Below are 230,686 nucleotides of genomic sequence, written 5' to 3' on the forward strand. Positions count from 1 at the left end.
AGGCTCGCCGCCAGCTTCTGCACCAGCAGGTTGGCCTCGAGGTGGTTCAGGTTCATCTTCCAGTTGCCGGCCATCAGTGGCCGGCGGGTGGTGCTCGCCATTCAGTTCTCCAGGGCCGCGATGCCGGGGAGGGTCTTGCCCTCCAGGTACTCCAGGGAGGCGCCGCCACCGGTGGAGATGTGATCGAAGTCCGACTCGTCCAGGCCCAGGGCGCGGACCGCCGCGGCGGAATCACCACCGCCGACGACGGTGAACGCGTCGGCCTTGGCGATCGCCTCGGCCACCCCCCGCGTGCCGTGCGCGAACGCCGCCATCTCGAACACGCCCATCGGGCCGTTCCAGAAGATCGTCTTCGCGCCCTTCAGCGCGGCGGCGAACCCGGCAACGGTCTGCGGGCCGATGTCCAGGCCCACCCGCTTGCTGGGGATGCCGTCGGACGGCACGGTGTCGTGCGCGGCGTCCGGGGCGAAGGCGTCCGCGGCCACCACGTCGACCGGGAGCATGATCTTGCCCTCGGAACGCTCCAGCAGGTTGCGGCAGGTCTGGACCATCTCCTCCTCCAGGAGCGAGGAGCCCACCTCGTGGCCCTGCGCCTTGAGGAAGGTGAAGCACATGCCGCCGCCGATGAGCAGCCGGTCGACCTTCGGCAGCAGCGCCTCGATGACCGCCAGCTTGTCGGAGACCTTCGAGCCGCCGAGCACCACCACGTACGGGCGCTCGGGCTCGCCGGTCAGCTTGGAGAGCACCTCCACCTCGCGCAGCACCAGCCGGCCCGCGACGTGCGGCAGCCGCGCCGGCACGTCGTGCACGCTGGCGTGCTTGCGGTGCACCGCGCCGAAGGCGTCGTCGACGTACGCGTCGCCGAAGGCGGCGAGCTGGTCGGCGAAGCCGCCCCGCTCGGCGTCGTCCTTGCTGGTCTCCCCCTTGTTGAAGCGCAGGTTCTCCAGCAGGGCGACCTGGCCGTCGGCCAGACCCTCCACGGTGGACCGCGCCGAGTCACCGACGGTGTCCTCGGCGAAGTGCACCGGCGCCCCGAGCAGCTCACCGAGCCGCCCGGCGACCGGGCGGAGGCTGAACTGCGGGTCCGGCGCGCCCTTCGGGCGGCCCAGGTGCGAGAAGACGACCACCTTCGCGCCGGCGGAGACCAGCGCCTCCAGCGTCGGCAGCACGGCCCGGATGCGGCCGTCGTCGGTGATGTCGCCGGTCTGCTTGTCGAGCGGGACGTTCAGGTCGGCGCGCACCAGCACGCGCCGACCCGACACCCCCTCGCCGAGCAGGTCGTCGAGGGTACGGATGCTCACAGCGACTGACCGACCAGCTTGACCAGGTCGACCAGGCGGTTGGAGTAGCCCCACTCGTTGTCGTACCAGCCGACGACCTTGACCTGGTTGCCGACGACCTTGGTCAGCGGCGCGTCGAAGATGCACGACGCCGGGTCGGTCACGATGTCAGAGGACACGATCGGGTCGTCGTTGTAGGTCAGGAAGCCCTTGAGCGGGCCCTCGGCGGCGGCCTTCATCGCGGCGTTGACCTCGTCCACCGTGGTCTCACGGTTGACGTTGACGGTCAGGTCGGTGGCGGAGCCGGTCGGGATCGGCACCCGCAGCGCGTAACCGTCGAGCTTGCCCTTCAGCTCCGGCAGCACCAGGCCGATCGCCTTGGCGGCGCCGGTCGAGGTCGGGACGATGTTCAGCGCGGCGGCCCGGGCGCGACGCAGGTCGGAGTGCGGCGCGTCCTGGAGGTTCTGGTCCTGGGTGTACGCGTGGATCGTCGTCATCAGGCCGTGCTGGATGCCGAAGGTGTCGTGCAGGACCTTCGCCATCGGAGCGAGGCAGTTGGTCGTGCAGGACGCGTTCGAGATGATCGTGTGCTTGGCCGGGTCGTACTGGTCGTGGTTGACGCCCATGACGACCGTGACGTCCTCGTTCTTCGCCGGAGCGGAGATGATGACCTTCTTGGCCCCGCCGTCGACGTGCGCCTTGGCCTTGGTGGCGTCGGTGAAGAAGCCGGTGGACTCGATGACCACGTCCGCGCCGACCTCACCCCACGGCAGCGCCGCCGGGTCCTTCTCGGCGTACGCCTTGATGGTCTTGCCACCGACGGTGATCTCGTCGGCGGTGGCCTTCACCTCGTGCGGGAGGCGGCCCAGGATGCTGTCGTACTTGAGCAGGTGGGCGAGCGTCGCGTTGTCGGTCAGGTCGTTGACCGCCACGACCTCGACGTCCGCGCCGGACGCCAGCACGGCCCGGAAGAAGTTACGGCCGATGCGGCCGAAGCCGTTGATGCCAACCCGGATGGTCACAGGTCCCATCTCCTTGCGTTCTGGTCCGCCGGCGTAAGACCCGGGCCGGCGGAGGTGTGTGCGCCGACCGTTGGAGCCGGCCGTTGACGATTCATCTCGGCCACCCCGCCGCGGTCTCGAAGGACCTTGACCGCCGGAGGCGGTGAGCACGGCGAGGATGCCTGTGCCGGCCTCCTTGCCGTACGTCGTGACCTTAGCCGAGCGCACGGCACCACGCCGCGCCGGGGCAAGATCCGGTTCGCTCTGCGGGACGCCGCGGCACGGTGGAGGACGCGCGCTCGTCGCGCTCGCTCGGGTCCTCCGGCCGCCACCGTCCTATCAGACCACGAGCATGTCGGGCGTGACGGCCGCTTCCGTATCCGGGATCCCCAGGTCCCGGGCCCGCTTGTCGGCCAGCGCCAGCAACCGGCGGATCCGGCCGGCGATGGCGTCCTTGGTCAGCGGCGGGTCGGCGAGGGCACCCAGCTCCTCCAGGGACGCCTGCCGGTGCTCCAGACGCAGCCGGCCCGCGTCGGTCAGGTGGTTCGGCGCCTCGTCGGCGAGGATCTCCAGCGCCCGGGTGACCCGGGCGGCGGCGGCCACCGCGGCCCGCGCCGACCGGCGCAGGTTGGCGTCGTCGAAGTTCGCCAGCCGGTTGGCGGTCGCCCGCACCTCGCGCCGCACCCGGCGCTCCTCCCAGGCCAGCACGCTGGAGTGCGCGCCGATGCGGGTGAGCAGCGCGGCGATCGCGTCGCCGTCCTTGACCACCACCCGGTCCACGCCGCGCACCTCGCGGTTCTTCGCGGTGATGCCGATGCGGCGGGCCGCGCCGACCAGGGCGAGCGCGGACTCCGGGCCGGGGCAGGTGATCTCCAGCGCGCTGGAGCGGCCCGGCTCGGTCAGCGAACCGTGCGCCATGAACGCACCCCGCCAGGCCGACACCGCGCAGCAGACGTTCGCGGCGACGACGTGCGGGGGCAGCCCGCGCACCGGCCGGCCGCGGACGTCGAGCAGGCCGGTCTGCCGGGCGAGCGCCTCGCCGTCCTTGACCACCCGGACGATGAAGTGGCTGCCCTTGCGCAGCCCGCCCGAGGCCAGCACGTGGATCTCGCTGGGGTAGCCGTAGACCTCCGCGATCTCCCGGCGCAGCCGCCGGGCCACCGCCCCCGTGTCCAGCTCCGCCTCGACCACCACGCGGCCGGAGACGATGTGCAGCCCGCCGGCGAAGCGCAGCAGCGCCGCCATCTCCGCCCGCCGGCAGCATGGCTTGGGCACGTCGACCCGGCTCAGCTCGTCCTTGACCGCCGCCGTCATCGCCATTGTGCGTCCCCTCACGGACCGGTTCCGGCGTGTCGCCGGAGATTACGTACGTGTCTAACGATCGGCGCCCAGGACCGGCACCAGTGCGGCGCCGAGGGCGGCGGGATCATGACGGGGAGTGCCGTCGGTGACCGCGACGGGGGCGAGAACCAGCCGGGCACCCAGCGATTCTGCCGCACGTTCGACCGGTTCGGGGTCACCGACCGCCTTCGAATCCGCCAGCACGTAGTCGGCTTTCAGCTCCGGCAGGTACCAGCGCAGCGCGGCCAGGTGGTCGGCCACCGAGAGGCCCAGGGTCTCCTTCTCGGCGGCGAGGTTCAGCGTGACCAGCCGCCGGGCCGGGCTGGCCACGATCGCCGCGGCCAGTTCCGGCACCAGCAGGTGCGGCAGGACGCTCGTGTACCAGCTCCCCGGCCCGAAGATCAGCCAGTCGGCCGTCCCGATCGCCTCGACCGCCTGCGGGCAGGCCGCCGGCGCGTGCGGATTCAGCCGCAGCGACTCGACCCGGCCGGTGGTCACCGCCACCTGGTGCTGGCCGGTGACCGTCCGGACGTCGTCCGGCCGGTCCGGGTCGGCACCCCGCACCCGGGCCTCGATCCCCACCGGTTGGCAGGACATGGGCAGCACCCGGCCGACCGTGCCCAGCATCGCGCCGGCGTGCTCCAGGGCGGCCACGGGGTCGCCGAGGAGTTCCATCAGGCCGCAGAGCACCAGGTTGCCCACCGCGTGCCCGGCCAGACCGTCGGCAGGAGCGGCGGTCCCACCGGCCCCGTGTCCGTTCACGGCGGCCGGCTCGACGAACCGGTGCTGGAACAGCCCGGCGCTGCGCCGGGTCTGCGGATGGTCGCCGGCGAGCGCGACGAGCGCCTGGCGCAGGTCGCCCGGGGGCAGGCCGCCCCGCTCGGCGCGCAGCCGGCCGCTGGAGCCGCCGTCGTCACCGACCGTGACGACCGCCGTGATGTCCAGGTCGACCTCCGGCGCGCAGCGCCGCAGCGCGCGCAGCGAGGCGGAGAGCCCGTGCCCCCCGCCGAAGGCGACCACCTTGCGTGCCGTCATTCCCGCCCCAGGTCCCGGTGGTGGGCGCTCGCGGCCAGGCCGCACTGGCGCAGCCGGCCGGCCAGCTCCTCGGAGATGGCGACGCTGCGGTGCTTGCCACCGGTGCAGCCGACGGCGACGGTCAGGTAGCGCTTGCCCTCCCGCTCGAAGCCGGTGGTGGTGGCGTTGACCAGATCGGCGTACGACCCCACGAACGCCTCCGCCCCCTCCTGACCGAGCACGTACGAGCTGACCGCCTCCTCCCGGCCGGTGTGCTCGCGCAACTCGGGCACCCAGTACGGGTTGGGCAGGAAGCGGGCGTCGAGCACGAAGTCCGCGTCCGGCGGCAGGCCGTACTTGAAGCCGAACGACAGCACGGTGACCCGCAACCGGCGGGCGTCCTCACCGCCGAACAGCTCCTCGATGCGCCGGCGCAGCTGGTTGACGTTGAGGTGGCTGGTGTCGATGATCACGTCGGCCTGGTCGCGGGCCTCCTCCAGGAGGCCGCGTTCGACGGCGATGCCGTCGGCCAGCCGACCGTCGCCCTGCAACGGGTGCGACCGCCGGACGCTCTCGAACCGGCGGATGAGCACCTCGTCGTCGGCGTCGACGAAGACCACCCGGGGCGAGAAGCCGCGCTCCTTCAGCTCCCGGATGGCCCCGGCCAGGTCGGTGGAGAACGCCCGCGAGCGGACGTCCAGCACCATCGCCGTACGCCGGGCCGCCCCGCCCGCCTTGTGGGCCAGCTCCGCCATGTCCAGCATGAGCGCCTGGGGCAGGTTGTCCACCACGTAGTACCCGACGTTCTCCAGGGCCCGGGCCACCGTGCTGCGGCCACCACCGGACAGACCGGTCACCACCACGAGGGTGGTGTCCCCGTCCGTCTCGGCCAGCTCCCCGCCGACGATGCCGTCCCGGTCCTCGGCCGTACGCGCCTCGCTCACCCACTACCCCCAAGCCGTGGCGCCGCGGCCGGTCCGGCCGCGTATGGTCAGTCAGCGACTCTAACGGCTGGGACCGGGGGCGGGATTCCACGGGTGACCGTCGGAACACCCGATCGTCCGGTTTCCCGCCCGGACGCGCCCGCCCGCCACCACCGGCGTGTCGGGGCGGGTCACTAGAATCCGCGGATGACCTCCCCCACCGATGTGCGGATCTCCGAGGCCGAGCGGGTGCTGAGCCGGGTGTTCGGCTACGACGCCTTCCGCGGTTTCCAGCAGGAGGTCGTCGACCACGTCGTGGCCGGTGGGGACGCGCTGGTGCTGATGCCCACCGGTGGCGGCAAGTCCCTCTGCTACCAGATCCCCGCGCTGGTCCGCGACGGCGTGGCGGTGGTGGTCTCCCCGCTGATCGCCCTCATGCAGGACCAGGTCGACGCGCTGACCGCGGTCGGCGTACGGGCCGGCTTCCTCAACTCGACGCAGGACCTCACCGCCCGGCGCGCGGTCGAGGCGTCCTTCCTCGCCGGCGAGCTGGACCTGCTCTACCTGGCCCCGGAGGCGCTGGCCAGCCGGGCCACCCTGCACCTGCTGGACCGGGGCTCGATCGCGCTCTTCGCCATCGACGAGGCGCACTGCGTGTCCCAGTGGGGTCACGACTTCCGCCCCGACTACCTCAACCTGTCGATGCTGCACGAGCGATGGCCGGGCGTCCCCCGCATCGCGCTGACCGCCACCGCGACCAGCGCCACCCGCACCGAGATCGCCGGCCGGCTGCGCCTCGACGACGCCCGGCACTTCGTGGCCAGCTTCGACCGGCCCAACATCCAGTACCGGATCGTGCCCAAACGTGAGCCGCGCAAGCAGTTGCTCGCCCTGCTGCGCGACGAGCACCCCGGCGACGCCGGCATCGTCTACTGCCTGTCCCGGGCCTCGGTCGACAAGACCGCCGAGTTCCTGGTGGCCAACGGCGTCCCCGCCCTGCCGTACCACGCCGGCCTGGACGCGGCCACCCGCGCCGCGAACCAGAAGCGGTTCCTCCGGGAGGACGGGCTGGTCATGGTCGCCACGATCGCGTTCGGCATGGGCATCGACAAGCCGGACGTCCGCTTCGTCGCCCACCTGGATTTGCCGAAGTCCGTCGAGGGCTACTACCAGGAGACCGGCCGCGCCGGCCGGGACGGCCTGCCCTCCACGGCGTGGCTGGCGTACGGCCTGCAGGACGTGGTGCAGCAGCGCAAGATGATCGAGACGTCCGAGGGCGACCTGGCCCACCGGCGTAACCTCGCCGCCCACCTCGACGCCATGCTGGCCCTCTGCGAGACCATCCGCTGCCGCCGGGCGCAGCTGCTGGAGTACTTCGGCGAGAAGGGCGTCACCGCCTGCGGCAACTGCGACACCTGCCTCGACCCGCCGGAGTCCTGGGACGGCACGGTCGCGGCGCAGAAGCTGCTCTCCACGGTCTACCGGCTCGACCGGGAACGCAACCAGCGCTTCGGCGCCGGGCAGTGCATCGACATCCTGCTCGGCCGCACCACGGAGAAGGTCACCCAGCACGGCCACGACGCGCTGACCGTGTTCGGCGTCGGCACCGAGCTGGGCGAGGCCGAGTGGCGGGGCGTGGTCCGTCAACTGCTCGCCGAGGGCCTGCTGGCGGTCGAGGGCGACTACGGCACCCTGGTCCTCACCGACACCAGTGCCGAGGTGCTGGGCCGCCGACGCTCGGTCATGCTGCGGCGGGAACCGGAACGACCCGCCCGGTCGGCGAAGCCCCGGGGCGCGGCCACGGTGGTCGCCGAGCTGGCGCCGTCGGCCGCCGCCGTCTTCGAGCGGCTCCGCGCCTGGCGGGCGGCCAGCGCGAAAGAACAGGGCGTTCCCGCGTACGTGATCTTCCACGACGCGACGCTGCGGCAGATCGCCACCGACGCGCCCACCTCGCTGGCCGAGCTGGCCCGGGTCAACGGGGTCGGGGAGAACAAGCTCGCCAGGTACGGCGAGCAGATCCTCACGGTGCTCGCCGACGACTGACCCGCCCCCGCCACACCGCCGCGTCGCTCCTCAAGATCCGCGCAACATCGGGGAAGGTGCGGCCTCCCGAGCGGCTGAGGCAGCACTTTCCCCGATGTTGCCGTCTCGTCGAGGGCAGGACGGGGCGGCCCTGCCTCAGTCGGTGGCCGGAGCCTTCTGCCCCGCCTCGAGGGCGGCCAGGACGGCCTCGGCGGTGCGCCGGCCGACGCCTGGCACCTCGGTGATCTCCTCCACCGTCGCCGTGGAGAGCCGCTTGAGCGACCCGAAGTGCCGCAGCAGCGCCTTGCGCCGCACCTCACCCAGACCGGGCACCGTGTCCAGCGCCGACTCCGTCATGCGCTTGGAGCGCCGCTGCCGGTGGAAGGTGATGGCGAAGCGGTGCGCCTCGTCCCGGACGCGTTGCAGCAGGTAGAGACCCTCCGAGGTGCGCGGGAGGATGACCGGGAACTCGTCGTCGGGCAGCCAGACCTCCTCCAGCCGCTTGGCCAGGCCGCAGAGGGCGACGTCGTCGATGCCCAGGTCGGCGAGGGCCTGCGCGGCCGCCGCGACCTGCGGGGCGCCACCGTCGACCACGACCAGCTGCGGCGGGTACGCGAACCTGCGCGGGCGCCCCGTGGTCGGGTCGACCAAGGCCCCGACGCGCGGCTCGTCCCCGTCGGCCTGGCCCGCCGGCGCACCGGGGTCGTCGGCCGACTCCACGCCCACCTCGCCGGTCTCGGAGCGCGCGTCCAGGTAGCGGGCGAACCGCCGGCGCAGCACCTCGGACATGGCGGAGAGGTCGTCGGTGGCGCCCCGGATGATGAAGCGCCGGTACTCGCTCTTGCGCGGCAGCCCGTCCTCGAAGACCACCATGCTGGCCACCACGTCGGTGCCCTGGATCTGGGAGATGTCGAAGCACTCGATGCGCAGCGGGGACGTCCGCATGCCGAGCGCCTCGTGGATCTCGTCGAGGGCCTTGCCGCGGGTGGTCAGGTCACCGGCACGCTTCAGCTTGTGCCGGGCGAGGGCGTCCTTCGCGTTGCGCTCGACGGTCTCCAGCAGGGCCCGCTTGTCGCCGCGCTGCGGCACCCGCAGCGCCACCCGACCGCCCCGGTGGCTGGACAGCCAGTCGGCCAGCGCGTCGGCGTCGGCGGGCAGCTCGGGAACCAGCAGCTCGCGGGGCACGTCCCCCTCGCCGTGCTCGCTGCCGTAGACCTGCGTGCAGAAGTGGTGCACCAGGTCACCGATGGTCAGGTCCTCGGTCTTCTCGACCACCCAGCCCCGCTGGCCGCGGACCCGGCCGTCACGGACGTGGAACACCTGGACGGCCGCTTCGAGGGGGTCGTCGGCGAACGCGACCACGTCGGCGTCGGTGCCGTCACCGAAGACCACCGTCTGCTTCTCCATGGCCCGGCGCAGCGCGGCGACGTCGTCGCGGAGCCGGGCGGCGCGTTCGAACTCCAGCTGCTCGCTGGCCTCGGTCATCTCCCGCTCGAGCCGGCGCACCATCGTGTCGGTGCGGCCACCCATGAAGTCGCAGAAGGCGTCGACGACGCGCCGGTGCTCCTCGGCCGAGACGCTGCCCACACACGGCGCGGAGCACTTGCCGATGTAGCCCAGCAGGCAGGGGCGGCCGACCTGGCCGGCCCGCTTGAAGACCCCGGCGGAGCAGGTCCGCGCCGGGAAGACCCGCAGGAGCAGGTCGAGCGTCTCGCGGATCGCCCACGCGTGCGAGTACGGCCCGAAGTAGCGCACGCCCTTGCGCTTCGCGCCGCGCATGACCTGGAGGCGGGGAAACTCCTCGTCCAGCGTCACCGCGAGGTAGGGGTAGGACTTGTCGTCCCGGTAGCGCACGTTGAAGCGCGGGTCGTACTGCTTGATCCAGGTGAATTCGAGCTGGAGAGCCTCGACCTCGGTCGCGACGGACGTCCACTCCACCGATTCGGCCGTGAAGACCATCTGGCGGGTGCGTTGGTGCAGGTTGACCGGATCGGCGAAGTAGGAGTTGAGCCGGCTGCGCAGGTTCTTCGCCTTGCCGACGTAGATCACCCGGCCGGTGCCGTCCCGGAAGCGGTAGACCCCCGGCGACTCCGGGATGGTGCCAGGTGCGGGACGATAGGTCGAGGGGTCAGCCACGCCAGCAAGCCTAGTCCGCGCCCCTGACACCGCCCCGCGACCGACCGGACCGCACTCCGGCACCCCCCGACGTGCACGCCCACCTCGGGGCGGACCGTCTCCTGCCGGAGTCAGGCCAGCGTGATCCGGTCGCCGTCGACCTTGACGTCCTTCGGGACCAACGGCTTGGTGGCCGGGCCGGTCTTGACCGAGCCGTCCTCGATCGAGAACTTGCTGCCGTGGCAGATACAGTTGATCGTGCCCCCGTCGACGTTCGTCACCGGGCAGTTCTGGTGGGTGCAGATCGGGTCGAAGCCCTTGAACTGACCCGGGGTGGGCTGGGTGATCACCACGCCCTGGGCGGCGAAGACCGCTCCACCGCCGACCGGGATGTCGCCGGTGCGGGCCAGGGACTGGGCACCCTCACGGTCACCGCCACCGGCGTCCCCGGTGCTCGTGACCCCCGGGCCGCCGCTGGCCGGCGCCGACCCGTCGCCGGAGTCGTCGCCGCCGCAGGCGGCCAGGACCACCGCCGCACCGACTGCGCCCGCGCCGGCGAGCAACGTCCGGCGGGTCTGCGTGCCCGGTCCGGTCAGCACCTGGTCGTCACTCATGCCTCGCCTCTCTCTCGGCTGCCGCCACCCGTCATGATCGGTGGCCGCACTCGGGTACACGCACCACTGTGCCCGACGGTTCACCCGGACGGCGACCAACCGGACCCGCCCACTGTGGTGGACCCCGGCACCGTCAGCGCGCGGCCACCGCCACCTTGCGGGACGTCCGCGCCTTCGCGCCGTTGGCCCTGGCCGCGCGAGAGGTGGCCGCGGCGGCGCCCTTCGGCGCGCCGTCGAGCTTGAGCACCTGGCGCAGGAACTCGCCGGTGTGGCTCTCGGCCACCTCGGCGACCTCCTCCGGCGTGCCGGTGGCGAGCACCGTCCCACCCCGGTGACCGCCCTCCGGCCCCATGTCGATGATCCAGTCGGCGGTCTTGATGACGTCGAGGTTGTGCTCGATCGTGATCACGGTGTTGCCCTTGTCGACCAGGCCCTCCAGCACCATCAGCAGCTTGCGGATGTCCTCGAAGTGCAGGCCGGTGGTGGGCTCGTCGAGCACGTAGACGGTGCGGCCGGTGGAGCGCTTCTGCAGCTCAGAGGCGAGCTTGACCCGCTGCGCCTCACCGCCGGACAGGGTCGGCGCCGGCTGACCGAGCCGGACGTAGCCCAGGCCGACGTCGACAAGCGTCTTCAGGTGCCGGTGGATGGCCGGGATGGCCGAGAAGAACTCCGCGGCCTCCTCGATGGGCATCTCCAGCACGTCGGAGACGGTCTTGCCCTTGTAGTGGACCTCCAGGGTCTCCCGGTTGTAGCGGGCACCCTTGCAGACCTCGCAGGGGACGTAGACGTCCGGGAGGAAGTTCATCTCGATCTTGATCGTGCCGTCGCCGGAGCACGCCTCGCAGCGACCGCCCTTGACGTTGAACGAGAACCGGCCGGGGCCGTACCCGCGGACCTTGGCCTCGGTGGTCTCCGCGAAGAGCTTGCGGACGTGGTCCCAGACGCCGGTGTAGGTGGCCGGGTTGGAGCGGGGCGTCCGGCCGATCGGCGACTGGTCGACCCCGACGACCTTGTCCACGTGCTCAAGCCCGGAGACGCGGGTGTGCCGGCCGGGGACCAGCCGGGCGCCGTTGATCTGGTTGGCCAGCACCGCGTACAGGATGTCGTTGACCAGCGTCGACTTGCCGGAGCCGCTGACCCCGGTCACCGCGATGAGCTGCCCGAGCGGGAACGACACGGTCAGGTTGCGCAGGTTGTGCTCCCGCGCCCCGTGCACCACCAGCTCCCGCTCCGGGGTCTGCGGGCGGCGCTGCCCCGGCGTCGGGATCGACTTGCGCCCCGACAGGTACGCCCCGGTCACCGACTCCGTGTTCTCCAGCAGGGCCGGTACGGAGCCGCTGTGCACGATGCGCCCACCGTGCTCGCCGGCGCCCGGACCGATGTCGACGATCCAGTCGGCCACTCGGATGGTGTCCTCGTCGTGTTCGACGACGATGAGGGTGTTGCCCAGGCCGCGCAGGCGCAGCAGCGTCTCGATCAGCCGGTGGTTGTCGCGCTGATGCAGCCCGATCGAGGGCTCGTCGAGCACGTAGAGCACACCGACCAGACCGGAGCCGATCTGCGTGGCGAGCCGGATGCGCTGCGCCTCGCCGCCGGAGAGGGTGCCGGCCGGCCGGTCCAGGGAGAGGTAGTCCAGGCCGACGTCGAGCAGGAACTTGAGGCGGGCGTTGATCTCCTTGAGCACGCGCTCGGCAATCATCTTCTGCCGGTCGGTCAGCTCGATGCCGGCGAGCAGGTCGGCGGCCTCGCCGACGGACAGGTTGCACACCTCGGCGATGCTCCGACCGGCGAGGGTGACCGCGAGCACCTCCGGCTTGAGCCGGGCGCCGCCGCAGGCCGCGCAGGGCACGTCCCGCATGTAGCCCTCGTACTTCTCCCGCGACCACTCCGACTCGGTGTCGGAGTGCCGCCGCTCGATCCACTGCACCACGCCCTCGAAGCCGGTGTAGTAGGAGCGCTCGCGGCCGTACTTGTTGCGGTAGCGCACGTGCACCTGGTCACCGGAGCCGTGCAGGATCGTCTTCTGCGCCCGCGAGGGCAGCGCCCGCCACGGGGTGTCGACGTCGAAGTGCTCGGCCTCGCCGAGGGCCTCCAGCAGGCGGAGGAAGTATTCCAGGTTGTGCCCGGTCGACCAGGGCTGGATCGCCCCCTCGCGCAGGGTGCGCTCGGGGTCGGGGACGATCAGCTCCGCGTCGACCTCCTTCTTGGTGCCCAGGCCGGTGCACTCCGGGCAGGCGCCGTACGGCGCGTTGAAGGAGAAGACCCGGGGCTCCAGGTCCTCGATGGCCAGCGGGTGGTCGTTGGGGCACGCGAGGTGCTCGGAGTAGCGCCGCTCCCGCTCCGGGTCGTCCTCGGCGAGGTCGACGAAGTCGAGCAGGACGAGGCCGCCGGAGAGCCCGAGCGCGGCCTCCACCGAATCGGTCAGCCGCTGCTTCGCGCTTGCCTTGACGGTGAGCCGGTCGATCACCACCTCGATGGTGTGCTTCTCCTGCTTCTTGAGCTTCGGCGGCTCGGTCAGCGGATACACCACGCCGTCGACCCGGGCCCGGGCGTAGCCCTTGGCCTGGAGCTCGGCGAACAGGTCGACGTACTCGCCCTTGCGGCCCCGGACGACCGGGGCGAGCACCATGAACTTCGTCCCCTCGGTCATCGCCAGGACCCGGTCGACGATCTGCTGCGGGCTCTGCTTGGAGATCTTCTCGCCGCAGACCGGGCAGTGCGGCTCGCCGATCCGGGCGAAGAGCAGCCGCAGGTAGTCGTAGACCTCGGTGATGGTGCCCACCGTCGAGCGCGGGTTGCGCGAGGTGGACTTCTGGTCGATGGAGACCGCCGGGCTGAGACCCTCGATGAAGTCGACGTCCGGCTTGTCCATCTGGCCGAGGAACTGCCGGGCGTACGACGACAGCGACTCCACGTACCGCCGCTGCCCCTCGGCGAAGATCGTGTCGAAGGCCAGGCTCGACTTGCCCGACCCGGAGAGCCCGGTGAAGACGATCAGGGCGTCCCGCGGCAGGTCGAGACTGACGTCACGCAGGTTGTGCTCGCGCGCGCCACGGATGATCAGTCGGTCGGCCACTGTCCGTGTACTCCCGGGTGAAGAAGATGAGGAGGATCTGTCCCGCTCCGGGTCGGTCTGAACCGTTCCCGAGCGGTTGTGCGGGCGCGGAGAATGCGCCCCGGCAACTCTAGCCCCGAGGTACGACACTTTCCCGCGCCCACACCTTCCCCCAGCTCAGCCCGCTGTCGTGGGGACACCGGACCGTTCGACCACTCAGAATCCACCGGGATTCGGCGGTGCCGCCGGACGGGCTGTCCGTCGCCGCCCACCCCGCCATCCGCCCCGCCGCTCGGCGGCCAGCCGGGTCTCCCGGCGGCGGCTCTCGAAGGCCACCTCGCGCTGCAACCGGCGCCAACTCTCCCAGCGTCGGTGCGACAGCTCACCGGACTCCAGGGCGTCCCGCACCGCGCAGGCCGGCTCCCCGTCGTGCCCGCAGTCGGCGTACCGGCACCCGGCGGCGAGGTCGGCGATGTCGGCGAAGGCCCGGTCCAGGCCCGCCGAGCCGTCGAGCAGACCGACCGCCCGTACGCCCGGGGTGTCCAGCACCGCTCCCCCGCCCGGCACCGTGACCAGGGACCGGAAGGTGGTGGTGTGGCGCCCCTTGCCGTCGACCCGCCGGATCGCCTGCGTGGGCATCACCAGCGCGCCCGCCAGCGCGTTGACCAGGCTCGACTTGCCGGCGCCGGACGGGCCGAGCAACCCCAGGGTGCGCCCCGGCGCGACCAGCGCGCGCAGCGGGTCCAGCCCGGTGCCGCACTCGGCGCTGACCGGCAGCACCGGCACCCCCGGAGCGACGGCGGTCACCTGGCGGGCGACCTCGTCCGGATCGGCCGCGAGGTCGGACTTGGTGAGCACGACCAGCGGCTGGGCGCCGGACTCGTGGGCCAGCGACAGCAGGCGCTCGATCCGGCCGATGTCCGGTTCGGGGTGCACCGGCTCCACCACCGCGGCGGTGTCCAGGTTCGCGGCCAGCACCTGGCCGCTGGCGTCCTTGCCGGCGGTACGGCGGATCAGCGCGGTGCGACGGGGCAGCACGGCCTCGACGGTCACCCGCCCGTCCGGCCACGTGCCGACGAGCACCCAGTCGCCGGCGCACGGCAGCCGGGTCGCGTCGCGGGCGGCGGCGGCCAGCACGGCCCCGCCGATCGTGGCCCGGACCGGGCCGGAGGCGCAGAGCAGGGTGCAGACGCCCCGGTCGACGCGGGCCACGCGGCCCGGGCGGTGGTCGGCGCGCCGGAGGTGGCGCTCCGCCCGGTCGGCGTCCCAGCCGAGGGCGGTCAGATCAATGGTCATGGCTTCCTCATCGAGGTCGTCGGTGTGTGGTCCACGCGTACCGCCGCCGGCATGTCCACCACCTCCTCCGCCTCCGGTGCCGCGTCCGCCGTTGACGGTAGGACCGGCGGCGACACGCCGAAAGCGATTTCCGGTGGTGGAGCCCCCGGGAGGAGATTCCCCGGCGACTCCGGGGCCCCGGACGACTAGGGTCGAGACGTGACCACCGATCCGCTCCTGCTGACCGGCGAGGTGGACGACGCCACCGCGCGCCTGCTGCGGACCGCCGCCAGCTTCGACGACGCCGACCTGGCCGCCGCGTCGCTGCTGCCCGGCTGGACCCGGGGGCACGTGCTGGCCCACGTGGCCCGCAACGCCGACGGGTTCGTCAACCTGCTCACCTCGGCCCGCACCGGACAGGCCGTGCCGATGTACGCCAGCCCGACGGCGCGCGACGCCGACATCGAGTCCGGCTCCTCCCGGCCGCCCGCCGTGCACCTGGACGACCTGCGGCGCTCGGCGGACCGCTTCACCGAGGCGGTGGCCGCGATGCCCGTCGACGCCTGGGGCGCCACGGTGGAGACCCGCCGCGGGCCGTGGCCGGCCGCGATGCTGGTCTGGGGCCGGCTGCGTGAGCTGGAGGTGCACCACGTCGACCTGGCCGCCGGCTACCGGCCCGCGGACTGGCCGGAGACGTTCGGCCACCGGCTGCTGCACGAGGTCGCCAACAGCCTCGCGGCCCGCACCGACGCGCCACCGATGGTGCTGCGCTTCGACGGCAGTCGTCACGAGCTGGTGATCGGTGACCGGGCGCAGGCGCCCACGGTCACCGGTGCCGCACCGGAACTCGCCTCGTGGCTGATCGGCCGCAGCCCCGGCACCGTTCTGACCGTCACCCCCGACGGTCCCCTGCCCGACCCACCGGAATGGATATAGACATCCCCATGACCTACAGCGGAGACGTGACGCCCGGCGGTGCGCCGGCGGTACGCGAGCTCGACCGGCTCACCATCACCAAGATCTCGGTGGGCCCGATGGACAACAACGCCTACCTGCTGCACTGCCGGTCCACCGGCGAGCAGGTGCTCATCGACGCGGCCAACGAGGCGCCCCGCCTGCTGGACCTGGTCGCTGACGCCGGGCTGGCCACGGTGGTCACCACCCACCAGCACATGGACCACTGGGTGGCGCTGGAGGAGGTCGTCGCCAAGACCGGCGCCCGACCGCTGGTGCACTCCGACGACGCCGCCGGCCTGCCGATCGAGGCGGAGACCCTCGCCGAGGGTGACACCGTTCCGGTGGGCGACTGCGCGCTGGAGGTCATCCACATCAAGGGGCACACGCCCGGTTCGATCGCCCTGCTGTACCGCGACCCGGCGGGCACGCCGCACCTCTTCACCGGCGACAGCCTCTTCCCGGGCGGGGTCGGCAACACCGACAAGGACCCGGAGCGGTTCGCCGCGCTGATCGACGACGTGGAGCACAAGCTCTTCGACCGGCTGCCCGACGAGACCTGGTTCTACCCCGGTCACGGCAAGGACAGCACCCTCGGGGCCGAGCGCGCGTCCCTGCCGCAGTGGCGGGCCCGGGGCTGGTGAGCCGGCGCGGCGCCGGGCGGTCGACCCGCCCGGCGCCGTCCCCCCGTCCCCCCGTCCCCCCGAGGGTCAGTCGACCTCGGTCACCGCGCGCAACCGGTGCCGCGTCCCCATCAGGACGACTCCGGCGAGCAGCAGGCCGACCGCCATGGTGAACAGCATCGGGCTGACCTGTCCGGGCAGGAGCCCGGCGAGGGACCGCGACGCGGTGCCCAGCACCAGGTAGAGACCGGCCCAGGCCGCCGCGCCCCCCGTCGCGCAGGCGAGGAACCGCCGGTACGACATCCGCAGCCCGCCCGCGGCCAGCGGCAGCAGCGCGTTGAACACCGGCAGGAACGGCGCCACCAGCACCATCCGGCCGCCGCCGCGCTGCAGGATCCCCTCCGCCGCCGTCCACCGCGCCTCACCGATCCAGGCGCCGACCCGGCTGTGCCGCAGACGCTCACCCCACAGCCGGCCGACCAGGAAACTCAGCGACCAGCCGGCGATGCACCCGGCGACGACGGCGGTGAAGGTGGCCGCGCCGGTGGCCGCACCACCCACACCCACCGCGGCCAGGATCGCCACGTCGCCGGGGACCAGCACGCCGAGCAGCGGTACGGCATCGAAGAGCATGACCAGCCCCAGCACCGCCATCAGCAGTACCAGGGGTAGTTCTCCGACCTGTGCCAGCGCTTCCACCATGCCTCGTACGCTATGGCCGGCCGGACCCCACCCACATCCGGTCGCATCCCCCACCGTCCCCTGGTCGCGGACTAGGGGTGGTCCCTGAGGAGCGCCGGCTCGGGGCGCAGGACCTGCACCCGGCGCCACGGCGTGTCGACGGCGGGCTCGGTGGTGGGGACGGGGTAGTCGGCCACCAGCGCCAGCCCGTCCGACGGCAGGTGTCCCCGACCGGGATCGCCGACCAGCACGTCGGCTCCGCCGGCCGCGACCCGGTGCAGGAAGGGCAGCATGCGCTCGGCCATCACCCGGCTGTAGAGCACGTCGCCGGCCACCACCAGGTCGACCCCGACCGGCTCGGAGTCGAGCAGGTCACCTCCCCGGGCGGTGACCCGGACGTCGTTGGCCCGGGCGTTGAGGGTGACGGCGGCGACCGCGTACGGGTCGATGTCGTTGGCGACGACCTGCGCGGCGCCGGCCAACGCGGCGGCGATCGCGACCAGGCCCGACCCGGCGGCCAGGTCGAGCACGCGACGGCCGGCCACCAGTTCCGGGTGGTCGAGCAGGTGCCGGGCGAGGGCCTGGCCGCCTGCCCACACGGAGGCCCAGAACGGCGGAGGCAGGCGGCGACCGGCGTGCGCCTCCATCCGGGCCCACCACAGGATCGCGTCCTCGGCTAGGTGCAGCCGGACCTCGGGGACGAACGGAGCGGGCACCAGGTGGAGCCGGTCCAGACCGGCGCCGGGCACGCCGATCTCCCGCTCCAGGTCGGCCAACGCGGCCGCAGCACCCCTCACCGGGGCAAGCATGCCCCAGTGGGACGGCCGTCACGGCACATTCCCGCCGCGCCACCCCGAGAGTTCACATCACCGCCTACGGCACTTCGCACGGCAGATCGGGGTTCGGACGGTTACTGTCGGGGTGGTATCAGGGCGATCATCGGCTGTGGGCCGGGGTCACCCGTTTTGAACAGGGAGAGAGCATGGCAACCGGCACGGTCAAGTGGTTCAACGCGGAAAAGGGCTTCGGCTTCATCGAGCAGGACGGCGGAGGTCCGGACGTCTTCGTCCACTACTCGGCCATCTCGATGAGCGGCTACCGGGAGCTCAACGAGGGGCAGAAGGTCGAGTTCGAGGTGACCCAGGGTCAGAAGGGTCCGCAGGCGGACAACGTACGCGCCGCGTGACCCGTGCCGGTGGCGGCGGCCGGGGTCCGGCCGCCGCCGCTGTGCATCCCTTTCGGAGCGCGCCGCTCAGGGTGTGACCGCCGCGACGCAGGCTCACCGTGATCCGACCGGGCAGCCGGCGGGACGGATACGTCTGCCATCCGCAGCGAGAGTTGCGCGATCTTCGTCGCGGATCATGCTTGTCAGGCGGCCAGCCTGCGGGCCAGTTCGTCGGCGACCTGCCGGGCGAGGCTGGGCGGGATGGCCGCGGCGATCCGCTCCGGGGTGAGCCCGGCCAGGACCCCCTGGATGACCGCCGGTTCGTCGGTGAAGTCCCGCGCGGCGAGCTGGGTGAGCTCGGCGCGCAGGGCCTCGACCTGCCCGGGTAGCAGGCGCATCTGGTCCAGCACCTGGCCGATCGTGACGCCGGAGCGTCCGATCTGGGTGCTGTGCACGGCGGCTCTGATGATCGGTTGGTCGTCGTCGGTGAGCGGCATGTCGTCCTCCAGGAGTCCGATGCTGGTGAGGTAGCGACGGAACAGGGGTGTCTGGTCCCGACCCGCCTTGACGGCGTCGCGGAAGAAGCTGAAGTGGGTGTGCCAGAGGTGGGAGTCGTCCCCGCTGGTGCGCCGGGCCAGCCGGTCCCACCGCCGCACCACCCGCCCGTCCGGGCTGTAGATGATCTCGCGGATGTCCCGGGCGTCCGGGGTGTTGGCGACGCACTGCGCCACGCACCAGGTGGAGAAGCTGTACAGGTTGTGTGTCCGGCCGCGCGAGGTGACCCGGAAGAGACCGACGTCGACAGCCGCGGCGTCCAGGGTCAGGCCGGACGAGTCCCGGGTGGACTCCACGACCGAGTAGTCGTTGGTCACCACGCGGTCGGAGCCGCAGTGGTAGCCGCCCCGGTGGTTCGGGTCGCCCACGATGCCGACCTCGGCCGGTTCGAGGTCGTCGCTCCGCACGGTGTCGGGGTCGATGTTGAGGTGGTCGAGCAGCAGGCGGCGAACGGCCAGAAGATTTGCCGGTGCCCGCGTCATGGGGTTCCCCCTTGCCGGTGGTCGGGGGCCGGGGGCACGACGGTTACGTCACGTATGCGGTGTGAGGCTTCACGCGCGGCCCGGCCGAGTGGTGCACAGCGCCGGGCGTTACACCCACGATAACCTCGTGAATCGATGAATGCCCAGCTCAGAGGGCACTTCTTCGGCTGGGAAAATCCTGTGTGTCCCGATCGAGAACCGGCAGCAGCACATGCGAGGGATGGTCGGGACCGTGCAGGATCTCCCGCCAGCCGGCACGCAGTGTGACCGAGGTGCCGAGCGGCTCTCCCGTGCCGGGGTTGCGCGCGTACCGGGGGTGGGCGCCGCCGGAGACCTGGACGCGCAGCCGGTGGCCGGAGGCGAACCGGTGCGCGACGGGCCACAGCTCCACCGGGACCCGCGCCACGCCGTCGTGGGACGGGAACCGGCCGGGTGTCACCCGGACCAGCCCGTCGCAGACGTTCCACGAGCGTCCGCGCCGGTCCACGTCGCACAGTCGCACGAAGACGTCCAGGTGGGACAGCTCGCTGCGGACGTGGATCTCGGCGTGGACCGGGCCGATCGTCTCGACCGGCTCGCGCAGTGGTGCGCTGGTCCAGGTGAGCACGTCCGGCCGCGCCTCCACCGGGCGGTTGTCCACCGGACCGGCCCGCTGGGCGACGAGCAGTGGGCCGCCGAGGGACGGGGTGGGGTCGGCGGGGTCGTACCAGAAGCGGTCGGGTGGCGACGGGACCGGGGTCGCGGTGCTCAGCTCGCCACCGGCGTGCAGGTGCCAGCGGGTCGGCGTGTGCGGTGGGGGCCAGTCCGGCAGATCCCGCCATCCGCTGCCGCCGACGTGCACGCGCACCGGGGCGGCGCGGTGCGACGGTCGGCCGGCGAGGTGCTCGTCGAGGTGGGCGAGGCCCTCCCGCAGGGCGGCGACGAAGAGTCCGGCGCTGCCGTGCGTCCACGGCCCGACGGTCAGCCGCGGCCGGACGCCGGTCGCCCGCAGGGCGGCGTAGTCACGCAGCTGCGCCGGCAGGAAGATGTCGTGCCAACCGCCGACCAGGGCGACCGGCGCGCGGACGTCGGCGATCCGGTCGGAGAAGACCCGGGTACGCCAGTAGTCCGCCTCGGGCGTGTGGTGGCGCAGCCACTGCTGGAAGAACGGCACGGACACGCCGGTGGCCACCCGGTCGGCCTCGGCGAGCGGCAGGTGGGCCAGCGCGGCGGCGAGGCGGGGCTGGCCGCGCTTGAGCTCCCACTGCCGGGCCAGCCACGGCACGGTCTGCGCCTGGAGCAGCTCCGCCCAGGTGAGGACGGTGTCCAGGGCGAACGACTCCCCCGCGTAGGTGGAGTCGCGGGTGCCGGAGGCGGTGACCACGGCGACCATCGCCCGCAGCTCGTCGGCGGCGTCGGCGGCCAGCGCCCACTGCACGAAGCCCTGGTAGCTCGCGCCGAACATGCCGAACACCCCGGACCACCAGGGCTGGCGGCGCAACCAGTCGAGGGTGTCCAGCCCGTCGTCGCGCTCGTGCACCAGCGGGTCGAACACCCCGTCCGAGCCGCCCGTCCCCCGACACGACTGGATCACGACGTGGTGGCCCCGCTCGGCGAACAGCCGGCCCAGCAGCCGCATCGGCCCGCCCCGCCCGTACGGCGTCCGGATGAGCACCGTCGGCGCGCCGGCCAGGTCCGGGGCGTGGTGATCGGCCCGCAGCGTCACCCCGTCGCGGACCCGCAGCGGGATGTCCCGGGTGAGCGTGACCTGCCGCGCCCGGGGCGGCGGCAGGCGCAGCGCGACGGTGGCGAGACGGGCCGCCAGCCGGTCGAGCACCCTCCTCAGCCCGCCGGTCGTCGGGCGGACTCGCCGCGGACGGCGTCCCGGTGCTCCCGCATCGAGGTGCCCATCGCGGTCATGAAGCGGTGGACCGTCTCGAGTTCCTCGTCGGTGAACCGGGCCATCACGCCGTCGGTGCGCCGGCCGAGCGGACGGAAGAAGTCCATCGCGAGGGCGGCGCCGCGCTCGGCGTAGTGCAGGAAGACCTTGCGCCGGTCGGCGGTGTCCCGGTCGCGCCGGATGTGGCCGCCGCGCTCCAGCCGGTCGATCAGGGCGGTCACCGACCCGGAGGAGAGGTTGAGCTGCTCACCGAGGCGCCCGGGGGTCATGGGCTGCCCGTACAGCTCGGCGTCCATGACCGCGATCAGCGCGTGCAGGTCGGTGGCGTTCAGCCCGTGCAGCCCGGCGAAGGCGTGGCCGATGTGCTGGGCGTCGACGGAGTAACGCCGCAGCTGCGCGGTGATCTCCGCGACGAGCTGATCGCGTCGCGTGTCGCGCTTCCGGTACATGCCATGCCCTGCCACGTTCCGCCGCTTCCTCCCGTCGCCGTCCGGTTGCAGCTTAACTCAGCTCCCGGTAATCTCGCTTATCAAGATACTTGCTTCTCGTGATTCATGACAGCCAGTAGGGCCGGGGTCGCTCCCGTCATCAGACCGTGAGGACATCGATGTCTCTGTTCACCCACGTCGCCCGGGGCCGCCTGGCCGCGTGGCTCACCGTGGTCGCCGCGATCGTCTTCGGCGCCGTCGTCTTCGGCCTGCCCAAGCCGGACAACCCCGCGCCGGTCTCCTCCACCGGGCTCTCCGTCGAGTGGCAGTCCACCCAGGTGGAGCGCCTCCAGGACCAACTGCCGTCCCGCGACGTGCAGCCGGCCATCGTGGTGGTCAGCCGCGCCGACGGCGCCCCGCTCAGCCCGACCGACCAGGAGGCGGTCGTCGCGCAGTCCGGCGACCTCGGCCGCCTCGCGGTCGGCGGTCGGGTCGCGCCGCCGCAGGTCTCCCCCGACGGCACCGTCGCCCTGGTCGCCGTGCCGCTGGACACCTCCGGCGGCCAGGAGCAGGTGGCCACCACCATCGACGAGCTGCGCACCGCCCTCGACGACGTGCCCGAGGGCCTCACCACCCAGGTGACCGGCGGTCCGGGGTTCACCGCCGACCTCACCAAGGTGTTCGAGGGCGCCGACGTGACCCTCCTCGGCGTCACCGCCGGCGTGGTCGCGCTGCTGCTGCTCATCACCTACCGCAGCCCGTTCCTGTGGATCGTGCCGCTGGTCGTCGTCGCCGCCACCGAGCAGCTCACGCTGCGGGCCATCGACACGGTCGTCCCGGCCGTCGGCATCCACCTCCAGGACGGCGCGGTCACCGGCATCGCCAGTGTCCTGGTCTTCGGTGCCGCCACCGACTACGCGCTGCTGCTCATCGCCCGCTACCGCGAGGAGCTGCGGCACGAGGAGAACCGCTTCGCCGCGATGCGGTCCGCCCTGCGCCGCACCGCCGAGCCGATCCTCGCCAGCGGCTCGACCGTCGTGCTCGGCGTACTCACGCTGCTGCTGTCGGAGCAGGAGACCAACCGTGCGCTCGCCGTCGCCTGCGCGACCGGCGTGGTGTTCGCGATGCTCTCGGCGCTGCTCGTCCTTCCCGCCACGCTGGTGATCTTCGGACGTGGCCTGTTCTGGCCGTTCGTGCCCCGGGTCGGCGGCGAGGTCCGCGAGGGCCGGTTGTGGGGCCGGCTCGGTGCCGTCGTCGTCCGTCGCCCGGTGCCGGTCGCGGCGCTGGCCACCCTGCTGCTGGTCGGTCTCGCGCTCGGCGGGCTGGGTATCCGCACCGGCCTGTCGGAGACCGAGCAGTTCCGGGTGAAGCCGGAGGCGGTCGCCGGCGCGGAGACCCTCGCCCGGGCGTTCCCCGCCGGGACCACCCAGCCGGTCGCCGTGCTGACCACTCCGGGCGCCGTGCAGGCCGTCACCGACGCCGCCGCCGACGTGCCCGGTGTCGCGTCCGCCCGGCCCGGCACCGCCGGCTCGTCCGTGGCACAGGTCGACGTCGTGCTGGAGGCCGAGCCCGGCACCGCCGCCTCGGACCGCGCCATCGAGGCGCTGCGCGACGCGGTCCAGGCCGTACCCGGATCGGCGCCGCCCGCGGTCGCGGGCGTCGACGGCTTCGACGGCGCGGTGGTGGGCGGCTCGGTCGCCGCCACCTACGACACCAACGAGGCCAACGGCCGGGACCTGTGGCTGATCCTGCCGATCATCCTGCTGCTCGTCGCCGGTGTCCTGGTGGCGCTGCTGCGCGGCCTGGTGGCCCCGCTGCTGCTCGTGCTCACCGTCATCCTGTCGTTCTTCGCCAGTCTCGGTGCGGCGTGGCTGCTGTTCGACGTCGTGCTGGGCTTCCCGGCGCTGGACAGCGGCGTCATCCTGCTGGCGTTCGTGTTCCTCGTCGCCCTCGGCGTGGACTACAACATCTTCCTCGTCACCCGGGCCCGGGAGGACGCCCGGCGCACCGGCACCCGCGAGGGCATGCTGTCGGCGTTGAAGGTCACCGGCGGTGTCATCACCAGCGCCGGCATCCTGCTCGCCGCGGTCTTCGCCGTCCTCGGCGTGCTGCCGCTGATCCTGCTCACCCAGATCGGCATCATCGTCTGCATCGGCGTCCTGCTGGACACCCTGCTCGTGCGGACGGTCCTGGTGCCGGCGCTGGCCTTCATCCTGGGAGACCGCTTCTGGTGGCCCGGCCGCATCCGACGGGACGCCGAGCAGGACCTTCCCCCGGCCGAACGCGAGTCGGTGTCCGCGCGCGACTGACCGGACACGGAACGGGGGCCCGCGGCGCGCGCCGCGGGCCCCCGTCGCCGTTCGTCGGTGGCTCAGACGTTCGTCAGTAGCTCAGGCAGACACACTCGGTCATCAGGGCGCGGACGTTGCGCACGTACTGCGGATTGGGGATGGTCAGCGGCTTGCCCTCCTGGGCCACCGCCGCGTGCCCGTAGTTGTACGCCGCGATCACCGCGTTGAGCAGGCACGAGTCCAGCTCGGTCGTGCACAGGGATGCGTCCAGCCGGTAGTCGGCTTCGAAGTACATGTCACCGATGCGCTTTGTCAGCCAGGCCAGGTAGTTGGCGCCCAGGTACGCGTTGTCGCGATAGTCGTCGACGTCGTAGCTCTGCCCGAAGCGCTGGTTCATCCACTCCGCCGTCGCCGGCATCACCTGCATGAGGCCGATGCCGCCGTCGCAGGCGACGATGTTGGACTGCCAGCCGCTCTCCTGCCAGGCGGTGGCCTTGACCAGGCGCACCGGGATCGCGATGTCCGGTGCCGAGGTCGGCCAGTACGTCCGGGCCGCCGCGGCGGTCAGCGCCTCCTTCGCCTTCGCCCGGGTGGCCTGGGTGCCCACGTACTTCGGCGTGCAGTTGGTCGACGCCGGCTTCGGCGGCGGTGGCGGCACCTTCGTCTCCGTCGGTGGCTTCGGCACCGCCCGTGGCGCCGTCGCCCGGGTCGGCTTCACCGTCGGCTTCGGGCTGGGCTTCGCCGACGCACTGCGGCTCGGCGCCGCGCCCATCGACTCCCGCCCGGACACCGACGTCGCCGCCGGTGCGGGCTCGGCCGGGACGTCCCCGGTCGCGGCCTCGGTCGCCTCCACACCCTCGGCGACGGCCGCCGGCTCCTGCGCCGGCGCCCCCTCGCGGGCGCAACCGGTCACACCGACCGCCACGAGCACCGCGGCGACCGCGGCCGTTCTCCACCGTCTCATTCGTACCCCCCGTGCACACCGGTCCCACCGGACCGCCGCACCGTAACAGGGATCGACGGGCCGGCGTGTCCGGTGCTCACGCGTCGGCGCGGACCGGCGCGGGCGAGGTGGTGCTCCGGTCCCGGCCGACGGCGCGGTCACGGGTCCTCCAGGCGACCACGAACACCGCTGTCCAGGCGACACCGAGCAGCACCGCCGTGGCGGTGCCGCTGGCCGTGCCCAGCCCCAGGTACAGGCGGGCGCCGCCGATGCCGACCACCCCCGCCGCGGCCAGGGTCCACGCCGCCACCGCCACCGGCCACCGCGCACCCCGGGACAACAGCCAGGCGAGCGTGCACAGGCTCGCGGTCACCACGGCGCCCTGTGTCGGGAACAGGGCCGCTCCGCTCTCCTGCCGGGGCCCGGCCAGGTCCGTCGCCACGGCCAGCACCACCAGCGGCACGAACGCGCCGACGGTACCGACCACACTGAGCAGGTCCGCCCGCCACGGCCGGTGCCGCCACGCCAGCACCGTGGCCACCACCGCCACCACGGCGATCAGGAACGACCCGCGCAGCCCGGAGACCACGGCGAGCGTGACGTCGACGGCCCCGGGCGTACGCCGGGCGGCGAACCAGTCGGCGATCGCCCCGTCCACCGCGGCCAGGCCGCTGTGTTGCACCACCACCTGGAGCAGCCACGTCACCGCCAGCCCCGCGGCGAACAGCAGCAGCAAGCCGGCGCCCAGGTTCGCCAGCAGCGTCCACGCGGGTCCGATGTGCATCGCGAGCAGGAAGAACAGCACCCCGTACCGGCCCGTGAGCCAGCGCACCGGGGGCAGCGACCCGGCGCGGGACAGCAGCGCCCGCACCGGGTCGGGATTGCGGCCCAGCCAGCGGCCGGTCAGCAGCACCGCCACCACCGCACCGAGCAGCAGCAGCACCGCGCCGCTGGCGCGGCCCAGCAGGCGGGAGAAGGTCTCGTACGACTCACCGGCCAGGTTCCCGGCCAGCACCGAGGCACCCACCCAGGTCACCACGCCGGCCACGTTCCACGGCAGGAACCGCCGGTACGGCATGCCCGCCGCCCCGGCCAGGCGGGGCACCAGCGTGCGGGCGAAGGCCACCCAGCGGCCGGTGAACACTCCCCGACCGCCCAGCCGGCCCAGCATCGCGTCGGCCCGGCTCCACCGCTCCGCACCGACCCGTACGCCCAGCCGGCTCGCCCGCAGTCGCGGCCCGTACCGACGGCCGGCACGGAACGCCAGCGTGTCCCCGGTCACGGCTGCGAGAATCATCACCAGCAGCGCCGGCCCGAGCCGGAGGGCACCGGTGTACGTAAGGAAGCCCACCAGCAGCAGGGTCGCCTCGCCCGGCACCAGGAGACCGAAGATCACCGCCGTCTCACCGGCGACGATCAGCGCCGCCACCAGCAGGACCAGCAGGGCCGGGAGCTGCTGAAGCGAATTCACCAGCTCGTGCACGTCGGCCCCCGGCTCACGGGGACCAGCTTGCCAGCCGGTGTACCGGGAGTGACAGGAGTTTCGGCAGAGATCGGGGGACGGCCGGGGGTGACCCCGACGCTGCCCCTGATCCGCGCAGGCGGGAGAATGGAGCCCATGCAGCTTCGCACCGACCTCCGCAACGTCGCCATCATCGCTCACGTCGACCACGGCAAGACCACTCTGGTCGACGCCATGTTGCGGCAGGCCGGTGCCTACGGCGGCCGGGGCGAGACGACCGAGCGGGTGATGGACTCGGGGGACCTGGAACGGGAAAAGGGCATCACCATCCTGGCCAAGAACACCGGCGTGCACTACCTGCCGGCGGACGGCTCCGACCCGGTCACCATCAACATCATCGACACCCCCGGGCACGCCGACTTCGGTGGCGAGGTGGAGCGCGGCCTGACGATGGTCGACGGTGTGGTGCTGCTGGTCGACGCCAGCGAGGGCCCGCTGCCGCAGACCCGCTTCGTGCTACGCAAGGCGCTGCGCGCGCGGCTGCCGATCATCCTCGTGATCAACAAGGTGGACCGTCCCGACGCCCGGATCAAGGAGGTCGTGGACGACACCTACGAGCTGTTCCTCGACCTGGACGCCGACGAGGAGCAGATCGACTTCCCGATCGTCTACGCCTGCGCCCGCGACGGCATCGCCTCGCTGACCCAGCCCGTCGACGGCTCGGTGCCGAGCGACAGCACCTCCCTGGAGCCGCTGTTCCGCACCCTGCTCGACACCATCCCGCCGCCCGCGTACGAAGAGGGCGCGCCGCTGCAGGCGCACGTCACCAACCTCGACGCGTCCCCGTTCCTCGGCCGGCTCGCGCTGTGCCGGGTCCGCCAGGGCACCATCCGCAAGGGCGAGACCGTGTCGTGGTGCCGCACCGACGGCAGCACCCAGCGGGTCCGCATCTCCGAGCTGCTGATGACCGAGGGCCTGGAGCGCAAGCCCGCCGACTCGGCCGGCCCGGGCGACATCATCGCCGTCGCCGGCATCCCGGAGATCATGATCGGCGAGACCCTGGCCGACGCGGAGAAGCCGGAGCCGCTGCCGCTGATCACCGTCGACGAGCCGGCCATCTCGATGACCATCGGCACCAACACCTCGCCGCTGGTCGGCCGGGTCAAGGGCGCCAAGGTGACCGCCCGCATGGTCAAGGACCGGCTCGACAAGGAGCTGGTCGGCAACGTGTCGCTGCGGATCCTGCCGACCGAGCGGCCGGACGCCTGGGAGGTGCAGGGCCGTGGCGAGCTGGCCCTGGCGATCCTGGTCGAGCAGATGCGCCGCGAGCAGTACGAGCTGACCGTCGGCAAGCCACAGGTGGTCACCAAGGAGATCGACGGCAAGATCTGCGAGCCCGTCGAGCGGCTCACCATCGACGCCCCCGAGGAGTACCTGGGCGCGATCACCCAGCTCCTGGCGACCCGCAAGGGCCGGATGGAGCAGCTGGTCAACCACGGCACCGGCTGGATCCGGATGGAGTGGCTGGTCCCGGCGCGCGGCCTGATCGGCTTCCGCACCGAGTTCCTCACCGACACCCGGGGCACCGGCATCCTGCACCACGTCTTCGAGTCGTACGAGCCGTGGTTCGGCGAGCTGCGCACCCGGCAGAACGGATCGCTGGTCGCCGATCGGGCCGGCGCGGTCACCTCGTTCGCGATGATCAACCTGCAGGAGCGCGGCCAGCTCTTCGTGGAGCCGACCACCGAGGTGTACGAGGGCATGATCGTCGGGGAGAACTCCCGCTCCGACGACATGGACGTCAACATCACCAAGGAGAAGAAGCTCACCAACATGCGGGCCTCGACCTCCGACGAGACCGAGAAGCTGATCCCGCCGCGCAAGCTGTCGCTGGAGCAGGCGCTGGAGTTCTGCCGCGAGGACGAGTGCGTCGAGGTGACCCCGAACGCGGTCCGGATCCGCAAGGTGGTCCTGGACCAGACCCAGCGGGGCCGGATGGCCGCCCGCCGCAAGCACGCCGGCTGACGGTTTCACGCGCCGCACCGGGCAACGCGTTAAGAAGGGTCCCCTGTACAACGCCAGGCGTTAACAGGGGGCCCTTCCTTGCACTAGCGTCGGCGCATGATCTTCACTGACCTCGACCGCCGGCTGGAGCGGGTGCCGGGCACCGTCTCGACGTACGTGGGGCGACTCGACGCCGACCCCACCTGGACCCGGCACGCGGACGCCACCCACTACGCCGCCAGCACCATGAAGGTCGCCGTGCTCGTCGCACTGCACCGGGCCGCCGAGGCGGGCCGCCTCGACCTGGACACACCCGTCGAGGTCCGTAACGACTTCGCCTCCGCGCAGCCGGACGCACCCCGCTTCTCCTGCGCCCGCCACTACGACAACGACGACGCCGTCTGGGAACGGGTCGGCGACACCGCGTCGCTGCGCTGGCTCGCCGACCGCATGATCGTCCGCTCCAGCAACCTCGCCACCAACATCGTCCTCGGCCACGTCGGCCTGCCGGCCGTCGCCGAGGTGTGGGGGCTCGCCGGCGCCCGGCACAGCGTCACCGGCCGGGGCATCGAGGACTTCGCCGCCCGCGAGGCCGGCATCACCAACCTGGTCACCGCCGCCGACCTGGCCGCCCTGCTCGGCGCGCTCGCGCTCGGCGCCGCCCGACCCGGCCCGCTTGCCGCGCCGGAGAGCTGCGCCGCCATGCTCGACGTGCTCATCGCCCAGGAGCACTGCGAGGATCTCGCCGCCGGGCTGCCCGAGGGCACCCGCATCGCGCACAAGAACGGCTGGGTCCGCGGTGTCCGGCACGGCGCCGGTGTGGTCTACCCGGCCGACGCGCCCCCGTACGTCATCGTCGCCTGCACCACCACCGACCTCGCCGACGGAGGCCCGACCGGCGAGGAGATCGTCGACGACGCCTGCCGCCTCATCGCCGACGTCTCCGCCGCCGTGTGGGAGGCCCGGCACGACCTGCGGCCCTGACCGGGAGGTGGCCGGCCGCGCCGGTCACTCCAGCAGCAGCGCCCGCACCCGGCTGACCCGGTCGTCGTCCACACCCAGCCCGTCGCGCAGGTACGCCCCGAACGACCCGTGCACGCGGCGCACCTCGTCGTACGCGGCGTCGAGGTACGCGTCGCGCACCTCCAGCACCGGGCGCACCGCCTCGACGTCCAGGCCCGGCTGACGCGTGGCCATCGCCTCCAGGATGACCTCCCGCAGGCTCTCGGTCAGCGCGTTGTTGGCCAGGTAGTCCGCCCGGATCGTGGCCTCGTCGACACCGAGGACGTGCAGCAGCACCACCGTCAGCCAGCCGGTGCGGTCCTTGCCCGCGGAGCAGTGGTAGAGCAGCGGCAGGTTCTCCTCGATCGTCGCCAGCCGGACCGCCTCGGCGAACCCGGCACGCGCCGACTCCCCGGTGACGAACCAGCGGTAGATCGCCTCCATCGCCGCCGGCGTGCCCTGCTCGGCGAGGTCCGCGTACGCGGTCAGGTCGTGGCCGAGCAGCATCGCCGACACGTACGTGAAGACCGGGTGCTCGGCGTCGTGCACTGGCAGGTGCACCACGGTCGGCTCGCCGGGGAGCCGGTCCGGCGGAGCGACCTCCATCTCCGTGTGGTGCCGCAGGTCGATCACGCACGCCGGGCCGAGCTTGGCCAGCACCGGCAGGTCCTCGTCGGTCAACCGGCCGAGCGCAGGGGTGCGCAGCAGCATCCCGGAACGCACCCGCCGGCCGTCCACGCCGACCAGACCACCGAGGTCGCGCGCGTTCGGCGCACCCACCAGGTCCCACTCCCGCCCGCTCATGCCGGCGCTCCGCCGTGCAGGGTGATTCGCTCGCTCATTCGGCCTCCCCATCGCCTGTCGATCTCCCTATAGGGTGCCCGACATGACGATCGCCGCGGTACGCACCCACCGGCTCTCCGCACCCCTGCACACCCCCTTCGTCACCGCGCTGCGCCGCACCACCACCGTGGACACCCTGGTGGTGGAGGTCGTGGACCGCGACGGCCGATCCGGCTTCGGCGAGGCGCCGCAGGTGTGGCAGGTGACCGGGGCGTCGGTCGCCGGGGCCGAGGCGTGCGTCCGGGAACTGCTCGGGCCGATGCTCACCAGCCGTGACCCGGACGACCTGGTGGCCCGCTGCACCGAGGTGGGCCGGGCGGTCGCCGGCAACGAGGCCGCCAAGGCGGCGGTCGACGTGGCGTTGCACGACCTGGCGGCCCGTCGGCTCGGCGTACCGCTGGTGCGGCTGCTGGGGGGCACCGCCCTGCGTGTGCCGACGGACGTTACCCTCGCCGCCGGCGAGGCGGTGGACCTCGCGGCGGCGGCCCGGCAACGCCGGGCCGACGGGTTCGACGTCCTCAAGATGAAGGTCGGCGCCGACGCGGCGGGCGACGTGGACCGGGTACGCGCGGTCCGCGCCGCGGTGGGCCCGCAGGTCCGCATCCGGCTGGACGCCAACCAGGGCTGGACGCCGCGCGAGGCGGTCCGCGTGATCCGGGGCATCGAGGACGCCGGCCTCGACGTCGAGCTGGTCGAGCAGCCGGTCCACCGGGCGGACCTGGACGGCCTGGCCTGGGTCAGCGACCGGGTCAACACACCGATCCTGGCCGACGAGTCGGTGTTCGGGGTGCGGGATCTCGTGGAGGTGATCCGCCGCCGCGCCGCCGACCTGGTCAACGTGAAGCTCGCCAAGTGCGGTGGGCTCCAGACGGCGCGCACCCTGCTCGACCTGGCCACCGCGCACGGTGTCGGCACGGTGGTCGGCTCCATGATGGAGAGCCAGGTGGGTGTCGGGGCCGCCGCCAGCCTGGTCGCCGCGTACCGGACCACGGCCGTCTCGGACCTGGACGCCGCCTGGTGGCTGGCGTGGTCACCGGTGCGCGGGGGCCTGCGGTACGACGGCGCGACGGTGGTGCTGCCGGACGCCCCCGGCCTGGGCATCACCTCGGTCACTGAAACTAAGATCCGCTCTCGCGGTTGAGCTACGGCGGAAACTTTCATAGGGTCGGCGGCAACGTCCGACACGAGATGGGGTGCGCGTGGAGCTGCGAGCGGGCCGCGAAGCCGTCGTGCGGGTCGCGGTCGCGACCCTCTGGACCTCCCCCGAGGCGGTGCGTCCCGTCGACCGTCCCGCCCTGTCCGCCCGGGCCGACGTCGCGGCGTGGGTCGCCGGCCTGGACAGCGCGCAACAGGTCGGCGACTGCGTCCTGAGCCAGCTCCTGCTGGGCGAGCGGGTGCTGGTCACCGAGGTACGCCCGGACGGCTGGGCGCACGTCGTCGCGGTCGAGCAGCCGGCCGCCCGGGTGGACCCGCGCGGCTACCCGGGCTGGTTGCCGGCCGACCAGCTCACGCCGGCCACCCCGCCGCCCCACCCGGCGCCGCTGGTCGTGGACGCCACCGTCACCGCCGTGCACGCCGCCCCGGCCGGAGCGGTGCTGCTGCCCGGCGTGGTCCTGGGCACCCGGCTCACCCCGGCGGGGCCGGCCGTCGACGGCTGGCGTCCGGTGTGCGTCCCCGGGTACACCGACCCACTCTGGCTGCCGGACGTGCACGCCGTACCGGTGCCCCCCGGGCCACCCTCGGCCGGGCAGGTGCTCGATGTCGCCCGCCGGCTGCGTGACGTCGTCTACGTGTGGGGTGGCGTGTCCTCGCACGGCATCGACTGCTCCGGCCTGGTCCACCTGGCCTGGCGGCGGTACGGAGTGACCCTGCCCCGGGACGCCGACGACCAGGCCGCCGCGACCACCCCGGTGCCGCTGGGCACCGAACGCCCCGGCGATCTCTACTTCTTTGCCCGGCCGGGCCGACACATCCACCACATCGGCATCGTCACCGCCGAGCCGCACGGCGACGACCGGCGGATGGTGCACGCCTGCTACCGCAAGCGGCTGGTGGTGGAGGAGCGGCTGCCCGACGAGCGCACCGCCACCCTGGTCGCCGCCCACCGGGTCTGAGTCCGCGCCGGAAACGGATCGAGGGGCGCCCGGAAGGCACCCCTCGATCCTCACACCGGTGCGCTCACGGGCGCGCCTTGACCAGCTCCCGTCGCCGGTCCCGGGAGGACTTGACCAGGCTGGCGATGGTGGCGACCAGCAGGGTGCCCAGGATGACCAACAGCGACAGCCAGATCGGGATGTGCGGGGCCCAGCCCACGTGCTCGCCACCGTTGATGAACGGCAGGTTGTTGTCGGCGAGCGCCTCCAGCACCAGCTTGACGCCGATGAAGCCGAGCACCACGGCCAGGCCGTAGCTGAGGTAGATGAGCCGGTCCAGCAGGCCACCCAGCAGGAAGTACAGCTGCCGCAGACCCATCAGCGCGAAGACGTTGGCGGTGAAGACCAGGTACGGCTCCTGCGTGATGCCGAAGATCGCCGGGATCGAGTCGAGGGCGAAGATGAGGTCGGTGGTGCCGATGGCGATCATCACGATCAGCATCGGCGTGAAGAACCGCCGGCCGTCCACGTGGGTGGTCAGCTTCGCGCCGTCGTAGTTCCGGGCGATCGGCAGCGCCTTGCGGCTCCACCGGATGAGCACGTTCTCGGTGAACTCGTCCTCGTCCGGCTCACCCTGGCGGGCGAGGTTGATCGCCGTGTAGATCAGGAACGCGCCGAAGATGTAGAACACCCAGGAGAACTGGGAGATCAGCGCCGCGCCGGCCGCGATGAACCCGCCGCGCATGACCAGCGCCAGCACGATGCCGACGAGCAGCACCTTCTGCTGGTACTGCCGGGGCACGCCGAAGCGCGCCATGATGATCACGAAGACGAACAGGTTGTCCACCGAGAGGCTATACTCGGTGAGCCAGCCGGTGTAGAACTGCCCGGCGGCGCTGGGGCCGGAGGCCAGCCAGACGCCCACCCCGAAGAGCAGGGCCAGGGCCACGTAGAAGCCCACCCACAGGCTCGACTCGCGCACGCTCGGCTCGTGTGGACGCCGACCGATGATCAGCAGATCCACGAGCAGGATGGCGGTGAGCACGACGAGCGTCCCCGCCCACACGACTCCGGACACGTCCAAGGTTCATTCCTCCGGCAGACACGCAGCGACGGGCACACCGTACGCCCTCACGGAGTGTCCGGTGCCGGTGACGCTGACTCTGGTGACTGTCGGAGGTCTCTTCCGCCACCGTCCCGCACGCGGGACGACGACCGACGGGCCGGGTCGCGCCACCGGGGGGCCGGCGTTCGACCGTGCTGACGACTCCGTCGCGAGGGAATACTCCCCTCCTCGAACGCCATTCTTGCCCACTGCGGCCAGTCACCACACCTTGGGCGCTCGGTGTCGCTGCACACGGGCCCGTACGGGAATACGCCTGCCACATCCCGTAGGGCGTCCTAGGAGGCTAGCCTTCGGTGGGGAGCAGGGGGTCGGCGAGCTCCCAGCCGGCGGCGAGCAGTTCCGCGCAGGCCGCGACCGCGTCGGCCAGCCGCCGCTCGTACGGGCCGGTGAGTTCCACCACCGGCACCCCGCAGCCGGCCAGCTCGGCGCGGAAGCGGTCGGTCATCCAGGCCCGCAGGTGCTCCCCGTCGCGCAGCCCGTCGTCGTCGAAGGGCACGCCGACGTGGTCGGTGAGCAGATAGAGCGCCGGCCGCCGGGCCGCCGCCCGGACCCGCGGGGAGGTCGACCCGAGGTACCGCTCCTCCCACACGGCGGTGGCTCGCGCGTCGGTGTCGCACACCAGCAGCGGCCCCGACGACCGGGCGGCCGTGTCCTCGGCGGCCTGCTGCTCGCGTACCACCTCGGCGAAGTCGTCCCGGTCCCAGGTCACGTCGAAGACCGTGGCGTCCGGCCGGTCGCGGCGCAGCCGCGCCAGTTTGCGCGCGGTCAGCTCCCGGCCGTACTCCGGCACCCACACCGTGCCGAAGTGCGCGGCGAGCGCGGCGGCCATCGTGGTCGTACCTGTCGACTCGGCGCCGACCACCACGACCCGCCGGACGAACCACGCCCGGACGGCCGCGTGCAGGTGGGTCCAGTGACCCGCCGGGTCCGCCCGGACGGTGGTCCCGGACACCGGCACCGTCCGGCGGCGCGGATCTACGCAGACACCGACGGCGTCGAAGCGCCGCGCCAGCTCGTCGCCGTACGCCTCGGACGAGAAGACCGCGTCGACCCTCGCCGCGCCCAGCGCCGCCCGGAACACCGCGCAGTGCAGGTCCCACGCGGCCGGGTCGTCGTAGTCCACCGGATGGTCGTCGTACGCGCCGACGAACCGCACCCACGGCGTGTCCGCGTGCGCCTCGCGCAGCCACTCCAGCCGCAGCTCCAACGGGATCGACTCACGGCGCGACGGCGCCACCACGACGGTGACCGCGGCACAGCGCGCGGCGGCGGCACCGATCAGGGCATGGTGCCCGGCATGCGGCGGGTAGAACTTGCCCACCACCAGCCCGTGCCGGAACTCCGTCCCGGGGTGCTCGACGGCGGCCGGCGCGCGGCGCGCGGCGTCGGCCGCGGTCACCGGGCCACCGGCGCCGGGCCGGGCGCGACCGGAGTCGCCGGAGCGCCACGCCGCAGGTCGGCCCGCCACTCGCGCAGCCCCAGCACGCACAGCCCGAGGAAGACCACGTACAGCGCGGCGGTCAGGTACAGGTCCTTGTAGGCGTAGAGCGGGATGTAGATCAGGTCGGCCGTGATCCACAGCCACCAGCTCTCCACCCGCTTGCGGGTCTGCCCGTACGTCGCCAGCAGCGAGAGCACCGTGGTCACGGCGTCCGGCAGCGGCACCGTCGAGTCGGTGGCGCGGTCCAGCAGCAGCCAGATCGCGCCGGTCAGCACCACGCCGACCGCGGCGAGCGCCCACCACTCCCGACGGTCGGTACGGCTGACGGTGAGCCGCGACCGCCGCGCGCCGCCGAACAGCCAGGCCCACCACCCGTAGAGGCCGAGACCGACGTAGACCACCTGGAGCGCGGCGTCGGCGTAGAGGCCGGCGGTCCAGAAGAGCAGCATCAGCAGCAGGACGTTCGCGATGCCGAGCGGCCAGTTGGCGATCCGCTGCCGGGCCACGAGCCAGACGGTGAGCACACCGGTGGCGAACCCCAGGAGCTCCGCCCAGCTGGTCGGCGTACCCGCCACGGTGAACGCCGCGCCGGTGAGCCAGTCGATCATGCCTCTCCCCCTTTTGGGCGATCACCCTAGAGATCCGTCCGCCGGATGGGAACCGACCCCCGGGCCGACGGGCACGCCGGAGACCGTGGGAGGCTGCGTGCATGGTGCTCGAAGTCGCGCTCATCGACGTCATCCCCGGTCACGAGGACTCCTTCGCCGCCGCCTACGCGCAGGCGTACCCGATCATCACCAGCACCGAGGGCTGCCGCTCGGTCCGCATGACCCGGGGCGTCGAATCCCCCTCTCGGTTCGTGCTGCTCGTCGAGTGGGACTCGGTCGAGGCGCACGACGTGAACTTCCGGCAGAGCCCGAAGTTCGCCCAGTGGCGCGCGTTGATCGGGCCGCACTTCGCCAATCCGCCGCTGGTCGAGCACTTCGTCGACGTGCCCGCCTGAGACTGTCGTACGCGGGGCCTACGGTCGCCGTGCACGCGCGGCCTCCGGCCCCGGCGGGCTCGGGGGCGCCGGGTCCGGTGGCCTCGCGGGCTCAGTGGCCGAGTCGGCGGGTCAGCTCCGCGACGGTCTCCTCCGCCGACAGGGCCACCGCCGACAACCAACCGGTGACCTGGCCGTACCGATCGACGTCGGCGGCGGCCACCAGGCGCACGTCGGTGGTCAACGCCTCCAGCATCACGGTGTGCGGGTCCGCCGGGTCCGGGAACGAGTAGCAGGAGTACGGGGTCAGGGGGCACACCCCCTCCCGCGGCGGCCGGCCGCGCGGCAGCAGGCGGATCGTCACGTGCGGCAGACCGGCCAGGTCGACCAGGTGCCGCAACTGCTCCCGCCACACCTCCGGCGGGCTGTTGCCGACGTCGCAGACGCCCTCGGCGAGCAGCGCGGTGTAGCGCGGCGGATCGTCGCGACGCAGCACGTGGTGCCGGGTCAGCCGGGCCCGCACGTCCGCCTCGACGTCCACGCTGGCGTCCAGCAACCGGCCGGCGGTGATCCGCAGCCGCGCGTACGCCGGCGTCTGGAGCAGCCCGGGCACGACGGCGGGCTGGTAGTCCACGATGCTCGCCGCGCCGGCCTCCAGCTCGGCGTACGTGCGCTGCCGCTCCCCCATCTCACCCAGCGCCTTCCACCAGCCCCGGCTGGTGGCGGCGTCCCGGGCGATCACGATGAGGGCGTCCCGCTTGGGCGCGGGCACGTCGTAGACGTCGAGCAGGTCGAGCACGTCGGCGAGATCCGGCCGGCTCTGACCCAGCTCGATCCGGGACAGCTTCGAGGTGGACGCCCACCCCAGGCGCTCGCAGACCTGCTCCAGCGTCAGTGACTCGCGCCGGCGCAGCTGGCGCAGCTCGGCACCGAGCCTCGCGCGTCTGATGACCGGACTCGTCGACAACGGCATTCCCGCCTCCCGCCTCCCCACCGAGGGAGAGTACGCAGGGCGATCACACACCGCAATAGGTTGCTCGCAGAAAGCGACGACACCACGTCGGCGGGCAACCGCCCGCGCCGCACCGACGCTCGTCGCCCCGGATCAGGCCCGGTACGTCCCGAAGGACCATACGTTGCCCTCCAGATCCCGGGCCACGTAGTCGCGGGATCCGTAGTCGGTGTCGAAGGGCGGGCGGACGACCTCCGCACCTGCTGTCCGGGCCCGGTCGTGGTGGGCGTCCACGTCGTCGACGGCGACGTACACCGCGTAGTCGTCGTCGGCCGGCCGCGGCGCCGTGTCAGGTCTCCGGCCGATCATCACCATGCCGTCGTCGAAGAGCAGCTCGGCGTGTGCGACCGAGCCGTCGGGGGCTTCGTGCACCGCGTGGACGCGGAAGCCGAACGCGGCGTCCAGCCAGGCGATCGCGGCGCGGGGGTCGGTGTACCGGAAGACCGGGTAGATGGTTCGCATGCGCCGATCCTGGCGGGCCGGCGGTCAACCTGGATTGGACGGATGTGATCCGGGCGGGAAGAGCGCGGCGGGGGTGGCGCCGGCGAACTCGCGGAAGTCGCGGATGAGGTGGGACTGGTCGTAGTAGCCGTACCGGACGGCAAGATCCGCCCAGCTGCGCGCCGGCGGCGGATCGTCCCACACCGCACCGGGCAGCGGCTCGCACACGGCCAGCCGCCGGCCCAGCGCCGCGTACGCCCGCTGGAATCGCAGCAGCCGGACGGCGGTCCGGGGTGTCACGCCGGTCTCCCGGTGGAACCGGACGGCGAGATGCCGCCGGCTCCAGCCCAGTTCGTCGGCGAGGTCGGCGACGCGGACCGGCCCGCCCTCGCCGGCCAGCCGACGCCAGGCCCAGGCCAGCCGCGGGTCGACCGGCTCGGCCCCGGCCAGCCGGGCCACCAGGGCGTTGTCGAGCAGCGCGAACCGCCCCTTCCACGTGGGCTCCTCGGCCAACCGGCGACGCAGCCGGTCGAGCCAGCCGTCCGGCCACCGGTCGACACCGACCGCGCGGTTCGCCACCTCGCCGAGCGGCGTCCCGAGGAGCCGGCGCGCGGCCAGCGGGGTCAGCAGCATCTGCACCCCGACGCCCACGCCGACCGTCGAGGTCGCGCAGTAGCCGTCGAACGGCCCGGCGACGAAGGAGTCCACCGCGTACGCGCCGCGGGCCGCCGCCCGGGGATCGACCACGTCCAGCGGGGCGCCCCAGCCGAGGACGACCACCACGAAGGCGCCGGCCGCCTCGTGCCGGACCAGCGGACCGGGCGCGGTCTCCCGGTAGCCGACGTACCGGCCGACGTACGGACGCAGGCGCGGCTGGGGCACGCCGACGACCACCTCGTCGAGCGTCGGCGCCATCGGTGCCCCCGTCCGCCTACTTCACGCCGGCGGCGTCCATGCCGCGCAGCTCCTTCTTCAGGTCGGCGACCTCGTCCCGGATGCGGGCCGCCAGCTCGAACTGCAACTCCCGCGCGGCCGCCAGCATCTGGTCGTTCAGCTCCTGGATGAGCTGGGCCAGCTCGGCCCGGGCCATGCCCTCGCGGGCCGGGCCGGCGCCGGTGCCGCCCCGACGGCTGCGGGTCTCCTTCACCGGTGCCTTGCCCCGGGACAGCTGCCGCACCGCGCCGCCGACACGGGTGTCGGTGTCCTCCGCCTCGCGGTAGATGTCGTCCAGGATGTCGTGGATCTTCTTGCGCAGCGGCTCCGGGCTGATCCCGTTCGCCTCGTTGTGGGCGACCTGCTTGGCCCGGCGCCGGTTGGTCTCGTCGATGGCCGTCGCCATCGACGGAGTGATCTTGTCGGCGTACATGTGGACCTGGCCGGAGACGTTGCGGGCCGCGCGGCCGATGGTCTGGATCAGCGACCGGCCGCTGCGCAGGAAGCCCTCCTTGTCGGCGTCGAGGATCGCCACCAGGGACACCTCCGGCAGGTCGAGGCCCTCCCGGAGCAGGTTGATGCCGACCAGCACGTCGTAGTCGCCCTTGCGCAGCTCGCGCAGCAGCTCCACCCGGCGCAGCGTGTCCACCTCCGAGTGCAGGTAGCGCACCCGGATGCCGTTCTCCAGCAGGTAGTCCGACAGGTCCTCGGCCATCTTCTTGGTCAGCGTGGTGACCAGCACCCGCTCGTCCCGGTCGGTGCGCAGCTTGATCTCGTGCATCAGATCGTCGATCTGACCCTTGGTGGGCTTGATGACGACCTCCGGGTCGATCAGGCCGGTCGGTCGGATCACCTGCTCGACGAACTCGCCCTGGGCCTGCTCCATCTCCCACGAGCCCGGTGTCGCGGACAGGAAGACCATCTGGCCCACCCGCTCCAGGAACTCGTCGAAGCGCAGCGGCCGGTTGTCGGCCGCGCTGGGCAGCCGGAAGCCGTGGTCGATGAGCATCCGCTTACGGGACGCGTCCCCCTCGTACATGCCGCCGATCTGCGGGATCGTCACATGCGACTCGTCGACGACGGTCAGGTAGTCGTCGGGGAAGTAGTCGAGCAGGCAGTGCGGTGGGCTGCCGGGCAGCCGGCCGTCCATGTGCATCGAGTAGTTCTCGATGCCGGAGCAGAACCCGACCTGGCGCATCATCTCGATGTCGTACGTGGTGCGCATCCGCAGCCGCTGCGCCTCCAGCAGCTTGCCCTGCCGCTCCAGCTCCGCCAGCCGCTCGCCCAGCTCGGCCTCGATGTCGCGGATCGCCCGCTCCATCCGCTCCGGGCCGGCCGCGTAGTGCGTGGCCGGGAAGATCATCAGGTGGTCGACCTCACGGACCACGTCCCCGGTGAGCGGGTTGAGGTAGTAGAGCTTCTCCACCTCGTCACCGAACAGCTCGATCCGGACCGCCAGCTCCTCGTACGCCGGGATGATCTCCAGGGTGTCGCCCCGGACTCGGAAGGTGCCCCGCTGGAAGGCCATGTCGTTGCGGGTGTACCGGATGTCGACCAGCCGGCGCAGCAACTGGTCGCGGTCCAGCTCCTGGCCCACGGCCATCCGGACCGCCCGGTCCAGGTATTCCTCGGGCGTGCCGAGGCCGTAGATCGCCGACACGGTCGCGACCACCACCACGTCGCGGCGGGTCAGCAGCGACATCGTCGCCGAGTGCCGCAGCCGCTCGACCTCCTCGTTGATCGAGGAGTCCTTCTCGATGTAGGTGTCGGTCTGCGGGATGTACGCCTCGGGCTGGTAGTAGTCGTAGTAGGAGACGAAGTATTCGACGGCGTTGTGCGGCAGCAGCTCGCTGAACTCCTTGGCCAACTGTGCGCAGAGCGTCTTGTTGGGGGCCAGCACCAACGTCGGCCGCTGCAACCGCTCGATCAGCCACGCGGTGGTGGCGCTCTTGCCGGTGCCGGTCGCGCCGAGCAGGACCGTGTTGCGGTCACCGCGCCGCACCCGGCGCTCCAGATCGTCGATGGCCGCCGGCTGGTCGCCGGCCGGCTGGAACTCACTGACGACCTGGAAACGGCCGTCGAGCCGGGGAATGTCGAGCGCCATGCCACCAACGGTACGCCGGAGGTCCGACACTCCGGGTCGACTACCGTCGGTCCGTGATCGGCTTCGATATTCCCATTGTGTGGCCCTTCTCACGAAGCTAGGCTCTCCACGTAGGCCGCTCGCGGCGGCCGACCGGGCCGGTGGCCAGGCCGTCAAGGGCCGCCACCCCCGGCACAGGGGTCGCAGCACCCGGCACGCCCGGCGTGCGCACCCAACGTGGTCGCGCTGGAGGCGCAGACCGGCCGCCGCGAGCGCCCCTGCACGTCACCCCACGGCGGTGAGTGCCGTTCAACCTCCGTGGAGACCTTCGACCGACCCGCCGCCGACCGCGCACCGGCCGCTCCCGACCGTCCCCCGGCCGCCGCGGACCGGTTGCCGGTGGCTCCCGGCACCCGACGGTCCCGTCGACGCGCGGCACCCCCGCCCGACCGGACACCACCGGTCCACCCGCCCCCCGTGGACGCCCACACCGGCACGCTCCCCCGCCTGGTCACCGGCCGTCGGCGTACCGTCCTGATGCTGCTGGGCGCGGTCGCCGTCCTCTCCGCCGCCGGCCTGGTGGCCGGCCTGCTGAGCTGGGCGCCGGAGGCACCGGAGCCGCCCCGGGCGGCGAGCGCCGACGAACGCGCCCGGTTGGACGCGATGCGGGTCACCAACTACCGGGACCTGCGCGCCGGAGTGCACGTCACCGCCGGCACCGGCGGGGCGCGGATCGAGCTGGTGGGCTGGGTGGACTGGTCCCGCGCCCTGGCGTACCTGGACGTGGGCGGGCCCGGTGCCGGCGCCGAGCGCGGGCTGCTCCAGGCCACCCCGGCCGTGGCGGTGGTGCGCCCCGACCCGGGCGCGGTCCCCACCCCGGCCCCGCCGCCGCTGGTGCCGCCCACCGACCGGTGGCGCCTGCACGAGTTGCCCGCCGACCGGGGACCGGCCCCGCTGCTGGACCTGCTCTTCTCCCTGGCCGCCGACCGCCCGGACCCGGCCGCCGATCCCGCCGCCGTCCGCTGGGTGGGCCGCGACACCGTCGAGGGGGAACCGGTGGACATCCTCCAGGCGCCACCGCCCGGCAGGCCGTCCCCGCCGGCCAGGAACGGCCCGCAACGCCACTGGTTGGACCGCGACGCCCGCCTGCACCGCCTGGAGACCCGGCTGCCCGGCACCGGCCCGGTCACCGTCGCGCTGAACCGGACCGACCGGCCCACGCTGCGGCCGGTCGACGCCCTCGGCGGCCGGCCCGGGCTGCCCCGCGCCCTCGACCCCGCCGAGCAGGACCGGCTGCACCGGCTGCCGGCCCGGCTGCGGGCCCGGGGCGGTGCCACGGTCACGCTGACCGCCCCGGTCGGCACGACCACCAACCTGCGGGGCGCCGGCTGGGTCGACTGGCGCGGACGGGTCACGTACCTGACGGTCGCCGACGTCGGCGCACCGGATCGGCGGACGCTCCTGCGCCGTGCCGCCGCCGGCGCCAGCCGGATGGCCGCACCGGCCGGCGCCGTCGCCGGGACCGCCGAGGCGCCCTCGCGCCCGCCGCTGCCGCCCCCGGCCCGGGGCTGGCGGCCCGACAAGACCCGCGACGACCTGGCCGTGCTGCTGGACCTGGCGCTCCGGGCGGGCGTGGCGGCACCGGAGGGCACCGCCCGGCGGATCCGCGGAGACAGCCTCGCCGGGCGCGGCGTGGACGTGGTGGAGGTGCGGACGGCACGGGCCGTCGTGCGCTACTGGATCGACCGCACCGGGCTGCTGTGCCGGCTCGAACTGCGGACCCGGCCAGGCACCTGGGCGCAGCTCGACCTCCGCCCGGGGCCGGTGCCGCGACTGGGCGGCCCGGCTCCGGCCCGGCCCGTCAAACGGCCGCCCACCCGGGCCTCCGGACGCTGACCGCTCAGGGACGCCAGCCGCTCCGTGCGGCCCACTCCTCGGCCCGCAGGTGCTCCTCGTCGAACCACGGGTCCTTCGCCGTGCTGTACGTGGCGCTGTCCGGCGCCGACGCGGCCAGCTCCCGCTTCAACAGCAGGTACGCCGACCGCTGGTCCGGGTCCGCACGCAGGTGGTCGCGCATCAGCAGCGCGTACCGCCATCCGGGCGAGTCGACCTCGCGGATGTGCAGGTGGACCGGACGGGCCGGGTCGGCGCTGCCGTGCAGCCGCTTCGGCCACCGGCCGCTGCCCGCTCCGCGCGGCGCGTCCCACCACTCGCCGGGCAATCGGGGAAATCCGGCGTCGGCCAGCCGGTCGGCCAGCGGCCCGTCGGCGTCGGCGAGACGCGGCACCGCGAGCTGGATGTCGATGACGTCCTTGGCGGCGAGACCCGGTACGGCGGTCGAACCGATGTGGTCGATCCGCAGATCCGCCGGGGCGATCGCGTGCCGGATCCGGGCGGCCAGCCGCGCGTACTGCTGCGGCCACGTCGGGTCCGCCTCGGCCAGGCTCACCCCGGGCAGCCGGACCGCCCGCCGGGCGCGGAGGTTCGCCTCGTAGGGCAGCAGCCGCTCCCGCCACAGCGCGTCCACCGCCGCGTGCAGCTCGGCGAGCGTGCCGTCGTTGGTCAGGACGACGTCGGCCGCCGCACGCCGCCGGGCGTCGTCGGCCTGCGCGGCGATGCGCCGCTCGGCCTCCGCCCGATCCATCCCCCGGTCGCGGGCCAGCCGCTCCAGGCGGGTGGCCAGCTCCGTCTGCACCACGAGCACGAGATGGTACGAGGGCGCGAGCCCCACCTCGACCAGGAGCGGCACGTCGTTGACCACGACCGCGTCCGGTGGCGCCGCGGCGGCCAATTCGGCGGTACGCGCCCGCACCCGCGGGTGCACGATCGCCTCCAGCCGTCGCCGGGAAGCCTCGTCGGGGAACACGACGGCACCCAGCGCCGCCCGGTCCAGCGCCCCGTCGGCGCCCAGCACCCGATCGGAGAACGCCTCGACGATCGCGGCCAGCCCGTCGGTGCCCGGCGCGACGACCTCCCGCGACACCTGGTCGGCGTCGATCAGTACCGCGCCCCGCTCGACCAGCCGCGCCGACACCGCGCTCTTGCCGGACCCGATCCCTCCGGTCAACCCCACCATCAGCACCGCACCAGTCAACCGGATCCCACCTCACCCACCAAACCGACCCGGACGGGACGGGGCGGGATCGCGGGCGCAGGCGCGGGCTGGCAAGGGCGCGGCGGCGGCGCGGCGCGGGGCTCTCCGGGCAACGCGAGGGCCCCGCCCCCGGCGATCTCGCGATCGCGGGGACGGGGCCCTTCGTCCTTCAGCGGGTCACTTGCCGCCGGCGAGCTTCTCCCGCAGAGCGGCGAGCGCCTCGTCGGTGGCCAGGGTGCCGGCCGGCTCCTCGGCCTGACGGCTCGGAGCCGTGCTGGTCGTGGTGGTGGTGGTGGTGCCACCGGCAGCCACCGGCGGGGCCGGGTTGGCGGCAGCCTCGGCGTCGGCGGCCCGGGAGGTCTGCACCTGCTTGGTGTGGGCCTCCCAGCGCTGACGGGCCTCGGCGTACTGGTTCTCCCAGGTCTCGCGCTGCTTGTCGTACCCCTCGAGCCACTCGCCCGTCTCCGGGTCGAAGCCCTCCGGGTAGATGTAGTTGCCCTCGGCGTCGTACGTCGCGGCCATGCCGTAGAGGGTCGGGTCGAAGTGCTCCTCGCCCTCGACGAAGCCCTCGTTGGCCTGCTTGAGCGACAGCGAGATCCGGCGGCGCTCCAGGTCGATGTCGATGACCTTGACCATGACCTCGGACCCGACCTGGACGACCTGCTCCGGGATCTCGACGTGGCGCTCGGCCAGCTCCGAGATGTGGACCAGGCCCTCGATGCCGTCGTCCACCCGGACGAAGGCGCCGAACGGCACCAGCTTGGTGACCTTACCCGGGACGATCTGCTGGATCGCGTGGGTGCGGGCGAACTGCCGCCACGGGTCCTCCTGGGTCGCCTTCAGCGACAGCGAGACCCGCTCGCGGTCCAGGTCGACGTCCAGGACCTCGACCTCGACCTCCTGGCCGACCTCGACGACCTCGGACGGGTGGTCGATGTGCTTCCAGGACAGCTCGGAGACGTGCACCAGGCCGTCCACGCCGCCCAGGTCGACGAACGCGCCGAAGTTGACGATCGAGGACACGACGCCCTTGCGGACCTGGCCCTTCTGCAGCTTGTTGAGGAACTCGGTGCGCACCTCGGACTGCGTCTGCTCCAGCCACGCCCGGCGGGACAGAACCACGTTGTTGCGGTTCTTGTCCAGCTCGATGATCTTGGCTTCGAGCTCGCGGCCGACGTACGGCTGCAGGTCGCGCACCCGCCGCATCTCGACCAGGGACGCGGGCAGGAAGCCGCGGAGCCCGATGTCGAGGATGAGGCCGCCCTTGACCACCTCGATGACGGAGCCGCGGACGACGCCGTCCTCGTCCTTGATCTTCTCGATCGTGCCCCAGGCCCGCTCGTACTGCGCCCGCTTCTTGGAGAGGATCAGACGACCCTCCTTGTCCTCCTTCTGGAGGACCAGGGCCTCGATGTGGTCACCGACCGAAACGACCTCGGCCGGGTCCACGTCGTGCTTGATCGACAACTCCCGAGAGGGGATGACACCCTCGGTCTTGTAGCCGATGTCGAGCAGGACCTCGTCCCGATCGACCTTGACGACGGTGCCTTCGACAATGTCGCCGTCGTTGAAGTACTTGATGGTCTCGTCGATCGCGGCGAGGAAAGCCTCCTCGGAACCGAGATCGTCGTGGGTGACCCGGGTGGCGCTCGAGGGGGCCTCGATGCTGCTCGTCATGTGGGCGGTTGCTCCGGTCGGATGGGTTGTCACAGCAGGCGTGGTGTCGCGGTGACCTGTTCGCGCCAGCGGATCCGCCGCCGGGCACACCGAACGATCAGCAAGTGAAGATCATTGAGTGGCTCCGGTGACCGCGCACCTGCTCCCTGCCGAGGCACACGATCCGCGAGCGCATCGTCTAGCCTACCCGCTGCATTACCACAGCGTGCAAGGCCTCCCAGGTCCTCGCTGCCTCGCCACCTGCGAAAGCGGAGATTTCGCCCTCCCCTCGCATCACCTGTCACGTCCGTCACACCAGCCCCACCAGAGCTGGTCGCGGGGTCCGCCGGTCGTCGCGGGTGCCCCGACCCGCCGACACGCGACACGCCGGCGCCGACCGTTCCCGCCCGGCCGGCCGCGTCACCCGGCACGGGGCCTAGCGTGGGCGGGTGGACGACGACAGCAGGGTGACCCGCCGCCGGGTCGGCGACGCCGAGGTACGCCGCGCCAACCGGGGCTGGTGGGACGTCGACGCCGACGACTACCAGGCCGAGCACGGCGCCTTCCTCGGCGACCTGGACTTCGTCTGGTGTCCGGAGGGCGTCCGGGAGGCCGACGTACACCTGCTGGGTGAGCTGGACGGGCGGCGGGTGCTGGAGCTGGGCAGCGGCGCGTCCGCCGCCGCGCGGTGGCTCGCCACCCAGGGCGCGCGGCCGGTCGCGCTGGACCTCTCCGCCGGCATGTTGCGGCACGCGGCGCTCGCCGCCGACCGCACCGGCGTACGCGTGCCGCTGGTGCAGGCCGACGCCCTCGCCCTGCCGTTCGCCGACGGCGCGTTCGACACGGTCTGCACGGCGTTCGGCGCGATCCCCTTCGTCGACGACTCGGCGGCGGTCATGCGCGAGGTGTTCCGGGTGCTGCGGCCGGGCGGCCGGTGGGTGTTCTCGGTGACCCATCCGATGCGGTGGATCTTCCTCGACGACCCGGGCGAGGGCGGGCTGACCGCCGTGCACTCGTACTTCGACCGCTCCCCCTACGTCGAGCAGGACGACCACGGCGTCGCCACGTACGTGGAGCAGCACCGCACCCTGGGCGACCGGATCCGGGAACTGGTCGGGGCCGGCTTCCGCCTCACCGATCTGGTGGAACCGGAGTGGCCGGCGGACCACGAGGGGGTCTGGGGGCAGTGGAGCCCGCTGCGCGGGCGCCTCTTCCCCGGCACCGCCATCTTCGTCTCGGAGAAGCCGACCGGCTGACCGCCGCACTCCTGGTGCGACCTGGGCCTCCCCCACCGGCGGTACGCTCACCGCATGAGCGCCGGGCCCGTCCCGACATCACCTGGCCCCTGGTGTCCGGACCCGATGCGGCAGCAGCGTGCGGACTACACGCTGGAGGACCTGCTCGCCCTGCCGGACGACGCCCCCCGCGTCGAACTCGTCGACGGAGTAATCCAGGCGACACCCTCCCCCACCCTGGGCCACCAGGACATCTCGTTGCTGTTGAGTCTCTGGCTCCGGTCCCACGCGCCAGCTCACCTGCGAGTCGCTCAGGCCGTCGGAGTCGGCCTGAGCCCCAACACGAGCCGACAGCCGGACGTGCTGCTGTACCGCGCCGGGCTGCCGTCCGACCGGTCCCGGCTGCGGCCGGCGGACGTGGTCCTGGCCGTCGAGATCGTCTCGCCGGGCACCCGGCGCGTCGACCGGTTCGCGAAGCCGGGCGAGTACGCGGCCGCCGGCATCCCGTTCTACTGGCGCATCGAGCAGGACCCGGTGCACCTCTACGCGTACCGGCTCGGCGAGCGGATCGGGCCGGGCGGCGAGCGGCAGTACGAGCTGGTGACCGACAGCGCCCACCTGGTCGAGCTGGCCGAGCCGTTCGACATCAAGCTGCCGATCACCGAGATCACCCCCTAGCGGCCGGCGACCGTTTCCGCCCGGCCCGGCGGGGTACCCCGCCGGCATGGCCGAGAAGGAGTTCCACACGGGCGACCACGTCTCCTGGGCCAGCCACAGCGGCCGGGCCCACGGCGTGGTCAAGGAGAAGATCACCGAGCGGACCCACGTACGCGGGCACACGGTGAACGCCTCCCCGGAGGACCCCCAGTACCGGATCCGCAACGACGACTCGGGCCGGGACGTCGCGCACCGACCGGAGGCGCTCCGGCATGAGGGCTGACGACGACCAGGAGATCTACCGGGAGTTCACCGAGGCGGTGAACATGAAGCCGGGCGAGCTGAAGACGTGGCTGGAGACCGACGAGTCCAAGCAGGTCGGCTGGCACAAGGGCGGCCGGTCCGGCGGCGGCGAGTCCGTCGGCCACGAGTCCGGCCGCCGGATCATCGAGCTGCTCCGGCGCAAGCGCGCCGACCTGACCGCCGCCGACTACTCGCACATGCGCAAGGTGGTCGGCTACGTGCACCGGCACATGGCGCAGCGGCCGTCCGGGGACGTCCGCGACACCAAGTGGCGCTGGTCGCTGATGAACTGGGGCCACGACCCGCTGAAGGGCTGACCGGCCCGGCTCAGTGGTCGGCGCTGTTCCAGTCGCGGCCCTCGCCGACGGACACCTCCAGCGGCACCGACAGTGGGTACGCCGCACCCATCTCGCGGCGCACCAGCTCCTCCAGGGTGTCCCGCTCGCCGGGGGCGACCTCGAAGACCAGTTCGTCGTGCACCTGGAGCAGCATCCGGGAGCGCAGCCCGGCGTCGCGCAGCGCGGTGTCGACGCGCAGCATCGCGACCTTGATGACGTCGGCCGCCGAACCCTGGATGGGGGCGTTGAGCGCCATCCGCTCGGCCATGTCCCGCCGCTGCCGGTTGTCACTGACCAGGTCCGGCAGGTAGCGGCGACGACCGAGGATGGTCGAGGTGTACCCGTCGTGCCGGGCGCGGGCCACCACCTCCTGGAGGTAGTCGCGGACGCCGCCGAACCCGGCGAAGTAGTTCTCCATCAGCCCGCGCGCCTCCTCGGCGGTGATGCCGAGCTGCTGGGAGAGGCCGAAGGCGCTGAGCCCGTACGCCAGGCCGTAGTTCATCGCCTTGATCTTGCGCCGCTGGTCGGCGGTGACCGCACCGACCTCGACCTCGAAGACCGACGAGGCGGTCGCGGCGTGGAAGTCGGCGCCGGAGTTGAACGCCTCGATCAGCGCATCGTCGGACGACAGGTGCGCCATGAGCCGCATCTCGATCTGGCTGTAGTCGGCGGTGAGCAGGCACTCGTAGCCCTCCCCCACCACGAAGGCCCGGCGGATCCGCCGCCCCTCCTCGGTGCGGATCGGGATGTTCTGCAGGTTGGGCTCGGTGGAGGAGAGCCGGCCGGTGGCCGCCACCGTCTGGTTGAAGGTGGTGTGGATCCGGCCGTCGTCGGAGACGGACTTGAGCAGGCCGTCCACGGTCGTCTTGAGCTTCGCCACGTCCCGGTGGCGCAGCAGGTGGGCCAGCACCGGGTGCGGGTTCTGCGCGTAGAGCCACTGGAGTGCGTCGGCGTCGGTGGTGTAGCCGGTCTTGATCTTCTTGGTCTTCGGCAGGCCCAGCTCGACGAAGAGGATCTCCTGCAGCTGCTTGGGCGAGCCGAGGTTGAACTCCCGCCCCACCGCCTCGTACGCGCCCTGCGCGGCGGCCTTCACCTCGGCGGCGAAGTGCGCCTCCAGCTCGGAGAGGTAGTGCGTGTCGGCGGCGATGCCGACGCGCTCCATGTCGGCCAGCACCCGCATCAGGGGCAGCTCGACACCGGCCATCAGCCGGGCGGACTGCTCGCCGTCGCGGGACAGCTCCGCGTCGATCGCGTCGGCCAGGTCGAGGGTGGCCCGGGCCTGGAGCATCAGGTTCTGCTCGGCCGCGCCGTCGTCGCCCAGGCCGTCGAGGGTGAGCTGACCGGTCTCCGGGGCGTCGACCCGCAGCTCCCGGTGCAGGTAGCGCAGCGCCAGGTCGGTCAGGTCGTAGGAGCGCTGGTCGGGGCGGGCCAGGTAGGCCGCGATCTGGGTGTCGCGGGCGATCCCCTCCAGCGACCAGCCGTGCGCGGCGAAGGCCAGCACAGCCGGCTTGCTGTCGTGCAGCACCTTCGGGCGGGTGTCGTCGGCCAGCCACGCCGCGAGGGCCGCCTCGTCGGTCGGCTCCAGCCCGGCCGGGTCGAACCACGCCGCCGCGCCGCCCGCCGTCGCCAGGGCCATCCCGCTGATCGAGGCGGTGTGCCGGCGGTTGGGCCCGGTGTCCAGCTTGACGGCCACGCCCACCGGCGTGCCGGCCGGGGCGTGGGTCTCCAGCCAGCCGGCGAGGGCACCGGGGGTGGCGAGCACCTCGCCGGTCAGGTCGAAGCCCGCCTCGGCCTCCGGCTCGACGGCCTCCAGGTACTGGTAGAGGCGGTCGCGCAGGATGCGGAACTCCAGCGTGTCGAAGACCTGGTGCACCGCCTCCCGGTCCCAGCCCTGCCAGCGGGCGTCCTCCGGACGCACCGGCAGCTCCAGGTCCGAGACCAGGCAGTTGATCTCGTAGTTGCGGATCACGTCGGCGAGCCGCTCCCGCAGGCTGTCGCCGGCCTTGCCCTTGATCTCGTCGGCCCGGGCGACGACACCCTCCACCCCGCCGTAGGCGTTGATCCACTTCGCGGCCGTCTTCGGGCCGACACCCGGGATGCCGGGCAGGTTGTCGCTGGTCTCGCCCACCAGGGCGGCCAGGTCACGGTAGCGCTCGGGGCCCACGCCGTACTTCGCCTCGACGGCGGCCGGGTCCATCCGGGCCAGGTCGGAGACGCCCTTGCGCGGGTAGAGCACGGTGACCCGGTCGCCGACGAGCTGGAAGGCGTCCCGGTCACCGGTGGTGATCAGCACCGACATGCCCTGGTCGCGGGCCTGGCAGGCGAGGGTGGCGATGACGTCGTCGGCCTCGTAACCCTCCTTCTCCACCACCGGGATGCGCAGCGCCGCGAGGACCTCCTTGACCAGGCTGACCTGGCCCTTGAAGTCGGTCGGGGTCTCGCTGCGGCCGGCCTTGTACTCCGCGTACCGGTCGGTGCGGAAGGAGTGGCGGGAGACGTCGAAGGCGACGACGATGTGCGTCGGCTGCTCGTCGCGCAGAACGTTGATCAGCATCGAGGTGAAGCCGTAGACCGCGTTGGTCGGCTGACCCGTCGTGGTGGAGAAGTTCTCCACCGGCAGGGCGAAGAACGCCCGGTATGCCAGGGAATGTCCGTCGACGAGGAGCAGGCGCGGCGTCGTAGCTGTCACGGCAGCGACTCTAGTCCGTACGCCCGACATCCCCGTCCCTGACATGGCCCGGACCGCCGCGGAGGAGGTCCCGCCGGGACGGGAAGGAAACGGGAAGAAGACTTGTGCACGCTCGGCGGGCACAGCGACGTCCGTTGCCGCGGGGACCACCGGACGTCACGTCCTGAACGACAGTCCGTCGAACAGAGGATCGCAGCTCATGAAGCTCCGAAAGATCGCGCTGAGCATCGCACTGACCGCGGGGACCACCGCATCGGTTCTCGCCACTGCCGGATCGCCCGCATCGGCCGGCACCTGCAGCACCCCGCGCTGCGGCGGGGTCGTGGAGAACGACGCCGCATCGGGACCGGGCGTGTACATCGCCAACTGCTGGAGCGGCACCGCATCGACGTACGCGGGCGACAACCTCCCGTGCACCAACAACCGCGTCAGCTCGACGACGTACCCGGCAGCATGGTTCCTCACGCCGGGGCAGTCCTCGTCCAGCTACCCCAAGTACTACGACACCGACGCCTACAAGGTCGGTGCCAACTGTGTCATGACCACCAGCGGTACCACGATCGACCGGCGTGGACGCGGCTCCGTCTGGTACAAGATCACCAATGTGAACCGGATCTACGTCCAGTCCTACCGCTGCTTCTGACGCACCTTCCGGGCAGCGGAACCCGGTGGCAGACGGGGCGGCGACGAACGCGGCAGGCCCACTGCCGCGTGGCACGGTACGGGCGGCGGACCTGTCTACGGGGGTGGGCGGACCACAACGGTCCGCCCTTCGGGTCCGTCTCCCGGCCGGCGCCGACGGCGGCGCCCCGGCGCTGTCGGCCACCGGGGCGGCCCGGGCGGGACCATCGACCGGCCACCGGTCCGTCGGGGAACGGGCGGCGGGTAGGCACTAGGCTGACGCTCCCGCCGTTCCGCAGTGCCCCGGAGATGCCCTTGGAGCTCCGCCTGCTCGGTCCGATCGAGATCCGTCACGGTGTCGCCCCGATCGTGCCCGGCCGCCGGATGCATCGGCTGCTGCTCGGATTACTGGCGATACGGGCCGGCAGCATGGTCCCGACCAGCGACCTGGTGGACTCGCTGTGGCAGGACCGGCTGCCCCGCAGCGCCCGGTCCATGGTCCACTCACGGATCTCCGAGCTGCGGGCCGCGCTCGCCGCCGCCGGCCTGGACGAGGACCAGCTCGCCATCGTCACCGCCGGGGACGGCTACCGGGCGGTGCTCGATCCGGAGGCGGTCGACGTCCACCGCTTCCGCCGGCTGCTGACCCGGGCACAGGACGACGGCGAACCCGACTGGCGCCACCGGCGCGACCTGCTCCGGGAAGCGGTGGACCTGTGGCGGGGTCCGGCGTTCGGCGGCTGGCTGCCGAACCGTCCCGCACCGCCGGAGGTGCAGGCGCTCGAGGACGCCCGGCTCACCGCCGTCGAACTGTGGCACGAGGCGAAGCTGCGGTCCGGGACCCCCGTCGCGACGCTGGTCGACGAACTCGCCCCGTTGGCGGCACGGCACCCGAGCCGGGAACGTCTCACCCTTCTGCTGATGCAGTCCCTGGCCGGTTGCGGCCGGACCGGCGAAGCGCTGCACGCCTACGAGCAGCACCGCCGACGGCTGGCCGCGGAGCTGGGCGTCGACCCGAGCCCGGACCTGCAACGCCTGCACGTCGATCTGCTCCGCGCCAGCCCGGCGAACCCGACGCCCGCATCGGCGGGTTCGCCGTCGGCGCGGGCGGCGCCGGCACAGCTGCCCGCGACGCCGGCCGGGTTCGTGGGGCGACGTCGCGAGCTGGACCGGCTGGACCGGACCGCCGACGCCGGCGCACGGGTGGTCGCCCTGGTCGGCCCGCCGGGGGTCGGCAAGACCGCACTGGCCCTCCGGTGGGCGCACCAGCAGTCCCGCCGGCCGGGCCGCTCCGGACACCTGTACGCCGACCTGCGCGACACCGACGACGCCCAGCCGTCCACCCCGGCCGCGGTGCTGGAGCGGTTCCTGCGCGCGCTGGGCGTACCCGGCGACGCCATCCCGCACGAGGTGGAGGAGCGGGCCGCCCGGTACCGCTCGGAGCTTGCCCGGCAGGCCCTGGTGGTGGTGCTCGACAACGCCGCGACCTCCGGGCAGGTCCGGCCGCTGCTGCCCGGAGCGGGCGACAACCTGGTCGTGGTGACCAGCCGGCACCGCCTGGACGGCCTGGTCGCCAGCCATGGCGTCGCCCGGCTCCAGGTGGCCTCCCTGGACGAGGACGACGCCTGCGAGCTGCTCGCCCGAGGAGACGGCGACAGCCGCGCCCGGTCGACCGACCCGGCCCTGCTGCGCCGGCTCGCGTCGCTGTGCGATCGGATGCCCCTGGCACTGCGGATCGCCGCCGCCCGGTTCGACTCGGCCGGTGGCGCCCGGGCACTCGCCGACCGGCTCGCCGACGAGAACGCCCGCCTCGGCCTGCTCGCCTCCGAGGACGTCTCCGTGCGGGCCGCCCTGGAGGTCTCGGTCGGCAGCCTGCCCGAACCGGCCCGGGCGCTGTTCCGACTGCTCGGCCGGCATCCCGGCCAGCGCCCGTCGACCGACGCCGCGGCGGCGTTGGCCGGCCTGCCCCCGGCCCGGGTCCGGTCGCTGCTCGCCCACCTCACCGCGGCCCACCTCGTGCACGAGCTGGACACCGACCAGTACGAGTTGCACGACCTCGTCCGGCTCTTCGCCGTCGAGCGGGCCGCCGCCGAGCTGCCCGCCGACGACCCGGCCCCGGTCCGCCTGCTCACCTGGTACCGGGACGCCGCCAACGCGGCGGACCGTACGCTGCGGCCCGCCGAGCGAGCCAACTTCGACTCCGGCCCGCCCGACCCTCCGGTCCGCTTCGCCACCCCGGCCGCCGCGCTGGCCTGGCTCGACCAGGAGGCGGACAACCTGATCGCCGCGGTCGAGGCGTCCGCCGCCGCCCAGCCCCGACTCGCCTGGCAGATCGCCGCCGCCCTGTACGGCTGGCTGTTCCGCCGGCACCACCGCGACCGCTGGGTGCAGCTCTACACCCGCGCCGTGCGGGCCGCCCGGGACGCCGGCGACGACGTCGGCGAGGCGCTGATCGCCGGCCGGCTGGCCATTCCGCTCAGCCAGCTGGGCCGGCACGACGAGGCGGCGCGGTGGACCCGGCGGGCGTACGAGCTGCGCAGCGCCGGCGGTGACCGGCTCGGCGCGGCGACGGCACTGCTGAACCTCGCCGCGATCATGAACAACGCCGGCCGGCCCGAGGAGGCGATCCGCCGGCTGACCGAGGCCGAGGAGCACAGCCGCACCCTGACCGACGCCACCCATCTGCGCGCGCTGGTGCGCAGCAACCTCGGCGAGGCCCACCTCCTCGCGGGGCGGCACCGGGAGGCCGACGCCCACTACACCGCCGCGCTGGCCATCGCCGAGGAGGGCTGCGGGCCACGGGACGTGGCGGAGATCCTGGTCGGCCTGGCCCGCACCCACCGCCGTGGGGGCGAGCCGCACGACGTCCTGCGGTACGGCGCGCAGGCCGTCGCCCGGGCCCGGCTGGCCGGGGACGTGCTGATCGAGGCCGAGGCGCGCGAGGAACTGGGCCGCGCCCACATCGCCCGGGGCGACCGCGAGAGCGGGGTCGTCGAGTTGACCAGCGCGTTGGAGACGTACCGCGAGAAGGGTCACCGCGGCACCCCGGAGCTGGCCGGCTACCTGGATGAGCTGAGCCGCTCCGGGCCGGACTGACCCGGTACGACGATTCCCGCAGGACGACGGGGTCGACGACCGCGAACGGACCGGCGGCCGCCCTGCCCCGAGGGGTGGACGGCCGCCGGCCCGGTACGACGGGGTCAGGCCACGCCGAGGTACGCCTCCTTGACCGCCGGGTCGTGCAGCAGGTCCTGGCCGGTGCCCTCCTTGACGATCCGGCCGGTCTCCAGCACGTAGGCCCGGTGGGCGCGGGACAGCGCCTGCTGGGCGTTCTGCTCCACCAGCAGGATGGTGGTGCCCTGCTCGTTGATCCGCGTGATGATCTCGAAGATCTGCTGGATCAGCTTCGGCGCCAGGCCCATCGACGGCTCGTCCAGCAGCAGCAGCCGCGGACGGGCCATCAGCGCCCGACCGACCGCGAGCATCTGCTGCTCACCGCCGGAGAGCGTCCCGCCGGCCTGCTTGCGCCGTTCGGCCAGCCGGGGGAAGAGGTCCAGCACCATCGCCATGTCCTTGGCGATCTCGGCACGGTCCCGGCGGGTGTAGGCACCCATCTCCAGGTTCTCCGTGACCGACATGCCCGGGAACACGCCCCGGCCCTCCGGCGCCTGCCCGATGCCCCGGACCACGCGCAGGTCCGCGCGCATCCGGGTGACGTCGGTGCCGTCGAAGACGATCGAGCCGGACGCGACCGGACGCAGTCCGGAGATCGCCCGCATGGTGGTCGTCTTGCCGGCGCCGTTGGCACCGATCAGCGCGACCACCTCGCCCTCGTTGACGGTCAGGCTGATCCCGTGCAGCGCCTGGATCCGCCCGTACAGCAGCGTCAGGTTCTTGATCTCAAGCAGCATCGGTCGGCACCCCCAGGTACGCGGCGATCACCTTCGGGTCCTCGCGGACCTCGGCCGGGAGGCCGTCGGCGATCTTCTTGCCGAACTCCAGCACCACGATCCGGTCGGTCACGCCCATCACCAGGCGCATGTCGTGCTCGATGAGCAGGATCGTGGTGCCCTGGTCACGGATCTTCCGGATCAGGCCGAGGAGTTCCTCCTTCTCCGCCGGGTTGAAGCCGGCGGCCGGCTCGTCCAGGCACAGCAGGGACGGATCCGTGGCCAGCGCCCGGGCGATCTCCAGCCGGCGCTGCTCGCCGTAGGACAGGTTGCGGGCCAGGTCGCCGGCGCGGCGCTCGATGCCCACGAAGCGCAGCAGCTCCAGGGCCTTCTCCCGGCCCTGGCGCTCCTCCCGCCAGTGCCGCGGCAGCCGCAGCATCGCGGAGATCACGCTGGTCTTGTGGTGGACGTCCGCGCCCACCATCACGTTCTCCAGCGCGGTCATCTCCGGGAAGAGCCGGATGTTCTGGAACGTCCGGGCGATGCCCGCCTTCGTGATCCACGACCGTCGCTTGCCGCTGACCCGCTCGCCCTTGAACCGGATCTCGCCCTCGGTCGGGCGGTAGACGCCGGTCATCGCGTTGAAGCAGGTCGTCTTGCCGGCGCCGTTCGGGCCGATCAGCCCGAGGATCTCCCCCTTGTGCAGGGTGAAGGTGACGTCGTCGAGGGCGACCACACCGCCGAACCGCAGCGTGACGTGGTCCACCTCCAGCAGCGGCTCCCGGCCGGCTGCGTCCGGCCCGGCCGGGGTGACCGCGGCCGGTTCGGCCGGACCCTTCTCCGGCGGGACGCCGATCGTGCTGCGACCGTCGGCGACGATGTCCCGGTCGCTGCTCGGGTCGCGTTCGCTTCTCATCTCCGGGCTACTCACTGGGCACCGTCTCCTGGGGAACCGCTTCCTCGCGCCGGTCCTTGAACTCCGCCGCCCGCCGCCGGTTGGGCACCAGACCCTGCGGCCGGAAGACCATCATGACGATGACCACCAGGCCGAAGACCAGGATCCGGTACTCGGCGGCGTCGAACTCCACGCCGATCAGGTCACCGACGCCGCGCAGCCACTCCGGCAGGTACCAGGTGAGCGCACCACCGACGATGGCTCCCTTGATGTTGCCGACACCACCCAGGATGACCGCCGCGAGCACCAGGATGGAGCTCTCCAGCAGGAACTGGTCCGAGTTGATGAAGGTCTGCTTGCCGGCGAAGACCGCGCCGGTCAGACCGGCCACCGCGGCGCCGATGGCGAACGCCCACAGCTTGTACTTGAAGGTGGGCACGCCCATGACCTCGGCCGCGTCCTCGTCCTCCCGGACGGCCACCCAGGCCCGGCCCACCCGGCTGTTCGCCAGGTTCCGCACCAGCACGATCACCAGCAGGATCAGCGTCAGGATCAGCCAGTAGTACGGCCGGGCGTCCACCACACCGAACAGCGGCTTGCCGTCCGAGCCCGTACCCGGCGGGTGCGGGATGGCCGGGATGCCCCGCTGGCCCTGGAGGATGCCCTCGTTGCGCGCGGCGTACAGCCGGATCATCTCGGCGAAGCCGAGCGTGACGATGGCCAGGTAGTCGCCGCGCAGGCGCAGCGTCGGACCGCCGAGGACCACGCCGGAGACCATCGCGACCATGACCGCCACCGGCACCGCCGCCAGCCAGGGCCACTCCGTGCCGAAGCGGCTCTCCGGCGAGGTGAGCAGCGCCACGGTGTACGCACCGAGCGCGTAGAAGCCGAAGTAGCCGAGGTCGAGCAGACCGGCGAAACCGACCACGACGTTGAGCCCGACGGCCAGCAGCACGAAGACCGCGGTGTCGAACAGCACGCCGGCGAAGTCCGACCGGGTGGTGTAGAGGGCGAAGTACTCGCTGCCCACGGGGAAGCCGAGGTACTCGTAGAACCATTTGTTGGGCAGGATGTACAGGACCACGATCAGGGCCGCGATGCCTGCCCAGCGCACCTGCTTGGGCATGGCCGCCCAGCGGGCCTTGATGCCGGAGGCCCGTCCCCGTCCCTTGTCCGCGGTGGCGGTCATGCGCGCGCCCTCCCCAGTGATTCACCGAGCAGACCGGTGGGCCGGAACATCAGCAGCACCACCAGCAGCACGAAGCCGGTGAAGTCCTTCCAGTCCCCGCCGAACAGGCCGGCGGCGTAGTTCTCCGCCACACCGAGCAGCAGGCCGCCGAGCAGCGCACCGCGCAGGTTACCGATACCGCCGAGGACGGCGGCCGCGAAGGCCTTGAGGCCGATCAGGAAGCCGACGTTGAACTTGGTGTAGCCGAACTTGATGTTCCACAGCAGGGCGCCGACACCCGCCATGATCCCGCCGAGCACGAAGACCAGCAGGATGACGCGGTTCTTGTTGACGCCCATCAGCGCCGCGGTGTCCGCGTCCTGGGCCACCGCACGGATGCCCCGGCCGAGCCGGCTGCGGTTCACGAACTGGTCCAGGCCCACCATCATCACCAGCGTCACGCCGAGGATGAGCAGCTGAACGTTGGTGATCGCCGCGCCGAAGACCGTGAAGAGCGTCTCGGACGGGATCAGCGTCGGCATGCCGAAGGGGGCCCGCTCGGTGCCGATACCGAACGACTCGGCGAGCACGAAGGACGCGCCGATCGCGGTGATGAGGAACGCCAGGGGCGGTGCGTTGCGCTTCCGCAGCGGGCGGTACGCGACCAGTTCGACCGTGACGGCCGTGGCCGCCGAGGCGAGAGCCGCCACCACCAGCCCGGCGACCAGGGCGATCAGCAGCGCGCCGAAGGCCGGCGCCGGGCTGTTCTGGTTGTATCCGAGTGCCTCCCAGGTCCACAGGGCGGTGAAGGTACCGACCATGAAGACCTCGGAGTGAGCGAAGTTGATCAGACGCAGGACGCCGTAGACGAGCGTGTAGCCGAGGGCCACCAGCGCGTAGATCGCGCCCTGCTCCAATCCGGTTATCGTCAGCGCCGGGAAGTTTTGGAAGAACTCATCGAAGTTCAAGTGGGTGCTCCAAGTGGTGCGGCCAAACGCTGCGGCCGGGAGCAGAACTCCCGGCCGCACCGTGGGTATCCCGTGACGGGACCGGTTTCCCGGTCAGGCCTTGGGGATCTCGACGTCCGGAACGACCTTGCCGGCATTGACCTTGAACGCCCAGACCAGAACCTCGGCCGGGTCCAGCTCACCGGTCTCGGTGAACTTGTAGGTCACACCGGTCGCGGAGCCGGCCTTGTTGTACGCCTTGATGAAGGCCAGCAGGTCGGCGCGGGTGGCCTTCCCGTCCTTGATGCCCTCCAGCATCACCTTGGTGATGTCGTACGACACGTCGGCGTAGGTGCCCGGCTCGGCGTTGTCGAACGCCGCCTTGTAGTCGGTCAGGAAGGTGCCCTTGGCCGCGGTGGCCGGGGCGCACGGGCAGGTCAGGACGGTGCCCTCGGCGACCGCGTCGCCGGCCACCTTGATGAAGTTGGCGTCGTTGACGCCGTCACCGGCCACCATGGTGCCCTTCCAGCCGGCACCCTTGAGCTGCTTGAGCAGCAGACCGGCCTCGGTGTAGTAACCACCGAAGAACAGCACGGTCGCGCCGCTGGAGATGATCCGGGTGGAGACGGCGGAGAAGTTGGTCTGCTTGACCTGGATCTTGTCCTCGCCGGCCACGGTCCCGAGGACCTTCTTGACCTCGTCCACCAGGCCCGCGCCGTACGCGGACTGGTCGTCGACGACGTAGACCTTCTCGGCCCTCATGACGTTCTTGATGTACCGACCGGCCGCCGGACCCTGCGAGGTGTCGTTGCCGACGCCCCGGTGGAAGATCTTCCAGCCCTTGGTGCTCAGGCTCGGGCGGGTGGCCGACGGGGTGATGATCGGCAGGCCGGCCTCGTCGAAGATCGGGTCCGCCACCTCCGACTCACCGGAGAACGCCGGGCCGATGATGCCGACCACCTTCTGGTCACCGACGGCCTTCTGGGCGAGGGCGGGGGCCTTGGCCGGGTCACCCTGCGAGTCGTACTCCTCGAGGTTGACCTTGCAGTCGGCGTTGTCCTTGTTGTACTGGTCGATGGCCAGCTTGGTGCCGTTACGCATGTGGATACCGAGGCCCGCGGCGTCGCCGGTGAGCGGGCCGAAGAAGCCGATCTTCAGATCGCAGGCGGCGTTGTTGCCACCACTCTCGCTACCACTGTCAGCCTTACATGCGGCCGCGCCGCCGAGAACCAGCGCGCTGATGGCAACGCCACTCAGCACCCGTGCGAGCTTCTGCCTCACGGCTCGTACCCTCCTCAGTCCCAATGGCCCGAACCACCCGGCGCCTATTGGCCCTTGCAGGATGGACGAACCAGACCGTCGTCGCCGGTCTGGGGCCGGACGTTATCCCACGCCGGAGCCGTGATGTAAGCCCCAGGGGAGCGGGTTGACCGAACCGTTACACGGCGTGGCGGCCCGGAAACGATCGCTGTAAGAACCTTCGGCTATGAATGCTTTTCACCTTTGTTTCGTAGGTAACGGGTCAGGACCTCGCCACCCCCTACCGATCGACGCTCGCCAACCCCGCTGACCAGGCACGGGATGTCTGAGCGTCGTCAGCCACCATCAGAAGTCGATCTCCGTCCGAGGCGACCGCCACCGCCGTGTCACCCCGCTGCGCCACGACGACGGGCATCGCCATCGCCTGCCATGAATGTCCTGAATCAGCCGAAAGCCACAGACCGTGACCGGAACCGGTCGCCGTCGCCGCCATCAGAGCACCGCCCGCCGCCGCCAGACCCACCACCGACGGAACCCCCGGACCCGCCACCCCGAACCCGCCGACCCGCCGCCACCCGTCCGGCCCCGACCGCCAGGCCGCGAACACGCCGCCCGCCGGCCCCACCACCACCGGGCCATCCGCGGCCACCACCACGCGCTGCGCCGTCCCCGGCCCGCCCGGCAGCTCCGCCCGCCGCCACGAACGGCCGTCGGCCGACGTCCACGCCAACGGCATTCCACCGGCCGCCAGCAACGTGCCCACCGCCAGCCACCCCGCCGGTACGCCCACCGCGTCGTACGCCGCCGTCCGCCCACGCCCGTCACCGGACAACTCCGCGGCCCCCTCCACGAGGGTGAACGCCGCCGAGTCCGGCGAGACCCACGCCGCCGCCCCGTCCACCCGCGAGCCGACCACGAGCCAGCCGGCCGGACCCGCCGCCAGCCGTGCCACGGCCACCGCACGCGGGCCACCGAACTGCTCGAACGGCGCCGACACCTCACGCAGCGCCCTGTCCGGCCCCTGCCACCAGGTACCGGTACGCGGATTGCCGTGCACTCCCCCACTCTTCGCACCCAGCGCGGCAACCCGGTCACCCCGGCACGCCACGGACGAGAACACGTGCTGCTCACCGGAGAGGGTCACCGGCACCGTCGGCAGGCTCGACCACACCGCCCCGTCGCCGACCCAGGCCGCGGGCCGGGTGCCCCCGTCCGCGCCCGCGACGCCACCCACCACGTACCACCGGCCGGCGCAGCTCGCCACGTCCCGCAGCAGCAACCGGCCGGGCGGCCCCGGAGGCGCCGGCAGGCTCAGCGGGACCCACGCCGGACGGAGCGGCGACGGTTCGCCGCCGTCGTGCCGGCCCGGACCGGCGCAGCCCGCCAGCAGCGTGACCACCGCACCGAGCACCGCCACCGGACGCCGCCCCCACACAGACGTCGATGCTATGCAAGGAAGGGCCCCCTGTTAACGCCTCGCGTTGTACCGGGGGCCCTTCTTAACGCTCGACTCAGGTGGCCGGACGCGCCACCTCGCCGCCGGCGGTCTCCGCGAGGATCCGCTCGGCGACCTCCTTCATGGTCATCCGGTGGTCCATCGCCGTGCGCTGGATCCACTTGAACGCCTGCGGCTCGGTCATCCCGTACGTGGTCATCAGCGCGCCCTTGGCCCGCTCCACCGTCTTGCGGATCTCCAGCCGGTCGTTCAGGCCGGCGACCTCGGCCTCCAGGGCGGCGATCTCCGAGTAGCGGGACAGCGCGATCTCCACCGCCGGGACCAGGTCGCTCTTCTGGAAGGGCTTCACCAGGTACGCCATGGCGCCCGCCGCCCGCGCCCGCTCCACCAGGTCGCGCTGGCTGAACGCGGTCAGGATGATCACCGGGGCGATGCGTGCGCCGGCGATGCGCTCGGCGGCGGCCAACCCGTCCATGATCGGCATCTTGATGTCGAGGATGACGAGGTCGGGCTTGAGCTCCTCGGCCAGTCGGACGGCCGTCTCGCCGTCACCGGCCTCGCCGACGACCTCGTAGCCCTCTTCGACGAGCATCTCGGCGAGGTCCAGCCGGATGAGCGCCTCGTCCTCGGCGATCAGTACGCGCCTGCGCTCGGCATCCGTCTGCGTCTCGGCCACGAGCCACTCCCACCATCGTTCCCGGCACGGCTACCACCCATGCTCCCGCAGAAGCCTAGTCGGGTACAGTTAGCGGCACTCGCCGGGATGGTGGAACGGCATACACGGAAGTCTCAAACACTTCTGCCCGAAAGGGCTTGCGGGTTCGAATCCCGCTCCCGGCACTTCTTGTCATACGTGCGTTCGAAAATAAGGGCGTGCACCCACCCGAGATGCGGGCTCGTGCCCGCGCCCTTCGCGCCCGTGGCAACGACATCCGCTCGGTAGCCCACACACTGTCCCTGCCCTACACGACGGTCTGGCACTGGTGCGTTGACCGGCCCGAGGCGGCCGTCGTCGGGACTGCCCGACGTTGTTTCCGCTGCTCGTCGGATGTCAGTAGTCCGACAGAACCGTCCGCCTACTCCTATCTCCTCGGCCTATACCTGGGAGATGGCCACCTCGCCGTATCGCCAAAGGTCCCGGTGCTGCGGATCGCTTGCACGGACGTCTACCCGGGCCTCATCGACGCTTGCGATGAGGCGATGCGCGCCGTGCTCGCCACCAAGGTACAGCGGATCCAGAAGCGGGGCTGCGTCTCGGTGGAAAGCAGCGGCTCCCACTGGCCCTGCCTCCTACCGCAGCACGGTCCGGGGAAGAAGCACCAGCGCCCCATCGTCCTGGCCAACTGGCAGCGCGAGATCGTCGAGCGTCACCCGGGTCACTTCCTACGCGGTCTCTTCCACTCCGACGGCTGCCGCGTGAGCAACCGGGTGACCGTCCGCGGCAAGGAGTACGTCTATCCCCGCTACATGTTCACCAACGAATCGGCCGACATCATGGGTCTCTGCCAGTGGGCACTGGACCTGCTCGGCATCGCCTGGCGGATGAACCGGCGCAACTCCCTGTCGGTGGCCCGCCGGGAGGCCGTCGCCGCGCTCGACCGCCACGTCGGCCCGAAGTCCTGACCTCGCACGGCCGTTCGACGTCCACGCCCCGCCGGAGATCGACTCGATGTCAGTGAAGTCGGGCTGAAAGCCTCACCCGGACACCCCGACGCCAATGAGGTCGGATCGATCAGGTCCTGAAGTCCTGACCCTCAGGCCACGGCGGCGAGCGCCCGTCCCAGGTCGACCCACAGGTCCTCCGGGTCCTCCAGGCCGACGGAGAGGCGCAGCAGCCCGCCGTCCGGCTTGGCCTCCCCCTGCACCGGCCGGTGGGTCAGCGAGGCGGGGTGCTGGATGAGGGTGTCGACGCCGCCCAGCGACACCGCGTGGGTGATGAGCCGGCAGCCGTCGGCGACGGCCGCGGCGGCGGGCGCGCCGCCGCGTACCTCGAAGGCGAGGAGGCTGCCCGGGCCGGACATCTGGCGGCCGACGAGCCCGGCCGGGTCCTGCAGCGACGGGTGGTGGACCCGGGCGACGGCCGGGTGGGCGGCGAGCCGGGCGGCGAGCTTCTCGGCGCCGGCCTGCTGTGCGCGGACCCGGACCGGGAGGGTCTGGAGGCCGCGGTGCAGGAGGTACGCGCCGAGCGGGTGCAGGACGGCCCCGGTGACCGCGCGGACCTGGCGCAGTCGCGCGGCCCATTCGGTGTCGCAGGCGACGACGCCGGCGAGGACGTCGCCGTGCCCGCCGATGCTCTTGGTGGCGCTGTGCAGGACGAGGGTCGCGCCGTGCCGGGTGGGCTGCTGGAGCACGGGGGTGGCGACGGTGTTGTCGACGAGCACGGGCACGTCACCGGCGGCGTGGGCGAGGGCGGCGATGTCGACCAGGTCGAGGGTGGGGTTGGCCGGCGTCTCGGCGATCACGAGGGCCGTGTCGGGGCGGACGGCGGCGGCGACCTCGTCGGCGCGGGCCCAGGTCACGGTGGTGCCGAGCAGGCCGGTGGCGAGGACGTGGTCGGTGCCGCCGTACAGGGGGCGGACGGCGACGACGTGCCGCTTCCCGTCGCGGGTCGCGGCGAGCAGGGTGGCGGTGAGGGCGGCCATGCCGCTGGCGAAGGCGACCGCCTCTGCGGTGTCCTCGAGGGTGGCGAGCGCGGTCTCGAAGCGGGCCACCGTGGGGTTCCAGAGCCGCTGGTAGACGGCGCTGCCGCCGGGCGGGAGGGTGCCGCCGGTGGCGAGGGTCTCGTACGCGTCGCCGCCGGCGTCGACCGACGGCAGCGGGTTGGTGGTGGAGAGGTCGATCGGCGGCACGTGGACACCGAGGGCGGTGAGGTCGTCGCGGCCGGCGTGCACGGCTCGGGTGTCCACGGTCGTCATGACCGAAGGATCGAACATCCGGGCGATTCTCAGCAAGGGAATGGAAGAAGATTCTGACAGGTGCTTGGATGACGTGGAAGATTCGTTGGAGGATGCTCCCATGCCCCTCGTAGCGAATGATGTGCGGCCGTTTGAGGCCCTCGACGACACCGACCGCGCGATCCTGGCCGAGCTGACCGCGGACGGTCGCCTGCCGAACAACGCCCTCGCCGAGCGGGTGGGGGTGGCGCCGTCGACCTGTCTGGCGCGGACGCGGGCGCTGCGCGAGTGCGGAGCGATCCGGGGGTTCCACGCGGAGGTGGACCCGGCGGCGCTGGGCCTGCCGTTGCAGGCGCTGGTCTCGGTGCGGTTGACCGCGCACGAGCGGGCGGCGGTGGACGCGTTCCGGGCCCGGTCGGTACGCCTGCCGGGGGTGGTCTCGGTGTTCCACGTGGCCGGGGCGGAGGACTACGTGCTGCATGTGCGGGCGGCGTCCTCGGTGGCGCTGCGCGACTTCGTGCTCGACCACCTGGCCGTGGACCCGGCGGTGCAGCACACGCAGACGAGCTTGATCTTCGAACAGGCACGCGGCGTCGGCTGAGCGCAGCAGGGAGCGGCGAGCCGAGAACGGCGCGCGCCGGGTGCGGGCAGACGCGGAGCGGCCAGCCCGGTACGGGACACGGCGTGGGCTGGGGCACGATCCGGAACAAACCCGGCGGCCGGTGGGTTGGGGTGACGTGTGATCGACGTACCCCTGTCTGTTCTTGATCTTGCTCCGGTCGCCGCCGGCGCGTCCGCCGGTGAGGCCCTGCGGCACACCACCGAGCTGGCCCGGCGTACGGAGGAGCTGGGCTATCACCGGTTCTGGGTGGCCGAGCACCACAACATGCCGGCGATCGCCTCGTCCGCGCCGGCGGTGCTGCTCGCACACCTGGCCGCGCACACGCGCACCATCCGGCTGGGCTCCGGCGGCGTGATGCTGCCCAACCACGCCCCGCTGGTGGTGGCCGAGCAGTTCGGGACCCTCGACGCGCTGCACCCGGGCCGGATCGACCTGGGGATCGGCCGCGCGCCCGGCACCGACCAGGTGACCGCGCTGGCGCTGCGCCGGACGATGGAGGGGCTGTCGGCCGAGGGGTTCCCCCGGGAGCTGGCGGACCTGATGAACTACTTCAGCGGCGAGGAGCCGGGGCCGATCACGGCGACGCCGGGTCGCGGCCAGCAGCCGGCGGTCTGGCTGCTCGGCTCCAGCGGGTTCAGTGCCCAGTTGGCCGGTCTGCTCGGGTTGCCGTTCTCCTTCGCGCACCACTTCAGCGCGCAGAACACGCTGCCCGCGCTGGCGCTGTACCGGCAGAGCTTCCGGCCGTCGCGCTGGCTCGACGAGCCGTACGCGATGGTGGCGGTCAACGCGGTGTGCGCGGAGACCGACGAGCGGGCCGAGTGGCTGGCCGGACCGGCGGGGCTGTCGTTCCTGCGGCTTCGCTCCGGGCGGCCCGAGCCGTTGGCCTCGCCCGAGGACGCGGCGGCGTACCCGTACACGGAGGTCGAGCGCGAGTTCATGGCGCAGCGCCGGGAGGGGCAGGCGACCGGGTCGCCGGAGACCGTCGCCCGGCAGCTCGGTGACCTGCTGGCGCGTACCGGCGCGGACGAGCTGATGCTCACCACGCTCGTGTACGACGTCGCCGACCGGGTGCGCTCGTTCGAGCTGATCGCGGAGAAGGTGGCGGGCGGCCTGCGTCGTACGGTCTGAAACACGATCTTCATGTCGGTGTCACCCTGCCGACCCGGACGGCGCATAGCTTGGTATCCGGTGGTGGTACGGCATTCCCGGTCGGGACGGGTCGGGGATGCCGCGGTGTGGCGCACCGGGCCGGAGCTGTGCGGATTCCGCGGCTGCGGCCCGGTGCCTCATCGTAGGCGGTCTTCCTCGGCAGACGCACCGCTTGCCTCGTGGCCCATTTGTTGATCGACTCGTGGTCGTGGCCGAGCACATGACCCCGGAGGAGTTCCGCCGGGCGGGGTACGCCGTGGTGGACTGGATCGCCGACTACTGGACGACGCTCGGGCAGCGGCCGGTCACGTCGCCGGAGCCGCCCGGAGCGCTGACCACAGACCTGCCGGCGGCCCCACCGGAGCGGGGTGAGCCCGTCGAGGCCGTCCTGGCCGACCTGGACGCGCTGGTCGCGCCACGGTTGACCCACTGGCAGCACCCCGGCTTCTTCGGCTACTTCCCCGCCAACACCTCCGGCCCGAGCGTGCTCGGTGACCTGGTGAGTTCCGGGCTCGGCGTGCAGGGCATGCTCTGGGCCACCGGCCCGGCCTGCACCGAGCTGGAGACGGCGATGCTGGACTGGCTCGCCGACCTGATGAACCTTCCGGAGCGGTTCCGGTCCACCGCCTCCGGCGGCGGCGTCATCCAGGACTCCGCCTCCTCGGCGACGCTGGTGGCCACCCTCGCCGCGCTGCACCGGGCCGGCGGAGGCCGCTGGCGGAAGGTGGGGATCGACCGGCGGTACCGGGCGTACACCTCCGTCCACGGGCACTCCTCGATCGACAAGGCGGCCCGGATCGCCGGTCTGGGCGCCGACGGCGTACGGCCGGTCGAGGTGGACCCGAAGACGCAGGCGATGCGGCCGGAGGCGCTGCGCGCCGCGATCGAGGCCGACCGCGCCACCGGGCACGTTCCCGCGATCGTGGTCGCGACGATCGGCACCACCTCCACCACCGCCGTCGACCCGCTACCGGAGATCGGGCGGATCTGCGCCGAGTACGGGATCTGGCTGCACGTCGACGCGGCGTACGCGGGTGCGGCTGCGGTCTGCCCGGAGCTGCGCTGGTCGCACGCGGGAGTCGAGTACGCCGATTCGTACTGCTTCGATCCGCACAAGTGGCTGCTCACCGGCTTCGACTGCGACGCGTTCTGGGTGGCCGACCGGGGCGAGCTGATCGAGGCGCTGACGGTGCTGCCGGAGTACCTGCGCAACACGGCCACCGAGTCCGGCGCGGTGATCGACTACCGGGACTGGCAGGTGCCGCTGGGACGCCGGTTCCGGGCGCTGAAGCTGTGGTTCGTGCTGCGCTGGTACGGCGTCGAAGGCCTGCGCGCGCACATCCGCTCCGGGGTGACGCTCGCGGGGCGCTTCGCCGACCGGGTCCGCGCCGACGACCGCTTCGAGCTGGTCGCGCCGCACCCGTTCTCGCTGGTCTGCTTCCGGCTGCGCGCCGACGACGCGACCAACGCGGCCCTGTTGGCCCGGGTGAACGCCACCGGCCGGGTGCACCTGACACACACCCGGGTCGACGGCCGGTACACGCTGCGGCTGGCGGTCGGCTCCCCGCACACGACCGAGACCCACGTGGACGAGGCCTGGCACCTGCTCAGCACCCTCTGAGAACCGCCCCCACCCACCCGTGCCGATCATGAGGTTGACGGGTGAGTTGATCTCCGAACCACCCGCCAACCTGATGACCGACGGAGCGAATGCCCGGGGCGGGGGTTGGGTCAGTGGTGGGTGACGCCGGCTGCGGCGGGGGTGCGGTCCGCGTCGAGCGTGGTGGTGGGCTCGGCCAGGGCGGCCGCGGCGACGGCGCGGGCGCGCCGGGTGCGACGCAGCGCCCGCACGGCCAGGGTCAGGGCGACGACCCAGCCGGCGGCCAGCAGCACGTAGACGGTCGGCGGGACGGCGCCGCCGAGGTCGGCGGAGCGCATCAGGACCCGGGCGTTGGTCAGCACGATGACGCCACCGATCGCGGCGCCGAGCAGTTGCGCGGGGACGATCCGGACCAGCCAGGCGGCCACCGGCGCGGCGATCAGGCCGCCGACCAGCAGCGCCCCCACCATCGGCAGCAGGAAGCCCTCGGAGCCGAGGCCGATGAGGAACCCGACGCTGGCCGCCGCCGCGACGAGGAACTCGGAGGTGTCCACCGAACCGATCACCCGGCGCGGCTCCATCCGGCCGCTGACCAGCAGCGCCGGGGTGGCGACCGGGCCCCACCCGCCGCCGCCGGTGGCGTCGACGAAGCCGGCGACCAGACCCAGCGGGCTGAGGAAGCGCGAGCGCAGCCGGCCACCGCGCCGGTCGGTGCGCAACGGCCGGGAGAAGCGCACCAGCAGGTACGCCCCGAGGGTGAACAGGATGCCGGCCATCCAGGGCGCGGCGGCGGCGGTGGAGATCGAGCTGAGGAACGTGGCGCCGGCGAACGCGCCGAGCGCGCCGGGGACGGCGATGCGGCCGACCACCCGCCAGTCGACGTTGCCGAACCGCCAGTGCGCCACACCGGCGGCGAGCGTGGTGCCCATCTCGGCGAGGTGCACCGAGGCGGAGGCCGCTGCCGGGGCGACCCCGACGAGGAGGAGCAGCGTGGACGACGTCAACCCGTACGCCATGCCGAGCGCACCGTCGACCAGCTGCGCGGCGAGGCCGACCAGCGCGAGGATCAGCAGCTTGCGCACGGGCGCCCCCTGACTTGTAGGTATCTCCTATCGACTTGGTCGACAATGCGGGAAAGAGCGCTCCGGGTCAAGTGGCCGTTCGGTCGGTGGGACGACACCCGTGTCGGGGCGCGGCGGTGCCCGTCGGACCGACGACCGGCGCGTGGGTCAGGTCCAGGCGCCGGGGTCGGCGACGAGTTCCGTCACCCGCGGAGGCAGCGTGCCGGCCGCCACGTCGGCGACGGTGACGAGGTCGAGGATCTGCCGTTCGCTGGCCCGCAGGGCGATCCAGACGTCCTGCAGGGCCCGCGCCGCCCCGCGGTAGCCCAACTGCTCCGGCCGCTGGCCCCGGACGTGCGCCAGCGGTCCGTCGATCACCCGGATGACCTCCGCCAGGGAGATCTCGTCCGCCGGCCGGGCCAACCAGTAGCCGCCCTCAGGACCGCGCTGGGCGTGCACGACGCCGCCCCGGCGCAACTGCAACAGGATGCTCTCCAGGAACTTCGGTGGAATCTCCTGGGCACGGGCGATCTGCTCGGCGGTCACCGGCCGGCCGCGTCCGGGTGCGGTGCCACCGGTCACCGAAGCCAACTCGGCGACCGCTCGGAGGGCGTAGTCGACCCGGGCGGAGAGGCGCATGCCGGACAGGTTAGCCCCCAGGGCACCCCGACCGGACGATCAACCCTCGGCCGATCGGTCACGCGTGAGGTCGGCGGGTCAGGCGCCGACGCGGCGCAGCAGCCCCTCCTGCACGGCGCTGGCGATGTGCCGGCCGTCGGTGGTGAACATCCGACCGGTGGCCAGCCCTCGCGCGCCGGAGGCGGACGGGCTCCAGCAGTCGTAGAGGAACCACTCGTCGGCGCGGAACGACCGGTGGAACCACAGCGCGTGGTCGAGGCTCGCGCCGACCACGCCGCCGGGGCCCCAGACCTCGCCGTGCACGGAGAGCACCGAGTCGAGCAGGGTCAGGTCGGAGGCGTACGCGAGGGCGCAGGCGTGCAGCAGCGGATCATCGGGGAGCTTGCCGTCGATGCGCATCCAGACCCGCTGGTGCGGGTCGGCGGGACGGTCACCGGGGCGTACCCAGCCGGGCTCGCCGATGTAGCGGACGTCGATCGGGCGCGGGATCTGCCCCCAGATGCCGAGCCGCTCCGGATACCGGGCGAGCCGGTCGGACATGGTCGGCACGTCGTCCGGCCCGGGCACGTCCGGCGGGGTGGGCGCGTGGTGATCCAGCCCCTCCTCGACGCGCTGGAACGACGCCGACATGAAGAAGATCGGCTTGTCGTGCTGGAGCGCCACCGCGCGACGGACCGAGAAGGACCGACCGTCGCGGATGTTCTCCACCTGGTACTCGATCGGTTCGACCGGGTCGCCGGGACGCACGAAGTAGCCGTGCAGGGAGTGCACGAAGCGCTCCGGGTCGACCGTGCGGCCGGCGGCGACCAGGGCCTGGCCGGCGACCTGGCCGCCGTACACCCGCTGCGGGCCGACCGGTGGGCTCATGCCCCGGAAGGACATGCCGCCGGTCGGCGCCAGGTCGAGGACCTCCAGGAGCTGGTCGACCGCGGCCTGGCCCGTCGCGGCCTGACCGCCGGTCACTGCAGCGCCCGCGCCGAGGCCGCGTCGACCAGCGAACCCAACTGGTGTACGCGCAGGGTGTTGGTGGAGCCGGGGGTGCCGGGCGGGCTGCCGGCGACGATGACCACGTAGTCGCCGGGGTTGGCCCGGTTGAGACCGAGCAACGCCTCGTCGACCTGCCGGAACATGTCGTCGGTGTGCTGCACGAACGGCATGTGGAAGGTCTCCACGCCCCACGACAGCGCGAGCTGGTTGCGGACCTCCGGCACCGGCGTGAAGGCGAGCAGCGGCAGGTCGCAGTGCAGCCGAGACAGCCGTCGGACGGTGTCGCCGGTCTGCGAGAAGGCGACCAGGGCCTTGGCGCCGATGGCCCGGGCGATCGAGGAGGCGGCGACGGTCAGCGCGCCACCGTGCGTACGGGGGTCGTGCTGGAGCCGGGGCACCCCGATCGAGCCGGACTCGGTGGTGGTGATGATCTTCGCCATGGTGCTGACGGTGAGCACCGGGTACTTGCCGACGCTGGTCTCGCCGGAGAGCATCACCGCGTCCGCGCCGTCGAGCACGGCGTTGGCCACGTCGGAGGCCTCGGCGCGGGTCGGCCGCGAGTTCTCGATCATCGAGTCGAGCATCTGGGTGGCCACGATGACCGGCTTGGCGTTCTCGCGGCACAGCTGCACGGCCCGCTTCTGCACCAGCGGCACCTGGTCCAGCGGAAGCTCCACGCCGAGATCGCCCCGGGCGACCATGACCCCGTCGAAGGCGAGCACGATCGCCTCCAGGTGGTCCACCGCCTCGGGCTTCTCCACCTTGGCGAGGACCGGGCGGTGCACGCCCTCCTCAGCCATGATGCCGTGCACCAGCTTGATGTCGTCGGCGGAGCGCACGAAGGAGAGCGCGATCATGTCGACACCGAGGCCGAGGGCGAAGCGCAGGTCCTCGGCGTCCTTCTCGGACATGGCCGGGACGCTGACGGCCACGTTGGGCAGCGAGACGCCCTTGTTGTTGGAGACCGGGCCGCCCTCGGTGACGAGGCAGCGGATGTCGTTGCCGGTGACGTCGGTGACCTCGACGGCGACCCGGCCGTCGTCGATCAGCAGCCGGTCGCCGGGCTTCACCTCCTGCGGCAGCTTGCGGTAGGTGCAGGAGACCCGGTCCTTGGTGCCGACGATGTCGTCACCGGTGATCACTACCGAGTCGCCGGTACGCCACTCGTGCGGGCCGTCGGCGAACCGGCCGAGCCGGATCTTCGGGCCCTGCAGGTCGGCCAGGACGGCGACCGGCCGGCCGGACGCGTCGGCGGCCTCGCGGACCAGGCGGTAGACGGCCTCGTGGTCGGCGTGGTCGCCGTGGCTGAAGTTGAGCCTCGCCACGTTCATGCCGGCCTCGACGAGGCCGCGGATGCGCTCGGGCGACGAGGTGGCGGGGCCGAGGGTGCAGACGATCTTCGCGCGGCGTGTCACGCCCATCAGGCTAGTCTCTCCTTCGGGCCGGATCACGGGCCGACCCCCTCGCGGACTGCGAACGATTGTCCAACGACGCGCGAACGCGCGTGACCCGCGGCGGCAGATCCGCACGGTACGTTGTGACGGCGGGCATCGGCGACCGCGCCGGGAATCGTACCGTCCGGTGTCGGCAGTCTCCGAGGGCGTCTGGCCCGACGTGCGCGCGACCGGCGCATTCCGACCGTGACGGGTCAGGCCTGCGCCTGGACGAGGGGGAACTCCAGGGAGCCGGCCGGGCAGAGGAAGGTCATCACGTCGACCTTGTAGAGGCCGGCCTGCACGGCGGGGTCGGCCTCCATCACGCTGCGCACGTCGTCGACGGAGCCGGTGCGGGCCAGGCCGAACCCCAGTGGCGGGTCCGGCTCGCGGGCCGGCCCGTCGACGGCGCCGGCGACCAGGATGATCCCGCGCCGCTGGAGCGCCTGCATGTGCGCGAGGTGCTCGGCCTGGAGCCGCTGGACCGTCTCCGCCGGCAGCGCCCGCCCGGACGGCCCGGGATAGAGCACGATGCACTCGTACGTGTCGAGCGCGAAGTCGACCTGCGGCGTTCCCGACATGGACGCTTCCTCCCGGCGGTCGCGCCGCCGGACGGCCGACCCGGGTCGGCGCCGAGCGGGCCGGTGCGGCCCAGCGGCGTGGGCACAGCGTCCCACGGGCCGGGCCCCGGCACGGCCGCTCCGCTCAACTCCGTGCCGGCGTCCGCCGGTTTGGTGCCCCGCTGATCCGTTTCGGCCGTACGCCTGCCGGATCGGGCAAGATCGAAGACGCTCGTGGAGCATCGGCGCTGGTATTTTTCGTCTGATGGCTGAGCGCGCGTCGGCGAGCGGAGGGTCCGGGGTGGCCGATCACCCCTTCCCGGTCACGCCGGCGGACGACGCCGTCTGGCGCCGGGTGCTCGCCGACGGCGGGGAGACCGGCGCGCGCATCGACGCCCGGGACTGGTCGACCACCCCGCTGGGCCCGCTGGCCGACTGGCCGCAGAGCCTGCGGACGGCGCTGACGTTCTGCCTCCACTCCCCCACGCCCATGCTGCTGTGGTGGGGCGAGCAGCGGGTGGTCCTGCACAACGACGCGTACGTTCCCCTGCTGGGCGCGGCCGGCGCCGACGCCCTCGGCCGGCCCGGCGGACAGGTGTGGCCGGAGCGGTGGGACACCCTCGGCCCCCTGCTCGACGGCGTCCTGGCCGGCAGGCCGGTCACCTCGGTGGGACCGGTCACCTGCTCGCACGTCCCGGTGATCGACGAGTCGGGCCGCCCGGCCGGCGTGCTCACCCAGGTCGTCACCGTCCCGGTCGCGGACGACCCGGACCCGGGCGCGTCCGTCGCGGCTGCTGCCCGGGACGTCGGCGACCGGCAGCGGGTGCTGCGGCAGGCGGAGGCATTGTCCCGGCTGGCCGGCGGGCTCAGCACCGCGCAGGACCGTCCGGCGATCGTCGAGGCGGTGCTGCGCGCCGTTCCGGCGGTCTTCGACGGCGCCACCGCGCGGGTCGCGACCGCCGCGCCGGGTGAGCCGGCCCTGCAGGTCGCCGCCGGCCCCGGTTCCGAGCCGGCGGACCTCGACCTGGACGCCGACGCGCCACTGGCGCGGGCGGTCCGGGAGAACACGGTGATCCAGGACGGTACGGCCGTGTGCGTGCCGTTGCGGTACGGCGACGACGGGGCGTTCGGCGCGCTGGAGGTGCGCTGGTCCGGGCCGGTGGTCGACGGCGGTCGTCCGCGGGAACTCCTGGACACCGTGGCCGGGCTGTGCGGCCAGGCGTTGCAGCGGGCCGAGCTGGCCGACTCGGCGCAGGCCATGGCCGCGTTCGCCGCCCGCCTCAGCGTGACCCGGTCGACGGCCGAGGCGATCGAGGTGATCCTCACCGCGGCGCCGATCGCGGTCGGCGCGGTGCTGCCCGGCCTGGCGATGCGGGAGGAGGGGCGTCGGGTCCGGCTCTGGCACACCAGCGTGCCGTCCAGCCTGTCGGCGACCTTCGCCGACCTCACCATCGACGACCCCCGGCCGATCGCCACCGCGCTGCGCACCGGCGAGCGCATCGTCCTCACCGACCGGGCGGAGTTCGCCCGGCGTTTCCCCGGGCTGCCCGACCCGGTGGGACGGCACGGGCTGGTGACCACGGTCGCGTTGCCGTTGCTGGACGCGCGGCGCCGGCCGATCGCGGCCCTGGGCTTCGGGTGGCGGCGACAGCGGCCCCTGCGCGAGGGCGACCTCGCGCTGCTGGACACGGTCGCCGACCTGTGCGAGCAGACCCTGGAGCGGGTCCGGCTGGCCGCCGCCGAGCACAACCTGGTCACCCGCCTGGCGGGACGGCTGCGCACGTCGAACCGGTCCACCCCGGCGGGGCTGCGGGTGGCCACCCGGTACACGCCGGCGATGAGCGGGCTGCACCTCGGCGGCGACTGGCACGACCTGGTCGACCTCGACGGCGACGGCCTGGCGGTGGTGGTCGGCGACGTGGTCGGGCACCGGGTGGAGGCGGCCGCGGACATGGCCCAGATCCGTACGGTGATCAACACGCTGATCCGGCTCGGGGTGCCGCTGGACGAGGTGTTCCCCCGGGTCACCGACCTGCTCGGGGTGGGTTTCCTCGGCACCTGCCTGGCGATGGCGGTCGACCCGGTGGCGGGGCGGGTCAGCGTGGCCCGGGTGGGGCATCCGCACCCGGTGCTGGTGCGCCCGGGACGACCACCGGAGCGGGTGCACACCGCCAACGCCCTGCCGCTCGGGCTGGTCCGCGAGCCGGTGCCCGTCACGACCCTGCCGTTCGGCGCGGGCGACCTGCTGGTGGCGTACACCGACGGGTTGGTGGAGCGGCGCAACCAGGCGTACGACGAGGGGGTGGCGGCGCTGCACGCGGTGATCGACGCCCACCGCGACGCGCCGGTGGAGGCGATCGCCGACGCGGTGATGGCCGAGTTGGCCGGTTCGGAGGACGACCAGGCGCTGGTGGTCATCCGGCACGTCGGCTGACCGACCGGCGCCGGGGCGCCCGGGTGGCTACATTGGCGCCTGAGGACCACCGACAGGATTGGGGACACCAGGCAATGGCAGTCGACGCCGGCAAGCAACCCGCGAAGGCCTCCGGGACGTACCGGATCGGCGGCGACCTGCAGGTCGACCGGCTCGGCTACGGCGCCATGCAGATCACCGGTCCCGGGGTGTGGGGCGACCCGAAGGACCCGGCCGAGGCGGTACGGGTCCTGCGTCGGGCGGTCGAGCTGGGCGTGACCTTCATCGACACCGCCGACTCCTACGGGCCCTTCGTCAGCGAGATGCTGATCAAGGAGGCTCTCCACCCGTACGCCGACGACGTGGTCATCGCGACCAAGGCCGGCCTGACCCGCTCGGGCCCGGGTGACTGGCGGCCGGTGGGTCGTCCCGAGTACCTGCGTCAGCAGTGCGAGCTGAGCCTGCGCCACCTCGGCCTCGACACCATCGGCCTCTACCAGCTGCACCGGATCGACCCGCAGGTGCCGCTCGCCGACCAGCTCGGCGAGCTGGCGCTGCTCCAGCAGGAGGGCAAGATCCGGCACATCGGCCTGTCCGAGGTGTCCGTGGAGGAGATCGAGGCCGCCCGGAAGATCACTCCGATCGTGTCCGTGCAGAACCTCTACAACCTCGCCGACCGCAGCGCCGAGGAGGTCGTCGACCACTGCGAGCGCACCGGCCTCGCGTTCATCCCGTGGTTCCCGATCGCCACCGGCAACCTGGCCCGGCCCGGCGGCCCGCTGGACGCCATCAGCACCGAGCACGGCGCGACGCCCGCGCAGCTCGCCCTGGCCTGGCTGCTGCGCCGCTCGCCGGTCATGCTGCCCATCCCGGGCACCTCGTCGGTGGCGCACCTGGAGGAGAACGTCGCCGCCGCCGAGGTCACGCTCACCGACGACGAGTACGAGGCGCTGTCCGGCGCCGCCTGACCCGTGCCGCCGGAGACGGGCGGCCGGCACCGTGCTGCCGGCCGCCCGCGGTCAGCGCCTCAGAGGGCGAAACAGTTCGGCCGGATCGCGGCGTCCGCGAGGGCCTGCCGGATCACGCTGTACGTGGTGCCGTCGAGCACCAGCCCGAGGTGACCGACGATCCGGAGCGGGCACGCCGACTGGATCAGCACGTTGGTCGCGCCGTCGGCGAGCGAGGCGTTGCCCACCGGCCGGACCAGCTCGTCCTGGAGGGTGCGGACGGTCGTGTACCGCACCGCGCCCGGTGTGTCGTCGCCGGAGTTGAGGTCGGCGAGGAAGGACGAACCGATCGTCATCTGCTGGCAGGCGACGATGCCCACGCAGCTGCCGAGGCCGAGGAACGCCGCCAGGTTGGCGACGTAGGTGCCGTACTGCGGGGAGCCGAGGCTGACGTAGCGGCCGACGGAGCCGGTGCCGCCGAGCCGTTTGAGGTAGTACCGCGACACCAGCCCGCCCTCGGAGTGCGCGACCACGTCCACGGTGGCGGCACCGGTCGCGGCGCGCACCTGGCCGACGTACGTGGCGAGGGCGCGGGCGGAGGCGGGGATGTCACCGAGCCCGAGGTTGGGCAACTGGTAGATCCACACCCGGTAGCCGTCGGTCCGCAGCCGTGCGGCGAGGGGCTCGTAGGCGGCGGCGATGCCGCTGAGCCCGCCGACCACGATCACGGTCCGTCCGGCGGCGGTGGTCTGGACGGTCGCGGCGGGGGCGGCCTGGACGGTCGCCGCGGGGGCGGGCGACGCGGGGGCCGCGACGGCGGTGGAGGGGACGAGCAGCATGGCGAGGGCCGCGAGGGTGGCGGCGACGGCGGTCTTTCGGAGCAGCATGGCTGCGCCTCCGGTGGGAGGTACCCGGCGGGCCGGGAGTGGTGGGTGGGGTGTCCGATCGACCGGTGCGACGATGATGCGGGCAACAATCCGGAAACGTCAATGGAAAGTTACGCGCCGGTAACCCGTTGTCCCGCCGGGGGCGCAAACCGGCATTTCGCGTATCGCTGGTCCACTGAGGAGGATCATCGACATCGGACGGCCTTGCGCGGCAACGGGTCGGAACCACCGACCGGTGTGCGGCGGTGGCATGCTGTGAACCGTGCAGGGGACACCGCCATCCGACGAGCAGCTCCGGGTGATGCCGTGGTGGCTGGTCCTGGTCGGACTGCTGCTCGCCGCCGCGCTCGGCTGGTGGGTGCTGGACTGGCTCCTCGGTGAGGCCGACCGGGCCGCCCAGCCGGACACCCGCGCCACGCTGCGCATCGACGCCATCCGCACCGGGTTGACCGTGGTCGCCGGCACCGGCGGGGGCCTCGCGCTGCTGCTCGCCGCGCGTCGGCAGTGGATCAGCGAACGGGCGCAACGTCACCAGGAGGCCGTCGCCGCCCACGACCAGGTGCACCGGGAACGCGTACAGGCACACGCCGAGTCGGTCGCCGAGGCCGGACAGCGGCACCAGGAGCAGCAGGCCACCGCGGCCGAGCACGACGCCGCCGAGCGCCGGCTCACCGAGCTCTACACCCGGGCCGTGGAGCTGCTCGGCAACGACAACGCCGCCGTACGCCTGGGCGGCCTGCACGCCCTGGAGCGGCTCGGGCAGGACAACCCGGCGCAGCGTACGACGATCGTGGCGGTGCTCTGCGCGTACCTGCGGATGACGCCGCCGGACGACGACGCGCGCGAGACGGAGGTCCGCCGCACCGCGCAGCGGGTCCTCACCCGGCACCTGCGCGCGGACGGCGACGGCTGGTGGCCCGGGGTGGCCCTGGACCTCACCGGAGCCCGGCTGGACGGCTTCGACGCCAGCGGTTGCACGCTGGTCGACGCCGACCTGACCGGCGCGGTCTGCGTCGGCGTCACCCGCCTCACCGGGGCGACGGTGCGCGGGAGGCTGTCGCTCCGGGCGACCTTCGACGAACTGCTCCTGGACGACCTCACCGGCAACGGGGAGGTCGTGCTCGACGGCGCCCGGACCGCCCGCACCAGCCTCGACGGCGCCGACCTCGGCGGTGCCCTGTCGTGCCGGGGAGCCACCTTCGGCCGGGTGACCTTCCGGGGCACCACGTTCCACCGGCCGGCGACCTTCGACGCCGCCCGCGTGGAGGACAGCGCCACGTTCCGTGACGCGGTCTTCCTCGGCGGACTGTCCATGGAGCACACGGTGTTCGGTGGGTACGCCGGCTTCCGGCGGGCCCGGTTCGCCGACATGGCGCTGTTCCGGTGGACCGAGTTCGGCGGGGACACCTGGTTCGAGGGGTCCCGCTTCGAGGGCGCGGCGAACTTCGGGCGGGCGCGCTTCGACGGGCCGGTCAGCTTCGACGGGGCCACCTTCGCCCGGACGCCCCTGGTGGACCAGGCGCGGGCGGTGGCGGGGGCGCCGCACGTGTGGCCGGAGGGGGTGAGCCCGCAGCGGCTCGACGACTGGCTGCTGCTCACCGACCGATGACCGTGATCGGCCCCCCTGTCCGCTAGATTGCGAACCAGAATCGGGATCGGCACGCGTCCGGTGGTTGGGTAGGCGCGTCTCTTCGCCGTGGGTGGAGACGCGTCATGTCGTACCGAGAGTTGCTTCGTGAGGCGGGCCCGGCCCTGCTCGTGCTGGGGTTCCTGGCTCGCCTGCCGTACGCGATGGCTCCGCTGGCCACGCTCGTCCTGCTGCAGACAGCGACCGGCAGCTACGGCTTCGCCGGCACGGCGGCGGCCGCACAGAGCCTCGCCGTCGGTGCCGGCGGCCCCTTGATCGGCCGGCTGGCGGAGCGGATCGGGCTGCGTCGGGTGGGAACCGTCGCCGCAGTCGCCAACGCGATGGCGATCATCGGTCTGGTCGCCGCCACTCAGGTCAGCCGTGCGGCGATGGCCGCCGCGGCCGTGCTGGCCGGACTGACCCAGCCACAGGTGGGGCCCTTCGTCCGGGTGCACTGGTCCCGTGTGGCCGCCGGCCGCCGGGAACCTGCGGGCCTGCTGACAACGGCGCTGTCGTACGAGGCGACCCTGGACGAGGCGAGCTTCATCCTCGGGCCCGCCGTCGTCGGTGTGACCGCAGCGGTCGCCGTACCCGTGCCGGCGTCCGGACCACTGGCGGTCTGTGCGCTGCTGCTGGTTTCGACGGCGTTGCCCCTCGCCCGCCGCTACGCCGAGACGTCCGTGCCCGACTCCACCACGACCCCGGCATCGGTACGGCTACCGGTGGCGCCGATGTGCACACTGGTCCTGGCGATGGCCCTCGTAGGTGCGATCTTCGGTGTGGTGCAGGTCGGCCTGACGGCGTACGCCGACGGCGCCGGCACCGGCGGCCTGCTCTACGCCGGGCTGGGCCTGGGCGGCGCGCTGGCCGGCCTCGGATACGCCTGGCTACCCCGCCGCTTCGCGCTGCCCAGCCGTCACCGCACGTCCGCCCTCGCACTGGTGATCGGGATGAGCCTGCTGGCGGCCGGTGACGCGGTGCTGCCCCTCGCTGCCGCTGTCGTGCTCGCCGGGGGAACCATCGCCCCGTACATGATCAGCCTCTACGCCCTCACCGAACGGCTCGCGCCCGGCCGGGTGGCGACCGCGATGACTGTGCTCTGTGCCGGTGGTCCGATCGGCACGGCCTGCGGTCAGCTTCTCGCCGGACGGCTCGTCGACGGGTACGGCTACCGCTCGGCGTTGCTCCTCGGACCGCCGCTGGCCGGCGCGGCGCTCGCCGTGGCCCTCACCGTCACGCACGCAGGGCGGCGAGGGCGGTCAGCGCAGGGAGCGGAACAGCACCAGGTAACCGCAGTACGCCAGCGGGACCAGCGCGAAGCAGATCAGGATCCCCAGGGGCACGAAGCGCGGCGGCGTGCCGGCGACGACGGCAGGCCGACCCCAGCGGCCGAGGATCAGCCAGCCGGCGATCAGCGACACGGCGGGCAGCCCGGCGCACATCCAGGCGTACAGCGTCCCGAGGTCGACCACGCCCACCCCGGACGCCACGACGAGGAGCATCATGAGCACGACCCCGACCGCCGCACATCCGGCGTACACGGCGACCGCCCGGGCCATCGGTGACCACGCCGGCAGCAGGGCCGGCCGCTGAGCCAGCGCGTCGGCCTGCTGTCCGTGCCGGTCCGCCTCGTCGGCGTAGCGCCGCGCCAGCTCCAGCTCCGTGGCCGCGTCGGCCTCCGCCGGGCGCGGGCCCGGCACTCCGGCCGCCGCCGGCAGCGCGAGCCCCGACCCCACCTCAGGGGGGTACGCCCCGACCCCCGGCCGCCCCGGCGCGGCGGCTGCGCCGCCGGTGGCGCCCGCACCCGGTGCGGGCCCGCTGACCGGCGCGACCGGCGGCGACCAGCCCGGGGCGCCGGAGACGGGAGCGGCGGGCGGCGGCGGTGCAGCGCCGCCGGGCAGGCTCGACGGTGGCAGGCCGAGGGCGCGGCCGAGCTGGTCGAGGCGGTGTCCCTGGGCGGTGAGCCGGTGCTGGAGGGAGTCGACGGCGGCGGCCAGGTCGCGCCGGCGCCCGGCCTCGGCGGCGGCGTCCCGTTCGCCGGCCCGGCGCTGCTCGGCGAGGTGCCGGGCCAGCGCCGCGTACTCCGAGAACGTGTCCACCGCTCAGCCCTCCCCGTCGTCGTCGTGCCCGTCGCGGGCGAAGGGCACGATCAGCCGGGTGCGGTGGTCGTGCCGGTCGACCAGCAGCGCCCGGTCCGGCCGGGGCGTGTACGCGAGGTCGTGCACACCGAGGTACAGCCCGAGGTCGGCGGCGGGCACGTTCAGCGCCACGAGGCAGGCGACGTCGTCGCGGTTCTGCGTACCGCCAAGGTCGTCGCCGAGCCGGCGCAGCCCGCGCCACCACCCGAGCAGGTGCACGCCGTGCGCGGGGCCGGCCCGGAGCAGGGCGCGCAGGTCGTCGTGTCCGGACCGGAAGGTCTGCGGATCCGCCGCCCCGAGCACCGCACTCGCGGCGTCGACGCCGAAGACGACGAGGTACGTGCGGTCGGCGGGTCCACCGGCGGTGGCGGGTGACGACGGCGCGCCGGGCCCGGCGGTGTGCGCGGCGAGGTCGGCGATTCGCGAGCGCAGGCCGCCCGCGTCCAGTCGGTCGACGAGGTGCCCGGCGGCGGTCAGCGCCGCGGCGGTGTCGTCGGCGGCCGGGTCACCGGCGGCGACCAGCGGGGCGAGCAGGAACCGGGCGTCGCCGGGCGCGTGCTGTCGGGCGAGGCTGAGGGTGGCCGCCCGGAGCACCTCCGCGCCGGTGACCGAGGTGCCGACCACGGCGAGGTGCCGGCCGGGGCTGCTGTCCATGAGGAACAACGCCGAGGTGCCGTCCACGTCGACGGTGCGCCCGACCAGGGCCAGGGGACGCCGGCCACCGGGGCGCAGCCCGGCGTACGTGGCGTCGTCCTCGACACGCGCCGTCTCGTACCCCCGGAAGACCGACGGTGGCCGCGCGCCCGGCGGCCGGGCCTGCCACAGCTCGTGGCGCAGCGCGGCCAGCTCGTCGGCGGCGGCGTGCGCGTCGGGGAAGCGCACGACGGTGTCCGCGCCGACCGCGCCGGCCGCGGTGTTGAGCACGGCGGAGCCGACGGGCAGGGTGCCGGCGGTGGCGTTCAGCGGGTCGAGAACGCCGCCTCCGCCCGGCAGCGCGACCCGGAGCGCGAACTGCCCGAAGATGGCTTCCGCCCGGCCGTAGAGGGCCTCGATGCCGGTCATGCTCTGGCTGGCCAGCACCAGGTGCACCCCGTACGAGCGACCCTTGCGGGCCAGCTCCTCCAGCAGGTCGACCGACTGCCGGGCCAGCGCGTCGTTGCCGGCCAGCAGCACGTGGAACTCGTCGATCACCGCGACGACGCGGGGCAACGGGGTGTCGCGGGGCAGGTCGGCGAGTTTGGTGACGCCGTGCCGCTTGAGGGCGGTGGCCCGCCGTTGCAGCTCGCGGCGCAGGTCGCGGAGCACCGCGACGCCGTACTCCCGGTCGGACTCGATGCCGACGGCCCGCGCGTGCGGCAGCCAGGACGGGTCACGGCCGGTGGGCACGAACTCGGTGAAGCTGACGCCCTCCTTGAAGTCGAGGAGGTAGAGCTGGAGTTCGGCCGGGGAGTAGCGGGCGGCCAGCCCGTACAGGACGTCGAGCAGGAAGACCGTCTTGCCGGCGCCGGTGCGCCCGCCGACCAGCCAGTGCGGGGTGGCATCGTCGAAGGCGACGGTGACCGGATCCCGGCCGGCCCGGCCGACCACCGTGCGCAGGCCCGCGACGGACGACTCGGCCCAGCGCCGCTCGGGCAGCAGGTCGGCGAAGCCGACGGCGTCGCCGTGCCGGACGGCCGCGCCGAGGTGGGCGGCGAGGGCGGCCACGGAGGCGGCCGGCGGGTCGCCGTCGAGGAGCACCGGGGCGGCGAGACCGGTGCCGTCGGAGCTGAGCGGGACGCCGGGCGGGTCGGCGACGTGCGCGTACCGCTCGGAGAGCCGGACCTGCGTGGCGGCGCCGAGCTGCGGGTGCGGGTCGGCGGACGCGGCCGGCGGGTGCCCGGCGGCCAGGACGCAGACGGCGGCATCCGGTCCGGCGTGGGTGAGCGCGGCGAGCCGGGCCGCCGCGCGCGGCGACGGGGCGGAGGCCGCGACGACCAGCAGCAGCTCCTGGTCGGCCCGGCCGGCGTGTCGGGCCGTACGCGCGTGCGTCTCGGCGGCGTCGAGCAGCGCGGCGACCTCGTCGTCGGTGGTCGCGGGCGGGTCCAGCACGCCGGCGTCGACCAGCGGCCGCAGCGGCCCGAAGGTGGCGCCGAGCGCGGCGGTGTCGATGCCGGCGACGCGCACGCCACCGGGCGGGGCGGTGGCCAGCAGCCGCAGGACGACCGCGCGGAGCAGCCCGGCCACCCGGGGATCGCGGGCGTCGCCGTCGACGGCGAGGTGAGCGCCACCGCCGAGCGGGACGAGGACGGGGAAGCCACCGTCGGGCGTGGACGCCTCACCGAGCCGGACCGGCACCGGGGTGGCGGCGACCGGGGTGGCGCCGGGTGTCGGCGCGGCGAGCGCGGCGCCCAGGTGGGCCAGCCGGGCCACCGCGTCGGCGGGCCCGGCGGGGCCGGCCGGTGGCGGTGCGGCCTCCAGTGCCCGACGGGCGGTGTCGAGATGGGACCGGGCCGCCCGGTGGGCCGCCACCGCCTGCCCGTACGCCGACGCGAGCCTGCCCACGTGCCGTGCTCCCGTCGCCTCGCCCCGCCTGGTCCGGGAAACCCTAGCCGACCCCGCCGATCCCGGGACAGTCCGAAGCGGACATGTCGCCGACGGACACGCCGGGTCAGCGGCCGGGTGCCGGTACGACGGCGCAGGCGGCCGGTTGGGGACGGTCCGCGGCGCCGCAGTGGTACACCTCGACGGGTTCGGTCGCCACGTCGGGCACCCGCTCGACCCGCAGGAGGGCGAGGCGCTTGTCCACCGGTTCGCCGGAGTCCGGCGGGTACCGGATCAGACCGGCCACCCCCGGGTAGCCCTGGCCGGCGTTCTGCCGTAGCACCTCGGCGTGCACGGCGACCGGGTTGACCGAGGTCGGCTCCCAGCGTTGGCGCGGGCCGGCGTGGTGCAGCCGGGCGGCCAGGCTCTCCAGCGCCCGCACCACCATCATCGAGGCGTCGTACGCCAGGCTGACCCGCTCGCCGACGGGGTGCGGGCGGTCCGGTCGGCAGCGCGGCGGATCGAGCAGGTCGCCGGCCTGGATCCAGGTGAGGAAGCTGGATCTGGCCTCGTCCCGCCGGTCCTGGGCGGCCCGCAGCGCCGTACAGGTGCCGAGCGCGGCCTTCGAGACGTACGTGACCGGCACGTTGCCCGGCGCGGCGGCCCGCAGGCCCGGGTTGGCCATGTAGCGGTTGACCGAGTCGTCGCCGACCAGGTGCTTCGGCGGGTCGTCGCCGCACTCGCGCAGCGCGCGGAGGAAACCGTCGAACTCCGACCAGCGTCCGGCGTAGAAGAGCAGGCCGTCGAAGCCGCACTCGACGGTCAGTCGTCGGCCGGTGCGCCACTCCTCCAGCCGGGTGAGCCGGGGGCCGAGACGCTGCTTCAGCCCGTCCACCAGGGTGCCGACGTAGAGGTCCTCGGCCAGGGAGCTGTTCTCCCCGGAGGTCCAGTAGACGTGTGTCTCGTCGACCTTCAGGACCTGCCGGGCGTACGCGTCGACCATCTCCACCTGGTCCGCGTTGGGCGCGGAGACCTGGAGGTAGAGCCGTGAGTTGGCGTCGATGCGGTCGGCCGACAGGGTCGGTGCGAGCACGGGCAGCCCGATCCGGTTGAGTTCGCGCAGTGCCCGGGCGGTGGTGGTGCGGCTGTCCACCAGACCGACGACGCCGAGGACGGTCCGGTCGTCGCGGGCCAGCTCGGCGAGCATCGCCACGGCCCGGTCCGCGTGGCGCATCTGCCGGCCGCCGTTGGCGACCACGATCCGCAGCAGCGCCGCGCCGTCGGCACCCGCGGACTCCTTCAGCAGCGCGTACTGCGCCGTCGCCATCCCCTCCAGCTCCTCCCGCTCGGACACGTAGGACTCCTCGTCCGCGCGGGTCCGGTTGCCGGTGAGCGTGCCCAGGTAGACCAGGGTCAGGTAGGGCCGGCGGTGCTGGCTGCGTTCCCAGACCTCCTCGGCGGCGCGGTTCTGCGCGAAGATTCGCTCCTGGACGGTCCGCAGCGCGTCCTGTCCCGGGTCGTCGTTGAAGACCTGAGCGGCGCTGTCGCTGTAGCCGACGCACTCCCCCTCGACCAGTTCGACCGCGATCCGGCCCCCGGTCGGCGAGGGGTGGCAGCCCGGTCCCCAGCGGGTGCCGGCCCACGCGCCACCGGCGGCCAGCACCGCCAGGGCCACCGCCGCCGGCAGGAAACGCCGCGACCACCACGGCGGCTCGGGGGCGCTGAAGGGACGCAGGCCACCACGCGGGGGCGGGCCGGCCTCCGCCGCGTCGGGCCGCAGCACGACCAGCCAGGCCGCCGCGCGCCGCAGCCGGCGCATCTCGGGCAGGGCCTCCGACCATTCCTGGTACGCCTCGTCGGCGTCGGCGAGCGGGTGCGGGGCGGGCAGCTCCGGCGGGGGTACGTCCCCGGCCGCGACGACGAGCAGCGGGTCGTTGCGGCCGGTCTCGTTGCGGACGTCACCGAGCAGTCGGACCAGCACGTGCCCGAGGTTGCCGGGGCTCACGTGGTCCAGCAGCAGCACCGGGTAGGCGGTGCGGCGCCAGTCCGACGGCCGCCACGGTCGACGCCGGTACGCCTGCCGCAGGTCCTCCAGGAACGCGTGCAGCAGCAGCTTGTTCACCTGGTCGGGCTGCTCGCCGTCGCGCCAGCCGGCGGTGAGGCGCTCGGCGAAGCCGAGGAACGTCACCGACTGCCGGGGCGCGAGGTACTGCTGGCGCATGAACCACCGGTAGTGCCGCCCCAGCACCGGCACCCGCCCGGAGACGGCCAGCCGGAACACCACCCCGGGCACCGCGTGCCGGACCAGCCACAGCACGAGCTGCGACACGACGGACACCGCGTCCCCACCGACGGGCACCGCGTCGGCCGCACCGCGCGGCCCGCGCCGGTCGCGCAGCCGGCGGACCAGCGCGGCCCGTCCGTCGTCGGCGTCGACGGCCAGGCTGAGGCTCTGGTGCATCAGCCAGTCGGCCAGCGGATAGTGCCGGAACCGCAGCCGCGCCGTCCCGAACGCCTCCAGCGACAGCTGCCGGTGCAGGTCCCGCAGCAGGGCGGGCACGTCGGTGCCGGCTGGCTGCGCGGCGATGTCCAGCACGGCGTGCGGGACGCGTCGGCGCTGTCCCTGCCCGAGGAAGCGGCGCAGCAGCGCCATCAGGTCGCCACCGGGGCCGGTGTCGGGGTCGGTGTCGGGGCGGACCAGCCAGAGCAGCGGTGGTCGCCGGTCGCCGCGGCGGGGTCGCCGCAGCAGCCGGGCCAGCAGCCCGAGGAACTCCGTGGCCCCGGCGGGAAGCCGGTCCCGGCCCGCGGGCAGCTGCCTGGATGTGGTCACGTCCCGCATGGACACCCCCGATCGGTGGCACGCCGTGGTCGTCCGATCCACCCAGTGTGCCGGGCGCCGGCAAGCAGCGGCCGGCGGTCCTGACCGGACCGTCGGCCGCCGTGCGGTGGAATCAGCCGGTGACGGCGTTCAGCGCGGGCAGGTAGCCGTAGCGGTATCCGTCGGAGTCCGGGTGGTACGCCTCGATGACGCCGGTGACGTCACGGATCCACGGGTCGCTCGCGCAGACGCCGTGGCCGGCGAAGTAGGGGCGGGTGTCGGCGAAGGTGGCACCGGCGGCGGCCGCCCGGCCGGCGATGACCGTGGCGAGCACGTCGGCGGCCTCGTTGAGGATCGTCCGCTTGTACGTGCTCATCGCGAGCAGCCCGCAGTAGTTGGTCTCGAACAGGCGCGGGTATCCCAGCACGATCAGCCGGGCGTTGGGCGCACGGTTGCGGATCGCGGCGTACGTGGCGTCGAGCCGGCCGGGGAGGGTTCCGGTGGCGAACGCCTTCGCCTCGTTGACCGCGTTGGTGCAGCTCGATGTGCTGCCGAACCGGCAACTGGTGATCACGTCGGCGAAACCGGCGTCGTTGCCGCCGATCGTGATGGTCACCAGGGTGGTGCTCGTGCTCAGCGCGCTGACCTGGTTGTTGATGACGTCGGCGGTCACGGCGCCGCCGCAGGCGGGGAACTTGAAGCTGGTCACCGCGTTGGCCGAGGCCCAGATCGGCGCGTACGACTTCTGGCTGCGCAAGCAGCCGGACAGATCGTACGGACCGGCGCCGACGCCGGAGGAGTAGGAGTCGCCGAGGGCGACGTAGTTGATGGTGGCGGCCTGCGCGGTGCCGGGGACGAGCACGGCGCCCAGGGTTGCGGTGAGGACGGCGACCAGCGCGGCGAGGGCGCGGGCCAGCGGGCGGTGGGGCATGACGGACCTCCACAGGACAGGGGTGGTGGGATCCTGTGACCGCGCGCGTGGCCAGGGGTGCAACGGTTGTTACTAGCCGGTAATGCTATCGGAACATTGAGATCAATGGAACAACGGCGCCGGCACCGGGCTCACGCCGAGCCCGGTGCCGCGGACCGCTGCCGGTGGTCGTCGGTCAGGCGGCCTGGGTGCTCCGGTAGAGCGCCTCGACGGCGCTGCCGAAGTACGGGCCCCACATCATGGTCGGGTGGTCGGTGTAGATGAAGCTGTTCACGGAGTTGACGTATCCGATGCCGCGGGAGGTGTCGAAGGCGAACAACCACGGGCCGCCGCTGGATCCGGGGGTCATGTCACACGTCATTCCCTGCGACTGCGTCCCTCCGATGGTGTCCGGGAACACCGTGCTCGCGCAGGCGATGAGCCGCTGTCCGTCGAACGGAGGGCCGCTCGGGTACCCGAAGGCGTGCATGAAGGCGTTGCGCGGTTCGTTGAAGGTGATCCCCTGGGCGCCGACGGTGTCGGCGAGGTCGCGCCCGTTGAGCGGGTTCATCAGCGCGATGCCCACGTCGTAGTTGAAGTCGCTCCTGCTGGTCCACTTGTTGAGGGCGTGCAGCGAGCGGGCCGTGAACGTCCCGACCGGCCGGACGCCGTCGCGGTACGCCGGCACGAAGACGAAGTTCTCGAAGAAGCCCGTGTTTCCCTGCCAGTCGACGACGCCGTGCACACAGTGCCCGGCGGTGACGACCATGTCCTTGTTCGCGCTCGACACGACGCTGCCTGAGCACACCCACTCGTAACCCAGGCGGGTGAAGAAGACCTTGCCCGTGGTCCACGCCACGGTGCCCCCACCGGTCCACTCGATCGACGACGCCAGGGCGCGCGCGGCGGGCGATGCGGGCGCGGGGGTGGGGGCGACGACGGTCGGCCTGCCTCCGGGCCGAGGGGCGGCGGTGGACCTGGCGGGGGCGACGACGTCGGCGGGCCGGGCGGCCCGCATCCGGGCCGGAGTCCAGTAGTCGGTGATCCTGCGTTGTTCCGCCGTGTCGTCGGCGGCGCGGTGGGTGACGACGCCGGCACCGCGCGCCTCCGGTGCTGCGGCACCGGGGCGGTCCCCGGCCGTCGCCGGGCCGGCACCCGCCAGCACGGATGCCACCCCCACCAGAGTGATCAGTCCGACCCGTAGGACGTTCACGTGGCCTCCCGCCAGGCTCGGGCGCCGACCGGTCAGCGCCGGGTACGAGCGGCAGGACACGCCACCACCGATACGCGAGCGAGGCGCCGGCTGCCGTCGCCCGAAGTATTCATCGTCGACCTTGAACATGCAAGACCGTCGATATCATCCGGGTTGACCGCACCCACCGGCCGACAGCGGCACAGGTGATCCGGGCCGCTGACCGGGGCAGGCCAGGTCAGCGGCCCGGGGCGTGGACGGCGGGGCTAGCGGACGGCGAGGGGCTGGGCCGACGCGGTCACCGGGGCCGCGAGCGTGCCGACCCCGCCGAGGTACGCGTGGATGGCGGCGGCCGCCGCCCGCCCCTCGGCGATGGCCCAGACGATCAGGGACGCCCCACGGTGCATGTCGCCGGCGACGAAGACGCCGTCGGCGTCGGTCTGCCAGTCCGCTCGGGCGTCCACCGCGCCGCGGGCGTTGCGGGTCACACCGAACTGGTCGAGCAACGGCTGTTCCTCGGTGCCCTCGAAGCCGATCGCCAGCAGCACCAGGTCGGCCGGGATCTCGCGCTCCGAACCGGGCAGCGCGGTGACGATCCGCCGGCCGTCCTTCTTCTCCACGGTCACCTCGGCGATCCGTACCGCCCGGACCTGACCGGTGCCGTCGTCCACGAACTCCTGCACGGCGACGGCGAACACCCGCTCGCCGCCCTCCTCGTGCGCGGGGTAGCTGCGCAGGAGCCAGGGCCACGTCGGCCACGGGTCCCGGGCCTCGTCGCGGGTGTGCGGCGGCTCCGGGTAGAGGTCCAACTGGTGTACGCCGGCCGCGCCCTGCCGGTGGGCCACGCCGAGGCAGTCCGCGGCCGTGTCACCACCGCCGATGATCACGATGTGCCTACCGTGGGCGTCGATCGGAGTCCCGTCGGGCAGCACGGCAAGCGCCGGGCGGCCCTCCCCTGCGGCGGCGACCACCCTGTTCGCCGCCACCAGGTGGTGCATCGCCTGGTGCACGCCGCGCAGGTGCCGTCCCGGGGTCCCCGGGGTGTCCCGACCCTGCAGAGCCCCGCAGGCGAGCAGCACCGCGTCGTGCTCGGCGCGCAACTGCTCGGCGGTGACGTCGACGCCGACGTTCACCCCGGTACGGAAGCGCACCCCCTCGGCGGACAGCTGGGCCAGCCGCTGGTCGATGTGCCGCTTCTCCAGCTTGAAGTCGGGGATGCCGTACCGGAGCAGGCCACCGATCGCGTCGTCGCGCTCGTACACCGTCACGGCGTGACCGGCGCGCGCGAGCTGCTGCGCGGCGGCGAGCCCGGCGGGCCCGGATCCGACCACGGCCACCGACCGGCCGGACGGCGCCGGCACCGGCCGGGGCCGCAGCGCTCCGCGCGCCGCGGCCGCGTCGGCGATCTCGACCTCGACCTGCTTGATGGTGACCGGCTCGCCGCCGCCGATGCCCAGGACGCACGCCGCCTCGCACGGCGCCGGGCAGAGCCGGCCGGTGAACTCCGGAAAGTTGTTGGTGGCGTGCAGCGACTCCACCGCGGCGTCCCAGTTGCCGGTGCGGACCAGGTCGTTCCAGTCCGGGATGCGATTACCGAGAGGACAGCCGGCTGTGTCGCTGTGGCAGAACGGGATGCCGCAGTCCATGCAGCGGGTCGCCTGTTCCCGGACCAGATCCTCACCGGCCGGCGGGTAGACCTCCCGCCAGTCGCTGATCCGCACCGGTACCGGCCGGCGGGCCGGGAGCCGCCGGTTGTAGCGCAGGAAACCGTTCGGGTCAGGCACGAGCCACCTCCTGGGCGACCGCCCGCGGGGCGGGCGGCAGCGGCGCGGCCGGCGCCGCGAGTGCGCTCATGACCGCGTCGTCGACGTCACGGCCGGCGGCTTCGGCGGCCCGCATGATCTCCAGCACCCGGCGGTAGTCCCGGGGCACCACCGCGGTGAACTCCTCCACCGCCTCCGGCCAGCGCTTGAGCAGCGACTCGGCGACCGCCGAGTCGGTCTCGGCGAAGTGCCGCTGCACCAGCTCGTGCAGCACCGACCGTTCCTCCTCGCGCAGCGGCGCCAGGTCGACCAGCTCGGTGTTGACCCGGCGACGGTCCAGGTTCCACACGAACGCGGTGCCACCGGACATGCCGGCCGCGAAGTTGCGCCCGGTCTGGCCGAGCACCACCACCGTGCCGCCGGTCATGTACTCGCAGCCGTGGTCGCCGACACCCTCGACGACCGCCGACGCACCGGAGTTGCGGACCGCGAACCGCTCCCCCACCCGGCCCCGCAGGAAGACCTCACCCGAGGTGGCGCCGTACAGGATGGTGTTGCCCGCGATGATCTGGTCCTCGGCACGCTCACCGGGCCCGGCGTCGCCGTCGACGAAGGGCGCGGCGTCGTCCGGGCGGACGACGAGCCGGCCGCCGGAGAGGCCCTTGCCGACGTAGTCGTTGACGTCGCCGTACAGCCGCAGGGTGACCCCGCGCGGCAGGAACGCGCCGAACGACTGACCGGCGGTGCCCCGCAGGTCGAACTCGATGGTGTCGGTGGGCAGGCCGGTGCCGCCGAAGCGTCGGGTGACCTCGCCCCCGAGCATCGCGCCGACGCTGCGGTGCTCGTTGCGCACCGCGACCTCGACCCGGACCGGGGTGCCGTCGGCCAGCGCCGGGGCGGCGAGCGCGATCAGCTCGTTGTCCAGGGCCTGGTCCAGGCCGTGGTCCTGCGCGCGTACGCCGCGCCGCGCGGCGTCGGCCGGCAGCTCCGGCAGGTGCAGGACCGGGCGGAGGTCCAACCCGCCGGCCTTCCAGTGGTCGATGGCCGGGGTGAGGTCGAGCAGCTCGGTCTGCCCGATCGCCTCCTCGATCGAGCGCAGGCCCAACTCGGCCAGGTAGCCGCGGACCTCCTCGGCGAGGAAGAGGAAGAAGTTCTCCACGAACTCCGGCCTGCCGGTGAAGCGCTCGCGCAGCACCGGGTTCTGGGTGGCGATGCCGACCGGACAGGTGTCCAGGTGGCAGACCCGCATCATCACGCAGCCCTCGACGATGAGCGGCGCGGTGGCGAAGCCGAACTCCTCGGCCCCGAGCAGGGCCGCGACCAGCACGTCCCGGCCGGTCTTGAGCTGACCGTCGACCTGCACGGTGACCCGGTCCCGCAGCTTGTTCAGCAGCAGCGTCTGCTGCGCCTCGGCCAGGCCCAGCTCCCACGGGGTGCCGGCGTGCTTGAGCGAGTTCAGCGGGGAGGCGCCGGTGCCGCCGTCGTGGCCGGAGATGAGGATGACGTCGGCCTTGAGCTTCGCCACGCCGGCCGCCACGGTGCCGACGCCGACCTCGCTGACCAGCTTGACGTGCACCCGCGCGGCCGGGTTGACGCACTTCAGGTCGTGCACCAGCTGGGCGAGGTCCTCGATGGAGTAGATGTCGTGATGCGGCGGCGGTGAGATCAGGCCGACGCCCGGCGTGGCGTGGCGGGTCCGGGCGATCCACGGCCAGACCTTGTTGCCGGGCAGCTGGCCCCCCTCGCCGGGCTTGGCGCCCTGGGCCATCTTGATCTGGATGTCGTCGGCGTTGACCAGGTACTCGCTGGTGACGCCGAACCGGCCGCTGGCGATCTGCTTGACCGCGGAGCGGCGGGCCGGGTCGTGCAGCCGCTCGACGTCCTCGCCGCCCTCGCCGGTGTTGGACTTGCCGCCGAGGCGGTTCATCGCGATCGCCAGGGTCTCGTGCGCCTCCGCCGAGATCGACCCGTACGACATCGCGCCGGTGGCGAACCGCTTGACGATCTCGCTGGCCGGCTCGACCTCCTCGATCGGCACCGGGGGCCGTACGCCGGTGCGCAGGGTGAACAGGCCACGCAGCGAGCCCGCCTTCGCGGCCAGCTCGTCGACCTTGGCGGTGTACCGGCGGAAGACGTCGTACTGGCCGCTGCGGGTGGCGTGCTGGAGCAGGAAGACCGTCTCCGGGTTGAACAGGTGCAGCTCGCCCTCGCGACGCCACTGGTACTCGCCGCCGACCTCCAGCCGGTCGGACGTCTCCGTGCCGGGGGCGGGCCAGGCCCGCCCGTGCCGGGCGGCCACCTCGGCGTGGATCTCGTCCAGTCCGATGCCACCGATCTTGCTCGGCGTGCCCCGGAAGTAACGCTGGACGAGCCGGGTGTCCAGGCCGACCGCCTCGAAGACCTGCGCGCCGCAGTACGACGACACGGTCGAGATGCCCATCTTGGACATGATCTTCAGGACGCCCTTGCCGAGGCCCTTGACGTAGTTGCGGACCGCCCTCGCCGCGTCCAGACCGACCAGCGCGCCGGTGGCGATCATGTCCTCGACCGATTCGAAGGCCAGGTACGGGTTGACCGCCGCGGCGCCGTACCCGATGAGCACGGCGGCGTGGTGCACCTCGCGGCAGTCGCCGGACTCGACGATCAGTGCCACCTGCGTACGCGTCTGCTCGCGCACCAGGTGCTGGTGCACCGCGGCGGTGAGCAGCAGCGACGGGATCGGGGCCAGGTCGGCGTTGGAGTCCCGGTCGGAGAGCACCAGGATGCGGACGCCGTCCTCGATCGCCTCGGAGACGTGCCGGCAGATCTCGGTCAACCGGGCCTTGATGCCGGCCCCGCCCTCGCGGATCCGGTAGAGCCCGGAGACCCGGACCGCCTTGAAGCCGGGCAGGTCACCGTCCTCGTCGATGGAGAGGATCTTGGCCAGCTCGTCGTTGTCGATCACCGGGTACGGCAGGACGATCTGCCGGCAGCTCGCCGCCCCCGGGTCGAGCAGGTTGCCCTCCGGCCCGATGGTCGACGCCAGGCTGGTCACCAGCTCCTCCCGGATGGCGTCCAGGGGCGGGTTGGTGACCTGGGCGAAGAGCTGGTGGAAGTAGTCGTACAGCAGCCGCGGCCGGGTCGACAGCGGCGAGATCGGGGTGTCGGTGCCCATCGAGCCGATCGGCTCGGCGCCGGCCCGCGCCATCGGCGCGAGCAGGATCTTCAGCTCCTCCTCGGTGTAGCCGAAGGTCTGCTGCCGGCGGCGCACCGAGTCGTGGGTGTAGACCATGTGCTCACGGGCCGGCAGGTCGTCCAGCTCGATCAGGCCCGCGTGCAGCCACTCGTCGTACGGCTGCGCGGCGGCCAGCTCGGCCTTGATGTCCTCGTCGTGCACGATCCGGCCGGCCACGGTGTCGACCAGGAACATCTTCCCCGGCTGGAGACGGCCCTTGGCCACCACCCGCGCCGGGTCCAGGTCGAGCACGCCGGCCTCGCTGCCGAGCACCACGAGCCCGTCGTCCGTACGCCACCAGCGGCCCGGGCGCAGGCCGTTGCGGTCCAGCACCGCGCCGACGATCTCGCCGTCGGTGAAGGCGACCGAGGCCGGCCCGTCCCACGGCTCCATCAGGCTGGCGTGGAAGCGGTAGAACGCCCGCTTGTCCGGGCGCATGTCCGGGTCGTTCTCCCAGGCCTCCGGAATCATCATGAGCACCGCGTGCGGCAGGCTCCGCCCGGCCAGGTGCAGCAGCTCCAGGACCTCGTCGAAGTTCGCCGAGTCGGACGCCGCCGGCGTGCACACCGGGAAGACCCGGCGGATGTTGCCGGGCAGGTTCGGGGTGCGCAGCAGCGCCTCCCGGGCCTGCATCCAGTTGCGGTTGCCGCGGATCGTGTTGATCTCACCGTTGTGGGCGATGAAGCGGTACGGGTGCGCCAGCGGCCACGACGGAAACGTGTTGGTGGAGAACCGGGAGTGCACCAGCGCGATCGCGCTGTCCACCCGCTCGTCGGTCAGCTCCGGGTAGAACGCGGGCAGCTGGTCGGGGGTCAGCATGCCCTTCCAGACCATGGTCCGCCCGGACAGCGACGGGAAGTACGCCGGCACGCCCCGCTCGGCGGACTCCCGCTCGGCCTGCTTGCGGACGCAGAACGCCACCCGCTCCAGGTCGAGGCCGCCCAGCGGCGAGCCGGCCGGACCGGCGGGCGAGTCGGTGAGCCGGTGCGCGCCGAGGAAGAGCTGCCGGACCCGGGGCATCGCCGCGAGGGCGGTTTCGCCGAGGCCGCTCGCGTCGACCGGCACGTCCCGCCAGCCGAGCACGTCGGCGCCCTCGACCAGCGCGTACTTCTCCACCACCCGGCGGGCGCGCGCCTCGTCGGCGTCGTCGTCGGGAAGGAACACCAGGCCGGTGGCGTACTGGCCGGCCGGCGGCAGGGGAAAGTCGACGACCGCGCGCAGGAACGCGTCCGGCACCTGGATCATGATGCCCGCGCCGTCGCCGGTGTTGTGCTCCGCGCCCCGGGCGCCCCGGTGGTCCAGTCGGCAGAGCGCACCGAGGCCGCTGGCCACGACCGCGTGCGAGCGCCGGCCGTGCAGGTCCGCCACGAAGGCCACGCCGCAGGCGTCGTGCTCGAACGCGGGATCGTAGAGCCCGGCCGCGGCGGCGGCGGCATCGTGCGGGGCCGGCTGCGGGATATGCGGGTACGGAAAGGCCACCGGGCCTCCTGTCGTCACTCAGGATGGTTCTCTGGGTGGGGACGACGTCGGCCCTCAGCGGTCTATTGAGTCTACGTTAGGGGGGTCGGCGCAAGGCCAGTGCAGATTGATCACACCTTCCAGAGTCTGGGACGTGTAGTCTCGCGCGGTGGATCCGCTGCACAAGGACCTCTTCGACCGGTTGGAACGTTTCTACGACGGTGTGCCCCGGGACGTGGCGCGCGCGGAGGAACACGGCTCCCTGGTGCTCTTCGTCCGCGAGGGGGCCGGTTGGCCGTTCTACGCCCGCCCCCGGCTCGATGCCGCCGACCCGCCCTCGCTGGCCGACGTGTCGTCGGTTCGGGAACGGCAACGGGACCTGGGGCTGCCCGAGGCGTTCGAGTGGGTGCACGAGACCACCCCGGACCTGCTCCCGGTGGTCCGCTCGGCCGGCCTGTCGGTGCTGGAGGCGCCCCTGATGGTGCTCGACCCGGCCGCGTGCGCGGACCCGGCGACGCTCACCGACGTACCGCTGCGGACGCTGGACCCCGACGCGCCCAGCTTCGTCGCCGACGTGGCCGCGCGCCGCGCGGTGGCCGCGGTCGGCTTCTCCACCCCCGGCACCGGTCGCGGCGACGCCGGGCCGGCGCAGCGGGACGCCGCGCTCACCGAGTTGGACGCGGCGGCGGTGGACGAGGAGCGGACGCGGATCGCCGACGGGCGTCGACTGTCGGTGCTGGCCGAGACCCCCACCGAGGGAGCGCTGGCCAGCGGGATGGCGATGCGGGTCGGCGACGTGGCCGAGATCGCCGGGGTGGCCACCCTGCCGGCGGCCCGCCGGCGCGGCCTCGGCGCGGCGGTCACCGCGCTGCTCGCCCGCGAACTGCTCGCCGCCGGCACCGACCTCGTCTTCCTCTCCGCCGGCAGCGAGGAGATCGCCCGGGTCTACCTGCGGGTCGGCTTCCGTCGCGTCGGCACCGCCTGCATCGCCGAACCCGCCGCCGCCGTGGTCGGCTGACCCCACCGCGCCCACCGCCGCGCGTCGCCGTTCCGGCGACGCGTGCCCCGCGTGGTCAGGCCGGCGGACGCCACTGGGCGGCGGACGCGGCCGCGCTGCTCAGCAGGCGAGGGTTGATCGTCCCGAGCGCCGCGTCGCGGGCGCGCAGCGCCAGCCGCCCGCGCGCCTGGAGCACCGCCGACATGCGGCGGGTCTGCCGGACCACCGACGCCGCGCGGGGCCGGCGCACCCGGTCGTACGCGGACACGGCGTCGGGCAGCCGCGCCTCCCGCAGCATCGAGGCGAGGGTCGCGGCGTCCTCGAAGGCCAGGCAGGAGCCCTGTCCCAGGTGCGGCGGCATGGCGTGCGCGGCGTCGCCGAGCAGCACCACACCACCCGGACCGGCCGGAAAGCCGTACGACCGGGGCAGCGGCCGCAGCTCGCGGATCTCCTGCTGGACGACGTCGGCGGGGTCGGTCGCGTCGAGCAGGTCGGCGATCGGGGCGGGCCAGCCGGCGTACCAGCGCTTGAGCAGGGCGAGCTGTGTCTCCGGGGACTCCGGACGGGGTGCACCCGCCGCGGTGGCCACCCAGTAGATGCCGCCCCGGCTGGACGCACCGGACGAGCCGCGCTCGCCCAACGACGCCGCCACGAAGCGGTAGCCGGCGCCGAGGACCTCGCCGGTCGGTGGCGCACCGGCGGGCAGCCGGGGCGCCCGGTACCAGGGGATCACCGCCCGCCAGGCGGCCGAACCGGAGCTGACCACGCTCGCCTCCGGCGCGAGCTGCCGACGGACCGCGCTGTCGATGCCGTCCGCGCCGACGACCAGGTCGGCTTCGAGGACGTGACGGCCGTCGCCCACCGACGGGCGCTGCCCGGGCTCCGCGCGTACCGTCCGCACCGTCACCCCGGTGCGCAGCTCGACGCCGTCGCCGAGGCCGGCGATCAGCGCGTCGTGAAGGTCCTCCCGGTGCACGACGACCGGCATCCGGTCGGCCGGGGTGGGTCGGGGCTGCACGAGCCAGTGGCCGTCCGGCCGGCGGACCCCACCGTCGGGCAGCGCGGTGGCGATGGCCTCCAGGCCGGCACCCAGGCCGAGGGCACGCAGTGCGCGTACCCCGTTGGGCCAGAGCACCACGGCCGTCGGCTCCGGGCGGACCCGGTCGGCGCGTTCCAGCAGGGTGACCCGCCAGCCGGACCGGGCCAGCGCGCCGGCGACCGCCAGGCCACCGATCCCCGCGCCCACCACCACCGCGCTCCGCATGCGGCTTCCCTCGCTCAGCTGTCGCGGTCGGCGGGCCGGGACCCGGCGGCGTCCGCCGCCGCGGTGTCGGTCGGGCCGTCGTCCGCCGCTGTGGCGTCGAGGTCGGCGGGCCGGTCGGGGGCCGGCACCTCGCCGGTCTCCCGCCATCGCCGGAACTGCTCCTCGCTGACCACCCGGTAGCCCTCCGGCGCCTCCGGCCGGGCGCCGGCCTCCCGCGCCGACAGGTCCACCTGGGAGACGTCGGAGTCGGCGGCGGCCGGCACTCCGGTGGCCGCCGGACCGACGGGCACCAGGTACTCGCGGGGGCCGCGGACCCGGATGAAGTAGACCAGGCCGCCGAGGAAGACCAGTGCGGCCGTCCAGACATTCAGGCGTACGCCGAGGATGGTGTTCGCCTCGTCGGTACGCATCAGCTCGATCCAGAAGCGGCCGGCGGTGTACCCCATCACGTACAGCGCGAACGCGCGTCCCCGGCCGAGCCGCAGCCGCCGGTCGAGCACCACGACGAGGGCGGCCACGCCGACGTTCCACAGCGCCTCGTAGGCGAAGGTGGGGTGGTACAGACCCGGTTCGAGGATCGGCTGGCCGGCGTCGTCGCGCAGCGCCTGCCCGGGGTTGTCCGGGTCCATCCGGTGGATCTCCAGACCCCACGGCAGGGTGGTCCGGCCGCCGTACAGCTCGTTGTTGAACCAGTTGCCCAGCCGCCCGATGGCCTGGGCCAGCGCGAGGCCCGGCGCGACCGCGTCGGCCACCACCGCGAACGGGATGCCGAGCTGCCGGGCGGCGATCCACACGCCGACCGCACCACCGGCGACCGCGCCCCAGATGCCGAGACCGCCCTCCCAGACGTAGAACGCCTTGAGCGGCTCACCACCGGTGCCGAAGTACTTCTCGGGGGAGGTGATCACGTGGTAGATCCGGGCGCCGATGATGCCGGTCGGCACCGCCCAGACCGCGATGTCGAGCACCGCCCCGGGAGCGACGCCGCGCTGCCGCAGCCGGCGCTCGGTGACCCAGCAGGCCACGACGATGCCGACGATGATGCACAGTGCGTACGCCCGGAGCGGAAAGGGTCCGAGCTGCCACACGGCGGTGCTGGGGCTGGGCAGGGCCGCCTGGGGGGTCAGCGAGGCGAGGGTCACGGGTGCACACGCTACCGCCGCGGGGCCCTCCCGCGGCACCCCGGTCGGACACTTCAGCGACTCCCATGACTTCCGGTGGCCGTCGCCGTAGGCTCCGGAGCCATGAGCACGCTCACCTGGGCGGTCGCCGCGGTGGTCACGGACGAGGCCGGGCGGGTGCTGCTCTGCCGGCAGGGTCCGGGGCCGCGCCGGTACGCGCTGCCCGGCGGCCGGCTACGCCGGGACGAGAGCCCGGTGCACGCCGCCGCCCGCGACATCCGGGCCGAGACCGGCTGGGAGGTCGAGCTGGTGGACCTGGTCGGGCTCTACCACCTCGCCGCGGAGGCCACCGGCCGTCCGGACTGCGGCCCGCCGCCGGACGTCCTCGTGCACGTCTTCCGGGCCCGGACGCGGGGCACGGCGCCGACCGGCGACCCGCTCGGGGGCTGTCACCTCTCCTGGCACGACCCGACGGCGCTGCCCGAGGTGTTGACCCCGACGACCCGGGCCGCCCTCACCGACGCCCTGGCCGGCCGCTCCGGCGTCCTCCGCCCCACGACCAGCCCCACCCGTCCCCCGGGCCAACGCCCCGGCACCCCGACCGACGAACCAGCCCACCCCTGACCCGCCGCCCCGCCCCGCCCCGCCCCTCTCCTCCCGCGATCTTGCACTTTCGGACGCCGCATACAGGGCATTTCCGCCCGAACCGGCGACACAAAGTGCAAGATCGCGAGGACAAGGGGGCCGAGGGGTGGGGAGGGGGGTCAGCGGGTGGGGGTGCGGACGCCTTCGGCCAGGTCGGCGCTGAGGGTGCGCAGGGCGGTCAGGCCGGCGGCCTGGTCCTCGGCGTCCAGCACGCAGCGCACGAGTGCACTGCCCACGATGACGCCGTCCGCGTACCCGGCGACCGTGCCGGCCTGCGCGCCGGTCCCCACACCCAGGCCCACGCCGACCGGCAGGTCGGTGACCGCCCGGACCCGGGAGACCAGGACCGGCGCGGCGTCGGAGGTCTGCGCACGGGCGCCGGTGACGCCCATGATCGCCGTGGCGTAGACGAAGCCGCGGCAGTGCCCCACGGTCATCGCCAGCCGCGCGTCCGTGGACGACGGGGAGACCAGGAACGTCCGGTCCAGCCCGTACGCGTCGGAGGCGGCCAGCCACTCGTCGGCCTCCTCCGGGATCAGGTCCGGAGTGATGAGGCCGGTGCCGCCGGCCGAGGCGAGGTCCCGGGCGAACGCGTCGACGCCGTACCGCTCCACCGGGTTCCAGTAGGTCATGGTGACCACGGGGGCGCCGGTCGCGGCGACCGCCTCGACGACGCGCAGCGTGTCGGCGGTGCGGACGCCACCGGCCAGGGCGATGTCGCTCGCCTTCTGGATCACCGGGCCGTCCATCACCGGGTCCGAGTACGGGATCTCGACCTCGATGACGTCCACGCCGGCCTCGACCATGGCCGTCATCGCGGCGATGCTGCCCTCGACGGTCGGGAAGCCGGCCGGCATGCAGCCGACCAGCAAGGCCCGCCCGTCGGCGCGGGCCTTGTCGAACGCGACCCCGATCCGGCTCATCGTTCCGCCTCCTTGTCGAGGATGCCGAAGTAGTCACCGGCGGTGTGGACGTCCTTGTCGCCCCGCCCGGAGAGGTTGACCACGACGACCGGCTCGCGGCCCAGCTCGGCGGTGAGCTTCGGGGCGATAGCGATGGTGCCGGCGAGCGCGTGCGCGCTCTCGATGGCCGGGATGATGCCCTCGGTACGGCAGAGCAGCTCGAAGGCGGCCATCGCCTCGTCGTCGGTGACCGGCAGGTACGTGGCCCGGCCCGTGTCGTGCAACCAGGCGTGCTCCGGGCCCACACCCGGGTAGTCCAGCCCGGCGGAGATCGAGTGCGACTCCACGGTCTGCCCGTCGGCGTCCTGGAGCACGAACGTCCGGGTGCCGTGCAGCACACCCGCGGAGCCACCGGTGATGCTCGCCGCGTGCCGGCCGGTGTCCACGCCGGCGCCGCCCGCCTCGAAGCCGTACAGCCGCACGTCACGGTCGTCGACGAAGGCGTGGAAGATGCCCAGCGCGTTGGAGCCGCCGCCGACGCAGGCGGTGACCGCGTCCGGCAGCGCGCCGGTCAGGTCGAGGCACTGCTGCCGGGCCTCGTCGCCGATGCCCCGGACGAAGTCGCGCACCATGGCCGGGAACGGGTGCGGCCCGGCCGCGGTACCGATGAGGTAGTGGGTGCGGTCCACGTTGGCGACCCAGTCCCGCATCGCCTCGTTCATCGCGTCCTTCAGCGTCCGCGAGCCGGCGGTGACCGGGACCACGGTGGCGCCGAGCATCCGCATCCGGGCGACGTTGAGCGCCTGCCGCTCGGTGTCCACCTCACCCATGTAGACCACGCACTCGAGGTCGAACAGCGCCGCGGCGGTCGCGGTCGCCACGCCGTGCTGCCCGGCCCCGGTCTCGGCGATCACGCGGGTCTTGCCCATCCGCTTCGTCAGCAGTGCCTGACCGAGCACGTTGCGCACCTTGTGCGCGCCGGTGTGGTTGAGGTCCTCCCGCTTGAGCAGGACCCGCGCGCCGATCCGCTCGGAGAACCGCTGCGCGGTGTAGAGCAGCGAGGGCGTGCCGGCGTAGTCGCGCAGCAGGGCGCCGAACTCGGCCCGGAAGGACTCGTCGGTCATCGCGGTGCGCCACGCCCCGTCCAGCTCGTCCAGCGCGGCCACCAGGGCCTCCGGGACGAACCGGCCACCGAAACGGCCGAAGTGGCCGGCGGTGTCGGGGAACTGACCGGCCGGAGTGGCCAGTGCGTCGGCGCTCATCGCGGGTTCCTCTCGCTGCGGACGGACCCCGGCGCGGCTCAGCGCGCGGGGCGGGGCGTCGCCGGGTGGTTGCCGGCGTTGACCAGCTCGGCCACCGCTTCCCGGGGACTCTTCTGGGTGACCAGACCCTCACCCACCAGGACGGCGTCGGCGCCGGCCGAGGCGTACCGGATGAGGTCGTGCGGGCCGCGCACGCCGGACTCGGCGATCTTGACCACCTTGCTGGGCAGGCCGGGCGCGATGCGCTCGAAGACCGAACGGTCGACCTCCAGGGTACGCAGGTCGCGGGCGTTGACCCCGATCACCTGCGCCCCGGCCTCCATGGCCCGGTCGGCCTCCTCCTCGTCGTGCACCTCGACGAGCGCGGTCATGCCGAGCGACTCGATCCGCTCCAGCAGGCCGACCAGCGCGTTCTGTTCGAGGGCGGCGACGATCAGCAGCACCAGGTCGGCGCCGTGCGCCCGGGCCTCGTGCACCTGGTAGCTGGAGACCACGAAGTCCTTGCGGAGCACTGGAACGTTCACGGCGGCGCGGACGGCGGCCAGGTCGTCCAACGAACCGCCGAACCACCGGCCCTCGGTCAGCACGCTGATCGCCCGCGCCCCGCCGGCCGCGTAGTCGCCGGCCAGGTCGGCCGGATCGGCGATCTCGGCCAGCTTCCCCTTGGACGGGGAGGAGCGCTTCACCTCGGCGATCACCGCCACACCCGGCTTGCGCAGGGCCGCGTACGCGTCCAGCGGTGGCGGCGCGGCGGCCGCCAACTCGCGGATCCGCTCCAGCGGAACCAGCTCCTGGCGCCGGGCGACGTCCTCACGTACGCCGGCCAGGATCTCGTCGAGCACGCTTACGGACGCCGCCGGACCGGCCTCGTCCCCCTCAGCGTGCGCATGCTCAGCAGTCACCAGCGGACTCCCCTCTCCGGGTGTCATGGGCCGATGCTAGGCCGCGCCACCTCGGACGGGGTGCCGGGGGTATGGCGCTCCTCACCAATTGGGCTGCGGCATAATGGCCGACTTCCGGTGAGGTCGGAGTCACGCAGCGCCACCACGCCCACCGACGGGCGTCATCTGTCGCGCCACGGCGACGATCGGCGCGGACGCCGGAGACCGCCGTCGATGCTGTGACGTGCCTCAAGGTCGAACGGCCCTTTCCCAGCTCATGGGCTTGGGCGGAGAGTTGACGCGACGGTCACCACACCGAAACCTGAGCCGCCGAGCATCTTTCTCGGGCAGACTCGACGAGGCGTTCGCCCAACCGTCACCGACGATCCTAGCGGGGTGATCATGAGCACTGTTGGCCCGCACGACTCCCTCGGGCTCACCACCATCTCCCGTACCGTCGCGTCGCTCGCGGTCACCGTCGTACACACGGTGGAACGCGCCGTCGTCGGCGAGGCACGCATGCGGACGGCACGCGGCAACGCCTGGGAGGCCGTGTGCGCCGACCGCGCGCGCGCCGACCAGCGCGCCGAACTGGACCGGCTCGTGGCCGAGCTGGCCGCGGCCCGTGCCGCCGCCCGCCGGCGCCAGCCCGTCGGCTGACCCGCGGCCGGCAGGGCCGACGCCGACCCGGCCGGCCCGGCGGTCAGCGCACCGTCGGGTCCTCGCCCCGGTCCAGCGCGTCCCACGCCTCCGTCGTCCGCCGCCCGGTCACCCGGTCCGGCGTCTGCGGGTCGCCGGTCGCGGCCGGCCCGGCGGACGTCGGGCGGCGGGCCGGCCGCTCGTACCGGGCGCCCATCGCCGGCCACCGGTGCCCACGTCGGGCGGTGAGCAGTCCGCCCACCGCGGCGAGAACCCCACCGACCAGACACAGCGCCGGCCACTGCCGGCTCAGCTCGCCGTCGAACGCCGCCACCAGGCCGTAGGCGCCACCGGCCGCCACCGCCGCGCCGAGCAGGCCGAGCAGCGCGCCGAGCGCCCGGCGCAGCCGGCCCCGGGTGGCCAGCACCGCGCCCCCGCCGGCCAGCGTCACCAGGGCCAGCGCCGGGAGCCACGGCAGCAGGTCCGCGCCGGTCGCCGCCTCGCGCACCGGCGGCAGCGGCGTCGGGCGGGGGGTCAGCTCGACCGCCCAGGTACGGGTCGTCGCCCACAGCGCCAGGCCCGCGCCGGCCACGCAGAGCAGCACCGCGTACGCCATCTCGCGCCGGACCGGCACCGGCCGTGCGCCCGCGCCGTCGTCCGGTGTGGATGCCGCCCGGCCGGCGTCCGCGCTCACCGGGCCGACCTTTCGTTCGCGACTGCGGGGCTCCGCTGCGCTGCACTCCTCGCGCTCACCGGGCCGGCCTTTCGTTCGCGACTGCGGGGCTCCGCTGCGCTGCACTCCTCGCGCTCACCGGGCCGGCCGCAGGGTCTCGGCGGCGGCGATCGCGGCGAGCACGGCGGCGGCCTTGTTGCGGGTCTCCTGGTCCTCGGCGGCCGGATCGGAGTCGGCCACCACGCCCGCGCCCGCCTGCACGTAGGCGCGTCCGTTCCGCATCAGGGCGGTCCGGATCGCGATCGCCATGTCGAGGTCCCCGCCGAAACCGAAGTAGCCGACGGTGCCGCCGTAGAGGCCGCGCCGGACCGGCTCCAGCTCCTCGATGATCTCCATCGCCCGGACCTTGGGCGCGCCGGAGAGCGTGCCCGCGGGGAACGTCGCGGCGAGCGCGTCGAAGGCGCTGCGGTCCTGGCGGAGCGTGCCGACGACGGTGGACACGATGTGCATGACGTGGCTGTAGCGCTCGATGGTGGCGAACTCCGGCACCTCGACCGTGCCGGGCCGGCACACCCGCCCCAGGTCGTTGCGGCCCAGGTCGACCAGCATCACGTGCTCGGCCCGCTCCTTGGGGTCGGTGAGCAGCTCGGCGGCGAGCCGGGCGTCGGCCTCCGGGGTGCTTCCGCGCGGGCGGGTGCCGGCGATGGGGTGCAGCAGCGCCCGACGCTCCCCGTCCGCGGCGGTGGTCACCTTCAGGTGGGCCTCCGGCGACGACCCGACGATGTCGAAGCCGTCGAAACGCAGCAGGTACATGTACGGGCTCGGGTTGGTGGTGCGCAGGACCCGGTACACGTCCAGCGGGTCCGCGTGGGTCTCCCGCTCGAAGCGCTGGGCCAGCACGATCTGGAAGCACTCGCCGGCCCGGATGGCCTCCTTGGCCGCCTCGACGGCCTTCGGGTAGCCGCCCTCGGGCGTCCGGCAGACCACGTCACCGGCCGGCGGCCGGTCCACCGTCGAGATCATCGGCGGGATGGGCCGGGACAGGGCCGCGGTCATGGCGTCCAGCCGGCCGACGGCGTGGTGGTACGCGGCGGCGACCAGGGCGTCGCGGTCCGGCTCGCCCGGCGGCGGCAGGACCGCGTTGGCGACCAGGATCGCCGAACCGTCGTAGTGGTCCAGCACCACCAGGTCGGTCGCGAGCATCATGCCCAGCTCCGGCACGCCGAGGTCGTCCTCGGTGAGTTCGGGCAGGCGCTCGAAGCGCCGGACCAGGTCGTAGCCGAGGAAGCCGACCATGCCGCCGGTCAGCGGCGGCAGGTCGGCGCCCGGGTCGGGGGGCGGGCCGGCCAGCGCCGCGACGGTCGCCCGCAGCACCTCGACCGGGTCGCCGGAGGTGGGCAGGCCGGTCGGAGGCTGCCCGGTCCACGTCGCCACACCGTCGGACGCGGTCAGCGTGGCGCTGCTGCGCACCCCGATGAAGGAGTACCGCGACCAGGCCAGACCGGCCGAGCCGACGCCCTGCTCGGCCGACTCCAGCAGGAAGGTGCCCGGCCCGCCGGCGAGCTTGCGGTAGACGCCGACCGGGGTCTCGGCGTCGGCGAGCAGCCGCCGGGTGACCGGCACGACCCGCAGGTCGGCGGCGCGGGCGGCGAAGGCGGCCAGGTCCGGGCTGACGGTGCCGTCGGTCACGACCGCTCCCCACCACTGACCGGCAGTTCCGAGAAGAAGCAGGTGCGGTGCCCGGTGTGGCAGGCCGGGCCGACCTGGTCGACGCTGACCAGCAGCGCGTCGCCGTCGCAGTCCAGGGCGACCGAGCGGACGTACTGGTGGTGGCCGGAGGTGGCGCCCTTGACCCAGTACTCCTTCCGGCTGCGCGACCAGTAGGTGGCGCGACCGGTGGTCAGGGTGCGGTGCAGCGCCTCGTCGTCCATCCAGGCGACCATCAGCACCTCGCCGGAGTCGTGCTGGCGCACCACCGCGGCGACCAGACCGTCCGGGGTACGGCGCAGCCGGTCGGCGACGGCCGGGTCGAGCCGGGAGGGCCGGACCGGGCCGTCCGCCGGCTGCGGGCTGGGGTGGGCGCCGGTCACCGGCGCGTCAGGTACGGGCACAGTGAACGATTGTCCCGCACGCGGCGCGGGCACCGGAGCGGGCTCCCGTCGGGGCCGGGGCGGGCGGGTCACCGGCCGGGTCAGCTGGGTGGCGTAGCGGTCCAGCCGGCCGTCGAGCAGGGCGGCGGCGAAATCCGCGCCGGCCACCTCGGCGACCTCGGCGGCGTACGGGCGGACCAGCGGCAACGTGCCGGTGACCAGCCGGGCGGCGGCGGCGCGGACCTGCCCTGTGGAGGCGGGACGCAGCCCGAGGCAGAGCAGCATGTCGTCGCGGTAGCCGGCCGGTGCCACCGGCAGGGCCAGGGCGGCGGAGAAGGCGGTACGGCGTGAGACCACCCGGACCGAGGGGTTGGCCAGTCGGAGCACGGACGGGCAGAGCCGGGCGAGGTCGGCGGCGGCGAGCCGGAGGCCGGGGTGGTCGTCGGCGTCCCGGGCGCCGGCGACCTTACCCAGCGTGGCGATCATCTCCTCCAGGCGTGGCTCCCCGGCGGGCTGGCAGAGCACCGGCAGGTCGATCCGACGCCGCCAGGCGTCCGTCGCCCAGAGCAGCCGGGCCGGCCCGGCGACCGGCAGCCCGAACGCCCAGTCGGCCGGCTCGCCGAGCCGGGCCAGCCAGGAGCGGACGTCCCGTACGGCCACCGACACGTGCGTCAACCGGCCCGCGTCCTCGGCGAGGTACGCGCGGCGGGCCGCGTACGGGCCGCCGTCGACGAGCACGTCCACGTCGACGTCGCTGTGCGCGGTCGCCGCCCGGCGGGCGTGGCTGCCCCGCAGCAGGACGCCGACGACGGGCCGCTCGGCGGCGCTGCGGAGCCGGGCGGCCCAGTCGTCGAGGAACCCCTGATCCGGTGACGGAGCGTGACCCACGGCGCCATCGTGCCGCACGTCCGTTCGGGGCGCAATGCCCGTTGCCGGACCTGCTGTCCGGTTAGGACGCTAGTGGCCGACGAATCTCATTGCTGCCTCGGGATACCTTTCGCCGGCCGCGGCCCCGGGCGGCACCGCCGCGCTCAGCCGCGCCACCTGATCCGGGCCGAGCCGCAGGTCGGCCGCCGCCGCGTTCTCCTCCAGCCAGCGGACCCGCTTGGTGCCCGGGATCGGAAGGATGTCCTCCCCCTGGGCCAGCAGCCAGGCCAGCGCCGCCTGGGCGGGCGTGCACCCGATCTCCGCCGCCACCGCGCGGACCGCCTCCACCAGCTTCAGGTTGGCCTCCAGGCTGCCGTCGGCGAAGCGCGGCGCGCGGCGTCGCCAGTCGTCGTCGGCGAGCTGGTCCCGGTCCGTGATCGCCCCGGTGAGCAGTCCCCGCCCGACCGGCGAGTACGCCACCAGCGACACCCCCAGCTCCCGGCAGGTCGCCAGCATCTCGCCCTCGACGTCCCGGCTGAACAGCGAGTACTCCATCTGCACCGCCGCGACCGGGTGCACCGCGTGCGCGGCGCGCAGCGTTGCCGGGCTGACCTCGGAGAGGCCCACGAGGCGCACCTTGCCGGCGGTCACCAGCTCGGACATCGCGCCCATCGTCTCCTCGATCGGCGTGGCGGGATCGCGCCGGTGCAGGTAGTACAGGTCGATCGTGTCGATCCCGAGCCGGCTCAGCGACGCGTCACAGGCCGCGCGGGCCCAGGCCGCGCTGCTGTCCACGTACGCGCCGGGGGTCCCGGTGCCGCCGGAACCGGTGCCGCTGGTCCGGTTGCCGAACTTGGTGGCCAGGATGACCTCGTCGCGGCGGGCCCGGACCACCGGCCCGAGCAGCCGCTCGTTCGCGCCCGCGCCGTACATGTCGGCGGTGTCGAGGTGGTTCACACCGAGGTCGAGGGCACGGTGCAGGGTCCGCGTCGACTCGACGTCGTCGCCCGCGCCGTACGCGAAGCTCATGCCCATGCAGCCCAGGCCGACGGCCGAAACCTCCGGTCCGCCCGCACCCACCCGTCGTCTCACCACGCGTTCTCCTCCTCCGCCCGCCGGTAGATGTCGATCTTGTAGTCGAGCACCTTCAGGTCCTCCTCCAGCTCGGCCATCCGACTGAGTACCCGGGCCCGGTGGGCCTCGAAGAGCGCCCGCCGCTCCCGCAGGGTGGCGTCGCCGTGACGGGCCAGTTCCGCGTAGCGGCGCATGTCGCGTACCGGCATCCCGGTGCGGCGCAGCCGCGTGAGCAGGAGCAGCCAGTCCACGTCGCGCCCGGTGTACCGCCGCCGCCCGGCCGAGTCCCGCCCCACCGGGGCCACCAGCCCCTCCTGCTCGTACCAGCGCAGCGTGTAGGTGGTGAGGCCGACCCGCTCGGCCGCCTCGGAGACGGTGAGGGTCGACTCCCGCGTGCTCATGTCCACGGGCGCAAGGCTTCCAGTTCGAGTGCACGCGAAGTCAACCGTTGCGGACCACCCCGTTATTCATCTAGCGTTGAGTTCAACAGGTGATGAGTTTCGGGGAGGTGTCATGGAGGACGCGATCGTCGTCCGCGACCTGGTCGTCGACCGGGGCGGGCGACGGGTGCTGCACGGGATCGACGCGGTGGTGCCGCGCGGGGCGGTCACCGGGCTGCTCGGGCCCAGCGGCAGCGGCAAGACCACGTTGATGCGCGCGGTGGTCGGGGTGCAGGTGGTCACCGCCGGCACGGTCACCGTGCTGGGGCGGCCGGCCGGGTCGCCCGAGCTGCGCCGCCGGGTCGGCTACCTGACCCAGGCGCCGAGTGTGTACGCGGACCTGACGGTCCGGGAGAACGCCCGCTACTTCGCCGCGCTGCACGGCCGGGGTCGGGCCGACGCCGACCGGGCGGTGGCCGACGTCGGTCTCGCGCGCGCCGCCAGCCAACTGGTCGGCACCCTCTCCGGCGGCCAGCGCAGCCGGGCGTCGCTGGCCTGCGCCCTGGTCGCCGAGCCGGAGCTCGTCGTGCTCGACGAGCCGACCGTGGGCCAGGACCCGGTGCTGCGGGCCGACCTGTGGGCGCAGTTCCACGCCATGGCCGCGGCCGGCACCACCCTGCTGGTCTCCAGTCACGTGATGGACGAGGCCGCCCGCTGTGACCGGCTGCTGCTGATCCGCGAGGGGCGGCTGATCGCCGACGACAGCCCCGACGCGATCCGCGCCGCCGCCGGCTCCGACGATTTGGACGAGGCGTTCCTCCGGCTGATCCGCGCCGCCGAGGCCGACGTGGAGGAGAAGTCGTGAACCCCCGGATCCTCGCCGCCACCACCGGGCGCATCCTGCGCCAGCTCCGGCACGACCGGCGCACCCTGGCGCTGCTCGCGGTGGTGCCGTCGGCGCTGCTCACCCTGGTCTACTTCATGTACGTCGACCAGCCCGGCCCGCCCGGCCAGCAGTCGACCTTCGACCGGGTCGCCCCGATCATGCTCGGGATCTTCCCGTTCGTGATCATGTTCCTGGTGACCAGCATCGCGATGCTGCGCGAACGCACCACCGGCACCCTGGAACGGCTGCTCACGACGCCGCTGGGCAAGCTCGACCTGCTCTTCGGCTACGGCCTCGCCTTCGGTCTGGCCGCCGCCGTCCAGGCGGTGATCGCCTCGGCCGTGGCGTACTGGGTCTTCGACCTCGACACCGCCGGCGAGGGTGGCCTGGTGCTGCTGATCGCGGCGCTGAACGCGGCGCTCGCCGTCGCGCTCGGCCTCTTCTGCAGCGCCTTCGCCCGCACCGAGTTCCAGGCCGTACAGTTCATGCCGGTCGTGGTGGTCCCCCAGCTCCTGCTGTGCGGGCTCTTCGTGCCCCGAAGTGAGATGGCCGGCTGGTTGCAGGCGGTCAGCGACGTGCTACCCCTGTCGTACGCCGTGGAGGCGTTGCAGGAGGTCGCCGCCAACGCCGAAGCGACCGGCACGATGTGGCGGGATCTGGCGGTCGTCGCCGGGTCGGCGGTGCTGGCCCTGATGCTCGCCGCCGCGACCCTGCGCCGCCGCAGCGGCTGACGCCGGCGGGGCGCGCGCCGCCGACCACCGGCACGGCCGGCGGCGGGTCAGGACGGGAAGGGACGAATGACGGCGATGGCGCGGCGGACCGGACGGCGACCGGGCAACCCGGACACCCGGGAGGCGATCCTGCGGGCGGCACGCGAGGCGTTCGCGGACCGGGGCTACGACGCCGCCTCGATCCGCGCCATCGCCGCCGCGGCCGGGGTGGACCCGGCGCTGGTGCACCACTACTTCGGCAACAAGGACCAGCTCTTCCTGGCGGCGATGAACGCGCCGCTGAACCCGGGCGAGCTGCTGCCGGCGGTACTCGCCGGGGACCGGGACGGCATCGGCGAGCGGCTGGCGCGGACGTTCCTCGGAGTCTGGGACTCCTCCGCCGGCACCGCCGGGGTGGCCCTGCTGCGCTCGGCGCTGAGCAACGAGTGGACCGCCCGGCTGCTGCGGGAGTTCATCACCACCCAGGTGCTCCGGCGGGTTCTGGAGAACCTCGACGTCGACCCGGCGGAACTGCCCCTGCGCGGCTCGCTGGTGGCCAGCCAGCTCATGGGACTGGCCATGGTCCGGCACGTGGTGAAACTGGAACCGGCCGCCTCCGCCGATCCGGAGCTGCTGGTCGCCGCCGTCGCACCAACCCTCCAGCGCTACCTCACCGCCCCCCTGAAGGTGTAAGGAAGGGCCCCTTATTAACGCCTGGCGTTGTACAAGGGCCCCCTTTTAACACCTCGGAGCGCCGGGAGCGCCGGGAGCACGGGGGTCAGGCGTGTTCGGCGCGGTGCGGGGTGCCGGCGCAGGGGCGCAGCACCGGACGCAGCAGGCGGGCCAGGTCCGCCGGTTCGGCCAGCGGACGCGGGAAGGTCAGCCGGGCGCGGCGACGGGCGGCCGGCCGGCCGTACGCGACGAGCATCCCGTACCGGTCCAGTCGGACCACCTGCGGCGCGGTCCCCGGGCCGCCGTCGGCCAGGCCGAGCTGCCGGCGCAGGTACGTGACCATCCGGTCGGCGTGCTGGTCGGCGAGGTCGGCCAGCAGGCCCCCCTCGGCGGCGTGCAGCGGATCCGGCTCGGCTTCGGCGTACGCCCCGGGGTCGATCCGGCGCACGGCGCCGGCGCGTTCCCAGCGGGCCTCGACCACCTCGAAGCCGAACAGGCGGAACCGGGTGCCGACGTCGAGCAGGTCACCGGTCGGCTCCACGGCCGCGAAGTCCAGCGCGGCGGCGCGGGCCTCGGCCCCGTGCAGCGGGGTGGCCCAGCCGGAGACCCAGGCCCGGCCCAGCGACGGCGCGCCGGCCGACGGGGGCAGGTCCAGTACGTCCAGCACCGTCGGCACGTCGGAGCCGCCGTCGACCGGGCGCAGCGCGGCCGCGAGGTCGCTGACCACGGGTACCAGCAGGAGGACCCGCCCGTCCGGGTCGGTGACGTGTCGGGCGTGGTGCGGGCCGGGCCGGTGCGCCACGTGGACGAGACCGGGCAGCCGGCCGGCGACGAGGGTGCGGACGATCTCCGCGGGGCTGGGTCGCACGCCACGACCTCCTCAGTAGGTTAGGCTCACCTAACTCGGAGCGTAAAGCACCGCGACCGCCGCGTCTACCTGGTCTGTTCCAGCCACGAGGCGTAGAGCAGGCCGTAGATCGACTCCGGGTCACGGACCAACTCGTCGTGCCGGCCGCGCTGCACGATCCGCCCGCGATCCACCACGATCACCTCGTCGGCGGCCTGCGCGGTGGAGAGCCGGTGCGCGATGGCGAGCGTCGTCCGTCCCCGCGTCACCGCGTCGAGGGTGCGCTGCAACCGCACCTCCGTGGCCGGGTCGACCGCGCTGGTCGCCTCGTCCAGTACCAGCAGGTCCGGGTCGGCGACGTACGCCCGGGCCAGCGCGACCAGCTGCCGCTCCCCCACGCTCAACGCCTCGCCGCGCTCCCCCACCGGGGTGTGCAGCCCCGACGGCAGCCCCTCCAGCCAGTCGGCCAGGCCCAGCTCGGTGAAGGCCGTCGTGAGCTGCGCGTCGGTCAGGTCCGGACGGGCGAACCGGACGTTCTCCGCCACCGTCGCGTCGAACAGGAAGCCGTCCTGCGGCACCATGACCACCCGGGACCGCAACGAGGCGAACCGCACCTGGTCCAGCGGCACACCGGACAGCAGCACCGCACCCTCGGTGGGGTCCATCAACCGGGTGACCAGCTTCGCGAAGGTGGTCTTCCCGCTGCCGGTCTCCCCCACGATCGCCACCCGGCTCTTCGCCGGAATCTCGACCTCGATGTCGTGCAGCACCGGCGCGCCGCCCGGATAGGCGAACCGCACCCCGGCGAACCGGATGTCCAGCGGACCGGACGGCAGGTCGCGCCCCTGCGTCCCCGGATCGGCGACGTCCGGCGCGACGTCCAGCACGTCCAGCACCCGACGCCAACCGGCGATCGCGTTCTGCGCCTCGTTGAGCACCTCGGTGGCGATCTGCACCGGCTGGATGAAGAGCGTGACCAGGAACAGGAACGCGGTCACCTCGCCGATGCTGAGACTACGGTCGGCGCCGAGGGTCACCCCGAGCACCACCACACCGGCCAAGGCGACGCCCGCGGCCAACTCACCCACCGAGCTGCCCAGGATGCTGATCCGGATCGCCCTCTGCTGCGCGCGCCGCTGGCTGTCGATCGCCTCGTCGAGCCGGCGGGCGGTGCGCCCGGCGATCCCGTACGCCCGGATCACCGGCGCGCCCACCACGCTCTCCGCGATCGTCCCCAGCAGGGTGCCGGTGCGCTGCCGGACCACCCCGTACGCCCCGGCGAGCCGGCGTTGCAGCGCCCGGATCACGAACACCGCCGGCAGGAACGCGGCGAACACCACCAGGGTCAACTGCCAGGAGTACCAGAACATGACAAGCGACGTCACCACCAGCTGACCGAGGTTGATCAGCAGGATCACGCCGCCCCACTGGAGGAACTGGGTGATCTGGTCGACGTCGCTGGTGACCCGGGAGACCAGCGAGCCGCGCCGTTCGGACTGCTGGTGCAGCATCGACAGGTCGTGCACGTGCCGGAAGGCCCGGACCCGGACGTTGGCCAGCGCGGTCTCGCTGACGGTGAAGAGCCGGCGCATCATCAGGTAGCCGCAGAGCGTGGTCACCACCAGCACGGCGGCGGTGACGGCGACCACCGTCCAGACCACGCCCAGGTCGAGCCCGCCGAGGATGCCCTTGTCGATGCCCTGCTGCACGGCGACCGGCACCGCTGCCCGGCCGACCATGTAGACGAGCGCCAGGCCCAGCGTCCCGGCGAGGCCCACCCGCAGCTCCGGGGAGAGCGCGAGCCCCCGCCGCAGCGTCCGCCAGGTCGTCTCGGCCGGCTCCGTGCGCTCCTTCTCCGGGATCGTGGTGGTGCTGCTCACCGGTCCCGCCTCTCGTTCGCGACTGCGGGGCTCGCAAGCTCACTCCTCGCGCTCACCGGACTGGCCTTTCGTTCGCGACTGCGGGGCTCGCAAGCTCACTCCTCGCGCTCACCGGACTGGCCTTTCGTTCGCGACTGCGGGGCTCGCAAGCTCACTCCTCGCGCTCACCGGACTGGCCTTTCGTTCGCGACTGCGGGGCTCGCAAGCTCACTCCTCGCGCTCACCGGTCCACCTCGATCTCCATGCCCGACGCCAGGGGCGGCGTGACCTCGTCGTCGTACGTGCGCTGCTCGGCCTGCTCGACCTCGGCCTGCTCGTAGGCGGTGACCAGGTCGGCGTAGCCCGCAACGGTGGCGAGCAGCTCGGTGTGCGTACCCCGGGCGATCACCCGCCCCTGCTCCAGGTAGATCACCTCGTCGGCGAGGGCGATGGTCGCCCGCCGGTACGCGACCACCAGGATCGACGCCGCCGGCGCTCCCGCCCCGCCCGCGGACGAGCGCAGCCCGGCCAGGATGGCGGCCTCCACCCGCGGGTCGACGGCGCTGGTCGCGTCGTCGAGCACCAGCAGTCGGGGCCGGCCGGCGATCGCGCGGGCGAGGGTGAGCCGCTGCCGCTGGCCGCCGGAGAGCGAGGTGCCCCGCTCGCCGACCCGCGTGTCCAGGCCCTCGGGGAGAGCGGCGACGAAGCCGTCCGCCTCGGCCAGACGAAGGGCCGCCCAGACCTCCTCGTCGCCGATGCCCGGCCGGTCCAGGGCGATGTTGGCCCGGACGGTGTCGTCGAAGACGAACGGCACCTGGGCGACGAGCGCGGCGGTCCCGGCCAGCGAGGCGGCGGTGAGGTCGCGGACGTCGACGCCGTCGACGCTGACCGAGCCGGCGTGCGGGTCGACCAGTCGGACGGCCAGCGACGCGATGGTGGACTTGCCGGCGCCGGTCGGCCCGACCAGGGCGACGGTCCGGCCGGCCGGAACGGTGAAGGTAACCTCGCCCAGCACCTCGGTGCCGGGCAGGTGCGCCTCGGCCGGCTCGTACGCGAAGTGCACGTCGGAGAAGTCGAGCGTGGCGGGTCGGGGGTCGGCGGGGTCCAGGACGCGCTCGCCGTACGGCATCTCGCCGGTGGCGTCGAGCACCCGGCGCACGCGGTCCCAGCCGGCGACGCTGCGGGGCAGCTCGGCGAGCACCCAGCCGATCGCGCGGACCGGGAAGGCCAGCACGGTGAACAGGAACGCCACGCTGATCAGTTCCGCCACGCTGATCGCGCCCTGCCGCAGCCGGATGGTGCCGACCACCAGCACCGCGAGAGTGCCGAGGCTGGGCAGGGTCTCCAGCATCGGGTCGAAGACCCCGCGGAGGCGGCCCACCGCGACCAGGGCGTCGCGCAGCTCGCGGGCCCGGGCGGCGAAACGGTCGGTCTCCTGCCCCTCCCGGCCCATCGTCTTGACCACCAGTGCGCCGTCGAAGCTCTCGTGGGCGATGCCGCTGACCTCGGCGCGCAGCAGCTGCGCCCGGGCCTGCCGGGGAGCCATCCGCCGGCTGTAGACGACGTTGAGCGCGAACAGCGCCGGGAAGACCGCGAGCCCGACCAGGGCGAGCGCCCAGTCGGTGACGAACAGCGCGCCCACTGCCCCGACCAGCATCACCAGCGTGCCGACGGCGAATGGCAGCGGAGCGATGGGGTACCAGGCCGCCTCCACGTCGGAGTTGGCGTTGGACAGCAGGGTGCCGGTGGCGTTGCGGTGATGCCAGGACAGCGGGAGGTCCAGGTAGCGGCGGGTGACCCGGCGGCGGTAGGCGGCCTGGAGCCGGTACTGCATGTAGCCGGCACCGAGGCGCCGGCCGAAGATGCCCACGACCCGCAGGACGCTGATGCCGAACAGCGTCGCCGCGGCCAGCGCGAGCGCGCCGACCTCCACCGAGCCGCGCTCGATCGCCGGCACCACCACGTCGCCGACCACCCCGCCGACCACGTACGCGCTGCCGATCACCATCAGACCGAAGAGCACGCTGCCGCTCACCGCGACCGCGAAGATCCTCGGCTGCTCCCGGATCGCCTTCCCGAGGACACCAAGCCCTCGGACGAGAACGTCCCGACTTGTCCTGGTCGCCACACTCTCCCCCGCCGTAAGCCGCAATTATCTCTCTCATCCTTACCGCTGCGGGAGCGCTCCGCTGACCCGGTAGCGGTATGTCCACCGTCACGTCCGCGACGGCCGGGCGCCACGCCGCGCAGCCCGCGCCACCCCCGCGCTCCACCGGCGGCGCCGGCCCGGCCGCCCTAGGATCGTGGCCATGCCGCGGTACGCCCGATCGGAGCGCGAGGCGCTCGCCGATCTCTTCGGAACGCTGGGACCGGACGCGCCGACGATCAACGAGGGGTGGGCCACGCGGGACCTGGCCGCGCACCTGGTGCTGCGGGAACGCCGGCCGGACGCCGCCGGCGGGCTCCTGCTGCCCCCGTTGCGCGGGCACGCCGAGCGCGTCCGGCGCCGGCTCGCGGCCCAGCCGTGGGCCCGGCTGGTCGGCCAGGTGCGCCGGCCGCCGGCGTGGAGCCCGGTCAGCAACCGGCTGACCGACGAGCTGGTCAACACGATGGAGTTCTTCATCCACCACGAGGACGTGCGGCGGGCCCGCGCGGGCTGGCTGCCCCGGGACCTGCCCGCCGGGCTGCACCGCGCGCTGTGGAAGCGGGTCGCCCCGCTGGCCCGCCTCGGGCTGCGCCGGATCCCGGCCGACGTCTTCGTGCAGGCGCCCGGGTACGGCGAACTGTCGGTGGGTCGGGGCGGCGAGCCGGTCCGCGTCGTGGGCGCCCCCGGCGAGCTGGCCCTCTTCCTCTCCGGTCGGCAGCGCGTGGCGCGGGTGCAGGTGGCCGGGCCGACGGCCGCGGTGGAACGTCTCCGCGCCGCCGACCTGGGCATGTAACGCACTGTACGTAAGCGGTCACACCGCAACCTCGGACGGCGCCGCCCCACGACTCGATGTTCCGCGCGGCCTCCCGTACGCTGTGCCGCGCCGTCTCGCCCCGGGCGGCGCGACAGGGGGACGCCATGCGAACCTTTGCGATCTCGGCGCTGCACGAGCCCCCCTTCCCTGCGTGTCGGCACGAGGCCACGGACCGGGTGGCCGAGGAGACCCTGGCGTGGGCGCGGCACTTCGGCTTGATCACTAGCGGTCACCGCTTGCGGCGCGCGGACCCCGCCGGCCTGGCCGGGCGGGCCTGCCCGGACGGCCCTGTCGAGCATCTGCGCCTGCTGGCGGACCTGATCTGCTGGCTGTTCGTCATGGACGACGCCTGCGACGAGGACGGCCTCGGTGACGCGCCCACCCGGCTGGCACCGACCGTGGCCGTCCTGCTCGACGTGCTGGACCGCCACGGTGACCCGGCGGCGCAGCTGCCCACCGGCGGCGGGGCACTCGGCGACGCACTGGACGACCTGTGCCGCCGGGTCCGGTCGGCGGGGCACGCCGGGATGCTCCTGCGGTTCGCCAGCCAGACCCGGCAGTACCTCATGGCGCTGCTCTGGGAGGCGGCCAACCGCGAGCACTCCCGCGTCCCCCGGGTGCGGGAGTACGTGCAGATGCGCCGCCACACCGGCGGCGTACCGCTCACCCTCACCCTGACCGACCTGGCCATCGGGGCGGCGGCCGGGCCGGCCCCGCGCGCCGATCCGGCGCTGGCCGCCCTCGACCTGCTCGCCGCGGACCTGATCTGCTGGTGCAACGACGTGTTCTCCTACGGCAAGGAGAACCGCGCCGGTCCGGACGTCCACAACCTGGTCAGCGCCATCGCCGGGGAAACCGGCGGCGACGAGGAGGCGGCGCTGCGGGCGGCGGCCGACCAGTTCAACCTGGCGCTGGCCGCTTACGTGGAGGGCGAGGCGGCTCTCCTGGCGACCGGCGAGGCGGCGGTGCGGCCCGTGCTGCGCGGGCGGCGCCACTGGATCCGGGCCACCTACGACTGGTCCCGCATCGCGGCGCGGTACGCCTGAGTCCGCGTTCCACCTCGCGGGACGACACCCGCGGCGGATCACCCGGGCTAGCCGAGGCCCGGGTGCAGGCAATACTCTTCGGTAACCGATATTGACGTGACGGTGGTCACGTCACCACCCCCGAAGGCGGCTACAGCGATGGCTCTCGATGTACCGTACCGCTCCATCCCTGACATGTTCCTGAAGCGTGTCGCGGCGACTCCCGACGCCCACGCGTTCGCCCACCCGGCCCCCGACGACTCCGGGCCGGTCTGGTTGACCTGGGAGCAGGTGGCCCACCGCGCCAAGGCGATCGCCGCCGGGCTGCACGGGCTCGGCGTCGGTCAGGAGGATCCGGTGGCGATCCTGGCGAACACCCGGCTCGACTGGGTGCTCGCCGACCTCGGCATCATGTGCGCCGGCGGCGCGACCACGACGGTCTACCCGACCACGGAGCCGGAGGACGCGACCTACATCATCGCGGACTCGGGCTCCCGGGTGCTGTTCGCCGAGAACCCGGCCCAGGCCAGGAAGATCGCGGGCGCGGACCTGCCCCGGCTCACCCACGTGGTGCTCCTCGACGGCGCGGCCGACCCCACGGCGTCCGTCCCCCAGCTGACCCTCGCCGAGCTGGAGGAGCAGGGCGCCCGGGCCCTCGCCGCCGAACCGGACCTGATCGACATGCTGGTCGCCGGGATCGGTCCGGACCACCTGGCCACCCTGATCTACACCTCCGGCACCACCGGCCGCCCCAAGGGCGTCGAGCTGCTGCACGGCGGCTGGTGCTGGGAGGGCGTCGTCCAGGCCCAGACCAGCCTGCTGCGCAGCGGCGACCTGCACTACCTCTGGCTGCCGCTGTCGCACTCGTTCGGCAAGACGCTGATCTGCGGCAGCATCCACGTCGGCCTGCCGACGTACGTCGACGGGAGGGTGGACAGGCTCGTCGACATGCTCGGCGTGGTGAAGCCGACGCTGATGTGCGGCGCGCCCCGGGTGTTCGAGAAGGTCTACAACAAGGCGGTCACCACCGCCCAGGGCGCCGGTGGCGCGAAGGCGAAGATCTTCGCCTGGGGCGTTGCCGTCGGCAAGGAGAAGGTCACCCTGGAGCAGGCCGGCAAGCCGGTCCCCGCCGGGTTGAAGCTCAAGTACGCGGTCGCCGAGAAGCTGGTGTTCAGCAAGCTTCAGGCCCGCCTCGGCGGTCGGATCCGGGTGCTCGTCTCCGGCGCCGCCCCGCTCAGCCCCGAGATCGCCACCTTCTTCGCCGCCGCCAACCTGCCCATCTCCGAGGGCTACGGCCTCACCGAGACCAGCGCCGGCAACTTCGTCAACCGGCCGGGCGGGCTGCGCATCGGCACCGTCGGTCAGGCGATGGGCGACCTGGAGTGCCGGATCGACACCGACGGCGAGATCCTGCTCAGGGGTCGCCCGGTGATGCGCGGCTACCACAACCTGCCGGAGGAGACCGCCGCCGCCTTCACCGAGGACGGCTTCTTCCGCACTGGTGACATCGGCAGCCTGGACGACGACGGCTACCTGCGGATCACCGACCGCAAGAAGGACCTGGTCAAGACCTCGGGCGGCAAGTACATCGCGCCGTCGCACATCGAGGGCATGTTCAAGGCGACCTGCCCGTACACCTCGCAGGCCGTGGTGATCGGCCAGGCGCGCAACTACTGCACCATGCTGGTCACCCTCGACCCGGACGCCATCAAGGGCTGGGCCGCCGGGACGCCGCTGGAGGGTCGCAGCTACGCCGAGATCGCCTCCTCGCCCGAGGCGCAAACCATGGTCGAGGAGTACGTGGCGCAGCTCAACGCCAAGCTCAACCGGTGGGAGACGATCAAGAAGGTCACCATCCTGCCGCGCGACCTCACCATCGAGGACGGCGAGATCACCCCGTCGCTCAAGATCAAGCGCCGGGGCGTGGAGAGCAACTTCGCGACCGAGATCGACAAGATGTACGCCGGGACGCTCGCCGAGCTGTGAGCACGCCGTCGTGGCCCCGCCCGTGACGGCGGGGCCACGGCGTCACAGGTGCTCACCCCGCCACCGGGTCTGCTCGACCTCGGCGGCGACCTGCTCCTCGCGCGCCACCTGCCGGACGTGGCGCCGGCGTGGCGTGTCGACGAGCGTCTGGACGCCGGTGGCCACGGCCAGGGCGAGCGCGAGCACGGCCAGGGCGATCAACTCCGGTGACCCGTGCGCGATCGGCACCAGAAGGGCCAGCACCGCCACCACCGCGACCGACGGCCAGCGCACCGTACCCAGCGCACGCCGGCCGAGCGCCACCAGCGTGAGCAGGTAGAGGGCGGCCCCGCCGTAGAGGAAGAAGAACTCGAAGGCCTCGAGCGGCTCACCCCACCGGGGGGTGGCCGGGTCGGCCGCCTCGGCCAGATGGCCCTTGAGGCCGAGCGCGAACAGGATGATCCCCGCGATCAGCGGCAGGTGCAGGTACGTGTAGACGTCGCGGGCCAGCCGGGGCCGGGCGACCGGGTCCCGGGTGCGGTGCAGCGCCTGCTCCATGGCCGGGGCGAGCGTGTCGAAGTACGACCACCAGAACGACGCGACGACCACGATGCCGAGCACCCCGGCCGAGACCACCGGCCAGGTCAGGGTCAGGCCCGTGTCGTAAGCGGGGCCGATCCCGAGAGCGATGATCGATTCCCCCAGCGCGACGAGGATGATCAGGGCGTGCCGCTCGGCCAGATGCCCGGCCGACACCACCACCCACCCGGTGCTCCACCGCACCAGCCCGGCACCGTACTCGACGGTCAACGCCGCGATCCACAGCCCGAGACGCACGCCGACCTCCACATCCTCGTCGGCGAGCCGTTGCGGCACCAGGGCGGCGCTGGCGATCAGGACGGTCGCGACGACGAGCGGGAGCAGCCAGTGGCGGAGCAACCGCGGGTCGGCGCGGACCACCCACCCGAGGACCCCCACCTGGGAGGCGCGGACCAGGAAGTAGCACGCGGCGAAGACCAGCGGGCCGGGCAGCCCGCCGGGCCGGTCGACGAACGCCTGGGGCATGCCCACCGCGAGTACGAAGAGGGCCGCGGTGGTGAGGAACCCGACCAGCGGCACGATGCCCTGGTCGGTCCGGACCACGTTGCCGAGCGCGGCGAAGCCGGTCCAGCACCACCAGAGCAGGGCCAGCACCACCAGGCACTGGACCAGCCCACGGACGGTGGGGTGGGTGGCGGTCAACGTCGTGACGGTGAGGAACGCGAAGACGAAGACCAGGTCGTAGAAGAGTTCGAGACGGGTCACCCGGGACCCGGGCGCGCTCGGCCGGATCCAGCGCGACCACCGCACGTTCCCCGAGCCCTCCACCGGGGAAGTCTCCCAGTCCGGACAGGGCCGGGTCAGGCGATGACGGCGGGTTCCCGCCACCGGGGGCGCGCGGCCCGGTCCAGGTCGTAGCGGACCGCGGCGATGCGTCCCACCGCCTCGACCAGGTCGGCGGCGGGCAGGGTGAACGGCAGACGCAGGAACCGCTCCAGCGTCCCGTCCAGCCCGAACCGGGGACCGGGCGCCAGGCGTACGCCGACCTCCTCGGCGGCACGGGCCAGCGCGCTGGAGATCGGACCGTCCAGCTCGGCCCAGAGGGTCACGCCGCCGTGCGGGACGGTCACCCGCCACTCCGGCAGGCGCTCGGCGAGCGCCGCGAGCAGCGCGTCGCGCTGCACGGTGAGCTGAGCCCGGCGGGCGGCGACGATGGCCGCGGCCTCGTCGAGCAGATGCACCGCGACGAGCTGGTCCAGCACCGGGCTCGCCATGTCGACACCCACCCGGGCGGCGGCGAGCCGCTGAACCTGCGGGGCGGAGGCGCGGATCCAGCCGATCCGCAAGCCGCCCCAGAAGGGCTTGCTCATCCCGCCCACGGTGACGACCCGGGAGTGCCGGTCGAAGCTGGCGGTGGGCGGTGGCACCACGGTGCCGTCCAGCGGCAGGTCCACGAACGACTCGTCGACGACCAGGTCGGTGCCGACCGCGTGGGCCGTGGCGACCACCCGTTCGCGTAGCTCCGCCGGCATCAGGTGACCGGTCGGGTTCTGGAAGTCGGGGATCAGGTAGGCGAGCTTGGGCCGGACCTGGCGGAGGCTGCCGAGCAGCAGGTCGGCGTCCCAGCCGGGCTCGGTGACCGACAGGCCGTGGGTGGTGATCCGGGCCCGTCGGGCGGCGAGGGCGGCCAGCGCGTTCGGGTAGCTGGGTGCTTCGACGAGCACGGTGCCACCCGGACTGTGCGCGAGCCGGAGGACCAGGTCCAGGGCGTGCTGGGTGCCGTTGGTGACCATGATCTGCTCCGGCGAGGTGGGCAGGCCCCGCTCGTCGTACGCGTGGGCCACCGCCTCCCGCAGTTCGCTGATCCCGGTCGGGTGGTAGCCGGCACCGCCCAGGTAGCGCGGCAGGTCCTCGGCGGCGGCGCGGGCGGCGGGCAGCAGTTCCGGTGGGGCGGCGAGCGCGGCGACGCCCAGGTCGATCATGTCGCGGTCGTCGGAGGGGGTCCACAGGCCGGTGCTGGCCATCCGGTGGTTGCCGGGCAGCATGGTCCAACTACCCGCGCCCCGGCGGCTGGCCAGGTGGCCGCTCTCCCGCAGTTCCCGGTAGGCGGCGGTGACGGTGGTCCGGCTGATCCGCAGCGCCTCCGCCAACTCCCGCTCGGCCGGCAGCCGTACGCCCAGCGGCAGGCGTCCGTCGGCCAGCAGGCCTCGGACGGCACCGGCGAGGGCGGCGTAGTCGGGACTGCGCCGCCGACCGGGAAGTGCATGCCACTGCCCGAGCAGCCGTGCCAATTGCGCGCCGCGCACCTGGCTTGTCATGCCACCCCTCCCGTATTGGCCTCTCCTGAACTGCTAATTGGCCCCTAGAGTGGCATGCGTGAGACTGATTGGCAATCTCCGGCACCGGCCGGCACGGCGACTGACCCAGCTCTACGCGGGCCTCGTCCTCTACGGCGTCAGCATGGCCCTGATGATCGAGTCCGGGCTCGGCCTCAACCCCTGGGACGTTCTTCACGAGGGCATCTCGAAACGGACGGGCCTCACCTTCGGCACGGTGTCGATCCTCGTCGGTGCCGCGGTGCTGCTGCTGTGGATCCCGCTGCGCCAGCGCCCCGGCCTCGGCACGATCAGCAACGTCTTCGTGATCGGGCTGGCGGTGGACGCGAGTCTGGCCCTGCTGCCGCCGGGCGCTCCGCTCCCGGTACGGATCGGGCTGCTGGTCGCCGGCATCGTCGGCAACGGCGTGGCCACCGCCCTCTACCTCGGCGCGAGGCTCGGCCCCGGCCCGCGCGACGGCCTGATGACGGGGTTCGTCGCCCGTCGGCCCGGGTGGTCGATCCGAGTGGTACGCACCGTCATCGAGGTCGCCGTGCTCGCCCTCGGCGCGCTGCTCGGCGGGACGGTCGGGATCGGCACGGTCGCCTACGCGCTCGCCATCGGGCCGCTGACCCAGTTCTTCCTGCCCCACGTCACCGTGCCCGAGCCGACCGCACCCCCCGCGCGCCCGGCCCCGATCCCGGCCGTCTGAGACCCGGCGCCGCGGCGGCACCGTCGTAACAGGACGGTGCGTGTCCGGACGGTCGGCGGTGCGTCGCGGCGTCGACTCAGGTGTTCCCTTCCACCGCCCCGCCCGGCAGAATCCCCACATGGGGGAGAACGGATGGCGTTGGAGCGACGCCTGGATCTTCGTCTCGCTGGTGATCGCGAGCGGTGCCGGACGACACCGGCGGGCCGCGTCCAGCCGTCGACCCGAGGGTGTACGTCTCACCGACGTGCTCTCCACCGCCGACCACCTCAACCAGGCGATCCCGGAGCGCCACGAGGTGGAGCACGCGGTTCGTCGGCTCGTCGGGGCGGGGTTGGTGAGCGTGACCGACGGTTGGTTCCGGATCACACCGGACGGTGAACGGCTCTGGCGTACCCGCCCGAACGCCGGCCTGGCCACCACCGTCGACACCGTGCAGAGCGCGTTGAGCCGCCGGCACATCCCGGGCAGCGCGGAATGGCACCTCGACGAGGCCGACCACGCGGCGGCCGTGCAGGAGTACGCGGTGCGCTCGATCCCGTCCCCCCGACGCTCCCCGGAGAACGGGCCCGGGTCCGGCTGAGCGGCCCCGGGGTGTCCGCGCCCGCGACCGTACCGCCGCCGGGAGGCCGCCCGGCGCGGACCGTCAGCGGACCGGGTGGCCCGCCCCGCGCAGCGCGTCCTTGACCTGTCCGACGGACAACTCGCCGAAGTGGAAGACGCTCGCCGCGAGCACCGCATCCGCGCCGGCGGCGATCGCCGGCGGGAAGTGGGCGACCTCGCCGGCTCCGCCGCTGGCCACCACCGGGACGTCCACCACCCGGCGCACCGCGCCGATCAGGTCGAGGTCGAAGCCGGCCTTGGTGCCGTCGGCGTCCATCGAGTTGAGCAGGATCTCGCCGGCGCCCAGCTCGGCGCCGCGCCGCGCCCACTCGACCGCGTCCAGGCCGGTGCCCCGGCGGCCACCGTGGGTCGTGACCTCGAACCCGCTGGGCGTGGTGCCGGCGGGCGCGCGACGGACGTCCAGCGAGAGCACCAGCACCTGCCGGCCGAACCGGTCGGCGATCTCGGCGATCAGTTCCGGTCGGGCGATCGCGGCCGTGTTCACGCCGACCTTGTCGGCGCCGGCCCGCAGCAGGGTGTCGACGTCGGCGACCCGCCGGACGCCACCGCCCACGGTCAGCGGGATGAAGACCGACTCCGCGGTGCGGCGGACCACGTCGAGCATGGTCCCCCGGTCACTGGAGGACGCGGTGACGTCGAGGAAGGTCAACTCGTCCGCGCCCGCGCGGTCGTACGCCGCGGCCAGCTCCACCGGATCACCGGCGTCGCGCAGGTCGAGGAAGTTGACCCCCTTGACCACCCGACCGTCGTCCACGTCGAGACACGGGATCACCCGAACCGCCACCGTCATGCCGTGAGCCTATCCAATCGGGAGGCGGCGGCGACCGGCCCGTGAGGCCGGCCACCGCCGCGTGGCGCCGTGTTAACGGGGGACCCTTCCTCTACCGCAGGCGTTAAGGAGGGGCCCTTCCTTCCGCTACAGCCGGACGAGCATCTTGCCGAGGTTCTCGCCGCGCAGCAGGCCGAGGAACGCCTCCGGGGCGTTGGAGATGCCGTCGACGATCGTCTCGTCGTACGAGATGCTGCCGTCGCGCAGCCAGCCCGCCATGTCCTGGACGAACTGGGCCCGCAGGCCACCGTGGTCGCCGACCAGGAAGCCGCGCAGGGTCAGCCGCTTGCCGATGACCAGCGCCAGGTTGCGCGGCGCGGCCGGCGGCTCGGTGGCGTTGTACTGGGCGATCATGCCGCAGATGGCGGCCCGACCGTGCAGGCGCATCGAGGAGATCGCCGCCTCCAGGTGGTCGCCGCCGACGTTGTCGAAGTACACGTCGATCCCGTCCGGGGCGGCGGTCTTCAGCGACTCGCGGACCGGCCGGTCGTGGTAGTCGAACGCGGCGTCGAAGCCGAGCGCCTTCAGCCGCTCGACCTTCGCCGCCGAGCCGGCGCTGCCCACGACGCGCGCGGCGCCCTTGAGCTTGGCGATCTGCCCGACCAGGCTGCCCACCGAGCCGGCGGCGGCGGAGACGAAGACCGTCTCCCCCGCCTTCATGCCGGCGACGTCCAGCAGACCGGCGTACGCGGTGAGGCCGGTCATGCCGAGCACGCTCAGGTACGCGCTGACCGGCGCCAGCGTCGGGTCGACCTTGCGGGCGGCCTTCGCGTCGAGCAGCGCGTACTCCCGCCAGCCGAGCCCGTGCAGCACGGTGTCGCCGGGCGCGAGCCCGTCGGCCTCGCTCGCCACCACCTCACCGACGGCGCCGCCGTCGAGCGGGGCGTCGAGGGCGAACGGCGGCACGTACGACTTGACGTCGTTCATCCGCCCCCGCATGTACGGGTCGACCGACATGAACCGGTTGCGGACCAGGACCTGCCCGGGACCCGGCGTCGGCACCTCCGTCTCGACGAGCCGGAAGGTGTCCGCGGTCGGCCAGCCCTGCGGGCGGGCGGCCAGGTGGATCTCACGGTTGGTGCTCACGGTGTCGTCCTTTCGTCGCGCGATCTCCGGGTGCGGCGCTCAGGCCGCCAGGGCCTCGCGGACGGTGCGGGCGACCTCGACGTTGCCACGGGTCGCGTTCGAGTAGGGGCAGACCTGGTGGGCCTGCTCGACGATCTGCTCGGCGGCCGTCCGCTCCACGGCGGGCAGGTCGACCACGAGGGCCACGGTCAGCCCGAAGCCACCGCTGCCGTTGGGGCCGATGCCGACCTCGGCCTCGACGACCGAGCCGGTCACGTCGACCTTGGCCTTGCGCGCGACGAGCCGCAGCGCCGAGTGGAAGCAGGCCGCGTAGCCGGCGGCGAAGAGCTGCTCCGGGTTCGCGGCACCGCCGGCGCCACCCATCTCCTTCGGCACGGCCAGGTCGAGCGCGACCGTGCCGTCGGAGGTGCTGACGTGGCCGTCGCGGCCGTCGCCGGTGGCCCGGGCGGAGGCGGTGTAGAGCACCTGCATGATCGTCACTGCTCCTTCTGTCGGTGGATCGTGTCGGTGACCCGGATGAGGGTGTCGCGGAGGGCGAACAGCTCGTCGGCGGTCAACCCGGTCGCCCGGGCCACGCACGCCGGCACGTCGTCCATCCGCTCCCGCAGGGCCCGCCCCTCGGCGGTCAGCCCCACCTCCACCCGTCGCTCGTCGCGCACGGACCGCCGCCGGACCACCAGGCCCGCCGCCTCCAGCCGCTTGAGCAGCGGGGAGAGCGTGCCGGAGTCCAACCGCAGGGCCGCGCCGAGCTCGGAGACGGTGGCACCGTCGGCCTCCCGTGTCCGCGCGTCGTCCCCGCTGTCGCGTGCGTCGCGCTCCCACAGGACCAGCAGCACCAGGTACTGCGGGTAGGTGAGCCCGAACCCGTCGAGGACGGGCCGGTACACGTCGGTGAGGGCGCGCGACGCCGCGTAGAGCGCGAAGCACACCTGCCGGCGCAGTACCAGATCATCGGTCACGACGAGAAACGTAGTACGCAATCAAGTTGTGCACAACCTTTCTGCCGAGGGATCAGTCGTGACCCATGCCACGGTCTCCCGGCAGCCGAGGCCGGCGGACCGCCGGCCCGACCCCTCAGCGGTCGCCGAGGTACGCCTCGAGCTCGACCTCGACCAGGTGGTCGGGGTCGAGCAGGCCGGCGACCACCACCATGGTGGCCACCGGGCGGACCGCGCCGAGGACCGCGTTGTGCGCCCGGCCGACCTCGTCGGCGTACGTGCGGTCGGTCACGTACAGCCGGGTCCGCACCACGTCGCCGGGCCCCGCGCCGACCTCCGCGAGCGCGGCCAGGGCGATCCGCAACGCCTGGGCGGTCTGCGCCGCCGCGTCCCCGACGTGGGTCACCACGCCGTCGACGGTGGACGTGCAGCCGGCCGTGACCGCGCGGTCGCCGGCCCGGACGACCCGCGCGTAGCCGTACACCGACTCCCACGGGCCGCCCGAGCCGAGCCGGGTGACGGTCACGCCTTGGCCAGGGTTTCCAGCGCCTCGGCCACGGTGAACGCGCCGGCGTAGAGCGCCTTGCCGGCGATCACACCCTCCACACCCACCGGCTCCAGGGCCGCCAGCGCCCGCAGGTCGTCCAGGGTGGAGACACCGCCGGAGGCGATCACCGGCGCGTCGGTGCGGGCGCACACCTCGCCCAGCAGGTCCAGGTTGGGCCCCCGCATGGTGCCGTCCTTGGTGATGTCGGTGACCACGTACCGCGAGGCGCCGGCCTTGTCCAACCGGTCCAGCACCTCCCACAGGTCACCGCCGTCGCGGGTCCAGCCCCGGGCGGAGAGCGTACGACCCCGCACGTCCAGCCCGATCGCCACGCGGTCGCCGTACTCGCCGCAGACCCGGTCGCACCAGACCGGGTCCTCCAGGGCCGCGGTGCCGATGTTCACCCGCGCGGCGCCGGTGCCGAGGGCGGCGCGCAGCGACTCGTCGTCCCGGATGCCGCCGGACAACTCGACCTTGACATCGAGCTGCCGGACCACCTCGGCGAGCAGGTGGGCGTTGGAGCCCCGGCCGAACGCCGCGTCCAGGTCCACCAGGTGGATCCACTCCGCGCCGTCGCGCTGCCAGGCGAGCGCCGCCTCCACCGGGTCACCGTAGCTGGTCTCGCTGCCGGCGGCGCCCTGGACGAGGCGGACGGCCTGCCCGTCGGCGACGTCCACGGCGGGCAACAGGGTGAGGGTCACGTCTCTTCTCCTCGGTTCACGTACGACGGTCCAGTGCGATCACCACGATCGCCGGCAGTACGAGCAGCAGCAGCGCGATCAGACCGATCCGCAGGGCCAGGTCGGGCACCAGCGACCAGATCAGGAACGCCGCCGCCAGGGTCAGCAGCACGATCACGGCCCGCTCGCCGCGACTGTGCCGGTAGAGCCGGCCGGTCCGACCGCGCCGCAGGGTGGGCGTCATCCGGCGGACCAGCGCCCGACGGCGGGCACGGCGGGCCACCTGCCGATCGCGCACGACCCGCTGCCGGGCCGCCTCGGCCTCGCGCACCGCCCGCCGGCGGGCCCGTTCCTTGCTCACCGCGCCACCCCCGCCGGCATCTGACCGGCCGCGAGCACCCGGGACGCCACGAGCGCGGCGCGCACGCCCGCCACCGGGCCACCCCGGCGGGCACGCGGCCACCGGCGCCGGCGGTCAGCCACCGGTCGGGAGGGCGGCGAGCCAGTTGCGCAGGAGCGCGGCACCGGTGTCGGCGGACTTCTCGGGGTGGAACTGCGCGGCCGAGAGCGGACCGCGCTCGACGGCCGCGACGAAGTCGGACCCGTGGTGCGCGACGGTCACCCGGGCCCCGGCGGCGGTCAGCCCGGCCACGTCGTCCACCGCGTACGAGTGCACGAAGTAGAAGCGGCTGTCGGCGGGCAGGCCGCCGAAGAGCACCGACCCCTCGGGGGCCCGCACGGTGTTCCAGCCCATGTGCGGCAGCCGCTCGGCGGCCAGCTTCGTCACCCCGCCCGGCAGCAGCCCCAGGCCCTTGGTCACCACGCCGTGCTCGTCGCCGTGCTCGAAGAGCACCTGCATGCCCACGCAGATGCCGAGCACCGGACGGCCGGCGGCCACCCGCTCCGCGATGACCGGCCCGGCGCCCAGTTCTTCGATGCCGGCCATGCACGCGGCGAACGCGCCGACGCCCGGCACCACCAGGCCGTCGGAGTCCGCGGCGGCGGCCAGGTCGTCGGTGACCGTCACCTCGGCGCCGGCGGCCGCGAGGGCCCGCTCCGCCGACCGCAGGTTGCCCGACCCGTAGTCGAGCACCACCACACGACTCATGACCCCTCCCCCGGGAACAACCACAGCAGACCGCCGGCCGTGGCCAGGGCGGCGAGCAGCCCGGTCACCACCACCGCGCCCCGCGGGGCGCCCTGCCGGTGCAACGACCAGGCGCCGCCGACGAGCACCCCGGCCAGGATCAGCAGCAGTGTCGGCAGGGCCGCGCCCATCAGAGGGCACCCTTCGTGCTGGGCACCACGCCCGCGTTGCGCTCGTCCAGGGCGGTGGCCTCGCGTAGCGCCCGGGAGACCGCCTTGAACTGGGCCTCCACCACGTGGTGCGCGTCCGGGTGGCCACCGGGCCGGGCCGCCCGCAGCACGTCGACGTGCAGGGTGATCCGGGCGGCCTGCCCGAACGACTCCCAGATGTGCCGGGTCATGCTGGTCGGGTAGACCGGCCCGATGTACGGCGCCAGCACCGGCTCGTCGTGCACCACGTACGGGCGGCCGGAGAGGTCGACCGCGGCCCGGACCAGCACCTCGTCCATCGGGACGGTCGCCGAGCCGTACCGCCGGATGCCGGCCTTGTCCCCCAGCGCCTGGTCGAACGCGGCGCCCAGGGCGAGCGCGGTGTCCTCCATCGTGTGGTGGGCGTCGATCTCCAGGTCGCCGACGGTACGGACGACCAGGTCGAAGCCGCCGTGCCGGGCGATCTGGTGCAGCATGTGGTCGTAGAAGCCGACCCCGGTGCTGATCTCGGCCTTCCCGGTGCCGTCCAGGTCGATCTCGACCAGGACGTTGGTCTCCTTGGTGATCCGCTCGATCCGGGCGGTGCGACTCATCGCATGCCTTTCGGTCGCGACTGCGGGGCTCGCAAGCTCACTCCTCGCGCTCCCACTAAAGCTTGTCCATTGCGGCGAGGAACGCGTCGGTCTCGGCGGGGGTGCCGGCGGTGACCCGCAGCCAGCCGGGCAGCCCGACGTCGCGGACCAGCACCCCGGCCTCCAGCAGGGTGCGCCAGGCGGCTGACTGGTCGCCGCCGACGGCGAAGAGGACGAAGTTGGCGTCGCTGTCGGCGACCCGGTGACCCCGGGCGCGCAGCTCGGTGACGATCCGGTCCCGCTGCTCCTTGATCGCCGTCACCGTGCCGAGCAGGGCGTCGCGGTGCGCGAGCGCCGCGCGGGCGGCGGCCTGGGTGAGCGCGGAGAGGTGGTACGGCAGGCGGACGAGCTGCACCGCCGCCACCACCGCCGGATCGGCGGCGAGGTAGCCGAGCCGGCCGCCGGCGAAGCCGAACGCCTTGCTCATCGTCCGGGTGACGACCAGCCGCGGGTGGCCGGGCAGCACCGCGAGCGCGCTGACCGTGCCGGGACGGGCGAACTCGGCGTACGCCTCGTCGACGACCACCATGCCGGGCGCGGCCTCCAGCACCGCCGCGACGACGGCCGGGTCCAGCGCGGTGCCGGTCGGGTTGTTCGGCGAGCAGAGGAACACCACGTCCGGCCGGTGGGCACGGACCTGCTCCACGGCCTCGTCGGCGGTCAGGCCGAAGTCCACACCCCGCACGGCCGGGATCCACCGGGTGCCGGTGCCGAGCGACAGCAGCGGGTGCATCGAGTACGCCGGGACGAAGCCCAGCGCCGAACGACCCGGCCCGCCGAAGGCCTGGAGGAGCTGCTGCTGGATCTCGTTGGACCCGTTGGCCGCCCACACCTGGTCGACGGTGAGCCCGTGCCCCAGGTACGCGGCCAGGTCGGCACGCAGCGCCACGGCGTCCCGGTCCGGATAGCGGTTGAGGTCGCGCAGCTCGGCCGCGACGGCCTTGCCGATCGCGTCCACCACCGGCTCCGGCAGCGGGTACGAGTTCTCGTTGGTGTTCAGCCGCACCGGCACGTCCAGCTGCGGGGCGCCGTACGGCGACAGCCCGCGAAGGTCGTCCCGGATGGGCAGGTCGGACAGGGAGGTCACGAGACTCCCCCGGGGAAACGGACGCTGACCGCCTGGCCGTGCGCCGGCAGGTCCTCGACGCCGGCCAGGGTCACCACGTGCGGCGCGACCTCGCGCAGGGCGTCCCGCGTGTACTCCACCAGGTGGATGCCGCGCAGGAAGGACTGCACGGACAGGCCGGAGGAGTGCCGGGCGCAGCCGCCGGTGGGCAGCACGTGGTTGGAGCCGGCGCAGTAGTCGCCGAGGGACACCGGCGCCCAGGCGCCCACGAAGATCGCCCCGGCGTTGCGGACCCGCAGCGCCCACTCGCGGGCGTTCTCGGTCTGGATCTCCAGGTGCTCGGCCGCGTACGCGTCGACCACGCGCAGCCCGGCCTCCAGGTCGTCGACGAGTACGGCGCCGCTCTGCTCACCGGTGAGCGCGGTGGTGACGCGCTCGGCGTGCTTGGTGGCCGGCACCTGCCGGGCCAGCTCCCGCTCGACCGCGTCGACCAGCTCGACCGACGGGGTGACCAGCACGCTGGCCGCGAGGGGGTCGTGCTCGGCCTGGCTGATCAGGTCGGCCGCGACGTGCGCCGGGTCGGCGGTCGCGTCGGCCAGGATCGCGATCTCGGTGGGGCCGGCCTCGGCGTCGATGCCGACCACGCCGCGCAGCAGCCGCTTGGCGGCGGTGACCCAGATGTTGCCCGGGCCGGTGATCATGTCGACCGGATCGCAGTGGGCGGTGCCCTGCGCGTCGACCGCGGCGCCGTACGCCAGCATCGCCACGGCCTGGGCGCCGCCGACGGCGTAGACCTCGTCGACGCCGAGCAGCGCGCAGGCGGCGAGGACCCGGGCGTCGGGAAGGCCGCCGTTCTCCTGCTGCGGCGGGCTGGCGACGACCAGGGACCGGACGCCGGCCGCCTGGGCGGGCACCACGTTCATCACCACGGTCGACGGGTACATCGCCAGGCCGCCGGGGACGTAGAGGCCGACCCGGTCGACCGGCACCCAGCGCTCGGTGACCGTGCCGCCGGGCACGACCTGGGTGGTGTGGTCGGTGCGGCGCTGGTCGGCGTGCACCTTCCGGGCCCGGGTGATCGACTCCAGCAGTGCGGCGCGGACCTCCGGGTCGAGGGTGCCCTCCGCCTCGGCGATGGCCTCGGCGGGCACCCGCAGCACCTCCGGGGAGATCCCGTCGAACCGGACGCTCGCCTCCCGGATCGCCGGGTAGCCATGCTCCCGCACCGCCTCGACGAGCGGACGGATCCGCTCGACGGCCACCGACACGTCGAGCTGGGCACGGGGCAGCAGGCGGCGCGGGTCACGGACGCCACCGCGCAGGTCGATCCGATTCAACACCCTTGCGAGTCTAGGCGGCCGGCCGGACGGCCACCCGTGCCGCCCGCCCGACGGGACGGGTGAGCCGGGACACGCCGTCCCGCGGAGATCCGGCTAGTGCGGTGACCCAGAAAAGTTCAGCGGGTTGGTGGGCGTCGGGAAAGTGTCGTACGGGTGGTGTTGGGTTCGGTTCGTGCCTCGTCGTCGGGATCCTGCCGCGCCCCGGGTCGTGCATCTCACGGCCCGGGTGGCGGTGCGAGTGACGGCGGGGCAGCGTCAGCGGTGTTTCGGGCTGCTGCGCTCGGCGGGTGACGTATAGGCGTGTGTCCTGGAGGTCAACGCCTGGCGTCGCCGCCGCCACGACGCGCCCCGGGCGGGCTATCAGGAGTTATGCCGGGAGTTGTCGGGGTCGGGGCCGGGGACGTTCGGTGAGCTGGACTCGGTGGGTGCCCGGTCGGTGTTGCGCCGGTTCTCGGAGGCCTGGTTAGCGGCGGCGAAACGCCGCACGATGGGTGACGTGTCGGCGCGGTTCCCGCGGCGGCGGCGGCGGGGGTTGGTACCGGTGCGCTGGTATCACGGCACGTTCACCCTCGACGGGCGTCGGGTGCGGATCCCCACCGCCAAAGGCGGGCTGCCGTTGTGGGTGCGTCTGGCGCGGGAGGTGCCGTATCCGGTCGAGCAGGTCCGGTCGATCACGCTGCTGTGTGAGGGTGGCCGGCTGTTCCTGGACGTGACCGCGGAAGTCCCGATCGCGGCCTACCCGGCGGGTGACGGGCCGGATCCTGCCCGGGTGGCCGGGGTGGACCTCGGTGTGATTCACCCGTATGCCGTGGCAGGCCCGGACGGCGAGGGCCTGTTGGTGTCGGGGCGGGCGATCCGCGCCGAGCACCGCATGCACCTGTCCGACAGTAAGGGCCGCCACCGCGCCGTGGCCCGCCGGGCACCCAAGCCGGGGGAAAAGGGTTCGCGGCGCTGGCGGCAGTACCGCCGCCGGGCGCGCCAGGTCGAGGGTCGGCACCGTCGGCGGGTCCGGCAGGCCCAGCACGAAGCCGCCCGCACGGTCGTGTCCTGGGCGGTGCGGCAGCGGATCGGTGTGCTGCACGTCGGTGACCCACGCGGGGTGTTGAACCTCGACGCGGGGCGGCGGCACAACCTGCGGCTGCGGCAGTGGCAGATCGGCCGGCTCCTGCAGGTCCTCACCGACAAGGCGGCCCTGGCCCGCATCACCGTCCGCCTCGTCGACGAGCGCGGCACCTCCTCCACCTGCCCGGCCTGCCGGCGGCGGGTGCCGAAACCCCGCGGGCGGACCCTGTCCTGCCCACACTGCGCTCTTTTCGGGCACCGCGACCTGGTCGCGGCCGCCAGCATCGCCACCCGCACCCCGGGCGGCGGACCCACCTCCTCGATAGCTGTTGTGTTGCCACAGGTGGTCACGCACCGTCGAGCCGGCCGGCACCTCCCCGGTGCCGGACAGTCCCGACGTGACCCCCGCCGCCCACCACAAGCGGCGAGAGGATCAGTTGGCCCGCGGAGGCCCGCCCCACCACCCGGCGGGGAGTCGCTCGCCCACCCGGCGAGGATCCACAAAAACCACCGGACACCCGGTGAACGTCAGTGGACACCACACTAGGCTCGACGCGTGACTGCGCGGCTGCCGGTGTTCCCGCTCGGGATGGTGCTCTTTCCCGGCCTGGTGCTGCCGCTGCACATATTCGAGGAGCGGTACCGCGCTCTCGTGCGGCACCTGGTCGACCTGCCCGCCGGTGCGCCGCGCGAGTTCGGCGTGGTGGCGATCCGCGCCGGCTGGGAGGTCGCCGCGACCGGTCCGAACGGGCGGCCGGTGCCCGGCGGCGGGGACGTCGACCTGCACGAGGTGGGCTGCACCGCCGAGCTGCGGCAGGTGACCGAGCTGGCCGACGGGGGCTACGACATCGTCACCGTGGGGCGGCGGCGTTTCCGGATCACCGACGTCGACACCGAGGCCGCGCCCTACCTGACCGCCGACGTCGAGTGGCTGCCGGAGCCGGGCGCGTCGGACGAGGCGGCGGACCTGCTGGCCGCCCGGGTGATCTCGGTCTTCCGGCAGTACCTGGGCCTGATCCGTTCCGACCCGGAGGAGATCTCCGAGCAGCTGCCGGAGGATCCGACGGTGTTGTCCCACCTGGTCGCCGCGACGGCGGCGCTGACCGTGGCGGACCGGCAGCGCCTGCTCGCGATCGACGACACCGCGGCCCGGCTACGCGCCGAGCTGCGCCTGCTCAACCGCGAATCGGCCCTGCTGCGCCAGGTGCGGGCGGTTCCGGTGCCGCTGGTGGAGCTGGCGTCGCCGCCGACCCCCAACTGACCGGTTCCGCCTCCGGGCGCAGCGACGGCCAGCGCGACCAGCCGGCCAGCAGGGTGTACGCGACGGCCGCACCGAACGCGGGCAGCAGCAGGTTGCCGTGCGGCACCGGCAGGAGGCCGAACACCAGGTCGACGCCGCCGGCGCGCAGGTCGGCGGGCTTGCCGAACGTCTGCCCGTCCGGTGCGGTCGCGAGCAGCCGCTCGTAGGTGTCCAGTCCGATCCGGCGGCCGACCTGCCAGGCGACCACGGCCGCGCCGAACGACCCGGCCACCGCGGCGAGCAGACCGACCGGTCCCCGCAGCCGGCGCAGCGCGAACCACAGCCCGAGCGCCGCGAGCACCCCGAAACCGAGGCCGAGGAGGCTGAACCAGCCGTCGGCGGCGATCGGCTGCTCCGGCTGCGGCTCGGCGTAGACGGCGCCCTCGGCGACCTTGCGCACCGGGGTGTCCGGTGCCAGCGCCGCCCAGAGCAGCCCGAGCGGCACGCCCAGCACGGCCAACGCCAGCGCGGCGAGCACTGCCCGCCGTACGGCCCGGCCCCGGGGCGGTCCCGGCTCCACGGGGACCGGAGGGGCGGGGTCGTACCACGCACCCGACTGCGGTCCGTCCGCGCCCGGCTGCGGTCCGCCCGGGTACGCGGCCACGGGCCCGTCCGGGGACGCCGGTGTGGGGGCGCCCGGGTCGTCGGCGGGGCGGTCGCGGTCGGGTTCGGGGGTGTCCGGGCTCACCCCGTGATCCTCTCAGGCGCGCCGGGAACACGCGCGGCCGGTGGCGGCGGATCCGCTCACCGGGCGAACGGTTCCAGCATCACCGCCGCCGCCTTCAGCCACGCCTGTCGGGTCTCCGCCTGCAACTGCGGGTACTCGATCGACGAGCCGGTCTCCAGCGCCGGGTCGTACGGGACCACGGCGACGGCCCGGGTACGGGTGGCGAAGTGCCGTTCCAGGTCGGTCTGGAGGGTCGAGCGACCGGGTGTCGGGCAGGAGATCAACGTGACGGCGTTGTCGGCCAGCTCCCCCATGCCCACCTCGTGCAGCAGGTCCAGCATCCAGTCCGCGCTGAACGCCGCGTCCTCGCGGGGCACGGTGGTGACCACCAGCTGGTCCGCCGCCTGCATGACGGTGCGCCAGTTGGCGCTCTCCACGTTGTTGCCGGTGTCCACGCAGACCACGTCGTGGGTGCGCCGGAGCAGCTCCAGCACCCGCCGGACGGTGAACTGGTCGAGCCGCTGGGCGAAGCGGGGGCTCTCCTCGCCGGCCAGGACGTCGTAGGAGCCGTCGGAGGCGTGCCGGAGGTAGTCGTCGAGGTGCTCCAGCAGGTCGGCGCCGTCCTTGATCTCGATGTGCGCCAGGTCGCTGATCAGGTGCCGGATGGTGCGGGCGTGCCGGGCGCTGCCGGCGCGCAGCCCCAACGTACCGCGCAGCTCGTTGTCGTCCCAGGCGAGCACCCCTCGTCCGCGCACGCTGCCGACGGTCGCGGCGGCCAGCACGGTGGCGGTCGTCTTGTGCACGCCGCCCTTCGGGTTGGCGAAGGCGAGCACCCGCGGCGTGCCCAGGTCCCGGCGCAGCACCCCGGTCGCCCGTTCCAGCTCCGGGTCGACGGTCGGCGGGCGCCACTCGACCCGCGCCCGGTAGCTCCGCTCCGGCGCCGCCGGCGGCACCGGGACGGGCGGGGCCGGCGGTGGCGGGCTGTACGCGGGCTCGGTCCGGTAGCCGCTGTCGAGCAGGGAGTAGCGGGACTCGGCCGGTGCCGGTGCGGCGTGCCGGTAGCCGTTGTCGAGCAGGGCGTACCGCGACTCCGCCGGTGGTGGCGGATCCGGCTCGGCGCGCGGCGGCTCCGGCCGGTAGTCCCCGGGCGTCCGGTAGGACGGCTCGACGGCCGGGTCCGCCCGGTACGCCGGCTCGGCCCGGTAGGCGCCCTCCGCCCGGTGGCCGGTGTCGGCCGGTCGACCGAAGTCACCGCCGTACGTCGGCGGGGCCGGCTCACCGTACGTCGGTGGGGCCGGCTCGTGGCCGTACGACCGGCCGCCGCGCCCGTAGGCCGGCGGGTCCGCCCCGTACGACAGTTCGGCGGGGTGACCGATGGCCGGGACCCGCCCGGCGTAGCCGTTGCCCGCCCCCGGCCGCGGCGCCGTCTCAGGTGGCTGCTGATCGCCTCGCCGGTCGGTCTCCGCCTGCTCGCCGGAGCGGCCACCGAGCCGGGCACGGTCGAGCAGCGCCCGCCACCGCGGTGCTGGTTCGGCCGGCCGCCCCCAGCCGGTCTCGCTGCCGTCCACGGCTCGCCTCCCCAGCGTTCGCCCGTCTCCGCCTGACAGGCTACGAACGAAAACCCGTTCGGACCACACCGGCCCGCACACTTCTGTGTCGGGCCACCGTCACCCGGTGGGCTCCGGCGAGGCCGTCCTGGACGTGTCCGCCGAGGTCGGCGGCGTGGTGGGTGGTGTCGACGCCGGCGTCGGAGACCTCGGAACCGGTGAGGAATCCGTCACCTCCGGGGCCACCGTCGTGCCGGTCGGGACCGGCGTGGCGGACCGGACGACCGGCGACTCCCGCACCCGGTCGTCCGTCGTGGGCGACGGCTCCGGCGTGGTGAGGCCCTTGTCCGCGGGCGGGCTGGCCACCTCCCGCTGCTCGGGCAGGGGTGGGGTGAAGACCGCCCGGTCGAGCCGTCGCACCTCGGGGGCCGGGTCGACCACCCGCACCTCCGCACGGGACGCCACGCCGCGCAGCGTGCCCGCCCCGGCCCGGATCACCGCCGCGTAGACGCAGGCGCAACCGGAGCGGTACGCGACCGCCTCCGCCTCCGCCACCTGCGCGCCGCTGACGTACAGCTGGCGCAGCTCCCGCTCGGCGGGCCCGCCGCCGCCCAGCGCGGCTGCCCGGTCCCGGTAGTCCGCGGCCTCCCGGTCCTTGCGGACGGCGAGGTCGGCCATGCCGGCGACCACGTCGTCGGGCAGGCGCTGGGCGGCGATCCGGACGATCTCGGTCTGCCGGTCGGGCAGCGGCACCCGCCCGAAGACAGCGGTGACCGGCACGTCGCCGAAGACCGCCGCCGCCCGCTGCGGGGTCAGGTACGACGTGAAGGACACCAGGGCGTACGTCCCGTCGCCGGGCTCCGGCGCGGCGGTCTCCAGGGCGGCCAGGTCGGCCGCGGCGGAGCGCACGTAGCCGGGGATCGAGTCGCCGGCCGCCACGCCGACCCGGGTGACCTCGCCGACGGTCCGGTCGCCGATCGGGCGCTCGCCGGTGGTCCACACCGCGGCGAGCACCACGGCGAGGCAGGACAGCAGCGCGGCCGAGGGCAGCACCCGGGGTCGGGCGGGGCCCTGGCCGAGCCGCGTCACGGCCCCGGACAGGCGGGTCAGCAGCCGCTGGTCCAACTGCCGCAGCAGGTCACCGGCGCGCACGGGCGGAGGTCCCCTCGTCGGATGTCTCGAAGTCGGCCGCCGTCAGTCCCTCAGCAGGTGCAGAGCGCGGTCCAGATCGTCAGGGTAGTCGCTGACGAAGCGCACCTCGTCCCCCGTTCGGGGGTGCAGGAAGCTCAACTCGCGGGCGTGCAGCCACTGTCTGGTCAGTCCGAGCCGGGCGGACAGCGTGGGGTCCGCACCGTAGGTCAGGTCGCCCACGCACGGGTGCCGCAACGTGGAGAAGTGGACCCGGATCTGGTGCGTACGCCCGGTCTCCAGCCGCACGTCGACGAGGCTCGCCGAGGGGAACGCCTCGATCGTGTCGTAGTGGGTGATGCTGGGCTTTCCGCCGGAGACCACCGCCCAGCGGTAGTCGTGGGTGGGGTGCCGGTCGATCGGGGCGTCCACCGTGCCGCGCAGCGGGTCCAGGTGGCCCTGCACGACCGCGTGGTAGCGCTTCTCCACCTCGCGGTACTTGAAGGCCCGCTTCAACGCGGTGTACGCGTGCTCGCTCTTGGCGACCGCCATGATCCCGGTGGTGCCCACGTCGAGCCGGTGCACGACGCCCTGCCGCTCGGCGGCACCGCTGGTGGAGATGCGGTGGCCGATCGCGGCGAGCGCGCCGATCACGGTCGGGCCGGTCCAGCCGGGGCTGGGGTGGGCGGCGACGCCGACCGGCTTGTCGACCACCACGATGTCGTCGTCGGCGTACACGACCCGCAGGCCGGGCACCGCCTGCGGCACCACCGTGACCGGCGCGGCCGGGGCCGGCAGGGTGACCTCCAGCCAGGAGCCCGCCTTGACCTTGTGCGAGTTGGACCGCGCCACACCGTCGACCAGGGCGTCGCCCGCGTCGACCAGGGCGGCCGCGGCCGTGCGGGACAGCCCGAACAGGCGGGCGACGGCCTGGTCCAGCCGCATGCCGTCGAGGCCGTCGGGTACGGGAAGCGAGCGGTGGTCGCCGCCGGCGGCGAAGGCGGAGGTCACGCGGTCTCCCGCCGATCGGTCGTGACGGCCGGGGTGGCGTCGGCGGGCGCGGCGTCGGCGTCGGCGGCTCCCGCGGTGACGCGGCTGCCGTCGCGCTGCCGGCCGGTCAACTCCAGCAGCACCGCGAGGATCACGCCGGAGACCAGCGCGCTGTCGGCGACGTTGAACACCGGCCAGACCCGGCCGTACGGGTCGAAGAGGCTCACCATGTCGACCACGTGGCCGACGAACCAGCCCGGGGCCCGGAAGATCCGGTCCATCAGGTTGCCCAGCGCGCCGCCCAGCACCAGCCCGAGCGAGATCGCCCAGGGCAGCGACCGCAGGCGCAGCGCCATCCACAGGATCCAGCCGACCACGCCGATGGTGATCAGCGGGAACACCCAGGTGTGGTCGGCGCCGATGCTCCAGGCCGCCCCGCTGTTGCGGGTCAGGTTCAGGTAGACCGCCCCGCCGAGGAGCCGGACCGGCTCGCGGTCGGACAGGGTGACCAGCGCCAGGTGCTTGGTGGCCAGGTCGGCCGCGAGCAGGGTCAGCGCGATGACGGCCAGGACGGTGACGGCCCGGTTCCGGGGCGTACCGCCCGGTGGCGTGACTGCCGGCGCGGTGTCACCGGCCCGCGCGGTGTCACCGGGCGGTGCGGTGTCACGGGCCGGTTCGGCGCGGCCGGAACCGGGGGTCGGTGCTGCGGTCATCTGCTCCCCATCGACGCTCGTGGCGACGCTGGCGCGCCGCCTCCTCGGGCCGCCGGGGAGCGGGCGTCAGCGCCGCTCCTCCAGCTGCTTGCAGGTCACGCAGAGGGTGGCCGACGGGAACGCGGCGAGCCGCTCCACCGGGATCGGGTTGCCGCACCGCTCGCACCAGCCGTAACCACCCTCGTCGAGGCGCTCCAGGGCGCGCTCGACCTGCGTGATCCGTTCCCGGATGCTGTTGGCGAGGGAGATCTCCTGCTCCCGCTCGAACGTCTTCGTACCGGTGTCGGCCTGGTCGTCCCCGGCCGAGTCGGTCAGCCGGTCGCGCTGCAGCTCGGTGATCTCGCTCAACGTCTGATCGTACTCGGCGCGCAACTCGTCGCGCCGTGCCGCCAGGGCCGCGCGGATCTTCTCGGTCTCCGCGACGCTGCGGGTGGCCTTGGCCGCCGGCTTACGGCCGGCGGTCCTGGTGTCGGCTGGCTTGGCCATCGTCGCTCCCTCGCGCCGCGGAACCGCGGCGGTCCGCGGCACCTGGACAGGGGTCGCCACAATCGACGCCCCCAGGTACGAAACGGGCGCACGGCGACAGGACCGCGCACTCCGGAGGTTGGCAAGGATACGGAACGTACAGGCGTCCGACAACGTGCCGCACCGACGCCCCGGCGTTCGGCCCTGATTTATGCCGTATCAGGGCAAAGGGAACGCTAGCAGATCAACCAGTGCGATCCTCGCCGTACTCGCCAAACCAGGTGGCCAGGCGTCCCCGCCGGCTGACCGCCCGCAACCGCCGCTCCACCTCGTCGCGCACCCCGTTGGTGGCCACGATCAACAGGCTGTCGCCGGTCTTGAAACGGAAGTCCGGGCCGGGCACGACGCCCACCCCGTCCCGCAACACCAGCGTCACCGACGCCCCCAGAGGCAGCCGCAACTCGTCGACGTGCACACCGGCGAGCCGGGACCCGGGCGGTACCTCCAGTTGGAGCAGGCCGGCGCGCATCCGCTCCAGCGGTGCGGTCTCCACCAGGATCTCCGTCGCCTCCGCAGGTGCGGTCACGCCGAGGCGGCGGGCGGCCCGGGCGAGCGTGCCGGCCTGCAGCAGCGTGAAGATCACCACGAGGACGAAGACGACGTCGAAGAGCCGGCCGGCCCCCGGCACCCGCTCGGACAACGGGATCGTGGCCAGCACGATCGGCACCGCGCCCCGTAGCCCCGCCCAGGACAGGAACGCCTGCTCGCGCAGGCCCACCCGGAACGCCCACGCCGACGCGGCCACCGACAACGGACGGGCGACCAGCAGCAACGCCAGCCCGGTCACCACCGCCGGCAGCACCGCCGAACCGAGCCGGCTCGGTGCCACCAACAGCCCCAGCAGCACGAACAGGCCGATCTGGGCCAGCCAGGCCAGCCCGTCGGCGAAACCGAGGATCGCCTGCCGGTGCGGCAGACGGGCGTTGCCCAGCACCACCCCGGCGACGTAGACCGCGAGGAAGCCCGACGCGTGCAGCACCGACCCCGCCGCGTACGCGAGCACCGTCAGACCGACCGCCGCGATCGGGTACAGCCCCGCCGACGGCAGGGCCGCGCGGCGCAGCGCCCACCGTCCGCCCACCCCGGCGGCCACGCCGACCAGCGCGCCCACCCCCAGCTCGTACACGACCAGCCCCACCTCGTACCACCACGGGTGCGCCACTCCCGGTCGGGACAGCAGCACCACCAGGAGCACCGCCGGGGCGTCGTTCATCCCCGACTCCGCCTCCAGGGTGGCGACCAGCCGGGGCGGCAGGCGCAGCCGGCGCAGCGTGGCGAAGACCGCCGCGGCGTCGGTGGAGGACAGCACCGCGCCGTAGAGCAGGGCCAGCCGCCAGTCCAGCCCGAGCAGCAGGTGCAGGGCGAGCCCGACGACCACGATGCTCACCACGACGCCGACGGTGGACAGCGCGGCGGCCAGGCCGAGCACCGGGCGCAGGGTGCTCCACCGGGCGGTCAGCCCACCCTCCGCGATGATCACCACGAGCGCGCAGAAGCCGAGGGTCCGGGTCAGGTCGACGTCGTCGAAGCGGATGCCCAGCCCGGACTCGCCGATCGCCACCCCGAGCGCCAGGTAGACCAGGAGGCTCGGCACGCCGAGACGGGTGGACAGGCGCACCGCGCCGACCGCGACCAGCAGGACGCCCGCACCGAGCAGCAGCGCGATGTCCAGCCCGGGCGTCACGGTTGCCGACCCCGGGCGCGCCTCACCCCGCGGATCCGTCCCGCAGCCGGCGGACCACGGCGGCCAGCTCCGCCGCGACGCCCTCCACCTGGAAGAGCTTGTCCCGGCTGGCCGCGCCGGTGCGCAGCGACACCCGGGGCGGCCGGACTCCCAGCGCGTCGGCCAGCGCCCGGCGGGCCGTGTCGGTGGCGCGGCCGTCCACGGCCGGCGCGTTGACCGCGATCACCAGGGCCGGACCGTGTGGACCGTCGAAGCACCCGCTGACCCGGGTCCGGGACGAACCCGGCTTGACCCGGACGGCGACGGTGAGCGGGCCGACGCCGGTCGGAACGCCCTGCCCGGTGGTCCGCCCCGGGGGGCGCTCAGGCACCGGCGCCGCCGCTGGCTATCCGGCCGGCGAGCAGCGTGGTGGCCGGCGCGCAGTGGGCGCACGGCGTGAAGCCCAGGTCGACGGCCTCGGCGACGGGAAGCGACTCGTGCTCGCGCCCGACCAGATGCGGGCAGTCCCCCAGGTGGTAGCGGGGACGGCCGTCGACGACCCGCACCTCGGCGGTGAGCCGGGCGAGCCGGGCCAGGTCGGCCGCGTCGACCTGCTGTGCGGCCGGGTCGTCGTCGTACGCCGGGTCGGCGTCGGAGGGACCGGCGTCCACCGACGGCTCGGGCGGTTGCCGCCACCCGGTGCCGTCGGTGTCGACCGTCGGAGGAACGTGCTGGACCGGGATCACCGGATCCATCGGAGGGCCGTACGGCTCCGTCACCGGCGCGTACGCGGACGTCGCCGCGGCCGGCGAGGTGGACCTGGCGGACCGGCTCGCGGTGGAGGTTCGCCGCCGGGTGCGGCCGGCCGTCGCCCGGTCGGCGGCCGCCTGGCGGGCGCCCACGACAAGTGCGACGGCGGCCAGCAGACTGGCCGCGATGGAGACGATCAGCAGCAGGCTGGACCCCCCGGCCAGGCCCACCACCAGGAGCAGGACCGCGAGGAGGATGAGCAGGAGACTGGCGACTATCACGGCTCACCCCCGCCGCGTCGTACCGATGAGGCGAGGTCGGCGACCAGCACGCGCGGGCGGCCGCCGACCTGTGGATCAGCGACCGGCTTCCAGGGCGCTGGAGCGACCGCCGCCGTAGGAACCGGCGAGGCCCGCGGCGGCGAGACCGTTGCCGCCGGCGGCACGACTACCCTCGGACCGGGTCATCTCGGCCTCCAGGCCCTGACCGCGACCGTCGAGGTCACGCAGCTGGCTCTCCAGGTAGGCCTTGAGGCGGGTCCGGTACTCGCGCTCGAACTGCTTGAGCTCCTCGATGTGCTTCTGCAGCGCGGTGCGCTTGGCGTCCAGGCCGCCCATGGCCTCCTGGTGCCGCTGGCGGGCGTCGCGCTCCAGGGCGTCGGCCTTGGCGCGCGCCTCGCGGGTGACCTCCTCGGCCTTCGAGCGAGCCTCGGAGAGCAGCTGGTCGGCCTCGCGGCGGGCGTCCGACACGTGGTCGTCGGCGGTCCGCTGGGCCATCATCAGCACCCGCAGCGCCTGCTGCTCACCGTCGCCGGCGGCCGCCGGGCCACCGGTGGTACGGACCTGCTCCAGCTCGGCCTGCATCGCGCGGGCGGCCTGCTCGGCCGCGGCCTTGTCGCGCTGCACCCGGTCCAGCTGTGCCTTGACGTCGTTGAGCTCGGCGGCGAGGCGGGCGTCGCCACCGGGGCCGGCGGGCGCCCCGCCACGGCCGCCGCGCTCCACCTGGGCGCGCAGCTCGTTGTTCTCCTCGATGAGACGGGCAAGCTCGCGCTCGACCTCGTCCAGGAAGGCGTCGACCTCCTCCTCGTCATACCCCCGCTTGCCGATCGGCGGCTTTTTGAAGGCGACGTTGTGGACGTCGGCCGGGGTCAGCGGCATCGAAACTCCTCGGGTCAGTTGCGGCCGCGAAAGCGCGTCGGTCATCAGGCGGTCCTGATGATCGACGGCTCTAACACGAACTCCATCAGCACGAACAGGATAACCAGGAGCACAAGGGAGGCCAGGTCGATGCTCACGGTACCAATTCGCAGCGGAGGGATCACACGCCTCAACGCGTGGAGTGGGGGATCAGTGACGCTCCACACGGATTCGAGTCCCGCCGATGCTCCGCGGCCCGGCTGCCACCGTCGGCCGTACTGAAGGACGGCACTCAACACGAATCGGGACAGAAGAAGGATAAGGAAGACAAACAGGATCAGGTAGAGAACCTGGAGCACGATCGACAACACGGCAGGTGACGTCCCTCGGATCGGGCGGGATCAACTCAGACTGAAAAAGCCGCCCTCAGCGATCTTGGCCTTGTCCTCAGCGGTGACCTGGACGTTGGCCGGTGAGAGCAGGAACACCCGATTGGTCACGCGCTCGATCGTACCGCGCAGCCCGAACGCCAACCCGGCGGCGAAGTCGACCAGGCGACGCGCGTCCGCCTCGTCCATCTCGGTCAGGTTGATGATCACCGGAACGCCGTCGCGGAAGTGCTCACCGATGGTGCGCGCCTCCCGGTAGGTGGTCGGGTGCAGGGTGGTGATCTGGTACCGCTGCTCTTCCTGCTCGACCGCCACGGCCCGCTCGCGCGGCGCCGTCTGCGGCGCCAGGGCGAGGTTGTCCCGGGTGTGGTAGGTCAGCGCCCCGGAAGCTTCCCCGGACCGGGTGATGGACCGGACGCTGGACCGGTCGACGCGCTCCGACCGCTCCGACTCCACCCGCTCGCCGTCGGCCCCCCGGCCCGCGGCACGCTCGGACAGCCGGCCACGGTCCCCCAACCGGGGACGCGGCGCCGGCGGCTCCTCGGAGTCGTCCTCCTCGTCGTCGGCGAACTCCTCCGAGTACCGGCTCGACCGGTACCGGGACTCGCGGTAGCCGCCCTTGTCGTAGCCACCGTCGTCGTAGCCGCGCTCGTCGTCCTCTTCGACCAGACCGAGCCAGACCCCCGCCTTGCGCAGTGCACCCATCCCGCGCCCTTCTCCTCCGCCGTACGGCACGCGCCCCCGTGCCGTCTCGCCTGTCGCGAGTGGATCATCTCTGCCCACCGGACCGGCCCGACAATCCCCTGGCACGCGATTCGCGTCGCATGCCACGACCCCCGCCGACGGGTTGCCGTCCCCACCAAACAACACCGATGTAATTCGTTTCTCCGGCTCAGGCTACCGCAGCGTGGGACGCATTCCGAGCAACGCGCTACCGACGCGGACATGTGTCGCGCCGTACCGGATCGCGATTTCCAGGTCCCCGCTCATTCCGGCCGAGAGCGCGGTCGCATGTGGATGGGCGGCACGGAACGACTCCGCCACCTCCGCCAGCCGGGCGAAGGCCCGCTCGGCCTCCCAGCCCAGCGGGGCCACCGCCATCAGGCCGACCAGGCGCAGCCCGTCCGCACCCGCCACCCGCTCGGCCACCGCGGCCAGGCCGGTGTCCTGGTCGGCCGCGTCCGGCACCGCCCCGCCCCGGGCCACGTCGCCGTCGATGCTCACCTGGACCAGCACGTCCAACGGCCGGTCCCGGGCGGAGGCCGAGGCGGCATCCAGAGCCCGGGCCAGCCGTACGCTGTCGACGGAGTGGACCACGTCGGCGTAGCGGACCACGGACTTCGCCTTGTTGCGCTGGAGCTGGCCGATGAAGTGCCAGCGCGCCTCGACTCCCGCCGCCGCCACCTCGGCCGCCTTCGGCGCCGCCTCCTGGTCACGGTTCTCGCCCACGTCGGTGACCCCGAGATCGGCCAACGCGACCACGTCGCCGGCCGGGTAGGTCTTCGTCACCGCGATCAGGGTGACCCCGGTGCGGTCCCGGCCGGCCGCCTGACAGGCGTCGGCGATCCGGGACCGTACGTGGGCGAGACCGGCCGCTATCTCGGCGCGCCGGTCGGGGCGTACCGATGCTGGACTGTCGGTCATCGCCGCTGCTCAGGAGCCGTTCTTGAGGAAGTCGGGCACGTCCACGTCGTCGAACAGCACCCGGCGGGGCGACTGCTGCGGCGCCGGCACGGTCGTCGGCGGCGTGACCGGGGTGCTCGGCGGCGTCGGCTGGTTCTGGTTGGACTTGCGCGGCTCGGACGCCTTGTACGACGGCGTGCCGCCGTCGAAGCCCGCCGCGATCACGGTGACCCGCACCTCGTCGCCGAGGGCGTCGTCGATGACCGCGCCGAAGATGATGTTGGCATCCGGGTGCGCCGCGTCGGTGACCAGCTGGGCCGCGTCGTTGATCTCGAAGAGGCCGAGGTCGGAGCCGCCGGCGATGGAGAGCAGCACGCCCCGCGCGCCGTCCATGCTCTGCTCCAGCAGCGGACTGGAGATGGCCGCCTCCGCCGCCTCGACCGCGCGGTTCTCGCCGCGGGCGCTGCCGATGCCCATCAACGCGCTGCCGGCTCCGCTCATGACGCTCTTGACGTCGGCGAAGTCCAGGTTGATCAGACCCGGCGTGGTGATCAGGTCGGTGATGCCCTGGACACCGGAGAGCAGGACCTGGTCGGCGGTGCGGAACGCGTCCATCATGGAGATGTTGCGGTCGCCCAGCGCGAGCAGCCGGTCGTTGGGGATGACGATGAGCGTGTCGCACTGGTTGCGCAGCTCGTCTATCCCGGACTCGGCCTGGACCTGCCGCCGCTTGCCCTCGAAGGAGAACGGCCGGGTCACCACGCCGATGGTGAGCGCGCCCAGCTTCCGGGCGATGTTGGCCACCACGGGCGCGCCGCCGGTGCCGGTGCCGCCACCCTCGCCACAGGTCACGAAGACCATGTCGGCGCCCTTGAGCACCTCCTCGATCTCGTCGCGGTGGTCCTCGGCGGCGTTCTTGCCGACGTCCGGGTTGGCGCCCGCGCCCAGGCCGCGGGTCAGTTCGCGGCCCACGTCGAGCTTGACGTCGGCGTCGCTCATCAGCAGCGCCTGGGCGTCGGTGTTGATCGCGATGAACTCGACGCCCTTGAGCCCAACCTCGATCATCCGGTTGACGGCGTTGACCCCGCCGCCCCCGATGCCGACGACCTTGATGACCGCCAGGTAGTTGTGCGGAGGTGTCATCTCCGGTCCTTTCCCTTCGAGATTGGCATGGGCCGACCCCACACGGCTTGGCCAGGACAGTGGTCGACATCGATGGTCACCCGCGAGGCCGAAGGACGAACCCTCACCCTCTACTAGAGGCTTACAGTTATGTCAACCACTGATCCTCTTGGGCAACGTAAGCGCCGCCGCCCGATGAGCCAAGGATCGCCCCCGGCGTGTCGCCGCCGGAGCGGGACGGCTCACGTCCACGCCGCGCGGATCGGGCCACCGACGCGGGATCCGCGCGGCCCGTACGACGTCACCGGAAGGTCACCACGTCCGGCACGCTGACGTCGATCCGGTCGGCGTCCCGGTCCAGCAGCGCCGTCGCCACCCGCGCCTTGTCCTCACCCTGGGTGGCGTCGCCCCACACGACCTCGCGACCGCCGCGCAGCCGCAGCGTGATCCGCGCCAGGCCCTCCACCGTCACGTCCGCCAGCTCGGCACGCAGCCGCGGCGTGAGCGCGGCGAGCACCTCCAGCGCGGCCCGGGTGCCCGGGTCGGCCGGCCCCGGCTCGGCGACACGGACCAGCGGCAGGCCGGTCGGCTGCTCCGGCAGGCTCCGGAAGACCACCCCGGTGACGTCGATCACCTCGAACCGACCGTCGTGCGGAACGGCCGCCGCCGCCGTCCGCTCGGTCACGGTCACGACCAGGGCGTCGGGCCAGTCCCGGGTGACCGTGGCCCGCTCCACGGCGGGCAGACGGCCGATCCGCCGCGCCGCGGCCTCCAGGTCCACCCGGGCCAGCGGCGCGCCGTCGGGGACGGCCGCGGCGTTGCGGACCTGCACCGGCGTGACCAGCTCGCCGCCGTCGACCCGGACCTCCCGCACCCCGAACAGCCCGGTGCCGAGCACCGTCCAGGCGATCAGCCCGACCAGCGCCACGACGCCGGCGGCGACCGCCCAGGGCAGCGCCGCCCGCACCCGCCGCTGCCGGGCACGGGCCATGAAGCGGCGGGTCGAGGCGGGCACCGCGTCGCTACCGGCGCGGACCAGCTGCCACCGGCGGACCGGACCGCGCCGGCCGGAGCCGCCGTCGCCGCCGGTGGTACGCCCCCGCGCGGGCCCCGGGCTCATCCGACGGCGGGCGTCGCGCCGTTCCCGACGGCGCCACTGACACCGGGCACGGTCCCACCGATCGTGGTCGCCCCGCCGGCGTCGCCGCCGGGCAGCGTGCCGGCCGGTGCCGACGGGTCGGCGGACCGGGCCGAGAGGGCGTCGAGCAGCTGGTCGCCCATCAGCGACGTGGGGGGCGCGCCCATGGTGACCACGACGTCGCCCGGTCGGGCGCGGCGGGTCACCTCGACCGGCGCCGCCTCCCACGAGTCGACGAAGACCTTGCGCTCGGCGGGCAGCGGGATCGCCTCGATCAAGGCCACCGAGCCCTCCCCCGGCGCGCGCAGCTCACCCGGGCCGAAGACCTCCAGCAACACCACCTCGTCGGCGATGGCCAGCGCCTCGGCGATCTCGGTCTGGTTGTCCCGGGTGCGGTAGAGCCGGTACGGCTGGAAGACCACGATCAGCCGACCGTCGCCGGCCACCTCGCGCAGCGTCTGCAGGGCCAGCGTCATCGAGGTCGGGTGGTAGGCGTACTCGTCGTAGACCAGCACGTCGTCCGCGACACCCTTGCGCTCGAAGCGCCGCCGCACGCCGGGGAACGCCGCGAGGGCCGCCTCCGCCGCCTCCAGCGGAAGGCCGAGCAGGTACGTGGCCAGCACCGCCGAGGCGCTGTTGAGCCCCATGTGCCGGCCGGGCACCGGCAGCCGGAACTCGCCCAGCGACCGCCCGTCGATCTGCGCCAGGTACCGCACACCCCGTGCCGAGGAGGAGATGTCGGTGAGCCGGAGGTCGGCGTCGGCCGCCTCGCCGTACGTGTGCACCCGGCGCCCCTCGGCGCGCAACGTCTCGGCCAACCGCCGGCCGCCCGCGTCGTCGGCGCAGGTGATGATGAAGCCGTCGGGGTCGGTGAGTCGCGCGAACTCGGCGAACGTGGCCTCCAGGGTGGCCAGGTCGCCGTACGTGTTGAGGTGGTCGGCCTCGACGTTGGTGATGATCGAGACGTACGGGCGGTAGATGAGGAACGAGCGGTCGCTCTCGTCCGCCTCGACCACGAAGTGCTCGCCGGTGCCGTGGTGCGCGCCCGAGCCGACCTCGGAGATCTCCCCGCCGATGACGAAGGACGGGTCCGCTCCGGCCTGCTGGAGCACCATCGTGACCATCGAGGTGGTGGTGGTCTTGCCGTGGGTCCCGGCGACCGCGACCGTACGCCGGCCGGTCATCGCCGCGGCGAGCGCCTCCGAGCGGTGCAGCACCCGCAGGCCCCGCCGGCGCGCCTCGACCATCTCGAGGTGGTCCTGCGGGATCGCCGAGGAGTAGACCACGGTGTCCACCCCGTCGAGGTTGGACGTCTCGTGGCTCATGTGGATCGTGCCGCCGAGCGCCCGCAGGCCGGCCAGCGACGGCCACTCCCGCAGCTCGCTGCCGGAGACCGCGATGCCCCGGGTGAGGAAGAGCCGGGCCAGGCCGCTCATGCCGACCCCACCGACGCCGATGAGGTGGATGGTGCCCAGGTCCTCGGCGGTGAGCGTGCCGGCCGGGGTGAACTGCGCGGTGTTCATGGGTCAGGACCTTCCAGTCACGGCGGGCCGGGCCGCCCGGCGGGTGGGCGACACGGTCATCGGGCCACCGCCTCGTAGACGTAGTTGAGCAGTGCCTCGTCGCCGTCGCGGCGACCGTACGCGGCCGCGGCCGTGCTCATGGCATGCAGCCGGTGCGGGTCGCGGATCAGCGGGACGATCGTCCGCTCCACCCAGTCCGGGGTCAGCTCGGCGTCGTCGACGAGCAGGCCACCGCCGGCCTCCACCACGGGCAGCGCGTTGCGCTTCTGCTCCTGGTTGCTGTGCGGGTACGGCACGTAGACCGTGGGCAGGCCGATCGCGGCCACCTCCGCGCAGGTCATCGCACCGCCCCGGCCGAGCATGAGGTCCGCCGCGGCGTAACCCAGCTCCATCTGGGACAGGTACGGCAGCGTCACGTACGGCACCGGCAGGTCGGTGGGGACCGGCACCGGCTCGTTGCGGGCACCGATCACGTGCAGCACCTGCACCCCGTTGCGGGCCAGTTCCTTGGCCGCGCCGGCCACCGCCAGGTTCACCGACCGGGCGCCCTGCGAGCCGCCGGCCACGAAGAGCACCGGCAGGTCGGGGCGGAGCCCGAAGTGGGCGCGGGCGGCGTTGCGCGTCGCGTACCGGTCGAGCCCGGCGATCCCGCGCCGCAGCGGCACGCCGACCACCCGGGCCTCCCGCAGCGCCTCGGACTGGACCGGCTGGTGCGGGAAGCCGACCGCGACGTGCCGGGTGAACCGCATCCCGAGCCGGTTGGCCACCCCCGGGGGAACGTTCACCTCGTGGATGACGGTGGGCAGCTCACGCCGCCACGCGGCCAGGTACGCGGGCACCGAGACGTACCCGCCGAAGCCGACGACCACGTCGGCGCGCACCTCGTCGATGACCTTGCCCGCCGCGCGCGCCGCGGTCCACATCCGGCCCGGGGTCTTCACCAGGTTCAGGTTGACCGAGCGGGGCAGCTGGTAGGCCGGGATCTGCCGCAGGTCGTAGCCCTGCGGAGGGATCAGCTCGTTCTCCAGCCCCCGAGGTGTGCCGAGGCAGGTGATCCGGACGCCGGGGTCGTGCCGGCGCAGGCAGTCGGCGAAGGCGAGCAGCGGGTAGATGTGCCCACCCGTGCCACCTCCCGCGAGCACCACCGAACGCAGCGGACCCATCAACGTCTCCTCTCGTCCGCCGCGCCGCGTCGGATCCGGTCTGCCCGGACGCCGCGCGGCACGGCCTGGTCGTCTCCGCGCCGCTCCCGTGCCCGTGGCACCGGAGCCCGGGCCGCGGGCGGCGACGCCACCCGGCGACGCCGGCCGGGAAGCGGCGGCAACGGGGCCCACACTAGTCGGACCCACCGGGCCGGCGGACGGGCATGCAGTGCTCTGGCCGCATCGGGTTCGGCGCGGGCGAAGGAGGCGAGCATCCCGACCGCCGCGAGCGTGACGACCAGGGCGCTGCCGCCGTCGGAGATGAACGGCAACGGCACGCCGGTCAGCGGCAGCAGACCGATCACCCCGCCGATGTTGATCACCGCCTGGCCCACCAGCCAGGCCGTCGCCGCGGCGGCGGCGAGCCGACGGAACGGGTCGGCGACCCGGCTGGCGATGCGCAACCCGGTGTACGCCAGCACGGCGAAGAGCGCGACCACCACGACACAGCCGACCAGACCCAGTTCCTCCGCGATGACCGCGAAGATGAAGTCGTTCTCCGCCGCCGGCAGCCGGCCCCACTTGAGGCTGCTCTTGCCCAGGCCGGTGCCGAACCAGCCGCCGTTCTCGATCGCGTACCGGGCCTGGGCCATCTGGTAGCACTGCGAGTCACCGCACTCGGCCAGCGGGGGCGGGTCGACGAACATGGTCAGCCGGGCCAGCCGGTAGTTCTCGGCGCCCTTCTCGCCGGAGCCGGCGCCGAGGGAGGCGACCGCCACCAGCAGGCCGATACCGAGCAGGCCGATCGCGGTGAGGGTGGCGAAGACCCGCATCCGCACGCCGGCCGCCCAGAGCAGGCCGACGACGAGCGCGAGCAGGCAGAGCATGGTGCCGAGGTCGTTGTAGCCGACCAGCACGAAGAGCAGCCCGACCACCGGGAACAGCGGCGTGGCCAGCTCCCGCCACCAACCGAGCTTGACCCCCTTGCGGGCGATCACGTCCGCGCCCCAGAGGACCAGGGCGAACTTCGCCAGCTCGGAGGGTTGCAGCTGGATCGGGCCGAGGTGCAGCCAGTTCAGGTCCGCGTAGAACGGGCCGACCTGCCCCACCCCGGCGAGCGACTGCAACACCATGAGTGCGTTGAGCAGGAGCAGCAGCACCACCGACACCCCGAGCGCCGGCCAGCAGACGGCCCGGAACGTCCGCGCGGGCAGCCGCTGACAGGCCCAGAAGGCCACGACGCCGATCACCGCGAAGATCGTCTGCTTGGTCAACGACGCGGTGGCGTTGCCGCCCTCGGCGTAGTCCCGCACGCTGGTCGCCGAGAAGACCATCGTCAGGCCGATGAGCAGCAGCAGGCCGGCACTGGCGAGCAGCAGGTAGTAGGACGCGAGCGGGCGGTCCAGCAGCCCCCGCAGGGCCGCCAGGCCGCCGGCGGCGTCGAGGCCGCGCAGCGCCGCCGACCCGCCCGGCTCGTCCGGTGGCCGCCGGGGCGTCGTCTTCGTCGTGACCTGGGTACCGCTGTCCTCCCCCACCCGGACATCATGGCCGCTGACCGCCCCGCCCACCTCCGCAACGCCGTCCTCGGCGTGTCGCGGGTGAAAGGAAGGGCCCCCGCTTAACGCCTGCGGTAGAGGAAGGGCCCCCGCTTAACGCCGCCGCCGCGACGCTGGCGGGCAGCGCGCGACGTCGGCGGGCAGCGCTACGGCGCCGGCGCGAGGTCGCGACGGCGCCGTAGCGGGTAGCTCAGCCGACGTTGGCGAGGAACTCGCTGTAGAAGAGGCCCAGCGCGATGGCGACACCGATGCCCGCGATGATCCAGAAGCGCACCACGATGTTGACCTCGCTCCAGCCGGCGAGCTCGAAGTGGTGCTGCAGGGGGGACATCCGGAACACCCGCTTGCCGGTGGTCTTGAACGAGATGATCTGGATGACCACCGACATCGTGATGATCACGAAGAGCCCGCCGATGATCGGCAGCAGCATGATCGTCCGGGTGGACATCGCCATGCCGGCGATCAGACCGCCCAGGCCCAGCGCGCCGGTGTCGCCCATGAAGATCCGCGCCGGCGACGTGTTCCACCAGAGGAATCCGACACAGGCCCCGGCCGCGGCCCCGGCGATCAACGCGATCTCCAGCGGATCCCGGACCGTGTAGCAGTACGCCTCGGTGTAGTTCGGGTCGGCGCACCAGTGCCGGTACTGCCAGAACGCGATCAGCGCGTACGCGGCGAGCACCATCACCGAGGCGCCCGTGGCGAGCCCGTCGAGGCCGTCGGTGAGGTTGACGCCGTTGGTCGCCGCCATCACCACGAAGATGAAGACGATGACCGCACCGACCTTGGTCAGCTCCAGCACCGGGATGTCCCGGATGAAGCTCAGCGTCGTGCTGCCGACGGTCTCGGTGTTGGTCGCCTGCCCCTGGGCGTCGGTCATGCTGCTCGGGAAGTAGAGCGCGACCACGCCGAAGACGGCGCCGACCAGGATCTGGCCGAGCAGCTTGGCCCGCGCGTTCAGGCCCCCGCTGTGCCGCTTGCGGACCTTCAGGAAGTCGTCGATGAACCCGACCGCCCCGGAGAAGACCATCAGGCCCAGCAGCACCAGCGCCGTGACGGTCGGCTCGACCTGGGCGATCTGCGCATCCGGCAGGGTGGTCAGGGCGAGGTGGCCGGCGACGTACGCGATGACGGTGGCCAGGATGAAGACCACGCCGCCCATCGTCGGCGTGCCCTTCTTGCCTTGGTGCATCTGCGGGCCCTCGGCCCGGATCGGCTGACCGGCCTTGAGCCGGGTGAAGACCTTGATCGCGATCGGGGTGCACAGCAGCGAGACCAGGAAGGCCACCCCGACGGCGACGATGACCGCCCTCACGCGACGTTCCCTCCGGCCGCCACGCCCGTGTTCCCGGCGGCGGCGTCGGCGCGCAACGCGTCGACCACCTCCCAGGTGCGGTACCGGGAGCCCTTCACCAGGACGACGTCGCCCGGCCGTAGTTCGTCCCGCAGCACCTCGACGGCCGCCGCCTGATCGGTGAGCAGCACCGACTCTCCTCCCCAGTCACCTACCGATGTCGCGCCCTCGTGGATCGGCGCCGCCGGCTCGCCCACCACGAGCAGCCGGTCGACACCCAGCTCGGCCGCGAGCTGGCCGACCTCCACGTGTCCCTCATGTTCGTACGGGCCCAGCTCGGCCATGTAGCCGAGCACCGCGACGGTACGCCGGTCCTGCCCGATGCCGGCCAGCGCCCGGAGCGCGACCGCCATCGAGGCGGGGTTGGCGTTGTACGAGTCGTCGATCACCGTCACGCCGTCGGCGCGTTCGAACACGTCCATCCGGCGGGTGGAGACCAGCCCCATCTCGCCCAGCGCGACGGCCAGCTCGGTGAGCGGCATGCCCAGCTCCCGGGCCACCGCGGCGGCCGCGAGGGAGTTGGAGACCTGGTGCCGACCGGTCAGCCCGAGCCGCACCGGCGCCGTCCCCTCGGGCGTCACCAGCGTGTACGACGACCGACCCCGCTCGTCGGTGGTGACGTCCTCGGCGCGGATGTCGGCGTCGGCCGCCTCGCCGTACCGGACGACGCGAGCGTGGGTCCGGGCGGCCATCGCGGCGACCAGCGGATCGTCGGCGTTGAGGACGGCCAGGCCGTCGGACGGCAGCGCCTCGACCAGCTCGCCCTTGGCCAGCGCGATGGTCTCCCGCGAGCCGAACTCGCCGATGTGCGCCACCCCGACGTTGAGCACCACGGAGATCCGCGGAGGCACCACGTCGCAGAGGTACCGCACATGGCCGACGCCGCGCGCACCCTTCTCCATGACCAGGTAGCGGGTCTCCGGGCCGGCCTGCAACGCCGTCCACGGGTGGCCCAGCTCGTTGTTGAACGACCCGGGCGGCGCGACGGTCGGGCCGAGCCGGGCGGCGAGCTGGGCGATCAAATCCTTGGTGGTGGTCTTGCCGGACGAGCCGGTCAGGCCGATCACGGTCAGGCCGGGCAACCGGTCCACCACCGCCCGGGCGAGCCGGCCCATCGCGGCGAGCGCGTCGTCGACCAGCACCATCGGTACGCCGGGCACCTCCCGGGTGCCGAGCACGGCCACCGCGCCGGAGGAGACCGCCGTGGCGGCGAAGTCGTGCCCGTCGGCCTTCTCGCCTCCGAACGCGACGAACAGCGCGCCCGGGCCGACGCGGCGGGAGTCGAACTCGACCGACCCGGTGACCCGCGCGTCGGGATCGGCGGCGACCAGCCGCCCGTCCACCGCCGTGGCCACCTCGGCCAGGCTCAGCGGGATCACCGGGCACCCTCCGGGTCGCCGAAGCGGGCACGCAGCGCGGCGGCCAGCTCGGTGCGGTCGTCGAACGGGTGCACCTGCCCGGCGACCTCCTGGCCCTGCTCGTGCCCCTTGCCGAGCACCGCGACGACGTCGCCCGGGGCGGCCAGCCGGACCGCCTCGGCGATCGCCGCCCGCCGGCCGTCCACCTCGAGGATCCGGGCGGGTGCCTCGGTGCCGTACGCACCGGCGAGCACCTCGGCGCGGATCGCCGCCGGGTCCTCCGTACGCGGGTTGTCGTCGGTCACCAGCACCACGTCGGCCCCTTCCGCCGCTGCCGCGCCCATCAGCGGGCGCTTGCCCCGGTCCCGGTCGCCACCGGCGCCGATCACGCAGATCAGCCGGCCCGGGCTGAACTCGCGCAGCGCCGCCAGCACCGCCACCACGGCGTCGGTCTTGTGCGCGTAGTCCACGACGCCCCGCACCGGACCGGGAGCGTCGACGAGTTCCAACCGGCCGGGCACTCCGCCGCAGGCCGACACCCCGGCCACGGCGGTCTTCGGGTCGACTCCGGCGGCCACCAGGACGGCGACGGCGAGCAGGGCGTTGGCCACGTTGTGCCGGCCGGGCAGCGCGACGCCGGCCGGCAGGGTCAGCCCGTCCGGGCCGTGCAGGGTGAAGCGCTGGGCGTACCCCTCGCCGCCGACCTCGTCGGCCCACCAGGTGGCGGCGGGGTCGCCGGCCGCCGAGTAGGTCACGGTCGCGGGCTTGCGCAGCGGCCCGAGCGCCGGGTCGTCGTGGTTGAGCACCTCCACCGCGCAGCGCCCGTCGAAGAGCTTCGCCTTCGCGGCGAAGTAGTCGGCGGAGTCCGCGTGGAAGTCGAGGTGGTCGGAGCCGAAGTTGGTGTAGCCGCCGACGGTGAAGCGGACGCCGCCGACCCGCCCCATCGCGAGGGCGTGGCTGGAGACCTCCATGACCACCGCGGTCACCCCGCGCTCGCGCGCGGCGGCGAGCATGGCGTGCAGGTCCGTCGCCTCGGGCGTGGTGCGGACGCTGTCGATCACGAGGTCGCCGAGACGGGTCTCCACGGTGCCGATCAGCCCGGTGGTGTGTCCGGCGGCGCGCAGGCCGGACTCGACGAGGTAGGCGGTGGAGGTCTTGCCGGCGGTGCCGGTCACCCCGATCACCGTGAGGTCGCCGGTGGGGTCGCCGTAGACGGCGGAGGCGAGGGTCCCGAGGACCGCGCGCGGGTCGTCGACCACCAGGGCGGGCAGGCCGGCCGCCCGTACCGCCGAGGCGCCCGCCAGGTCGGTCAGGGCAGCCACCGCGCCGGACGCGGCCGCGCCGGACGCGAACTCCGCGCCGTGCCGGTTGGCGCCCGGGAGGGCCGCGTACAGGTCGCCGGGGCGGACCTCCTGGCTGGCGTGGGTCACCCCGGTCACCACCAGCTCGGCGGCGCTCTCCGGGGGCTCGGTGGCGAGCCGGGCGGCGAGGTCGCCGAGGCGGACACCGCTCACGGTACGAGGACGAGGATTGCCGGACACGGCGTCAGACCCTACCCGGTCGTCCGGTTCGCGCCGAACAGCCGCCCCGGTGGTTCGTCCGCACCTACCGATCATGTCCCGCCGGCCCCGGTCAGCGCGGAAAGACCTCGAACTTCGGCGGGGCGGCGCTCGACGGCGGCACCCGGTAGTGACGCAGCGTGAACTGCATCATCTCCCGGAACGCGGGCGCGGCGATGTCGCCGCCCCCGCCCCCGGGGGTGTGCGCGAAGACCGCGATCACGTACCGGGGCTTCTCCGCCGGGGCCATGCCGATGAACGACGCTACCTCGCCCGGCTGCTTCTGCCCGTCGACCAGCCGCCAGCCCGTGCCGGTCTTGCCGGCGACCCGGTAGCCGGGGATCGCCGCGGCGAGCCCGGTGGCGTCGTCGACGGTGGTGACCGCCTCCAGGATCGTCCGCAGCTCGGCGGCGGTGTCCGGGCTGAGCACGGACCGGGTCTTCGGGGGCTCCGGCTTCGTCCGCTTCCCGTCCGGCCCGATCACCTCCTTGACCAGGTGCGGCTGGATGTACCGCCCGTCGTTGGCGATGGTGGCGTACGCGGCGGCCATCTGCAGCGGGGTGGCGTCGACGCTGTGCCCGATCGGCACCGACCCGTACGCCGAGTCGCTCCACTCCTCGGCGGGCAGCAGCCGGCCGCTCGCCTCGCCGGGAATCCCGACCCCGGTCGGCTCGCCCAGTCCGAACCGCTTCTGGTAGTCGATGAGCCGGTCGGGGCCGAGCCGGTCGGCGATGGCGATGGTGCCGACGTTGGAGGAGTACGCCATCATCCCGGGCAGGCTCATCCGCCGGCCGTCGGCCGGGTGGCTGTCGGAGAACGGGTAGCCGCCCCGGACGACGCTGTTCGGCACCGGGAGCGTGGTGTCCTTCGTGATCACGCCCTCCTGGAGGGCGGCGCCGAAGGTGATCGCCTTGTGCACCGAGCCGGGGTCGACCACGAAGCTGGTGGCCGCGTCCTCCCGGTCGGTCGGCTCGCTCGGGAACGGTTTGGCGGCGTTGTAGGTGGGATGACTGGCCTGGGCCAGCACCTCGCCGGTGGCCACGTCGATCGCGATCGCCGTCCCGGTGCTGCCCTGCACCTGCGCCATCCGCCGTCCCAGGATCACCTGCACCATGTACTGGAGGTCCCGGTCGATGGTGAGTCGCAGGGAGCTGCCCGGCTTGGCCTTCGTCGTCACGCTGTAGCCGCCGGGGATCGGCGCGGCCAGGTCACCGAGGCCGACCTCGTACGTCCGTTCGCCGTCCACGCCGGCCAGCAGCTCGTCGTAGCGGGCCTCCAGCCCCTCCAGACCGACCATGTCCGGGCTGGTGAAGCCGATCAGGTTCGCGGCGAGGTCACCGCCGGGCACCTCCCGCCGCTCGTCGCGGTGGGTGTTGATGCCGGGCAGCTCCAACGCCATGACCTTCCGGGCCTGCGCGACGTCGACACCCCGGGCGAGGTACTCGAACTGCGACGCCTTGCCGTCGGGCCGCTTGCGCGGCTTCATCCGCTCGGCCAGCTCCGAGGCGGGGATGCCGAGCAGCGGCGACAGCGCCCTCGCCGTGGACGACACGTCCGTGACCTGGGTGGGGTCGGCGTAGACGTAGCGCGCCTCGACGCTGTGCGCCAGGGCGGCGCCGGACTGGTCGTAGATGGCGCCGCGCGGCGCCGGCAGGGTCACCGTCCGGAGGCGGTCCGACAGGCCCGCGTCGGCGTACGCCGGAGTCTCCACGGCCTGGAGCGCGACGAGTCGGATGCCGATGACGGCGAACAGCGCCAGGGTCAACACGGTCCCGAGCCGCATCCGGCGGCGCGGGTCGGCCAGTCGCGGCGGCTTCGGCGGCTTGCGCGATCCACGCCGCGCGGTCGGCCGTTCGGGCCGGCGCGTGGTTCGCGGCGCCGGGCGGCGGCGCGGCGGTGACAGCTCGTCGGTGCCCGGGGTGCGGGCCTGGACGGTACGGACCACGCCGCCACGGGCCGGCGCCTGGTCCCGCCGTCCGGTCCGGGTGCCGGCGGCCGCCCGGCCGCCGTCGAGCACCTGGAGGGCGGGCCGGAACGGGTCGCCGGAGCGGGTGCTGCGGGGGGTACGCCGCTGCTCGTTGCGGGCCGGCGGCTCGTCCCGGCCGCCGCCCTCGCGGATGGTCCGTCCGCGCGGGGTGTACGCGCGCGCGTCGGAGATGCCGCCGACCCCCGGCTCACCGGAGCGCGGTTCCCGACCCCGGTCACTTCCGGCACGGGACGAGCCGCGCCGGGAGCCCGTAGGGTCCCGGCGCGGCTCGTCCGATCTCGGCGGCACCGCTCAGCCTCCCGCGCCCTGCTGGCTGGTGACCGACGGCTGCCCGCTGGCGGGCTGCGGCACACCGATCGTCTTGCCGTCCGGCAGGCGGATGTACGCCGGGTCGCCCGACTCGACCAGGCCCAGCTTGCGCGCCTCCGCGGCCAGGTTGCCCGGCGCCTCGTGATCCGCGATCTGCTTGTTCAGCTGCTGCTGCTCCAGGTCGAGCTTGGCCTGCTGCTGCTGGAGCTTCTCCAGCCGGAAGGCGTTCTCGTTGATCTTCGTGTTGACGAGCAGGATGCCGAGCACCCCACCGACCACGAGCGTCACGATCAGCGCCGCGAACGGCGCCCGCGGCACCGACACCGGCGCCGGCGGTGCGACCCGCAGCCGCGGCTGCCGCGCCGGGGCGGCGACCCGCTCGGCCGGCCGCAGTGCGGCGCTGCCCTGGGTCGGGAACTCGCGCGCCCCCCGGGCGCGAGTCTCCCCCTGCCGGTCCGCCCGGTCCGCCCGCGGCGTACCCGTGCCGACGCGCGTGGCCCGCTCCGCCGCGATCCGGCCCCCCGACCGCGGTGTGCGCTGCCCGCCGCCGGTCACGTCCCGGCGGTCGCGCTTGTCAATCGTCATGTCCCTCCCCCTCTTCGTCCGTCCCTGTCCCGTCCCCGGGTGTCGGGTGTGGATCTTTACCAGTCCCCCCCGACACCGTCCCCGGTTGGTGCATCGCCTTGACCCGTCGGCGGTACCGTTCGCGGTCGGTCCGCCCCTGCTCGCGTGCCTCCGGGTCAAGCCGTTCCGCTGCCCGCAGCCGCACCGAAGCGGCACGCGGGTTAGCGGCGACCTCCGCCTCCCCGGGCAGCTCGGCGCCCCGGCTGAGCAGCCGGAACGTCGGGCCGGACCCGGGCAGCTCGACCGGGAGGTCGACCGGGCCCTTACTGCGGACCCGGTCGGCCAGCGCCGCCTTGGTGAGCCGGTCCTCCAGCGAGTGGTAGGACAGGACCACCATGCGGCCCCCCACGGTGAGTGTGTCCAGCGCGGCTGGCAGCGCCGTCTCCAGCGCTGCCAGCTCCTTGTTTACCTCGATCCGTAAAGCCTGAAACGTTCTCTTTGCGGGGTGTCCCCCGGTTCGTCGGGCCGGTGCCGGAATCGACTCGCGGACCAGTTCCGCGAGCCGCGCCGAGGAGGTGATTCGGCCCCGCTCACGCTCCCGGATGATCGCCGAGGCGATCTTCCCGGCGAACTTCTCCTCGCCGTACACCCGCAGCACCCGCGCCAGGTCCGGGTGCGCGTAGGTGTTGACCACCTCCTCGGCGGTCACCCCCCGGGTCTGGTCCATCCGCATGTCCAGCGGGGCGTCCTGCGCGTACGCGAACCCGCGGTCGGGTGCGTCGAGTTGGAGCGAGGAGACACCCAGGTCGAACAGGATGCCGTCGATGCGCGGATAGCCCAGCCGGTCGAGCACCTCCGGGAGCTCGTCGTAGACGGCGTGCTCCAGGTGGATCCGATCGGCGAACGGTGCGAGCCGGGCCCGCGCGTGCGCCAGGGCCTCGGTGTCCCGGTCGAGCCCGACGAGAACGGTGTCCGGGTGCCCCCGCAGCACCGCCTCGGCGTGCCCGCCCAGGCCCAGCGTCGCGTCGACGTGCACCGTGCGTCCGCCCCGGTCCAGCGCGGGGGCCAGCAGCTCGAGACACCGCTCGAGCAACACCGGCACGTGCGTGCCGCGCAGCTCCCCCATGTCGACCCCCACTGGTTGAATCCCTGTTTCCTTGTCGCGCCTGTCGTCGGACGACGCCGTACCGTCGTACCGCCAGATCCCCATCCGCTCCCCGCCCGAACTCCCGGCCACGGCCGGAGGAGGTCGGATCGCGCGCCTGGCACCGGGGAAGGGGTGCCAGGAACTCGAAAGCGGCTGGAGATCTCGCAGTACGTCGGGCGCCGTCACGCCCTACAGACCGCCGGGCAGCACCCCCTCCTCGATGTCGGCGAAGTCGTCTTCGCTCTCGGCGAGGTAGGTCTCCCAGGCGGCCTTGTCCCAGATCTCCACCCGGGTGCTCGCGCCGATGACCACCAGGTCACGGTCGAGGGCCGCGTACGTCCGCAGGTGGGCCGGGATGGTCACCCGGCCCTGCTTGTCCGGCACCTCGTCGTGCGCGCTGGCGAAGAAGACCCGGCTGTAGGCCCGGGCCGCCTTGTGCGTCATCGGCTGCGCGCGTAGCTGCTCCGCGATCCGCTGGAACTCGGGCGTCGGAAAGACGTAGAGGCAGCGGTCCTGCCCTTTGGTGATCACGACACCCCCCGCCAGCTCGTCCCGGAACTTCGCCGGAAGGATCAACCGGCCCTTGTCGTCGAGACGCGGAGTGTGGGTGCCGAGGAACATCGGCCCAACCCCCTCGCCCCTGAGCGGCGTTCGCGGCGCCGCTGACCCCCCGGGCCGGTGGGCCCTCCCGGCCTCACCATTGGGCCCCACTCTACTCCACTTCCCTCCACCTGCAACCGGAATCGCCCGCGTGGCGCGCCCGATGCGCGCCCAAAACAGCACGTCAGGCGGGGTGGAGCGGAGTGGAGGGGCGCGGCGGCGCGGCGCGCGTCCGCTTTCCGACATAGATCAACTCCGTCCGGCCGATCCCGCTCCGACCACGTGTCGTCCGGCACCCGGCCGAACGGATCGCCGTCGGCCGCGATCTGGGGGGCACGCTGGTCCGGTAACCTCGCTCGCGTGACGGACGCGAAGATGCCCCTGCGGGCGAAGGTGGCCAGTTCGGTATCGCGGACCGCCGCGGCGCTGTCCCGAGCCGCCGGCCGGGGCGACGGCTCGGTGATCGGCGGCTGGATCGGCCTGAAGATCGACCCGGACCTGCTCGCCCACCTGTCGGCCGGGCGGGCCATCGCTCTGGTCTCGGGCACCAACGGCAAGACCACGACCACACGGCTGACCGCCGCCGCCGTCGGCGTCCTCGGTCGGGTCGCCACCAACTCCTTCGGCGCCAACATGCCCACCGGCCACACCTCCGCGCTGGCCAAGGCCGGCAGCACCCCGTACGCGGTGCTGGAGGTCGACGAGCACTACCTCGCCCAGGTGCTGGAGGCCACCGAGCCCCACGTGGTGGCGCTGCTCAACCTCTCCCGCGACCAGCTCGACCGGGCCAAGGAGGTCGCCATGATGGCGCAGCTCTGGCGCGCCGCGCTGGTCCGGCACACCGACGTCCGCGTCGTCGCCAACGCCGACGACCCGATGGTCGTGTGGGCGGCCACCCCGCCGCCCAACCACGACCACCGCATCACCCCGCCGCACGTCACCTGGTTCAGCGCCGGCCAGCGCTGGCACGACGACTCGTGGGTCTGCCCCGAGTGCGGCTCGACCATCCAGCGCAACGGCGAGCAGTGGTGGTGCACCGGCTGTCCGCTGCGCCGGCCCGAGCCGCACTGGACCGTCGAGGACGACGGCGTGGTCGACCCGACCGGCGCCTGGCACAAGGTCAAGCTCCAGCTCCCCGGCAAGGTCAACGTCGGCAACGCCGCGACGGCGCTGGCCGTCGCCGCCGAGTTCGGCGTACGCCCGGTCGACGCGGTGCTCCAGCTCGGCAGCGTCACCTCCGTCGCCGGCCGGTACGCACAGGTCGACCGGGACGGGCGCAACATCCGGCTGCTGCTGGCGAAGAACCCGGCCAGCTGGCTGGAGGCGTTCGACATGGCCGACGAGGCGCCGACCCTGCTCTCCATCAACGCGCGGGACCCCGACGGTCTGGACACCTCCTGGCTCTTCGACGTCGACTTCGCCCCGCTACGCGGTCGGCAGGTGCTGATCACCGGCGACCGGGCGTACGACCTCGCGGTGCGCCTCGACGTCAACGGCGTGCCGTTCCAGCACGTACGGACGTTCGACGAGGCCGTCCAGGCGGCGCCGCCGGGCCGGCTGGAGGTCATCGCGAACTACACCGCGTTCCAGGACATCCGAGCGGAGTTGGACCGTGTCAACTGAGAGCCTGCGCATCGTCTGGGTCTACCCCGACCTGCTGTCCACGTACGGCGACCGGGGCAACGCGCTGATCCTCGCCCGCCGGGCACAGCAGCGCGGGATGCCGGTGGAGGTGCTGGAGGTCCGCTCCGACCAGCGGCTCCCGGCCACCGCCGACATCTACCTGATCGGCGGCGGCGAGGACGGCCCGCAGGCGCTCGGTGCGCAGCGGCTGCTCGCCGACGGCGGCCTGCACCGCGCGGTCGCGCAGGGCTCGGTGGTGTTCGGCGTGTGCGCCGGCTACCAGTTGCTCGGCACCTCCTTCTTCGCCAAGGGCACCAGGTGCGCGGGTCTCGAGCTGCTGGACCTGTCCTCCGACCGCGGCCCCACCCGGGCGGTCGGCGAGCTGGCCGGCGACGTGGACCCGCGCCTGGGCATCCCGCCGCTGTCCGGGTTCGAGAACCACGGCGGCCGCACCCACCTCGGTCCGGGCGTCGCCCCCCTGGCCCGGGTCACCGCCGGTGTCGGCAACGACGGCGCCACCGAGGGGGCGTGGCGGGGCAAGATGCTCGGCACGTACTCCCACGGGCCGGCGCTGGCCCGCAACCCGGCCCTGGCCGACCTGCTCCTGCGCTGGGCCACCGGCGTGCACCAGTTGCCGCCGCTCGACGACACCTGGTCCGACCGGCTCCGTGCCGAGCGCCGCGCCGCGGTGGCCTCCGCCGCCAGGCCGTGATCCCCGCCGTCCGGCGGTTCCGGCGGGAACCGTCGGCCGTCCGGCGGCTGCTGCGGGAGCCGCCCGCGCTCCGGTTCGCCCTGCTGCTGCTCCTGCTCGCGGTCCTCACGCCGGTCGCGCTGCTCGCGCCGCGGCCGGACCTGGAGGACCTGCCGGGGCACGCCGACCGGCTCGGCGCGTACGCCCCGGCGACGGCGATCGTCGGCGGGGCGGTGCTGCTGGTCGCACTCGTTCCCCGGACCTTCGTCACCCTCGCCTCCGGTGCGCTGTTCGGCGCACTGGAGGGTGCCGCGTACGCCCTCGGGGCCGCGTTCCTGGCGGCGTCGATCGGCTTCGCGGTCGGCCGGCTGCTCGGCCGGGAGTTCGTGGCCGAGCGCGTCCGCGGCCGGCTCGCCCGGCTGGACGGCTGGTTCGCCCGGCAGAGCGTCCTCGGGGTGATCACCGTACGGCTGCTGCCAATCGCCGGCTTCGGCCTGGTCAGCTACGGCTACGGCACCACCGGCGCCCGGGTGCTGCCGTTCCTCGCCGGCAGCGTGATCGCCTCCGCCCCCACCGCGTTCGGCTACGCCGCCGTCGGTGCCGCGGTCACCTCGCCGGGCGACGTGAACTGGTTCGCCGCCGCGCCGGCCGGGCTCGGGCTGATCGCCAGTGCGGTGCTGGTCCGTCGCTGGTGGCTTGCCGAACGCCGGCGCCGCACCGGACCGACGTGACGCCGGCCGAGGAGCGCCTGCCGGGCGGATTCGTCACCGAGGTGGTCCGGGTGGGCGACACGGTCCGGCGTACACCCGGCGGGAACACCGAGCGGGTCGCGGCGTTGCTGCACCACCTGGACCGGGTGGGCGCGGACGTCGCGCCCCGCCACCTCGGGTACGACGAGCGGGGCCGTGAGGTGCTCGGCCACGTCGACGGCCGGGTTCCCTGGCGGGACCGGGAGGACGCGGTCTTCTTCGCCGACCCGGCGCTGGCCCGCCTGGCCGCGTTGATCCGGCGGCTGCACGACGCGTGCGCGGGTACGCCGCTGGCCGGGGACGCGGAGACGGTCTGCCACCACGACCTGTCCCCGAAGAACACGGTGTACCGGGACTTCCCCGCCGGGCCGCTGCCCGTGGCGTTCCTGGACTGGGACCTCGCCGGCCCGGGCCGGCGGATCGAGGACGTGGCGTTCGCGGCGTGGCACTGGGCGGCGCTGGGGCCGGGCGCCGACCCGGCCGAGCTGGGCCGCCGGGCGCGGCTGCTCTGCGACGCCTACGACGCGGCCGGCGGCGCGACGGGCGGCGCGACCGGCGGCCCATCGGGCGACGCGGGTGGCGACGCATCGGGCGACGCGGGTGGCGACGCGGGCGGTGGCGCGGGCGGTGGCGGCGGTGGCGCATCGGGCGGCGCGGACGGCGGGGAGGCGTCCGCTCCGCTCCCCCGCGCGGAGCTGGTCGACGTGATGCTCGCCCAACTGGACCGCACCTGGCGGGGCATCGAGTCCGGCGCCGCTCGCGGGGAAGCCGCGATGCGGCGGCTACGCGCGGCGGGCGTACCGCCGATGATCCACGCCTGGCACGACTGGCTGGCAACGCACCGCACCCCAATCGACGCCGCCCTGCACTCCCACCCCGACCGCTGCGACGCTGATCCGGGCACACTTTCGCGGAAGTAGTGGCTATCCGGGCCCCGATGGCCACTATTTCCGTGAAACTGCGCCCACGGCGGGCGCACGGCGCGCGGCGGGCGCGGGGGTCAGGGGGGTGGGCGGACCAGGCCGGCCTCGTGGGCGGCGATGACGAGGTGCACCCGGTCCCGGGCGCCCAGCTTGGCGAACAGTCGGGCCACGTGCGCCTTGGCGGTGGCTGCGCTGATGACCAATTCGGCGGCGATCTCGCCGTTGGACAGGCCGCGGCCGACCAGGGTCAGCACCTCCCGTTCCCGGTCGGTGACGCCGGGCAGGGCGCGGGTCCGGACGGCCACCTCGGGCCGGCGGGTGAACTCGGCGATGAGCCGCCGGGTGACGGCGGGCGCGATGAGCGCGTCGCCGCCGGCCACCACCCGGACGGCCCCGAGGATGTCGTCGAGGGCCATGTCCTTGACCAGGAAGCCGCTGGCGCCGGCCCGCAGCGCGGCGTGCACGTGGTCGTCGTCGTCGAAGGTGGTGAGGACGAGGACCCGGGTCGGACCGCCCACCGCGGTGATGATCCGGGTGGCCTGGATGCCGTCGGTGCCCGGCATCCGCAGGTCCATCAGCACCACGTCCGGGACGACCTCACGGGCGAGCCGGACCGCCTCGGCGCCGGTGCCCGCCTCGCCGACGACCTCGATGTCTGCGGCATCGGCGATGAGCACGCGCAGTCCGGCACGGATCAGGGGCTGGTCGTCGGCGAGCACCACCCGGACGGTCACCGGCCCGCCTCCGGCGCAACGGTGCCGCGCGCCGGAGGCCCGGTCTCCGGCACCGGCAGCCCGGCCGCCACCCGGAAGCCACCCTCGGGGCGCGGCCCCGCCTCGAACCGGCCGCCGAGCAGCGCGACCCGCTCGCGCATGCCGAGGATGCCGTGCCCCTCGCCCCCGACCGGACCGCCCCGGCCACCGTCGACGACCTCCACGCCCACCTCGTCGGGGCGCTGCGTCACGGTCACCCGACAGTGCCCGACGGCCGCGTGCCGGACCACGTTGGTGAGCGACTCCTGCACGATCCGGTACGCCGCCAGGCCCACCTCGGCGGGGACCGGCACCGGCTCCCCGTCGCGCCGCAGGTCGACGCGCAGGCCCGCGTCGCCGGCCGCCGCGACGAGGCGGTCGAGATCCGCCGTCCCCGGCGTGGGATCCAGCGGCGCGGCCTCGTGGTCCGGGCGGCGCAGGGCGCCGAGCGTACGCCGGAGCCCGGCCAGGGTCTCCCGGCTGGTGGCCTCGATGGTGGCGAGCGCGGCGCGCGCCTCCGTGGGCTGGGTGTCGATGACCCGCGCCCCCACTCCGGCCTGGATGGCGATCACGCCGATGCTGTGCGCGACCTGGTCGTGCAGGTCGCGGGCGATGCGCAGCCGTTCGGCGGTGACGGCCTCGGTCGCGGCGTGCGCCCGCAGGGACGCCGCGTAACGACGCCGGGCCCGGACCGAGTTGCCGACGGTCCAGGCGGTGGCGACGGTCAGCACGGAGAACGTGGCCCGGTTCAGCGGGTCGAAGCCGGTGTTGAGGAAGCTCGCGGCCACCTGGACGGTGAGCACGATCGCGGCGGCGGCCACCGAGACGCGGCGGGAGCGGGTCGCGGCGACCACGCCGACGGCGAGGTCCACGGCCGCGAACTGGAGGTGGAAGACGTCGTCGTCGTAGCCGGCGTCGCCGCCGTGGACGGTCCCGGCGCCCAGGGCCGCACCGGCCAGCATCAGACCGAGCGCGGCCGGCGGGTGCCGCCGCAGCAGCAGCGCGGGGAGCGCCACGACCAGCACCGGCACCAGGTACCGCTCGGGCACCCACCAGCCGACGACGCCGAGGCCGTCGCCGCTGCCGGCGGCCACGCTCGCGTACACCCACAGCGGGGGCAGGACGAGAACCACGGCACCGGCCAGCGCCACGCGGAGCGCCGCCGGGAGAGCGCGGCGCGGCACGGGGGCGACCTCCATGGACACACCGTAGCCAGCCGGACCCGGGGCGGGCATCGGCCCGCAGGCGTACGCCCGGGGGCTGACTGCCGCCGCCGGATGTGGCCGGCGGGGCGACGACCCGGCGGCGACCGGCCGGCAGCGTGGTCGGCATGATCGCTCTGAACGCCCTGACGAAACGGTACGGCCGCACAACGGCGGTCGACGACCTCACCCTGACCGTGCGGCCCGGACACGTCACCGGATTCCTCGGTCCGAACGGCGCCGGCAAGTCCACGACGCTGCGGATCATCCTCGGTCTCACCGCGCCGACCAGCGGCAGCGCCACGGTCGACGGGGTGCCGTTCCGCGACCACCCGCGCGGACTGCACCACGCCGGGGCCCTGCTCGACGCCGGGGACGTGCACGGCGGCCGCAGCGCCCGGGCCCACCTGAGGGCGCTGGCCCGCAGCAACGGCATCGGACGGGGCCGGGTCGAGGAGGTGCTGCGGGAGGTGGGCCTGGCGGCCGTCGCGCGGCGGCGGATCGGCGGGTTCTCCCTCGGCATGCGGCAGCGGCTCGGCATCGCCGCCGCGCTGCTGGGCGACCCGCCGGTGCTGCTGTTCGACGAGCCCTTCAACGGCCTGGACCCGGAGGGCGTGCGCTGGGCACGGAACCTGCTGCGGCGGCTCGCCGCGCAGGGCCGGACGGTCTTCGTCTCCAGCCACCTGATGAGCGAGATGGAGCACTGCGCCGACCACCTGGTGGTGCTCGGCCGGGGGCGCCTGGTCGCCGACGAGAGTCTGGCCACCTTCTCCGCCCGCGGTGGCCGCACCGACGTCGCCGTCCGTACCCCGGATCCCGCCGCGCTGACCACGGTGCTCACCGCCGAGGGCGCGACCGTCCGCCCGGAGGACACCGGTCTGCTGGCGGTGACGGGGATGAGCGCCGACCGGATCGGCGATCTCGCGCTGGCGCACGGCTTACCCCTGCACGGGCTGACCACCCGTACCGCCGCACTCGAGGAGGCGTTCATGGACCTGACCGCCGACGACGTCGAGTACGGCGGTCGGCCGGCCGCCCCCGCCTCCGCCGCCGACGGCCGCACCCGGTCGGCCCGTCCCGCCAACGGGGTGCGGCGGTGACCGCCGGGACCGGGCGGGCCTGCGGGACCGGCGTCCCGCCCCGCTTCCGCGACCTGGTGGCCGCCGAGTGGACGAAGATGTGGTCCCTGCGGTCCACCTGGTCGGCGCTCGGGCTGATCCTGGTCGCGATGGCCGGGCTGGCCGCGTACGCCGCCCTGGCCACCACCGGCGGCTGGGCCGGATGGTCGGCGGAGCAGCGGTCCCTGCACGCGCCGCTGGGCGACGCCTTCCCGGACGAGGCGCAGCTGTTCGTCCTCCTGGCCGCGAGCGCCGTCGGAGCGGTCGCGGTCGGCGGCGAGTACGCCAGTGGGCTGTTCCGCGTCACCTTCGCCGCGGTACCCCGCCGGAGCGCGGTGGCCGCCGCCAAGCTGCTGGTGCTCGCCGCCGTGACCACCGCAGTGGGGGTGACCGGCGCGGCCGCGGCGTTCGCCGTCTCGCAGGCGATCCTCGCCGACGTGGGCGCGGGCATGTCCGTCACCGAAACCGGTGCGCTGCGCGGGATCACCGCGTCGGCCCTGCTGGTACCCGTGTCCGCGCTGGCCGGCATGGCGGTGGCCGCACTGGTCCGCCACTCCGCGCCGGCAATCGTCGCCGCGACCGCCGTGCTGCTCCTGCTGCCGACGGCCCTGAACGAGGACGAACGGTGGACGGCGCTGCTCCGGCACGCGATGCCGGTGCCGGCGTGGCAGCGGCTCATGGAGGTCGGGGAGCCACCCCCGTGGATCTCGCTCCCGCACCGCGCCACGATCGAGGGCGCCTGGACCACGTACGCGGCGTGGACACTGGTCGCCGTCCTGGCGACGGTCGTGGCCGTGCACCGCCGCGACCCGTGAACCGCCGAGCCGGGCGTTAAGAAGGGGCCCCTGCTCTACCGGAGGCGTTAAGCGGGGGCCCCTCCTTTCACGCCACCACCGACACCATCCGGCCGGCGACCACGATGACCTTGCGCGGCTCCTTGCCGGCCAGGGAACCCGCGACCGCCTCCAGGGCCGCCGCGCGGACGGTCTCCTCGGACGCGTCGGCGGCCACCTCGACCCGACCCCGCACCTTGCCGTTGACCTGTACCGGGTAGGTGACCGTCTCGGCGACCAGCAGGGCCGGGTCGGCGACCGGGAAGTCCGCGTACGTCAGCGACGTCTCGTGACCCAGCCGGCGCCACAGCTCCTCGGCGACGTGCGGGGCGAACGGCGCCAGCATCAGCACCAGCGGCTCGGCCACCTCACGCGGCGTCTCCGCCAGCCGGGTCAGCCCGTTGGTCAGCTCGATCAGCTTGGCGATCGCGGTGTTGAACCGGATCCCCTCCATGTCGCCGCGGACGCCGTCGATCACCTTGTGCAGCAGCCGCCGGGTCGCCTCCTCGGCGGGCGCGTCGGTGACCCGCAGGCCGCCGGTCTGCTCGTCGACGACCGCCCGCCACACCCTCTGCAGGAACCGGTACGCCCCGACCACGGCCCGGGTCTCCCAGGGACGGGACACCTCCAGCGGGCCCATCGACATCTCGTACACCCGGAAGGTGTCCGCGCCGTACGCCGCGCACATCTCGTCCGGGGTGACGACGTTCCTCAGCGACTTGCCCATCTTGCCGTACTCGCGCTTGACCTGGGTGTCGCCCAGGTAGAAGCCACCGTCGCGCTCGGTCACGTCCTCGGCCGGCACGTAGGCACCCCGGGCGTCGGTGTACGCGTACGCCTGGATGTAGCCCTGGTTGAACAGCTTGCGGAACGGCTCGAACGACGAGACGTGGCCCAGGTCGTACAGCACCTTGTGCCAGAAGCGGGCGTACAGCAGGTGCAGCACGGCGTGCTCGGAGCCGCCGACGTACAGGTCGGTGCCGCCGCAGTCGCCCTCGCCGCGCGGAGCCATCCAGTACCGCTCGTTCTCCGCGTCGACGAACCGGTCCGGGTTCGTCGGGTCCAGGTAGCGCAGCTCGTACCAGCAGGAGCCGGCCCACTGCGGCATCACGTTCGTCTCGCGGGTGTAGCGCTTCGGCCCGTCGCCCAGGTCCAGCTCCACCTCGACCCAGTCCCGGCGGCGCGACAGCGGGGTCTCCGGGTTGCTGTCGGCGTCGTCGGGGTCGAACGTCTTCGGCGAGAAGTCGTCCACCTCGGGCAGTTCGACCGGCAGCATCTCCTCCGGCAGCGCGATGGCGGCCCCGGTCTCGTCGTACACGATGGGGAACGGCTCGCCCCAGTACCGCTGCCGGGAGAACAGCCAGTCGCGCAGCCGCCAGGTGACCGCGCCCGCGCCGTGCCCGTTCGCCTCCAGCCAGGAGATCGCCGCCGCCTTCGCGTCGGCGACCCCCAGCCCGTCCAGGTCCAGGCCGCGGTCGGGCGCGGCGCTGTTGATGGCCGGCCCGTCCCCGGTGTACGCCTTGCCGGCGAAGCCCTCCGCCGGCTGCACGGTCCGGACGATCGGCAGCTCGAACACCTCGGCGAACGCCCAGTCCCGCTCGTCCTGCGCGGGCACCGCCATGATCGCGCCGGTGCCGTAGCCGGCCAGCACGTAGTCCGCCACGAACACCGGGATCCGCGCACCGGTGGCCGGGTTGACGGCGTACGCGCCGACGAAGACGCCGGTCTTCTCCTTCGTCTCCGACTGCCGCTCGACGTCGGTCTTGGCCGCCGCCGCCTTCCGGTACGCCTCGACGGCCGCCCGCGGGCTGGCGTGCCCGCCGGTCCAGGCGTCCCGCGTCCCGTCCGGCCAGGCCGCCGGCACCAGCGCGTCGACCAGCCCGTGCTCGGGCGCCAGCACCATGTAGGTGGCGCCGAAGATGGTGTCCGGCCGGGTGGTGAAGACCCGGATCGGCCCCTGGTCGGTGGCGAAGTCGATGTGCGCGCCGGTGGACCGGCCGATCCAGTTGCGCTGCATCAGCTTGATCGGCTCGGGCCAGTCCAGGGTGTCCAGGTCGTCCAGCAGCCGGTCGCCGTACGCGGTGATCCGCATCATCCACTGCTTCAGGTTCCGCTTGAAGACCGGGAAGTTGCCCCGCTCGGAGCGGCCGTCGGCGGTGACCTCCTCGTTGGCCAGCACCGTGCCCAGGCCCGGGCACCAGTTCACCGGGGCCTGCGACACGTACGCCAGCCGGTGGTCGTCGACGACCGCGCGTCGCTCGGCGACGGTCAGCTCGGCCCACGCGCGACCGTCCGGGGTGGGCCGGTTCCCGCCCTCGAACTCGGCGATCAGCTCGGCGATCGGACGGGCCCGCTTCGCCTCGGTGTCGTACCAGGAGTTGAAGACCTGCAGGAAGATCCACTGGGTCCAGCGGTAGAAGTCGGTGTCGATGGTCGCCACCGAGCGGCGCTCGTCGTGGGCCAGGCCCAGTCGGCGCAGCTGCTCCTTGTACCGCTCGATGTTGGCCTCGGTGGTGGTACGCGGGTGGGTGCCGGTCTGCACGGCGTACTGCTCGGCGGGCAGGCCGAAGGCGTCGAAGCCCATGGCGTGCAGCACGTTGCGTCCGGCCATCCGCTGGTAGCGGGCGAAGCAGTCGGTGCCGATGTAGCCCAGCGGGTGGCCGACGTGCAGGCCGGCACCCGACGGGTACGGGAACATGTCCAGCACGTACAGCTTCTCCGCGCCCGCGCGCGGGTGGTCCGGGTCGGCCAGCGGACCGGTCGGGTTCGGGGCGTGGAAGGTGCCCTCCCGCTGCCAGCTGTCCTGCCAGCGCCGCTCGATCTCGTTGGCCAGGGTCGCGGTGTACCGGAACGGGGGAATGTCGTCCGCCGGTGCGGCTGCCTCACTCATGGCGTCTCCTCGCTTCGCTGTGGCGGAGTGGCGTCCGTGCTGTCTGGCTCTGGTGCTCGCCGGCCGCCGGTCCGACCGGCGACGGGCACAAAAAAGCCCCTCGCGCAGGAGGGGCCGCCGTGCTGTCGCGCTCAGCGCATCAGCACGGCCCGGTAAGAAGCAGGAAGACTCCGGCCATGTCGGGAGTGTACCGCGCCCCGCGGCTCGCCACGTCGCGCGCTACCAGCGGTCGGGACACGATCCCGCTTCGTGATCATGTCGGGCACCCACAGCAACCGTCGAATCCCCCGTCGGAACGAATATTCCGGGCGTAACCGGCTGACTACCTGCGGGGGTCGGCGGTAGCGACAAACATGGTTAGCCTGAGAGGCCAGTGAGATTTCTGCGGCAGACGAGGCTCGGCGTCGCGAACCCAACGACGGGTCCAGGTGCTCTTTACAGAGCTGCCGTGACGGCGACGAGGAGGAGGCCCGTGACACAACAGACCTGGGACGAGGTGGGCGGCGTGCTGCCGCACGACGAGTTCCGCGCCGCCAGTGAAGCCATCGTGTCGAACATCGAGCACGTCATCGAGGGCAAGACCGCCACCGTGCGGCTCGCCCTGGCCGTCCTGCTCGCCGAGGGCCACCTGCTGATCGAGGACGTCCCGGGCGTCGGCAAGACCAAGCTGGCCAAGGCCCTGGCCCGGTCGATCGACTGCTCCGTGCGCCGCATCCAGTTCACCCCCGACCTGCTGCCCAGCGACGTCACCGGCGTCAGCGTCTACAACCAGGAGACGCACGACTTCGAGTTCCGGCCCGGCGCCGTCTTCGCCAACCTGGTGGTCGGCGACGAGATCAACCGCGCCTCTCCGAAGACCCAGTCCGCGCTGCTGGAGTGCATGGAGGAGCGGCAGGTCACCGTCGACGGCGTGACCTACCAGCTCCAGACGCCGTTCATGGTCATCGCCACCCAGAACCCCATCGAGATGGAGGGGACCTACCCGCTGCCCGAGGCGCAGCGCGACCGGTTCACCGCCCGGATCGCGATGGGCTACCCCGACCCGAGCGCCGAGCTGGCCATGCTCGACGGCCACGGCGCCGTCGACCCGCTGAACGACCTGCGCCCGGTCTCCGACGCCAACACCGTGCGCCGGCTGATCTCGCACGTCCGGCAGGTGCACGTCGCCGACGTCGTCAAGCAGTACGCGATCGACCTGGTAACCGCCACCCGCGAGTCCCCCGACCTGCGGCTCGGCGCCTCCCCCCGGGCCACCCTCCAGATGCTGCGCACCGCCCGCGCGGTCGCCGCCCTCGATGGCCGCGACTACGTCCTCCCCGACGACCTGCAGGTGCTGGCCGTGCCCGTGCTGGCGCACCGGATCATCCCGACCGCCGACGCCCAGCTGGCCCGCCGCACCACCGACGCGATCGTTTCCGACCTGGTGCACCGGCTCCCGCTGCCGCACGACCGCCAGCGCTCCCCGTACGACACGCGGCCCGCCACCGGCAACGGCCGCGGTCCGTACGAGCCGCGGAGGCCGTGACGTGCGCGACGGGCTGCGAGGGCTGACCACCCGCGGCCGCTCGTTCCTGGCCGCCGGGGTAGCCGCGGCCGTCTCGGCCGGCATCCTCGGCGAGAAGGACCTGCTGCGGGTGGCGGTGCTGCTCGCCATCCTGCCGCTGCTCGCGGCCCTCTACGTCGGTCGCAGCCGCTACAAGCTGGCCTGCAACCGCTCGCTGGACCCGCACCGGGCGCCGGTCGGGGCGAACTCGCGGGTGGTGCTGCGCCTGCAGAACCTCTCCCGGCTGCCCACCGGCACCCTGCTCCTGGAGGACCGCCTGCCCTACGCGCTGGGCAGTCGGCCGCGGGTCGTACTGGACCGGCTCGGCGCGCACCAGGCCAGCTCGGTGGCGTACACCGTGCGGGCCGACGTGCGCGGTCGCTACGAGGTCGGGCCGCTGGTGGTCCGGATGACCGACCCGTTCGGGCTGTGCGAGCTGACCCGCTCCTTCCCGAGCACCGACCGGCTGACGGTGATCCCGCAGGTCACCCCGCTGCCGTCGGTCCGGCTCGCCGGTGAGTACGCCGGCAGCGGCGACAGCCGGGCCCGCTCGGTGGCGGTGCACGGCGAGGACGACGCGGCCACCCGGGAGTACCGGATGGGCGACGACCTGCGCCGGGTCCACTGGAAGTCGACCGCGCGCACCGGCGAGCTGATGGTGCGGCGCGAGGAGCAGCCCTGGGAGAGCCGGGCCACGGTCCTGCTGGACACCCGCGCGTACGGCCACCGGGGTGACGGCCCGACGGCCAGCTTCGAGTGGGCGGTCTCGGCCGCCGCGAGCGTCGCGGTGCACCTGCGGCAGGCCGGCTACAAGCTGCGCCTGGTGACCGGGTCCGGGGCCGACGTCGACGCCACCGAGGTGGCCGGCGACGGGGTGCTCCTCGACCATCTCGCCGAGGTCCGGCTCGACCAGCGCGTCGAGATCACCGCGCTGGTGCAGCAGGTCCGGCAGCGGGCCGACGGTGGCCTGATCATCGGCCTGTTCGGCTCGTTGAGCACCGCCGAGGCCGAGTTGCTGGCCGGGCTGCGGGGCAACGGCGCCACCTGCGTGGCCTTCCTGCTGGACAGCTCCACCTGGCTCAACCTGCCGGACAAGGCACGCGCCGAGGCCGACCAGGCGCACGGCGCCGCCGCGCTGGCCCTGCTGCAGAGCGGCTGGCGGGTGATCGGCGTCGACCACGGTGCACGGTTGCCCGCGCTGTGGCCGCAGGCGGCCCGTGGTTCGCAGGGCTTCGCGCTGCGCGCCGCGTTGGCCGAGACGGTGGCCGGCGGCATGCGATGAACGGAAGGGTCTCCTCATGATCGCCCACCGGAACCTGGGCCTGGTGGCCGCCGCCGCGACGGTACTCGCCGCGGCGCCGCTGTCGGCCATCTTCGAGCGCTGGACCTGGCTGATCCAGTCGACCATCGCGGTCGCCGTGGTCGCCGCCGTGGCCGCCCTCACCCGACTCGGCCGGATCCCGACGTGGGGCCAGGTCCTCGGCATGCTGGCCGGCCTCACCATCGCGCTGACCTGGCTGTTCCCCAGCGGCGAGGAACTGCTCGCGGTTATCCCCACGCCGGGCACCTTCGGGCACTTCGCGGACCTGCTGAACGCCTCCCTCGACGACATGCGCTCGTACGGCGTGAAGGTCCCCGACACCGACCCGCTGCTGTTCGTCACCGTGCTCGGCATCGGCGGGGTGGCCGTGCTGGTCGACGTGCTGGCCGTCAGCCTGCGCCGACCCGCACTGGCCGGCCTGCCGATGCTGGCCGTCTACTCGGTGCCGGTGGCGGTCTACGTGGACAGCGTCCCGCCGGTGCCGTTCGTCATCGGCGCCGCCGGCTACCTGTGGCTGCTGGTCACCGACAACGTCGACCGGGTCCGTCGCTTCGGCCGCCGGTTCACCGGGGACGGCCGAGGCGTCGACGTGTGGGAGGCCTCGCCGCTCGCCTCGGCCGGGCGACGGCTGGCCGTCGTCGGGGTGGCGCTCGCCGTGGCCGTGCCCCTGGCCGTACCCGGCATGACCGGTGGCCTGCTGGACACGATGGGCTCGGGCACCGGCGAGGGCACCGGCCGTCCCGGTCAGGGTGGCGCCCCGGGCCGGGTCGACCTGTTCGCCGCGCTCAGCGGGCAGTTGAACCAGCGCGACGTCGTCGACTACCTCAAGGTCACCACCAACGAGTCGCAGCCGTTCTACCTGCGGTTCGGGGCCGCCGACCGGCTCGGGCCGGAGGGCTTCCGGGTACGCAACCCCAGCGGCAGCCCGGCCAACCGGGACCTGCCGGGCCCGAAGGAATCGGTGCGGGCCGGCATGGAGCGCACCCGCTACCGCGCCACGGTCGAGGTGACGAAGAACCTCAACATGCCGTTCCTGCCGGTCTACACCGAGGCACTGCGGATCGAGGACATCAACGGCAACTGGTCCTACGACGACAAGCTCCAGGTCGTCTACTCCCAACGGGAGAACGTCCGCGGCAAGCGCTACGAGTTCGACTACGTCCGCACCACGTACACCCCGGCGGCGCTCCAGCAGGCGACACCGCTGCCGGCCGACCACCCCCTCGAGACGGAGCAGACCCTGAGGCCGCCGGTGCCGGAGGTCCAGGCGCTGGTCAAAAAGCTGGTGGAGGGCAAGAACACCGACTACGACAAGGTCCGGGCGATCTACGACTACTTCTCCGCGGAGAACGGCTTCACCTACAAGCTCAGCACCGAGAGCGGCACCAGCAACCAGGACATCGTCAACTTCCTCGCCAACCAGGCGGGCTTCTGCCAGCAGTACTCGGCGGCGATGGCATGGCTGGTCCGGGAGGCGGGCATCCCGGCCCGGGTGGCGTTCGGCTTCGCCAACGGCGCGAACTCCGGCAACGGCACCTACACGTTGACCAACCGGAACCTGCACGCCTGGACCGAGGTCTACTTCAACGAGTTCGGCTGGGTGCCGTTCGACCCCACCCCCGCGTACGGCGTCAGCGGCTCGACCCGGTCGGCCTGGGCGCCGGACAGCGACGCGGCGGAGGAGACCACGCCGGGCGCCGGTGCCACGACGGCCCCGAACGCGCCGGGACCCACGGCGAGCGCCGACCGTCGCCAACCAGGGCAGGAGGACCCGGCCTCCGGGCTTCCGCTCGACTCGGCGACGCCGTCCGGCGAGGCGCCGGTCTGGCCGTGGTGGGTGGCCGGCGCGCTGGCCCTGCTCGCCCTGCTCGCCCTGCCGGCGCTGCGCCGGCTCGCCCTGCGTCGTCGACGCAGTGGTCGGGTGACGCCGGCCGCCGCCGCGGCGGCGCCGACCACGCCAACCGTGGACGGGGCCACCGACGGCCGGCGGATGGTGGTCCTGGCCGACGCCGACCGGGCGCGGACCGACGCGCACGCGGCCTGGGACGAGTTGATGGACACCCTGGTGGACTTCCGGGTCCGGATCGACCGGACGGAGACGCCCCGGGCCACGGCCGATCGGCTCGCCCGGGAGGCGTTGCGGGAGAACGCGGACGCCGCCACGGCGGCCCGGCTGCTCGGTCGGGCCGAGGAGCGGGCGAGCTACGCCCGGGACCCGCTCAGCGGTGAGGAACTGCACCCCGCCCTGCGCCAGGTACGCGGTGCGCTCGCGGCCAACGCCGACCGGCGCACCCGGCTCCTGGCCGCCGTGCTTCCTCCGTCGGTGCTGCTGCGCTGGCGGACGGCCACGGCCGACACGTCCTCCCGCCTCGTGAGCGGGTACGGCCGGGCCCGTTACCGCCTGGTTCGGTGGAGCCCACGCCGCCTGCTCGCCGGCCGCCTGGCTCGCTGACGACCAACCCGCCCACCCACCACGACGCTCACCCGCTGCCGGGCCGGATGTCTTCCGGCCCGGCAGCTCCGTCTTCGGGCCCGGCAGCGCTGTCTTCGGGCCCGGCAGCCATGTCGCCCACCGGGGTCGAGCGCCGGGACAGCTCGATGCCTTCGGCTGATGTCACTCAGACATATTCATGTCAGGGAGACATCACGCTGCCACGGCCTTAACTCGCCATGCCCACCGCAGCGGGTCATCCCTCGATGTCCAGATGCGCAGGGGGGTAGCCACGACAGCGCACCCTGCCTCCCAGCATCAGCAGATCTTGGAAGAAAGTGGCCCCCCGAGGGGCCCGGATTTTCCAAGATCCTTGGAGAAGGAAGCGGCCCGGGCCGAGGACGGCCGGCCGAGGGCGGCGAGCGAGAGGCCGCAGGCCGGGGCCAAGGGGCCAGCAGGCGGGCAGTGCGGGCGAAGGGGCCAGCAGGCGGGCAGTGCGGGGCCAAGGGGCGGGACGGGCCGCCGGGATCAGCGGGAACGCGAAATCGGGCGCCCGGGGCGCCACAGGGGCGCATGGGGACGCCGGAGGTCGCCGATCAGACCGGCGACCGGGTGGGCGCCGAAGCGGGTTACCGCCTCAGCGGTGGACCGAGGTCAGCGGTGCCCCTCCGGGCGCTGCCGCCACCGGTCCTCCATCCGATCCAGGATCGAAGGTCGGCGGCCCGTTCGACCGCGGGGACGGCGACGACTCGTCGTGCCACCCACCACGTGCAGGTCGGGCGACTGCGCCCGACGGTGCGACTGCACCCCGTAGCCCAGCGCGGCCAGCATGACGACGAACCCCGCCACTGCCAGCGGCGGAGTTTTGATCACCGCGCCGTAGACCAACAGGGCGAGGCCGACGACGACCACGACGGCGGCCACGAGCAGGCGACGCCGCGTCTGGAAACGCGGGTCGCTGGCGCGCACGGCCGAGGCGAATTTGGGGTCCTCGGCAAGCGACCGCTCGATCTGCTCGAACAGCCGCTGCTCGTGCTCCGAGAGCGGCACGGCACTCCTCCCCGGTCATGGTGGTCGGGCCCGGGCGGGCCGACAGACCGTGACAGCCAACCGGCTGCTTACCCCCGAGTCTACGAGGGCCCTCGCGCGTCGGAAAGCGGGACGACCTATGGCCGGGGTGGATTTTCCTTTTGTTGACGGTCGCGGGCACCGAGCAGACTGGCCGGACCTATGACGGACCGCCCGAAACGGGCAGCAGCGGCGTCCGCCGCAGCTTCCGCCTCGCGCCATCCGCGCTCGGGCGCGCCGAGGGTGAGCTGTCGGGGGGTGTCCGCGGCCGGTGCCAGCCCTTCGGCCCGTACGCCGACCAGGCGGATCCGCTCGCCGGGGTCGAGTGCGGTGTAGAGGGCCCAGGCCGTGTCGAACATCTCCCGTGCCACATCCGTCGGCACGCCGAGGGTGCGGGAGCGGCTGACGGTGCGGAAGTCGGCCATCCGGACCTTCAGCGACACCGTCCGCCCCACCTGGCCCGCCCGCCGCAGCCGGACCCCGACCTTCTCGGAGAGGGCGAGCAGGGCGCGGCGGATCTCGACCGGGTCGGCGACGTCGTTGTCGAAGGTCACCTCGGCGCCGATCGACTTCTCCACCTGCTCGGGGCTCACCCGGCGCGGGTCACGCCCCCAGGCCAGCTCGTGCAGGTGCCGGGCGGACGCCTCGCCGAGGGCCTTGCGCAGCATCCCGTAGGGCGCCTCGGCCAGATCGCCGATGGTGGTCAGGCCGAGGCGGCGCAGCGTCTCGGCGGACCGCTCCCCCACCCCCCACAGCGCCGACACCGGTAGCGGGTGCAGAAAGTCGAGCACCCGGTCGGCGGGGACCACCAGCAGGCCGTCGGGCTTGGCCCGGGTGGAGCCGAGCTTGGCGACGAACTTGCTCGGCGCCACACCGACCGAGCAGGTCAGCCCCTCCTCCGCCGTGACCCGTTCCCGGATGCGCCGGGCGATGGCGGCCGGTGGCCCGAACAGCCGTCGCGCGCCGGCCACGTCGAGGAACGCCTCGTCCAGGGAGAGCGGCTCGACCAGCGGGGTGACGTCGCGGAAGATCTGCATGACCGCCCGGGACGCGGCCGAGTAGGCCGGGAAGTCCGGCGGCAGGAAGACCGCGTGCGGGCAGAGCGCCCGGGCGCGCATGGTCGGCATGGCGCTGCGGACGCCGTACCGTCGGGCCTCGTAGCTGGCGGAGCTGACCACGCCGCGCGGCCCGATGCCGCCGACCACGACGGCCCGGCCGCGCAGCTCCGGCCGGGCGCGCACCTCGACGGAGGCGAAGAAGGCGTCCATGTCGACGTGCAGCACGGTGCAGTCGGTGTCGTCGGCGTCCGGACCGAAACGGGGATCGCCGCCCCTCGGCAACGACTGACTCCGGCCCATGACCGCAGGCTAGCCCCCCGGTCCGACGAAACCGCAGGCGGAGGGCCGCGGGCGCCGGGCGGTCAACCCCGGACGACCAGCAGGGGGATGGTCATCTCCGCCGCGGTGTCGGCACCGTGGTACGCCACCAGACGCGACGCCATCGGCGGCTCGGACCGGCTGGCGAGGACCGCGTGGGTGCCGTTGCTGACGACGACCACGTCGCCGATCCGGGCGAGGTGCTCCTCGGGCACCGGGCCGAACCAGCCGTCGGCGACCATCTCCTCCCGGGTCCGCACCCGGGCCGTGTCGCCGAGCACCGTCGACCAGCCGGCGATCACGTCGTCCCGGGCGCCCGGCTCGACGTGCAGGTAGCGGACCCGGGGCTCACCGGCCACCACCGTCACCCCGGCACGCAACCGGGGGTCGGTGTCCAGGTCGACGCGGTGTCCGACCGGGATGTCGAGCTGGCCGTGGTCGGCGGTGACGAGCAACGCCGCGTCCGGCGGCAGCCCGTCGACGAGTCGGGCGAGCAGCCGGTCCACGTCCGCGGCGGCGGTCCGCCAGGGCACCGAGTCGACGCCGGTGAGGTGGCCGTGCCGGTCCAGGTCGGGGTGGTAGCCGGAGACCAGGGTGGGCCCGGAGCCGGCGGCGAGCGCCGTGAGCATCTGCCCGGCCAGCGCGTCGACGCCGGTCGCGCCCCGGTAGTCACCGCCCCGGTTGGCGGCCACGGTCAGCCCGCTGCCGCCGAACTCGGGCCGGCTCACCACGGTCACCGCGACGCCCGCCGCCTGCGCCCGCTGAAGCTGGGTGGGGACCGGCTGCCAGTGCAACGGCTCGGGGTCGGCCACCCACTCCACGTGGTTGAGCACCCGGTCGGTCCCGGGTATCCGCAGGGTGAACCCGAGCACCCCGTGCGCGCCGGGCGCGGTGCCCGTGCCGAGCGTCACCAGGCTGGTCGGTGTGGTGGAGGGGAAGGCGGAGGTGAGCGGGCGACCGGCGGTCGCGGCCAACCCGGCCAGGGTCGGGGCGTACGGGGCGGCGGTCGGGATCTGGTGCCAGCCGAGGCCGTCGACCAGCAGGACCGCGATGCGGCGTACCCCGTCGAGGGTGGCGCGCAGGCCGAGCGTGTCGGCGGCTCCGGGCACCCCGAGCACCGCGAGCACGGCCGGCAGGACGTCGGCGAGACTCGCCTCGCCGTAGCGGGGCGCGACGATCTCCAGCGGCCCGGGGGGACCGCTCATGCCGGCCGGCGGGCGAACAGGTGCAGCTGGGCGGCGAGGTCGCGCCAGGGAGCCCGCGCGGCGAGTGCCCGCTCCAACTCGATGAGTGCGGTCGGCTGGCCGTCGGCGACGGCGGCGGGCAGCAGGTCGGCCAGGACGCGTACGCCGTGGATCTCCTCGACCACCAGCCCACCGGAGGCCAGCAGCGTGGCGGCGCCCTCGGCGTCGTACCGCCGGCGGGCGGTGTCCCGTGGTCCGGCGGTGCCGGCGGGGTCGTCGGCCAGCGTCGCGGCGACGTCCAGGTGACCGTTCATCGCCCGGCCGAGCACGGCGGCCGCCCGGCCCGCGACGAGCACGCTGGCGGCCCCGCCGGGGCGCAACGCGGCGGCGAGTGCGGCCACCACCGGCGCCGGGTCGTCGACGACCTCCAGGACGGAGTGGCAGAGGACCAGGTCGGCGCTGGCCGGCTCGACCAGTCCGGCAAGCGCGTCACCGTCGCCCTGCACGGCGCGTACGCGGTCGGCGACCCCGGCCTCGGCGGCCCGTCGGGTCAGTGCGGCGAGCGCGTCGGGGCTGGCGTCGACCACGGTGACGCGGTGCCCGGCGTGGGCCAGCGGTACGGCGAAGCCGCCGGTGCCGCCACCCACGTCGAGCACGGTCAACGGGGTGTCCCCACGGCGGTCCAGTTCGGCGCGCAGCACCGACCAGATCACGGCGGTACGGGGGGTCAGCGGCGGCCCGGCGAGGCGGCCTCGGGTCTGCTCCACCCCGCCGAGCCTAGTCACCTGGTCCAGACCCGCCGGGGACCCGCCCGTCGGGCCGTCAGGCCTCGCCGTCGGTGCCGTTCTCCTCGGCGCGGGAGCGCAGGGCGTTGGCGACCGGGCCCTCGGTGACCTCGTACTGGCGAGGCTCGGTGTGGTGGGCCGGCACCCAGCCGGCGCCCAGTCGGGTCCGGCGGGAGTTGGCCACCCCGCCGTTGTACGCGCGATTGCCCGTCATCGGTCTCGTTCCCCCTCGTGCGCGCGGGCGACTCTGCCCGTGCGGGCTGCAAGTCTCCCGCTGGACGGGGCGGAAAACCGTAATGTGGATCACTCCCGCCGTCAGCGGAAGTCGCGGGAGGCGGGGCTGACCGGCGGCTCGATCGCCTCCAGCCGGTCGGCGGTGAGATTGATCACTCCTTCGTGGCGTTGCAGCAGGCCCCGCACCACCAGCGCGGCGCTGGTACGAGCCACCTTCCGGTACCGCTGCCACAGCCCCGGTGAGCAGGTGACGTTGAGCATGCCCGTCTCGTCCTCCAGGTTCAGGAAGGTGACGCCGCCGGCGGTCGCCGGGCGCTGCCGGTGCGTGACGATCCCGCCGACCTGGATCCGCCGGCCCGGCTCCACCCGGCCGAGCCGGGCGATCGGCACCGCGCCCAGGGCGTCCAGCTGCGGCCGGATGAACCGGGCCGGGTGGCTCTCCGGCGACAGCCCGGTCGCCCACACGTCGGCGACCAGCCGGTCCACCGCCTCCAGGCCGGGCAGCACCGGCGCGGTCGCGCCGGTCACCGTCCCGGGGAGCCGGTCCGGCCGGTCCTGGGCCGCCGCGCCGGCGGCCCATAGCGCCTGCCGCCGGGACAGCCCGAAGCAGGCGAAGGCGTCCGCGGTGGCCAGCGCCTCCAGCTGCGCGGCCGTCAGACCCACCCGCCGGGCCAGATCCGGCATGTCCCGGTACGCCCCGTGCGCCGTCCGTTCGGCCTCGATCCGCTCGGCCACCTCGTCGCCGAGGGTCCGCACGCCGGACAACCCCAGGCGTACGGCCGGACCACCCAGCCCCCAGGCGTGCGGCGGCTCCCCCGGCACGCTCCCCCAGCGGGTCCGCGGGGTCGACTCCAGGACCGCCTTCGCGCCACTGGCGTTGATGTCCGGACGGCGGACCTCCACCCCGTGCCGGCGGGCGTCGTCGACCAGGGTCTGCGGCGCGTAGAAACCCATCGGCTGGGCGTTGAGCAGGGCGGCCAGGAACGGCGCCGGGTGGTAGCGCTTGAGCCAGGAGCTGGCGTAGACCAGGTACGCGAAGCTCATCGCATGGCTCTCCGGGAAGCCGTAGCTGGCGAACGCCGACAGCTTCCGGTAGACGTCGTCGGCCAGCTCGCCGGTGATGCCCCGCTCGGCCATCCCGCCGTAGAGCCGCTCGGCGATCCGGGCCATCCGCTCGGCGGACCGTTTGGCGCCCATCGCCCGGCGCAACTGGTCCGCCTCGGCGGCGTCGAACCCGGCCAGGTCGATCGCCAACTGCATCAGCTGCTCCTGGAACAGCGGCACGCCGAGCGTCTTCTCCAGCGCGTTGCGCATCAGCGGGTGTGCGTACTCCACCGGCTCCTGGCCGTTCTTGCGGCGGATGAACGGGTGCACCGAGCCACCCTGGATCGGGCCGGGCCGGATCAGCGCCACCTCGACCACCAGGTCGTAGAACTCGCGTGGCTTCAGCCGGGGCAGGGTGGCCATCTGGGCGCGACTCTCCACCTGGAACACCCCCACCGAGTCGGCCCGGCAGAGCATGTCGTAGACCTCGGGGTCGTCCAGGGTCATGTCACCCAGGTCCAGGCTCATCCCGATCATGTCGTAGCCGTAGTGCAGCGCGGAGAGCATGCCGAGGCCGAGCAGGTCGAACTTGACCAGCCCGACGGCGGCGCAGTCGTCCTTGTCCCACTGGAGCACGCTGCGGCCGGGCATCCGCCCCCACTCCACCGGGCAGACCTCGATCACCGGCCGGTCGCAGATCACCATGCCGCCGGAGTGGATGCCCAGGTGCCGGGGGAACGTCTGCAACTCGTTGGCGTACGCGACGACCTGCTCGGGGATGTCCTCGACGTCCACCGACGCCACCGAACCCCACCGGTCGATCTGCTTGCTCCACGCGTCCTGCTGGCCCGGCGAGAAACCGAACGCCTTCGCCACGTCCCGCACCGCCGACCGGGGCCGGTACGAGATGACGTTGGCGACCTGGGCGGTGTGCTCCCGGCCGTACCGGGCGTACACGTGCTGGATCACCTCCTCCCGCCGGTCGGACTCGATGTCCACGTCGATGTCCGGCGGGCCGTCCCGTTCCGGGGCGAGGAACCGCTCGAAGAGCAGCCGGTGCCGGACCGCGTCCACGTTGGTGATCCGCAGCGCGTAGCAGACCGCCGAGTTCGCCGCCGAGCCCCGCCCCTGGCAGTAGATGTCCTGCGCACGGCAGAACGCGACGATGTCGTAGACCACCAGGAAGTAGCCCGGGAAGCCGAGGTCTTCGATCATCCGCAGCTCGTGGTCCAGCTGCGCGTACGCCCGCGGGTGCGCCTCACGCGGGCCGTACCGCTCCCGCGCCCCCTGCTCCGTCAGGTGCCGCAGCCAGCTCATCTCGGTGTGCCCCGGCGGCACCGGGTACGCCGGTAGCGTCGGCGCGACCAACTGGAGGTCGAAGGCCAGTTCCGCGCCGAACTCGGCGGCCCGGGCCACCGCACCCGGGTACGCGGCGAACCGGGCCGCCATCTCCGCGCCGCTGCGCAGGTGGGCGGTGGCGGCGGCGGGCAGCCACCCGTCGATCTCGTCCAGGCTGCGCCGGGCCCGTACGGCGGCGACCGTGGTGGCCAGCCGTCGCCGGCCCGGGGTCGCGTAGTGCACGTTGTTCGTGGCCACCGTGGGCAGCCCGGCGGTGGCGGCCAGCTCGGCCAGGGCGTCGTTGCGGTCCGCGTCGACCGGGTGCCCGTGGTCGGTCAGCTCCACCGCCACCGTCTCCGCCCCGAACAGCGCGGTCAGCCGGTCCAGCTCCCGGGCCGCCGCGTCGACCCCCCCGGTGAGCAGCGCCCCCGGTACGTGCCCCTTGCGGCAACCGGTCAGCACCAGCACGTGGTCGCGCAGCTCGGCGGCCACCTCCTCCAGTTCCCCGTAGACCGGGCGGCCCTTCTCCCCGCCGCGCAGCTGGGCCCGGGAGATGACGGACGCGAGCCGGGCGTACCCCTCGTGGCCGTGGGCGAGTACCAGCAGGTGCGCGCCGAGCGGGTCGGGTTCGCCGTTCTGCGGGCCGGGCAGCCCGAGGGACAGCTCGGCGCCGAAGATCGTCGGCAGGTGCAGCTCACGGGCCGCCTCGGCGAAGCGCACCACCCCGTAGAAGCCGTCGTGGTCGGTGACGGCGAGCGCGGTGAGGCCCAGCCGGGCGGCCTCCTCGGCCAGTTCCTCGGGGTGGCTGGCCCCGTCGAGGAAGCTGAAGTTGGTGTGGGCGTGCAGTTCCGCGTACGGCACCGCGCCGTCCGGGCGGGGAAGGTCCGGCGCCTCGTACTGCTGACGCTTGCGGGTCCAGGCCGGGGAGTCGCCACCGTCGGCGTCCACGGCGAGGGGGTCCACCACGTGCAGGTGCCGCTCGTGGTGGGGCGTGCCCCCGCCCCGGCCGCGGCCGGACAGCACCCGCTCCAGCTCGGACCAGGGCTGATTCGGGTTGTGGAAGCTCATCGGAGCGCCCCGGGCGGATGCTCAGTCATAGATGGCCTCCACCAGCCACCGGCCGGCCTCGACCGCGAGCAGCAGGGCGGAGCCGTCGGCGAGACACACCTGGAACCGGGCCCGGCGCCGCGCCTCGGCCGGCGCCCACCAGCGCTCGTCGACCGGCCAGGGGCCGGCCCAGCCGACGATCTCGACCGGACGGGCCGTCCCGACGGTGAGCCGGGCCGGCGCGGCACTGGTCAGCAGACGCGCGCTGACCACGACCGGCTCGCCGCCGGCGTCGTGCACGGCGGCGGGGAGTGGTTCGGGCAGCACCACGGCCGGCGACGGTGGCGGAAGGCGTCCCGGCCAGGGTGGCTCGGCCGACCGCACCGGACGCCGCGCCGCCGTACCCCGCGATCGTGCCGGAGGCGGGGACGACGGGGCCGGGGACTCCGGGTCCGGGGATCGCGGGAGCGCCGGCGGGCCGGGGCGGGCCGGGAGCCGCTCGTCCCCCCAGGGGACCAGGCGCACCTGGTCGGCCGGAGACCGCCCGCCGCCGAGGACCGCGGTCATCACCGCCTCGGGGCCGAGGATGCCCTGCACCCGGCTCAACGCCCGGTGCGCCCGCTCCCGTTCCTCGCCGGTCTCCCCCCACAGCCCGGACTGGAGGCCGGCCTGGGCGATCACGCCGTCGGGGACCAGCCGGAGCCGGATGATCCCCGACGTGGGGCGGCTCGGGCGCGCCCCGGACCGGGCGTTGCCGCCGGAGAGCCAGCCGTCGAGCTGCCAGCGCACCCGGTCCGCGATGGCCGCTGCGGTGAGCAGACCGTCGTGCCGCCAGACCCGGTGCAGTTCCTGGCCGTGCGCGGTGACCGCCTCGATGCCCAACCGGGTGCAGGCCAACCCGTGCCCGGCGAGCCGGTCGTGCAACTGCTCGGCCAGGGCGCGGGCGGCGAACGCCGCCGCGTCGACCCGGTCGAGCGGATCGTCGTGCTCCGCGGTGACGGTCAGGTCGACCGGGGGACGCCGGACGGCGAGCGGGCGGTGGTCCCGCCCCGCCGCCAGCCGGTGGGCCAGCGCGCCGTCGAAGCCGAACCGGGCCAGCACGTCCCCGGCGGGCAGCGCCGCGAAGTCACCGAGGGTACGCACACCGAGCCGACGCAGCAGGTCGGCCAGGTCCGGCCGGCCGAGCGCCTCGACCGGCAGCTCGGCGAGGAACTCCGGTGTCGTCCCCGGTGCGACGATCCGCCCGCCGCGGGCGGCCAGCCCGGCGGCGAAGACCCCGTCGGCGATGCCGACCTGGCTCTCCACCGCACAGGTCTGGGCGACGTGTTCCACGATCCGCTCGGCGGCCGCCTCCTCGCCCCCGAGGTAGCGGCTCGGTCCCCGGGCGGGCACCGCGCAGGCGCCGGGGCGTACCACCTCGACGCCCGCGACCAGCTCCTCCACGGCGGCGACCACGGGCTCGAACGCCCGGGCGTCCCGCCCCGGATCGTGGTCGACGACGGTGAGCTGCGGACAGCGGCCCTGCGCCTCGCGTCTGCGCAGGCCACGGCGCACTCCCTCGGCGCGGGCCTGCTCGGAGCAGGCGATCACCCGGTTGGCGTGCAGGACCGCGACCGGGCCGGTGGCGGGCACCCCGTCGACGATCTCGGCGGCGATCACCGGCCAGTCCGGGCACCAGAGCAGCACCGTCCGCACCGGACCGTCCGACCGGCCGGTCATGCCGGACCCGCCAGGGTGAGGGTGTTCCCCCGCCGGGACGGGTCGGCGACGGCGGCCGACGGCACGGCGCGGAGCCGACCGGCGGCCGACCGACCGGTGACCGAGGCGACCGGGGTGGCGCGGGCGGACCCGGGGATGACCCGGGTGAGCCCGTCGCCGGGCAGCCAGAGCGTGATCTCCCGGGGTCGGGCGGCCGCCCCGCGTCCCCGTGCCGAGACGGTCACCTCGCGGCGCCGCAGCCGGCCCCGGCCCGGGCCGAGTCCCTCCCAGGCCCCCCGGACCACCTGAAGGGTCACGTCGGCGCCGTCCCAGCGCCCGTACGGAACGAGCACGCTGCCCCGCTGCCGGGCCCGGGCGGCGAGCCGGGCGGCCACCGGGGCGGAGACCGCCGCCGGCACGGCGGTGACCACCACGTCCACCCCGTCGATCAGCGCGGCGACGACGGTGGCCCACTCCGGACCCGGGTGGGGTACGAGGGCGAGCCGGTCCAGGGCGATGCCGAGCTCGGCCGCGGCCCCCGCCCCGAAGGTCGGCACCCCCACCACCGCGCACCACGAGCCGGCGCGGGACGCCTCGGCGAGCAGGGCCAGCATCAGCGAGGTGCCGCCGCTGCGCCGGGGCTGCTCGGCGGCGACCGCGATCGTGCTGCCACGACGCAGTCCCCGGTTGGGCAGCAGCCCGGTCAGCTCGGGGGCCACCGGCAGCACCCGGTGGCCGCCCGCCGGATCCGGTGCGCTCGCCGGGCGCACCAGACCAGCCAGTGCGGCGGAACCGACCACCATGCGGCCCGCCATCGGACCTACCCCCCGTCGTGCTGGTACGTGCTGGGTGACAACTCAAAACCACGCCGGCACCGTCTCCCGGGGTCGGAACCCGGGAGACGGCGCCGCGGAGGTCAGGCGGCGAGACCGTCGAGCGCCGGTTGGTGGACCACGCCGAGCGCGGTCTCCACCACCGTGACGAACTCCTCGGCGGCCCGCAGCAGGTCGTCGGCCTCCCGGGCGGTCACCACGCGCGGAATGCCGGCCTCGGCGGCGGCCCGCTTGCCGGCCCCGAGGGCGAAGAACCGGGCCCACTCGTCGAGCTCGGGAGCGACACCGGAGAGCAGGACCCAGACGCTGGTGACCCGGTTGCGCCGGGTGGGTGCGGGACGGGCGCGGGCGGCGAGCAGGGCCGCGGCGGCGCGGAGCGCGGCCAGGTGCGCGGCGGCGTACCGCAGGCCGTCGGGGCGGGTCTGGGCGGCCTCGGCCAGCCCGTGCCGGGCGACCGCGAGAAGCTGCGCCGGGGTGCGGTGCGGCAGCACGTGCGCGGGCACCGTCGGTGCCTCAGCCGGGTTCGTCGGCATGGACTGTCTCCTCCACGTGGCCAGGTCACTGCCCCGCGACGGAACTGCCCGTCGGCGGGACGCCGGGTCGAGTGGTGCGGAGGAAGACGCACCGGGTGGGGGCCGGCCGGGTGTGGATGCTTCCCCACACCACACCCGGCCGGCGTACCGGCGGGTTCGTCGCCCGCCGCCCGGGGGTCGTGGGCGGCGGGCGACGCTCCTGCCTGACGGGTGCCGGACTCGCGACTGTCCGGAACCCTGGGTGCGGCCCGCGGAGCCGCACCGCCCGGGCCGGCGCCGCGAAACACCATCCCGGGCTGGTTGGAACGGGCGTACGAGGCAATCGAACACTCGTTCTAACTGCTGCTGACAGTACACCCTCCCTCCGACAAAAAAGCAACGCACGACGCGTCCGGTCCCACCGCCGCGCAGCACGGCGTACGGCACACCCGCACCCCGGGTGACGAGCGCCCGGCACGTCGGCCCTCACCGCGCGGTCGGTAGCCTCCGCTGGTGACCACCCCGCGCCCCGTCCTCGGCGTGGCCATGGTGCTCGGTTCGGGTGCGCTGTTCGCCGTCAACGGCACCGTCTCCAAGCTGGTGCTCCGGGCCGGCCTGGACCCCCAGCAGCTCACCCTGCTGCGGGCGGTCGGCGCCCTCGTCGGGTTGCTGGTGCTGTGCCTGCTGGTGCCCCCCGGCGCCCGGCGACTCCGGGTCACCCCCCGCGAACTGCCCCTGCTGGTCGGGTACGGCCTGACCGGCTTCTTCGGCGTACCGATGCTCTACTTCGTCGCCATCTCCCGGCTGCCGGTCGGGATCGGGCTGCTGTTCGAGTACACCGCGCCGCTGATGGTGGCCCTCTGGGCCCGGTTCGGCCAGCGTCACCGGGTCCGCCCGCGCCTCTGGGCCGGTCTGGCACTGAGCCTGGTCGGCCTCGGCTGCGTGGCCGAGGTCTGGGGCGAGCTGAAGCTGGACGGCATCGGTGTGCTGGCCGGTCTCGGCGCCGCGGCCCTCCTGGCCGTCTACTACGTGCTCGGCGCGCGCGGGGTCGCCCGGCGGGACACGCTCTCCCTGTGCGCCTGGGCGTTCGGCGCCTCGGCCGTGGCCGGCCTGCTCACCCGCGGGGTCGTCGCGGGCACCGGCGGCTGGGAGCCGCTGACCGCCGACACCGACCGTGGGGCCCCGGTGGCGCTGCTCTGCGCGTACGTGGTGGTGCTCGGCTCGATCGTGCCGTACCTGCTGGTGGCCGGGGCGATGCGGCACCTGCCGGCGACCAGCGTGGGGATCGTCGGCATGGTGGAGCCGGTCCTCGCCGCGGCGGTGGCGTGGACGGTCATCGGTGCCGGCGAGGCACTCAACGCCGCCCAACTCAGCGGCGGCCTGCTGGTGCTGGTCGGCGTCGCACTGGCCGAAACCGCCCGCGTAGACCCACCCCGCGTGACAGCCCCACCCGCCCCCGACCCCATCACCGCCCCCCACTGACCCCTCCCCGCCCCTCCCACTCGCGATCTTGCACTTTGGGTCGCCGATATGGGCCCCTCTGCACCTTTCGCCACGGCACGAAGTGCAAGATCGCGGCGGCGGGGCGGCGACGGGCGGGGCAGGGTGGAGCGGGCGGGGGTGTGGGGGGCTGAACGTCGTCGGGACGTACCGGGAAGAATGGCGGCATGCAGCCACACCCGAACGTGCGGGCGGTGCAGGAGGCGCTCGACGACGCCGACGCCCGCGACGGCTCCGGCGCGCCCACCGAGGTCCGCCTGCTGCCCGAGGCCGTCCACACCGCGGCGGCCGCCGCCGCCGTACTCGGCGTCGAGGTCGGACAGATCGCCAACTCGCTGGTCTTCGAGGCCGACGGCGCGCCCCTGCTGGTGCTCACCTCCGGGGCGCACCGGGTGGACACCCCCGAGCTGGCCGCGTCCCTCGGGGTGACCCAGCTGCGCCGGGCCAGCCCCCGCTTCGTCAAGGAGCACACCGGACAGGTGATCGGCGGGGTCGCGCCGGTCGGTCACCCCGCGCCGTTGCGCACGCTGGTGGACACGGCCCTGGAGACGTACGACGAGATCTGGGCGGCCGGGGGCGTACCGCGGGCGGTCTTCCCCACCACGTACTCCGAGCTGCTGCGGGTCACCGCCGGCACCCCCACCGAGGTGGCGTGAACACCGTTCCCGAGCTGGTCACCCTGCACGTCTGGCGTACGTCCCGGGCCGCGCTGCCCCGCGCGCTGACCCGGATGGCGCTCGACCCGCGCCGGCTGCGGGCCTCCGACGGCGTCCGGTTCGGCAAGCTGCTCGGCACCGGAACCGGCACCGGCTTCGGGCCGAACGACGCCGACCTGACCCGCTGGGCGGCACTGACCGTGTGGGACTCCCCCGCCGCGGCGGCCGGCTTCGACGACTCCCCGGTCGGGCGGGCCTGGGCCCGGATCGCCCGCGCCTCCGTCCGGGTCGACCTGCGCCCGCTGAGCAGCCGGGGCGAGTGGTCCGGCCGGCGGCCGTTCGGTGACCCGCCCGGCGGCCGGTCCGGCGGGCCGGTGCTGGCGCTGACCCGCGCCCGGCTGCGACCCGCCCGCGCGGCCACCTTCTGGCGGGCGATCCCGCCGGTGGCCGCCGCGCTGCACACCGCGCCCGGCCTGCTGGCCCGTTTCGGGGTCGGCGAGGCGCCGCTGGGCTGGCAGGGCACGGTGAGCGTGTGGCGTGACCAGACGGACCTGGTGGCGTTCGCGTACCGTCACCCGGAGCACCGCGCCGCGATCACGCGAACCCCCACGGAAGGGTGGTACGCGGAGGAACTCTTCGCGCGGTTCGAGGTGCGCGACGTGGTCGGCGACCGGGCGGTGCTGGGGTGGGTCGCGGACGGCGACGCGGTTGACAGGGGTAGAGCATGAGGCTGGTGCGGTGGACACCGGACGACCTCGTCCGACGACTGGACGACGTGGTCGCCGTCTACGGCGAGGCGATGGGGTACCGCACCGACCTGCTGGACGCCCGGCGCGGCTACATCGCCACCCACGTCCGCCGCCCCGGTTTCCGTGCGGTGGCCAGCCTGACCAGCGAGGGGCACCTGGCCGGCTTCGGCTACGGCTACCTCGGCGCACCCGGCCAGTGGTGGCACGACCAGGTGTGGCGCGCCCTGGACCCGACGGCCCGCCAGCGCTGGCTGACGTACTGCTTCGAAGTGGTCGAGCTGCACGTCCGACCACCGGCGCAGGGGCACGGCCTGGGCGCCCGGCAGCTACGGGCCCTGCTGACCATGGCCGAGGGCGCCACCACGCTGCTGTCCACGCCGGAGGCCGACGAGCAGCGGTCCCGGGCCTGGCGGCTGTACCGGCGGTTCGGCTTCGTCGACATCCTGCGCGACTTCCACTTCCCCGGCGACGAGCGCCCGTTCGGCGTGCTCGGCCGGAACCTTCCGCTGCCCGCGCCCGCCGCACCCGCACCGGGTGCGGCGTGACCGCGCGGCGGTTCTCCTGGGCGCTGCTGGCCGTGCTGGTGCTGGTGCAGATCTGCTACCCGCTGACCACCGGCACCACCCGGGCCCGGCTCACCGTGGCCACGGTCGTGCTGGGCTACCTGCTGTCGGTGGGCCACGCGCTGCTCACCCGCGGCCCACGTACGGCGGCGGCGCTGGTCGCGGTGGCCACCGGCGGCGGGTTCGCCATCGAGGCGCTGGGCGTGGCCACCGGCTTCCCGTTCGGCAGCTACGACTACTCCGGCCAGCTCGGGCCGAAGCTCGCCGGGGTACCGCTGATCATCCCGCTCGCGTGGACCTGGATGGCCTGGCCGGCCTGGTTGGCGGCCGTCCGTCTGACCGGAGGCGCCGACCGGGCCACCGGCGCGGGTGGCCTCGCCGCCGGCCGTACGCTGCGGCGGATCGCGCTGGCCACCCTGGGGCTGGCCACCTGGGACCTCTTCCTCGACCCGCAGATGGTCGCCGAGGGCTACTGGCTCTGGCGGGACGCCACCCCGGCGCTGCCCGGCCTGCCCGGCATCCCGGTCAGCAACTACCTCGGGTGGCTCCTGTTCGCGGTGCTGATGATGAGCGCGCTGCGTCCCCTCGCCGGGACGGCCGTGGCGGTCACCGACTCCCGGGACGACCCGATGGCCGCGCTCTACCTGTGGACCTACTTCTCCAGCGTGCTCGCCCACGCGGTCTTCCTCGCCCTGCCCGCCTCGGCGCTGTGGGGCGCGGTGGGCATGTCGGTGACCGCCGTGCCGCTCGCGGTGACCCTGTACCGGGCCCGGCGCGGTGACCGGGACAGCCGGCCTCGACGTACCCGGGTCGACGTGCCGGCATGATCACTGCCCTGGTGCTGCTGCTCGGCGTCACCGTGCTGACCGGGCACACCGTGGTCAACGCCGGCCGGTGGCTGCGCCGCCTCACCGACCGGCCGGTCGAGGTGACCGAGCCGGTGGCGGTGCTGCTGCCGCTGCGCGACGAGGCCGCGCGGGTCACCCCGTGCCTGGAGGCGCTGCTGGCCCAGCGGGGCGTGCCGGCCCTGCGGATCGTGGTGCTCGACGACGGGTCCACCGACGGCACCGCCGACGTGGTCCGCGCGGTCGTCGGCGACGACCCCCGGGTCACCCTGCTGACCGGGGTCGCCCCGCCGCCGGGCTGGCTGGGCAAGCCGCACGCCTGCTGGCAGCTCGCCACCCGGGCCGACCCGGCGGCCACCGCGCTGGTCTTCGTCGACGCCGACGTGGTCCTGCACCCGTACGCGGTGGCGGCGGCCGTCGCCGAGCTGCGCGCCGCGCGGGTGACGCTGCTGTCGCCGTACCCCCGGATCCTGGTGGCGACGGCGGCCGACCGGCTCGTGCAGCCGTTGCTGCAGTGGTTGTGGCTGACCTTCCTGCCGCTGCGGGCGATGGAGCGCTCGCCGCGGCCGTCCCTGGCGGCGGCCGGCGGGCAGTTCCTCGTCGTCGACCGGGCCGGGTACGCCGCCGCCGGCGGGCACGCCGTGGTGGCCGCCAGCGTGCTGGAGGACGTCGAGCTGGCCCGGGCGGTCAAACGGGCCGGCGGCCGGATCGCCCTCGCCGACGGCTCCCGGCTGGCGTCCTGCCGGATGTACTCCGACTGGCCGCAGCTGCGCGACGGCTACTCGAAGTCGCTGTGGGCCTCGTTCGGGCACCCGGGCGCGGCGGCGGCCGTGGTGGCGCTGCTGCTCCTGCTCTACACCGCTCCCCCGCTGGTCGCGCTGGGGGCGCTGCTGGCCGGCGCGCCCGCGGTGGCCGGGGTGGGGCTGGCCGCGTACCTGGTCGGGGTGGCCGGCCGGGTCGTCAGCGCGCGGGCGACCGGCGGACGGTGGTGGCCCGACGCGCTGGCACACCCCGTGTCGGTCGTGGTCCTCGGTTGGCTGACCCTGCGGTCGTACCATCTGCGGAAGCGGCGCCGCCTGTCCTGGCGTGGCCGCCCGGTCACCTAGGAGGGCGACATGGCGCGGATCGTGGTCGTCGGCGCCGGGGTGGGTGGGCTGGCCACCGCCGCCCGGCTGGCCGCCACCGGACACGAGGTCACCGTCTTCGAGCGGGCCGACACCGTCGGCGGCAAGCTCGGGCGGTACTCGCACGACACCCCGGCCGGGGTGTTCCACTTCGACACCGGGCCGAGCCTGCTGACGCTGCCCGACGTCTTCCACGACCTGTTCGAGGCGACGGGCGCGAAGCTCGACGAGTACCTCGACCTGGTACCGCTGGACACGATCGTGCGGCACGTGTTCCCCGACGGCGGACCCACGCTCGACTCGTGCGCCGACCCGGCGGAGTTCACCGCCCGGATCGGCGCGGCGTTCGGCGACCGGTCCGCGGCCGACTGGCGACGGCTGTGGCGCCGCGCCGAGCGGGTCTGGGCCGCGTCGCACCGCGACATCCTGCGCCGCGCCATCGACTCGCCCCGGGACCTGGCCGCGCTGGCCTGGCGGCTGGGCGACCTCGCGGCCATCGGGCCCGGCCGCACCCTGCGCGGGCTGGGCCGCAGCCACCTGTCCGACCCGCGGCTGCGGATGCTGCTGGACCGGTACGCCACGTACACCGGCGCCGACCCGCGCCGCGCCCCGGCCGCCCTGGTCGCCGTCCCGTACGCCGAGCTGGCCTTCGGCGGCTGGTACCTGCGCGGCGGGCTGGGCACCCTCGCCGACGCGCTGCTGACCCGCTGCCTGGACCTCGGCGTGGTCGTCCAGACCGGCGCCACGGTCACCCGGATCGACGCCGCCGGCGGGCGGGTGCACGGCGTACGCCTGGCGGGTGTCGCCGCGCCGGTCCCCGCCGACGTGGTGGTGGCCAACGTGGACGCGCTGACGGTCTACCGGGACCTGCTGCCCTCCCCGCGCCGCCTGACCGGGCTCACCGACCGCAGCCTCGCCGGCTTCGTGCTGCTGCTCGGCGTGTCCGGCGACTCGGGGCTGGCCCACCACAACGTCTTCTTCCCCCGCGACTACGACGCCGAGTTCGACGCGGTCTTCGGCCGGCCGGGGCACGGCGTCCGGGCCCGTCCGGCGGTGGACCCGACGGTCTTCGTCACCGTCGCCGACGACCCGTCGGTCCGGCCGGCCGGACACGAGGCGTGGTTCGTGCTGGTCAACGCCGCCCGCCACGGCACCGCCACCGGGGCGGTCGACTGGCGACGGCCGGGGCTCGCCGAGGCGTACGCGGACCGGATCCTGGACGTGCTGGCCGAGCGCGGCATGGACGTCCGCGACCGGCTGGTGTTCCGGGAGATCCGCACCCCGGCGGACCTGGACGCGGCGACCGGCGCGCCCGGCGGGTCGATCTACGGCACCGCCGGTGGGCTGCTGCGCCCCGCCAACCGGGGGCCGGCGCACGGGCTCTGGCTCGTCGGCGGCTCCAGCCACCCGGGCGGTGGCCTGCCGATGGTGACCCTGTCCGCCCAGATCGTCGCCGACGAGATCGGCCCCGCCTGGTAGGCGTCGGGTGTGTAAGGAAGGGCCCCCGCTTAACGCCTGCGGTAGAGGAAGGGCCCCCGGTTAACACCGCGGGAGCCGTTCGGCGGCGGGAGGCGGCCGCGCGGCTCAGCCGGCGTCGACGAGGGCGCGGCGGACGGTGGAGAGCAACTGCCCCAGGCCGAAGCCGGCCAGGAGCACCCAGACGGCCGTCGCCATGGTGATGGTGCCGGCGGCGAGGTCCGGCTCGATCAGCCCGGTCAGGCCGGCGAGCAGCAGCCCGACCAGGGCCACCGAGACCCGGGTGGGACGCTCCCCCACGGTCACCGCGCCGATCTCCCGCATCCCGGCGGAGATCGCCCGGGCACGGACGTACTCGTGCAGCCAGGACAGCGCGCCGGCGGTGACGACCAGGGCGCCGGGCGCGCCGATCAGCCAGAAGGCGACCAGCCAGGCGACCTCGCCCAACCGGTCGGCCAGCGAGTCGTAGACGTAGCCGAGCCGGGTGGTGCGCCCGGTGCACACCGCCACCGCCCCGTCGACGCTGTCCGCCACCGAGGCGAGCAGCACGAACAGCGCGCCCAGGAACGGCCCGTCCTGCGGGCGTACGACGAACAGCGGCACGCAGGCGCAGAGCAGCACGCCGACCGCGGTGACCGGGGTGGGGCCGACCTTCAGGCGGCCGAGCACGAAACCGATGTGGTAGGCGAAGCGCAGCCAGGCGCGGACGACCGGGGCCGCCGCCCGGGGGTCGAAGCCTCCGTGCAGCCGTGCCCAGGCCGTGGCGTACTGGTCCCAGTTCAGCTGTGTGCCCACCACGGATCAACCGTCGCGGAGGGCATCAGGTGTCGCGGCACGCCCGCTCACACCCGCGCGCCGGCCTGGAGGTTCTGCCAGATCTCCCGGGTGGCGGTCGACCGGTTGAAGGTGATGAAGTGGATCCCCGGTACACCCTCGTCGAGCAGTCGCGCGCACATCTCGCTGGCCTGCTCGACGCCGAGCCGGCGTACCGCCTCCGGGTCGTCGGCGACCCGCTCGAACCGCTCGGCGAGCGCCCGTGGGAAGGGCGCTCCGGAGAGCTGCTCCGAGCGCGCGATGGTGCCGATCTGGGTCACCGGCATGACGCCGGGCAGGATCGGGGTGTCGCAGCCGGCGGCGGCCACCCGGTCCCGCAGCCGCAGGTACTCGTCCGCGTCGAAGAACATCTGCGTGATCGCGAACTCCGCGCCGGCCCGGCACTTGCGCACGAAGTAGGCGGTGTCGGCGGCGATGTCGGGCGAGCGCGGGTGCTTGTAGGGGAAGGCCGCGACGCCGACGCTGAAGTCGCCGGAGTCGCGCACCAGCCGGACCAGGTCCTCGGCGTAGAGCACGCCCTCCGGGTGCGGGACCCACTCGGCGGTCGGGTCGCCCGGCGGGTCACCCCGCACGGCCAGCACGTTGCGTACGCCGGCCCCGGCGAGCCGGCCGACGACGTGCCGCAGCTCGGCCACGGAGTGGTTGACCGCGGTCAGGTGGGCCATCGGCAGCAGGGTGGTCTCGGTGGCGATCCGCTCGGTGAGCGCGACCGTGGTGTCCCGGGTCGACCCGCCGGCGCCGTAGGTGATGGACACGAACGACGGGCGCAGCGACTCCAGCTCGCGGATCGCCTGCCAGAGCAGGCGCTCCCCGTCGGTCGTCTTCGGTGGCATGAACTCGAAGGAGAAGGTCGGCTGATGCTCGCGGATCAGCTCCCCGATCGCCGGCTGCGGATTGGGGAGGACCGAGGGAAGACCGAGCGCCACGTCACGACTCTAGCGGGCGGCGCCCCTTGCACCTACCGCCTTACCGACCGGTGGGCACGGTGTGGGACGCCGGCGCGGCGTACCCCGCCGGGCCCGGTCGCCGGCGGGGACGTACGCGCAGGCGGGGTGCCCGGAGGGCGGAAAGCGTCGTACCCCCGGGATAGTCATGGGGGCAGCGCGGGGCGGCCGGCCGGAGGGCCGGGTGGCCGGGGGCACGCGCGGGGGTCAGCCATCCGACGCGGTGGCGTGCCGACCCGCTCGGGGTGACGCGCCACCGTCCGCCGACGCCCGCCCCGGAGACCCGATGACCTCACCCGCCCCATCCGGCCCGCCGCTGCTCGGACCGCTGCTCGCCCACCTCCGTCTGGCCCGGGGGTGGAGCCAGAGCAGACTCGCCGCCGAGCTCTGCGCCGCCTCCGGCGTGCCGACACTCAGCCGGCACGAGGTCTCCCGGTGGGAGCGGCACCTGCGCGTCCCCGGCGGTTTCTGGCTGGGTTGGCTCGCCGTCGTGCTGGCCGTCCCGCTCGACACGCTGGTGGAGGCGGCGGTCCGCACCCGCCGGTTGGACGGGGACGCCGACGAGCGGGCCGCCCGGCGCTTCCGGGCGGCCGTGGCGGGGGCCGGTCCGTACCCGCCCCGGGCGCCGTCGGGCCCCGGTCGTCCGTCCGGTCGTCGGGGCCCCGGCGACCGGACGGCGCGTCCGGCCCCCGGCCGTACGCCGGGGACCGCCGGGACCCGCTAGCGTCGTGGGGTGACCCACGCTGCTCCCGTTTCTCCCGTCGACCGCGCCGGGCTGCGTCAACGGATCGACAAGTCCCTGTCCGAGTTCCTCGCGACCCAGCGCACCTGGATGGCCGGGGTCGACGACGCCCTCGCGCCGGTGGCCGAGGCGATCGAGGCGTTCGTCCTCGGCGGCGGCAAGCGACTCCGGCCGGCCTTCGCGTACTGGGGGTTCCGGGGGGCCGGCGGGATGGACACCGACCAGGTGGTCACGGCCCTGGCGGCGCTGGAGTTCGTGCAGGCCAGCGCCCTGATCCACGACGACCTCATGGACCGCTCGGACACCCGGCGGGGCGAACCGGCGGTACACCGACGGTTCGCCGCCCGGCACCGTGCGGCCGGCTGGGGCGGCGACGCGAACGGCTTCGGCGACGCCGCCGCGATCCTGCTGGGCGACCTCTGCCTGGTCTGGTCCGACGAGCTGCTGCACTCCGCCGGGCTGGAGCCGGCGACGGTGGCCCGGGCGCGGCCGGTCTTCGACGAGATGCGCACCGAGGTGACCGTCGGGCAGTACCTCGACGTGCTGACCCAGGCCACCGGCGACACCTCCCTGGAGCGGGCGGGGAAGGTGGCCCGGTACAAGTCGGCGAAGTACACGGTCGAGCGGCCGCTGCTGCTCGGCGCCGCGCTGGCCGACGCGCCGGCGGAGATCCGGTCCGCGTACTCGTCGTACGGGCTGCCGCTGGGTGAGGCGTTCCAGCTCCGCGACGACGTGCTGGGCGTGTTCGGCGACCCGGCGCAGACCGGCAAGCCGGCCGGCGACGACCTGCGGGAGGGGAAGCGGACCTACCTCGTGGCGGCGACGCTGGAGGCCACCGACGAGGCGGGCCGGGAGCTGCTGCTCGGCGGCCTCGGTGACCCCGCGCTCGACGAGGCGGGCGTCGTCCGGCTCCGCGAGCTGATCACCGACACCGGCGCGCTGGCCCGCGCCGAAGACCGCATCGCCACGCTGACGGAGGCCGCGCTGGCCGCGCTGACCACCGTCGACCTGGACACCGAGGCCCGCCAGGCCCTCGTCGACCTGGCCATCGCCGCCACCCGGCGGCCCGCCTGACCACCCACCACCCCGCCCCCGCCCCCCGGCCCCCTGGGTCGATCATGAAGCTGTTGTCAGCCGCAGCGGCGTGTCACGACAACAACTTCCTGATCGACGCGCAGGGCCGGAGGCCGGGCCGGGCCGGGCCGGGGGGCCAGGGCCGGGTGGGTGGGTGGGTGGGTGCGGGGCGGGCGGTTTAGAAGCCGAGGGCCTGCGCGCGGCGCTTGACCTCGCGGGCCTGGTCGCCGCCGAGCGCGGTGGCCGGGGTGCCGCCGGGCAGGGTGTCGTCCTGCTCGTACAGCCAGCGCAACGCGGCCTCGTCGTCGTAGCCGGCGTCGGACAGCAGGTTGAGCACGCCGGGCAGATGCTTCAGCACGGTCTGGTTGGCCACCAGGTCCGCCGGGATCCGCCGTACGTTGGCGCGGCGGACCGCCAGCAGTTCGCGGTCCCGGATCATCTGGTGGACCTTGCTGATCGACACGTCGAGGCGCTCGGCGACGTCCGGCAGGGTCAGCCAGCCCGCCGGGTCGGCGGGGCCGGCGAGGTCGGCGTCGAATGCGCCCTGGTCGGCGGGTACGGAGTCGGTCACCCGATCACCCTGCCACGTCCCGCCCGGTCCGGGCCAACGGCACCCCGCACCGCCGAACCCCCGGCGGGTCGGGCCCGACCGGTCGTCCCCGGGCACCCCGGCCGAGCAGGTACGCAGCGGTACGAGCGCGGCGGGACCACCGCTGTCGGGGGCCGGCTGTAGCATCCTGTTCTCCCTTCACCCCCTGGACACATAGACTGCCTGCCGATGGACACACAGGTCGCCGACACGTTGCTGGGCTCGCTGATCGACGGGCGCTACCGCATTCGCGGTCGCGTGGCTCGTGGTGGCATGGCGACCGTGTACACCGCCACCGACGAGCGCCTCGAGCGCACCGTGGCGGTCAAGATCATTCACCCGTCCCAGGCGCCCGACACGCGCACCGGGATGGCCGGCTTCGTGGCGCGGTTCACCGACGAGGCGAAGACCATCGCCCGGCTGACCCACCCCAACGTGGTCGCCGTCTACGACCAGGGCACCCACGGCGGCATGCCGTACCTGGTCATGGAGTACGTGCGGGGTCGCACCCTGCGGGACGTGCTGGCCGAGCGGCGCCGGCTCAACCCGGACGAGGCCCTGGCGATCGCCGAGCAGATGCTCGCCGCGATCGCCGCCGCGCACCGGGCCGGGCTGGTCCACCGTGACGTCAAGCCGGAGAACGTACTGGTCGCCGAGGCGCCGACCGGCGGCGTGGCCAACCTGGTCGACAGCGTGGTCAAGGTCGCCGACTTCGGCCTGGCCCGGGCGGTCGAGGCGAGCGCCGAGGACGACAGCAACCAGCTGATGGCCACCGTGGCGTACGTCGCTCCGGAGCTGGTCACCGACGGCCACGCCGACCCGCGGACGGACGTTTACTCGGCGGGAATCGTGCTGTTCGAGATGCTCACCGGCCGCGTGCCCTACGACGGGGACCGACCGGTCGACGTGGCCTGGCAGCACGTCGACCGGGACGTACCGGCACCCTCGGTGCTGGTGCCGGGGCTGCCCCGCGCACTCGACGACCTGGTCGGCCGGGCCACCCGTCGGGACCCGGGCGCCCGCCCGACCGACGCCGGCGCGATGCTGGCCGAGGTGCAGGTCGCCAAGGACGGCCTGGGCGACCCGAACACGCACACCGCCGTGCTGCGCCGGGTGACCGACGATTCGGCGATGGCCCAGCCGACGATGATGGTGGCGGCGGTCCAGCCGGCGCAGCGGCCGACGTGGGCCCGGCTCCCCGAGGCCGGCGGCCAGCGGGTCGGCCGCCGACGAGCGGCGCCCGAGGAGGGTGCCGACCTGTGGTCGCGGCTCGCCGCGCTGCGCGCTCAGGTCATGGGTGAGCGGCGGGGTCGTCTCGCGCTGGCCGCCGCCGTGGTGGTGCTCGGCCTGCTCGCGGCCGGCGGCGGCTGGTGGGTCGGTGTCGGTCGCTACACGGTGGCGCCCCAACTGGTGAGCCTGAGCAAGGCCGACGCGGAGGCGCAGGCGACCCGCGGCGGCTTCACCCTCGACTACGCCGAGCCGCGCTACGACGAGAAGGTCCCGAAGGACGGTGTCCTCGCCCAGGACCCGGGTTCCGCCAGCCGGATCGCCAAGGGCGGCACCATCACGCTGACCCTCTCCCTCGGCCCGGAGCGGTTCCCGGTGCCCGACGTGGTCGGCAAGGAGTTCGAGCTGGCCGAGGCGGACCTGACCGCCGCGGAGCTGGTGGTGGCCAAGGGTGCCGCCCGCTACGACGACAACCTGCCGGCGGGCGTCGTGGTGGACACCAACCCGAAGGCGGGCGCCGAGGTCAGGCCCGGCGACAAGGTCACCGTCATCCTCAGCAAGGGCCGTGCGCCGATCTCGGTCCCCAACCTGGTCGGCAAGAACGTCAACGAGGCGCGGACGACCCTCGCGCAGCTGGGTCTGGTGCTGGTGGAGCCGCCGACCGGCAAGGACTCCGACCGACCCAAGGACGAGGTCCTCGGGCAGAGCCCGGCCGACGGCGCCGGCGTGGAGAAGGGCGCCCAGGTCCGGCTGGAGGTCAGCAACGGTCCGCCGCTGGTCGTGGTGCCGCGGGTCATCGACCTGCCCTGTCCGCAGGCCAAGCAGACACTGGAGAGCCAGGGCCTCCCGGTGGTCGTGCAGTTCAACCCGAACGGTGTGACGCGGTTCCAGATCCCCAACGAGAACACGCCGGTGCCGCCGGGCACCCAGATCACGATCGGGTGCCTGTGATGACGGCGGACGCACACCGTCCGGTCGGCACGCACACCCCGACCTCCGGCGGCCTGGCGAAGGCGGCCCTGCCGTACGTCGACGCGGTCGGGTCCGAGGTCGTGCAGGTCTACGTCTCCAACTCCCGGGGCTGGGCGCTGCCGGCGGGCGACCCGGTGCAGGACGCGCTGTTCCGCGACGGCTGCGCCGAACGGGACGTCCCGGTCTTCATCCACGCCTCGCTGCTGGTCAACATCGGTTCCCCGACGGCCGCGACGGTCGAACGGTCGGCGCAGACCCTGGCGCACGCCCTGCGGCGGGGCACCGCGATCGGGGCCCGGGGCGTGGTGTTCCACGCCGGCAGCGCGGTCGAGGCCGGGTACGGGGAGGCGGCGATGCGGCAGGTCCGCGAGACCCTGCTGCCCCTGCTGGACTCGGCCGCCGCCACGGACGGGCCGATGCTGCTGGTCGAGCCGAGCGCCGGCGGTGGGCGGTCGCTCGCCTCGCGCATGGAACAGCTCGGGCCGTACCTGGACGCGGTCGACCGGCACCCCTGGCTCGGGGTGTGCTTCGACACCTGCCACGCTTGGGCGGCGGGGCACGACCTGGCCGCCGAGGGCGGCATGACCGCGACCCTCGACACGCTCGTGGCGACGGTCGGCGCGGACCGGCTGCGGCTGGTGCACGCGAACGACTCGAAGGACCTGTGCGGGTCGACCCGGGACCGGCACGAGAACGTCGGCAAGGGCACGATCGGCGAGCCCGCGTTCGCGGAGCTGATGACGCACCCGGCGACGGCCGGTGTCCCCGTCGTGGTGGAGACCCCGACGGAGAAGCACGAGGGCCACGCCGCCGACGTGGCGATCCTCAAACGCCTCCGCCCCTGACCCGCCCCACCCTCGGACATGCTGTTTCACGGAAAGAGTGGCTATTCCGCGTGGAATACCCACTCTTTCCGTGAAACAGGCCGGGTGTGAGGGAGCGGGGTCAGGTGCGGAGGATGGTGGTCAGGACGTCGGTGGCGCGGTCGATCGCCGTGTCGTCGACGTCCATGTGGGTGACCAGTCGGGCGGTACGCGGGCCGAGCACCGAGAGCAGCACGCCCCGGGAGCGGGCGGCGGCGGCCAGCGCGTGCGCGTCCAGCGGCGCCTTCGTCAGGTCCAGCGGCACCAGGTTGGTGCGCACGGTGGTGGCGAGCACCCCGAACGGGGCGATCGCCTCGGCGAGCCGGGCCGCCTTCGCGTGGTCCTCGGCGAGCCGGTCGATGTGGTGCGCGAGGGCGTACCGCCCGGCGGCGGCGAGCACACCGGCCTGCCGCATCCCGCCACCCATCCGCTTGCGGATGAGACGGGCCCGTTCGATCTTCTCCGCACTCCCCAGGACGAGCGAACCGACCGGCGCGCCGAGACCCTTGGAGAGGCAGACCGACAGGGTGTCGAAGAGCCGGCCGTACTCCGCCAGCGGCACCCCGTCGGCGACGTGCGCGTGCCAGATGCGGGCACCGTCGCAGTGCAGCGACACCTGCGCCGCGTCGGCGATCCGACGCAGCTCGCGGAGGGTGGCCAGGGGGATCACCCCGCCACCGCCGCGGTTGTGGGTCTGCTCGACGGCGATCGCCCGGGTGGGCACCGCCCAGTAGCCGTCGGGCCGGACCATCGCGGCGACCACGTCGGGGTCGAGGTCCGCGCCGACCGCCGGCCAGGTCCGCGAGGAGATCCCGCCGTACGCGGCCGCCGCGCCGATCTCGTACGTCACCACGTGCGCGTCGGCGTCGCAGAGCAGCTCGTGCGCCGGGGGCACGGTGAGTTGCAGGGCGATCTGGTTGGCCATCGACCCGGTCGGGGCGAACAGCGCCGCCTCGTGCCCGAAGAGCGCGGCGACCTCGGCCTCCAGCGCGTTGACGGTGGGGTCCTCGCCGTAGACGTCGTCGCCCACCTCGGCGGTGGCCATCGCCTCCCGCATACCGGCCGTGGGCCGGGTCACCGTGTCCGACCGCAGATCCACGAACCCGTCAGCCACGGTTGTCCTTCCGGCTGCCGACTGCGGGGCTCGCAAGCTCACTCCTCGCGTCAGCCACGGAGCATCTCCGCCACCAGGAAGGCCAGCTCCAGCGACTGCTGGGTGTTCAGTCGCGGGTCGCAGGCGGTCTCGTACCGGCCGGGCAGGTCGAGGTCCTCGATGCCCTGGGCACCGCCCAGGCACTCGGTGACGTCCTCGCCGGTCAACTCGACGTGCAGGCCACCGGGGTGGGTGTCCAGGCCGCGGTGCACCTCGAAGTAGCCGAGCACCTCGTCGACGATGCGGTCGAAGTGCCGGGTCTTGTAGCCGTTGGACGACTCGTGGGTGTTGCCGTGCATGGGGTCGCACTGCCAGACCACCTTGGCGCCGGAGGCGGCGACCTTGGCCACGATCGGCGGCAGGGCGTCCCGTACGCGGTGGTTGCCCATCCGGCTGATCAGGGTGAGCCGGCCCGGAATGTTCTCCGGGTTGAGCTTCTCGCACAGCTCGAGCGCCTCGTCCGGGGTGGTGGTCGGGCCGAGCTTGACGCCGATCGGGTTGGCGATGCGGGAGATGAAGTCGATGTGCGCGCCGTCGATCTGCCGGGTGCGCTCACCGATCCACAGGAAGTGCCCGGACAGCCCGTACGCCCGGTTGCCGGAGACCCGGGTCAGCGCCCGGTCGTACTCCAGCGCGAGCGCCTCGTGCGAGCAGTAGAGGGTGACCGTGCGCAGGGCCTCGTCGTCGGTCATCCCGCAGGCCCGGATGAAGGCCATCGCCCGGTCGATCTCCCGGGCGATCGCCTCGTAGCGCTCGCCGGCCGGGGAGTTGCGGACGAAGCCCTTGTTCCAGTCGTGCACGGCGTGCAGGTCGGCCAGGCCGCCGCCGAGGTAGGCGCGGAGCATGTTCATCGCGGCGGCCGAGTTCGCGTACGCCCGGATCATGCGTTGCGGGTCGGCGACCCGCGCCTCGGGCGTGGCCTCGAGACCGTTGATCATGTCGCCGCGGTACGCGGGCAGGCCGCGGGCGTCGGTCGGCAGCGACCGCGGCTTGGTGTACTGCCCGGCGACCCGGGCGACCTTCACCACCGGCAGCGACGCGCCGTAGGTGAGCACGATCGCCATCTGGAGCAGGGTGCGGGCGTTGGCGAGCAGGTGGCTCTCGGTGTTGTCGGCGAAGGTCTCCGCGCAGTCACCGCCCTGGAGCAGGAACGCCTTGCCCTCGCAGACGAGCGCGAGACGCTGGCGGAGCTCATCGACCTCGTAGGGCGCGACCACCGACGGCACCGTGTCGAGGATCTTGCAGACCTCGGCGACCTGCGCCGGGTCCTCCCACGGCGGGATCTGCTGGCGCGGAAGCTCACGCCACCGGTCCAGGCCCAGGGCCGCGTCCTCGGCGGAGTCGACGGTCGGACGGCTGGTCTGCAGGCCGGGGCTGCCCACGGCGGGATGGCTCAGCTGATGCCACTCATGGCGCATGACAGAAAGCGTACGGCGACCGGAGGGACGTCCGGCCGGCGAGGGGGATGGTTCCGCGTGGTGAGAGGCGACTCACCGACGCGCAGGTCAGGGCGTGACGGCGGGCTCCGGGGTGTTCCCGCCGGGTGCCTCGCCGGCGATGCACCAGTCGGCGCCGTCCCGGGTGACCGTGAACAGCAGCGGCCGGGTGACCGTACGGGACCCGACGGCCACCGAGACGGAGGTGCTGACCTCCAGGCCCCGTGGACCCGGGCGGACGTCGGTGATCTCCGCCTGGGGCACCTCGAAGTGGTCGGCGAAGTCGCCGTTGGGCCCGGTCGCGGCCGCGTCGAAGCTCTGGTGCATCGTCGCGCAGAGCTGGCTGCGGCCGGCCGCCACGTCCTTGGCCGTCATCGCGTCGAGGTACGCCTGCACCCGCTCGCGGGACTTCGCGGCCGCCTCCTCGGCGGGGGCCCGGCCGGGCTTCTCGGCCGGTTCCTCGTCGTCTCCGCCGATCCCGCAGCCGAGCAGGGCCGGCGGCAGGACGGCCAGGAACAGTGCCCCGGCGGCCACCCTCCGGTGCGTCGCGCGCATTCCCACCTCCGTCGCCACCGACATCGAACCCCGTTGACCGGCGAGTCTGTCACATCGATCCGGGCTCATGTCGCTCCCGTCGCACCGGGCGCCGTCGCGGCGGGCGACTGATCCGCCCGGATCCTGGCGTAGGACGATGGTCGCGGAGGTGATCGGTATGCTCGCGGTCACGTCGATCGACACGGCCCACCTCGACCCGGCCGAGCGGTTCGACTTCTGGCACGACCTGGTGGCCCGGGAGTCCGCGGCGGCCCGGATCAGCAGCGCGCACGCCGCCGACTTCACCGCCTCCGCCCGGGTCGTCGACCTCGGCACGGTCAAGGTCTCCGCGTGGCGGTACCCGTCCCTGGACCTACGCCGCACGGCGCGGATGATCAGCAGCACCGATCCGGAGCTGTACCAGCTCGCGCTGCCCCTGTCCGGCCGGGGCACGGTCACCCAGGAGGAGCGGACGGGCCCGCTGGAACCGGGCGGCTTCACGTTCATCGACACGCTCCGCCCGCACGGGTCGTCCCACCGGCCCGCGACCTCCTCCCGGTCGCCGCTGCGCACCCTGACCGTCCTGATCCCGCGCAGCGCCCTGCCGGTGTCCGAGTCGCGGGTCGCCGCGGGACGGATCGGCCGGATCCCCGCGGACCGGGGCATGGGCGTCCTGCTGGCCCAGTTCGTCCGGCAGGTCGTGGACCACCCCGAGCAGTACGCCCCCACCGACGCCACGCGTCTGGACGCCGCCGCCCTCGCCCTGGTCGCCGGCGCGGTGGCCGGCAGCCTGGGCGCCGAGGACACCCTGCCGGTCGACCTCCGGGCCGACGGCCTGCGGGTCCGGATCGAGGCGTTCATCCGGCGCAACCTGGACGACCCGTCGCTCACCCCGGCCACGGTGGCGGCGGCGCACCATCTCTCGGTGCGCTCGCTGCACCGGCTGTTCGAGGGATCGCCGACCACGGTCGCCGCGTTGATCCGCACCCTGCGGCTGGAACGATGCCTCCAGGACCTCGGCGACCCGCGGCTGCGGCACCTGTCGGTCCGCGACATCGGCCGCCGGCGCGGCTTCGCCGACCCCGCGCACTTCAGCCGGGTGTTCCGCGAGGCGTACGAACTCTCACCCGGGGAGTACCGGCAGCGGGCCGGCGGCGGCCTCTAGCACCGCCACCCCCCATCCGCGCACACGGGCGGGGAGGGACCGGTGCGTGGTCCCTCCCCGCCGTGTGGGTGATGCGTCGGCACTCGGCGTCAGCCGAGACCGCCCTTGATGGCGCCGATCAGCTCGCCGTTGGTGGTGTCACCGGAGAGCTCCCAGAAGAAGGCGCCACCGAGGCCCTGGTTCTTCGCGTACGTCATCTTGCCGTTGATCGTGGCGGGGGTGTCGTAGCTCCACCAGTTGCTGCCGCACTTGGCGTACGCCGTGCCGCCGACCGTGCCGGTCGCCGGGCAGGTGTTCTTGAGGACCTTGTAGTCGTCGATGCCCGGCTCGTAGGTACCCGGGGCCGCGCCCGTGGCGGTGCCGCCCGGCGCGGTCTGGGTGACCCCGGTCCAGCCCCGGCCGTAGAAGCCGATGCCGAGCAGCAGCTTGTTGGCCGGGATGCCCTTGCTCTTGAGCTTCTGGATCGCCGCGTCCGAGTTGAAACCCGCCTGCGGGATACCGGTGTACGAGTAGAGCGGGGAGTGCGGGGCGGTGGGGCCCTGCGCGTTGAAGGCGCCGAAGTAGTCGTACGTCATCGGCATGATCCAGTTCAGGCTCGGTGCCGCGCCCGCGTAGTCGGTGGCGTCGATCTTGCCGCCGTTGCTGCCGTCCGCGGTGATCGCAGCGGTGACCAGGGCCGACGAACCGAACCTGGTGCGCAGCGCGCTCACCACGTTCTTGAAGGCGTTGGGGCCGCTGGTGTCACAGCTCAGGCCGCAGGCGTTCGGGTACTCCCAGTCGACGTCGATGCCGTCGAAGACGTCGGCCCAGCGCGGATCCTCGACGAGGTTGTGGCAGCTCTCGGCGAAGGCGGCCGGGTTCTGCGCGGCCTGGGTGAAGCCGCCGGACCAGGTCCAGCCGCCGAAGGACCAGATGACCCTCAGGTTCGGGTACATCTTCTTGAGCTTGCGGAGCTGGTTGAAGTTGCCGCGCAGCGGCTGGTCCCAGGTGTCGGCGACGCCGTCCACGCTGTCCGCCGCCGTGTACGCCTTGTCGTAGGCGGCGTAGCTGTCGCCGATGGCGCAGCGACCCCCGGTGGTGTTGCCGAAGGCGTAGAGGATGTGGGTCATCTTCGCCGCCGAGCCGCTCGTGTGGATGTTCTTGACGTGGTAGTTGCGCCCGTAGACGCCCCACTCGGCGAAGTAGCCGACGATCTTCTTGTCACCGCTGGGCGGCGGCGTGGTCGGCGGCGGCGTGGTGGGGGGCGGGGTGGTCGGCGGCGCCGTCGTGGGGGGCGCGGTCGTGGGCGGCGCGGTGGTGGGTGGCGGCGTGCCACCCCCGGCGCACGACGCGCCGTTGATGGTGCAGTTCAGCGGCGCCTTGTACGGGCCCGTGCCGTTGTAGCCCCAGCTGAACGTGGCGCCGGGCGCGATGCCGCCGGCCCAGCTCTTCTTCACCGCGACGTAGTGGTCGCCGGTGCGGGTGACGTCGGCGTCCCAGGAGCTGCTGATGCTGGTCCCGGCGGGCAGGTCGAACTCGATGCGCCAGGTGCTGACGGAGGCGTTCGAGCCGTTGGTGATGGTCACCCGCGTCTCGTGGCCGGTCCCCCAGTCCTGTGCCTTGACGAAGGCCGCGGTCACGCTGCCGGCACCGAACGCCGAGGCCATCGGCACCGTGGCGGCGGTCACCGCCATCACGGCGCCGACCCAGAGGGCCCGGCGGAGGGATCTCTTCATGTGGCGTCACCCCAAACAGTTAGGAAACTTTCCAGAAGATGGTGAGACGCTACTCACGACGTCATCACTTCGTCAAGATGTCCATGTTTCGATTTCCAATGGGAGCGTGACTGACTTGCGGGGACACCACGGGGGCCGACCCGGCCGTCCGCGTAGCCTCGGCACATGACCGTCTTCGACACCCAGATCGACGCCCTCAACGGCGACCCGGCCGACCTCGCGCGCCACCGGGGCCGCGCCCTGCTGGTCGTCAACGTCGCCAGCCGCTGCGGCCTGACCCCCCAGTACGCCGGCCTCCAGGCGCTGCAGGACGAGTACGCCGACCGCGGCCTGGTGGTGCTCGGCGTGCCCTCCAACCAGTTCGCCGGCCAGGAGCCGGGCACCGCGGCGGAGATCAGCGACTTCTGCCAGGTCAACTACGGGGTGACGTTCCCGCTGACCGAGAAGGTGGACGTCAACGGCCCGGGGCGCCACCCGCTCTACGCCGCGTTGGTGGACACCGCCGACGCCGAAGGCCACACCGGAGACGTGCGGTGGAACTTCGAGAAGTTCCTGGTGGCCCCGGACGGGACCGTGGCCGCCCGGTTCGCCCCGACGGTGACGCCCGACTCCCCCGAGCTGCGGGCCGCGATCGAGAAGGTCCTGCCCGCCTGAGGACGCGAGGGAGCCCCGGGGTGGACCCCGGGGCTCCCTCGTCCCTGCCCCGCCGCGTTTGGTTGGTGGCAACAAACGCCCTCGGCGTCGGACCCGAACAGGGCGAACCCGCTTCCGCGCGGTCCCGTCCACAGTAGGTTTGACGGGCAGCCGATCAATTGTCGACCACATCGGTGGGGAATGCCGACACGGCGGACGGGGTTGGGGACAGGCATGACGACTGTGGGACTGATCGGCAGTGGACACATCGGCAGCACGGTGGCCCGGCTGGCGGTGGCCGGCGGCTACGACGTGGTGCTGAGCAACTCGCGTGGACCGGAGACCCTCCAGGATCTGGTGGACGAACTGGGCCCCCGGGCCCGCGCCGCGACGCCCGCCGAGGCGGCGCAGGCCGGCGACCTGGTGGTGGTGACCATCCCGCTGAAGGCGTACCGGGACGTGCCGGTGGAGCCGCTGGCCGGCAAGGTCGTGATCGACACCAACAACTACTACCCGGAGCGGGACGGACAGTTCCCGGAGCTCGACTCGGGCGAGGCCACCAGCAGTGAGCTGCTCCAGCGGCACCTGCCGCGGTCCACCGTGGTCAAGGTCTTCAACAACATCTTCTTCAAGCACCTGCTGGCCCTGGCCCGGCCCACCGGCAGCGCCGACCGCAGCGCGCTGCCGATCGCCGGTGACGACGCGGCCGCCAAGGCCGAGGTGACCGCTTTCCTGGACCGCATCGGTTACGACGCGGTCGACGCCGGCCCACTCGCCGACGGCTGGCGTTACCAGCCGGACACCCCGGCCTACGGAACGATCTACTCGGCCGACCCGCAGGACTGGGAGCGCGAGGCGCCGGGGGGTGCCGACAAGGTCCGCGAGGCCCTGGCCGCCGCGACCCGCTGAGCTGACGGCATGCGTGTCGAGGGTTGCGCCCGAGTCCCCCTGACGGGACTCTGGTAGGCGGACCCGTCCACACGCCCCCGGAGGCGACATGCCGCTGCTCCCCGCCGCACCGCGCCGCCTGCTCGCCGCCACCGGCGCATTCCTGCTCGGGACCGCGGTGGTCGCCGTGGCCGGTGCACCGACCGGGGCCGAGGCCGCGACGGTCGGCTACGTCCGGCTCGCACACCTCTCCCCCGACACCCCCGCCGTCGACGTCTACCTCGCCGCACCGGACCGGCGCGATCCGCAGGTGTTCCCCGCCGTCGGCTACGGGGTCGTGTCGACGTACCTCCCGCTGCCGGTGGGCCGCTACGCGGTCGCCATGCGCGAGGCCGGCGCGCCCGCCGACGAACCTCCGGTGCTCACCACCGAGGTGGCGGTGACCAGCGGCTCGGCGCACACCGTCGCCGGGGTGGGCCGGTACGCGGACCTCGGACTGCGGGTGTTGCGCGACGACCTCAGCGCGCCGGCGGCGGGACGGGCCAGGGTTCGCGTCGTCCAGGCGTCGGTGCGCGCGCCGATCGTCGACGTGGCCGCCGCGGACGGGCCCCGGATCGCCGAGGGCGTCCGCTTCGCCACCACCTCGGACTACCGGGAGGTCGAGGCGGGCCGCTGGCGGTTGCGCCTGGGCGGCGCGGGCGGGCCGACCACCGACACCGAGGTCACCCTGGACAGCGGAGCGGTCTACTCGCTGCTGGTACTGGACGGCAAGGAGGGCGGGCTCACCACCGAGCTGCGACAGGATGCCGCCGGCGGGGTGGCCGTCGTACCGGCGGGTGGCATCGACACCGGCGCCGGTGGCACGACCGGGCGGCCCGCGTACCCCCTGGTGGTCGGCGGGCTCGCGGTGGCCGCGCTCATCGCGGGCCTGGCGCTGCTGCGGCGCCGGGGGCGTGACACCTGGTGACCGATCGGCGCGGCCCCGCGATCCGGCGGCACCGCGCCCGCCGGGCGCCGACCGCCGGGCTGGTCGCGGTCGGTGCGGCGCTCTGCCTGGCGGCCGGCACCGGGGTCGGGCTGGCGACCACCACGGACGCGACGCCACCCGTGGCGGGATGGCGGCCGGGCTGCACCGCCGACTGTCCCTCGGCCGGTGCGCGCGCCGCGCCACGACCGGCCCCCACCCGGGTACGCGTCCCGCGCATCGGCCTCGACTCCCCGCTGACCGTGCTCGGGCTCGACGCCGCCGGAGCGTTGGCACCGCCGACCGACTTCGCGACCGCCGGGTGGTACGGCGGCGGCCCGGTTCCGGGTGACCCGGGCCCGGCGGTGATCGCCGGACATCTGGACTCCCGGACCGGCCCGGCGGTCTTCTCCCGGCTGGGCGAGCTGCGGCCCGGCGACCGGGTGCAGGTGTGGCGCGGCGACCGGGCGGTGTCGTTCCGGGTGACCGGTGCGGTACGCGTGGCCAAGGACCGCTTCCCCACCGGGGCCGTGTACGGCCCGACGCCCGCGCCGGAGCTGCGCCTGGTCACCTGCGGCGGGCACTTCGACCGGCGCACCGGCCACTACCGGGACAACGTGGTGGTCTTCGCGATCGCCGAGTGAAAGGAAGGGCCCCCGCTTAACGCCTCCGGTAGAGCAGGGGTCCCCTCTTAACACCCGCGATCAGACGGGGCGGCGGCCGGCGAAGCCGCACTCGACGCGGTGGTACCAGCGCACGTCGGTGTCCCCCTCCAGCCAGCACCAGAGCACCGGCCGGCCGTCCCGCTCACCGGGGAAGTCGAGCAGCACCGGGGCGATGCCCTTGACCTGGATGTCGTGGGCGTACAGCTCGTCCACCACCCCGTGCATCCGCGCCTCCAGACCCTTGACCTCGGCGCGTCCGCCGAGCGCGCTCACACCGTGGTCGGCGAGGTCGGCCCGCAGTTCGGCCAGGTCGGCGCGCAGCCGGACCAGCTCGTCGACACGCGGGCGCAGGGTGGCCACCAGGTGCCGGGCCTGGGCGAGAGTGAACACGCGGCACAGTATGCGGCACGGGCGTACGCGTGCCGAGGGCGAGCGGTCAGCCGGCTTTGACGGCCAGCTCCCGGGCGCGGTCCCGGGCCGCCTCCAGGGCGGCGAGCAGCGCCGCGCGGACGCCGTGTTTCTCCAGCTCACGGATCGCGGAGATGGTGGTGCCGGCCGGCGAGGTGACCGCCTCCCGCAGCTTCACCGGGTGCTCGCCGGAGTCGCGCAGCATCACCGCCGAGCCGATCGCGGTCTGCACGATCAGGTCGTGCGCCACCTGCCGGGGCAGGCCGAGCAGGATCCCGGCGTCGATCATCGCCTCGACGAGCAGGTAGAAGTACGCCGGGCCGGAGCCGGACAGGGCCGTGACCGCGTCCTGCTGGGACTCGGGGACCCGGATGGTGGCGCCCAGCGGCTTGAACATCTCCTCGGCCAGCTCCAGGTGCGCCCCGGTCGCGTGCGCGCCCGCCGAGATGGCCGTCATCGCCTCGTCGACCAGCGCCGGGGTGTTGGTCATCACCCGGACCACCGGGGTGCCCTCGGGCAGCCGGCGGCTGAAGAAGGTGGTCGGCAGGCCGGCGCAGAGCGAGATCACCAGCTTGTCGGCGGGCACCTTGGGCCCGATCTCGTCCAGCAGCGCGCCGGCGTCCTGCGGCTTCACCGAGATCGCGAGCACCTCGGCCTCGTCCACGGCGGCCAGGTTGTCGACCACCCGGACGCCGTAGCGGGCGGCCAGTTCCTCGGCCCGGGCGGGCCGTCGCGCGGTGGCCAGCAGCCGGTCCACCGGCCAGCCCGAGCGCAGCAGCCCGGAGAGCATCAGCTCGCCGATCTTGCCGGCCCCGACGACCGCGACCGTGTGCACCGAACCCGCCATCGGTCCGTACCCCCTCGGGTGAGCCGGTGCGCGGCGGACCGGGCGGTCCGCCGCGCACCGGGGAGACGATCAGCTACCGAAGAAGACCTCGGCCTCGGCGTACCGCTCCAGCGGCACGGTCTTCAGCTCGCGGGTGGCCTCGGCCAGCGGCACGCGGACGATGTCCGTGCTCTGCATGGCGACCATCTTGCCCCAGTCGCCCTCGTGCACCGCGTCGATGGCCTGCAGGCCCAGCCGGGTGGCGAGCACCCGGTCGAACGCGGTCGGGGTGCCGCCGCGCTGGATGTGCCCGAGCACGACCGTGCGGGCCTCCTTGCCGGTCTTGGCCTCCAACTGCTCGGCGAGCCACTGGCCGATGCCGCCGAGGCGGACGTGGCCGAACGCGTCCAGCTCCTGGTTGTGCAGGACCATCTGGCCGTCGAGCGGCTGCGCGCCCTCGGCGACCACGACGATCGGGGCGTACTGGTGCTGGAAGCGCTTCTCCACGTAGCCGGCGACCTGCTCGACGTCGAACTGCCGCTCCGGCAGGAGGATGACGTTGGCGCCACCGGCCAGGCCGGCGTGCAGGGCGATCCAGCCGGCGTGCCGGCCCATCACCTCGACCACCAGGGTGCGGTGGTGGCTCTCGGCGGTGGTGTGCAGCCGGTCGATCGCCTCCATCGCGATGTTGACCGCGGTGTCGAAGCCGAAGGTGTAGTCGGTGGCACCGAGGTCGTTGTCGATGGTCTTCGGGACGCCGACCACGTTGACACCGAGCTCGTGCAGCTTGGTGGCCACGCCGAGGGTGTCCTCGCCGCCGATCGCGATCAGCGCATCGACGCCCTGGGCGGCGAGGTTGTCCTTGATCCGCTCGACGCCGTTCTCGATCTTGAAGGGGTTGGTGCGGGACGAGCCGAGGATGGTGCCGCCGCGGGGCAGGATGCCGCGGACCTCCGCGATACCCAGGGGGCGGGACAGGCCCTCCAGGGGACCCTTCCAGCCGTCCCGGAAACCCACGAACTCGTGACCGTAGTTGGTGACGCCCTTGCGGACCACCGCCCGGATCACCGCGTTGAGACCTGGGCAGTCGCCGCCGCCGGTGAGCACGCCGATACGCATGATCTGCTCATCCTCCTGGGAGCATCAATGAAGCCCGGTTTGCCCCAGGATATGCGTCAGATCAGACCATCGGCGCCGTTGCCGGCCCGGGGCGGGCCGTCAGTGCGCACTGTAGTCGGCGAACGTGTACGACGACCGGCCGCCCCGGGCTCGTCCCGGCTACCGGTCAGTAGCTGACCTCGTGGTTCTCCCCGGCCTCCGGCGGTCGGCCGGTCACCGCCGCCTTGGCGAAACCGAGCAGGTTGACCACGGCGCTGCTCGGCGAGTCCCAGTACTCGGCGGAGCCGACGTGCACGGTCAGCAGGGTCAGCCCCGGGGTGTCGAGGCCGTCCGGGAACCAGGCCTTCAGCAGGGGGTTCCACAACTGCTCGGCCTTGGCCCGGTCGAAGCTGTCCCGGGCGGTGCCGGCCACCGACACCCAGGCGTTGTGCTTCTGGTCCGAGAAGGACACGTTGACCTCCGGGTTGACCCGGATCTGGCGCACCTTGGCGGAGTCGGCGTACGCGAAGAACCACAGGTCCCCGTCGAACTCGGCCTCCTGCAGCGCCATCGGCCGGCTGACCATCCGGCCGTCCACCGCCGTGGTGGTCAGCATGCAGATCCGCGCCTCGCGGACCAGCTCGGTGACCCGCCGCCGTGCGTCGCTCGGGTCGCTGGGTGCCTTGCTGCTCATGGGCTACTCCCTCGCCTCGGCTCACGAAACCGTGCCCGGGACGGAACGGGCCAAACCTACGAACCGGTCATCGCCCGCCACCGCGCGAGGTTGTGCCGGGCGTCCACCAGCGCGTCGTGCCGGGCCGCGTCGGCGTCCGGCAGCGTCGGCCGGCCCCGGTCGTCCCAGAGCTGGCGCAGCTCCTTGGTGAACCGGGGGATCTCCCGGGGCAGCGCCGGCATCGCACCCCACAGCTGGGCGAGCACAACGTGGTCGTACGCCGCGTACCAGGCCCACAGCTCCAGCTGCTCGCCCGGCCGGTCGCGGACCGGCTCCAGCAGGAAGTCGAGCAGCTCGTCGCGGATCCGCTCCCGCGAGCGCCAGGCGCGGTCGGCCGGGGAGGGCAGCTTGTCGAGCACGTTGCGGCGCACCCAGGGCACCGCACGAGAGTCGTCGAACTCGGTGGAGACGGCGTAGAACTCACGGCCGTACTCGTCGACGACGCCGATCGACACCAGGTCGACGATCCGGCCGTCCTCGATGAACTCGCAGTCGTAGAAGTAGCGGTAGACCATTCCCGTGATCCTCGCCGACGCCCCGTCGGCACCGCCCACCGGGGCGGCCGACCCTCCGCCGCCGCAGGCCGCGGACTGTCACGGAAGTGACGTGAGGGCTGTACAGCACGCGACCGGACCGTCATGATCTGATGTGTACCGCTACCGGACGCCGAACCGGTGTCAGTTCACCTTGCGCAGGGCCTTCAGAGGGTTCACCCGGTGAGCGAGTTGTGGTCCTTGACCGGGGAGGGGTTGGGCCGTGGAGATGCGCCTGCCGGAGCCGGGTGACGCCCTCACGGGCGTCGAGATGTTCGCCGGGCTGGAGCCCGAGGTCCGGCAACGGGTCATCGCGGCGGCCGTGCCCCGGACGTACCGCAAGGGCCAGCTGCTCTTCGTGGAGAACGACCCCGGCGAGTCGCTCATCGTGCTGCGACGTGGCGCGGTCGCGGTCTTCCGCACCGCCCCGACCGGGGAACGCGCGGTGCTGTCGGTGATAAGGCCTCCGGACGTGCTGGGCGAGGTCTCGCTGCTGGACGCCTCCACCCGCTCGGCCTCCGCCGAGGCCATCGAGGACTGCGCGGCGCTGGCGCTGTCCCGGCCGGCCTTCATGGAGCTGGTGCACTCCAACCCGCGCATCCTCGACGCCGTGATGCGCTCGCTCGGCGCGCTGATCCGCCGGCTCACCGAGCAGAACGCCGACCACGTCTTCCTCGACCTGCCGGGGCGGGTGGCCAAGACGCTGGTGCGACTGGCCGGTGAGAGCCAGGCTCCGATGATCACGATCGAGCTCAACCAGAGCCAGCTCGCGGAGATGGCCGGCGGGTCGCGGCAGAGCGTCAACCAGGCGATCGGGTCGTTCGCCAGTCGGGGTTGGCTGCGTACCGAGGGTCGTCGGATCGTCGTCACCGACGTCGCCTCGCTGCGCCGGCGCGCCGGCATGAGCGAGCGCTGACCCTCAGACGGCCACCGGCTCCCGTGGCGCGGGGGCGGCCGGCGGAGGGGTGCCCTTGGCCTTCTGGGCGTACATGTCGACGTACTCCCGACCGGACAGCTCCATCAGCTCGTACATGATCTCGTCGGTGACCGCGCGCTCGACGAACCGGTCGCCGGACATGCCCGCGTAGCGCGAGAAGTCGAGCGGTGGGCCGAAGCGGATCCGCACCCGCTGCACCTTCGGGATGAGCTTGCCCGGCGGCTGGATCTCGTCGAGGTTGAGCATCACCACCGGCACCACCGGGGCGCCGCTCTCCAGGGTGAGCCGGGCGACCCCGGTCTTGCCCCGGTAGAGCCGGCCGTCCGGGGAGCGGGTGCCCTCCGGGTAGATGCCGGCGACGCCGCCGGCCCGCAGGATGGTGAGCTGGGTGTCGAGGGCCGCGCGGGCGGCCCGGCCCCCGGAGCGGTCCACCGGGATGGTGCCGGTGCCGACGAAGAACATCTTCGTCAGCCAGCCCTTGATCCCCTTGCCGGTGAAGTACTCGGCCTTGGCGACGAACGTGACCTTCCGCGGCACGATCAGCGGCGTGAAGATCGAGTCGGAGAAGGACAGGTGGTTGCTGGCCAGGATCACCGGGCCGGTGGCGGGTACGTGGTGCAGGCCCTCGACCTGCGGGCGGAAGATCAGCCTCAGCAGCGGCCCGAGGATGACGTACTTCAGCAGCCAGTACAGCACCGGCGTCCTTTCCGTGGATGACCCGTGACGGCCCGCGATCCCGGGCGCCGTCGTCGTCGAGCCTACGGAGCGGAGGTGGCCCACCACAACGGACGGCGAACCAGCTTCGCGTCACACGCACGGCACGACATCGACTGGGACCGCTCCTGCGCGCCGGTCCGGCCGAGGGCTGTCATGATGCGGCACGTGCCCCTCCCCCGTCGTAGCCTCCTCGCCGCCGGCCTGGCCACCGCGGCCGTGACCGTGACCGGCTGCCGGGAGCAGGCCCGCAGCAGCGGCTCGGGCCCGGCCGCGTCCACCCCCACGGCGGCGGGCCGGGCCGGCGCGACAGCGGTGCCCGGCTCCACCGGAACGGGCGTGGCTCCGCCGGCACCGGCGTCGGCTCCCCACGCGCTCGAGGCGCGCCTCTCCGCCGAACTGACCCGCCATCTCCGGCCGACCAGGGAGAACCCGAAGCACCCCGGTTACGCCGGCGCGGTCGCGCTCTGCCAGGTCGACGGCCGGGTCGTGGCGCGGGTGGCGGTCGGCCGGGCCCTGCGGTACGGCGCGGGAGCGGTGCCGCTGCCGGAGTCGAGGCAGGTCCCGATGCGGCCGGACTCGATCTTCGACACGGCGTCGATCACCAAGGTCTGCACCGCGGTCCTCGTGCTCCAACAGGTCGACCGGGGGCGCTTCGACCTCGACACCCGGGTGGCCGACCTGCTGCCGGGCTTCGCCGGGCCGGGCAGACGGACGATCACCGTCGCCATGCTGCTCGCCCACACCGGCGGCCTGCCGGTCGGGGCCCGGATCACCGGCCTGTCCGGCGACGCCGCCCGCCGGGCGGCGGTGCTGGCCACACCACTGCTGCCCGGCGCGGTTCCCGGCACCGTCTTCCGGTACTCCAGCGTCGGGCTGATGGTTCTCGGGCACCTGGTGGAGAGGGTCACCGGGCAGCGGCTGGACCGGGCGTTGGCGAGCGGGCTGACCGGGCCGCTCGGCCTGCGCGACACCGGGTTCGCCCCGAACACCTGGCTGAGCCCCGCCGACCGGGCTGACCGGCTGGTCGCCACCGACGTCCGCTCCTCCCGCGGTCTGCTGCGCGGGGTCGTGCACGACGACGTGGCGAACCGCCTCGGCGGCGTCGCCGGGCACGCCGGCGTCTTCAGCACCGCGGCCGACCTCGCCGTCATCGGGCAGATGCTGCTCGACGGGGGCAGCTACCGGGGCCGGCGGGTCCTCTCCGAGTCGATCACCCGGCGGATGGTGACGGACGTCAACAGGGGCCTTCCCGCCGTCGATCCCGAGCGCCCCGGTCGCACCTCCGCGCACGGCCTCGGCGTCGTCCTCGACCAACCCTGGTTCATGGGCGGACTGGCCGGTCCCCGCACGTTCGGGCACACCGGCTTCACCGGAACCTCGCTGGTCGTCGATCCCGACCGGAGGACGGTCCTGGTCCTGCTGACCAACCGCGCGCACCCGAACTGGAGCTGGGCCGATCCGGACCCGGTGCGGGTCTCCGTGGCCGACATCACCGCCTCCGCCGTGAGCTGACCGGCACGACGCCGCGCCGTGCCGCTTCCCCGGCCGGCCAAGGCCCGCGCGAGGTGCACAAACGGACATACGGCGTCGCCCGCGACCAGCGGACGGTCGCTGACTTTGGAAGACGCGACAGAACGCACTCCCGGAACCGGGTGCCGACGTGTCACGATTCGTAGACACGGCGAGCGGGTCGGCGCCGAGGGGGCTCGAAGGGCGTGTCACAGGCACGCGACGAGGAGGATGTCCGGTGTCAGCGGGTGGGGCCCGCCGGGGACGGCGGGACAACGGGCTGGACGCGAGCGAGTACGCCGTCGCGGGCGACGTCGATCCGCGCGTCGGCGAGCACCTGCTCGACGTGCTGGCCGCCGGCGGCATCGCCGCCTACCTGCAACCCTCCGCCGACCTGAACCCGGTCACCCGCACCACCACCGTCCCGTCCCGGCCGGTCGACCGGCTCTACGTCGACCGTTCACACCTGACCACCGCGCGCGACTACCTGACGCAGCTCGCCGACGAGGGCGGCGCGGAGAAGTCCCGGGACGACGAGCCGGACATCGACGCCGAGTGGGCGCGCATCGTGGCCGGTTTCCACGCCACCCCCAGCACCGCCGGCGCCAACCCGTGGCCGGCCGCCGAGGACGTGGACGACCCCGGGCCGGCCGGCGGGGTCGGCCGCACCGGCGGCGAGGACCCGACCGGGCCCACCGCCACGGACGTGCGCCGCCTGCCCTGGGCCGCCGACGTCTCCGGCATCACCGTCGGGCGTGGCCGGCAGGAGGAGCCGTCGCTGCTGGACGGGCTGGACACCTTCGGCGCCGACCTGCCGGACGACGACGAGGAGGAGGAGGGCTACACGCCCCCGCCGCCTCCCCCACTGCCCCGCATCTCCAAGTACGCGGTGCTCGGCGTGCTGGGCATCGTGGTCGGCTTCGTCCTCTTCCTCTTCCCCCACGTGCTTCCGGTCGACAGCGCGGTGGTGACCCTGCTCGGCTTCACCGGCATCCTCGCCGGGTTCGTCACCCTGATCTGGCGGCTGCGCCCAGGTGACAAGGACGACAGCGACCCGCACGACGGCGCCGTCGTCTGACCCCCGCGCAGTTGGTGGCTGCCCGCATCGCGGGACCTCGCGTCCCCGGCCAGTGACGTAACAATGGTGTAACTTACTGTCAGTAGGAATACCGCTGTCCGTCACTTCCCCCGCTGACTGCCCGGTTGTTCCTCGTCTGGCGCGGTCACTCCTCAGCTGATCGGAATGCCCGAGATGCGACAGAGTTCCCTCGTGGTGGTGGCCAACCGCCTCCCCATCGACGACAGTGTGGCGCCCGACGGAGCCTGCGAGTGGCGCCGCAGCCCCGGCGGCCTGGTCAGCGCCCTGCACACGCTGCTGTCACACACACCGACCACCTGGGTCGGCTGGGCCGGCGGCACCGGCCCGGCGCCCGCCCTGGCCGACGTCGACGGCGTCCGCATGCAGAGCGTGCCGCTGAACGCGGAGGACCTGCGCGACCACTACGAGGGCTTCTCCAACGCCACCCTCTGGCCGCTCTACCACGACTCGGTGGAGCAACCGGAGTACCACCGCCGCTGGTGGGAGGCGTACCAGCGGGTCAACCAGCGGTTCGCCGAGGCGATCGCCGAGGTCGCCGAACACGGCGCGGTGGTCTGGGTGCAGGACTACCACCTGCACCTGGTGCCGGGCCTGCTCCGGGAGCTGCGGCCGGACCTGCACATCGGCTTCTTCCTGCACGTGCCGTTCCCGCCCCCGGAGCTGTTCATGCAGCTCCCCCGCCGCGCCGAGCTGCTGCGGGGCATGCTCGGCGCCGACCTGGTCGGCTTCCAGCGGGCCCAGGCCGCGCACAACTTCGCCCAGCTCGTGGCCAAGGTGCTGGACCTGCCGGCCACCGACCGGCGGATAGCCGTCGACGACCGGGTGGTGCGCATCGGTGCCTTCCCGGTCTCCATCGACACCGCCGAGATGGCCGCGCTGGCCGCCCGCCCCGACGTGGCGGACCGGGCCCGCCGGCTACGCCACGACCTCGGCAGCCCCGACCAGGTCATCCTCAGCGTCGACCGGATGGACTACACCAAGGGCATCGAGCAGCGGCTCAAGGCGTACAGCGAGCTGCTCGCCGGCGGCCACGTCAAGGTCCGGGACACGGTGCTGGTGCAGGTGGCGGTGCCCAGCCGGGAGCGGGTCGGGCAGTACCAGATCCTCCGTGAGCGGGTGGAGCGCGAGGTCGGACGAATCAACGGCGAGTTCGGTCGGGTCGGTGAGCCGGCCATCCACTACCTCACCCAGCCCTTCGACCGCGCCGAGCTGGCCGCGCTCTACCGGGTGGCGGACGTGATGGCGGTGACCCCGCTGCGAGACGGGATGAACCTGGTGGCCAAGGAGTACGTGGCGGCGCGGGTGGACGACACCGGTGCCCTGCTGCTCAGCGAGTTCGCCGGCGCCGCCGCCGAGCTGTCGCAGGCGTACCTGGTCAACCCGCACGACCTGGAGGGCCTCAAGCAGGGACTGCTGACGGCGCTGCGGGCCGGCCCGGACGACGTCGGTGCGCGGATGCGGGCCATGCGGGCCCACCTGCACGAGCACGACATCCGGGCCTGGGCCCGCTCCTACCTGTCCGCGCTGGACGAGAGCGGGTCCCTGCTCCACCGCCTCGGCGCGACCACCTGACCCGCCGGGCGGCAGGTCAGGTCGACGGCGCCGGGTCCTTCTCCAACCAGTCGAGGATCGCGTCGACCGGCTCCCGCCAGCGCGCGTCGAGCATCAGGTCGTGCCCCATCCCGGGGAAGAGCAGCGGGGCGGAGCCGAAGCGCCGGGCGGCCCGGGTCAGGGCCGCCGCCGGAACCACCCGGTCGTCCGGGCTGCCCACCACCAGCACCGGAGGGTCACCCACCGGCGGCTCGGGCTCCCGGCCGGTGAGCAGCTGCCACTGGGCCCGCCGGCCCGCGCGGCCCAACCGGGAGACGTAACCCCGGGCCTGCTCCTCGGGCAGCTCGCGGCTGAACAGCTGCCGGCGGTTGAGTCGCAGGGGTCCACCGACCAGCGCCGGCAGCGTACCCAGCGGATTGCCGCGCAGCGCCGCGCCGAGCGTCGCCCACCCGCCGAGCACCGGCGCGGCCAGCACCGCCGCGCGGGCCGGGTACCGCGCCAGGGCGTGCGCGACCACCAGGGCCCCGACGCCGTGCCCGACCAGCACCGCCTGGCGCGGCAGGCCCGCCGCCACCTGGACCACGTCGTGGGCGTACGCCCGCAGCGTCGCGTCCGGGGCGGGGCCGCTGCCGCCGTGCCCACGCAGGCTCACCGCGTACGCGCCGAAGCCCCGCGACGCGGCGTGACCCAACCAGTGCTCGGCGAACGCCCACGCCCCGTGCCCGAAGCCCGGTACGAAGAGCAGCGGCGGACGCCCCTCTTCCAGCTCCGGCACCGCACTGAGCACCTCGCGCCGGACCGGGCGGACCGGACGGGCCCACTCCCGTCCCCGCATGATCCGCACCTGAGTGGTCGCCATACCTACCTGCCCTCCAGGTCGTGCAGGGCGCGCTGGACGGCGCGCAGGTAGTCGGCGTGGCCGACCTCGAACCAGTGCCGGCTGCTGTCCTTGACCTGACCCGAGTAACGCTCGCCGGCGTGCGCCTCGACCTTCGCGGCGAAGGCCGCGGCCCGGTCCGGCCGGGTACGGCGCAGCCGCAGCAGCCGGGCGAAGAGCACCGTCTGCCAGTGCGAGAGCGTGAAGATGCCCGAGTCCGGCTGCACCAGGCCGGCCACCGCGAGGGTGGGATGGCCGGGCGCGAACGCGTTGAGCCACAGCGTCGGGCGACCGGCACCGCCGTCGTCACCGATGATCTTCGGGTCGAGGAACTCGAAGCGGGGCAGGTAGCCGGTGGCGAACACGACCAGCTCCGGGTCGACCTCCCGACCGTCGGAGAGTTCCACCGCGTACGGGTGGAAGCGGGCCACGTCCGGCACCGGGGTGATCTCGCCGTGCCCCACGTAGTACACGAGCTGGCTGTTGGCGATGGGGTGCGTCTCGTACACCCGGTGGTCCGGCTTGGGCAGGCCGAACCGGGTCAGGTCGCCGACGGTCAGCCGCAGCGTCCAGTGGTAGAGCCACTGCCGCACCCGCAGCGGGACCCGCAGCGCCAGCAGCGCGTCGTTGACCTGGTCGGCGGGGCGGCCGAGGACGTACTTCGGCGCGTACCAGTAGCCCCGCCGGGTCGAGTGCCAGCAGCGCGACGCCTGTTGGGCGGCCTCGACGGCGATGTCGCAGCCGGTGTTGCCGGCACCCACGACGAGCACCCGCTTGCCGCGCAGCTGGGCCGGGTCCTTGTAGGAGGAGGCGTGCATCACCTCGCCCCGGAACTCCTCCAGCCCCTCGTACCGGGGCAGCTTCGGCGACCAGTTGTGGCCGTTGGCGACCACCACCGCCGCGTACCGGGAGGTGCGCTCCGGGCCGTAGCCACCGGTGCTGCGGGTGGTGACGTCCCAGCGGTCGCCGGCCACCGGCTCCACCCGGACCACCTCGGTGCCGAACCAGATGTGCGCGCGCAGGTCGAAGTGGTCGGCGTACCGCTCGAAGTACGCCAGCAGCTGACTGTGGTGCGGGTAGTCCGGCCAGTCGTCCGGCATCGGGAAGTCGGGGAACTGGGTGAAGGGCCGGGACGAGATCAGGTGGGTGCTCCCGTACACCGGGCTCCGGTCGTGTCGCCAGTTCCACGCGCCGCCGACGCCGGTCTCCCGCTCGTAGCAGTCGACACCGAAGCCGTGCTCCTTGAGGTTCTTCACCGCGGTAAGCCCGCTGGCCCCGGCACCGATGACGCAGACGGTGTCGCCCCGGTCCGCGATCGGGCGTCCGTCGCCGGTGAGGGCGAGGGTGCTCGTCTCCAGGCCGGGCCGGCCGTGGTCGGGGGAGGTGGACACCGGTGAGTCTCCTTTTGTGCGGCACGAGTGCCGGTCGCGCAGCATCCTCTCCACATCGGAGCGGGATGTCCAGACCCGGCGGGGGCGGCGGGTCAGTGGTGGGCGGGCAGCAGCAGGTCCACCAGGACCGGAAAGTGGTCGCTGGCCCGGCGGGTCTGCGGCGTGTCCACCACGTCGTAGTCGACGACCCGGATCCGTGGATCGACGAAGAGCGCGTCGATGCGCCGGCTGGGGTTGGCGCAGGAGAAGGTGAGCCGGTCCGTCCGGTCCATCGCCTCGGCGGCGTCGGTGAGCCCGGAGGCCACCGCCGCCCACGCCGGCCCGTCGGGCCCCTCGTTGAGGTCGGCCCCGGCGATCACCGGCAGCGTCGCCGCGTCCAGCTCCCGCTTGAAGAGCGCGGCCTGGCCCGGCCGTTCGGCCGGGTCGGTGGACAGGTGGGACCCGGCCAGGGTGAACCGGGCGCCCCCGCCGACCACGCAGTCCGCGTACGCCGCGCCGCGCAGGTGCCGGCCCGGGGTCAGCGGGAAGCGCTGGCACCGGGTGGCCGTGACCCGGACCCGCAGGCTGGTCAGCAGGACGTTGCCCAGCGACGGCAGGCCGCCCGCGGCGACCACCAGCCCGAAGGACTCGGCCAGCGCCGCGGCCTTCTGCCGCCACAGGAACCGGCGGGGCCCCTCCTGCACGATGACCACGTCCGGCGCGGCCGCGCGGACCACCGTCGCCAGTGCGGCGGTGTCGTCCCGCTGGCTGTGGATGTTGTACGAGACGACGCGCAGCGGCACGCCGTCGGTGTGCTCCGCCATGCTCTACAGCCGACGGGCCAGGTCGGCGGCGCCGATGACGCCGGCGGTGTTGCCCAGCTCGGCTGGACGGATCTCGGCCACCGGCAACCGGCTGCGCTGGGCCAGCGCGTCGGTGAAGGAGCGGCGGGTCGGGCCCATGAGCAGGTCCCCCGCGTCGATGACGCCGCCGCCGACCACGAGCACCTGCGGGTCGAGGATCTGCGCCATGTCCGCGAGGCTGGTGCCCAGCCAGCGGCCGACCTGCGCGAACGCCTCGGCGGAGACCGGGTCGCCCCCCTGCGCGGCGGCGGTCACCATGGGGCCGGTGATCGCCTCGGCCTCGCCGCCGGCCAGCTCCAGCAGGGCGACGGCGCGGTGCGGCTCCTGCCGGGCGGCGGCCCGCGCGAAGCGGACCAGGGCGCTGCCGCTGGCGTACTGCTCGATGCAGCCGAGCCGCCCGCAACCGCACTGGTGCCCGTCCGGCACGGTCAGCATGTGACCCAGCTCGGCGGCGATGCCGTTGGCGCCGCGGACCAGCTCGCCGCCGAGGACGATGCCGCCCCCCACACCGGTGCCGATGGTGAACATGATCATCGAGTCGTCGGCGTCCCGCGCGGCACCGTGGCGGAACTCGGCCCACGCGGCGACGTTCCCGTCGTTCTCCACGATCACCGGCAGGCCGACGGCGGCGCTGACGTACTCCCGCAGGGGCTCGTCCCGCCAGGCGAGGTTCGGGGCGAAGAGCACGGTGGAACGGCTCGCGTCGATCCAGCCGGCCGCGCCGATACCGACGGCGTTGACGCTGTGGCCGGCGGCCAGCTCGCTGACCAGTTCGATGATGACGTCGCGGGTCTTGGCCACGTCGTCGGCGGGAGTGTCCCGTCGGGCCTGCACGAGGACCGCGCCGGTCTCGTCCACGACACCGCCGGCGACCTTCGTGCCACCGACGTCGACTCCGATGGTCAGCGTCACCGCCGCCACTCCCCTCTGCTGTGCTGTCCGACGTCCGGCCGAACCGGCCGTGGATGGACGTCGGATTGTCCGGTGGTCAGGCTCCGTCGCCCGGTGCGTCCCCGTCCGCGCCGCCCGGCGCTCGCGAGGCGGGCACCACGGGACGGTCGGCCGCCGGCCGGACCTGGGCCGGGGCGACCGGCCCGGCGTCGTCGACGGGCGGGGCGGCGGCGGTCGGTGCGACCGGTTCCTCCGCCCGTGTGGCGGCGGACCAGACATCCCGCTCCGGCGCCGACGGAGAATCATGCCCGCTACGGGTGGCCTCGCGCCACACGTGATCGTCGGCGCCGCCCCCACCACCGGCCGGCTCGGGGCTCACCGGCCCGTCCTCCGGGCGGTGCGGCTGCTCCGCCGGGGCGAATGCCCGCAGCAGGCTGGCCACTCCGGCGGCCAGATCGCCCGCTCCGGTGGCCAGCCGCTCGGCGAATTCCGGACTCGGGTCGCGGAGGGCCGCCATCGCACGGCAGACCGGACAGACGGTGCATTCCGCCGCGCCGGTGGCGAAACCGCTCGCGGACCCGGCCGCTGACCCACCCGGGTTGGCACTGTGACCGAGGACACCCGCCACGATCCCACCGAGCGGACCCCACGGGCCGGCGCCCGGACCGGCCGCGGCCAGTCGAGCCGATGCCAGCAGGGTGGCGACGAGCCGCTCCGCTTCTTCCCGGGCCGAACCCGGATCCGTTGCCCCCATGGTCGGCTCCTCTACCGTGGCGTCCGCGCCGCGGGCCGCGTCACGACGTCGCACCGGGTGCTTCTACCCGGCGCTTGAGCTGCTTCAACGCGGTATCCATGATCATTTTCTCGGCCTTCCGGCGGAACATGCCGAGCATCCCCACCGACAGCTCGACCTCCAGCGTGTACGTCACCGTCGTGGTGCCGTCCGGGTTCGCCTCCAGGTCGTACGAACCCTGCTGGGAGCGCTGCATCTTCGAGGGCGCGACCAGGTGCCACTCGATCCGGGAGAGGTCCTCGGCGTACGCGTAGGCCAGCACGTACTCGTCGGCCATCACGCCGGCGTCGATGGTGAACCGGACCTGGCTGGCGTAGCCGTCCTCGTACTCCTCGACCACCTCCACCCGTTGCACCGCGTCGGTCCACTCCGGGTAGCTCGGGAAGTCGCAGATGACCGCCGCCACCCGTTCCGGTGGCGCGCCGATGACGATCGACTGGGTGGAGGTGTCCGCCATGGGGGGAGGCTACCCGGCGGGCCGCACGCCCGTGCCGCGCCGCCCCCGGCACGCCGGTTCCACCTCCGGCCGCACCGTCGGGCGAGCCCACCCGGGCGCCACCGGGCAACCTGCCTCTTCGCCCCGCCGGAGCGGACGGGTAGGTTTCGACAGAGCCGACCCCTGCCAGGTGGCGGCCGGCCCGGTCAGTCGTGAGCACGAGGAGTGCAGGTGCGCGAGTTCTCCGTCCCGCCGATCGTCACCGTCGGCGACGCGGCCAACCTCACCGACCCCGTCTGGGACAACGCCGAGGTCGCCCCGGACGCGGTGCAGTTCGTCCGCCCGGACGCCGACGGACGTCCCACGGTCGAGGTCACCTGCTCGCAGTTCCGCGACGAGGTCGTCGCGGTGGCCCGCGGGCTGGTCGCCGCCGGTGTGCAGCCCGGCGCGCGGGTGGCGCTGATGAGCCGCACCCGCTACGAGTGGACCCTGCTCGACTACGCGATCTGGGCGGCCGGCGCGGTGACCGTGCCGATCTACGAGACGTCCAGCGCCGAGCAGGCCGCCTGGATCCTCGCCGACTCCGGCGCGGTGGCCTGCGTCGTCGAGACCACCGCCCACGCCACCCTGGTCGCCGGTGTCCGGGACCGGCTCGGCGACCTGGAGCACGTCTGGCAGATCGAACTCGGCGCCGTGGACGAACTCGTCGCGGCCGGCGCGGCCGTCGAGCCGGCGGAGATCGAGCGGCGGCGCAAGGACGTCCACGCGGGCGACATCGCCACCATCATCTACACCAGCGGCACCACCGGCCGCCCCAAGGGCTGCGTGCTGACCCACCGCAACATGTACGCCGACATCGCCAACGCGGTGCCGGTGCTGCCGAACCTCTTCGGCGAGGGCGCCTCGACCCTGCTGTTCCTGCCGCTGGCGCACGCCTTCGCCCGGCTCATCCAGATCGGCGTCGTGCACGCCCGGGCCACCATGGCGCACTGCTCGGACACCAAGAACCTGGTCGCCGAGCTGCAGGAGTTCCGGCCGACCTTCGTGCTCTCGGTGCCCCGGGTCTTCGAGAAGGTCTACAACGGCGCGAAGCAGAAGGCCGAGGCCGCCGGCAAGGGGAAGATCTTCGCCCGCGCCGAGGCGGTCGCCATCGCGTACAGCGAGGCCCTGGAGACCCCGACCGGCCCCGGCCTGGCGCTGCGCGCGCAGCACGCGCTCTTCGACAGGCTGGTCTACCGCAAGCTGCGCGCGGCGCTCGGCGGCCGCTGCCGCGACGCCATCTCCGGCGGCGCGCCGCTCGGCGCCCGTCTGGGGCACTTCTTCCGGGGCATCGGGGTGACGATCTGCGAGGGCTACGGGCTCACCGAGACCTCCCCTGCCGCCGCGGCGAACCTGCCCACCGGCACCCGCATCGGCACCGTCGGCCGGCCGCTGCCCGGCGTGACCATCCGGATCGACGACGACGGCGAGATCCTCATCGCCGGTGACCTGATCTTCCAGGGTTACTGGCGCAACGAGGCGGCCACCGCCGAGGCGATCACCAGCGACGGCTGGTTCCGCACCGGCGACCTGGGGCACCTCGACGACGACGGCTTCCTCAGCATCACCGGCCGCAAGAAGGAGATCATCGTGACGGCCGGCGGCAAGAACGTCGCCCCGGCCGTGCTGGAGGACCAGGTCCGGGCCCACCCGCTAGTCAGTCAGTGCGTGGTCGTCGGCGACCGGCAGCCGTTCATCGCCGCGCTGGTCACCGTGGACGAGGAGGCGCTGCCGACGTGGCTGGAGTCCGCCGGCCTGCCGGCGGGCACGGTGATCGACCAGCTGCGCGACCACGAGGGGTTGCGCGCCGAGATCCAGCTGGCGATCGACGCCGCCAACCAGGCGGTCTCCAAGGCCGAGGCGATCAAGGTGTTCCGGATCCTGCCGCAGGACTTCACCGAGGCGACCGGCGAGCTGACCCCGTCGCTCAAGGTCAAGCGGCAGGTCGTGCACAAGACGTACGCGGCGGAGATCGCCGACATCTACCGAGGCTGACTACGATCCGTCACGTGACCGCCTCGACGCCCACCCGGCCACGCCCGCATCCCCTCGCCACCGCCGCGCGCGTGGTCATGCTGGCGCTGGTCGCCGTCCTGACCCTGTTCGCCACCCACGACGTCACCCAGCTGTGGTGGATCGCCCTGCTGGGGGTGGCGGGCCTGCCCGCCCTCCTGGCACCCGAGCATCCGGTGTTCGGCCCGCTCAGCCGGATCGCCGAGGTGGTCGTGCTCGGGCTCGCCGCCAGCCAGGTGGCGGCCGTCGCCACCATCGGCGGCGAGATCGGCGGCCTCGGAGCCTCGGCGGTGCTGCCGTACCTGGCGGTGCCGGTGACGGTCACCGCGTTGCGCCGCCGGTTCCGCGAGGGCGCGGCGCTGCTCGCGGTCACCGGGGCCACCCTGCTGGTGGCGGGAGCGCTCACCGAGGTCGGCGGCGAACGGCAGCTCGCCGAGATCGGCTACCTGGCCGTGTGCGCCCAGTGGTTGATCCTCGCCGGCCTCGGTCTCTACGCCGCCGGCACCCTGCACCGGGTGATGCAGGCGCGCGGCGACGGCAAGCCCCAGCCGTACGCCGAGGCGACCCGGCTGCTCACCCAGCTGCGCACGGTCGCCCGCCAACTGCCCGGCGCCACCCTCGACCCGGGCGGCATCTCCGAGCACCTCCTGGAGGAGCTGCGCACCGTCGCGCCGACCGACCGCGGGGCCGTGCTGTCGGCCAGCGGCGGTGGCCGGCTGGTCGTGCTCGCTCAGATCGGCGCGGACCGGGTGGACTGGGAGACCACGCTCGACGCGGACTCGGCGATCGCCGACGCCTGGGCCAGCCAGCAGCCGCAGACCGCCGCCCGGTCGCAGTCCCGCACGCACCGCGGCAGCGACGTGTCGGCGCTGATCGTGCCGCTGGTCGCCGGCGTCCGCACGGTCGGCCTGGTGGTGCTGGAGGCGGACACGGCGCAGGCGTACCCGCCGCCGGTGGTGTCCCGGGTGACCGGCCTGACCAGCCCGGCGGCGCTGCGGCTGGAGGCGGCGCTGCTCTTCGACGAGGTGCGCTCACTGGCCACCAACGAGGAGCGGCAGCGGCTGGCCCGGGAGATCCACGACGGGGTCGCCCAGGAGCTGGTGATGGTCGGCTACGGCATCGACAACGCGCTGGCCACCGTGCACTCCGACGCCGCCGAGACCGAGGAGTCGCTGCGCCTGCTGCGCCAGGAGGTCACGCGGGTGATCCAGGAGCTGCGGTTGAGCCTCTTCGAGCTGCGCAGCGAGGTGGACCGGCACGGCGGCCTGGCCGCCGCCATCGCCGAGTACGCGCGCACCGTCGGCGCCTCCGGCGGCCTGCGGGTGCACCTGTCCCTGGACGAGTCCACCGCCCGGCTGCCCGCCGCCACCGAGGCGGAACTCCTGCGGATCGCGCAGGAGGCGGTGACCAACGCGCGCAAGCACGCGGGGGCGTCGAACCTCTGGGTCACCTGTGAGGTGGACCCCCCGTACGCCCAGATCAAAGTGTCGGATGACGGTCACGGGATGGGTGACCAGCGGCCGGACGGGCACTACGGTCTTGCGATCATGGCGGAGAGGGCGGAACGTATCCGGGGCCGGTTGGAGATCAGGCCGCGGCGCCCGAGCGGCACGACCGTGGCGGTGGTGGTCGGTTCCTCACCCCGGCGCGATAGCCTGCGCGGTAGCGCAGATGCAGCAGAAGGGGAGTAACTCGAGGATGACCACAAGCCCGACACCGGCCACCCGTACCAAGGTCCTCCTTGTCGACGATCACGACCTGATCCGCAAGGGGCTGCGGCACGCGTTCGAGCGTGACCGGCAGTTCGAGGTCGTCGGCGAGGCGGCAACCGCGGCGGAGGGCGTACGCCAGGCCGGTGCGCTCCAGCCGGATGTGGTGATCATGGATCTGCGGCTGCCCGACGGCAGTGGCCTGGAGGCCACCCGGGCGCTGCGCAAGTCCAGCGCCTCGATGGGCATCGTCGTGCTCACCATGTACGCCGGCGACGACCAGCTCTTCGGCGCGTTGGAGGCCGGGGCGAGCGCCTTCGTGCCGAAGACCGCGCCGGCCGACGAGGTGGTGGCCGCCGCGCGGCACGCCGCCTCCTCCCCGAGCGCCTTCACGGCGGCGGACCTGGCCGAGGCGATGAAGCGCCGGCTCGCGCCGTCCGGCCCGCAGCTGTCCCCGCGCGAGGGGCAGGTGCTGCGGCTGCTGGCCGACGGCATGAGCGTGGCCGGCATCGCCAAGCAGCTCTTCGTCAGCGAGTCCACCGCCAAGACACACATCTCGAAGCTCTACGAGAAGCTCGGCGCGGCCAACCGGGCGCAGGCGCTGATGACGGCGCTGCGGCTGGGCCTCCTCGAGGCGCCGGACGCCCCGAAGTTCTGACCGCACGTGGACGGGCCATCCCGGCCCACCACGGCTTTCGCCGACCGCGCCCGCCGACCGAGCGGGCGCGGTCGCGTTTCATCGACCGGCGTACGTGACGGACGCGGAGGCACGCTATGGTCTCCCGGGCAACGCGGCTTCCGCGTCGGGCGAAGGGGTGAGGGACATGCAGCGTCCGGACTGGGCACCCGACGGCATCGACATCGAGCGCCCCAGCGTCGCCCGGATGTACGACTACTACCTCGGCGGCTCGCACAACTTCGCGGCGGACCGGGCGGCGGCCCAGGCCATGGTCGCCGCGGTGCCGGAGGCGCCCCTGATGGCCCAGGCCAACCGGGCCTTCCTGCGCCGGGCCGTGCAGTTCCTCGCCGATCAGGGGGTGCGCCAGTTCCTGGACATCGGATCGGGCATCCCCACCGTCGGAAACGTGCACGAGATCGCCCAGCGCGCCACGCCCGACGCCCGGGTCGTCTACGTCGACGTCGACCCGGTCGCGGTGGCGCACAGCCGGGAACTGCTCGACGGCGACGACCGGACCACCGTCGTCCAGGAGGACCTGCGCCACGCCGAGCGCATCCTCGCCCACCCGGAGGTACGCCGGCTGATCGACTTCGACCAGCCGGTGGCGGTGCTCGTCGTGGCGGTGCTGCACTTCGTCTCCGACGACGACCGGCCGGCGGAGCTGCTGCGTACGCTCCGGACCGCCCTGGCGCCGGGGAGCTGGCTGGTGCTCTCCCAGGCCAGCGCCGACGGACGCCCGGAGTCGGAACGGGCCGAGGCCGAGCGGGTCTACCGCCGCACCGACAATCCGCTGTGGATCCGCAGCCGCCGTGAGCTGACCGCGTTGTTCGACGGCTTCGAGCTGGTCGAGCCCGGCGTGGTGTGGGTGCCGCAGTGGCGCCCGGAGTCCACGGACGCCGCCGAGGACGCGGAGCGGTCCGCCTTCATCGGCGGCGTCGGGCGGCTCGATGGGTGACCGGCCCGGGACGACGGTCGCCACGTCACCGGCCGCCCCCGCACGGGCGCCCTCCGGCGCGTGGACGTTCGCCCACGCCTGGGCCAAGGCGGTCGCCGGCACCAGCTACCTGCCGCAGACGCAGGAGCAGCTGGAGGCCCTGCTGCACGGTCTCACCGAACGCCTGGCGGCGGCGCTGCTGGCCGAGCCGTTCGACCTGCGGGCCGGCCAACGGGTCGGCGCCGAACTGGTGGCCGCGCACATCGCGTCCGCCGAGGGGTTGGGTCGCACCGTCGAGGTGCTGCAGCTGCGCCTGGTCCGCGACCTCGGGCTGGTCGCCGAAGACGCCGAGGACCGGATGGCCCGGCTGTTGGCGGCGGTGGCCACCGGGTACGCCCGCGCGTTGCGCGACCGGACGCTGGACGAGCAGGAGTCGATCCGGCGGGCGGCGATGACCGCGAGGTCTCAGGCGGAACGGGCGCTGCGCGACAGCGAGGCCCGCTTCCGCCACCAGGCCACCCACGACCCGCTGACCGGCCTGCCCAACCGGACGCTGTTCACCGAGCGGCTCGCCGCGGCGGTCAACGCACCGGGGCGGGGCGCGGACCGCGTCGGCCTGTGCTTCCTGGACCTGGACCGGTTCAAGGTGATCAACGACTCGCACGGGCACCAGGTCGGCGACGCCCTGCTCCGCGCGGTCGGCGACCGGCTCCACCGGGCGCTCGACGGGCACCTGGTGGCCCGGCTGGGCGGGGACGAGTTCGTGGTGCTGGTGGAGCGCAGCGCGGGCACCCGCGACATGATCGAGGTGGCCGAGGCGGCCCTGGCCGCCGTGCGGGAGCTGACCGTCGTCGACGCGCACGAGCTGACCGTCACGGCCAGCATCGGCATCGTCGAGCGGCAGGTCGCCGGCACGTCGCCGGGCGACCTGATGCGGGCCGCCGACAGCACGCTGCACTGGGCGAAGGCGGCCGGCGGAGGGCGCTGGGAGCTGTACGACGCCGACCGGGACCGCCGTGACCTGGCCCGGTACGCGCTGTCCGCCGCGATCCCCACGGCCCTCGACCGGGGCGAGTTCTACCTGGACTACCAGCCGCTGACGTCGCTGAGCGACGGGCGGGTGATCGGTGTCGAGGCGCTGGTCCGGTGGCGGCATCCCGAGCGGGGCGTCCTGCGGCCGGACAGCTTCATCGCGCTGGCCGAGGAGACCGGCCTCATCGTGCCGCTCGGCGGCTGGGTGCTGGCCGAGGCGTGCCGAGCGGCGGGCGGCTGGTCGACGGCGGGAGCGCCCGCGCCGTTCGTCAGCGTCAACCTGGCCGTCCGGCAGGTGCACCGTCCCGGTCTCGTGCAGGAGGTCCGCACGCTGCTGGCCAGCACCGGCCTGCCGCCGGAACGGCTCCAGTTGGAGATCACCGAGAGCACCATGATGAGCACCGCGGCGGAGCCGGTCCGTGCCCTGCGCATGCTGGCCGACCTCGGCGTACGGATCGCCATCGACGACTTCGGCACCGGCTACTGCAACCTCGCGTACCTGCGGGACCTGCCGGTGACCGAGTTGAAGGTGGCCGGGGAGTTCGTGGCCGGCCTGCGGTCGCCGGAGACCCGGGCGGACGAGCGCATCCTGGCCTCACTGGTGTCGCTGGCGCACGCGCTGGACCTGACCGTCACCGCCGAGGGCGTGGAGACCGCCGGGCAGGCCGAACGGCTGCGGGCGATCGGCTGCGACGCCGGCCAGGGCTGGTACTTCGGGCGGCCGGGACCGGCCGAGGGCTGCCTCGCCGGGCCGTCCGCGCCGTCCACCGCGGCCGGCGCCGAGCAGGCCGCCTCAGCCGGGTAGCGACGGCCCGGCGGCGGTACGCCGTGGCGCGCGGCCCGGCGCCGGCAGCTG

202 protein-coding genes, 1 tRNA gene and 3 pseudogenes (2 of these 206 cut by a window edge) are annotated in these 230,686 nt (G+C 73.6%); 72 read left to right on the forward strand and 134 right to left on the reverse strand.

The features are described 5' to 3' along the window. From tpiA to rapZ, 6 genes are all read right to left on the reverse strand, one after another. Positions 1 to 101, reverse strand: the start of a protein-coding gene (tpiA, locus tag ACTMSW_RS04260) for a triose-phosphate isomerase (RefSeq protein WP_441179108.1). Its footprint begins 691 nt before the window's first position; only the first 101 of its 792 coding nucleotides appear in the window; the start codon lies at positions 99 to 101; the stop codon falls past the left edge of the window. Then, positions 102 to 1,301, reverse strand: a complete 1,200-nt coding sequence (locus tag ACTMSW_RS04265; protein WP_441179109.1) for a phosphoglycerate kinase — start codon at positions 1,299 to 1,301, stop codon at positions 102 to 104. Then, positions 1,298 to 2,302 carry a type I glyceraldehyde-3-phosphate dehydrogenase gene (gap, locus tag ACTMSW_RS04270; protein WP_441179110.1) on the reverse strand — a complete coding sequence of 335 codons (1,005 nt, stop codon included), beginning with the start codon at positions 2,300 to 2,302 and terminating at the stop codon, positions 1,298 to 1,300. The genes ACTMSW_RS04265 and gap overlap by 4 nt, the downstream gene beginning before the upstream one ends. A 318-nt stretch (positions 2,303 to 2,620) precedes the next feature. After that, positions 2,621 to 3,601: a DNA-binding protein WhiA gene (gene whiA, locus ACTMSW_RS04275; RefSeq protein WP_030337350.1), complete on the reverse strand. Its 981-nt coding sequence runs from the start codon at positions 3,599 to 3,601 to the stop codon at positions 2,621 to 2,623. Between the two features lie 54 nt (positions 3,602 to 3,655). Then, positions 3,656 to 4,657, reverse strand: coding sequence for a gluconeogenesis factor YvcK family protein (locus tag ACTMSW_RS04280; RefSeq protein WP_441179111.1), 1,002 nt, complete (start codon positions 4,655 to 4,657; stop codon positions 3,656 to 3,658). Continuing rightward, positions 4,654 to 5,544 (reverse strand): RNase adapter RapZ, encoded by an 891-nt coding sequence (gene rapZ / locus ACTMSW_RS04285; RefSeq protein ID WP_441179657.1) that lies wholly within the window; start codon positions 5,542 to 5,544, stop codon positions 4,654 to 4,656. The genes ACTMSW_RS04280 and rapZ overlap by 4 nt, the downstream gene beginning before the upstream one ends. Positions 5,545 to 5,766: 222 nt before the next feature. Between rapZ and recQ the strand changes: the two genes are divergently transcribed. Then, the gene (recQ, locus tag ACTMSW_RS04290) at positions 5,767 to 7,602 is read left to right on the forward strand and encodes a DNA helicase RecQ (RefSeq protein WP_441179112.1); all 1,836 of its coding nucleotides are present in this window, start codon (positions 5,767 to 5,769) and stop codon (positions 7,600 to 7,602) included. A gap of 135 nt (positions 7,603 to 7,737) precedes the next feature. Here the strand turns inward: recQ and uvrC are convergent, their stop codons facing one another. The 4 genes from uvrC to rsgA form a co-directional block, all read right to left on the reverse strand. Continuing rightward, positions 7,738 to 9,717: an excinuclease ABC subunit UvrC gene (uvrC, locus tag ACTMSW_RS04295; RefSeq protein ID WP_441179113.1), complete on the reverse strand. Its 1,980-nt coding sequence runs from the start codon at positions 9,715 to 9,717 to the stop codon at positions 7,738 to 7,740. Between the two features lie 110 nt (positions 9,718 to 9,827). Continuing rightward, positions 9,828 to 10,310, reverse strand: a complete 483-nt coding sequence (locus tag ACTMSW_RS04300) for a Rieske (2Fe-2S) protein (RefSeq protein ID WP_441179114.1) — start codon at positions 10,308 to 10,310, stop codon at positions 9,828 to 9,830. A gap of 133 nt (positions 10,311 to 10,443) precedes the next feature. Next, entirely contained in the window at positions 10,444 to 13,386 is a 2,943-nt protein-coding gene (gene uvrA, locus ACTMSW_RS04305; protein ID WP_441179115.1) for an excinuclease ABC subunit UvrA, read from the reverse strand. A gap of 195 nt (positions 13,387 to 13,581) precedes the next feature. Next, positions 13,582 to 14,661: a ribosome small subunit-dependent GTPase A gene (gene rsgA / locus ACTMSW_RS04310; protein WP_441179116.1), complete on the reverse strand. Its 1,080-nt coding sequence runs from the start codon at positions 14,659 to 14,661 to the stop codon at positions 13,582 to 13,584. Between the two features lie 198 nt (positions 14,662 to 14,859). Between rsgA and ACTMSW_RS04315 the strand changes: the two genes are divergently transcribed. Continuing rightward, positions 14,860 to 15,576, forward strand: coding sequence for a maleylpyruvate isomerase family mycothiol-dependent enzyme (locus ACTMSW_RS04315; protein ID WP_441179117.1), 717 nt, complete (start codon positions 14,860 to 14,862; stop codon positions 15,574 to 15,576). 8 nt (positions 15,577 to 15,584) lie between these two features. Further along, the gene (locus tag ACTMSW_RS04320; protein ID WP_441179118.1) at positions 15,585 to 16,238 is read left to right on the forward strand and encodes an MBL fold metallo-hydrolase; all 654 of its coding nucleotides are present in this window, start codon (positions 15,585 to 15,587) and stop codon (positions 16,236 to 16,238) included. A gap of 66 nt (positions 16,239 to 16,304) precedes the next feature. Here ACTMSW_RS04320 and ACTMSW_RS04325 read toward each other — a convergent pair whose 3' ends face one another. Both ACTMSW_RS04325 and ACTMSW_RS04330 read right to left on the reverse strand, forming a co-directional pair. Then, a complete protein-coding gene (locus tag ACTMSW_RS04325) occupies positions 16,305 to 16,919 on the reverse strand; it encodes a DedA family protein (protein ID WP_441179119.1) in 615 nt (204 codons plus the stop codon). Positions 16,920 to 16,990: 71 nt separating this feature from the next. Next, positions 16,991 to 17,707 (reverse strand): class I SAM-dependent methyltransferase, encoded by a 717-nt coding sequence (locus ACTMSW_RS04330; RefSeq protein WP_441179120.1) that lies wholly within the window; start codon positions 17,705 to 17,707, stop codon positions 16,991 to 16,993. A 173-nt stretch (positions 17,708 to 17,880) separates the two neighbouring features. Here ACTMSW_RS04330 and ACTMSW_RS04335 point away from each other — a divergent pair, with 173 nt between their 5' ends. Continuing rightward, positions 17,881 to 18,084 carry a cold-shock protein gene (locus ACTMSW_RS04335; RefSeq protein ID WP_120724359.1) on the forward strand — a complete coding sequence of 68 codons (204 nt, stop codon included), beginning with the start codon at positions 17,881 to 17,883 and terminating at the stop codon, positions 18,082 to 18,084. A 182-nt stretch (positions 18,085 to 18,266) separates the two neighbouring features. On the opposite strand, the gene ACTMSW_RS04340 is transcribed toward ACTMSW_RS04335, so the two are convergent. From ACTMSW_RS04340 to ACTMSW_RS04350, 3 genes and pseudogenes are all read right to left on the reverse strand, one after another. After that, positions 18,267 to 19,100 carry a hypothetical protein gene (locus ACTMSW_RS04340; protein WP_441179121.1) on the reverse strand — a complete coding sequence of 278 codons (834 nt, stop codon included), beginning with the start codon at positions 19,098 to 19,100 and terminating at the stop codon, positions 18,267 to 18,269. A 148-nt stretch (positions 19,101 to 19,248) separates the two neighbouring features. Next, entirely contained in the window at positions 19,249 to 20,916 is a 1,668-nt protein-coding gene (locus tag ACTMSW_RS04345) for a CocE/NonD family hydrolase (RefSeq protein ID WP_441179122.1), read from the reverse strand. A 7-nt stretch (positions 20,917 to 20,923) separates the two neighbouring features. Then, a pseudogene (locus ACTMSW_RS04350) lies at positions 20,924 to 21,428 on the reverse strand (MarR family winged helix-turn-helix transcriptional regulator); the annotation flags it as partial. A gap of 158 nt (positions 21,429 to 21,586) precedes the next feature. Here ACTMSW_RS04350 and ACTMSW_RS04355 point away from each other — a divergent pair. After that, complete coding sequence (locus ACTMSW_RS04355) at positions 21,587 to 23,716, forward strand: MMPL family transporter (protein ID WP_441179123.1); 2,130 nt, start codon at positions 21,587 to 21,589, stop codon at positions 23,714 to 23,716. Positions 23,717 to 23,789: 73 nt separating this feature from the next. Here ACTMSW_RS04355 and ACTMSW_RS04360 read toward each other — a convergent pair whose 3' ends face one another. Both ACTMSW_RS04360 and ACTMSW_RS04365 read right to left on the reverse strand, forming a co-directional pair. After that, a complete protein-coding gene (locus ACTMSW_RS04360) occupies positions 23,790 to 24,662 on the reverse strand; it encodes a transglycosylase SLT domain-containing protein (RefSeq protein WP_441179124.1) in 873 nt (290 codons plus the stop codon). Between the two features lie 76 nt (positions 24,663 to 24,738). After that, positions 24,739 to 26,124 carry a DedA family protein gene (locus ACTMSW_RS04365; protein WP_441179125.1) on the reverse strand — a complete coding sequence of 462 codons (1,386 nt, stop codon included), beginning with the start codon at positions 26,122 to 26,124 and terminating at the stop codon, positions 24,739 to 24,741. Positions 26,125 to 26,259: 135 nt separating this feature from the next. Here ACTMSW_RS04365 and typA point away from each other — a divergent pair, with 135 nt between their 5' ends. After that, a complete protein-coding gene (gene typA / locus ACTMSW_RS04370) occupies positions 26,260 to 28,128 on the forward strand; it encodes a translational GTPase TypA (protein ID WP_441179126.1) in 1,869 nt (622 codons plus the stop codon). A gap of 96 nt (positions 28,129 to 28,224) precedes the next feature. Next, positions 28,225 to 29,091 carry a serine hydrolase gene (locus tag ACTMSW_RS04375; RefSeq protein ID WP_441179127.1) on the forward strand — a complete coding sequence of 289 codons (867 nt, stop codon included), beginning with the start codon at positions 28,225 to 28,227 and terminating at the stop codon, positions 29,089 to 29,091. Positions 29,092 to 29,115: 24 nt separating this feature from the next. Here the strand turns inward: ACTMSW_RS04375 and ACTMSW_RS04380 are convergent, their stop codons facing one another. After that, a complete protein-coding gene (locus ACTMSW_RS04380) occupies positions 29,116 to 29,913 on the reverse strand; it encodes a tyrosine-protein phosphatase (protein ID WP_441179128.1) in 798 nt (265 codons plus the stop codon). Between the two features lie 82 nt (positions 29,914 to 29,995). Between ACTMSW_RS04380 and ACTMSW_RS04385 the strand changes: the two genes are divergently transcribed. Both ACTMSW_RS04385 and ACTMSW_RS04390 read left to right on the forward strand, forming a co-directional pair. Next, the gene (locus ACTMSW_RS04385; protein WP_441179129.1) at positions 29,996 to 31,093 is read left to right on the forward strand and encodes a mandelate racemase/muconate lactonizing enzyme family protein; all 1,098 of its coding nucleotides are present in this window, start codon (positions 29,996 to 29,998) and stop codon (positions 31,091 to 31,093) included. A 58-nt stretch (positions 31,094 to 31,151) separates the two neighbouring features. Continuing rightward, positions 31,152 to 32,066, forward strand: coding sequence for a C40 family peptidase (locus tag ACTMSW_RS04390; RefSeq protein ID WP_441179130.1), 915 nt, complete (start codon positions 31,152 to 31,154; stop codon positions 32,064 to 32,066). 64 nt (positions 32,067 to 32,130) lie between these two features. Here the strand turns inward: ACTMSW_RS04390 and ACTMSW_RS04395 are convergent, their stop codons facing one another. The 3 genes from ACTMSW_RS04395 to pnuC form a co-directional block, all read right to left on the reverse strand. Then, complete coding sequence (locus ACTMSW_RS04395) at positions 32,131 to 33,129, reverse strand: TerC family protein (protein ID WP_441179131.1); 999 nt, start codon at positions 33,127 to 33,129, stop codon at positions 32,131 to 32,133. A 325-nt stretch (positions 33,130 to 33,454) separates the two neighbouring features. Then, a complete protein-coding gene (locus ACTMSW_RS04400; protein ID WP_441179132.1) occupies positions 33,455 to 34,570 on the reverse strand; it encodes an AAA family ATPase in 1,116 nt (371 codons plus the stop codon). Then, complete coding sequence (gene pnuC, locus ACTMSW_RS04405; RefSeq protein ID WP_441179133.1) at positions 34,567 to 35,220, reverse strand: nicotinamide riboside transporter PnuC; 654 nt, start codon at positions 35,218 to 35,220, stop codon at positions 34,567 to 34,569. The genes ACTMSW_RS04400 and pnuC overlap by 4 nt, the downstream gene beginning before the upstream one ends. Before the next feature lie 101 nt (positions 35,221 to 35,321). Here pnuC and ACTMSW_RS04410 point away from each other — a divergent pair, with 101 nt between their 5' ends. Then, entirely contained in the window at positions 35,322 to 35,615 is a 294-nt protein-coding gene (locus ACTMSW_RS04410) for an antibiotic biosynthesis monooxygenase family protein (RefSeq protein ID WP_441179134.1), read from the forward strand. 91 nt (positions 35,616 to 35,706) lie between these two features. Here ACTMSW_RS04410 and ACTMSW_RS04415 read toward each other — a convergent pair whose 3' ends face one another. From ACTMSW_RS04415 to uvrB, 4 genes are all read right to left on the reverse strand, one after another. Beyond that, on the reverse strand, positions 35,707 to 36,567 hold the full coding sequence (locus ACTMSW_RS04415) for a helix-turn-helix domain-containing protein (RefSeq protein ID WP_441179135.1): 861 nt from the start codon (positions 36,565 to 36,567) through the stop codon (positions 35,707 to 35,709). 132 nt (positions 36,568 to 36,699) lie between these two features. After that, entirely contained in the window at positions 36,700 to 37,068 is a 369-nt protein-coding gene (locus ACTMSW_RS04420; RefSeq protein WP_441179136.1) for a VOC family protein, read from the reverse strand. A gap of 24 nt (positions 37,069 to 37,092) precedes the next feature. Then, a complete protein-coding gene (locus tag ACTMSW_RS04425) occupies positions 37,093 to 37,962 on the reverse strand; it encodes a helix-turn-helix domain-containing protein (protein ID WP_441179137.1) in 870 nt (289 codons plus the stop codon). Between the two features lie 16 nt (positions 37,963 to 37,978). Continuing rightward, on the reverse strand, positions 37,979 to 40,084 hold the full coding sequence (gene uvrB, locus ACTMSW_RS04430; protein WP_441179138.1) for an excinuclease ABC subunit UvrB: 2,106 nt from the start codon (positions 40,082 to 40,084) through the stop codon (positions 37,979 to 37,981). Between the two features lie 216 nt (positions 40,085 to 40,300). On the opposite strand from uvrB, the gene ACTMSW_RS04435 reads away from it, so the two are divergent. After that, a complete protein-coding gene (locus tag ACTMSW_RS04435; protein WP_441179139.1) occupies positions 40,301 to 41,959 on the forward strand; it encodes a hypothetical protein in 1,659 nt (552 codons plus the stop codon). A 4-nt stretch (positions 41,960 to 41,963) separates the two neighbouring features. On the opposite strand, the gene coaE is transcribed toward ACTMSW_RS04435, so the two are convergent. Next, complete coding sequence (coaE, locus tag ACTMSW_RS04440; RefSeq protein WP_441179658.1) at positions 41,964 to 43,145, reverse strand: dephospho-CoA kinase; 1,182 nt, start codon at positions 43,143 to 43,145, stop codon at positions 41,964 to 41,966. Between the two features lie 189 nt (positions 43,146 to 43,334). Beyond that, a complete protein-coding gene (gene rpsA / locus ACTMSW_RS04445; protein ID WP_441179140.1) occupies positions 43,335 to 44,834 on the reverse strand; it encodes a 30S ribosomal protein S1 in 1,500 nt (499 codons plus the stop codon). A gap of 428 nt (positions 44,835 to 45,262) precedes the next feature. Between rpsA and ACTMSW_RS04450 the strand changes: the two genes are divergently transcribed. The 4 genes and pseudogenes from ACTMSW_RS04450 to ACTMSW_RS04465 all read left to right on the forward strand — a co-directional run. Further along, entirely contained in the window at positions 45,263 to 46,069 is an 807-nt protein-coding gene (locus ACTMSW_RS04450) for a class I SAM-dependent methyltransferase (RefSeq protein ID WP_441179141.1), read from the forward strand. A 105-nt stretch (positions 46,070 to 46,174) separates the two neighbouring features. Continuing rightward, a complete protein-coding gene (locus ACTMSW_RS04455) occupies positions 46,175 to 46,726 on the forward strand; it encodes a Uma2 family endonuclease (RefSeq protein WP_441179142.1) in 552 nt (183 codons plus the stop codon). Positions 46,727 to 46,772: 46 nt separating this feature from the next. After that, complete coding sequence (locus ACTMSW_RS04460; protein ID WP_441179143.1) at positions 46,773 to 46,988, forward strand: DUF2945 domain-containing protein; 216 nt, start codon at positions 46,773 to 46,775, stop codon at positions 46,986 to 46,988. Beyond that, positions 46,978 to 47,322, forward strand: a pseudogene (locus ACTMSW_RS04465) (DUF3140 domain-containing protein); the annotation flags it as partial. The gene ACTMSW_RS04460 and the pseudogene ACTMSW_RS04465, both read left to right, overlap by 11 nt. A 13-nt stretch (positions 47,323 to 47,335) precedes the next feature. On the opposite strand, the gene polA reads toward ACTMSW_RS04465, so the two are convergent. Further along, the gene (gene polA / locus ACTMSW_RS04470; protein ID WP_441179144.1) at positions 47,336 to 50,035 is read right to left on the reverse strand and encodes a DNA polymerase I; all 2,700 of its coding nucleotides are present in this window, start codon (positions 50,033 to 50,035) and stop codon (positions 47,336 to 47,338) included. 199 nt (positions 50,036 to 50,234) lie between these two features. On the opposite strand from polA, the gene ACTMSW_RS04475 reads away from it, so the two are divergent. Together ACTMSW_RS04475 and ACTMSW_RS04480 are read left to right on the forward strand one after the other, a co-directional pair. Next, complete coding sequence (locus ACTMSW_RS04475) at positions 50,235 to 50,678, forward strand: hypothetical protein (protein ID WP_441179145.1); 444 nt, start codon at positions 50,235 to 50,237, stop codon at positions 50,676 to 50,678. Positions 50,679 to 50,965: 287 nt separating this feature from the next. Then, entirely contained in the window at positions 50,966 to 53,752 is a 2,787-nt protein-coding gene (locus ACTMSW_RS04480; protein ID WP_441179146.1) for a BTAD domain-containing putative transcriptional regulator, read from the forward strand. Between the two features lie 104 nt (positions 53,753 to 53,856). Here the strand turns inward: ACTMSW_RS04480 and ACTMSW_RS04485 are convergent, their stop codons facing one another. The 7 genes from ACTMSW_RS04485 to ACTMSW_RS04515 all read right to left on the reverse strand — a co-directional run bounded on the left by ACTMSW_RS04485 (position 53,857) and on the right by ACTMSW_RS04515 (position 60,948). Beyond that, positions 53,857 to 54,567 carry an ABC transporter ATP-binding protein gene (locus ACTMSW_RS04485; RefSeq protein ID WP_441179147.1) on the reverse strand — a complete coding sequence of 237 codons (711 nt, stop codon included), beginning with the start codon at positions 54,565 to 54,567 and terminating at the stop codon, positions 53,857 to 53,859. Beyond that, positions 54,557 to 55,462, reverse strand: a complete 906-nt coding sequence (locus tag ACTMSW_RS04490; RefSeq protein ID WP_441179148.1) for an ABC transporter ATP-binding protein — start codon at positions 55,460 to 55,462, stop codon at positions 54,557 to 54,559. The genes ACTMSW_RS04485 and ACTMSW_RS04490 overlap by 11 nt, the downstream gene beginning before the upstream one ends. 7 nt (positions 55,463 to 55,469) lie before the next feature. Then, the gene (locus ACTMSW_RS04495) at positions 55,470 to 56,630 is read right to left on the reverse strand and encodes a branched-chain amino acid ABC transporter permease (RefSeq protein WP_441179149.1); all 1,161 of its coding nucleotides are present in this window, start codon (positions 56,628 to 56,630) and stop codon (positions 55,470 to 55,472) included. Next, positions 56,627 to 57,577, reverse strand: a complete 951-nt coding sequence (locus ACTMSW_RS04500; RefSeq protein ID WP_441179150.1) for a branched-chain amino acid ABC transporter permease — start codon at positions 57,575 to 57,577, stop codon at positions 56,627 to 56,629. Before ACTMSW_RS04500 ends, ACTMSW_RS04495 begins: the two co-directional genes overlap by 4 nt. A gap of 93 nt (positions 57,578 to 57,670) precedes the next feature. Further along, on the reverse strand, positions 57,671 to 58,837 hold the full coding sequence (locus tag ACTMSW_RS04505; protein WP_441179151.1) for a branched-chain amino acid ABC transporter substrate-binding protein: 1,167 nt from the start codon (positions 58,835 to 58,837) through the stop codon (positions 57,671 to 57,673). Between the two features lie 259 nt (positions 58,838 to 59,096). Continuing rightward, positions 59,097 to 60,251, reverse strand: coding sequence for a hypothetical protein (locus ACTMSW_RS04510; protein WP_441179152.1), 1,155 nt, complete (start codon positions 60,249 to 60,251; stop codon positions 59,097 to 59,099). 76 nt (positions 60,252 to 60,327) lie between these two features. After that, positions 60,328 to 60,948, reverse strand: coding sequence for an ANTAR domain-containing response regulator (locus ACTMSW_RS04515; RefSeq protein WP_357040804.1), 621 nt, complete (start codon positions 60,946 to 60,948; stop codon positions 60,328 to 60,330). An 81-nt stretch (positions 60,949 to 61,029) separates the two neighbouring features. Here ACTMSW_RS04515 and ACTMSW_RS04520 point away from each other — a divergent pair. Both ACTMSW_RS04520 and ACTMSW_RS04525 read left to right on the forward strand, forming a co-directional pair. Next, positions 61,030 to 61,112 (forward strand) — tRNA-Leu (locus tag ACTMSW_RS04520). Positions 61,113 to 61,472: 360 nt separating this feature from the next. Further along, the gene (locus ACTMSW_RS04525; protein WP_441179153.1) at positions 61,473 to 61,895 is read left to right on the forward strand and encodes a hypothetical protein; all 423 of its coding nucleotides are present in this window, start codon (positions 61,473 to 61,475) and stop codon (positions 61,893 to 61,895) included. A 131-nt stretch (positions 61,896 to 62,026) separates the two neighbouring features. On the opposite strand, the gene ACTMSW_RS04530 is transcribed toward ACTMSW_RS04525, so the two are convergent. Then, on the reverse strand, positions 62,027 to 63,205 hold the full coding sequence (locus tag ACTMSW_RS04530; RefSeq protein ID WP_441179154.1) for a trans-sulfuration enzyme family protein: 1,179 nt from the start codon (positions 63,203 to 63,205) through the stop codon (positions 62,027 to 62,029). 82 nt (positions 63,206 to 63,287) lie between these two features. On the opposite strand from ACTMSW_RS04530, the gene ACTMSW_RS04535 reads away from it, so the two are divergent. From ACTMSW_RS04535 to ACTMSW_RS04545, 3 genes are all read left to right on the forward strand, one after another. Then, a complete protein-coding gene (locus tag ACTMSW_RS04535) occupies positions 63,288 to 63,767 on the forward strand; it encodes an Lrp/AsnC family transcriptional regulator (protein ID WP_441179155.1) in 480 nt (159 codons plus the stop codon). A 138-nt stretch (positions 63,768 to 63,905) separates the two neighbouring features. Next, entirely contained in the window at positions 63,906 to 64,916 is a 1,011-nt protein-coding gene (locus ACTMSW_RS04540) for an LLM class flavin-dependent oxidoreductase (RefSeq protein ID WP_441179156.1), read from the forward strand. A gap of 229 nt (positions 64,917 to 65,145) precedes the next feature. Then, a complete protein-coding gene (locus ACTMSW_RS04545) occupies positions 65,146 to 66,558 on the forward strand; it encodes a pyridoxal-dependent decarboxylase (RefSeq protein ID WP_441179157.1) in 1,413 nt (470 codons plus the stop codon). A gap of 110 nt (positions 66,559 to 66,668) precedes the next feature. Here the strand turns inward: ACTMSW_RS04545 and ACTMSW_RS04550 are convergent, their stop codons facing one another. From ACTMSW_RS04550 to ACTMSW_RS04570, 5 genes are all read right to left on the reverse strand, one after another. After that, positions 66,669 to 67,619, reverse strand: a complete 951-nt coding sequence (locus ACTMSW_RS04550; protein WP_441179158.1) for a sulfite exporter TauE/SafE family protein — start codon at positions 67,617 to 67,619, stop codon at positions 66,669 to 66,671. Between the two features lie 147 nt (positions 67,620 to 67,766). Continuing rightward, on the reverse strand, positions 67,767 to 68,237 hold the full coding sequence (locus ACTMSW_RS04555) for an RrF2 family transcriptional regulator (RefSeq protein ID WP_441179159.1): 471 nt from the start codon (positions 68,235 to 68,237) through the stop codon (positions 67,767 to 67,769). A gap of 78 nt (positions 68,238 to 68,315) precedes the next feature. Continuing rightward, on the reverse strand, positions 68,316 to 69,200 hold the full coding sequence (locus ACTMSW_RS04560) for an acyl-CoA thioesterase (RefSeq protein WP_441179160.1): 885 nt from the start codon (positions 69,198 to 69,200) through the stop codon (positions 68,316 to 68,318). Continuing rightward, positions 69,197 to 70,645: a pyruvate kinase gene (gene pyk / locus ACTMSW_RS04565; protein ID WP_441179161.1), complete on the reverse strand. Its 1,449-nt coding sequence runs from the start codon at positions 70,643 to 70,645 to the stop codon at positions 69,197 to 69,199. The genes ACTMSW_RS04560 and pyk overlap by 4 nt, the downstream gene beginning before the upstream one ends. A gap of 227 nt (positions 70,646 to 70,872) precedes the next feature. Continuing rightward, positions 70,873 to 71,238: a YciI family protein gene (locus tag ACTMSW_RS04570; protein WP_441179162.1), complete on the reverse strand. Its 366-nt coding sequence runs from the start codon at positions 71,236 to 71,238 to the stop codon at positions 70,873 to 70,875. A 244-nt stretch (positions 71,239 to 71,482) separates the two neighbouring features. Between ACTMSW_RS04570 and ACTMSW_RS04575 the strand changes: the two genes are divergently transcribed. Both ACTMSW_RS04575 and ACTMSW_RS04580 read left to right on the forward strand, forming a co-directional pair. After that, positions 71,483 to 73,651 (forward strand): SpoIIE family protein phosphatase, encoded by a 2,169-nt coding sequence (locus ACTMSW_RS04575; RefSeq protein ID WP_441179163.1) that lies wholly within the window; start codon positions 71,483 to 71,485, stop codon positions 73,649 to 73,651. A 74-nt stretch (positions 73,652 to 73,725) separates the two neighbouring features. Next, a complete protein-coding gene (locus ACTMSW_RS04580) occupies positions 73,726 to 74,598 on the forward strand; it encodes an aldo/keto reductase (RefSeq protein ID WP_441179164.1) in 873 nt (290 codons plus the stop codon). A gap of 59 nt (positions 74,599 to 74,657) precedes the next feature. Here the strand turns inward: ACTMSW_RS04580 and ACTMSW_RS04585 are convergent, their stop codons facing one another. Next, positions 74,658 to 75,464, reverse strand: a complete 807-nt coding sequence (locus ACTMSW_RS04585) for an esterase/lipase family protein (protein WP_441179165.1) — start codon at positions 75,462 to 75,464, stop codon at positions 74,658 to 74,660. Positions 75,465 to 75,726: 262 nt separating this feature from the next. Here ACTMSW_RS04585 and ACTMSW_RS04590 point away from each other — a divergent pair, with 262 nt between their 5' ends. Continuing rightward, on the forward strand, positions 75,727 to 77,073 hold the full coding sequence (locus tag ACTMSW_RS04590) for a pentapeptide repeat-containing protein (protein WP_441179166.1): 1,347 nt from the start codon (positions 75,727 to 75,729) through the stop codon (positions 77,071 to 77,073). A gap of 1,277 nt (positions 77,074 to 78,350) precedes the next feature. On the opposite strand, the gene ACTMSW_RS04595 is transcribed toward ACTMSW_RS04590, so the two are convergent. The 7 genes from ACTMSW_RS04595 to gltB form a co-directional block, all read right to left on the reverse strand. Further along, positions 78,351 to 79,190, reverse strand: a complete 840-nt coding sequence (locus ACTMSW_RS04595) for a hypothetical protein (RefSeq protein ID WP_441179167.1) — start codon at positions 79,188 to 79,190, stop codon at positions 78,351 to 78,353. 3 nt (positions 79,191 to 79,193) lie between these two features. Continuing rightward, entirely contained in the window at positions 79,194 to 81,770 is a 2,577-nt protein-coding gene (locus tag ACTMSW_RS04600; protein ID WP_441179168.1) for an FtsK/SpoIIIE domain-containing protein, read from the reverse strand. Positions 81,771 to 81,876: 106 nt separating this feature from the next. Continuing rightward, positions 81,877 to 84,579 (reverse strand): hypothetical protein, encoded by a 2,703-nt coding sequence (locus ACTMSW_RS04605; protein ID WP_441179169.1) that lies wholly within the window; start codon positions 84,577 to 84,579, stop codon positions 81,877 to 81,879. 121 nt (positions 84,580 to 84,700) lie between these two features. After that, entirely contained in the window at positions 84,701 to 85,498 is a 798-nt protein-coding gene (locus ACTMSW_RS04610) for an SGNH/GDSL hydrolase family protein (protein ID WP_441179170.1), read from the reverse strand. Positions 85,499 to 85,673: 175 nt separating this feature from the next. After that, positions 85,674 to 86,690 carry a trypsin-like serine peptidase gene (locus ACTMSW_RS04615; RefSeq protein ID WP_441179171.1) on the reverse strand — a complete coding sequence of 339 codons (1,017 nt, stop codon included), beginning with the start codon at positions 86,688 to 86,690 and terminating at the stop codon, positions 85,674 to 85,676. A gap of 245 nt (positions 86,691 to 86,935) precedes the next feature. Beyond that, the gene (locus ACTMSW_RS04620) at positions 86,936 to 88,453 is read right to left on the reverse strand and encodes a glutamate synthase subunit beta (protein ID WP_441179172.1); all 1,518 of its coding nucleotides are present in this window, start codon (positions 88,451 to 88,453) and stop codon (positions 86,936 to 86,938) included. Further along, positions 88,446 to 93,125: a glutamate synthase large subunit gene (gltB, locus tag ACTMSW_RS04625; RefSeq protein ID WP_441179173.1), complete on the reverse strand. Its 4,680-nt coding sequence runs from the start codon at positions 93,123 to 93,125 to the stop codon at positions 88,446 to 88,448. The genes ACTMSW_RS04620 and gltB overlap by 8 nt, the downstream gene beginning before the upstream one ends. A 157-nt stretch (positions 93,126 to 93,282) precedes the next feature. Here gltB and ACTMSW_RS04630 point away from each other — a divergent pair, with 157 nt between their 5' ends. Next, positions 93,283 to 94,122, forward strand: coding sequence for a GNAT family N-acetyltransferase (locus tag ACTMSW_RS04630; RefSeq protein WP_441179659.1), 840 nt, complete (start codon positions 93,283 to 93,285; stop codon positions 94,120 to 94,122). A 55-nt stretch (positions 94,123 to 94,177) separates the two neighbouring features. On the opposite strand, the gene ACTMSW_RS04635 is transcribed toward ACTMSW_RS04630, so the two are convergent. Further along, on the reverse strand, positions 94,178 to 95,365 hold the full coding sequence (locus tag ACTMSW_RS04635; protein WP_441179174.1) for an FAD-dependent oxidoreductase: 1,188 nt from the start codon (positions 95,363 to 95,365) through the stop codon (positions 94,178 to 94,180). Between the two features lie 14 nt (positions 95,366 to 95,379). After that, positions 95,380 to 96,507, reverse strand: a complete 1,128-nt coding sequence (gene lgt, locus ACTMSW_RS04640) for a prolipoprotein diacylglyceryl transferase (RefSeq protein WP_441179175.1) — start codon at positions 96,505 to 96,507, stop codon at positions 95,380 to 95,382. 102 nt (positions 96,508 to 96,609) lie between these two features. Here lgt and ACTMSW_RS04645 point away from each other — a divergent pair, with 102 nt between their 5' ends. Next, positions 96,610 to 97,110 (forward strand): NUDIX hydrolase, encoded by a 501-nt coding sequence (locus ACTMSW_RS04645; protein ID WP_441179176.1) that lies wholly within the window; start codon positions 96,610 to 96,612, stop codon positions 97,108 to 97,110. Between the two features lie 140 nt (positions 97,111 to 97,250). Here ACTMSW_RS04645 and trpA read toward each other — a convergent pair whose 3' ends face one another. The 3 genes from trpA to trpC are packed head-to-tail and all read right to left on the reverse strand — an operon-like array spanning position 97,251 to position 100,137. Next, entirely contained in the window at positions 97,251 to 98,054 is an 804-nt protein-coding gene (gene trpA / locus ACTMSW_RS04650) for a tryptophan synthase subunit alpha (protein WP_441179177.1), read from the reverse strand. After that, entirely contained in the window at positions 98,051 to 99,295 is a 1,245-nt protein-coding gene (gene trpB, locus ACTMSW_RS04655; protein WP_441179178.1) for a tryptophan synthase subunit beta, read from the reverse strand. The genes trpA and trpB overlap by 4 nt, the downstream gene beginning before the upstream one ends. Before the next feature lie 38 nt (positions 99,296 to 99,333). After that, positions 99,334 to 100,137 (reverse strand): indole-3-glycerol phosphate synthase TrpC, encoded by an 804-nt coding sequence (trpC, locus tag ACTMSW_RS04660; RefSeq protein WP_441179660.1) that lies wholly within the window; start codon positions 100,135 to 100,137, stop codon positions 99,334 to 99,336. A gap of 441 nt (positions 100,138 to 100,578) precedes the next feature. On the opposite strand from trpC, the gene ACTMSW_RS04665 reads away from it, so the two are divergent. After that, positions 100,579 to 100,836: a hypothetical protein gene (locus ACTMSW_RS04665; RefSeq protein ID WP_441179179.1), complete on the forward strand. Its 258-nt coding sequence runs from the start codon at positions 100,579 to 100,581 to the stop codon at positions 100,834 to 100,836. A gap of 43 nt (positions 100,837 to 100,879) precedes the next feature. Here ACTMSW_RS04665 and ACTMSW_RS04670 read toward each other — a convergent pair whose 3' ends face one another. The 6 genes and pseudogenes from ACTMSW_RS04670 to ACTMSW_RS04695 all read right to left on the reverse strand — a co-directional run bounded on the left by ACTMSW_RS04670 (position 100,880) and on the right by ACTMSW_RS04695 (position 105,920). Further along, on the reverse strand, positions 100,880 to 101,431 hold the full coding sequence (locus ACTMSW_RS04670) for a Trp biosynthesis-associated membrane protein (RefSeq protein ID WP_441179661.1): 552 nt from the start codon (positions 101,429 to 101,431) through the stop codon (positions 100,880 to 100,882). 192 nt (positions 101,432 to 101,623) lie between these two features. After that, positions 101,624 to 103,177, reverse strand: a complete 1,554-nt coding sequence (locus ACTMSW_RS04675; protein ID WP_441179180.1) for an anthranilate synthase component I — start codon at positions 103,175 to 103,177, stop codon at positions 101,624 to 101,626. Further along, a complete protein-coding gene (gene hisI, locus ACTMSW_RS04680; protein ID WP_441179663.1) occupies positions 103,174 to 103,599 on the reverse strand; it encodes a phosphoribosyl-AMP cyclohydrolase in 426 nt (141 codons plus the stop codon). The genes ACTMSW_RS04675 and hisI overlap by 4 nt, the downstream gene beginning before the upstream one ends. A gap of 180 nt (positions 103,600 to 103,779) precedes the next feature. Beyond that, positions 103,780 to 104,064 (reverse strand): annotated as a pseudogene (locus tag ACTMSW_RS04685) (phosphoribosyl-AMP cyclohydrolase); the annotation flags it as partial. A 471-nt stretch (positions 104,065 to 104,535) separates the two neighbouring features. Further along, entirely contained in the window at positions 104,536 to 105,540 is a 1,005-nt protein-coding gene (locus tag ACTMSW_RS04690) for an aldo/keto reductase (RefSeq protein WP_441179181.1), read from the reverse strand. Next, on the reverse strand, positions 105,534 to 105,920 hold the full coding sequence (locus tag ACTMSW_RS04695; protein WP_441179664.1) for a MerR family transcriptional regulator: 387 nt from the start codon (positions 105,918 to 105,920) through the stop codon (positions 105,534 to 105,536). The genes ACTMSW_RS04690 and ACTMSW_RS04695 overlap by 7 nt, the downstream gene beginning before the upstream one ends. Positions 105,921 to 106,032: 112 nt before the next feature. Here ACTMSW_RS04695 and ACTMSW_RS04700 point away from each other — a divergent pair, with 112 nt between their 5' ends. The 3 genes from ACTMSW_RS04700 to ACTMSW_RS04710 all read left to right on the forward strand — a co-directional run bounded on the left by ACTMSW_RS04700 (position 106,033) and on the right by ACTMSW_RS04710 (position 108,188). Continuing rightward, positions 106,033 to 106,764, forward strand: coding sequence for an ABC transporter ATP-binding protein (locus tag ACTMSW_RS04700; RefSeq protein WP_441179182.1), 732 nt, complete (start codon positions 106,033 to 106,035; stop codon positions 106,762 to 106,764). Continuing rightward, on the forward strand, positions 106,761 to 107,516 hold the full coding sequence (locus ACTMSW_RS04705; protein ID WP_441179183.1) for an ABC transporter permease: 756 nt from the start codon (positions 106,761 to 106,763) through the stop codon (positions 107,514 to 107,516). The genes ACTMSW_RS04700 and ACTMSW_RS04705 overlap by 4 nt, the downstream gene beginning before the upstream one ends. A 75-nt stretch (positions 107,517 to 107,591) precedes the next feature. Beyond that, complete coding sequence (locus ACTMSW_RS04710) at positions 107,592 to 108,188, forward strand: TetR/AcrR family transcriptional regulator (RefSeq protein ID WP_441179665.1); 597 nt, start codon at positions 107,592 to 107,594, stop codon at positions 108,186 to 108,188. Between the two features lie 85 nt (positions 108,189 to 108,273). Here the strand turns inward: ACTMSW_RS04710 and ACTMSW_RS04715 are convergent, their stop codons facing one another. From ACTMSW_RS04715 to ACTMSW_RS04725, 3 genes are all read right to left on the reverse strand, one after another. Then, positions 108,274 to 109,035, reverse strand: a complete 762-nt coding sequence (locus ACTMSW_RS04715) for a DUF2470 domain-containing protein (RefSeq protein WP_441179184.1) — start codon at positions 109,033 to 109,035, stop codon at positions 108,274 to 108,276. 65 nt (positions 109,036 to 109,100) lie between these two features. Continuing rightward, a complete protein-coding gene (locus tag ACTMSW_RS04720) occupies positions 109,101 to 110,876 on the reverse strand; it encodes an ABC transporter ATP-binding protein (RefSeq protein WP_441179666.1) in 1,776 nt (591 codons plus the stop codon). 238 nt (positions 110,877 to 111,114) lie between these two features. Beyond that, a complete protein-coding gene (locus ACTMSW_RS04725; RefSeq protein ID WP_441179185.1) occupies positions 111,115 to 113,001 on the reverse strand; it encodes an ABC transporter ATP-binding protein in 1,887 nt (628 codons plus the stop codon). A 181-nt stretch (positions 113,002 to 113,182) separates the two neighbouring features. Between ACTMSW_RS04725 and ACTMSW_RS04730 the strand changes: the two genes are divergently transcribed. The 3 genes from ACTMSW_RS04730 to ACTMSW_RS04740 all read left to right on the forward strand — a co-directional run bounded on the left by ACTMSW_RS04730 (position 113,183) and on the right by ACTMSW_RS04740 (position 116,844). Continuing rightward, complete coding sequence (locus tag ACTMSW_RS04730) at positions 113,183 to 113,812, forward strand: TIGR03085 family metal-binding protein (protein WP_441179186.1); 630 nt, start codon at positions 113,183 to 113,185, stop codon at positions 113,810 to 113,812. 125 nt (positions 113,813 to 113,937) lie between these two features. Continuing rightward, on the forward strand, positions 113,938 to 114,879 hold the full coding sequence (locus ACTMSW_RS04735) for a terpene synthase family protein (RefSeq protein ID WP_441179187.1): 942 nt from the start codon (positions 113,938 to 113,940) through the stop codon (positions 114,877 to 114,879). A gap of 138 nt (positions 114,880 to 115,017) precedes the next feature. Next, entirely contained in the window at positions 115,018 to 116,844 is a 1,827-nt protein-coding gene (locus ACTMSW_RS04740; RefSeq protein ID WP_441179188.1) for an AMP-dependent synthetase/ligase, read from the forward strand. A 42-nt stretch (positions 116,845 to 116,886) separates the two neighbouring features. On the opposite strand, the gene ACTMSW_RS04745 is transcribed toward ACTMSW_RS04740, so the two are convergent. After that, positions 116,887 to 118,191, reverse strand: coding sequence for a low temperature requirement protein A (locus ACTMSW_RS04745; RefSeq protein WP_441179189.1), 1,305 nt, complete (start codon positions 118,189 to 118,191; stop codon positions 116,887 to 116,889). Positions 118,192 to 118,223: 32 nt separating this feature from the next. Then, positions 118,224 to 119,681: a MocR-like transcription factor YczR gene (gene yczR / locus ACTMSW_RS04750; RefSeq protein ID WP_441179190.1), complete on the reverse strand. Its 1,458-nt coding sequence runs from the start codon at positions 119,679 to 119,681 to the stop codon at positions 118,224 to 118,226. A gap of 58 nt (positions 119,682 to 119,739) precedes the next feature. Between yczR and yczE the strand changes: the two genes are divergently transcribed. After that, positions 119,740 to 120,390, forward strand: coding sequence for a membrane protein YczE (gene yczE / locus ACTMSW_RS04755; protein WP_441179191.1), 651 nt, complete (start codon positions 119,740 to 119,742; stop codon positions 120,388 to 120,390). Positions 120,391 to 120,508: 118 nt separating this feature from the next. Beyond that, positions 120,509 to 120,970 carry a hypothetical protein gene (locus ACTMSW_RS04760; protein ID WP_441179192.1) on the forward strand — a complete coding sequence of 154 codons (462 nt, stop codon included), beginning with the start codon at positions 120,509 to 120,511 and terminating at the stop codon, positions 120,968 to 120,970. Positions 120,971 to 121,033: 63 nt separating this feature from the next. On the opposite strand, the gene hisF is transcribed toward ACTMSW_RS04760, so the two are convergent. From hisF to hisD, 12 genes are all read right to left on the reverse strand, one after another. Then, complete coding sequence (hisF, locus tag ACTMSW_RS04765; protein ID WP_441179193.1) at positions 121,034 to 121,801, reverse strand: imidazole glycerol phosphate synthase subunit HisF; 768 nt, start codon at positions 121,799 to 121,801, stop codon at positions 121,034 to 121,036. Positions 121,802 to 121,927: 126 nt separating this feature from the next. Next, positions 121,928 to 122,926 carry an NADP-dependent oxidoreductase gene (locus ACTMSW_RS04770; protein ID WP_441179194.1) on the reverse strand — a complete coding sequence of 333 codons (999 nt, stop codon included), beginning with the start codon at positions 122,924 to 122,926 and terminating at the stop codon, positions 121,928 to 121,930. A gap of 39 nt (positions 122,927 to 122,965) precedes the next feature. Continuing rightward, on the reverse strand, positions 122,966 to 123,397 hold the full coding sequence (locus ACTMSW_RS04775) for an organic hydroperoxide resistance protein (protein WP_441179667.1): 432 nt from the start codon (positions 123,395 to 123,397) through the stop codon (positions 122,966 to 122,968). 5 nt (positions 123,398 to 123,402) lie between these two features. Beyond that, a complete protein-coding gene (locus ACTMSW_RS04780; RefSeq protein ID WP_441179195.1) occupies positions 123,403 to 123,885 on the reverse strand; it encodes a MarR family winged helix-turn-helix transcriptional regulator in 483 nt (160 codons plus the stop codon). 115 nt (positions 123,886 to 124,000) lie between these two features. Beyond that, positions 124,001 to 124,390, reverse strand: a complete 390-nt coding sequence (locus ACTMSW_RS04785; RefSeq protein WP_441179196.1) for a Rid family hydrolase — start codon at positions 124,388 to 124,390, stop codon at positions 124,001 to 124,003. After that, complete coding sequence (gene priA, locus ACTMSW_RS04790) at positions 124,387 to 125,112, reverse strand: bifunctional 1-(5-phosphoribosyl)-5-((5-phosphoribosylamino)methylideneamino)imidazole-4-carboxamide isomerase/phosphoribosylanthranilate isomerase PriA (protein WP_441179197.1); 726 nt, start codon at positions 125,110 to 125,112, stop codon at positions 124,387 to 124,389. Before priA ends, ACTMSW_RS04785 begins: the two co-directional genes overlap by 4 nt. 16 nt (positions 125,113 to 125,128) lie before the next feature. Further along, the gene (locus ACTMSW_RS04795; protein WP_441179198.1) at positions 125,129 to 125,452 is read right to left on the reverse strand and encodes a hypothetical protein; all 324 of its coding nucleotides are present in this window, start codon (positions 125,450 to 125,452) and stop codon (positions 125,129 to 125,131) included. Positions 125,453 to 125,566: 114 nt separating this feature from the next. Further along, positions 125,567 to 126,199, reverse strand: a complete 633-nt coding sequence (gene hisH, locus ACTMSW_RS04800) for an imidazole glycerol phosphate synthase subunit HisH (RefSeq protein WP_441179199.1) — start codon at positions 126,197 to 126,199, stop codon at positions 125,567 to 125,569. Then, positions 126,196 to 126,369, reverse strand: a complete 174-nt coding sequence (locus ACTMSW_RS04805; RefSeq protein WP_441179200.1) for a hypothetical protein — start codon at positions 126,367 to 126,369, stop codon at positions 126,196 to 126,198. The genes hisH and ACTMSW_RS04805 overlap by 4 nt, the downstream gene beginning before the upstream one ends. Continuing rightward, on the reverse strand, positions 126,369 to 126,980 hold the full coding sequence (gene hisB / locus ACTMSW_RS04810; RefSeq protein ID WP_441179201.1) for an imidazoleglycerol-phosphate dehydratase HisB: 612 nt from the start codon (positions 126,978 to 126,980) through the stop codon (positions 126,369 to 126,371). The genes ACTMSW_RS04805 and hisB overlap by 1 nt, the downstream gene beginning before the upstream one ends. A gap of 55 nt (positions 126,981 to 127,035) precedes the next feature. Further along, the gene (locus ACTMSW_RS04815) at positions 127,036 to 128,106 is read right to left on the reverse strand and encodes a histidinol-phosphate transaminase (RefSeq protein ID WP_441179202.1); all 1,071 of its coding nucleotides are present in this window, start codon (positions 128,104 to 128,106) and stop codon (positions 127,036 to 127,038) included. Further along, on the reverse strand, positions 128,103 to 129,425 hold the full coding sequence (gene hisD / locus ACTMSW_RS04820; protein WP_441179203.1) for a histidinol dehydrogenase: 1,323 nt from the start codon (positions 129,423 to 129,425) through the stop codon (positions 128,103 to 128,105). The genes ACTMSW_RS04815 and hisD overlap by 4 nt, the downstream gene beginning before the upstream one ends. A gap of 421 nt (positions 129,426 to 129,846) precedes the next feature. Here hisD and ACTMSW_RS04825 point away from each other — a divergent pair, with 421 nt between their 5' ends. Then, the gene (locus tag ACTMSW_RS04825; protein ID WP_441179204.1) at positions 129,847 to 131,034 is read left to right on the forward strand and encodes an RNA-guided endonuclease InsQ/TnpB family protein; all 1,188 of its coding nucleotides are present in this window, start codon (positions 129,847 to 129,849) and stop codon (positions 131,032 to 131,034) included. Positions 131,035 to 131,043: 9 nt separating this feature from the next. Beyond that, positions 131,044 to 131,748, forward strand: a complete 705-nt coding sequence (locus tag ACTMSW_RS04830; protein ID WP_441179205.1) for an LON peptidase substrate-binding domain-containing protein — start codon at positions 131,044 to 131,046, stop codon at positions 131,746 to 131,748. Here ACTMSW_RS04830 and ACTMSW_RS04835 read toward each other — a convergent pair. The 25 genes from ACTMSW_RS04835 to mraZ form a co-directional block, all read right to left on the reverse strand. Further along, the gene (locus tag ACTMSW_RS04835) at positions 131,663 to 132,475 is read right to left on the reverse strand and encodes a DUF2567 domain-containing protein (protein ID WP_441179206.1); all 813 of its coding nucleotides are present in this window, start codon (positions 132,473 to 132,475) and stop codon (positions 131,663 to 131,665) included. The two genes, ACTMSW_RS04830 and ACTMSW_RS04835, sit on opposite strands and share 86 nt — an antisense overlap. Positions 132,476 to 132,531: 56 nt before the next feature. Beyond that, the gene (locus tag ACTMSW_RS04840; protein ID WP_441179207.1) at positions 132,532 to 134,022 is read right to left on the reverse strand and encodes an AAA family ATPase; all 1,491 of its coding nucleotides are present in this window, start codon (positions 134,020 to 134,022) and stop codon (positions 132,532 to 132,534) included. A gap of 99 nt (positions 134,023 to 134,121) precedes the next feature. After that, the gene (locus tag ACTMSW_RS04845; RefSeq protein WP_441179208.1) at positions 134,122 to 135,153 is read right to left on the reverse strand and encodes a hypothetical protein; all 1,032 of its coding nucleotides are present in this window, start codon (positions 135,151 to 135,153) and stop codon (positions 134,122 to 134,124) included. 42 nt (positions 135,154 to 135,195) lie between these two features. Beyond that, positions 135,196 to 136,140 carry an RluA family pseudouridine synthase gene (locus ACTMSW_RS04850; protein ID WP_441179209.1) on the reverse strand — a complete coding sequence of 315 codons (945 nt, stop codon included), beginning with the start codon at positions 136,138 to 136,140 and terminating at the stop codon, positions 135,196 to 135,198. After that, a complete protein-coding gene (gene lspA / locus ACTMSW_RS04855; protein WP_441179210.1) occupies positions 136,137 to 136,832 on the reverse strand; it encodes a signal peptidase II in 696 nt (231 codons plus the stop codon). The genes ACTMSW_RS04850 and lspA overlap by 4 nt, the downstream gene beginning before the upstream one ends. 66 nt (positions 136,833 to 136,898) lie before the next feature. Beyond that, the gene (locus ACTMSW_RS04860) at positions 136,899 to 137,318 is read right to left on the reverse strand and encodes a TraR/DksA family transcriptional regulator (RefSeq protein ID WP_120724565.1); all 420 of its coding nucleotides are present in this window, start codon (positions 137,316 to 137,318) and stop codon (positions 136,899 to 136,901) included. Between the two features lie 223 nt (positions 137,319 to 137,541). Next, positions 137,542 to 139,041: a potassium/proton antiporter gene (locus ACTMSW_RS04865; protein ID WP_441179211.1), complete on the reverse strand. Its 1,500-nt coding sequence runs from the start codon at positions 139,039 to 139,041 to the stop codon at positions 137,542 to 137,544. 22 nt (positions 139,042 to 139,063) lie between these two features. Continuing rightward, entirely contained in the window at positions 139,064 to 139,411 is a 348-nt protein-coding gene (locus tag ACTMSW_RS04870) for a DUF167 domain-containing protein (protein WP_441179212.1), read from the reverse strand. Continuing rightward, positions 139,404 to 140,051 carry a hypothetical protein gene (locus ACTMSW_RS04875; RefSeq protein ID WP_441179213.1) on the reverse strand — a complete coding sequence of 216 codons (648 nt, stop codon included), beginning with the start codon at positions 140,049 to 140,051 and terminating at the stop codon, positions 139,404 to 139,406. Before ACTMSW_RS04875 ends, ACTMSW_RS04870 begins: the two co-directional genes overlap by 8 nt. A gap of 75 nt (positions 140,052 to 140,126) precedes the next feature. Then, positions 140,127 to 140,927 carry a DivIVA domain-containing protein gene (locus tag ACTMSW_RS04880; RefSeq protein ID WP_441179214.1) on the reverse strand — a complete coding sequence of 267 codons (801 nt, stop codon included), beginning with the start codon at positions 140,925 to 140,927 and terminating at the stop codon, positions 140,127 to 140,129. Positions 140,928 to 140,971: 44 nt separating this feature from the next. After that, entirely contained in the window at positions 140,972 to 141,277 is a 306-nt protein-coding gene (locus ACTMSW_RS04885) for a YggT family protein (protein WP_441179215.1), read from the reverse strand. A 30-nt stretch (positions 141,278 to 141,307) separates the two neighbouring features. Then, the gene (locus ACTMSW_RS04890) at positions 141,308 to 142,000 is read right to left on the reverse strand and encodes a cell division protein SepF (protein WP_441179216.1); all 693 of its coding nucleotides are present in this window, start codon (positions 141,998 to 142,000) and stop codon (positions 141,308 to 141,310) included. Positions 142,001 to 142,192: 192 nt separating this feature from the next. Then, positions 142,193 to 142,939 (reverse strand): YggS family pyridoxal phosphate-dependent enzyme, encoded by a 747-nt coding sequence (locus tag ACTMSW_RS04895; protein WP_441179217.1) that lies wholly within the window; start codon positions 142,937 to 142,939, stop codon positions 142,193 to 142,195. A 9-nt stretch (positions 142,940 to 142,948) separates the two neighbouring features. Then, on the reverse strand, positions 142,949 to 144,061 hold the full coding sequence (gene ftsZ, locus ACTMSW_RS04900; protein ID WP_441179218.1) for a cell division protein FtsZ: 1,113 nt from the start codon (positions 144,059 to 144,061) through the stop codon (positions 142,949 to 142,951). A gap of 280 nt (positions 144,062 to 144,341) precedes the next feature. Next, positions 144,342 to 145,160, reverse strand: coding sequence for a cell division protein FtsQ/DivIB (locus ACTMSW_RS04905; protein WP_441179219.1), 819 nt, complete (start codon positions 145,158 to 145,160; stop codon positions 144,342 to 144,344). Next, complete coding sequence (murC, locus tag ACTMSW_RS04910; protein WP_441179220.1) at positions 145,157 to 146,701, reverse strand: UDP-N-acetylmuramate--L-alanine ligase; 1,545 nt, start codon at positions 146,699 to 146,701, stop codon at positions 145,157 to 145,159. Before murC ends, ACTMSW_RS04905 begins: the two co-directional genes overlap by 4 nt. 56 nt (positions 146,702 to 146,757) lie before the next feature. Further along, entirely contained in the window at positions 146,758 to 147,864 is a 1,107-nt protein-coding gene (gene murG, locus ACTMSW_RS04915; RefSeq protein WP_441179221.1) for an undecaprenyldiphospho-muramoylpentapeptide beta-N-acetylglucosaminyltransferase, read from the reverse strand. Beyond that, complete coding sequence (locus ACTMSW_RS04920) at positions 147,864 to 149,270, reverse strand: FtsW/RodA/SpoVE family cell cycle protein (RefSeq protein WP_441179668.1); 1,407 nt, start codon at positions 149,268 to 149,270, stop codon at positions 147,864 to 147,866. Before ACTMSW_RS04920 ends, murG begins: the two co-directional genes overlap by 1 nt. Positions 149,271 to 149,589: 319 nt before the next feature. After that, positions 149,590 to 150,714 (reverse strand): phospho-N-acetylmuramoyl-pentapeptide-transferase, encoded by a 1,125-nt coding sequence (gene mraY / locus ACTMSW_RS04925; protein ID WP_441179222.1) that lies wholly within the window; start codon positions 150,712 to 150,714, stop codon positions 149,590 to 149,592. Beyond that, positions 150,711 to 152,132, reverse strand: a complete 1,422-nt coding sequence (locus ACTMSW_RS04930) for a UDP-N-acetylmuramoyl-tripeptide--D-alanyl-D-alanine ligase (RefSeq protein ID WP_441179223.1) — start codon at positions 152,130 to 152,132, stop codon at positions 150,711 to 150,713. Before ACTMSW_RS04930 ends, mraY begins: the two co-directional genes overlap by 4 nt. Then, positions 152,129 to 153,625, reverse strand: coding sequence for a UDP-N-acetylmuramoyl-L-alanyl-D-glutamate--2,6-diaminopimelate ligase (locus tag ACTMSW_RS04935; RefSeq protein ID WP_441179224.1), 1,497 nt, complete (start codon positions 153,623 to 153,625; stop codon positions 152,129 to 152,131). The genes ACTMSW_RS04930 and ACTMSW_RS04935 overlap by 4 nt, the downstream gene beginning before the upstream one ends. Positions 153,626 to 153,743: 118 nt before the next feature. Further along, positions 153,744 to 155,945 carry a peptidoglycan D,D-transpeptidase FtsI family protein gene (locus ACTMSW_RS04940; RefSeq protein WP_441179225.1) on the reverse strand — a complete coding sequence of 734 codons (2,202 nt, stop codon included), beginning with the start codon at positions 155,943 to 155,945 and terminating at the stop codon, positions 153,744 to 153,746. A gap of 3 nt (positions 155,946 to 155,948) precedes the next feature. Continuing rightward, entirely contained in the window at positions 155,949 to 156,551 is a 603-nt protein-coding gene (locus ACTMSW_RS04945; protein ID WP_441179226.1) for a hypothetical protein, read from the reverse strand. Then, entirely contained in the window at positions 156,541 to 157,656 is a 1,116-nt protein-coding gene (rsmH, locus tag ACTMSW_RS04950; protein ID WP_441179669.1) for a 16S rRNA (cytosine(1402)-N(4))-methyltransferase RsmH, read from the reverse strand. Before rsmH ends, ACTMSW_RS04945 begins: the two co-directional genes overlap by 11 nt. A 210-nt stretch (positions 157,657 to 157,866) precedes the next feature. After that, on the reverse strand, positions 157,867 to 158,298 hold the full coding sequence (mraZ, locus tag ACTMSW_RS04955; RefSeq protein WP_441179227.1) for a division/cell wall cluster transcriptional repressor MraZ: 432 nt from the start codon (positions 158,296 to 158,298) through the stop codon (positions 157,867 to 157,869). Positions 158,299 to 158,652: 354 nt separating this feature from the next. Here mraZ and ACTMSW_RS04960 point away from each other — a divergent pair, with 354 nt between their 5' ends. The 4 genes from ACTMSW_RS04960 to ACTMSW_RS04975 are packed head-to-tail and all read left to right on the forward strand — an operon-like array spanning position 158,653 to position 162,260. Further along, entirely contained in the window at positions 158,653 to 159,900 is a 1,248-nt protein-coding gene (locus ACTMSW_RS04960) for a MurT ligase domain-containing protein (protein WP_441179670.1), read from the forward strand. Beyond that, positions 159,890 to 160,612, forward strand: coding sequence for a type 1 glutamine amidotransferase (locus ACTMSW_RS04965; RefSeq protein WP_441179228.1), 723 nt, complete (start codon positions 159,890 to 159,892; stop codon positions 160,610 to 160,612). Before ACTMSW_RS04960 ends, ACTMSW_RS04965 begins: the two co-directional genes overlap by 11 nt. Beyond that, entirely contained in the window at positions 160,609 to 161,322 is a 714-nt protein-coding gene (locus tag ACTMSW_RS04970) for a TVP38/TMEM64 family protein (protein ID WP_441179229.1), read from the forward strand. Before ACTMSW_RS04965 ends, ACTMSW_RS04970 begins: the two co-directional genes overlap by 4 nt. Further along, positions 161,319 to 162,260 (forward strand): phosphotransferase, encoded by a 942-nt coding sequence (locus ACTMSW_RS04975; RefSeq protein ID WP_441179230.1) that lies wholly within the window; start codon positions 161,319 to 161,321, stop codon positions 162,258 to 162,260. The genes ACTMSW_RS04970 and ACTMSW_RS04975 overlap by 4 nt, the downstream gene beginning before the upstream one ends. A gap of 80 nt (positions 162,261 to 162,340) precedes the next feature. Here ACTMSW_RS04975 and ACTMSW_RS04980 read toward each other — a convergent pair whose 3' ends face one another. Beyond that, entirely contained in the window at positions 162,341 to 162,997 is a 657-nt protein-coding gene (locus tag ACTMSW_RS04980; protein WP_441179231.1) for a response regulator, read from the reverse strand. Continuing rightward, the gene (locus ACTMSW_RS04985; protein ID WP_441179232.1) at positions 162,994 to 164,214 is read right to left on the reverse strand and encodes a sensor histidine kinase; all 1,221 of its coding nucleotides are present in this window, start codon (positions 164,212 to 164,214) and stop codon (positions 162,994 to 162,996) included. Before ACTMSW_RS04985 ends, ACTMSW_RS04980 begins: the two co-directional genes overlap by 4 nt. A 131-nt stretch (positions 164,215 to 164,345) precedes the next feature. On the opposite strand from ACTMSW_RS04985, the gene ACTMSW_RS04990 reads away from it, so the two are divergent. Beyond that, complete coding sequence (locus tag ACTMSW_RS04990; protein WP_441179233.1) at positions 164,346 to 165,317, forward strand: ABC transporter ATP-binding protein; 972 nt, start codon at positions 164,346 to 164,348, stop codon at positions 165,315 to 165,317. Beyond that, positions 165,314 to 166,150, forward strand: coding sequence for a hypothetical protein (locus ACTMSW_RS04995; protein WP_441179234.1), 837 nt, complete (start codon positions 165,314 to 165,316; stop codon positions 166,148 to 166,150). The genes ACTMSW_RS04990 and ACTMSW_RS04995 overlap by 4 nt, the downstream gene beginning before the upstream one ends. A 67-nt stretch (positions 166,151 to 166,217) precedes the next feature. Here ACTMSW_RS04995 and leuS read toward each other — a convergent pair whose 3' ends face one another. Then, positions 166,218 to 169,058, reverse strand: coding sequence for a leucine--tRNA ligase (gene leuS / locus ACTMSW_RS05000; protein ID WP_441179235.1), 2,841 nt, complete (start codon positions 169,056 to 169,058; stop codon positions 166,218 to 166,220). 472 nt (positions 169,059 to 169,530) lie between these two features. On the opposite strand from leuS, the gene ACTMSW_RS05005 reads away from it, so the two are divergent. From ACTMSW_RS05005 to ACTMSW_RS05015, 3 genes are read left to right on the forward strand one after another with little or no spacing between them, the layout of a single operon-like run. Next, positions 169,531 to 170,583: an AAA family ATPase gene (locus ACTMSW_RS05005; protein WP_441179236.1), complete on the forward strand. Its 1,053-nt coding sequence runs from the start codon at positions 169,531 to 169,533 to the stop codon at positions 170,581 to 170,583. 1 nt (position 170,584) lies between these two features. Continuing rightward, a complete protein-coding gene (locus ACTMSW_RS05010) occupies positions 170,585 to 171,883 on the forward strand; it encodes a DUF58 domain-containing protein (protein WP_441179237.1) in 1,299 nt (432 codons plus the stop codon). Between the two features lie 16 nt (positions 171,884 to 171,899). After that, the gene (locus ACTMSW_RS05015) at positions 171,900 to 174,374 is read left to right on the forward strand and encodes a transglutaminaseTgpA domain-containing protein (protein ID WP_441179238.1); all 2,475 of its coding nucleotides are present in this window, start codon (positions 171,900 to 171,902) and stop codon (positions 174,372 to 174,374) included. 633 nt (positions 174,375 to 175,007) lie between these two features. On the opposite strand, the gene ACTMSW_RS05020 is transcribed toward ACTMSW_RS05015, so the two are convergent. The 9 genes from ACTMSW_RS05020 to ACTMSW_RS05060 all read right to left on the reverse strand — a co-directional run bounded on the left by ACTMSW_RS05020 (position 175,008) and on the right by ACTMSW_RS05060 (position 185,493). Further along, positions 175,008 to 175,403, reverse strand: coding sequence for a DUF3040 domain-containing protein (locus tag ACTMSW_RS05020; protein ID WP_441179239.1), 396 nt, complete (start codon positions 175,401 to 175,403; stop codon positions 175,008 to 175,010). 116 nt (positions 175,404 to 175,519) lie between these two features. Next, on the reverse strand, positions 175,520 to 176,779 hold the full coding sequence (locus ACTMSW_RS05025) for a DNA polymerase IV (RefSeq protein ID WP_441179240.1): 1,260 nt from the start codon (positions 176,777 to 176,779) through the stop codon (positions 175,520 to 175,522). A 62-nt stretch (positions 176,780 to 176,841) separates the two neighbouring features. Next, positions 176,842 to 178,002, reverse strand: coding sequence for an alkaline phosphatase family protein (locus tag ACTMSW_RS05030; RefSeq protein ID WP_441179241.1), 1,161 nt, complete (start codon positions 178,000 to 178,002; stop codon positions 176,842 to 176,844). Then, a complete protein-coding gene (locus tag ACTMSW_RS05035) occupies positions 177,999 to 178,766 on the reverse strand; it encodes a methyltransferase domain-containing protein (RefSeq protein ID WP_441179242.1) in 768 nt (255 codons plus the stop codon). Before ACTMSW_RS05035 ends, ACTMSW_RS05030 begins: the two co-directional genes overlap by 4 nt. 37 nt (positions 178,767 to 178,803) lie before the next feature. Then, positions 178,804 to 178,980, reverse strand: coding sequence for a hypothetical protein (locus tag ACTMSW_RS05040; RefSeq protein WP_441179243.1), 177 nt, complete (start codon positions 178,978 to 178,980; stop codon positions 178,804 to 178,806). Between the two features lie 101 nt (positions 178,981 to 179,081). Then, a complete protein-coding gene (locus ACTMSW_RS05045; protein WP_441179244.1) occupies positions 179,082 to 182,450 on the reverse strand; it encodes an error-prone DNA polymerase in 3,369 nt (1,122 codons plus the stop codon). Positions 182,451 to 182,471: 21 nt separating this feature from the next. Further along, positions 182,472 to 184,148, reverse strand: a complete 1,677-nt coding sequence (locus ACTMSW_RS05050) for a DNA polymerase Y family protein (protein ID WP_441179245.1) — start codon at positions 184,146 to 184,148, stop codon at positions 182,472 to 182,474. Next, entirely contained in the window at positions 184,145 to 184,942 is a 798-nt protein-coding gene (locus tag ACTMSW_RS05055; RefSeq protein WP_441179246.1) for a hypothetical protein, read from the reverse strand. The genes ACTMSW_RS05050 and ACTMSW_RS05055 overlap by 4 nt, the downstream gene beginning before the upstream one ends. A gap of 101 nt (positions 184,943 to 185,043) precedes the next feature. Further along, positions 185,044 to 185,493 carry an SAV_6107 family HEPN domain-containing protein gene (locus ACTMSW_RS05060; RefSeq protein ID WP_441179247.1) on the reverse strand — a complete coding sequence of 150 codons (450 nt, stop codon included), beginning with the start codon at positions 185,491 to 185,493 and terminating at the stop codon, positions 185,044 to 185,046. A gap of 492 nt (positions 185,494 to 185,985) precedes the next feature. Between ACTMSW_RS05060 and ACTMSW_RS05065 the strand changes: the two genes are divergently transcribed. From ACTMSW_RS05065 to ACTMSW_RS05095, 7 genes are all read left to right on the forward strand, one after another. Beyond that, positions 185,986 to 186,954 carry an EamA family transporter gene (locus ACTMSW_RS05065; RefSeq protein ID WP_441179248.1) on the forward strand — a complete coding sequence of 323 codons (969 nt, stop codon included), beginning with the start codon at positions 185,986 to 185,988 and terminating at the stop codon, positions 186,952 to 186,954. 185 nt (positions 186,955 to 187,139) lie between these two features. Beyond that, positions 187,140 to 187,628, forward strand: coding sequence for a YbaK/EbsC family protein (locus ACTMSW_RS05070; RefSeq protein WP_441179249.1), 489 nt, complete (start codon positions 187,140 to 187,142; stop codon positions 187,626 to 187,628). Continuing rightward, complete coding sequence (locus tag ACTMSW_RS05075) at positions 187,625 to 188,356, forward strand: monooxygenase (protein ID WP_441179250.1); 732 nt, start codon at positions 187,625 to 187,627, stop codon at positions 188,354 to 188,356. The genes ACTMSW_RS05070 and ACTMSW_RS05075 overlap by 4 nt, the downstream gene beginning before the upstream one ends. Further along, positions 188,353 to 188,922 carry a GNAT family N-acetyltransferase gene (locus ACTMSW_RS05080; RefSeq protein ID WP_441179251.1) on the forward strand — a complete coding sequence of 190 codons (570 nt, stop codon included), beginning with the start codon at positions 188,353 to 188,355 and terminating at the stop codon, positions 188,920 to 188,922. Before ACTMSW_RS05075 ends, ACTMSW_RS05080 begins: the two co-directional genes overlap by 4 nt. Then, positions 188,919 to 189,767, forward strand: a complete 849-nt coding sequence (locus ACTMSW_RS05085) for a carotenoid biosynthesis protein (RefSeq protein ID WP_441179252.1) — start codon at positions 188,919 to 188,921, stop codon at positions 189,765 to 189,767. Before ACTMSW_RS05080 ends, ACTMSW_RS05085 begins: the two co-directional genes overlap by 4 nt. After that, entirely contained in the window at positions 189,764 to 190,891 is a 1,128-nt protein-coding gene (locus ACTMSW_RS05090; protein WP_441179253.1) for a glycosyltransferase, read from the forward strand. Before ACTMSW_RS05085 ends, ACTMSW_RS05090 begins: the two co-directional genes overlap by 4 nt. A gap of 9 nt (positions 190,892 to 190,900) precedes the next feature. Continuing rightward, positions 190,901 to 192,388: a phytoene desaturase family protein gene (locus tag ACTMSW_RS05095; protein WP_441179254.1), complete on the forward strand. Its 1,488-nt coding sequence runs from the start codon at positions 190,901 to 190,903 to the stop codon at positions 192,386 to 192,388. Between the two features lie 105 nt (positions 192,389 to 192,493). On the opposite strand, the gene ACTMSW_RS05100 is transcribed toward ACTMSW_RS05095, so the two are convergent. Together ACTMSW_RS05100 and metF are read right to left on the reverse strand one after the other, a co-directional pair. Then, positions 192,494 to 193,183 carry a CDP-alcohol phosphatidyltransferase family protein gene (locus ACTMSW_RS05100; RefSeq protein ID WP_441179255.1) on the reverse strand — a complete coding sequence of 230 codons (690 nt, stop codon included), beginning with the start codon at positions 193,181 to 193,183 and terminating at the stop codon, positions 192,494 to 192,496. Between the two features lie 44 nt (positions 193,184 to 193,227). Then, positions 193,228 to 194,145 carry a methylenetetrahydrofolate reductase [NAD(P)H] gene (gene metF / locus ACTMSW_RS05105; RefSeq protein ID WP_441179256.1) on the reverse strand — a complete coding sequence of 306 codons (918 nt, stop codon included), beginning with the start codon at positions 194,143 to 194,145 and terminating at the stop codon, positions 193,228 to 193,230. A 304-nt stretch (positions 194,146 to 194,449) separates the two neighbouring features. On the opposite strand from metF, the gene ACTMSW_RS05110 reads away from it, so the two are divergent. Then, positions 194,450 to 194,887: a helix-turn-helix domain-containing protein gene (locus ACTMSW_RS05110; protein WP_441179257.1), complete on the forward strand. Its 438-nt coding sequence runs from the start codon at positions 194,450 to 194,452 to the stop codon at positions 194,885 to 194,887. Between the two features lie 9 nt (positions 194,888 to 194,896). Then, on the forward strand, positions 194,897 to 195,979 hold the full coding sequence (locus ACTMSW_RS05115) for a polyprenyl synthetase family protein (protein ID WP_441179258.1): 1,083 nt from the start codon (positions 194,897 to 194,899) through the stop codon (positions 195,977 to 195,979). A gap of 178 nt (positions 195,980 to 196,157) precedes the next feature. On the opposite strand, the gene ACTMSW_RS05120 is transcribed toward ACTMSW_RS05115, so the two are convergent. Beyond that, positions 196,158 to 196,550 carry an Rv2175c family DNA-binding protein gene (locus ACTMSW_RS05120; RefSeq protein ID WP_441179259.1) on the reverse strand — a complete coding sequence of 131 codons (393 nt, stop codon included), beginning with the start codon at positions 196,548 to 196,550 and terminating at the stop codon, positions 196,158 to 196,160. A 207-nt stretch (positions 196,551 to 196,757) separates the two neighbouring features. Between ACTMSW_RS05120 and pknB the strand changes: the two genes are divergently transcribed. Then, positions 196,758 to 198,746: a Stk1 family PASTA domain-containing Ser/Thr kinase gene (gene pknB / locus ACTMSW_RS05125; protein WP_441179260.1), complete on the forward strand. Its 1,989-nt coding sequence runs from the start codon at positions 196,758 to 196,760 to the stop codon at positions 198,744 to 198,746. Further along, entirely contained in the window at positions 198,746 to 199,612 is an 867-nt protein-coding gene (locus tag ACTMSW_RS05130) for a deoxyribonuclease IV (RefSeq protein ID WP_441179261.1), read from the forward strand. The genes pknB and ACTMSW_RS05130 overlap by 1 nt, the downstream gene beginning before the upstream one ends. Positions 199,613 to 199,712: 100 nt before the next feature. Here ACTMSW_RS05130 and ACTMSW_RS05135 read toward each other — a convergent pair whose 3' ends face one another. From ACTMSW_RS05135 to ACTMSW_RS05145, 3 genes are all read right to left on the reverse strand, one after another. Next, complete coding sequence (locus ACTMSW_RS05135) at positions 199,713 to 200,744, reverse strand: threonine aldolase family protein (protein ID WP_441179262.1); 1,032 nt, start codon at positions 200,742 to 200,744, stop codon at positions 199,713 to 199,715. A 50-nt stretch (positions 200,745 to 200,794) separates the two neighbouring features. Continuing rightward, the gene (locus tag ACTMSW_RS05140) at positions 200,795 to 202,201 is read right to left on the reverse strand and encodes a class II 3-deoxy-7-phosphoheptulonate synthase (RefSeq protein WP_441179263.1); all 1,407 of its coding nucleotides are present in this window, start codon (positions 202,199 to 202,201) and stop codon (positions 200,795 to 200,797) included. Positions 202,202 to 202,288: 87 nt separating this feature from the next. Continuing rightward, positions 202,289 to 202,774 carry a hypothetical protein gene (locus tag ACTMSW_RS05145; protein ID WP_441179264.1) on the reverse strand — a complete coding sequence of 162 codons (486 nt, stop codon included), beginning with the start codon at positions 202,772 to 202,774 and terminating at the stop codon, positions 202,289 to 202,291. A gap of 157 nt (positions 202,775 to 202,931) precedes the next feature. On the opposite strand from ACTMSW_RS05145, the gene ACTMSW_RS05150 reads away from it, so the two are divergent. Further along, positions 202,932 to 203,918: a helix-turn-helix domain-containing protein gene (locus tag ACTMSW_RS05150; RefSeq protein ID WP_441179265.1), complete on the forward strand. Its 987-nt coding sequence runs from the start codon at positions 202,932 to 202,934 to the stop codon at positions 203,916 to 203,918. An 89-nt stretch (positions 203,919 to 204,007) separates the two neighbouring features. Here the strand turns inward: ACTMSW_RS05150 and ACTMSW_RS05155 are convergent, their stop codons facing one another. Beyond that, positions 204,008 to 205,633, reverse strand: coding sequence for a glycosyl hydrolase family 18 protein (locus tag ACTMSW_RS05155; RefSeq protein ID WP_441179266.1), 1,626 nt, complete (start codon positions 205,631 to 205,633; stop codon positions 204,008 to 204,010). Between the two features lie 165 nt (positions 205,634 to 205,798). Between ACTMSW_RS05155 and ACTMSW_RS05160 the strand changes: the two genes are divergently transcribed. From ACTMSW_RS05160 to ACTMSW_RS05175, 4 genes are all read left to right on the forward strand, one after another. Then, positions 205,799 to 206,287 (forward strand): glutathione peroxidase, encoded by a 489-nt coding sequence (locus ACTMSW_RS05160; RefSeq protein ID WP_441179267.1) that lies wholly within the window; start codon positions 205,799 to 205,801, stop codon positions 206,285 to 206,287. Positions 206,288 to 206,440: 153 nt separating this feature from the next. Further along, a complete protein-coding gene (locus tag ACTMSW_RS05165) occupies positions 206,441 to 207,175 on the forward strand; it encodes an NADPH-dependent F420 reductase (RefSeq protein WP_441179671.1) in 735 nt (244 codons plus the stop codon). An 88-nt stretch (positions 207,176 to 207,263) separates the two neighbouring features. Beyond that, positions 207,264 to 208,121, forward strand: a complete 858-nt coding sequence (locus ACTMSW_RS05170) for a DUF4397 domain-containing protein (protein WP_441179268.1) — start codon at positions 207,264 to 207,266, stop codon at positions 208,119 to 208,121. Continuing rightward, positions 208,118 to 208,762: a class F sortase gene (locus tag ACTMSW_RS05175; RefSeq protein WP_441179269.1), complete on the forward strand. Its 645-nt coding sequence runs from the start codon at positions 208,118 to 208,120 to the stop codon at positions 208,760 to 208,762. Before ACTMSW_RS05170 ends, ACTMSW_RS05175 begins: the two co-directional genes overlap by 4 nt. A 60-nt stretch (positions 208,763 to 208,822) precedes the next feature. Here the strand turns inward: ACTMSW_RS05175 and ACTMSW_RS05180 are convergent, their stop codons facing one another. The 5 genes from ACTMSW_RS05180 to ACTMSW_RS05200 form a co-directional block, all read right to left on the reverse strand. Next, positions 208,823 to 209,173 carry a DUF2203 domain-containing protein gene (locus ACTMSW_RS05180; protein WP_441179270.1) on the reverse strand — a complete coding sequence of 117 codons (351 nt, stop codon included), beginning with the start codon at positions 209,171 to 209,173 and terminating at the stop codon, positions 208,823 to 208,825. Between the two features lie 46 nt (positions 209,174 to 209,219). Next, positions 209,220 to 210,038 carry a pyrroline-5-carboxylate reductase gene (proC, locus tag ACTMSW_RS05185; RefSeq protein WP_441179271.1) on the reverse strand — a complete coding sequence of 273 codons (819 nt, stop codon included), beginning with the start codon at positions 210,036 to 210,038 and terminating at the stop codon, positions 209,220 to 209,222. A gap of 69 nt (positions 210,039 to 210,107) precedes the next feature. Beyond that, positions 210,108 to 211,136 carry a 6-phosphofructokinase gene (locus tag ACTMSW_RS05190; RefSeq protein ID WP_441179272.1) on the reverse strand — a complete coding sequence of 343 codons (1,029 nt, stop codon included), beginning with the start codon at positions 211,134 to 211,136 and terminating at the stop codon, positions 210,108 to 210,110. A 166-nt stretch (positions 211,137 to 211,302) separates the two neighbouring features. Then, complete coding sequence (locus ACTMSW_RS05195; RefSeq protein ID WP_441179273.1) at positions 211,303 to 211,809, reverse strand: pyridoxamine 5'-phosphate oxidase family protein; 507 nt, start codon at positions 211,807 to 211,809, stop codon at positions 211,303 to 211,305. A 56-nt stretch (positions 211,810 to 211,865) separates the two neighbouring features. Further along, a complete protein-coding gene (locus ACTMSW_RS05200) occupies positions 211,866 to 212,363 on the reverse strand; it encodes a polyadenylate-specific 3'-exoribonuclease AS (RefSeq protein ID WP_357037330.1) in 498 nt (165 codons plus the stop codon). Between the two features lie 241 nt (positions 212,364 to 212,604). Between ACTMSW_RS05200 and ACTMSW_RS05205 the strand changes: the two genes are divergently transcribed. Beyond that, positions 212,605 to 213,297, forward strand: coding sequence for a Crp/Fnr family transcriptional regulator (locus ACTMSW_RS05205; protein WP_441179274.1), 693 nt, complete (start codon positions 212,605 to 212,607; stop codon positions 213,295 to 213,297). Positions 213,298 to 213,300: 3 nt separating this feature from the next. Here ACTMSW_RS05205 and ACTMSW_RS05210 read toward each other — a convergent pair whose 3' ends face one another. Beyond that, positions 213,301 to 214,014 carry a lysophospholipid acyltransferase family protein gene (locus tag ACTMSW_RS05210; RefSeq protein ID WP_441179275.1) on the reverse strand — a complete coding sequence of 238 codons (714 nt, stop codon included), beginning with the start codon at positions 214,012 to 214,014 and terminating at the stop codon, positions 213,301 to 213,303. A gap of 177 nt (positions 214,015 to 214,191) precedes the next feature. On the opposite strand from ACTMSW_RS05210, the gene ACTMSW_RS05215 reads away from it, so the two are divergent. The 3 genes from ACTMSW_RS05215 to ACTMSW_RS05225 all read left to right on the forward strand — a co-directional run bounded on the left by ACTMSW_RS05215 (position 214,192) and on the right by ACTMSW_RS05225 (position 218,215). Next, positions 214,192 to 215,547, forward strand: coding sequence for a serine hydrolase domain-containing protein (locus ACTMSW_RS05215; protein ID WP_441179276.1), 1,356 nt, complete (start codon positions 214,192 to 214,194; stop codon positions 215,545 to 215,547). 235 nt (positions 215,548 to 215,782) lie between these two features. Further along, positions 215,783 to 216,622: a DUF308 domain-containing protein gene (locus ACTMSW_RS05220; RefSeq protein ID WP_441179277.1), complete on the forward strand. Its 840-nt coding sequence runs from the start codon at positions 215,783 to 215,785 to the stop codon at positions 216,620 to 216,622. Positions 216,623 to 216,796: 174 nt separating this feature from the next. Next, positions 216,797 to 218,215, forward strand: coding sequence for an alpha,alpha-trehalose-phosphate synthase (UDP-forming) (locus ACTMSW_RS05225; protein ID WP_441179278.1), 1,419 nt, complete (start codon positions 216,797 to 216,799; stop codon positions 218,213 to 218,215). 16 nt (positions 218,216 to 218,231) lie between these two features. Here ACTMSW_RS05225 and ACTMSW_RS05230 read toward each other — a convergent pair whose 3' ends face one another. The 6 genes from ACTMSW_RS05230 to ACTMSW_RS05255 form a co-directional block, all read right to left on the reverse strand. Next, the gene (locus ACTMSW_RS05230) at positions 218,232 to 219,053 is read right to left on the reverse strand and encodes an alpha/beta hydrolase (protein WP_441179279.1); all 822 of its coding nucleotides are present in this window, start codon (positions 219,051 to 219,053) and stop codon (positions 218,232 to 218,234) included. A gap of 2 nt (positions 219,054 to 219,055) precedes the next feature. Continuing rightward, on the reverse strand, positions 219,056 to 220,462 hold the full coding sequence (locus ACTMSW_RS05235; protein ID WP_441179280.1) for a flavin-containing monooxygenase: 1,407 nt from the start codon (positions 220,460 to 220,462) through the stop codon (positions 219,056 to 219,058). 92 nt (positions 220,463 to 220,554) lie between these two features. Continuing rightward, complete coding sequence (locus tag ACTMSW_RS05240) at positions 220,555 to 221,265, reverse strand: endonuclease/exonuclease/phosphatase family protein (protein ID WP_441179281.1); 711 nt, start codon at positions 221,263 to 221,265, stop codon at positions 220,555 to 220,557. A gap of 3 nt (positions 221,266 to 221,268) precedes the next feature. Then, complete coding sequence (locus ACTMSW_RS05245; RefSeq protein WP_441179282.1) at positions 221,269 to 222,216, reverse strand: ROK family glucokinase; 948 nt, start codon at positions 222,214 to 222,216, stop codon at positions 221,269 to 221,271. Positions 222,217 to 222,292: 76 nt separating this feature from the next. Then, positions 222,293 to 222,949 (reverse strand): hypothetical protein, encoded by a 657-nt coding sequence (locus ACTMSW_RS05250; RefSeq protein ID WP_441179283.1) that lies wholly within the window; start codon positions 222,947 to 222,949, stop codon positions 222,293 to 222,295. A 40-nt stretch (positions 222,950 to 222,989) separates the two neighbouring features. Further along, the gene (locus ACTMSW_RS05255) at positions 222,990 to 223,445 is read right to left on the reverse strand and encodes an SRPBCC family protein (RefSeq protein WP_441179284.1); all 456 of its coding nucleotides are present in this window, start codon (positions 223,443 to 223,445) and stop codon (positions 222,990 to 222,992) included. A gap of 210 nt (positions 223,446 to 223,655) precedes the next feature. Here ACTMSW_RS05255 and ACTMSW_RS05260 point away from each other — a divergent pair, with 210 nt between their 5' ends. From ACTMSW_RS05260 to ACTMSW_RS05280, 5 genes are all read left to right on the forward strand, one after another. Continuing rightward, positions 223,656 to 225,458: an AMP-dependent synthetase/ligase gene (locus ACTMSW_RS05260; protein WP_441179285.1), complete on the forward strand. Its 1,803-nt coding sequence runs from the start codon at positions 223,656 to 223,658 to the stop codon at positions 225,456 to 225,458. A gap of 14 nt (positions 225,459 to 225,472) precedes the next feature. Then, a complete protein-coding gene (locus ACTMSW_RS05265; protein ID WP_441179286.1) occupies positions 225,473 to 227,167 on the forward strand; it encodes a sensor histidine kinase in 1,695 nt (564 codons plus the stop codon). A 7-nt stretch (positions 227,168 to 227,174) separates the two neighbouring features. Continuing rightward, positions 227,175 to 227,843 (forward strand): response regulator transcription factor, encoded by a 669-nt coding sequence (locus ACTMSW_RS05270; RefSeq protein ID WP_007072219.1) that lies wholly within the window; start codon positions 227,175 to 227,177, stop codon positions 227,841 to 227,843. Between the two features lie 166 nt (positions 227,844 to 228,009). After that, entirely contained in the window at positions 228,010 to 228,819 is an 810-nt protein-coding gene (locus tag ACTMSW_RS05275) for an SAM-dependent methyltransferase (protein ID WP_441179287.1), read from the forward strand. Then, complete coding sequence (locus ACTMSW_RS05280) at positions 228,812 to 230,635, forward strand: putative bifunctional diguanylate cyclase/phosphodiesterase (RefSeq protein ID WP_441179288.1); 1,824 nt, start codon at positions 228,812 to 228,814, stop codon at positions 230,633 to 230,635. The genes ACTMSW_RS05275 and ACTMSW_RS05280 overlap by 8 nt, the downstream gene beginning before the upstream one ends. Here the strand turns inward: ACTMSW_RS05280 and ACTMSW_RS05285 are convergent. Next, a protein-coding gene (locus ACTMSW_RS05285; RefSeq protein ID WP_441179289.1) for a LuxR C-terminal-related transcriptional regulator crosses the window boundary here: on the reverse strand, positions 230,624 to 230,686 show its end. The gene runs 651 nt beyond the window's last position; the window shows 63 of its 714 coding nt (coding positions 652-714); its start codon lies beyond the right edge, outside the window; the stop codon is at positions 230,624 to 230,626. The two genes, ACTMSW_RS05280 and ACTMSW_RS05285, sit on opposite strands and share 12 nt — an antisense overlap.

This window comes from Micromonospora sp. BQ11 (assembly GCF_052068135.1).
Taxonomy (GTDB): Bacteria; Actinomycetota; Actinomycetes; order Mycobacteriales; family Micromonosporaceae; genus Micromonospora.

Coding starts and splice junctions, on each gene's coding strand:
- pnuC (WP_441179133.1), bottom strand. CDS start 35,220: ATGATCGACTGGCTCACCGGCGCGGCGTTCACCGTGGCGGGTACGCCG.
- ACTMSW_RS04380 (WP_441179128.1), bottom strand. CDS start 29,913: ATGAGCGGGCGGGAGTGGGACCTGGTGGGTGCGCCGAACGCGCGCGAC.
- rsgA (WP_441179116.1), bottom strand. CDS start 14,661: ATGACCATTGATCTGACCGCCCTCGGCTGGGACGCCGACCGGGCGGAG.
- ACTMSW_RS04700 (WP_441179182.1), top strand. CDS start 106,033: ATGGAGGACGCGATCGTCGTCCGCGACCTGGTCGTCGACCGGGGCGGG.
- ACTMSW_RS04555 (WP_441179159.1), bottom strand. CDS start 68,237: ATGCGCCTCTCCGCCCGGGTCGACTACGCCCTCCGAGCGGTCGCCGAG.
- ACTMSW_RS04360 (WP_441179124.1), bottom strand. CDS start 24,662: ATGAGACGGTGGAGAACGGCCGCGGTCGCCGCGGTGCTCGTGGCGGTC.
- ACTMSW_RS04580 (WP_441179164.1), top strand. CDS start 73,726: ATGGCAGTCGACGCCGGCAAGCAACCCGCGAAGGCCTCCGGGACGTAC.
- ACTMSW_RS04990 (WP_441179233.1), top strand. CDS start 164,346: ATGATCGCTCTGAACGCCCTGACGAAACGGTACGGCCGCACAACGGCG.
- ACTMSW_RS04805 (WP_441179200.1), bottom strand. CDS start 126,369: ATGGGCGCGGCCCTGCCGACACTGCTGCTGATCCTGGCCGGGGTGCTC.
- ACTMSW_RS04645 (WP_441179176.1), top strand. CDS start 96,610: ATGAGCACGCTCACCTGGGCGGTCGCCGCGGTGGTCACGGACGAGGCC.
- ACTMSW_RS05195 (WP_441179273.1), bottom strand. CDS start 211,809: ATGAGCAGCAAGGCACCCAGCGACCCGAGCGACGCACGGCGGCGGGTC.
- hisB (WP_441179201.1), bottom strand. CDS start 126,980: ATGAGTCGCACCGCCCGGATCGAGCGGATCACCAAGGAGACCAACGTC.
- ACTMSW_RS05070 (WP_441179249.1), top strand. CDS start 187,140: ATGCAGCCACACCCGAACGTGCGGGCGGTGCAGGAGGCGCTCGACGAC.
- ACTMSW_RS04385 (WP_441179129.1), top strand. CDS start 29,996: ATGACGATCGCCGCGGTACGCACCCACCGGCTCTCCGCACCCCTGCAC.
- ACTMSW_RS05030 (WP_441179241.1), bottom strand. CDS start 178,002: ATGAGCGGTCCCCCCGGGCCGCTGGAGATCGTCGCGCCCCGCTACGGC.
- yczR (WP_441179190.1), bottom strand. CDS start 119,681: ATGACAAGCCAGGTGCGCGGCGCGCAATTGGCACGGCTGCTCGGGCAG.
- ACTMSW_RS04890 (WP_441179216.1), bottom strand. CDS start 142,000: ATGGGTGCACTGCGCAAGGCGGGGGTCTGGCTCGGTCTGGTCGAAGAG.
- ACTMSW_RS05025 (WP_441179240.1), bottom strand. CDS start 176,779: ATGGGCCGGAGTCAGTCGTTGCCGAGGGGCGGCGATCCCCGTTTCGGT.
- typA (WP_441179126.1), top strand. CDS start 26,260: ATGCAGCTTCGCACCGACCTCCGCAACGTCGCCATCATCGCTCACGTC.
- trpB (WP_441179178.1), bottom strand. CDS start 99,295: ATGAGCGCCGACGCACTGGCCACTCCGGCCGGTCAGTTCCCCGACACC.
- ACTMSW_RS04665 (WP_441179179.1), top strand. CDS start 100,579: ATGAGCACTGTTGGCCCGCACGACTCCCTCGGGCTCACCACCATCTCC.
- mraZ (WP_441179227.1), bottom strand. CDS start 158,298: ATGTTCCTCGGCACCCACACTCCGCGTCTCGACGACAAGGGCCGGTTG.
- ACTMSW_RS04355 (WP_441179123.1), top strand. CDS start 21,587: ATGTCTCTGTTCACCCACGTCGCCCGGGGCCGCCTGGCCGCGTGGCTC.
- ACTMSW_RS04670 (WP_441179661.1), bottom strand. CDS start 101,431: ATGGCGTACGCGGTGCTGCTCTGCGTGGCCGGCGCGGGCCTGGCGCTG.
- ACTMSW_RS05160 (WP_441179267.1), top strand. CDS start 205,799: ATGACCGTCTTCGACACCCAGATCGACGCCCTCAACGGCGACCCGGCC.
- recQ (WP_441179112.1), top strand. CDS start 5,767: ATGACCTCCCCCACCGATGTGCGGATCTCCGAGGCCGAGCGGGTGCTG.
- ACTMSW_RS04575 (WP_441179163.1), top strand. CDS start 71,483: ATGGCTGAGCGCGCGTCGGCGAGCGGAGGGTCCGGGGTGGCCGATCAC.
- ACTMSW_RS04985 (WP_441179232.1), bottom strand. CDS start 164,214: ATGGAGGTCGCCCCCGTGCCGCGCCGCGCTCTCCCGGCGGCGCTCCGC.
- ftsZ (WP_441179218.1), bottom strand. CDS start 144,061: ATGACACCTCCGCACAACTACCTGGCGGTCATCAAGGTCGTCGGCATC.
- ACTMSW_RS05040 (WP_441179243.1), bottom strand. CDS start 178,980: ATGACGGGCAATCGCGCGTACAACGGCGGGGTGGCCAACTCCCGCCGG.
- trpA (WP_441179177.1), bottom strand. CDS start 98,054: ATGAGCCGGATCGGGGTCGCGTTCGACAAGGCCCGCGCCGACGGGCGG.
- ACTMSW_RS05275 (WP_441179287.1), top strand. CDS start 228,010: ATGCAGCGTCCGGACTGGGCACCCGACGGCATCGACATCGAGCGCCCC.
- ACTMSW_RS04760 (WP_441179192.1), top strand. CDS start 120,509: ATGGGGGAGAACGGATGGCGTTGGAGCGACGCCTGGATCTTCGTCTCG.
- ACTMSW_RS04880 (WP_441179214.1), bottom strand. CDS start 140,927: ATGCCGCTGACCCCGGCCGACGTCCACAACGTCGCCTTCAAAAAGCCG.
- ACTMSW_RS04585 (WP_441179165.1), bottom strand. CDS start 75,464: ATGCTGCTCCGAAAGACCGCCGTCGCCGCCACCCTCGCGGCCCTCGCC.
- ACTMSW_RS05155 (WP_441179266.1), bottom strand. CDS start 205,633: ATGAAGAGATCCCTCCGCCGGGCCCTCTGGGTCGGCGCCGTGATGGCG.
- ACTMSW_RS04280 (WP_441179111.1), bottom strand. CDS start 4,657: ATGACGGCACGCAAGGTGGTCGCCTTCGGCGGGGGGCACGGGCTCTCC.
- ACTMSW_RS04730 (WP_441179186.1), top strand. CDS start 113,183: ATGCCGCGGTACGCCCGATCGGAGCGCGAGGCGCTCGCCGATCTCTTC.
- ACTMSW_RS05080 (WP_441179251.1), top strand. CDS start 188,353: ATGAGGCTGGTGCGGTGGACACCGGACGACCTCGTCCGACGACTGGAC.
- ACTMSW_RS05045 (WP_441179244.1), bottom strand. CDS start 182,450: ATGAGCTTCCACAACCCGAATCAGCCCTGGTCCGAGCTGGAGCGGGTG.
- ACTMSW_RS05145 (WP_441179264.1), bottom strand. CDS start 202,774: ATGCGCGCGACGCACCGGAGGGTGGCCGCCGGGGCACTGTTCCTGGCC.
- ACTMSW_RS04535 (WP_441179155.1), top strand. CDS start 63,288: ATGCCCCTCGTAGCGAATGATGTGCGGCCGTTTGAGGCCCTCGACGAC.
- ACTMSW_RS04710 (WP_441179665.1), top strand. CDS start 107,592: ATGGCGCGGCGGACCGGACGGCGACCGGGCAACCCGGACACCCGGGAG.
- ACTMSW_RS05060 (WP_441179247.1), bottom strand. CDS start 185,493: ATGCCGACGAACCCGGCTGAGGCACCGACGGTGCCCGCGCACGTGCTG.
- ACTMSW_RS05190 (WP_441179272.1), bottom strand. CDS start 211,136: ATGCGTATCGGCGTGCTCACCGGCGGCGGCGACTGCCCAGGTCTCAAC.
- ACTMSW_RS04485 (WP_441179147.1), bottom strand. CDS start 54,567: ATGCTGCTTGAGATCAAGAACCTGACGCTGCTGTACGGGCGGATCCAG.
- ACTMSW_RS04320 (WP_441179118.1), top strand. CDS start 15,585: ATGACCTACAGCGGAGACGTGACGCCCGGCGGTGCGCCGGCGGTACGC.
- ACTMSW_RS05225 (WP_441179278.1), top strand. CDS start 216,797: ATGCGACAGAGTTCCCTCGTGGTGGTGGCCAACCGCCTCCCCATCGAC.
- ACTMSW_RS04495 (WP_441179149.1), bottom strand. CDS start 56,630: ATGACCGCCACCGCGGACAAGGGACGGGGACGGGCCTCCGGCATCAAG.
- ACTMSW_RS05270 (WP_007072219.1), top strand. CDS start 227,175: ATGACCACAAGCCCGACACCGGCCACCCGTACCAAGGTCCTCCTTGTC.
- murG (WP_441179221.1), bottom strand. CDS start 147,864: ATGGGTCCGCTGCGTTCGGTGGTGCTCGCGGGAGGTGGCACGGGTGGG.
- lspA (WP_441179210.1), bottom strand. CDS start 136,832: ATGACCGCAGCACCGACCCCCGGTTCCGGCCGCGCCGAACCGGCCCGT.
- rpsA (WP_441179140.1), bottom strand. CDS start 44,834: ATGACGAGCAGCATCGAGGCCCCCTCGAGCGCCACCCGGGTCACCCAC.
- ACTMSW_RS04415 (WP_441179135.1), bottom strand. CDS start 36,567: ATGCCGTTGTCGACGAGTCCGGTCATCAGACGCGCGAGGCTCGGTGCC.
- ACTMSW_RS04475 (WP_441179145.1), top strand. CDS start 50,235: ATGAAGCTCCGAAAGATCGCGCTGAGCATCGCACTGACCGCGGGGACC.
- murC (WP_441179220.1), bottom strand. CDS start 146,701: ATGAACACCGCGCAGTTCACCCCGGCCGGCACGCTCACCGCCGAGGAC.
- ACTMSW_RS04960 (WP_441179670.1), top strand. CDS start 158,653: ATGCCCCTGCGGGCGAAGGTGGCCAGTTCGGTATCGCGGACCGCCGCG.
- ACTMSW_RS04335 (WP_120724359.1), top strand. CDS start 17,881: ATGGCAACCGGCACGGTCAAGTGGTTCAACGCGGAAAAGGGCTTCGGC.
- ACTMSW_RS05250 (WP_441179283.1), bottom strand. CDS start 222,949: ATGGGGGCAACGGATCCGGGTTCGGCCCGGGAAGAAGCGGAGCGGCTC.
- ACTMSW_RS04490 (WP_441179148.1), bottom strand. CDS start 55,462: ATGAGAAGCGAACGCGACCCGAGCAGCGACCGGGACATCGTCGCCGAC.
- ACTMSW_RS04325 (WP_441179119.1), bottom strand. CDS start 16,919: ATGGTGGAAGCGCTGGCACAGGTCGGAGAACTACCCCTGGTACTGCTG.
- ACTMSW_RS05130 (WP_441179261.1), top strand. CDS start 198,746: ATGACGGCGGACGCACACCGTCCGGTCGGCACGCACACCCCGACCTCC.
- ACTMSW_RS05280 (WP_441179288.1), top strand. CDS start 228,812: ATGGGTGACCGGCCCGGGACGACGGTCGCCACGTCACCGGCCGCCCCC.
- rsmH (WP_441179669.1), bottom strand. CDS start 157,656: ATGGGGGAGCTGCGCGGCACGCACGTGCCGGTGTTGCTCGAGCGGTGT.
- ACTMSW_RS04695 (WP_441179664.1), bottom strand. CDS start 105,920: ATGAGCACGCGGGAGTCGACCCTCACCGTCTCCGAGGCGGCCGAGCGG.
- ACTMSW_RS04340 (WP_441179121.1), bottom strand. CDS start 19,100: ATGACGCGGGCACCGGCAAATCTTCTGGCCGTTCGCCGCCTGCTGCTC.
- ACTMSW_RS05230 (WP_441179279.1), bottom strand. CDS start 219,053: ATGGCGACCACTCAGGTGCGGATCATGCGGGGACGGGAGTGGGCCCGT.
- ACTMSW_RS05015 (WP_441179238.1), top strand. CDS start 171,900: ATGATCGCCCACCGGAACCTGGGCCTGGTGGCCGCCGCCGCGACGGTA.
- pyk (WP_441179161.1), bottom strand. CDS start 70,645: ATGGGCGTGACACGCCGCGCGAAGATCGTCTGCACCCTCGGCCCCGCC.
- ACTMSW_RS05170 (WP_441179268.1), top strand. CDS start 207,264: ATGCCGCTGCTCCCCGCCGCACCGCGCCGCCTGCTCGCCGCCACCGGC.
- ACTMSW_RS04635 (WP_441179174.1), bottom strand. CDS start 95,365: ATGCGGAGCGCGGTGGTGGTGGGCGCGGGGATCGGTGGCCTGGCGGTC.
- ACTMSW_RS04895 (WP_441179217.1), bottom strand. CDS start 142,939: ATGACCGACAGTCCAGCATCGGTACGCCCCGACCGGCGCGCCGAGATA.
- hisH (WP_441179199.1), bottom strand. CDS start 126,199: ATGAGTCGTGTGGTGGTGCTCGACTACGGGTCGGGCAACCTGCGGTCG.
- leuS (WP_441179235.1), bottom strand. CDS start 169,058: ATGAGTGAGGCAGCCGCACCGGCGGACGACATTCCCCCGTTCCGGTAC.
- ACTMSW_RS05240 (WP_441179281.1), bottom strand. CDS start 221,265: ATGGCGGAGCACACCGACGGCGTGCCGCTGCGCGTCGTCTCGTACAAC.
- ACTMSW_RS04945 (WP_441179226.1), bottom strand. CDS start 156,551: ATGACGATTGACAAGCGCGACCGCCGGGACGTGACCGGCGGCGGGCAG.
- ACTMSW_RS04775 (WP_441179667.1), bottom strand. CDS start 123,397: ATGCAGGTGCTCTACACCGCCTCCGCCCGGGCCACCGGCGACGGCCGC.
- ACTMSW_RS05140 (WP_441179263.1), bottom strand. CDS start 202,201: ATGCGCCATGAGTGGCATCAGCTGAGCCATCCCGCCGTGGGCAGCCCC.
- ACTMSW_RS04905 (WP_441179219.1), bottom strand. CDS start 145,160: ATGAGCCCGGGGCCCGCGCGGGGGCGTACCACCGGCGGCGACGGCGGC.
- pknB (WP_441179260.1), top strand. CDS start 196,758: ATGGACACACAGGTCGCCGACACGTTGCTGGGCTCGCTGATCGACGGG.
- whiA (WP_030337350.1), bottom strand. CDS start 3,601: ATGGCGATGACGGCGGCGGTCAAGGACGAGCTGAGCCGGGTCGACGTG.
- ACTMSW_RS05110 (WP_441179257.1), top strand. CDS start 194,450: ATGACCTCACCCGCCCCATCCGGCCCGCCGCTGCTCGGACCGCTGCTC.
- ACTMSW_RS04460 (WP_441179143.1), top strand. CDS start 46,773: ATGGCCGAGAAGGAGTTCCACACGGGCGACCACGTCTCCTGGGCCAGC.
- ACTMSW_RS05215 (WP_441179276.1), top strand. CDS start 214,192: ATGCGGCACGTGCCCCTCCCCCGTCGTAGCCTCCTCGCCGCCGGCCTG.
- uvrB (WP_441179138.1), bottom strand. CDS start 40,084: ATGGCGCTCGACATTCCCCGGCTCGACGGCCGTTTCCAGGTCGTCAGT.
- ACTMSW_RS05255 (WP_441179284.1), bottom strand. CDS start 223,445: ATGGCGGACACCTCCACCCAGTCGATCGTCATCGGCGCGCCACCGGAA.
- ACTMSW_RS04735 (WP_441179187.1), top strand. CDS start 113,938: ATGCGAACCTTTGCGATCTCGGCGCTGCACGAGCCCCCCTTCCCTGCG.
- ACTMSW_RS04530 (WP_441179154.1), bottom strand. CDS start 63,205: ATGTTCGATCCTTCGGTCATGACGACCGTGGACACCCGAGCCGTGCAC.
- ACTMSW_RS04300 (WP_441179114.1), bottom strand. CDS start 10,310: ATGAGTGACGACCAGGTGCTGACCGGACCGGGCACGCAGACCCGCCGG.
- ACTMSW_RS04480 (WP_441179146.1), top strand. CDS start 50,966: ATGCCCTTGGAGCTCCGCCTGCTCGGTCCGATCGAGATCCGTCACGGT.
- ACTMSW_RS04420 (WP_441179136.1), bottom strand. CDS start 37,068: ATGCGAACCATCTACCCGGTCTTCCGGTACACCGACCCCCGCGCCGCG.
- ACTMSW_RS04860 (WP_120724565.1), bottom strand. CDS start 137,318: ATGGCCAAGCCAGCCGACACCAGGACCGCCGGCCGTAAGCCGGCGGCC.
- ACTMSW_RS04330 (WP_441179120.1), bottom strand. CDS start 17,707: ATGCTTGCCCCGGTGAGGGGTGCTGCGGCCGCGTTGGCCGACCTGGAG.
- ACTMSW_RS04375 (WP_441179127.1), top strand. CDS start 28,225: ATGATCTTCACTGACCTCGACCGCCGGCTGGAGCGGGTGCCGGGCACC.
- ACTMSW_RS04740 (WP_441179188.1), top strand. CDS start 115,018: ATGGCTCTCGATGTACCGTACCGCTCCATCCCTGACATGTTCCTGAAG.
- ACTMSW_RS04425 (WP_441179137.1), bottom strand. CDS start 37,962: ATGGCGCCGACGCTCGACGAGGTGGTCGTCGGCGTGCCCCAGCCGCGC.
- ACTMSW_RS05200 (WP_357037330.1), bottom strand. CDS start 212,363: ATGGTCTACCGCTACTTCTACGACTGCGAGTTCATCGAGGACGGCCGG.
- ACTMSW_RS04610 (WP_441179170.1), bottom strand. CDS start 85,498: ATGCCCCACCGCCCGCTGGCCCGCGCCCTCGCCGCGCTGGTCGCCGTC.
- ACTMSW_RS05050 (WP_441179245.1), bottom strand. CDS start 184,148: ATGACCGGCCGGTCGGACGGTCCGGTGCGGACGGTGCTGCTCTGGTGC.
- ACTMSW_RS04525 (WP_441179153.1), top strand. CDS start 61,473: ATGCGCGCCGTGCTCGCCACCAAGGTACAGCGGATCCAGAAGCGGGGC.
- ACTMSW_RS05055 (WP_441179246.1), bottom strand. CDS start 184,942: ATGGCGGGCCGCATGGTGGTCGGTTCCGCCGCACTGGCTGGTCTGGTG.
- ACTMSW_RS05150 (WP_441179265.1), top strand. CDS start 202,932: ATGCTCGCGGTCACGTCGATCGACACGGCCCACCTCGACCCGGCCGAG.
- ACTMSW_RS04410 (WP_441179134.1), top strand. CDS start 35,322: ATGGTGCTCGAAGTCGCGCTCATCGACGTCATCCCCGGTCACGAGGAC.
- ACTMSW_RS05090 (WP_441179253.1), top strand. CDS start 189,764: ATGATCACTGCCCTGGTGCTGCTGCTCGGCGTCACCGTGCTGACCGGG.
- ACTMSW_RS05095 (WP_441179254.1), top strand. CDS start 190,901: ATGGCGCGGATCGTGGTCGTCGGCGCCGGGGTGGGTGGGCTGGCCACC.
- proC (WP_441179271.1), bottom strand. CDS start 210,038: ATGGCGGGTTCGGTGCACACGGTCGCGGTCGTCGGGGCCGGCAAGATC.
- hisF (WP_441179193.1), bottom strand. CDS start 121,801: ATGACGGTGGCGGTTCGGGTGATCCCGTGTCTCGACGTGGACGACGGT.
- ACTMSW_RS04570 (WP_441179162.1), bottom strand. CDS start 71,238: ATGTCGGGAACGCCGCAGGTCGACTTCGCGCTCGACACGTACGAGTGC.
- ACTMSW_RS04455 (WP_441179142.1), top strand. CDS start 46,175: ATGCGGCAGCAGCGTGCGGACTACACGCTGGAGGACCTGCTCGCCCTG.